Annotated in this window: 158 protein-coding genes, 2 tRNA genes and 8 pseudogenes; 80 read left to right on the forward strand and 88 right to left on the reverse strand. The window is 71.7% G+C overall.

Features of this window, described 5'->3' with window-relative positions; translation table 11 throughout:
- Nucleotides 1–91 precede the first annotated feature (91 nt).
- Complete coding sequence (locus ACIBEC_RS31185; protein ID WP_360502849.1) at nt 92–1,450, reverse strand: helix-turn-helix domain-containing protein; 1,359 nt, start codon at nt 1,448–1,450, stop codon at nt 92–94.
- Between the two features lie 210 nt (nt 1,451–1,660).
- Here ACIBEC_RS31185 and ACIBEC_RS31190 point away from each other — a divergent pair, with 210 nt between their 5' ends.
- The 4 genes from ACIBEC_RS31190 (at nt 1,661) to ACIBEC_RS31205 (ending at nt 4,395) form a co-directional block, all read left to right on the forward strand.
- A complete protein-coding gene (locus ACIBEC_RS31190; protein ID WP_360502838.1) occupies nt 1,661–2,404 on the forward strand; it encodes a DUF4232 domain-containing protein in 744 nt (247 codons plus the stop codon).
- A 562-nt stretch (nt 2,405–2,966) separates the two neighbouring features.
- Nucleotides 2,967–3,185 (forward strand): hypothetical protein, encoded by a 219-nt coding sequence (locus ACIBEC_RS31195; RefSeq protein WP_360502835.1) that lies wholly within the window; start codon nt 2,967–2,969, stop codon nt 3,183–3,185.
- A 129-nt stretch (nt 3,186–3,314) separates the two neighbouring features.
- A complete protein-coding gene (locus tag ACIBEC_RS31200) occupies nt 3,315–3,692 on the forward strand; it encodes a hypothetical protein (RefSeq protein ID WP_360502832.1) in 378 nt (125 codons plus the stop codon).
- Nucleotides 3,693–4,131: 439 nt separating this feature from the next.
- Nucleotides 4,132–4,395 carry a hypothetical protein gene (locus tag ACIBEC_RS31205; protein ID WP_360502829.1) on the forward strand — a complete coding sequence of 88 codons (264 nt, stop codon included), beginning with the start codon at nt 4,132–4,134 and terminating at the stop codon, nt 4,393–4,395.
- Nucleotides 4,396–4,636: 241 nt separating this feature from the next.
- Here ACIBEC_RS31205 and ACIBEC_RS31210 read toward each other — a convergent pair whose 3' ends face one another.
- From ACIBEC_RS31210 to ACIBEC_RS31220, 3 genes are all read right to left on the reverse strand, one after another.
- Nucleotides 4,637–5,644, reverse strand: coding sequence for a formylglycine-generating enzyme family protein (locus tag ACIBEC_RS31210; RefSeq protein ID WP_360502826.1), 1,008 nt, complete (start codon nt 5,642–5,644; stop codon nt 4,637–4,639).
- Nucleotides 5,645–5,702: 58 nt separating this feature from the next.
- A complete protein-coding gene (locus ACIBEC_RS31215; protein ID WP_360502823.1) occupies nt 5,703–7,202 on the reverse strand; it encodes an arylsulfatase in 1,500 nt (499 codons plus the stop codon).
- A gap of 174 nt (nt 7,203–7,376) precedes the next feature.
- Nucleotides 7,377–8,033 (reverse strand): hypothetical protein, encoded by a 657-nt coding sequence (locus ACIBEC_RS31220; protein WP_360502820.1) that lies wholly within the window; start codon nt 8,031–8,033, stop codon nt 7,377–7,379.
- A gap of 719 nt (nt 8,034–8,752) precedes the next feature.
- Here ACIBEC_RS31220 and ACIBEC_RS31225 point away from each other — a divergent pair.
- From ACIBEC_RS31225 to ACIBEC_RS31275, 11 genes are all read left to right on the forward strand, one after another.
- Nucleotides 8,753–11,617 (forward strand): ABC transporter permease, encoded by a 2,865-nt coding sequence (locus tag ACIBEC_RS31225; RefSeq protein ID WP_360502817.1) that lies wholly within the window; start codon nt 8,753–8,755, stop codon nt 11,615–11,617.
- A gap of 421 nt (nt 11,618–12,038) precedes the next feature.
- Nucleotides 12,039–12,167, forward strand: coding sequence for a hypothetical protein (locus ACIBEC_RS31230; RefSeq protein ID WP_360502814.1), 129 nt, complete (start codon nt 12,039–12,041; stop codon nt 12,165–12,167).
- Between the two features lie 479 nt (nt 12,168–12,646).
- Nucleotides 12,647–13,171, forward strand: coding sequence for a tyrosine protein phosphatase (locus ACIBEC_RS31235; RefSeq protein WP_360502811.1), 525 nt, complete (start codon nt 12,647–12,649; stop codon nt 13,169–13,171).
- A gap of 297 nt (nt 13,172–13,468) precedes the next feature.
- On the forward strand, nt 13,469–13,678 hold the full coding sequence (locus ACIBEC_RS31240; protein ID WP_360502809.1) for a hypothetical protein: 210 nt from the start codon (nt 13,469–13,471) through the stop codon (nt 13,676–13,678).
- Nucleotides 13,671–13,928, forward strand: a complete 258-nt coding sequence (locus ACIBEC_RS31245; RefSeq protein ID WP_360502807.1) for a hypothetical protein — start codon at nt 13,671–13,673, stop codon at nt 13,926–13,928. The genes ACIBEC_RS31240 and ACIBEC_RS31245 overlap by 8 nt, the downstream gene beginning before the upstream one ends.
- Before the next feature lie 253 nt (nt 13,929–14,181).
- Nucleotides 14,182–14,253 (forward strand) — tRNA-Gln (locus ACIBEC_RS31250).
- A 10-nt stretch (nt 14,254–14,263) separates the two neighbouring features.
- Nucleotides 14,264–14,348 (forward strand) — tRNA-Ser (locus tag ACIBEC_RS31255).
- A gap of 597 nt (nt 14,349–14,945) precedes the next feature.
- Entirely contained in the window at nt 14,946–15,476 is a 531-nt protein-coding gene (locus ACIBEC_RS31260; RefSeq protein ID WP_360502804.1) for a hypothetical protein, read from the forward strand.
- 43 nt (nt 15,477–15,519) lie between these two features.
- Nucleotides 15,520–15,702 (forward strand): alpha/beta hydrolase, encoded by a 183-nt coding sequence (locus tag ACIBEC_RS31265; RefSeq protein ID WP_360502803.1) that lies wholly within the window; start codon nt 15,520–15,522, stop codon nt 15,700–15,702.
- Between the two features lie 213 nt (nt 15,703–15,915).
- On the forward strand, nt 15,916–16,479 hold the full coding sequence (locus tag ACIBEC_RS31270) for a papain-like cysteine protease family protein (protein WP_360502800.1): 564 nt from the start codon (nt 15,916–15,918) through the stop codon (nt 16,477–16,479).
- 10 nt (nt 16,480–16,489) lie between these two features.
- Nucleotides 16,490–17,377: a hypothetical protein gene (locus tag ACIBEC_RS31275; protein ID WP_360502797.1), complete on the forward strand. Its 888-nt coding sequence runs from the start codon at nt 16,490–16,492 to the stop codon at nt 17,375–17,377.
- A gap of 186 nt (nt 17,378–17,563) precedes the next feature.
- Here the strand turns inward: ACIBEC_RS31275 and ACIBEC_RS31280 are convergent, their stop codons facing one another.
- Nucleotides 17,564–18,355, reverse strand: a complete 792-nt coding sequence (locus tag ACIBEC_RS31280; RefSeq protein ID WP_360502795.1) for a phytanoyl-CoA dioxygenase family protein — start codon at nt 18,353–18,355, stop codon at nt 17,564–17,566.
- 377 nt (nt 18,356–18,732) lie between these two features.
- Between ACIBEC_RS31280 and ACIBEC_RS31285 the strand changes: the two genes are divergently transcribed.
- The gene (locus ACIBEC_RS31285) at nt 18,733–19,218 is read left to right on the forward strand and encodes a rhodanese-like domain-containing protein (RefSeq protein WP_360502792.1); all 486 of its coding nucleotides are present in this window, start codon (nt 18,733–18,735) and stop codon (nt 19,216–19,218) included.
- Complete coding sequence (locus tag ACIBEC_RS31290) at nt 19,212–19,748, forward strand: GNAT family N-acetyltransferase (protein WP_360502790.1); 537 nt, start codon at nt 19,212–19,214, stop codon at nt 19,746–19,748. The genes ACIBEC_RS31285 and ACIBEC_RS31290 overlap by 7 nt, the downstream gene beginning before the upstream one ends.
- A 343-nt stretch (nt 19,749–20,091) precedes the next feature.
- Here the strand turns inward: ACIBEC_RS31290 and ACIBEC_RS31295 are convergent, their stop codons facing one another.
- The 4 genes from ACIBEC_RS31295 to ACIBEC_RS31310 form a co-directional block, all read right to left on the reverse strand.
- On the reverse strand, nt 20,092–21,474 hold the full coding sequence (locus tag ACIBEC_RS31295; protein WP_360502788.1) for a prolyl oligopeptidase family serine peptidase: 1,383 nt from the start codon (nt 21,472–21,474) through the stop codon (nt 20,092–20,094).
- 311 nt (nt 21,475–21,785) lie between these two features.
- Nucleotides 21,786–22,577, reverse strand: a complete 792-nt coding sequence (locus tag ACIBEC_RS31300) for a hypothetical protein (RefSeq protein ID WP_360502785.1) — start codon at nt 22,575–22,577, stop codon at nt 21,786–21,788.
- A gap of 314 nt (nt 22,578–22,891) precedes the next feature.
- Nucleotides 22,892–23,197, reverse strand: a complete 306-nt coding sequence (locus ACIBEC_RS31305; RefSeq protein WP_360502783.1) for a hypothetical protein — start codon at nt 23,195–23,197, stop codon at nt 22,892–22,894.
- 305 nt (nt 23,198–23,502) lie between these two features.
- Nucleotides 23,503–24,648 (reverse strand): beta-propeller fold lactonase family protein, encoded by a 1,146-nt coding sequence (locus ACIBEC_RS31310; RefSeq protein ID WP_360502780.1) that lies wholly within the window; start codon nt 24,646–24,648, stop codon nt 23,503–23,505.
- Nucleotides 24,649–24,940: 292 nt separating this feature from the next.
- Here ACIBEC_RS31310 and ACIBEC_RS31315 point away from each other — a divergent pair, with 292 nt between their 5' ends.
- A complete protein-coding gene (locus ACIBEC_RS31315; RefSeq protein ID WP_360502778.1) occupies nt 24,941–25,369 on the forward strand; it encodes a hypothetical protein in 429 nt (142 codons plus the stop codon).
- A 601-nt stretch (nt 25,370–25,970) separates the two neighbouring features.
- Here the strand turns inward: ACIBEC_RS31315 and ACIBEC_RS31320 are convergent.
- Nucleotides 25,971–26,525 carry a hypothetical protein gene (locus ACIBEC_RS31320; RefSeq protein WP_360502776.1) on the reverse strand — a complete coding sequence of 185 codons (555 nt, stop codon included), beginning with the start codon at nt 26,523–26,525 and terminating at the stop codon, nt 25,971–25,973.
- 625 nt (nt 26,526–27,150) lie between these two features.
- Here ACIBEC_RS31320 and ACIBEC_RS31325 point away from each other — a divergent pair.
- The 3 genes from ACIBEC_RS31325 to ACIBEC_RS31335 all read left to right on the forward strand — a co-directional run bounded on the left by ACIBEC_RS31325 (nt 27,151) and on the right by ACIBEC_RS31335 (nt 28,994).
- Complete coding sequence (locus ACIBEC_RS31325) at nt 27,151–27,441, forward strand: DUF6296 family protein (RefSeq protein ID WP_396289425.1); 291 nt, start codon at nt 27,151–27,153, stop codon at nt 27,439–27,441.
- Between the two features lie 242 nt (nt 27,442–27,683).
- Nucleotides 27,684–27,953 (forward strand): hemerythrin HHE cation-binding protein, encoded by a 270-nt coding sequence (locus ACIBEC_RS31330; protein ID WP_396289428.1) that lies wholly within the window; start codon nt 27,684–27,686, stop codon nt 27,951–27,953.
- 228 nt (nt 27,954–28,181) lie between these two features.
- Nucleotides 28,182–28,994 carry a ribonuclease BN gene (locus ACIBEC_RS31335; protein WP_360502771.1) on the forward strand — a complete coding sequence of 271 codons (813 nt, stop codon included), beginning with the start codon at nt 28,182–28,184 and terminating at the stop codon, nt 28,992–28,994.
- A gap of 133 nt (nt 28,995–29,127) precedes the next feature.
- On the opposite strand, the gene ACIBEC_RS31340 is transcribed toward ACIBEC_RS31335, so the two are convergent.
- The 6 genes from ACIBEC_RS31340 to ACIBEC_RS31365 form a co-directional block, all read right to left on the reverse strand.
- Nucleotides 29,128–31,668 (reverse strand): acyl-CoA reductase, encoded by a 2,541-nt coding sequence (locus ACIBEC_RS31340; protein WP_360502768.1) that lies wholly within the window; start codon nt 31,666–31,668, stop codon nt 29,128–29,130.
- Nucleotides 31,665–32,831, reverse strand: coding sequence for an acyl-protein synthase (locus ACIBEC_RS31345; protein ID WP_360502766.1), 1,167 nt, complete (start codon nt 32,829–32,831; stop codon nt 31,665–31,667). Before ACIBEC_RS31345 ends, ACIBEC_RS31340 begins: the two co-directional genes overlap by 4 nt.
- A gap of 19 nt (nt 32,832–32,850) precedes the next feature.
- Nucleotides 32,851–34,002 carry a GNAT family N-acetyltransferase gene (locus ACIBEC_RS31350; RefSeq protein WP_360502763.1) on the reverse strand — a complete coding sequence of 384 codons (1,152 nt, stop codon included), beginning with the start codon at nt 34,000–34,002 and terminating at the stop codon, nt 32,851–32,853.
- Nucleotides 33,999–35,393 (reverse strand): MFS transporter, encoded by a 1,395-nt coding sequence (locus ACIBEC_RS31355; RefSeq protein WP_360502760.1) that lies wholly within the window; start codon nt 35,391–35,393, stop codon nt 33,999–34,001. Before ACIBEC_RS31355 ends, ACIBEC_RS31350 begins: the two co-directional genes overlap by 4 nt.
- Nucleotides 35,390–36,652, reverse strand: coding sequence for a phenylacetate--CoA ligase family protein (locus tag ACIBEC_RS31360; RefSeq protein WP_360502757.1), 1,263 nt, complete (start codon nt 36,650–36,652; stop codon nt 35,390–35,392). The genes ACIBEC_RS31355 and ACIBEC_RS31360 overlap by 4 nt, the downstream gene beginning before the upstream one ends.
- A gap of 417 nt (nt 36,653–37,069) precedes the next feature.
- Nucleotides 37,070–38,347, reverse strand: coding sequence for an aspartate aminotransferase family protein (locus ACIBEC_RS31365; protein ID WP_360502755.1), 1,278 nt, complete (start codon nt 38,345–38,347; stop codon nt 37,070–37,072).
- A 189-nt stretch (nt 38,348–38,536) separates the two neighbouring features.
- On the opposite strand from ACIBEC_RS31365, the pseudogene ACIBEC_RS31370 reads away from it, so the two are divergent.
- Nucleotides 38,537–38,889: pseudogene (locus ACIBEC_RS31370) on the forward strand (VOC family protein).
- A gap of 85 nt (nt 38,890–38,974) precedes the next feature.
- Nucleotides 38,975–39,130: a hypothetical protein gene (locus ACIBEC_RS31375; RefSeq protein ID WP_360502753.1), complete on the forward strand. Its 156-nt coding sequence runs from the start codon at nt 38,975–38,977 to the stop codon at nt 39,128–39,130.
- Here ACIBEC_RS31375 and ACIBEC_RS31380 read toward each other — a convergent pair.
- Nucleotides 39,114–39,776 carry a response regulator transcription factor gene (locus ACIBEC_RS31380; protein ID WP_360502750.1) on the reverse strand — a complete coding sequence of 221 codons (663 nt, stop codon included), beginning with the start codon at nt 39,774–39,776 and terminating at the stop codon, nt 39,114–39,116. The genes ACIBEC_RS31375 and ACIBEC_RS31380 overlap by 17 nt on opposite strands.
- The gene (locus ACIBEC_RS31385) at nt 39,773–40,894 is read right to left on the reverse strand and encodes a sensor histidine kinase (protein WP_396289497.1); all 1,122 of its coding nucleotides are present in this window, start codon (nt 40,892–40,894) and stop codon (nt 39,773–39,775) included. The genes ACIBEC_RS31380 and ACIBEC_RS31385 overlap by 4 nt, the downstream gene beginning before the upstream one ends.
- Before the next feature lie 564 nt (nt 40,895–41,458).
- Between ACIBEC_RS31385 and ACIBEC_RS31390 the strand changes: the two genes are divergently transcribed.
- Nucleotides 41,459–42,913 carry a dienelactone hydrolase family protein gene (locus tag ACIBEC_RS31390; RefSeq protein WP_360502744.1) on the forward strand — a complete coding sequence of 485 codons (1,455 nt, stop codon included), beginning with the start codon at nt 41,459–41,461 and terminating at the stop codon, nt 42,911–42,913.
- A gap of 165 nt (nt 42,914–43,078) precedes the next feature.
- Here the strand turns inward: ACIBEC_RS31390 and ACIBEC_RS31395 are convergent, their stop codons facing one another.
- Entirely contained in the window at nt 43,079–43,825 is a 747-nt protein-coding gene (locus tag ACIBEC_RS31395; RefSeq protein WP_360502741.1) for a hypothetical protein, read from the reverse strand.
- Nucleotides 43,826–45,037: 1,212 nt separating this feature from the next.
- On the opposite strand from ACIBEC_RS31395, the gene ACIBEC_RS31400 reads away from it, so the two are divergent.
- Both ACIBEC_RS31400 and ACIBEC_RS31405 read left to right on the forward strand, forming a co-directional pair.
- Nucleotides 45,038–45,970, forward strand: coding sequence for an aminoglycoside phosphotransferase family protein (locus tag ACIBEC_RS31400; RefSeq protein ID WP_360502738.1), 933 nt, complete (start codon nt 45,038–45,040; stop codon nt 45,968–45,970).
- Between the two features lie 343 nt (nt 45,971–46,313).
- The gene (locus tag ACIBEC_RS31405; RefSeq protein WP_360502735.1) at nt 46,314–46,823 is read left to right on the forward strand and encodes a hypothetical protein; all 510 of its coding nucleotides are present in this window, start codon (nt 46,314–46,316) and stop codon (nt 46,821–46,823) included.
- Between the two features lie 339 nt (nt 46,824–47,162).
- Here ACIBEC_RS31405 and ACIBEC_RS31410 read toward each other — a convergent pair whose 3' ends face one another.
- From ACIBEC_RS31410 to ACIBEC_RS31445, 8 genes and pseudogenes are all read right to left on the reverse strand, one after another.
- Nucleotides 47,163–47,765, reverse strand: coding sequence for a hypothetical protein (locus tag ACIBEC_RS31410; RefSeq protein ID WP_360502733.1), 603 nt, complete (start codon nt 47,763–47,765; stop codon nt 47,163–47,165).
- 74 nt (nt 47,766–47,839) lie between these two features.
- A complete protein-coding gene (locus ACIBEC_RS31415; RefSeq protein ID WP_360502730.1) occupies nt 47,840–48,817 on the reverse strand; it encodes a sigma-70 family RNA polymerase sigma factor in 978 nt (325 codons plus the stop codon).
- Nucleotides 48,818–48,827: 10 nt separating this feature from the next.
- Nucleotides 48,828–50,054, reverse strand: a complete 1,227-nt coding sequence (locus ACIBEC_RS31420; RefSeq protein ID WP_360502727.1) for an FAD-dependent oxidoreductase — start codon at nt 50,052–50,054, stop codon at nt 48,828–48,830.
- Nucleotides 50,055–50,308: 254 nt separating this feature from the next.
- Nucleotides 50,309–50,506, reverse strand: a pseudogene (gene manB, locus ACIBEC_RS31425) (phosphomannomutase/phosphoglucomutase); the annotation flags it as partial.
- Nucleotides 50,507–50,765: 259 nt separating this feature from the next.
- The gene (locus tag ACIBEC_RS31430) at nt 50,766–54,635 is read right to left on the reverse strand and encodes an NACHT and WD repeat domain-containing protein (protein ID WP_396289435.1); all 3,870 of its coding nucleotides are present in this window, start codon (nt 54,633–54,635) and stop codon (nt 50,766–50,768) included.
- Nucleotides 54,632–55,069 carry a hypothetical protein gene (locus ACIBEC_RS31435; protein WP_360502724.1) on the reverse strand — a complete coding sequence of 146 codons (438 nt, stop codon included), beginning with the start codon at nt 55,067–55,069 and terminating at the stop codon, nt 54,632–54,634. The genes ACIBEC_RS31430 and ACIBEC_RS31435 overlap by 4 nt, the downstream gene beginning before the upstream one ends.
- A gap of 16 nt (nt 55,070–55,085) precedes the next feature.
- Complete coding sequence (locus tag ACIBEC_RS31440; RefSeq protein WP_360502722.1) at nt 55,086–57,311, reverse strand: PQQ-binding-like beta-propeller repeat protein; 2,226 nt, start codon at nt 57,309–57,311, stop codon at nt 55,086–55,088.
- Between the two features lie 10 nt (nt 57,312–57,321).
- Nucleotides 57,322–57,906 (reverse strand): toll/interleukin-1 receptor domain-containing protein, encoded by a 585-nt coding sequence (locus ACIBEC_RS31445; protein WP_360502719.1) that lies wholly within the window; start codon nt 57,904–57,906, stop codon nt 57,322–57,324.
- A 168-nt stretch (nt 57,907–58,074) separates the two neighbouring features.
- On the opposite strand from ACIBEC_RS31445, the gene ACIBEC_RS31450 reads away from it, so the two are divergent.
- The 3 genes from ACIBEC_RS31450 (at nt 58,075) to ACIBEC_RS31460 (ending at nt 61,072) form a co-directional block, all read left to right on the forward strand.
- Complete coding sequence (locus tag ACIBEC_RS31450; RefSeq protein WP_360502717.1) at nt 58,075–59,232, forward strand: helix-turn-helix transcriptional regulator; 1,158 nt, start codon at nt 58,075–58,077, stop codon at nt 59,230–59,232.
- 260 nt (nt 59,233–59,492) lie between these two features.
- Nucleotides 59,493–60,089, forward strand: a complete 597-nt coding sequence (locus ACIBEC_RS31455; RefSeq protein ID WP_360502715.1) for an NAD(P)H-dependent oxidoreductase — start codon at nt 59,493–59,495, stop codon at nt 60,087–60,089.
- Nucleotides 60,090–60,103: 14 nt separating this feature from the next.
- Nucleotides 60,104–61,072 (forward strand): aldo/keto reductase, encoded by a 969-nt coding sequence (locus ACIBEC_RS31460; RefSeq protein WP_360502712.1) that lies wholly within the window; start codon nt 60,104–60,106, stop codon nt 61,070–61,072.
- A gap of 112 nt (nt 61,073–61,184) precedes the next feature.
- Here the strand turns inward: ACIBEC_RS31460 and ACIBEC_RS31465 are convergent, their stop codons facing one another.
- Together ACIBEC_RS31465 and ACIBEC_RS31470 are read right to left on the reverse strand one after the other, a co-directional pair.
- The gene (locus ACIBEC_RS31465; protein ID WP_360502709.1) at nt 61,185–62,102 is read right to left on the reverse strand and encodes an undecaprenyl-diphosphate phosphatase; all 918 of its coding nucleotides are present in this window, start codon (nt 62,100–62,102) and stop codon (nt 61,185–61,187) included.
- A gap of 356 nt (nt 62,103–62,458) precedes the next feature.
- A complete protein-coding gene (locus tag ACIBEC_RS31470; protein WP_360502707.1) occupies nt 62,459–63,187 on the reverse strand; it encodes an SDR family NAD(P)-dependent oxidoreductase in 729 nt (242 codons plus the stop codon).
- A 119-nt stretch (nt 63,188–63,306) separates the two neighbouring features.
- On the opposite strand from ACIBEC_RS31470, the gene ACIBEC_RS31475 reads away from it, so the two are divergent.
- A complete protein-coding gene (locus ACIBEC_RS31475) occupies nt 63,307–63,993 on the forward strand; it encodes a glyoxalase (RefSeq protein WP_360502704.1) in 687 nt (228 codons plus the stop codon).
- A gap of 44 nt (nt 63,994–64,037) precedes the next feature.
- Here ACIBEC_RS31475 and ACIBEC_RS31480 read toward each other — a convergent pair whose 3' ends face one another.
- From ACIBEC_RS31480 to ACIBEC_RS31490, 3 genes are all read right to left on the reverse strand, one after another.
- Nucleotides 64,038–65,030, reverse strand: a complete 993-nt coding sequence (locus ACIBEC_RS31480; protein WP_360502702.1) for a YafY family protein — start codon at nt 65,028–65,030, stop codon at nt 64,038–64,040.
- Nucleotides 65,031–65,178: 148 nt separating this feature from the next.
- Nucleotides 65,179–65,784 (reverse strand): DUF6461 domain-containing protein, encoded by a 606-nt coding sequence (locus ACIBEC_RS31485; RefSeq protein ID WP_360502699.1) that lies wholly within the window; start codon nt 65,782–65,784, stop codon nt 65,179–65,181.
- A 194-nt stretch (nt 65,785–65,978) separates the two neighbouring features.
- Nucleotides 65,979–66,467, reverse strand: coding sequence for a hypothetical protein (locus ACIBEC_RS31490; protein ID WP_360502697.1), 489 nt, complete (start codon nt 66,465–66,467; stop codon nt 65,979–65,981).
- 166 nt (nt 66,468–66,633) lie between these two features.
- Here ACIBEC_RS31490 and ACIBEC_RS31495 point away from each other — a divergent pair, with 166 nt between their 5' ends.
- Nucleotides 66,634–67,011 carry a hypothetical protein gene (locus ACIBEC_RS31495; RefSeq protein WP_360502695.1) on the forward strand — a complete coding sequence of 126 codons (378 nt, stop codon included), beginning with the start codon at nt 66,634–66,636 and terminating at the stop codon, nt 67,009–67,011.
- A 73-nt stretch (nt 67,012–67,084) separates the two neighbouring features.
- Here the strand turns inward: ACIBEC_RS31495 and ACIBEC_RS31500 are convergent, their stop codons facing one another.
- From ACIBEC_RS31500 to ACIBEC_RS31510, 3 genes are all read right to left on the reverse strand, one after another.
- A complete protein-coding gene (locus ACIBEC_RS31500) occupies nt 67,085–67,657 on the reverse strand; it encodes a DUF4240 domain-containing protein (protein WP_360502692.1) in 573 nt (190 codons plus the stop codon).
- A gap of 441 nt (nt 67,658–68,098) precedes the next feature.
- Nucleotides 68,099–69,127, reverse strand: coding sequence for a HEAT repeat domain-containing protein (locus ACIBEC_RS31505; protein ID WP_360502689.1), 1,029 nt, complete (start codon nt 69,125–69,127; stop codon nt 68,099–68,101).
- 222 nt (nt 69,128–69,349) lie between these two features.
- Nucleotides 69,350–70,237 carry a LysR family transcriptional regulator gene (locus ACIBEC_RS31510; protein WP_360502686.1) on the reverse strand — a complete coding sequence of 296 codons (888 nt, stop codon included), beginning with the start codon at nt 70,235–70,237 and terminating at the stop codon, nt 69,350–69,352.
- Between the two features lie 140 nt (nt 70,238–70,377).
- On the opposite strand from ACIBEC_RS31510, the gene ACIBEC_RS31515 reads away from it, so the two are divergent.
- Both ACIBEC_RS31515 and ACIBEC_RS31520 read left to right on the forward strand, forming a co-directional pair.
- Nucleotides 70,378–70,779, forward strand: a complete 402-nt coding sequence (locus tag ACIBEC_RS31515) for a nuclear transport factor 2 family protein (protein ID WP_360502683.1) — start codon at nt 70,378–70,380, stop codon at nt 70,777–70,779.
- A 150-nt stretch (nt 70,780–70,929) separates the two neighbouring features.
- Nucleotides 70,930–71,532: a hypothetical protein gene (locus ACIBEC_RS31520; protein ID WP_360502681.1), complete on the forward strand. Its 603-nt coding sequence runs from the start codon at nt 70,930–70,932 to the stop codon at nt 71,530–71,532.
- Between the two features lie 170 nt (nt 71,533–71,702).
- Here the strand turns inward: ACIBEC_RS31520 and ACIBEC_RS31525 are convergent, their stop codons facing one another.
- Nucleotides 71,703–72,179: a DUF6194 family protein gene (locus ACIBEC_RS31525; protein WP_360502678.1), complete on the reverse strand. Its 477-nt coding sequence runs from the start codon at nt 72,177–72,179 to the stop codon at nt 71,703–71,705.
- Between ACIBEC_RS31525 and ACIBEC_RS31530 the strand changes: the two genes are divergently transcribed.
- From ACIBEC_RS31530 to ACIBEC_RS31575, 10 genes are all read left to right on the forward strand, one after another.
- The gene (locus tag ACIBEC_RS31530) at nt 72,180–72,977 is read left to right on the forward strand and encodes a MerR family transcriptional regulator (RefSeq protein WP_360502675.1); all 798 of its coding nucleotides are present in this window, start codon (nt 72,180–72,182) and stop codon (nt 72,975–72,977) included.
- Between the two features lie 463 nt (nt 72,978–73,440).
- Nucleotides 73,441–74,577 (forward strand): nucleotide disphospho-sugar-binding domain-containing protein, encoded by a 1,137-nt coding sequence (locus ACIBEC_RS31535; RefSeq protein ID WP_360502674.1) that lies wholly within the window; start codon nt 73,441–73,443, stop codon nt 74,575–74,577.
- Between the two features lie 218 nt (nt 74,578–74,795).
- Nucleotides 74,796–75,290, forward strand: coding sequence for a hypothetical protein (locus ACIBEC_RS31540; RefSeq protein ID WP_360502672.1), 495 nt, complete (start codon nt 74,796–74,798; stop codon nt 75,288–75,290).
- Nucleotides 75,291–75,523: 233 nt separating this feature from the next.
- Nucleotides 75,524–77,209 (forward strand): ABC transporter substrate-binding protein, encoded by a 1,686-nt coding sequence (locus ACIBEC_RS31545; protein WP_360502670.1) that lies wholly within the window; start codon nt 75,524–75,526, stop codon nt 77,207–77,209.
- Nucleotides 77,206–78,135: an ABC transporter permease gene (locus ACIBEC_RS31550; RefSeq protein WP_396289447.1), complete on the forward strand. Its 930-nt coding sequence runs from the start codon at nt 77,206–77,208 to the stop codon at nt 78,133–78,135. Before ACIBEC_RS31545 ends, ACIBEC_RS31550 begins: the two co-directional genes overlap by 4 nt.
- On the forward strand, nt 78,132–79,124 hold the full coding sequence (locus ACIBEC_RS31555) for an ABC transporter permease (RefSeq protein ID WP_360502665.1): 993 nt from the start codon (nt 78,132–78,134) through the stop codon (nt 79,122–79,124). Before ACIBEC_RS31550 ends, ACIBEC_RS31555 begins: the two co-directional genes overlap by 4 nt.
- Nucleotides 79,121–79,933, forward strand: coding sequence for an ABC transporter ATP-binding protein (locus ACIBEC_RS31560; RefSeq protein WP_396289451.1), 813 nt, complete (start codon nt 79,121–79,123; stop codon nt 79,931–79,933). Before ACIBEC_RS31555 ends, ACIBEC_RS31560 begins: the two co-directional genes overlap by 4 nt.
- Nucleotides 79,930–80,967 carry an ABC transporter ATP-binding protein gene (locus tag ACIBEC_RS31565; protein ID WP_396289453.1) on the forward strand — a complete coding sequence of 346 codons (1,038 nt, stop codon included), beginning with the start codon at nt 79,930–79,932 and terminating at the stop codon, nt 80,965–80,967. Before ACIBEC_RS31560 ends, ACIBEC_RS31565 begins: the two co-directional genes overlap by 4 nt.
- Nucleotides 80,968–80,984: 17 nt before the next feature.
- Nucleotides 80,985–82,250: an alpha/beta fold hydrolase gene (locus tag ACIBEC_RS31570; RefSeq protein WP_360502844.1), complete on the forward strand. Its 1,266-nt coding sequence runs from the start codon at nt 80,985–80,987 to the stop codon at nt 82,248–82,250.
- Nucleotides 82,251–82,292: 42 nt separating this feature from the next.
- Nucleotides 82,293–83,471 carry a M6 family metalloprotease domain-containing protein gene (locus ACIBEC_RS31575; RefSeq protein WP_360502660.1) on the forward strand — a complete coding sequence of 393 codons (1,179 nt, stop codon included), beginning with the start codon at nt 82,293–82,295 and terminating at the stop codon, nt 83,469–83,471.
- Nucleotides 83,472–83,547: 76 nt separating this feature from the next.
- Here ACIBEC_RS31575 and ACIBEC_RS31580 read toward each other — a convergent pair whose 3' ends face one another.
- The 3 genes from ACIBEC_RS31580 to ACIBEC_RS31590 all read right to left on the reverse strand — a co-directional run bounded on the left by ACIBEC_RS31580 (nt 83,548) and on the right by ACIBEC_RS31590 (nt 87,327).
- Nucleotides 83,548–84,528 (reverse strand): LysR family transcriptional regulator, encoded by a 981-nt coding sequence (locus ACIBEC_RS31580; RefSeq protein ID WP_360502658.1) that lies wholly within the window; start codon nt 84,526–84,528, stop codon nt 83,548–83,550.
- Nucleotides 84,529–84,717: 189 nt separating this feature from the next.
- Nucleotides 84,718–85,515, reverse strand: a complete 798-nt coding sequence (locus ACIBEC_RS31585; RefSeq protein ID WP_360502656.1) for a YwqG family protein — start codon at nt 85,513–85,515, stop codon at nt 84,718–84,720.
- 129 nt (nt 85,516–85,644) lie between these two features.
- Nucleotides 85,645–87,327, reverse strand: coding sequence for a serine/threonine-protein kinase (locus tag ACIBEC_RS31590; protein ID WP_360502653.1), 1,683 nt, complete (start codon nt 87,325–87,327; stop codon nt 85,645–85,647).
- A gap of 460 nt (nt 87,328–87,787) precedes the next feature.
- Here ACIBEC_RS31590 and ACIBEC_RS31595 point away from each other — a divergent pair, with 460 nt between their 5' ends.
- Complete coding sequence (locus tag ACIBEC_RS31595; protein WP_360502650.1) at nt 87,788–88,180, forward strand: hypothetical protein; 393 nt, start codon at nt 87,788–87,790, stop codon at nt 88,178–88,180.
- A 186-nt stretch (nt 88,181–88,366) separates the two neighbouring features.
- On the opposite strand, the gene ACIBEC_RS31600 is transcribed toward ACIBEC_RS31595, so the two are convergent.
- Nucleotides 88,367–89,395 carry a DJ-1/PfpI family protein gene (locus ACIBEC_RS31600; RefSeq protein ID WP_360502647.1) on the reverse strand — a complete coding sequence of 343 codons (1,029 nt, stop codon included), beginning with the start codon at nt 89,393–89,395 and terminating at the stop codon, nt 88,367–88,369.
- Between the two features lie 162 nt (nt 89,396–89,557).
- Between ACIBEC_RS31600 and ACIBEC_RS31605 the strand changes: the two genes are divergently transcribed.
- The gene (locus ACIBEC_RS31605; protein WP_360502644.1) at nt 89,558–90,289 is read left to right on the forward strand and encodes a DJ-1/PfpI family protein; all 732 of its coding nucleotides are present in this window, start codon (nt 89,558–89,560) and stop codon (nt 90,287–90,289) included.
- A gap of 159 nt (nt 90,290–90,448) precedes the next feature.
- Nucleotides 90,449–91,174: a hypothetical protein gene (locus tag ACIBEC_RS31610; RefSeq protein WP_360502641.1), complete on the forward strand. Its 726-nt coding sequence runs from the start codon at nt 90,449–90,451 to the stop codon at nt 91,172–91,174.
- A 271-nt stretch (nt 91,175–91,445) separates the two neighbouring features.
- Here ACIBEC_RS31610 and ACIBEC_RS31615 read toward each other — a convergent pair whose 3' ends face one another.
- Complete coding sequence (locus tag ACIBEC_RS31615; protein ID WP_360502638.1) at nt 91,446–91,703, reverse strand: DUF5302 domain-containing protein; 258 nt, start codon at nt 91,701–91,703, stop codon at nt 91,446–91,448.
- A gap of 309 nt (nt 91,704–92,012) precedes the next feature.
- On the opposite strand from ACIBEC_RS31615, the gene ACIBEC_RS31620 reads away from it, so the two are divergent.
- Nucleotides 92,013–92,390, forward strand: coding sequence for a peptidoglycan-binding domain-containing protein (locus ACIBEC_RS31620; RefSeq protein WP_360502636.1), 378 nt, complete (start codon nt 92,013–92,015; stop codon nt 92,388–92,390).
- A gap of 171 nt (nt 92,391–92,561) precedes the next feature.
- Here ACIBEC_RS31620 and ACIBEC_RS31625 read toward each other — a convergent pair whose 3' ends face one another.
- Nucleotides 92,562–93,251 (reverse strand): hypothetical protein, encoded by a 690-nt coding sequence (locus ACIBEC_RS31625; RefSeq protein ID WP_360502634.1) that lies wholly within the window; start codon nt 93,249–93,251, stop codon nt 92,562–92,564.
- Nucleotides 93,252–93,411: 160 nt separating this feature from the next.
- Complete coding sequence (locus tag ACIBEC_RS31630) at nt 93,412–93,933, reverse strand: winged helix-turn-helix domain-containing protein (RefSeq protein ID WP_360502631.1); 522 nt, start codon at nt 93,931–93,933, stop codon at nt 93,412–93,414.
- Nucleotides 93,934–93,990: 57 nt separating this feature from the next.
- Between ACIBEC_RS31630 and ACIBEC_RS31635 the strand changes: the two genes are divergently transcribed.
- Nucleotides 93,991–95,001, forward strand: a complete 1,011-nt coding sequence (locus tag ACIBEC_RS31635; protein ID WP_360502629.1) for a S41 family peptidase — start codon at nt 93,991–93,993, stop codon at nt 94,999–95,001.
- Nucleotides 95,002–95,329: 328 nt separating this feature from the next.
- On the opposite strand, the gene ACIBEC_RS31640 is transcribed toward ACIBEC_RS31635, so the two are convergent.
- A complete protein-coding gene (locus ACIBEC_RS31640; protein ID WP_360502627.1) occupies nt 95,330–96,373 on the reverse strand; it encodes a winged helix-turn-helix domain-containing protein in 1,044 nt (347 codons plus the stop codon).
- A gap of 90 nt (nt 96,374–96,463) precedes the next feature.
- Between ACIBEC_RS31640 and ACIBEC_RS31645 the strand changes: the two genes are divergently transcribed.
- The gene (locus ACIBEC_RS31645; RefSeq protein WP_360502624.1) at nt 96,464–96,829 is read left to right on the forward strand and encodes a hypothetical protein; all 366 of its coding nucleotides are present in this window, start codon (nt 96,464–96,466) and stop codon (nt 96,827–96,829) included.
- A 189-nt stretch (nt 96,830–97,018) separates the two neighbouring features.
- On the opposite strand, the gene ACIBEC_RS31650 is transcribed toward ACIBEC_RS31645, so the two are convergent.
- The gene (locus ACIBEC_RS31650; protein ID WP_360502621.1) at nt 97,019–98,302 is read right to left on the reverse strand and encodes a hypothetical protein; all 1,284 of its coding nucleotides are present in this window, start codon (nt 98,300–98,302) and stop codon (nt 97,019–97,021) included.
- Nucleotides 98,303–98,670: 368 nt separating this feature from the next.
- Nucleotides 98,671–99,690, reverse strand: a complete 1,020-nt coding sequence (locus ACIBEC_RS31655) for a S66 peptidase family protein (RefSeq protein WP_360502619.1) — start codon at nt 99,688–99,690, stop codon at nt 98,671–98,673.
- A 203-nt stretch (nt 99,691–99,893) separates the two neighbouring features.
- Here ACIBEC_RS31655 and ACIBEC_RS31660 point away from each other — a divergent pair, with 203 nt between their 5' ends.
- The 4 genes from ACIBEC_RS31660 (at nt 99,894) to ACIBEC_RS31675 (ending at nt 104,878) form a co-directional block, all read left to right on the forward strand.
- Nucleotides 99,894–100,256 carry a peptidoglycan-binding domain-containing protein gene (locus ACIBEC_RS31660; protein WP_360502616.1) on the forward strand — a complete coding sequence of 121 codons (363 nt, stop codon included), beginning with the start codon at nt 99,894–99,896 and terminating at the stop codon, nt 100,254–100,256.
- Nucleotides 100,257–100,392: 136 nt separating this feature from the next.
- Nucleotides 100,393–100,632: a hypothetical protein gene (locus ACIBEC_RS31665; RefSeq protein ID WP_360502614.1), complete on the forward strand. Its 240-nt coding sequence runs from the start codon at nt 100,393–100,395 to the stop codon at nt 100,630–100,632.
- A 113-nt stretch (nt 100,633–100,745) separates the two neighbouring features.
- Entirely contained in the window at nt 100,746–101,273 is a 528-nt protein-coding gene (locus ACIBEC_RS31670) for a GNAT family N-acetyltransferase (RefSeq protein ID WP_360502611.1), read from the forward strand.
- Nucleotides 101,274–101,560: 287 nt separating this feature from the next.
- Entirely contained in the window at nt 101,561–104,878 is a 3,318-nt protein-coding gene (locus tag ACIBEC_RS31675) for a BTAD domain-containing putative transcriptional regulator (protein WP_360502608.1), read from the forward strand.
- A 65-nt stretch (nt 104,879–104,943) separates the two neighbouring features.
- Here the strand turns inward: ACIBEC_RS31675 and ACIBEC_RS31680 are convergent, their stop codons facing one another.
- From ACIBEC_RS31680 to ACIBEC_RS31695, 4 genes are all read right to left on the reverse strand, one after another.
- Complete coding sequence (locus ACIBEC_RS31680) at nt 104,944–106,494, reverse strand: alpha/beta hydrolase (RefSeq protein ID WP_360502606.1); 1,551 nt, start codon at nt 106,492–106,494, stop codon at nt 104,944–104,946.
- A 429-nt stretch (nt 106,495–106,923) separates the two neighbouring features.
- Nucleotides 106,924–107,760, reverse strand: a complete 837-nt coding sequence (locus ACIBEC_RS31685; RefSeq protein WP_360502603.1) for a phytanoyl-CoA dioxygenase family protein — start codon at nt 107,758–107,760, stop codon at nt 106,924–106,926.
- A 139-nt stretch (nt 107,761–107,899) separates the two neighbouring features.
- Nucleotides 107,900–109,072 carry a serine hydrolase domain-containing protein gene (locus tag ACIBEC_RS31690; protein ID WP_360502601.1) on the reverse strand — a complete coding sequence of 391 codons (1,173 nt, stop codon included), beginning with the start codon at nt 109,070–109,072 and terminating at the stop codon, nt 107,900–107,902.
- A 156-nt stretch (nt 109,073–109,228) separates the two neighbouring features.
- Nucleotides 109,229–110,068 carry an RNA methyltransferase gene (locus ACIBEC_RS31695; RefSeq protein WP_360502841.1) on the reverse strand — a complete coding sequence of 280 codons (840 nt, stop codon included), beginning with the start codon at nt 110,066–110,068 and terminating at the stop codon, nt 109,229–109,231.
- 332 nt (nt 110,069–110,400) lie between these two features.
- Between ACIBEC_RS31695 and ACIBEC_RS31700 the strand changes: the two genes are divergently transcribed.
- The 3 genes from ACIBEC_RS31700 (at nt 110,401) to ACIBEC_RS31710 (ending at nt 113,402) form a co-directional block, all read left to right on the forward strand.
- Nucleotides 110,401–111,312, forward strand: coding sequence for a pirin family protein (locus ACIBEC_RS31700; protein WP_360502598.1), 912 nt, complete (start codon nt 110,401–110,403; stop codon nt 111,310–111,312).
- Nucleotides 111,309–112,571 carry an MFS transporter gene (locus ACIBEC_RS31705; RefSeq protein WP_360502596.1) on the forward strand — a complete coding sequence of 421 codons (1,263 nt, stop codon included), beginning with the start codon at nt 111,309–111,311 and terminating at the stop codon, nt 112,569–112,571. The genes ACIBEC_RS31700 and ACIBEC_RS31705 overlap by 4 nt, the downstream gene beginning before the upstream one ends.
- Before the next feature lie 156 nt (nt 112,572–112,727).
- Nucleotides 112,728–113,402, forward strand: coding sequence for a TetR/AcrR family transcriptional regulator (locus ACIBEC_RS31710; protein ID WP_360502593.1), 675 nt, complete (start codon nt 112,728–112,730; stop codon nt 113,400–113,402).
- On the opposite strand, the gene ACIBEC_RS31715 is transcribed toward ACIBEC_RS31710, so the two are convergent.
- The 4 genes and pseudogenes from ACIBEC_RS31715 to ACIBEC_RS31730 form a co-directional block, all read right to left on the reverse strand.
- Nucleotides 113,353–114,864: an amino acid permease gene (locus ACIBEC_RS31715; RefSeq protein ID WP_360502590.1), complete on the reverse strand. Its 1,512-nt coding sequence runs from the start codon at nt 114,862–114,864 to the stop codon at nt 113,353–113,355. The two genes, ACIBEC_RS31710 and ACIBEC_RS31715, sit on opposite strands and share 50 nt — an antisense overlap.
- A gap of 348 nt (nt 114,865–115,212) precedes the next feature.
- Nucleotides 115,213–115,743, reverse strand: a complete 531-nt coding sequence (locus ACIBEC_RS31720) for a YrhB domain-containing protein (protein WP_360502588.1) — start codon at nt 115,741–115,743, stop codon at nt 115,213–115,215.
- Between the two features lie 96 nt (nt 115,744–115,839).
- Entirely contained in the window at nt 115,840–116,328 is a 489-nt protein-coding gene (locus ACIBEC_RS31725; protein WP_360502586.1) for a hypothetical protein, read from the reverse strand.
- A gap of 498 nt (nt 116,329–116,826) precedes the next feature.
- Nucleotides 116,827–117,047 (reverse strand): annotated as a pseudogene (locus tag ACIBEC_RS31730) (GDP-mannose pyrophosphatase); the annotation flags it as partial.
- Between the two features lie 210 nt (nt 117,048–117,257).
- On the opposite strand from ACIBEC_RS31730, the gene ACIBEC_RS31735 reads away from it, so the two are divergent.
- From ACIBEC_RS31735 to ACIBEC_RS31750, 4 genes are all read left to right on the forward strand, one after another.
- On the forward strand, nt 117,258–117,854 hold the full coding sequence (locus ACIBEC_RS31735; RefSeq protein WP_360502583.1) for a TetR/AcrR family transcriptional regulator: 597 nt from the start codon (nt 117,258–117,260) through the stop codon (nt 117,852–117,854).
- A complete protein-coding gene (locus ACIBEC_RS31740) occupies nt 117,851–118,198 on the forward strand; it encodes a nuclear transport factor 2 family protein (protein WP_360502580.1) in 348 nt (115 codons plus the stop codon). Before ACIBEC_RS31735 ends, ACIBEC_RS31740 begins: the two co-directional genes overlap by 4 nt.
- Nucleotides 118,195–118,506: a TfoX/Sxy family protein gene (locus tag ACIBEC_RS31745; RefSeq protein ID WP_360502577.1), complete on the forward strand. Its 312-nt coding sequence runs from the start codon at nt 118,195–118,197 to the stop codon at nt 118,504–118,506. The genes ACIBEC_RS31740 and ACIBEC_RS31745 overlap by 4 nt, the downstream gene beginning before the upstream one ends.
- Before the next feature lie 227 nt (nt 118,507–118,733).
- Nucleotides 118,734–119,189, forward strand: a complete 456-nt coding sequence (locus tag ACIBEC_RS31750) for a hypothetical protein (RefSeq protein WP_360502574.1) — start codon at nt 118,734–118,736, stop codon at nt 119,187–119,189.
- Between the two features lie 69 nt (nt 119,190–119,258).
- Here the strand turns inward: ACIBEC_RS31750 and ACIBEC_RS31755 are convergent, their stop codons facing one another.
- From ACIBEC_RS31755 to ACIBEC_RS31765, 3 genes are all read right to left on the reverse strand, one after another.
- A complete protein-coding gene (locus tag ACIBEC_RS31755) occupies nt 119,259–119,558 on the reverse strand; it encodes a hypothetical protein (RefSeq protein WP_360502571.1) in 300 nt (99 codons plus the stop codon).
- A gap of 138 nt (nt 119,559–119,696) precedes the next feature.
- On the reverse strand, nt 119,697–120,950 hold the full coding sequence (locus ACIBEC_RS31760; RefSeq protein ID WP_360502568.1) for a HAMP domain-containing sensor histidine kinase: 1,254 nt from the start codon (nt 120,948–120,950) through the stop codon (nt 119,697–119,699).
- Nucleotides 120,947–121,621, reverse strand: a complete 675-nt coding sequence (locus ACIBEC_RS31765) for a response regulator transcription factor (RefSeq protein ID WP_360502565.1) — start codon at nt 121,619–121,621, stop codon at nt 120,947–120,949. Before ACIBEC_RS31765 ends, ACIBEC_RS31760 begins: the two co-directional genes overlap by 4 nt.
- Before the next feature lie 237 nt (nt 121,622–121,858).
- Between ACIBEC_RS31765 and ACIBEC_RS31770 the strand changes: the two genes are divergently transcribed.
- Nucleotides 121,859–123,811, forward strand: a complete 1,953-nt coding sequence (locus ACIBEC_RS31770; protein ID WP_360502562.1) for a glycoside hydrolase family 9 protein — start codon at nt 121,859–121,861, stop codon at nt 123,809–123,811.
- A gap of 540 nt (nt 123,812–124,351) precedes the next feature.
- Here ACIBEC_RS31770 and ACIBEC_RS31775 read toward each other — a convergent pair.
- Complete coding sequence (locus ACIBEC_RS31775; protein ID WP_360510064.1) at nt 124,352–124,756, reverse strand: DoxX family protein; 405 nt, start codon at nt 124,754–124,756, stop codon at nt 124,352–124,354.
- A gap of 930 nt (nt 124,757–125,686) precedes the next feature.
- Between ACIBEC_RS31775 and ACIBEC_RS31780 the strand changes: the two genes are divergently transcribed.
- Nucleotides 125,687–126,403, forward strand: coding sequence for a hypothetical protein (locus ACIBEC_RS31780; RefSeq protein WP_360510063.1), 717 nt, complete (start codon nt 125,687–125,689; stop codon nt 126,401–126,403).
- A 508-nt stretch (nt 126,404–126,911) separates the two neighbouring features.
- Here ACIBEC_RS31780 and ACIBEC_RS31785 read toward each other — a convergent pair.
- On the reverse strand, nt 126,912–128,363 hold the full coding sequence (locus ACIBEC_RS31785; RefSeq protein ID WP_360510062.1) for an amidase: 1,452 nt from the start codon (nt 128,361–128,363) through the stop codon (nt 126,912–126,914).
- A 160-nt stretch (nt 128,364–128,523) separates the two neighbouring features.
- Here ACIBEC_RS31785 and ACIBEC_RS31790 point away from each other — a divergent pair, with 160 nt between their 5' ends.
- The 6 genes and pseudogenes from ACIBEC_RS31790 to ACIBEC_RS31815 form a co-directional block, all read left to right on the forward strand.
- The gene (locus tag ACIBEC_RS31790) at nt 128,524–129,138 is read left to right on the forward strand and encodes a helix-turn-helix domain-containing protein (RefSeq protein ID WP_360510061.1); all 615 of its coding nucleotides are present in this window, start codon (nt 128,524–128,526) and stop codon (nt 129,136–129,138) included.
- Between the two features lie 29 nt (nt 129,139–129,167).
- Nucleotides 129,168–129,785 (forward strand): hypothetical protein, encoded by a 618-nt coding sequence (locus tag ACIBEC_RS31795; RefSeq protein WP_360510060.1) that lies wholly within the window; start codon nt 129,168–129,170, stop codon nt 129,783–129,785.
- Nucleotides 129,786–130,209: 424 nt separating this feature from the next.
- Entirely contained in the window at nt 130,210–130,710 is a 501-nt protein-coding gene (locus tag ACIBEC_RS31800; protein ID WP_360510059.1) for a DUF4328 domain-containing protein, read from the forward strand.
- Nucleotides 130,711–130,924: 214 nt separating this feature from the next.
- Nucleotides 130,925–131,125: pseudogene (locus tag ACIBEC_RS31805) on the forward strand (transposase); the annotation flags it as partial.
- 97 nt (nt 131,126–131,222) lie between these two features.
- Complete coding sequence (locus ACIBEC_RS31810; protein ID WP_360510058.1) at nt 131,223–132,350, forward strand: NAD(P)/FAD-dependent oxidoreductase; 1,128 nt, start codon at nt 131,223–131,225, stop codon at nt 132,348–132,350.
- A 234-nt stretch (nt 132,351–132,584) separates the two neighbouring features.
- Nucleotides 132,585–132,767: pseudogene (locus ACIBEC_RS31815) on the forward strand (DUF6296 family protein); the annotation flags it as partial.
- Here ACIBEC_RS31815 and ACIBEC_RS31820 read toward each other — a convergent pair.
- Nucleotides 132,743–133,498 carry a hypothetical protein gene (locus ACIBEC_RS31820; RefSeq protein ID WP_360510057.1) on the reverse strand — a complete coding sequence of 252 codons (756 nt, stop codon included), beginning with the start codon at nt 133,496–133,498 and terminating at the stop codon, nt 132,743–132,745. The pseudogene ACIBEC_RS31815 and the gene ACIBEC_RS31820 sit on opposite strands and share 25 nt — an antisense overlap.
- 157 nt (nt 133,499–133,655) lie before the next feature.
- Nucleotides 133,656–134,255, reverse strand: coding sequence for a MarR family winged helix-turn-helix transcriptional regulator (locus tag ACIBEC_RS31825; RefSeq protein ID WP_396289476.1), 600 nt, complete (start codon nt 134,253–134,255; stop codon nt 133,656–133,658).
- A 132-nt stretch (nt 134,256–134,387) separates the two neighbouring features.
- Here ACIBEC_RS31825 and ACIBEC_RS31830 point away from each other — a divergent pair, with 132 nt between their 5' ends.
- Both ACIBEC_RS31830 and ACIBEC_RS31835 read left to right on the forward strand, forming a co-directional pair.
- Entirely contained in the window at nt 134,388–134,780 is a 393-nt protein-coding gene (locus ACIBEC_RS31830; RefSeq protein WP_396289478.1) for a nuclear transport factor 2 family protein, read from the forward strand.
- A 102-nt stretch (nt 134,781–134,882) separates the two neighbouring features.
- Complete coding sequence (locus ACIBEC_RS31835; protein WP_360509466.1) at nt 134,883–136,358, forward strand: FAD-dependent monooxygenase; 1,476 nt, start codon at nt 134,883–134,885, stop codon at nt 136,356–136,358.
- Nucleotides 136,359–137,173: 815 nt separating this feature from the next.
- On the opposite strand, the pseudogene ACIBEC_RS31840 reads toward ACIBEC_RS31835, so the two are convergent.
- Together ACIBEC_RS31840 and ACIBEC_RS31845 are read right to left on the reverse strand one after the other, a co-directional pair.
- Nucleotides 137,174–137,502, reverse strand: a pseudogene (locus tag ACIBEC_RS31840) (transposase); the annotation flags it as partial.
- Between the two features lie 109 nt (nt 137,503–137,611).
- Nucleotides 137,612–138,358, reverse strand: coding sequence for a hypothetical protein (locus ACIBEC_RS31845; RefSeq protein WP_396289481.1), 747 nt, complete (start codon nt 138,356–138,358; stop codon nt 137,612–137,614).
- A 713-nt stretch (nt 138,359–139,071) separates the two neighbouring features.
- Between ACIBEC_RS31845 and ACIBEC_RS31850 the strand changes: the two genes are divergently transcribed.
- Nucleotides 139,072–139,983, forward strand: coding sequence for a virginiamycin B lyase (locus tag ACIBEC_RS31850; RefSeq protein ID WP_360509470.1), 912 nt, complete (start codon nt 139,072–139,074; stop codon nt 139,981–139,983).
- 333 nt (nt 139,984–140,316) lie between these two features.
- On the opposite strand, the pseudogene ACIBEC_RS31855 reads toward ACIBEC_RS31850, so the two are convergent.
- Nucleotides 140,317–140,463: pseudogene (locus ACIBEC_RS31855) on the reverse strand (transposase); the annotation flags it as partial.
- Between the two features lie 124 nt (nt 140,464–140,587).
- Between ACIBEC_RS31855 and dpgD the strand changes: the two are divergent.
- Nucleotides 140,588–141,409, forward strand: coding sequence for an enoyl-CoA-hydratase DpgD (gene dpgD, locus ACIBEC_RS31860; protein ID WP_360509471.1), 822 nt, complete (start codon nt 140,588–140,590; stop codon nt 141,407–141,409).
- A 116-nt stretch (nt 141,410–141,525) separates the two neighbouring features.
- Here the strand turns inward: dpgD and ACIBEC_RS31865 are convergent, their stop codons facing one another.
- The 10 genes from ACIBEC_RS31865 to ACIBEC_RS31910 form a co-directional block, all read right to left on the reverse strand.
- Nucleotides 141,526–146,475, reverse strand: a complete 4,950-nt coding sequence (locus ACIBEC_RS31865; RefSeq protein WP_360509473.1) for an amino acid adenylation domain-containing protein — start codon at nt 146,473–146,475, stop codon at nt 141,526–141,528.
- On the reverse strand, nt 146,472–148,502 hold the full coding sequence (locus ACIBEC_RS31870) for an ABC transporter ATP-binding protein (protein ID WP_360509475.1): 2,031 nt from the start codon (nt 148,500–148,502) through the stop codon (nt 146,472–146,474). Before ACIBEC_RS31870 ends, ACIBEC_RS31865 begins: the two co-directional genes overlap by 4 nt.
- On the reverse strand, nt 148,499–148,726 hold the full coding sequence (locus ACIBEC_RS31875; protein WP_360509477.1) for an MbtH family protein: 228 nt from the start codon (nt 148,724–148,726) through the stop codon (nt 148,499–148,501). Before ACIBEC_RS31875 ends, ACIBEC_RS31870 begins: the two co-directional genes overlap by 4 nt.
- Before the next feature lie 165 nt (nt 148,727–148,891).
- The gene (gene dpgC / locus ACIBEC_RS31880) at nt 148,892–150,193 is read right to left on the reverse strand and encodes a (3,5-dihydroxyphenyl)acetyl-CoA 1,2-dioxygenase DpgC (protein ID WP_360509479.1); all 1,302 of its coding nucleotides are present in this window, start codon (nt 150,191–150,193) and stop codon (nt 148,892–148,894) included.
- Complete coding sequence (dpgB, locus tag ACIBEC_RS31885; RefSeq protein ID WP_360509481.1) at nt 150,190–150,873, reverse strand: enoyl-CoA-hydratase DpgB; 684 nt, start codon at nt 150,871–150,873, stop codon at nt 150,190–150,192. The genes dpgC and dpgB overlap by 4 nt, the downstream gene beginning before the upstream one ends.
- Nucleotides 150,874–150,894: 21 nt before the next feature.
- Complete coding sequence (gene dpgA / locus ACIBEC_RS31890; protein ID WP_360509483.1) at nt 150,895–152,016, reverse strand: 3,5-dihydroxyphenylacetyl-CoA synthase DpgA; 1,122 nt, start codon at nt 152,014–152,016, stop codon at nt 150,895–150,897.
- The gene (locus tag ACIBEC_RS31895; protein WP_360509484.1) at nt 152,013–153,368 is read right to left on the reverse strand and encodes a PLP-dependent aminotransferase family protein; all 1,356 of its coding nucleotides are present in this window, start codon (nt 153,366–153,368) and stop codon (nt 152,013–152,015) included. Before ACIBEC_RS31895 ends, dpgA begins: the two co-directional genes overlap by 4 nt.
- Before the next feature lie 975 nt (nt 153,369–154,343).
- Entirely contained in the window at nt 154,344–154,940 is a 597-nt protein-coding gene (locus tag ACIBEC_RS31900; RefSeq protein WP_360509485.1) for a hypothetical protein, read from the reverse strand.
- Between the two features lie 137 nt (nt 154,941–155,077).
- The gene (locus ACIBEC_RS31905; RefSeq protein WP_360509487.1) at nt 155,078–156,046 is read right to left on the reverse strand and encodes a phosphotransferase; all 969 of its coding nucleotides are present in this window, start codon (nt 156,044–156,046) and stop codon (nt 155,078–155,080) included.
- Between the two features lie 327 nt (nt 156,047–156,373).
- Nucleotides 156,374–156,898: a hypothetical protein gene (locus tag ACIBEC_RS31910; RefSeq protein WP_360509489.1), complete on the reverse strand. Its 525-nt coding sequence runs from the start codon at nt 156,896–156,898 to the stop codon at nt 156,374–156,376.
- 803 nt (nt 156,899–157,701) lie between these two features.
- On the opposite strand from ACIBEC_RS31910, the gene ACIBEC_RS31915 reads away from it, so the two are divergent.
- Nucleotides 157,702–158,091: a transglycosylase SLT domain-containing protein gene (locus tag ACIBEC_RS31915; RefSeq protein WP_396289488.1), complete on the forward strand. Its 390-nt coding sequence runs from the start codon at nt 157,702–157,704 to the stop codon at nt 158,089–158,091.
- A 376-nt stretch (nt 158,092–158,467) separates the two neighbouring features.
- Here ACIBEC_RS31915 and ACIBEC_RS31920 read toward each other — a convergent pair whose 3' ends face one another.
- Entirely contained in the window at nt 158,468–158,806 is a 339-nt protein-coding gene (locus ACIBEC_RS31920; protein WP_360510162.1) for a VOC family protein, read from the reverse strand.
- Between the two features lie 35 nt (nt 158,807–158,841).
- On the opposite strand from ACIBEC_RS31920, the pseudogene ACIBEC_RS31925 reads away from it, so the two are divergent.
- Nucleotides 158,842–159,302 (forward strand): annotated as a pseudogene (locus ACIBEC_RS31925) (WYL domain-containing protein); the annotation flags it as partial.
- Between the two features lie 1,097 nt (nt 159,303–160,399).
- Nucleotides 160,400–160,918, forward strand: coding sequence for a hypothetical protein (locus ACIBEC_RS31930; protein WP_360509678.1), 519 nt, complete (start codon nt 160,400–160,402; stop codon nt 160,916–160,918).
- A gap of 13 nt (nt 160,919–160,931) precedes the next feature.
- Here ACIBEC_RS31930 and ACIBEC_RS31935 read toward each other — a convergent pair whose 3' ends face one another.
- From ACIBEC_RS31935 to ACIBEC_RS31950, 4 genes are all read right to left on the reverse strand, one after another.
- A complete protein-coding gene (locus ACIBEC_RS31935; protein WP_360509676.1) occupies nt 160,932–162,029 on the reverse strand; it encodes a hypothetical protein in 1,098 nt (365 codons plus the stop codon).
- A 231-nt stretch (nt 162,030–162,260) separates the two neighbouring features.
- On the reverse strand, nt 162,261–162,800 hold the full coding sequence (locus ACIBEC_RS31940; protein WP_360509680.1) for a transposase: 540 nt from the start codon (nt 162,798–162,800) through the stop codon (nt 162,261–162,263).
- Nucleotides 162,797–163,336, reverse strand: coding sequence for a winged helix-turn-helix domain-containing protein (locus ACIBEC_RS31945; RefSeq protein ID WP_360509674.1), 540 nt, complete (start codon nt 163,334–163,336; stop codon nt 162,797–162,799). Before ACIBEC_RS31945 ends, ACIBEC_RS31940 begins: the two co-directional genes overlap by 4 nt.
- Nucleotides 163,337–163,737: 401 nt before the next feature.
- Nucleotides 163,738–164,562, reverse strand: a complete 825-nt coding sequence (locus ACIBEC_RS31950) for an SDR family oxidoreductase (RefSeq protein WP_360509672.1) — start codon at nt 164,560–164,562, stop codon at nt 163,738–163,740.
- A gap of 168 nt (nt 164,563–164,730) precedes the next feature.
- Between ACIBEC_RS31950 and ACIBEC_RS31955 the strand changes: the two genes are divergently transcribed.
- Complete coding sequence (locus ACIBEC_RS31955; protein ID WP_360509670.1) at nt 164,731–165,111, forward strand: molybdopterin cofactor-binding domain-containing protein; 381 nt, start codon at nt 164,731–164,733, stop codon at nt 165,109–165,111.
- A gap of 41 nt (nt 165,112–165,152) precedes the next feature.
- Here the strand turns inward: ACIBEC_RS31955 and ACIBEC_RS31960 are convergent, their stop codons facing one another.
- The 4 genes from ACIBEC_RS31960 to ACIBEC_RS31975 all read right to left on the reverse strand — a co-directional run bounded on the left by ACIBEC_RS31960 (nt 165,153) and on the right by ACIBEC_RS31975 (nt 167,785).
- Nucleotides 165,153–165,374 (reverse strand): hypothetical protein, encoded by a 222-nt coding sequence (locus ACIBEC_RS31960; RefSeq protein WP_360509668.1) that lies wholly within the window; start codon nt 165,372–165,374, stop codon nt 165,153–165,155.
- Entirely contained in the window at nt 165,371–167,116 is a 1,746-nt protein-coding gene (locus ACIBEC_RS31965) for a DUF6895 family protein (protein ID WP_396289501.1), read from the reverse strand. Before ACIBEC_RS31965 ends, ACIBEC_RS31960 begins: the two co-directional genes overlap by 4 nt.
- An 84-nt stretch (nt 167,117–167,200) precedes the next feature.
- A complete protein-coding gene (locus ACIBEC_RS31970) occupies nt 167,201–167,329 on the reverse strand; it encodes a hypothetical protein (protein ID WP_360509665.1) in 129 nt (42 codons plus the stop codon).
- Between the two features lie 105 nt (nt 167,330–167,434).
- On the reverse strand, nt 167,435–167,785 hold the full coding sequence (locus tag ACIBEC_RS31975; RefSeq protein WP_360509663.1) for a hypothetical protein: 351 nt from the start codon (nt 167,783–167,785) through the stop codon (nt 167,435–167,437).
- A 3-nt stretch (nt 167,786–167,788) separates the two neighbouring features.
- On the opposite strand from ACIBEC_RS31975, the gene ACIBEC_RS31980 reads away from it, so the two are divergent.
- A complete protein-coding gene (locus ACIBEC_RS31980) occupies nt 167,789–168,694 on the forward strand; it encodes a VCBS repeat-containing protein (RefSeq protein WP_360509661.1) in 906 nt (301 codons plus the stop codon).
- Nucleotides 168,695–168,952: 258 nt separating this feature from the next.
- Here ACIBEC_RS31980 and ACIBEC_RS31985 read toward each other — a convergent pair whose 3' ends face one another.
- Nucleotides 168,953–169,234, reverse strand: coding sequence for an RICIN domain-containing protein (locus tag ACIBEC_RS31985; RefSeq protein ID WP_360509659.1), 282 nt, complete (start codon nt 169,232–169,234; stop codon nt 168,953–168,955).
- Nucleotides 169,235–169,404: 170 nt separating this feature from the next.
- Nucleotides 169,405–170,046: a hypothetical protein gene (locus tag ACIBEC_RS31990; protein ID WP_360509657.1), complete on the reverse strand. Its 642-nt coding sequence runs from the start codon at nt 170,044–170,046 to the stop codon at nt 169,405–169,407.
- On the opposite strand from ACIBEC_RS31990, the gene ACIBEC_RS31995 reads away from it, so the two are divergent.
- Entirely contained in the window at nt 170,033–170,395 is a 363-nt protein-coding gene (locus ACIBEC_RS31995) for a CAP domain-containing protein (protein ID WP_360509655.1), read from the forward strand. The two genes, ACIBEC_RS31990 and ACIBEC_RS31995, sit on opposite strands and share 14 nt — an antisense overlap.
- A 170-nt stretch (nt 170,396–170,565) precedes the next feature.
- On the opposite strand, the gene ACIBEC_RS32000 is transcribed toward ACIBEC_RS31995, so the two are convergent.
- Entirely contained in the window at nt 170,566–171,471 is a 906-nt protein-coding gene (locus ACIBEC_RS32000) for an alpha/beta fold hydrolase (RefSeq protein ID WP_360509654.1), read from the reverse strand.
- 73 nt (nt 171,472–171,544) lie between these two features.
- Between ACIBEC_RS32000 and ACIBEC_RS32005 the strand changes: the two genes are divergently transcribed.
- Both ACIBEC_RS32005 and ACIBEC_RS32010 read left to right on the forward strand, forming a co-directional pair.
- Complete coding sequence (locus ACIBEC_RS32005; protein ID WP_360509652.1) at nt 171,545–172,150, forward strand: TetR/AcrR family transcriptional regulator; 606 nt, start codon at nt 171,545–171,547, stop codon at nt 172,148–172,150.
- Between the two features lie 859 nt (nt 172,151–173,009).
- Nucleotides 173,010–173,729, forward strand: coding sequence for an FHA domain-containing protein (locus ACIBEC_RS32010; RefSeq protein WP_360509650.1), 720 nt, complete (start codon nt 173,010–173,012; stop codon nt 173,727–173,729).
- Nucleotides 173,730–173,741: 12 nt separating this feature from the next.
- Here ACIBEC_RS32010 and ACIBEC_RS32015 read toward each other — a convergent pair whose 3' ends face one another.
- Together ACIBEC_RS32015 and ACIBEC_RS32020 are read right to left on the reverse strand one after the other, a co-directional pair.
- Nucleotides 173,742–175,916 carry a protein kinase gene (locus tag ACIBEC_RS32015; protein WP_360509648.1) on the reverse strand — a complete coding sequence of 725 codons (2,175 nt, stop codon included), beginning with the start codon at nt 175,914–175,916 and terminating at the stop codon, nt 173,742–173,744.
- Between the two features lie 134 nt (nt 175,917–176,050).
- Entirely contained in the window at nt 176,051–178,450 is a 2,400-nt protein-coding gene (locus ACIBEC_RS32020) for a protein kinase (protein WP_360509646.1), read from the reverse strand.
- Nucleotides 178,451–179,038 lie beyond the last annotated feature (588 nt).

The following is a 179,038-nucleotide window of genomic DNA, read 5'->3' on the forward strand; positions in this document are numbered from 1 at the left end:
GGCTGCACACCTACAATCACCACCGCGGACACACCGCGCTCGCAGGCAAGCCACCCGCCAGCCGCGTCCCCAACCTCACTGGTCAGTACACCTAGCCGTCCGTCCGCTTGATCCACTCGCTGCCGCCCAGCGGGTAGTCGTAGCCGGGGCGGTTGACGTCGGCGCTGGTGCGGAAGGGGGTGCCCCCGTTGTCGAGGCGGATGGTGCCGCGGCGGCTGCCGCTGGACCAGTCCAGTGCGAGGTCCCATCGGACGTCATGCGCCTTGGTGTGCGCGGTGACGTAGAAGACCTCGGGGTCGGACTTGCTGACCTTGTACGGGAATTCGCGTTGGCCGCCCTGGACGGTGATCACGGGACTGCCCCGGTCGAGGTCGATGTCGAAGGACTTGGTGTCGACCTCGCCGCCGCAGCCGACGCCCATCGAGTAGTCGTTCCAGGCGAGCGGCGCGCCCTTGGCCGTGACCCGCACGTGCAGTGCCTCCAGGACAACCGTGTCCGCTCCGGTGCCCTGGACGGTGAGGGCGATCTCCTGCTCGCCGGAGGAGACCGCGCCGTAGGCGGCGGACCAGCGCGGGGCGTCGCGCTCGGGGGCGGGCGGCCCGACCTGGGCGGGCGCGCTGTTGACGAGGAAGTGCTGGCTGCACGGATCGGCGTAGACGTACGGGCGGACGCCGACGGTGAGCGGCGCGGGCGCGTCGCCGGGCGGGGTGGGAGTGGCGGTCGGGCTCGCGGGCGCATTCTCGGCGGTGGAGGCGGTGGAGGCGGTGGAGGCGGTGGAGGCGGTGGAGGCGGTGGAGGCGGTGGAGGCGGTGGAGGGGGTGGAGGCGGTGGGGCCGGAGACGGATGGTGCCGGTACGGCCCCCGGGCCCGCCGTCGTGGCACCGGCCGCCGGCCGGCCGACCGTATCGTCGTCGCCGCCCCAGACGGCGGGACGCACGACCACCACGACGGCGGTCACCAGGGCGACGGCCGCGGCGGAGGCGACCAGCGCGCCACGGCGGCGCCGAGGCGGGGCGGGCTCCGCCACCCCGACGACCGGCTCCCCGCCCGTGCCCCCTGCGGAGGGGGGTTCCACCGGGGCGGCCGGGGCCGTCGGTTCAGTCCGGGGCTGCTGCGCGACCGGGGCCTGGGCCTGAACCTGGGCCGGCGTCGGAGTCGGCCCCGGCCCCGGTTCCGGTTCCGGGGCCCGATCCGTCCGGCGCCCGCGCGCCGCGTCCGCCAGGATCCAACTGCGGTGCAGTTCCACGAGCTCGTCCGGAGTCGCCCGGCACACCCGTGCGAAGCGCTCCGCCGACACGTACTCGTTGGGCAGCGCCGTGCCGTTGCAGTAGCGGTGCAGCGTCGAGGTGCTCGTGTGCAGCCGCTTGGCCAGCGTTCCGTAGCTCAAGCCAGAGCGGGTCTTGAGTACGCGCAGCAGCCGCGCGAACTCCTCCGTCGCCGCGGCCCCCATGTCCTCCGCCACCCGCCCCGTCCCCTCCATTCCCCCCGCGTCCCGTTCCAGCGTTCCAGGCCCGTTCCACCCCTGCTGGTCAGAGCCACAATCGCCGTTCCACCCTACCCATCGGGGCGTCAGGCGTGGCGGGTGGGACGGATCACCGCACAAGCTTCGGTCATCCGATCGACCCACCACCCGACCGACTGCCGAAAGGGGCACGACCACATGTCCGTCCGTACCTCCCGCACCCGTCTGATCACCGCCGCCGCGAGCGTCGCGTTCGCCGCCTTCTCGATGACCGCGTGCAACGACAGCGGGGACATCGCGACGGCAACCGGCCCGTCGCTCAGGGCCACCGTGCCCGCCGCGACGCCGGCCTCGCCGACGGCCCCCGCGACATCCGCCGCCCCGTCCGCCGGCACCGCCGTCTCCACCGGCAAGCCCCCGGCCGCCGCGCCCCAGCCCACCGGCCCGAAGCCCGCCACCGGCACCCCCGCGCCGAAGACCCCCGCAGCACCCGCCGCCCCCGCGGCCGCCAACCCGAACACCTGCGAGGGCTCCAACACCAAGACCACCGCCGCCTCGCTGAACCGCCCCGTGAACCACATGCTGCTCACGGTCACCAACACCGGCTCCGGCATCTGCTACCTCTACGGCTACCCGGCCGTCCGGTTCGGTGAGGCCCAGTCCCTGCCCCCGGTCATCACCGACTCGAAGCCGCAGGCCGTCGTCACGCTCAAGCCCGGCGAGTCCGGCTACGCCTCCGTCAACCTGTCCTCCACCGACGGCATCGACGGCTCGAACGGCCACACGGCGCCGTCCCTGGCCGTCTACTTCCAGGGGCGCTCAGGCAACGAGAGCGTCGGCGCGGGAGCCCACCCGTCGCTGCCCGCGAACGGCGTCTACGTGGACGACTCCCTGAAGGTCACCTACTGGCAGCAGTCGCTGGACGACGCCGTCTCCTGGTGACTCCGGCAACACCCGACGAACCGGGAGCAAGCACGAACCGAGAGCACCCGACACGAACCGACAGCACCCGACCGGAAAGCAGGCACGCCACCATGCGCCACACGCCCCGCAGAATCGCCCGGCTCCCGGCCGTCTACGCCGGCGCGGCCTTCCAGGTTCTTGTCCTCGGAAGTCCTCCGGAGACCCGTGCCTCTCGCGGGAAGCCGCCGTCACCCGTCGCTTATGCCTGATGCCTGACGCTCGCGGCGAAGGTCCTGAACCTGCCACTCTTCGCAGCGGACAACGGTCTCGGCCGGTGCTCCCGGATCTCTGGGATACCGACATCGCACCCGAGTTGACCCCGCTCTCAAGCAACACGGGCTCCTGCTAGGCCGACGCCATGAACGCCGCCGGCACCACGCTGTCACAGCTGCCACCGCTCGACATCACGGAACTGTGGGACAGTACGGGATCCAGGAGGCGCTCGGCCACCACCCCGTCACCCCGTCCGTTTCGCCTCCAGGACCTGAGCCCGACGGCGAGACTGTCCCACTCTGCCCCTCCGGGCTGCGAGACTTGGATCATGACTACCGATCGTCCCACCCTTTCGCTGCCCGCCTTCTCCGAGCCCGCCATCGACGCGCCCGTTCCCGCCTGGTCCGACGGGCGTCGGCCGCTGCCGGTCGAGCAGGGCGCCGATTTCCGCCAGCCGCCCGGCGAGACCGTCCCCGTACCCGCCCCGGCCCGGCGCCCGCTCGCGGTCGGCGGACTCACCTTCTCCGACCCGGAGCGGCAGGGCTGACGGTTCCGGCCCGCGCCGCCACAGGTCTCTGAACTGCGGAGATTTCACGAACCGGCCCCTCGGCATCCATCCGTCACGGACCACGACGTACGGCGAAGGGGGCGGGCGGCGAACTGCGAAGATGAGCACATGTCTGTCGTGCCCGTCGAACCTCGTCCGCTGAACGACTCCGAGCGAGCCGTGCTGGACCACCTCCTGACAGTCGACTTCGTCGGCGCCTCGGCGCTGCGCAGCCAACTGGACCGGACCGAGGTCGTGGCCACCTGGGGAGCCCGGTCCGTGAGCGTCGACCTGCGGGTGCGGGGGCTGGAGCCGCATCCCGCACCGGCGTTCACGCTCGTGCCGGTCGGCGCTTTCGTTCACGACCGCTCCGGCGAATACATCGGCGAACTGCTGGTGTGGGTCGAGGGCGGCACGACTTTGTCAGCACTGGAGTACGCCTGGGTCACCGATGAGATGCCGACCTCCCTGCCGTCCGTGGACCAGATCCGGCTCACGGCCGATTGACCTCGTCGACGCCGGTCAACGAGCGCGTGCGGCAGGGCCCAGTGCGTTGGGGTAGTGCGTCGGGGCAGGTGAATAACGAGGCTGCCGGGCGGAACAGTCGAGATTTCAGACATCTCACTCGATTGCTGGTGTCCAGGACCGTCACGGCAAGAATTACAGACCGTCATCAGGCCCGGAATCCAGGAGGCCGAAGTGTTTCTCCGGGGGCGTCAAGCACTGGCGGAGCGGTAAGGTGCAGGACTACGGTTGTGTCAGACGCCAAAAGCAGATCGATTGCTACGGGTCCGCAGCCTCCGACCCGTTTCGTCAACGGATCTTGCAGGTGCACGTTTGACGTAGGGCGCCTTCGTCAATTTCGCCGTGCGCGCTTCCTGTGGAATTGCCGCCGGTTTCAGTCGGGAGGCATCGCCGATCCGATAGGTACCACCGGGCGGTACCAATGGTTTTCTTCAATTCTGCGGACTCCACCGGGAGCGGCGAGTTCTGGCAGAACTCCGGATCTCCTTCGGTCGACCCCAAGGACGTCCTGACCGGCGCCATCACGGGTGCCTACCTCTGCACGAGTAACCTGTCGGGCGTCGAGCGTTCTCTCCTGGCATCGCTGGGAGCGGTCGCCGGAGCGACCGCCGTGCCCCTTCGGCCGATCGTCGCGGAGAGCATCGGCCAAGTCCCGTTGGACGACTACCTGCGCATGCAGGACTGACCGCCCCGGCAGCACAATCGGCTACCCGACGCCAAACCCTGCCACCCAACCCAGAACACCGTGCCTGAACAGCGACAAGTCATACGCCGCAAGCGGATTGTGGCTGCCTTCTGAGTTCGGCCCACTGATCGCGAGGCCCACCGCGAGGCGAGCACCTGTCCGACTCCCGTTGCCCGCGGTGCGCGGTGGCGGTGCTCCTGTAGGACGAGCGAGTGGTCTTTGATGGGGATGCCGCGCGTGGTCAGGCTGCGCAGCGGAATCCGATGTGGCTCATGCCGGTGTCGATCGGTTGCGGGCGGCGGGCGGCGGGGCGGTAACGGTGGCAGTACTCGTCCGCGCACAACCACGACCCGCCCTTGACGACCTTTCGCGGGACCGCCGGGCCGGGGGCGCGCGGGTCGACGCCGGCGGCTTCCGCGTCACGCCGTGCGCTGTCGGGCGCGCAGCAGGAGGGGACGGCGCCGCGGCCGCCAGTGACAGCGTGAGCGGGGGCGAACCAGTCCGAGGTCCATTCCCAGACGTTGCCGGCCATGTCGTGCAGGCCGTAGCCGTTCGCGGGGTAACTGCCGACCGGTGCCGGGCCCATCGCGCCGCCGGGGTGGGTGCTGCGCCAGGGGAAGTGCCCGGACCACCAGTGCGCCAGGCGGCGCTCATTGGGAAGCTGTTCGTCGCCCCACGTGTAGGCGGCTCCGTCCAGACCACCGCGAGCCGCGTACTCCCACTCGGCCTCGGAGGGCAGGCGGTGCCCGCGCCAGCGAGCGTAGGCCTCGGCGTCCTGGTGGGCGACGTGCACGACGGGATGCTGCTTGAGGCCCCGAAGGCCAGAGCCGGGACCTTCCGGGCGGCGCCAGCTGGCCCCGGGGGTCCAGGCCCACCACTGGCTCAGGTCCCGCAGGTCGACCGGGCCGGGCGTGGGGCGGAACACCATCGAGCCCGGCTTCAGCAGTTCTGCGGGCAGGCCCGGGTAGTGCGCCGGGTCCAGCGGGCGCTCCGCGAGCGTGACGTAGCCGGTGGCCGCGACGAACGCGGCGAACTGCGCGTTGGTCACCTGGTGGCGGTCGATCGCGAAGGCGTCGACAGTGACCGAGCGCGCGGGCGCCTCTTCGGGGTAGTGCCGGTCCGAGCCCATGGCGAAGCGTCCGGCGGGAAGGGCGACCATGCCCTCCGGGGCGCTGACCGGTCGGTCTCCGCCCGCCGCTGGTCCGGGCAGCGGCGGCAGCAGGGGCAGCAGGGGCAGCGGGGGCGACAAGGGCAGGGAGGCAGGGGCAGGCGCGACAACACCGCAGTCCTTCGTACCCGGGCTGGGCTCACGCACTCGGCATTCCGGCGACCAGATTGGCCAGGACCTGGTCAATGGTGAAGCTCGCGGCCTTCTGCCGGGGCGGGAACTCCTTGAAGGTGGCCAGGAAGTCCGCGACGATCCGCTGGGCCGGCACGAGCAGGAACGCGCGGGCGAGGAACCAGTCGTAGTAGGTGTTCGCGGTGACGTCGGCCTTCTCGCACGGGTCGGTGCGCAGATTGAACAGCTTGGGCACGCGCAGCAGGGTGAACGGCTCAGCCCACAGCGCCATGGTTCCGGGTGAGCGCTGCTCCATGAAGATCAGCTTCCAGTTGTCGTAGCGCAGCGCCATCAGGTCCACGTCATCGGAGAAGTAGAAGAACTCCCTGCGCGGGCCCTGCTCACTCTGACCGGTCAGGTAGGGCAGCAGGTTGTGGCCGTCGAGGTGGACCTTGTAGGAGTGGCCGTCCAGCGTGGTGCCGGCCTTGAGCTTGTCGGCGATCTTCGGCTCACCGGCCGCGGCGGCGAAGGTGGGCAGCCAGTCCAGGCCGGCGACGATCTCGTTGGACACCACCCCGGCCGGGATGTGGCCGGGCCAGCGCACCAGCGCCGGAGTGCGGAAGGCGCCCTCCCAGTTGGAGTTCTTCTCGCTGCGGAAAGGGGTCGTGGCCGCGTCCGGCCAGGTGTTGGCGTGCGGGCCGTTGTCCGTGCCGTAGACCACGATGGTGTTGTCGGCGATGCCCAGCTCGTCCAGCAGGTCCAGCAGCAGGCCGATCAGCTTGTCGTGGTCGATCATCGCGTCGTGGTACTCGGACTGCCAGCGCCCGGACTGGCCCAGGGACTCGTCCTTGACGTGCGTGCGGAAGTGCATGTGCGTGGTGTTGAACCAGAGGAAGAACGGCACGTCATCGCCGGCCTGACGGCGGATGAAGTCCCCGGCTGCGGCGGCGAACTCCTCGTCGCAGGTCTTCATCCGGTCCCGGGTCAGCGGCCCGGTGTTCTCGATCCGCTGCCCGCCGTGGCCGTCGGCCCAGGTGTGCAGCACCCCACGCGGCCCGTAGTTCCTGCGGAAGTCCGGGTACTCCTCCTCGGAGGGGTAGTCGCGCTCCTCCGGCTCCTCCTCGGCGTTGAGGTGGTAGAGGTTGCCGAAGAACTCGTCGAAGCCGTGCAGGGTCGGCAGGTGCTCGTCCCGGTCGCCCAGGTGGTTCTTGCCGAACTGGCCGGTGGCGTAGCCCTGCTCCTTCAGGACCCGGGCGATGGTCGGGTCCTGCGGCTGCATGCCCAGCTCCGCCCCCGGCAGCCCCACCTTCGACAGGCCGGTGCGGAACGGGCTCTGGCCGGTGATGAACGCCGAACGCCCCGCCGTACAGGACTGCTCCGCGTAGTAGTCGGTGAACCGCATACCCTCGGCGGCGATCCGGTCGATGTTCGGCGTGCGGTAGCCCATCAGGCCGTCGCTGTAGCAGCTCAGGTTCGTGATCCCGATGTCGTCGCCCCAGAGCACCACAATGTTCGGCTTGCCCGCCATCGTCCGCGTCCCTCTCCTCGGCCCCGCCGGTCCTGCCTCGCTCCCACGCTAGGAGTCGGCCGGGGCGCCTGCCGTGCGCAGTGCTGCAAACCGGTGAACCCCCGCACCGCCGGTCGGCCGGACGGACGGTCGGCCGACCGGCGGTGCACGCCGGTCCCGTCCGGGTGGAGTGGTCTATTGGAGGATGTTGATCGCCCGAGCGATCACCAGGGCCGCCACCACGAGCGAGACGGCACTTTGAGTGATCATCAGCAGCTTGGCCCACGACTTGATCGGCGACGTGTCGGCCGGACCGAAGGAACTGGAGGTCCAGAAGGCCAGCGCCAGGTAGTCCACGAAGACCGGCACCCACGCGGGGGAGGTGCCCTGCCGGAGCTGCATCTCGGGGAAGACGAACGCGGGGTCCGCGAAGGGGTGGTGCGCCCGCGTGGCGGCGCCGCCCCGGTCCAGATCCCAGTACCACAGCGCGAACGCGATCACGTTGGTCACCCAGACGACCCCGCCCGTCGCCAGCAGGCCCGTCGCGTTGGTGGCGTAGAGCTTGCTGTTGGTCAGGATGTCCGCCACCAGGGACGCGGCAGCGAAGAGGTTCGCCAGCGTGATGAACGCGATCACCAGGTCGGTCACCACCCGTAGCCACCGTGTCTGCCGATCGATCCGGCCGGGGTCGGCTCCGATCAGGACAGCCATCAGCACCACCATGACCACCGGCAGCACCCACGACGGGCTCTCGCGATAGCTGCGCGGGAGCGCGACATGGAGCAGCGCGGCGACCAGGACGGCCGACGCCACCGGCCACCAGTGCTCGCCGCGCGGCTCTGCCGGCTCCATCGACCGACCCGCGCGGGACGGTTCGCCGGGATCATCGAGGCGGGAGCTCATGGCTCATTGTGTTGCCGTCCGGCTCCCGAGAGCCGAACGGCAGGTCGATGGTCACCCCCGGGGAGCAACTGTGCGCACGGCGCGCCGTGCGGATCCAGGAGTCAGCCCCCGCTGATCCCCCGTCTCCCAAGGGGCGGGTCGCCGTGCGCCCCGCATCGACGTCGTCACCCTCGACCTGGCGGACGTCCGCAACCGCGTGCTCCGTTGCGGCGAGATGACCGACACCGCCGCCGTCATGCGGCGGCCCCCTGGGGGTGGTGACGGCCCGGTTCTGTCCGGGGCAACGGATGCGGCGGCTTCGCGGGTTCAGTATCCCGGGCAGGAATATGCGTGAAAGGAAAGTTCCCAGGTCAAAGGGGTGCGATGAAGGCGAAGTTGTGAAGCGTGCATGGCATTTCAGGGGGCTTATTCCCGGGCGGGGAAGCTGCCAATGCAAGAAATTTGCTCATTGCTTACTTGATTCGCGCAAGTCCCTTCCGTTCGCCGATCGAATCTGACAGCATCGTCCGCTATCCGGCGACCGAAGGCCGATGATCACCGCGCCGGTGTGGCCGTGTGGTGTCCCTGTTGTTCGCGGCCGCGACCGCGGCCGCCCCGCTGCTGCCGGCGTTCCTCGTCGGACGCCGCCGTCGAGACGTGGCCGGCCGGCTGCGCCACGTGGAGGAGAAGTGACCACCCAGGCCGGCACCCCCGTGCCCACCCCCGACACCGCCCACCAGAACGCCCACCAGCCTGCCCGCCGGCCCGCCCACCGCCCCGCGCGCTGGGTCCGCACCAGGCTTCGCGCGAACCCGATGGCCGCGCTGCTCATGGCGGCCCTCGCGTTCGTCACCGTCTTCCTGGCGGCGGCCTTCCCCCGCGTCACGGACCGGGGCGCGGACACGGCGCTCCAGGACTTCGTCAGCCAGAAGGGCCTCAACCAGACCAGTCTGCAGACCACCTCCAAGACTCAGGACGACGACAACGGCGCCGAACTCGACCGGGTGCAGCGGCAGCTCACCGAGATGGTCGGCCGGCAGCTGACGCTGGCCCAGCCGGGCCAGGCCCACGGTGCCCGCGCCCTGGCCGACCGCGGCATGGGCAATCCGGAGTACGTCCGGATCGCGGAAAAGCGGACCGACCCGGTCCTCGGCCTGCTTTACGTGCCCGACCTGGCCGCACGGGCCACCCTCACCGACGGCACCTGGCCGACCCCCGGCACCGTCGGCGGTCCGCTGCCGATCGTGATCAGCAAGCAGGCCGCCGAGACCATCCACATCAAGCTCGGTGACGTCATCGACAACGGCGTCGAGGGCTCCGGCACCAAGCGGACCACCGTGGTGGTCGGCCTCTACCAGGTCAACGACCCCCAGGACCCGTTCTGGGACGACCTCGGCTGCCCGGCCCGCGCCTGCCTGAGGACCGACCCCAGACAAGAGCACTGGATGACCAACGGGTTCGTCGACGGCGGCAGCCTGCCCGCTCTGACCCGCTGGGGTTCGAACGCCGAGAACTTCTGGCGGCTGCCCGTCGACCCCGCCTCGCTGCACGCCGACCGGCTCGACCACACCCGCAGCGTCATCAGCTCCTTCCTGACCGGGCGCGACGCCACCGCCCTGGCCGACGCGACCAGGCGCGCCGACCTGCACACCGCCTCGGGCCTGCCCGACGTGCTCACCCGGGCGGACGAGCGCTACCGGGCCTCGCTGCCGCTCAGCGCGATCGGCCCGGCCGGCGTCGCGGGCGTCGCCACCGTGGTGCTGTTCCTCGCCGCCGCCCTCACCACCGACCGGCGCACCGCCGAGATCCGGCTGCTCCAGGCCCGCGGCGGCTCCCGCACCGGGGTGCTGGGGCGGCTGATCGCCGAGGGCGCCGTCACCGTCCTGCCCGCCGCCGCGCTCGGCACGGCCCTCGCCCTGGTGCTGCTGCCCACCGTCCGGTGGGACCGCTCGGTGCTGGCGGCCCTGGTCGCGACCCTGACCGCGCTGCTGGCCTTCCCGACCCGGGCGGCCCTGCTGTGGTCCCGTCGGCGGCCGTACGGCGGCCGACGCCGACTGGTCGGCGAACTCACCGTCCTGGCCGTCACCGTCGCGGCCGTGGCGGAGGTCCGGCGCCGTGGCGTCGGCCACCCCGGGGCCGGGGTGGACCCGCTGCTGGTCGCCGCGCCGCTGCTGCTCGCCGTCACCGGCGGGCTGCTGCTGGCCCGGATCGAGCCGGTGCTGGTCGGCCGGCTGGCCGCCCTCGTCGGCCGCGGCCGCGGCCTGATCGGCTTCCTCGGCCTGGCCCGGGCAGCCCGGGACGCCTCGGGCCGGCGCCGGCCCTCCGTGCTCCCGCTGCTGGCCCTGCTGATCGCCGTCACCACGACCGGCTTCGGCGCCACCGTGCTCGACACCGTCGACCACGTCCGGGCCCGCGCCGCGCGCATCGCGACCGGCGGCGACGTCTCCGTCGTCATCCCGGACTACGCCACCCTGACCGAGTCGTTCACCAAGGCCGCCGCCGCCCTGCCGGGCGTCCGGGCCTCGACCGGGGCCTGGGTCGAACCCAGGGCCCGCTTCTTCGGCGCCGACCAGGACTACACCGAGGCCTACCTGGTGGTGGTCGAGCCGACGGCCTACGCCGAGATCGCCCGCACCCTCGGGGCCGGCGAGTTCGACCCGGCGAAGCTGGCCGGCACGCCTGGCACACCCGGCACGTCCGGCCGCCGGGAGACCCCGGTGCCCGCGCTGTTCAGCCGGGACCTGGCCAAGCGCCTGGCCGCCGGCCCGGCCGAGGTGCGCACGCCCAACGGCAACAGCCTGCGCACCACCGTCGCCGGGATCGTCGACGCCACCCCCGCGCTGCCGGACCCGGGAAAGCCGTTCGTCGTCGTCCCGGCCGGCCCCACCTGGGAACGACTGCCGGACACCAAGCGGGTGAACAAGTGGTTCGCCGTCGGCGACGTCGACCCCGACCGGGTCAGGACGGCCCTGCGGGACAACAGCGGGGACCGGCCGGTCGGTATGGCCAAGCTGATCGCCGACAGTGCCACGGCCACCGGCAAGGACACCCACGGCCTGCCCGCGGGATACACGGTGCACAGCAGCCGGGAGACCGCCGCCGCGCTCGGCGACGACCCGCTGCAGCACGCCGCCGGACGGCTGTTCTGGTACGCGGCCGCCGCCGGAGCCGGATTCGCCCTGCTCGCCGTCCTGCTGACGCTGCTGCGGGCCGCGCCCGACCGCACCGCCGTCCTCGCCCGGCTGCGGACCATGGGCCTGCGACCCCGGCAGGGGCTGGCGCTGATCATCGCCGAGGCGCTGCCACAGACCCTGGCGGCGGCGGTCGGCGGCGGCCTGGTCGCCGCGGCGGCGGTCGGCCTGCTCGGGCCCGCCTTCGACATCTCCACGCTGGTCGGCGCCAAGGTCGGGGAGGCCGTCACCCCCACGCTGCTGCCGGTGCTGCTGCCCACGGTGGGCCTGGCGCTGCTGGTCTGCCTCGGGGTGGTGGCGGAGACGCTGGTCGCCGGCCGGCGCCAGATCGCCACCGAACTGCGCGCGGGGGAGCAGTCGTGACAGCGCGACCGGCGGCACGGGCCGTGACCGTGCGGACCTCCCCGAGCCGGCAGACTGTCGGCCGACAACCGGGACCAGCCGAACCAGCCAGGCCGTCGAGATCGTCGTGACCGTCGTGAACGAGCGCGAGTACGTGATGCCGGACCGCACCGGGCGTGCAGCTGCCGGTTCCGATCCTGGAGGCGCTGGGCATGGAGCACCGGGTGGCGGTCGACCTCGCGGCCGACCACATCGAGGTCCGCCCGGACGACATCGCGGACAGCTGACACACCCTCAGCTGTCGCCGCCCGCCCGCCGGACGAGGGCGCTGCCCCCGGCGCCCTCCCGGAGGCCGGGCGGCGCGCCGTGCTCGCCGCCACCGCGATCGACCTCATCCGGCTCGACGCCTGGCTCACCGGCACGCCACTCGTGCGCCACCCGCATGACGTTCACGGCCGAGCTGGAGGAGGGTTGCGACTTCGCCACCTCCGCGAACTTCGGCGGCGGGGGCCGCGGTTACCTCTTCAGCTGCCAGCCCTGCGGCGAGGCCGCGTTCCTCTGGCAGTGCTGAACGCCGCTCCAGGGCGGCGCACACGTCGAAGTGCCAAGCCAGGTAAACGCGAACATACCCACCGCGTCACACATGACATCCGAAGGCCTTGCCCTGCCAATGGACCACACGGTGTCTACGCTGCTGTGGCCGATCACGCCGTTGGTCTCCGGGAGTGGGCGCCCGACCGGAGCCGCCCAGATGGCCTGCGCCCGCTGCGACTTCTGCACTCCCGATGAATCGACGAAGCCCAACTCGTCTAATCCGAGGCCTACTTGCAGCTCATGCGCGGTGAGTATTCCGCTCACCGAAGAGGAACGCGTCGCCGTCGACCACGGCCAGAGCGCCCTCGACCGCCTTCCCGGGCGTCTCGCCGACGTGACAATCCCAGCCGGCCCGGCCCGGCCCGGCCCCGATCGAGCGCCGCGCCGAACCCGGCGGACCCCTGCTCCTGACCGTCCGATCACCACCTGGCTCCACCGACCGAAAGTGCTGCTGACATGCGACCCGACCTCTTCTCCGTCGACCTCCCCGGCCCAGGGCGCCTGAGCACCATGGCCAGACCTCGTGGCCTCGACTGGCTCGAGGACGAGATGACCGCACTGAAAGACCACGGCGTCGACATCCTCGTCGGCGCACTCACCGGCCCCGAACTCGACGAACTCGGCCTCGCGGACGAACCCCGGGAAGCCCTCGCCGCCGGGCTGCAGTTCGTCGCGATACCCATCCCCGACCGCACCGTCCCCGACCTCGCCACGATCCTGCCCACCCTTCACAGGCTCGCCGAGCACCTACGCGAAGGCGCACACATCGTCACCCACTGCCGAGCCGGCATCGGACGCTCATCCCTCCTCGCCGCCGCCCTCCTCATCCTCAACGGCATCGATCCCGGCACCGCCTGGGACTTGATCGAACGGGCTCGCGGGCTCGCCGTCCCGGACACAGCCGAACAGCGAGAGTGGACGATGGAACTGCTCACATACTGTGAGGTCGACACATCAGATTCCACCGATTCCACCGGATGATCCGGTTGACGGTGCCCTCGACGGGACCGAAGTCCCCGTGGGCGGTCAGTCCGGCGTGGACCGGGGGCGGACGGCCGACCGCCCTGTCGGGCCGCCCGCTCCCTGGGCCGTCAGGTGGGCGGGAGGCGATGACGGTCTCCAAGTAGCCGCCGCACCATCCACGCACCTCGTCACCTTGAGCCGGCACCCGCCGGCACCCGCCGGGCTTTCGCCGGCTTTTGTCGCAGAGCGGGGCGGCCCCGCAGCGCGGCCGGCTGCGCTAGCCTCGATGCATCGCCCAGGCGCTTGGAGGCCGTGATGCGGATGGTGTTCGACCCCGACGAGGCCGAAGCGCTGCGCGCCACGGCCCGTGACGCGGCGCTGGAGGACCCGACCCTGGCGTACGTCCTGCTCGACCTGGCCGACCGCGGCATCGATCTGAACGGTTGCCGCACCTGGGACGACATCAAAGCCGAAGGCGGCCTCGTCAACGACACCCAGGCCACCGGGGAGCAGCGCGTTGCCTGACCGTGCGACCCGCCGCGCCACCGTCCTCTTCCACGAGGTTGCCGAGCGACAGATCGCCGACATGGACGACACCGCCCTCGCCAGCCTGGACCCCCACCTGGACACCATCGCACTGGCCCCGAAGACCGCCGGCGTCCAGATGCGCGCCGACAGCCCGGTGCGCGAGTACGCCAAGGACGGGGTGCGCGTCGCGTACGTCCCTACGGTCCTGGGCACGATCGTCCTCGTTGCCTATGTCGAGGTCCGCTGACTCCGCTCGGGCGGGGGCGCGAAAACCGGTTGTCCCCGCGGGCGGTGGTCCGGCAGAGTGGGCACATCGCGCCGCACAGGCCCAGGAAGGAGCGCGACCGTGAACACCGTCACCCGTACCCAGTCGTATCAGCGCTCCTCAAGTCCCCAGATGAGCAGCGGGACGTCCTCGTAGTGCGCTGACCGGCTTCCTGCCGGGCCGCCCCGGGGACTGTTCCCCGCCCGGGCGGCCCATTTCCGTGTGCCGCCCACCGTGCCGGATGGTGCAACGGGCAGCACGCCTGACTCTGGATCAGGCGATCGGGGTTCGAATCCTCGTCCGGCAGCGCAGCACATGGAGAGTTGGCCGAGTGGTAAGGCAGCGGCTTGCTAAGCCGTCGTCGGGGTCACACCCGCGCGCGTTCGATCCGCGCACTCTCCGCGCGACGCGGCAGCGTCATGGAGGAGCCAGCCGACAGGCGGGGCGAGCGCTCGACAACGGTGACCGCTACTGCGAGCAACACGGTGACGCTCCTCGGCCGCGACCATCGGGGTCTCCGCTGGTCACAGGCTCGCTCGACTCTCCAGTCGAGGTGCTCGGTCACAGCGCGTTCGCGCGTCCGGCCCGTGTCCGGGGAGTTTCGGTATCGATCGACCGATTTGTGATCACGGTTCGGCGACCTTCTGCCCACCAGGGCTTTTATCGGCGCTCCTGACGTTCGAGCAGCGATAGGTTGCGGAGGCACACGCTCTTGATCATCACGGGGGATTCACCATTTCCACTCAGTCTGCCGAGCTGCCCCACGGCGCCGCGCCCACCGAGCCCGCTGCGCCCATCGAGCCCGCCGCGCCCACTTCCGACGCCGCGGACCCGGGCCTGTCCGGCTACGGCGACGGGCAACTCAGCTGCCAGTCCTGCGGCTCCGTCCCGGCCGTGGATGCGACCTTCCGCGGGCACGTTGGCCTCGTCGTGATCTTGAAGTACCTGAAGCGCCGGGGACCGTTCTGCCGTAGCTGTGGCATCGCCACGCACCGCGAGATGACCTCCGACAGCCTCTGGCAGGGCTGGTGGGGCATCCCCTCGATGATCGTCAACCCCATCGTCATGCTGATCAACATCCCGCAGCGCCTGAAGGTCAACAAGCTGCCGGAGCCGGTGCCCGGCGCGCCCCGGGCGCCGATGAACCCCGGCAAGCCGGTGTACCTGCGGCCCACGATCCTCGGTGTGCTCATCCCGGTGATCCTGGTCTCGCTGATCGTCTTCATCGAGAAGGGCGACCCCGAGTTCGCCAAGGCCGGCGACTGCATCCACAACAACAACCCGATCGTCCTGTCGGGTGTCGTCGACAGCAACGCCGACGTCGTCGTGGTCCCCTGCTCCGACCCGAGGGCCGAAGCCCGGGTCGTGGGCCGCGTGGAGGACACCAACGACGGTGAGCACGTGTGCCGGAAGTCCTTCCCTGACGCCGACGGCTACTTCACCTACGAGCGGCGCAGCGACAAGTACACCCTCTGCCTGAAGAGCCTGGAGAGCGTGCGGCAGAAGCCGGCCACGATCTTCGCCCCGTAGGGGCGTTTCAAGGGCGGCGGCGCAGCTGCAGCTGGACCAGGCCGTGGCTCGTCGCAGGCCGGCCTCGAATGGGGTCACCGCCGAACTCGGCAACGCCGTCCTGCTCACCCGCGGCGGCGACGGGCACACGGCCAACGCCCGGAGCACCTGCATCCGTGCCGCCGTCGACGCCTTCCTGACGCGGGGCACGCTCCCGGCGCCGGGCACGGGCTGCCCCAGCGACTGACGGGCCGCCGTACCGGCCGGAAACGGCGCCTGTCCCGGCGGGGAACCCCGACGGAAACGCACGGCCGCCCGCCCGGGTCGCAGCTTCGGGGCGTCTCAGTCACCCGTACAGGTAAAGTTCCTTCGCTCACTATCTGTTGTGACGTCATTTCGTGCTGTCATAGCTCTGCCAGATTCCCCGGCACTCATCGCACTTGCGCGGGAAGGCGGAACAATGGGCAGATCCACGTTCGCGACCACGGCGACGGCCGTCGCACTGACGGCTTCGGCGTTGCTCGCCGCCGCCGAAGGCCAGGCCAATGCCGAGGCCGGGCAGGACACCATCAATATGTACAAGCAGGAGAAATCCCAGTGGTGCTGGGTCGCCTCCGGGCTGACCATCGCCAAGTTCCAGGGCTACGGCAGCACGCAGACGGACTTCTGCACTCGGGCCCAGCCCTACTACGGCTGCAACAACCAACCCGCCACGCTCGACGACATGGCCAGGGGCTGGAGCAGCCTCGGCCTGACGCACCCGGGCTCGGGCCTGAGCAGCGCGGCCACGTTCAACCAGGTCTACACCGACGTCAAGGCGGCACGGCCGGTTGCGGCCCGTATCGGGTGGACGTCCGGCGGCGGCCACATGAACGTGGTCTACGGCTTCGACACGTCGAACAACACCGTCGCTGTCGCCGACCCGTGGCCGGACACCGCCACCTACACGTGGTGGAACTACAACGACTACGTCAGCAACAGCTCGTTCAAGTGGACCCACTCCCGGATCGGCATCTCCCGTTAAGGCAGGCGGCATGCAGGAAACAAGAACGTCCAGCGGGCGGGCGGTCTCCGGCCTCTCCGGCCTGGCCACCGTCCTGGTAGCGGGCGCGTCCGCGCTGCTGTCCCTCGCCGGGCCCGTCCACGCGGCCCCGGCCAAGGACCCGCTACCGGCGGACATCCCGGACTACCAGGCCGCCCTCGACCTGGTGAAGTCGGCCGACGTCCGCAACACCGTCTGTCGCTTCCTCAGCGTCCCGGTACCTCAGGGCGACGGGGCCGGGACGACGCAGTCGATCCCTGACAAGGCCGACCCGTGCGAGGGCATCCCGGCGTTCACCGTCAACGACCCCCTGGCCCTGAACGAGATCACCCCCGGCTTCGTCGCGGGGACGGCCCTGCCGATCGCCTCCGAAGCGATCAAGCTGGGTTACCTGGTCTCCGCGCTGAACGCCCCGGTCAACGGGCGCAACGCCACCGTCATGCTCGCCCCCACCCAGGGCGGCGGCTGGCACCTGGCCGCTGTGCGCGACGGCGACAGCGACGCCACGTACGCGGGCAAGGCCACGGTGGGGACCCTGGTGTTCACCGAGCCGCAGATCCGCGGCTGGTACCAGCTCAAGCTCACCACGGTCGAGCCGCTCAACGACCAGGCACGGCAAGGACTGAACGGCCAAGCCTCGCTCTCGCTGCCCGACTACCAGAAGCTGGTCAAGGCCCGCTACGCCGACAAGCTGCCCGGCTCCGGGTACGACACCACCGGCATGTCCAGCGGCTACGGCATCACGGAGAGGACGGAGAGGACGGAGAACGCCTCGTCCTCGACGCCCTCGACGGCGGTGCTCGTCGGCGGTTCGAGCGCGGCCCTCGCGCTCGCGGGCGGCGCCTTCGCCGTCCGGCGGCGGCGGCGCACCACCGACTGAACCACCGAACCCGGTCTCCTCCGCCCCGGTTTCCTCCGCCCCGGCTCCCGGCTCCCGGCTCCCGGCTCCAGGCCGGGAGCCGGGGCGACATCGTGCGGGCATGCGCCGTGACCTTCCGCAGGGAAGGTCGAGCGTTCCTGGGCTGAGGTGTCCCTCAGTTGAGTGTTCCTCAGTTGATGCCTTTCCTCAGCGCGGACCGGTGGTCGGGGTGTCCTGTCCCAGGCCCCGGCGGATCGCGATCTCCACGGGTGAGTACGCGCCGTCGGCCCGCTCCAGTTCGTACGGCGCGGCCGGCATCAGCGGCGGCTGGGCCATGAAGCGCGGCCGCACCCCGTGGTGCGGTTGCGCCGCGTGCACCAGGAACGGATGGCACAGGAAGACGTCGCCCGGGGACCCGGTGGCGAGCGCGAGCGGACGGTGGTCGGACGCCGCCACCAGGTCGGGCGCAATGGCGAGCCCGCTGGCCCCGTCCTCTCCGTACTTCTCCAGCACCTTCGGCACGTCGAGGTGGGAGCCGACCCGGATCCGGGTCGGGGCGTCCTCCTCGCCGACCTCGCTGAACAGGAACAGCATCAGCAGCGCCCGCTCCCGGGAGCGCAGATTCGTGAAGTACCAGCTCTCGCCTTCCGGCAGGTAGCTCCCCTCGATGTGCCAGCCCGCGTCGTTCGGCTCCTCCTCGTGCGGGAAGCGCAGCGGGAACGTGCCCAGCGAGTAGCGCGGTTCCCAGCGTCCCGCGCCGACGAGCAGGTCGTACGCGCGGTGCAGGGAGGGGGAGTTGGGCGCGGCGGCGAACGGCCCCTGCGCCATGCCGGCCACCCGGTGCACGGGTTGCGTCCACGTCGTCGGATCGTCCGGGTCGCAGCCGGTCTCCCGCCACAGCAGCCGCGCGCAGTCCGCGGCCACCCGCAGCGCGACGGCACCCTCCAGCTTCACGAAGCCGTCGCGCAGGAAGCGGGATACCAAGGTCGTGTCATCCATGCCCCCAGCGTGCAGCGGCACCGGTCCCGATCGCCCGACATTTTCCGCACCGCCTTCGTCGGGTGTGCTCCGGGCCGGCCCTACCTGCCCGCTCCTCCCACCTGTCGCCGCCTCCACCACCGTCCTCCACCACCGTCCTCCACCACCGTCCTCCACCACCGTCTTCCATCACCGTCACCTTGAAACGACGAAGCCGGTCAGGGCCACTCCGCACGCCTGGCGGAATATTGGCGATATCAGGCGTTTACGCCACTCGTGGGGCGGGCCCCGGGGATCACAGGATGGAGCCATCGCCGACCGGGGAAACCCGTCACCGGCCCACCGGCCCACCGGCCCACCGGACCCCGTCCCGACCAGCCAGAACGAGAGGTACCCCCATGTCTGCCACCGCTTCCGCCGAGATCGCCAGTGCCGTCCTGAGCGTGCCCGCCGCCGCCCCGGCCGAGGCCGCCGCCCACTTCGCCGCCCGTCTCGCCTTCGAGGCGGACGTCTCCGACGTCCACGCCGATCTGGCATCCGGCGCACCCGGCGTCGTGATGGTCGACACCCGCAGCCAGGCCGCCTGGGACCAGGGCCGCATCCCCGGTGCCCTCCACATCCCCACCGCGCGGATCGCCGACCTGGCACCGCAGCTGATCGACCCGGCCTGCACCGTGGTCACCTACTGCTGGGGCCCCGGCTGCAACGGCGCGACCCGCGCGGCGCTGACCTTCGCCCGCCTCGGCTACCAGGTCAAGGAAATGCTCGGCGGCTTCGAGTACTGGGTACGCGAGGGCTTCGCCTTCGACACCGCCGCCGGCACCGAGCAGCGCCCCGTCGACGACCTGACCGCCCCGCGCTCGGGCATCTCCTGCGCATGCTGACGGACACCGCACGGCCGGGCGGCGTGATCCGTCCGGCCACCGCGGCCGACCTGCCGGCGATAGCCCGCCTGTGCGCGGCCCACGCCGCCTTCGAACACGCCGAACCCGTGCCCGCCGACCTCGCCGCCCGCCTGGAACCCGTGCTGTTCTCGGCACACCCGAGAGCCTGGTGCCTCGTCGTCGACCACGGAGGCGAGCTGATCGGCTACGCCACCTGCTCCCGGGAGTTCTCCACCTGGCAGGCGGCCGACTACGTCCACCTGGACTGCCTGTTCGTCACCGAACCGCACCGGGGAGAGGGCTGGGGGCACGCCCTGCTCGACGCCGTGAAGGACGCGGCGGCGGCCCGCGGCGCCGCACACATGGAGTGGCAGACGCCCGACTGGAACACCGACGCCATCCGCTTCTACCACCGCGCGGGGGCCCACGCCCGGCCCAAGGTCAGGTTCTCACTCCCCACCTCGCTCCCCGCCCGCCCGGCGGAAAACCCGACCCGAGCGCCTGCGGGCGGTCACGCCGTCTGGCCGTAGCCGTCCGGACGGCCGGACGGTCGGCCGTTGAGCGTGCGGCGCCACCCCCGGTGCCGGCACTATCGGCCGTACACGGCAGCCAGGCGCGGCCGCGTTCGCTCAGTTGGCAGTAGACCCGGTGCTGTTCCCGGGACTTCAGGACGAAGCCGGCCCGGTGCAGGGCGGTGAGGTGGTGGGAGACCGCCAGACCCACGACTGCGGTCCGATCAACTGAGTCCGTCCCGCTCTCCTTGGAGTGAACGAAGTGAGGGCACCGGGTTCTCCCGGTGCCCTTTGTTCATCCGCTCATCCGGTCATCCGCTCGTCGGCTCCTCTGCGAGGCGCTCTCTCGCGGCGCGTGCGGTCACGGCAGCAGCAGGCCCCAGAAGAGCGCCCACGGTACGAACACCGCGCCTGCCACCAGCAGCCCGCCGAGCCGGACCCGCGCGCCGGCCGATGCCGAACGCCGGCCGCGCCACGCCTGCACCGCCGTCACGCCGGTGGCCACCACCGTGCCGACGGCCAGCAGTTGCAGGACGGACCAGACCAGCGGGCGCCCGCCGAGCTGCGGCCCGGTGGCGAGCGTTGTCGTCACGAAGAGGAAATAGCCGAGGAATCCGAGCGTGGCCGCCAGGCCGGTACCGGCCAACCATCGCGCGGCCCTGCCGCCCGGTGCCACGGGACGCCGGCGCAGCCGCCGTACCAGGCCCGACAGTAGGTAGCCGGCGAAGGCGAGGGCCATCAGCAGGAAGGCGGCGGCCTGCGCCACCGAGCCCTGATAGGCCGGGACCGAGGCCAGGGCCTGGCTCCGGCGGTCCTGCCGGGGCAGCGGGTCGTTCACCCGGTGGCCGTGGCCGGCCACCCAGGCGGCCACGGTGTCGACGTAGCCCGGCGTCAGCTGCTCGCCCCGCGCGAACCCGTCCGCGGAGACGTGCAGTTTGTGGTCCGCCTGCGGGAAGAAGCGCAGCGTCAGATCGTCGTTGCCGCCCCGGTGCAGTGCGTCGGCGAGGACGGCGGCGCTCTCGGCCGGCGGAACCTGCTTGTCGTTGCCCCACAGGGCGAGCACCGGCTGGTGCAGGTGCTCCAGCACCGGTACCGGGTCGTAGTCCGCCTCGGGGAACAGCCCGGCGTCGCTCAGCAACCGGGTGCCCGTCACCGACACGGTCTCCAGCAGCGAGCCCGAAGCGCCCTCGTGCCGCAGCTTGTTGTCGAGGTGCCACGCCTGCTGCCGGGCCGGGGTCGGCCCGGACGCGCCGACCACGACCACGTACGAGACCTGCTCGGAGCGGCTGGCGGCCAGCGGGGCCACCCAGCCGCCCTCGCTGAACCCCCACAGCCCGATCCGGTGCGGGTCCACGTCCGTCCGCTCCGCCAGGGTGCGGACCCCGGCGAGGGCGTCATCGGCCAGTTGGGAGTACGACCGCTGGGTCATCGAGTAGCCGGTGGTCCGTTTGTCGTAGCTGAGCACCACGAACCCGGCCTGCGCCATCGCCTCGGCCTCGGCCCGGTACCCCGCCCGCTTCTCCGGTCCCGCGCCGTGCACCAGGACGATGCCCGGCCTGGGGCCCGGCGCACCGGCGGCCTCCGTGATCGTGCCGTGCAACGTGACGTCCCCGCTGCGGAAGTCCACATCCTGCACGGCTTGCTGTGCGGCCGGGGCCGCCGTCGCCGTCGCCGTCGCCGTCGACGCTCCCGCGACCAGTGCCACCGCCGCGGCCACCAGCGGCACCATCCATCGAACCCGCATTGCCATTCCCCCCGCGATCTGCGCACCCGACCGGTCGGCCGGCTGCTGATAGAGATCGTGCCAGCCAGGGGAGTCGCCGCAGATCCGGCGAACTCCCCACCTCGAGGTGGGGAAAGCCCCACCTCCTCCGTGCGAAGCCCCAGCCGGACCCCCACGCACCCGACGCACCCGACCCGCGGCGTTCCCCCGAGTCCCGTCCCCCCGAGTCCCGTCCCCCACCGACGCGTACGGCCTGCCCGAGCCGTGCCCGGTCGCCGCGGCTCGGTTCTGCCGCGGACAGCGCGGGCCCTGCCGCTACCGGCTCTGAGCCGCTACCAGGTGACGAACCCGTTGGTGCCGCTGAGGCCCGGGCCGAGTTTGGGCAGGTGGCCTTCGGCCGACATGTCCAGCCGCCAGTCGCCGTCCGCCCAGCGGAGGTTGGCGGTCGTCGAGTTGTGGCTTCCGGGCCGGGCACCCGGAAGGTCGACGATCAGCATGACCATGGCCCGCTCCGGCGTGTAGGTCATGACGGAGAAGGCGACCACCTTCACCGAGCCGATGCCCTCGGCGTGGAGCGGGTCCTGGAGCCGGTGGTCGGCGTATTCCTTGGCGGCGCTCGGCGGGTAGATCTGGGCCCGGGCGGCCTGCTCCCAGTCGTCGTGGCCGGTGTCGATCGCCGCGAGCACCGCGGCGGCCCTGGAGGCCCCTTCGGGGGTGTGCGCGAAGCAGTGCCAGAAGCCGCCCTCGTAGAGGAGCGGGCCCGTGGTGCGGGAGGTGGGGACCAGCAGCGAGCCCAGCGGCTTGAACTCCGTCCCGGGCGGGGTGGCGGTCGGCTTGCTCTGGTCGTGGTCGTCGGTCCGGCAGCCCGGGCCCCGATCGCCGACCGGTGCCGGCTCCGGTGCCGGTGGCGTGGTGGTGGCCGGGGCGGGCGCACTGGTCGCCGCGGTCGAACCCGGAGTGCTCGCAGCACTCGTGGCCGCACTCGTGGGCGCGGTGGCGGTGACGGTGGTGCCGGTCGATGCGGACGTGGATGCGGACGTCGACGTGGACGTGGGCGTGCAGGCGGCGCTCAGGCCGAGCGCGGCGACGGCCGCCAGGGCGGCGCCCCGAGATCTGATGGACATGATGGTGGCGAATCCCCCGGTGATGTCGATTCTGACGACATGGATCATGCCAGCCCCGGAGGCTCGGTACCGCCATCGATGTCCAAGCGGGCGGCTCTGCTGCAGTCGGTCACGGGACCTTCGCCGGTGCCCTGAGCGCAGTAGGTCAGGTCCGCCCACATCGCGCCGCCCCGCCGGCGTCCTGGCCCCCGCAGTAGCCGGTCCCGCGTCGGCCGTGCTCCTCGCTTTCCCCTCGCTCGGTTTCTCGTGATTCTCACAACCCGTCGTTCGCCCAGCGCGCCAGCCCGGCGGGAGGACGGTCGGACCCTGGCGGGTCAGGTGAACGACAGCAGCATGACCGGTGCCGTGGTGGGGTGCGCGGAGCCGCCGGTCGGTTCGGCGGTGACGCCGATGCCGCTCGCCCCGTTGAGGGGTCCGGTCAGCAGCAGCTGCACCGGACGTAGCCGCCCGCTCCAGCGCCGTATCCCGGCGTTGCGAAGCCGGCGACACCGCTCCCCTGCCCCGCCGCCGTCGCCGACGACGGTGAAGGTTCCGGAGGTGGCGTTGGCAGGCACGGGGTAGGTGGTACTGCCGATGGTGGTGCAGATGCCGGCAGCCCGGGCCTGGACGGTGCCGGGCACGACGGCGAGAGTCAGGGAGACGGCACCGCCGGCAGTCGCACGGCACGGCACGCGCCGCCGGGACGAGAGAACACGGGAAGGGCATACTCCGTTCGCCCCGCCCGATCAGGCCCATTCCGCCGCTCCGCCGGCCTCGATCTCTCTCCGGCCTCCGCCGCCGCGCTGTGCGAGGCTTCCGTCCCAGGGCAGGCGGTGGATGTACCCGAGCGGCTCCCGGACGGGGCTGACGAATCCCGTTGAGGACCCCAGGTCGGTCAGAGGGTGGTCCGGCCCCCGCCGGGAGACGCTCATGAACGTCCTCCCCGTCAGAAGGCGACGATGCCTTCGCCGCCGGCGCCGTCGGGGACGGTCTGGGAGCCGAGCGGGGTGAGGGAGCCGTCGTCGTTGACCGCGAACTCGTCGAGGATGCCGTGGACGCCGGTCTGGGCGTAGAGGTAGTGCCGGTCGGAGGAGACCGCGGCGTCGACGGTGCCGGGGTCGGTGGGCGTGTTGCCCAGGGCGGTCAGCCGGCGGCCTCGGTCGGCGGTGCGGAAGCCGGTGAGGGTCGAGCTGCCCGCGTTGGAGGTGTAGAGCAGGTCGTGGACGGCGACGATCCAGCAGGTGGCCGCCTGGTTCGTGGCTGCGAACGCCTCCTGCGTGGCGGTGCCGTCGGGGTGGATCGTGAAGGTCGCCACGGCGTTCGTGCCGGCCTCGGTGAGGAACAGGCCGTGGCGGCCGTTGGGGACGAACGCGAAGGGGACGGCGCCGGGCAGCAGGGTGGTGACGGGGGTGTCGGCGGGGGCGCCGGAGCGGTCGAGGTTGAACACCAGGAGGCTGTTGCTGTTCGCCTTGGTGGTGACGACGAGCTGGGAGCCTTCGCCGGTGAAGCCGACCTGACCCGGGGTGGTGGTGAACTGGGGCGTGGCGTTCGGGTCGAGCCCGAGGCAGCGGTTGCGTCCCGCCTCCTTGTGGAGGCGTCCATCGCGGACCGTGTAGCCCTGGATCGAGCCGCCGTCCAGGGCGTTGAGCACGTAGACGACGTTGTTGTGCACGGCGACGCTCACCGGGAAGCGGCCGCCGGAGCCCACCACCTGCCGCAGCGCGAGCCGGTCGCCGTCCACCGAGAAGACGGAGACGGTATCGCTGCCGGCGTTCACGGCGTACAGCAGGGCGTGGCGCGGGTCGTAGGTGAGGGAACCCTGGGAGGCCAGGTGGTCGGCGACGGATCCGGCCAGCACGCCGCCGAGGCCGTGGGTGTCGTAGGTGCCGGCAGGGGTGAGGTGGCCGTCGTCCGCTCGCCGGTAGGCGATGACCTGGTTGCCCGCAGGGTTGTCGTTCTGGACGAAGACGGCGTGGTCTCCGCCGCGGGGATGGCCCACGCCGCCGTACGCGGCGGACGCGGCCGGGGCACCAACGGCCGCGGTCGCGAGGGCGGTTGCGACGGCGACGGCGAGTCGAGTGATCTTCTGCACGGTGTGCTGCCTCCTTGAGGGCCGGGGCTTCGCCGAAGCCCGGGCCCTGGGTCGGGCCGGATTCGGCTGCCGCGGCCGGGCGCGCAGTGACGGGGCGACGGACGCAGGACGCGTCCTCGCTTCTGCTCGCTGGCAAGGTATGTGACGTTTGATCGGAGATGCGGGATATGGGAGGGCTCGGCGGCCCGGGTCACTCGGTGAGCCGGACGGTCTTCTGGCCGGGGACGTCGACGCGAACGGCCGACGGCTGCTCTGATGGTGCCTGGGGAACCGGTCGCACACGGGGGCGCTCATGGCTGCGCAGACCGTCATCGGTCTGGTGGGAATCGTCACGCTGGCGGGCGTGGTCGTGGCCGTCGTCGCCGTCTGGCGGACCGGCTCACCCTTCCCACCGCTGAGAGACGCCCCACCGCGCGGACCGGACTGTGCGAGCTGCGGCCACAGGGATCACGACGGGAGCGGCTGCTCCGAGCGGGTTTCAGCCTCGGGGGACATCTATGACGGCGCCGGCGACTGGGTCGGCTACATGAATGAGACGTACTGCAACTGCGGCGAGTACCGCACCGAGCCCTGGCCGTCCTGCACCACCTGCGGCCACAGCTACGGCAAGCACCACATGCTCCTCAGGTGCCGGCACATCACGAACAGGGGCGCCCGCGACGAAAGGGCCTGCCCCTGCCTCAAGTACTGCGCCGACCCCGGGCCGAAGCCGTCCTCCTAGCCGGAGAGGCCCCGCGCGGAGGGCCACCGTTGCCCCCCTTGCCGCCGATCGGCGCGCGGGGCGGCAAGGAGCTGTGCCTGATGTGCCGACGACAGGGAGCCCGGTGCCGACACACCGAGCGTGACCTCTCCGACGTCTCCCCCCGTGTCGTACGTGCCTCACGACCCCCCAGATATCAGTGAGGCACGCGAGGCTACCGGCCCTGTGCGGTGGCATCGGCCGGCTGCACGAGGCCCAGGACGGCGAGAAGGGAGCGGTTTTCTTGCGATCGTCGCGTACCGCCAGGCCGTTGAGGCGTCGATCGTGCCCGGCGATGGGGCGGTGCACATTTCCGAGCTGCCGACTCGGCACGGTCGCGGCGAGGAGGCGAGTGAGGTGATGCGGGCGCCGACCGATGCTGCCGGCGGCGCGTTCATTTCAGGACGCGCTGGATGAGCAGGGCGTGTTCGGGGTGCTGGAGAGCTGCGTAGGAGAACAGGGACCGGATCGCGGTCGGTGGACGTTGCGGGTTCCGGTGCTGTCGCCGCGCTCGTTCTCCCGGTGGGGGCCTGCGGTCGAGAGCCGGGGATTCCTTCGCTCCTTCCGAATCCCGGCAGGTCGGTCACAGGACTTGCGGTCCTGCGGGCCGGACGGGTTGCGGGCGTTCCGGCATGGGCCGTTTTCGGGGGCGCACCGGCGGCAGCACCTGGGCGGCTTCGGTCTGCCGGGTATCGAGGATGTCCGCCTGGTGCTGGGCCCGGGTCTCCAGCCGTCGCAGGCGGGCGTCGAGCAGGTCGTCGGTGGTCGCCGCCCGCAGCGCCCGCCAGAGTGCGAGCTTGCCCTGGACCCCCGAGCGCATGGCCTCCAGCTCCAGGAGGTCACTGAGCGGGGACCGGTGGACCAGGCGCCCGTTGAGTTTCAGCCGGCCGGCCTTTTCGACGGCGGCGCCCATCAGCATCCGGCGCCACCGGGGCCGTGCGCCGAGGGCCCGCATCAGGTGGACGAGCTCGTCGCGGTCCTCGGTGATCTCCTGGGCGAGGGCGCGGAGTTCGGATGCGGCGGGCTCTGCCTGGTGCTCGCGGGCGATCCGGTGCGCGAGTGCCGCACCGGCGTAGGAGCCGGCCAGGTGGTCGTTGAGGTAGAGCGCGAGGAGGCGCTCGCCGTCCGGGTCCGTCATGTCGTCACTCCTTCGACGTGTGCGCCGCTCAGGCGGCCGGGGTGGTCGGTCGTGGCAGGACCTTCGTCCCCGGTGCCCGTCCGCCGGCCCTTGGTGAACACCCTTTCCGCTGTCGTCGGCTCGCGATTGTTGTCGGCTCCCGGTTCTCGCGACTGCCCAACGGGACGGGACGGAAACGACGCGGCACAGTCGCCCGGGTCAGTGACGGTCGGAAACGGCCGCGTGGAGCCCGGCCGCCCCGGGTACACGCGGGATTCCGACGGCGGCGCAACGGAGGTTACCGATGCAACCTGTGGTCGAGCGAGGGAGCGCCCACCTGGGCCGCAGGACCTGCTTCCCGCCGTGCGGACCGAGGACGTCACCTCCCGGGGTGACGCCTGCGGACGGGCTCGCGTTGCGGCCCGGTCCGAGGACCTCGACCCTGAAACTGACGAAAGGACGACGCAATGGGCACCTCCCGCAGCGGAAAGAACGACGACACTCGGCCCGACGAGGAGACGCGGGATCGGTCCGCGGAGGAACGGAGCATCGTGGCTCCCACCCCGCGGGACGTACGGGCAAAGGCCGAGGGCGATGCGGAGGAAGACGAGGGCCCGGAGCCGCCGGCCGCCGACAGCCTGGCGCCATGAGTGGCAGCCCTGTCCGAGCGCTCCGCGGGGCTGAGCCCGTGAAGCCGGTCACCACCACCGGGCCGCCCCGCCCGTATGCGACCGGCTATCTCCTGTGGCTACGCGATTCCACCGGCGTCCTCAGGTCTTCGCCGGTCGCGGCCACGAGCCGACTGGGCCCCGCCGGGCATCTCGTCTACACCGACTGTGACGGTCGTCTGCAGGTCGAGATCACCGCAGAGGGGCGCCACCGAGTGCTGACTTGCCCCGCCCGGATCCAGGTCGTGGAAACCGCACCCCTGCCATGACGGTACGGCTTCGTGCCGCCGGGCCGGTCGGTTCCGGGGGCACCCGTCGGCGAACAGAACGAACCCCCGGTCCTCCCGTGCCGTCCGCGTCGGCGAACCGGCTGCCCCGCGGACGGGGAGACACCCCTCTCGTTGCGCGGGGGCGGCGGGCTTGTCGCCGAGGCCGCTCGGGTCCTGCGGCATGCGAGTGGTCCACTCCGGGTGCCTGTCTGGGGGCTCGCTCGGCGGGTACCTGTGCGACCGTGTTGGAGAGCATTGAGGAGCACCACGTGGTGGTGTGGATGCTCTCCGAACTGGCGGGGCTGGACCCGCAGGACGAGCGGTTCGACGCGAAGATGACGGTGTTGATGGAGAACGTGCGCCACCACGTCGAGGAGGAGGAACAGGACTGGTTCCCCGACGTCCGCAAGGCCATGGGCCGCAACCGCCTCCAGGAGCTGGGCGACCGGCTCGAAGAGGCGAAGAGGACCGCCACCCGCGACCCCCTGAAGGTGCCCAGCGCCACCGAGTGAACGGCCCGGGCCACCGACGCCGCGCGCCGACACGGTTCGTGCCCGAGAGCCGGTTTGACGGCCGGTGCTTCCGGCCACACGTCGGAAAGGGGCGTGCGACCGCACCAGAGATGCAAGGAACCGGTATGCCCGACTGTTGTCAACCGACAAGGCCCCGGGACGGCGATATGACGGGCGGGTCCAGGACCGGGCTCGGGGTGTTCGACAACGGCCTCCGGGTACCGTGACATGCGCCGCAGGGGTTCGTTCACGCCGGCCCACCGCAGCTGGTGGCAGGTCCTCCGGGTGACGGCGGCAGACGTGTGGGAGCGGGGCCGCACCATCGAACTGCTGCAGCGGTCGATGGCCTTCGCGGCGCTGTTCTTCGTGACCCTCGTGCCGCTGTTGATCGTCATCGCCGCCGCCTTCCCGTCGCGGGGCAGTGGCATCACCGAGTGGATCACCGACGGCCTGGGTCTGACCGGCCGGGGCGCCGTCGCCGTGCACGGCCTCTTCGCCTCCCGGGGACAGGTGCTCAGCACCACCACGGGCTTCGGCCTGGCCGCGCTCGCGGTCTTCGGGATCTCCCTGATGGCCGCCGTGCAGGGCGTCTACGAGCGCACCTGGGGGCTGGACCGCGGTCCCTGGCACTCGGTCTGGCGCCAGACGCTGGGCCTGGCCGGACTGATCGGATACATCCTGCTGGCCGCCTCCAGCGGTTCGCCCTGGCGGCACGCGAGCGTCCAACCCGCCTTCCGCATCGCTGTCACGACCCTCGGCGGCGTCCTGCTGTTCTGGTGGCTCCAGCACCTGCTGCTCGCCGGTCGCGTCCCGTACCGGGACCTGCTGCCGGGGGCGGTCGCGGCCATCGTGGCGCTGGCCGGACTGAGGCTGTTCTCCCGGCTGGTCTTCGCACCGCTGCTGGTGTCCAACGCGACTTCCTACGGGACGGTCGGCACGGTGCTGGTCGTCCAGTCCTGGCTGATCGGCGTGGGCTACACCGTCTACGGCGGCGCACTCGCCGGGCGTGCGCTGGTGCGGGCCTACCGGGAGCCCGACTGACAGGGGAGGTCCGGTTCCCCCGTATCCGATCCGAGCGCCGACTCCGGCGTTCGAACGCGCCGAGCCCGCGCCCGTGCCGGTCTCCGTGCCGGTGCCGGGCCCTGCACCGGGCCCTGCACCGGCACCGACGGGGTCACGCCGTGGGCTGCCGCCGGTCGATCACCGTGCGGAGCTTGCCGCTGGTGGCAGTCCGCTCGAAGGCCCCGCTGTCGGCCGTCTCGACCGTGAAGTCGAGCAGGTCCTCGGTCACGGCGGAGGCGAGTTCGGGGATGGCGTCGGGGAAGGCGGCCGTTGCGGCCGCGGCGTCGGGGGCGTACCTCCGGTCGAGGCGGACGGTGACCCGCTCCCGGCCCTCGCCGGCGTCCAGGACCAGCTGCAGCTCGCCGCGGTAGCCGAGGCTCTCCTCCGCCACCGCGATGAAGCGCCGGACGTTGAAGAAGTACGTGCCGACCCGGACGACGTCCCCGTACCGGCCGAGGAGCTCGATCCGCGGAGTGTGGCTGCCGCACGGGCAGACGCCCTCGACCGAGCGGCCGAGGTCACCGATCTGGTAGCGCTCCAGGCGCTGTCCGGCGCGGGTGCGGCTGGTGAAGACCAGGCGGCCCGGTTGCCCGGCGGGGGCCGGGCGGTCGGCCTGCGGATCCAGGATCTCCAGGGTGTGCAGGTCGGTCAGGACGTGGTGGACCGAGCCCTCGGCGTGGGTGCACTGGTAGCCGAGCGGCCCCAGGTCGGTGCTGCCGTACGCCGCCGAGCGGATCACTTCGACGCCGAACTCCTCGGTGAGCACCCGGCGTTGTTCCGTCGTGAAGTGCTCGCCGCCGTAGAACACCTTGCGGATCCCGCCGTACGCGCGCAGTGCCGCGCCCTCGGAGTGGAACAGCTGCCAGAGGTAGGACGGCATGCCGAACACCGCGTTCGCGCCGTACGTCACCAGCGCCTCGGCGGTGGAGGCGTGGTCGGGGCCGGCGGCGATGGGCAGTTGGGTGGCGTTGAGGCGCTCCAGGATCGAGAAGAAGCTGATGAAGCTCCCGTACATGCCGCCGCAGTAGAAGAGGTTGGCGGCGCGGTCCCGGGCCGGGTCGAACCCGGCGGCGAGCAGGCCGTCGGCGGCGGCCCGCATCTGGGTGTCGTAGTCGGCGTTGGTGAACACCGACAGGGCCGGGGCACCGGTGCTGCCGCCGCTGCGGAAGTACAGGTGGGCGTGGACGGGCGCGAGGGTGCGCAACTGCTCCTGCACGCCGGCCTTGTCCAGCAGCGGGCCGTTCGGAGCGGCCGGGAGGACGGCGGGGGCCGCCAGGTCGTCCAGGCACGCGGTGGTGGCGAAGGCCTCGTCCGCCCGGACGCTGACGCGCCGGCTGTAGCGCTGGAGCGCGTAGACGCCGTCGTGGGGCTCGCCGTGGTAGCCGTCGAGCATCCCGCCGACCGGGGTGACCCGCAGCACGCCCGCGGCGAGTACGGCCTGCGACAGCCGGGCGACGTCGGCGCGGCTGCCGCCGATCGCGGCGGTCTGCAGGTAGCGGCGCATCGGGCGCAGCACGGTCATCACCGAGGTCCGGGGCAGCGGCTTGACCCAGACGCTGCGGTTGAGCGGCGAGGCCGCCAGGGCGCGGCGGGTGTCGGCGAGGACGCGCCAGGACCCGTCCTCGGCGGCGACGACCCGGGTGAGGCCGAGGTGCTCCTCCAACCGGGCGATGAGTTCGGTGGTGGTGATCTCGGCGTGCTCCGCCGGATCGAGTTCGGGCCGGGGCAGCTCGGCGGAGGCGTCGGCGAGGTGGGCCGCGAAGCGCTCGGCGAAGGCGAAGACCTCACCGTCGTCCTCGGTGTCGAGGTAGATCACCTGGGGGCTGGAGCAGGCCTGCTGCTCGAAGCGGCAGACGTCGGCGGCGAGCGCGTCCAGCGTCACCCCGTCCGACCAGGCGTCACGGGTCAGGTAGGCGAAGGAGATCCGGTGGCCCCACTCGATCAGCCGGCAGCCGGCCGGAGCCAGCTCGGCGACCGAGCGGACGGCGTCCTCGCCGCCCCAGACCGCCACCGCGTCGGCGGGCGCGCACAGCAGGCGCAGCCACTCGGTGCGGGCGGAGGAGAAGCGCAGCACCACGATGCGGCGGGCCAGGGCGCCGGTCGGGTCGGCGGCGGCCAGCTCGGCGAGCAGGTGCTGGGCGAGCGGGGTGTCGCCGCTGCTGGTCTTCAGCACGTTGAGGTTCCCGGTGAGCAGGCCCTCGATGACGGTCAGCGGTGCGACGGCGGCGGCGTTGCCCGGGGCTATGTGGACCAGCAGCCCGACCGGTGCCCAGGCCTCGAAGGTGGTCTCCCGGGCGTCGGGTCGGGTGAGGCGCTCGGGGTGCAGCCCGCCGAGTTCGCGCCGGAGCTTGCGCTCCAGGGCCGGGCGGGTGATCGCGTCGGCGATCTCGGAGAGGGTCGCCGACGCCTCCTCCGGGTCGGTGCCGCCGTCGGTCAGCACGCCGAGCAGGCGGGTGCGGACGGGGCCGTCCGGCGTGGCGAGGGCGGCGGCGAGGCGCTGGCAGGCGCTCAGCACCAGCTCGGTGGGCAGGGGTTCGGCGAGGGTGCGGGCGGCGAGCTCCGGCAGGTCGGCGAGCCGGCGGGCGGCCTCCTCGTCGTCGACGAACGATCCCTGCCAGAAGTGCGCTCCGGCCGTTACGAGTTCGGGGTTCACGACAGTCCCTTCAGGAGTTCGGCGGCGGCCGCCGCGCAGTTGCGGTTGCGGCTGACCCCGGCACGCCCGTGGATGGTGAACCACGGGGTGGGAAGCGGGCAGGGGCACTCCTGCGCCGGGTGCAGCGAGGCGAGGTCGCCCATGACGACGCTCTGCGCCGGCACCGAGGTGATGTACGGCGAGACCAGGTGGAGGAAGCCGCGTTCGCCGAACGGCAGCGGCTGCAGGGTGCGGGTGTCGCGCGCCGCGGCCCGCGACCAGACCGGGACGTGCAGGCGGTGGTGCTCGCACTCGATGTACGGCACGCAGTGCTCGACCGAGCCGAAGGTGTCCCGGATCCGCTCCGGGAGGATGCCCAGCTGCTCGGTGACCGCGGCGTAGAACTCGTCCTTGCCGATCTGCCGGTCGGTGTGCCCCTTCCAGCCGCCGCCGAGCAGGACCAGCGAGCCGGCCGGCAGCCGCAGCGGCGGCAGGCCGAGGGACCGCATCCGTTCCAGGGTGAAGTGCAGGAACGCGGGGAAGCCGAGGATCCGTACCGGCAGGCCGTCCTCGGCGTAGCGCTGCAGCGCCGCGATGCAGCCGTGGACGTCGAACTCGTGGCCGCCGCCGGTGTGCCGCAGTGCGTGCGTGGTGTGGTTGGCCGGGGCGAAGTCGCAGAGGTAGTTGTCGGTGAACGAGGTGCCGAGCTTGAGCTGCGGAGCGGGCTCGTAGCTGTAGAGCAGGTAGTTGACCGGCTGGTCGGGGGTGATCCAGCCGTAGTGGTCGAAGATCCGCGCGACCATGCGCTGTGCCGACCGGATCGTCCAGCCGTCGAAGAACATCTGCGACTTCTGGCCGGTGGTGCCGGAGGACGTGAGGTGGAGGAAGACCTCGTCCCGCGGGATGGAGAGCACCTCGTGCCGCTTGAAGAAGTTGGCGTGCACCAGGGGAGTGCGGACGTCCGCGCCGACGGTCGGTGCGGCGACCTCCGCCGGGCCGTCCAACAGGGAGCGGTAGAACGGCGAGCGCTGCGCGTGCCAGGTGTGGCTCTCCGCCATCGCGGCGGCGAACAGCCGGTCGGTCTCCGGCCCGGCCGCGTACGGGGAGGCCAGGTCGCACAGCTGCTGGACGTGCGGGAGCGCGGCGGGGTCGGGGACCTCGACCGGCGCGAGATGGATGTTCACGGGGCAACCTCGGGATTGGTCATGGGGCGACCTCGGCAAGGGGAAGGGGCAGGTAGGTCGAGGTCCAGGCGGTCAGGTAGGCCGGCAGGTACGGCTGGAGCGGACTGCCGACAGCGGTGGTCCTGAAGTCGATCTGACGGCTGGTGCGGGACAGCACGACGTAGTCGTGGAACCGCTCGCCGATCCGGCGCATCGCCGGGTAGACGGCGCTCGGGATGAACCCGGCCGCCAGGAAGGCGTGCAGCCCGGCGGTGTCGGCCAGCGGCAGCAGCGTCTCGACGTAGTCGGCGCCCGCGCGGGTGACCGCCGCCATCAGCGGCTCCAGCGCGCCGCTGACGGCTGCCGGGGACGGGTGCACGGCGACCAGTGAGCAGCTCGCCGCGACCGGGTCCAGGTCGGCGTACGCCTCGAACGCGCCGTCCGGCGGGGTGAGGACGGCGTTCGGCACGTGCAGCGGGAAGAACCGCTGCGCCGGATCGGGGAAGAGCTCCAGGAACCGGCGGCGGACGAACCCGGGCGCCGTGATCAGCTCCATCGGCGCGGTCACCGGAGCGCTGCGCCCGGTGGGGGCGAGGGGGGCGTCCAAAGGCTGCGGGTTGCCGTAGCCGAGGCCGGTGCTCTGCCGCGCGGCCTCCAGCAGCGGGAGCAGGGCTCCGGGCACCTGGTCGACGCTCTCGCGCCGGGCCAGGACACCGTCGGCGTGCCGGGCGAACAGCGCCAGGCTCTCGCAGCCGACCACCTCGACGGCGTTCGGCAGCAGGCCGAGTGCGCGGAAGCCGTTGCGGGCGAAGACCTGTTGCGGGCCCGGGGTGACCACCCGCACGGTCGCGTAGATCGAGTCCGGAGCGCCGGTCGCGAAGGCGTCCGCGCAGACCGCGGCGGTCAGCCGGCCGGCCAGGCCGCCGCCGCGCTGCTCGGGGTGGACCGCCAGGCCCACCAGCTTGCCGATCCGGCTGCCGGGGTCGGTCTGCACGGCCACCGATCCGGCCAGGTGGCCGGTGTCCTCGCGTCGTGCGGTCAGCCAGTGGGTGTGCGGGTCGGCGATCAGGCGACGCATCTCCGCGGGGTCGCTGCCGAGCGCGACCGGGTAGCCGTGGCCGTAGACGTCGAAGTAGAGCTGACGCAGCTGGGCGACGTCCTGCGGGGCGGCGGGGGCGATCGTCACGGTCATCGCGCGTCTCCGATCGGCTGCGGGGCGGGGGACGGCTCCTCCTGCGAGGCCGGGGACAGTTCCTTCTGCGGGGCCGGGGGCAGCTCCTCCTGCGGGGCCGCCACGGGGCCGGGGGCGGCCGGTTCGCGCCGTCCGGTCCACCACAGGGCGGCGGCGACCGGGAGGACGCCGAGGGCCTGGACGAGGCAGAGTGTGCGCGGCGAGAGGTGGTCGCCGAGCAGGCCGAACACCAGCGAGGACACCGGGAAGGTGGCACCCAGCAGCGCCTGCATCATGGCGAAGAAGCCGGCCCGGTCCCCGGCCGGTACCAGCCGTTGGAAGAGGGCGACGAACCGGACACCGATCACGCCCACGCACCAGCCCGCGACCGCCATCGACCCCACTGCCGCGGCCTGGCCGCCGATCAGGCCGGGCAGGCCGAGCGCGACGGCCAGCAGGCCGAGACATCCGGCGCCGACCACGGTGGGGGCCCCCGGGAGACGACCGCCGGTGAACGAGCCCACCAGCGTGCCGGCGCCGAGGGCCGCCTCCAGCGCGGCGACGGTCGAGCCGTCGGCGTGCAGTACCGTCCGGGTGAACAGGGGCATCACCACGAACACCGCCGTGGTGAACAGGTTGGCCGCGGCGAAGCAGAGCAACACCCGTCGGACGAAAGGCAGTTCGGCCAGGATCCGGCGAAGCGGGCGTGCCGCGGCGGGCCCGCCGCCGACCGGGGCCGGGGCGTCCGGGGCCGGGGCGTCCGGGTGGGTGGGGAAGCGGGTCGCGCCGATCAGGGCGGCCGCCAGCAGGTAGGCGCCGGCGCACCCGGTGATAATCCCCGCCAGACCGGCGGCGTCGACCACCAGCGGGCCCAGCAGTCCGCCGGCCACGCCGGCCAGCGACTGGGTGCTGAGCTCGAAACCCGTCGCGGCCTCGATGTCGGCATCCTCGACCAGCTCGGGCACGGAGGTGGTCAGACAGGGGTCGAAGACCGCCTGGCAGCCTGCCAGCAGCAGCGTCGAGCCGTACGCGACGGCCATCGGCAGTGCCGTGGTGTACGTCCAGACAGCCGTGCCGAGGGCGACCAGACCGGCGACGGCGGCCGAGCCGCCCAGCACGGTACGGTGCGGGCAGCGGGCGATGACCCTGGCCACCAGCGGTGCCAGCGCGACCGCGGGCAGGGTGCTGACGGCGAGGAAGACGCCGGCGGCCAGACCGCGGTCCGCGCCGGCGGCGTATCCCACCAGCCACCACACCGCGCCGACCTGGAACATCCGTCCGGCGGCCTGGGTGAGGACCTGGGCGGCCCACACGGCGCCGAACAACCGGTTGCGCAGGACGAGCGGCAGGCGGCGGGCCCTTCCGGAGGCCGTCGCGGGGGCTGTTCCGGAGGCCGTTGCGGGGCCCGTCACGAGTGCGGCCGTTCGTCGAGGACACGGATCAGCTTGCCGGTCCGCGCGTTGACGGTGAGCTCCTGGTGGCGCACCCACGTGACGGACAGCGGATGGACGTACCCGGCGGCGACCGCCTCCGGGTACAGCGGCCGCGCCGCGTGGATCCCGGCCTCGACACCGGCGGCCAGCTCGGGGAGCCCGCTGGGGTTCCCGTCGCAGGCAAGGCGCAGCACCAGGCCGTCCCGGCCGTCCCAGCGGCGCACGACCAGCTGCGCACCGGTCACCCGGCCGGCCGGGTCGGCGGCCCGGACGAGGTCGAGCACGTCCTGGGTGTACAGCGACACCGGTCCCACCCGGACGCCCTCCTGGGCCCGACCGAGGATGCGGAACTGCCCGGCGGCGGGGTCGGTCCACTCCGCGCGGTCCCCGACGGGGTAGCGCAGCACGGGCATCAGCCGTCGTCGCAGGTCGGTCACCACGACCCGCCCCGGCACGCCCGCACGGGTGATCGGCTCGCCGGCGTGCTCGTCGAGGATCTCCACCACCGTCTCCGGAGTGAACACCCGGTGCACCCGGGTGTCCGCTCCGGGCACCGGTCGGCCGAGCAGCCCGGCGTCGACGGCGGCATAGCCGATCGAGGAGACCCGGGCGTTGGGGAACACCTTGCCGAGCAGCGGCTGCTGGTCCTGGTAGAGGCCCTCGCCGCCGAACAACAGCAGCTCCACGGAGGGGAGTTCGCGACCGCAGGCCAGCAGGTGGTCGGCCAGCGCGCACAGCGTCGTCGGAGTGCCGGCCACCACCTCGGCCTCGAACTGCTCCAGGGTCTGCGCGGTCGACTCCAGCGGCGCGGCCCCGCCGATCGGCAGCCGGACGTTGGCGACGGGCGAGCGGTGCAGTGCGTCGAGGATGAAGGTGTGACTGGCGTACAGGTCGCCCGCGTAGAAGAGGTCGGCGACCCGGTGCCCCGGGCGCAGTCCGGCATCGACCAGCCCGGCGCCGAAGGAGGTGGTGAACTCCCGCCACTCCTCCCGGCTGTAGAACGAGAACTTCGGCGAGCCGGTGGTGCCACCGCTCTTGAAGACCACCGCCTCCTCCAGCGGCCCGGTCAGCAGCCGGTTGCCGCGAGGTGTGTTCGCCTGCCAGAACTTGGCCTGCGGGACGACCGGGAGATCGGTCAGTCGCACGGCCCGGTCCGGCAGACCGGCGTACAGCTCGGCGTAGAAGGGCGAATTGCGGCGCGCGAACCGTATGAGTTCCGCTATTGGTTGAACCGGCATCAATTCCTGCTCTGAGGCTGTGAGGAGAACGGACCGAGCGGGCGGCACCGGGAAGCCGGATGCGCACAGATCATTCGGTCGATACTGAGGCGAAGTCAGGAGGAACTGGCCTCCCACTCGCAAGAAGAGAGGCTAGCACCTTGATGGACCTTCGGATCGCAGTCGCGAGCCTGCCGTTGAGCTGATTCCATGGCGAACTGAGGCCCCATCAGCGGCCTTTTCAGGCGCGCCGGAATGGAAGGGTGACATGCGTCTCAGTCGGGAATTCGGCGGCCGCACATGAAATGTCTCGAATTCAACTAAAGGTAATCGCGGAGGATTCCGCCATCGCCATCGCCGTGGCCGTCGTCGTGGCCATCGCCGCGGCCGTGGCCGTCGTCGCCCTCGCCCTCGCCGTCGTCGTCGCCCGGGGCGGTGTCAGCAGACGGCGGCAAGCGAGTCCACGAGGATGCCGAGCCCTTCCCCGGCCTCGTCCTCGGTCAGGGTGAGCGGGGGAGCCATCCGCAGGGCGTGGCCGTAGAGGCCGCCCTTGCCGATGAGCAGGCCCCGCTCCTTCGCGTGCTCCAGCACGGCGGCGGCCAGCGACGGGCTCGGCGCTCCCGTCGCGGGGTCGACCAGGTCGACGGCGAACATCAGGCCCTTGCCCCGGACGTCCCGTACGACCGGAAGCCGTTCCGCCGCCCTCCGCAGGCCGTCGATCAGCAGGCTGCCGAGCCGGTGCGCGTTGGCCTGGAGGTCGTGGGCGAGCAGGTAGTCGAGTGTGGCCTTGGCAGCCGCCGTCGCGATCGGGTTGCCACCGAACGTGGAGATGCCGTTCGCCGGAAGCGCGTCCATCAATGTGCCGTCCGCGACGACACCGCCGATCGCGAAGCCGTTCCCCAGGCCCTTCGCGAAGGTCATGACCTGGGGTGTCACGCCATGGGCCTGGATACCCCAGAAGTGCTCTCCGGTACGGCCCCAGCCCGTCTGTACCTCGTCCGAGACGAGCAGGATCCCGTACCGGTCCAGGACCACCCGGTATCTCGCGAACAGCCCGTCCGGTGCGGCGGTGAAGCCCCCGACGCCCTGGACGGGCTCCACGATCAGGCAGGCGACGTCCGTAGCGGTGGCCGTGTCGACGACGTGCTGCAGATCGTCCGCGCAGAAAGCCAGGAACTCCTCGTCCGACAGCTGCGGGAAGCGTGCGCGGTCGGCGCCGTGCAGGTAGTGCACGTGGACGGGCGAGAGCGAGGAGTTCTTCCAGCTCCGGTTGCCCGTGACGGCCGTGGCCGCGTACGAGCGCCCGTGGTAGCTGTTGCGCAGGGCGAGCACCTGGTCGGACCGGCGAGCATTGGTGGCGAGCAGCAGCGCCGTCTCGTTGGCCTCGGTGCCGGAGTTGGTGAAGAAGACCTTGGCGTTCGCGATGCCCGAAAGCTCCGCGATCCGCTCGGCCAACTCCACCTGGGTGCGGAGGAGATACAGCGTCGACGTGTGCGCGACCCCGGTGCGCAACTGCCGCTCGACGGCCTCCCGGACCTCGGGCACGTCGTACCCGAGCATGTTGGTGAGGATGCCGCCGAAGAAGTCGAGATAGCTGCGCCCGTCGGAGTCGGTGACGCGGCGCCCCTTGCCGCTCACGATCTCGATCGGCTCGTCGTAGTAGAGCGACATCCACCTCGGCATGACCGCGCGATGGCGGCCGAGCAGCTCCGACATGCGAGGCTCACTCTCCCTGCGACAGCATCGACTTGGCGCTCGATCGGACAGCCGGGGCGCGTGGACGGCTCTCAGGCAAGCAAGCTACCCGACCCCCGCTCCGCAACCCGGTCAATCGGGCACGACACGGGCCCGCAACTCCACGGCCGAGACCCGCAGCCGGCAGCGCCGGGCCGGCAGGATGGCGGCATGGAACGAGTGCTTGGAATCGGCGGGTACTTCCTTCGGGCCGCCGACCCGGACGCGCTGAGTGCGTGGTACCGCGACTGCCTGGGACTGGACGCCGACGAGCACGGCCTGTGGGGCCAGGAGGCCGGGCCGACGGTGTTCGCGGCCTTCGAGTCCGGGAGGACTACTTCGGCTCCCGCACCCAGCAGACCATGCTGAACTTCCGGGTCCGCGACCTGGACGCGATGCTCGCGCAGCTGCGGGCCGCCGGGGCGCAGGTGGCGGAGGAGACGCAGGAGATGGCGGCCGTCGGCCGGTTCGGCTGGGTCACCGACCCGGAGGGCAACCGGATCGAGCTCTGGCAGCCCGCCTGACCGCACCCGGGCGGCACGCTGCTCATGCCGCGCCGGGCGCCATGAGTGCCGCTCATGAGGGGTGCGTGCCCGGGGCACGCAGGTGGTGGCCGACGTCGACGACGAGGGTGATCCGGACGCCTCGCTCGGTGAAGCGCCGTCGGCATGGACGATCACCGTGTCGCGGAACATCCGCTCGATCGCCTCGCGCCCCGCGCACTGGTGCGCCGCTGCCGGCGGCGATGTCATGCCGGGTGGATGAGGCGGTTTTCGTAGGCGAAGATCACGGCCTGGATCCGGTCGCGGAGTTCGAGCTTGTGCAGGATTCGCCCCAGATGGGACTTCACGGTCGCCTCCGCGAGGTACAGGGTGGACGCGATCTCGGTGTTGGACAGACCGCGGCCCACCTGGACGAGCACCTCGCGTTCCCGGGCGCTGAGCCGGCTCAGCCGCTCGTCGTGGTCGGCGGTGCGGCCGTCGGGGATGTGTGGGCGGAGGTTCTCCAGCAGGCGTCGGGTGATCCGCGGGGAGATCACCGCGTCGCCCGCGGCGACGCTGCGGATCGCGTTGAGAAGCTCCTCGGGCCTGGTGTTCTTCAGCAGGAAGCCCGAGGCTCCGGCGTTGAGTCCGGAGAAGGCGTAGTCGTCGAGGTCGAAGGTGGTGAGGATCAGCACCCGGCTCTGCGGCGAGACCCGGATGACCTGCCGGGTCGCCTCGATCCCGTCGGTCCCGGGCATCCGGACGTCCATGAGGACGACGTCGGGGCTCAGCTCCCGGGCGAGGCGTACGGCCTCGGTGCCGTCCGCGGCTTCGCCGACCGGCGCCATGTCGGGCTGGGCCTCCAGGACCGTGCTGAAGGCCATCCGGAGCAGCGCTTCGTCGTCGGCGATCAGGATGCGGATCGTCATGTGGACGCCGCTCCGTCGCTGCCGAGGAAGAGGCGGGTATGGACTCCCCAGCCGCCGCCCGGAAGCGGTCCGGCCCGCAACGTGCCCCCGTAGGCGGCCGAGCGCTCGCGCATGCCGGGGATGCCGTGGCCGGATGGTGTGGCGCCGGGACGTGGCGGGCGGCGACCGCTGTCGGTGATGTCGACGGTGACGGTCTCGGTCGAGCACCGTATCCGGACCTTCGCGTGGGTGCCGGCGGGTGTGTGCTTGAGGGTGTTGGTCAAGGCTTCCTGTACCAGGCGGTAGACGGTGAGTTGTGCGGTGGCGGGTATGTGGGTGTGGCCGCCGCGGACCTCGAGGCGGGTCGGCAGCCCGGCGGCGCACATCTGGTCGGCGAGGGTCTCCAGCTGTGCGATGCCGGGCAACGGGTGGCGCTCCGCGTCCGGTTCGTCGGTCCGCAGGATGCCCAGCGAGCGCCGCATGTCGGTCAGGGCCTGTCGGCCTGTCTCGGAGATCTGGAGCATCGCGGTGGTGGCCTTGTCGGGCGAGCGGTGCTGCGCGTAGACGGCTGCGTCGGTGAGCGCGACCATGACGGACAGGTTGTGGGTGACGATGTCGTGCATCTCCCGGGTGATACGTGTCCTTTCCTCGGCGACGGCCAGTCGTGCCTGCTGGTCCTGCTGCTGCTCCAGGTGTGCCGCCCGTTCCTCCAGGGCCGCGAGGTAGGCGCGTGTGGTCCGCACGTTCACACCGAGGACGGCGGCGGCGACGGCCATCGCGGTGACCGCGACGAAGGGGGTCAGGAACGCACCTTCCGTCGCCCAGCGCAGGCAGGCCAGCAGGACCCCCGCCTCCACGACGGCACCGGCGACGAGCGTGCCGCGTCGGCCCGAGTGCGCGGCCGCCGTGTAGAGGGCCACCAACAGGGCGATGTCCGCCGGCAGTTGGACGTTCGTCAGCCACTGGACGAAGGCCGCGGCCGCCACGGCGCCGAACACCGTGAGCGGGGCCCGGCGCCGCCACACCAGGGGCAGCGCGAGGGCGGCGGTGAGGGCCACGGCCACCGGCAGCTCCTGCGGCGGCTGTGTGGTCACGACGTTGAGGAGGAGAAGCGTCGGCAGCAGCGAGTCCCACGCCATGGGTGGCAGCCGGGAGGCCCAGCGCCCGTTGGTTGCCACCACTCGGGCCGCTCGTGCGGCGGCCGGGTCGGCGTACCTCGTCAGCCGTAGGGCTGTCCTCGCCCACTGCTCCCGCACCCGGTCCGGCTCCCGCACCCGGTCCGGCACCCGGTTCCGGTGGCGTGCCCGGTGAGCCTTGCCGGGTTCCTCGGCCGCCTCGGTCATCACAGGTTCCTGTCGATTCAGCGTCATGGTGGCCCCGGCCGGGGCCGCCACCGTGTACGGCCGGACCCGGGCCGGGTCCGGGGAACGTACGCCTCGCGCTGCCCGGCACATGCCGCAGCCCTGTCACGGTAGGCCGCAGGCCCGTGAAGCACATGAGTCCACCGGCTGATCGCACCGTGCCGATGTACGACCGCAGAAGGAGTCCCGCTACCTCCCGTGGTCGCAGGGCGCCCGATGGTCCGGCGTGCTCGACTGCTGCTCCGGTGGCAAGGGGACCTGCCACGGATGGCGACCCCGGTTGCACACGAGGGCGACCCGGGATCGATGTGGCAGCGCCTACCCGGCGCCGAGTATGGCCGGATGACCGAGATCATCGCGGGACTGTACGTGTCCCCTCCGGAATTCCTTGCCGTGCTGGCTGCCGTCGCGCTTGTACTGGTGCGTTGGCTTCCCCCCAGTGCCCGCCCGCCCGTCACGATTGCGGCCGGGGCGGTTCTCGTGGTGTCCGCGATCGTGCTGAGCGTGGCGGGGCCCCGCTGGCAGATGCTGCCGGTACTGGCAGGCGCTGCCTTCGCGTTGCCGTTCGCCTACGCTCCCCTGCTGCGACGCCGTACCGGCCGGCCGGCGTGGCGGGCCCGCTGGTGGCTGGCGTTGCCGGGATCGGTGGCCTGTGTCGGCCTGATCGCCACGGGCCCGGTGGCCGCCTGGGCCTTTCCCGTACCCGTGTTCCCCGAGCCGTCAGGCGACTTCGCGGTCGGCACCCGCGTGGTGCAGTGGACCGACCCACTCCGTCCCGAGACCTTCACCGCCGATCCGGACGACCGGCGCACCGTCGTGGTCCAGCTCTGGTACCCCGCGCAGACGAGCCCCGCAGGCACGCAGCGGGCCCAGTACCTCGGGCGCACGGAGCAGGAGGCGCGCACCGTCTCCGACGCCCTCGCCCGTGGGGTCGGCCTGCCCGGCTTCCTGCTCGACGGTATTCCGCGTGCCCACACCCGTTCGGTCTTCGACGCCCCGGTGGACGGCACGGGGGGACGGTTCCCCGTCGTCCTGTTCTCTCCCGGGTCGGGCGGAGTGCGCACCCAGAACACCGCCTGGGCGGAGGAACTGGCCGGCCACGGTTATGTGGTCGCCGCCCTCGACCACCCGTACGACTCCGCCGCCGTCGTCCTCGCCGACGGCCGGACGATCACCACCGAGACCGCGTCCTCCGGCGACCCGGACCAGGACGACAAGCTGGCGGCCAGCTGGACAGCGGTTCGAGCCGCCGACCTCAGCTTCGTCCTCACCCAGCTGGACGGTCTGGACCGAAGTGAGACCGCCGACCCGCTGCGCGGACGCCTGGACACCAGCCGGGTCGCGGTGACCGGCCACTCCATGGGTGGTGCTGCCGCCCTGCAGGCAGCCCGGCAGGATCGCCGGTTCGACGCCGTCATCGACCTGGACGGCTACCCCCACGGCCCCACCTCGCCCGCCCTCGACCAGCCGACGCTCGCGCTCACCCAGGCCGTCACCCCGCGAACCGACCCGCGCTACCTGCCCCGCCTCACCGAGGCGCTCAAGTCCAGCACCGCGACGGGCTACCGGCTCACCATCCCCGGCGCCGCACACCTCACGTTCACGGACGGCGCCCTGTACCTGCCGCCCGTGCCCTCGATAGTCGGCTCCCTCGGCCGCACCGAGAGCCCGCGCGTCGTCGCTGCAGCCACCCTCGCCTTCCTGGACGCCGTCCTGCACGGCAAACCCGGCGACCCGGCGGGCGTTCTGCCGGCCTACGGCGACCTCAGCGTCTACCCCCCGGACAACAGCCGCTGATCACCTGCTCCGGGGCGCGGGTGCGGCAGGCGAAGCCGTGCCGGGCCAAGGGCCGCAGGGTGTGGCCTGGTCACCTGTGCGGGCATGGATCGGCATCTCCTCCCGCCGGGTCGTCCGGCCGCGATGGGGCGCGGCCGGACGACGGGCGGGAGGTGTCGGACATGCCTACAGCCGGTACCGCTCGGCGAGGTCGCCGTAGCCGCCCGCCGTCCAGACCACGGTGCGGAACTCCACGAGGCCGAGCGCCCCGGTGCCCTGCCCGGCGGTGGGCGGGAAGTGCGCGGTGCCGCAACGGGCGCAGTACCAGGCCTGGTTCCAGAGCCGCTCGGCCTGCGGCCGGCCCGCGAGACGCCGCCGCCTGGCGAGGAACAGCGCGGTCGCGCCCGCCAGCAGGGCGATCACGACGGCGAGGAGCAGGAACGACACCAAGAGCGGGACCGGCATGTCGTTCGCGTCGGCGAGCGCCGCCGTCGCGTGCGGGACCGGGGAGGCCGGAGCGGCCTTCGGAAAACCAGGGAGATCGGTGGGGAAGTCGCCCGGGAACCCCGGGTGCTTGGTCACCCAGCTTGGCGGCGAGAGGTCGGGCTCCTGGTGGACGCGCGCATTGCGCTGCGTCATGCCCTCGATGAAGGTGAAGACCGCCCCGACCAGCGTCATGAAGGCCAGGATCGCCAGTGCCTGGACCGCCGTGCTGGTCGTCGGCGGCGCGGGCGCCAAGGCCCGGCCGAGGGCGGACACCTCTTCGCGGGTCGAGGTGCCGCCGTCGCGGCCGGAGTCGCGCACGGTGACGTTGCGCCGCTCGCTCAGGTGGACCGCCGGCACGCTGCGGACCTGGTCGGTCAGCGCGCAGCTCGGGCAGGGCGGCACAGAGCTGTGCGGCGGTGGCGCAGGTACGGCGTCGTTGATCGCCATGTGTGCAAATCCCCCCAGGATTACGGCGGCCGGTCGGCCGTTCGTATCCGAGTGGACGCCGCCGCGCGGCCTCCGGTTGCGGCCCGCCCCGAGGAACGCGAGCGCCTCCGGCTGGTGATTTGCTTTCGGTATCAACTCCCGCCACCAGAGCGGGTGATCAACGGGCGCGGTATCACCTGCCGGATATGACCGGTGGGTTCGCGAGGATGCCGTCACGAGCGCCGTCGTGGCGGGCGCCGCGTTCGGTCTCGCGACACCGTCGCACGCTGCCGAGCGGGAGGTGCCGGTGTCCGCTGCCTACGGGGCCCACGCACTCGCGGATACCGCTGCGCCTGTGCACCCGGTGACGGACAGGCAGAACCAGGGGCACTGAGAAGTGGCGCTGGTGCCGAGCGCGGCCATCCTCGTGCGGCCACCTCGTGCGGACGCGGTTGCGCCCGGCACGGGTGCGGCCGACTTTGTCATCCACCGTGGACCACCTGTGTATCGGCCATATCTGTCCGAACCTTCCGTGTGCGGTGGGGTTGGTGGTGTCAGAGGGGCGTGAGTGACCGCCCGGTGAACCATCCGAACCACCGGCCCCTGCATCGGCACCCGCCCCGCTCGCCGCGCCCTGGCCCGGGACGACGAGCCCGCCGGCCGCGGCCCCCGCTCGCCCCTCGTCTCGTTGGCCGGTAGAGCCCCATGTGGGTCACCCGTTCGGATGACGCGCGGTTGGGTGGAGGCGGTGGGTGGCACAACGGCGGGCATGACGACTTCCTCCACCGGTTCCTCCGCCAGACGCCGCCGGAGCCGGACGGCCAAGCCCGCGCCCACGCCTCTGCCCGCCCGCCAGGCCACCGGACGCCAGGCACCGGCCGGGCCGCGCCGACCGGCGGCCGGGTGCTGCCGGACCTGGGCCAGCGAGCGTACGGTGCCCGGCGGCCGGGTCGTGCGGACGACCTGGCACCAGCCCGCATGCCGGGCCTGGGCCACCCGGTGACGGTGTGCCGGAGGCCTTGGGGATCTCGTCGGCCCACCTCAACTCGGCTACGTCCTCGCGGAGTTCTTTGAGATCGTCCTGCTCTGCGGTTCGTCCTGCTCAGCGGCCGTGAGCCGGTCGTCGCGACCTTCGGAGTGCCCGGCCTTCCGGGCGGCAGCGGCCGGTCTGCGGCCGGCTTGCGACCGGCTTGGGCATGGTGCCGGCGGCGGGCCGGCGCGTAGGGTGCTGGGATGATCGCGATGCCAGAGGAGTTCGCACAGGGCACTGTCGACCGGGAGGGGGAGGCCGGGGCGGCGTGGCTCGCCGATCTGCCGGGCATCGTGGAGGACTTGCTGGGGCGCTGGGGGTGCGTGCCGGACGGCGAGGTCATGCACGGTGGCGTCGGCATCATCGTTCCGGTACGGCGACGGGCTGAGGAGCGCGCCGTGCTGAAGGTGTCGTTCCCGCATCCCGGCAACGTCCATGAGCCGGATGCATTCGTCGCGTGGGGCGGGTGCGGCGCCGTCCTGCTGCACGAGCGCGACGACGAGCGGTTCGCGATGCTGCTGGAGCGGGTTCAGCCGTCGACCCTGGCGGAGGTCCACGACGGCGACGAGGTGGTGACGGTCGCCGGACGGCTCAATCGCCGCCTGGCCGTCCCCGCACCGCCCGGCCTGCCCCGGCTGCGCGAGCAGGCCGATGCCTGGGAGGAGCAACTGCGCAAGGACGCCGAGGAGTTGACGCACGCGCTGCCGCGTCAGGTGCTGGACGCCGCCGTGGCGACCGTGCGGGAGCTGGGCCGGGCCCAGCCGGACACTCTCATCCATGGCGACCTGCATGCCCGGAACATCCTGCGTGCCGGCCGGGAGCCGTGGCTGGCTGTCGACCCCAAGGGGTACGCGGGGGATCCCGCCTACGACAGCGGCACGCTGCTGAAGTCCCGCGCGCTGACGCTCCTCGAAGCGGGCGACCCGCGCAAGGCTGTCCACCGCATCCTGGACGTCTTCGCCGAGACCGCGGAACTCGACCGTGAACGCGTCCAACGGTGGGCTCAGTTCCACGCCGTCCAGGCTGCGTTCTGGGGCCGCCGCCACGGCTTCCGGATCGCCCGCAGCGGACCGCGGTTGGACTGGCTCACCGAGTTGGTCGACGGTCTGGCGGAGTTGCTCACCGAACGCTTGTAGCGACCTCGTAGAACGTGATCCCGTCGAGCGTGATTTCGTAGAACGTGATCTCGAGTGCGAGATGGTGCCGGCCGAGTCCGGTGGGTGGACCGGTGCGGCCGCCATTGATCATCGTGAGCCGCGTGGGCCGACGATGAGACGGCGGCCGCTCACGGCATGGATCCCGCCCGCGCGACGCGTCCGGTCGGGTGGGCCGTCTCGCGTCCCGGGTTGGTCCGATAGGTCGGATCTGCGGTGGGTCGTGCCGGGACGTTCCGGGCGGCGGCAGTGCCGAGGTTATGAATGGTCATCTGGCCATCCAGCCACCTGGCCATCCACGAACATCAACCTCAGGAGCCACCCGATGCGCCCCATCAGAACAGCCTGTCTCGGCGCGGCCACCGCGCTGGCCGCCCTTCTCGCCTGCGCCCCGGTCGCGGCCGCCGCCGCGACGGACACCGATTCCTCCCCCGCCAAGGGCGGAGACCGGGTCTTCACACTCATCGGTCACCTCGCGCAGGAGACCCGTTTCCCCGTCAACCCCGGCGGCGCCCCCGCCCAGGGCGACCGGGCCGTCTTCCACTCGGTCCTCTTCGACCAGGACGGCAACCAGGTCGGCGACACCGATGGCACCTGCACCACCACCCGGGTCGACAACGGCGGAGCGGAGGAGTGCGTCGTCACCTACAACCTGCCGGGCGGCCAGCTCTCCGTGCAGGGGATGGTCTTCGGCTTCCTCAACCCGGGCCCTCCGCCTTCGTTCGACAACGGGATCACCGGCGGCACCGGGAAGTTCGACCGGGCTCGTGGCATGGTCCACGCCGACACGATCGCTCCCGGCACGAGGCGCGTCACGGTCGACCTCGACTTCTGACGGACCCGGCCCCCTGCCCGGTGAGAGCCGGACAGGCGGCGATGCCGATGGGGAAGGCGCTCTCCGGGGCACTGGTGTCCTTGGAGCGATCCTGACACCCACTCAGCCGAGGTGAAGGAGCAGTGTGTCAACCATTCACCTCGGCTACACCAACGTGGTCGTAGAGCGCGAGTAGATCTGAGGCCGACGAGAAGATCCGAGGATTTCGTCCGGAGGCTGTGCGCGGACGAGCGTGCAGCCGGGAGGCCGAGGGGTCGCCTTGAGTGCCGGCGCTCGACGATGTCCCGGTCAAAGCTCTCCGGCGGCTCTCTCATGGGCCCGGCAGCCCGGCAGCCCGGCTCAGGAATCCGGCTCGCCGAGCGGCTCCTCGAAGTCGCCGATCATCGCCGGGTCGTCGGCGGAGTTCGACTGTGGCCAGGGGGTGGCTCCCGTGACACCCAGGTCACCACGCATCGCCTCCCTGGTGGCGCGTATGAGGGGCCAGAGCGCCTGCTGCGCCTCGGCGGCGGACCGCAGGGTTTCGCCGCTCCTGGGGTTGCCCTGTTCGATGCGCTTGATCTGCCCGTAGACCCGGGTCAGTGCGTCGTTCAGCTCGTTGGCCGGCCCGATCACCGTGTCGGGGGCGACCATCAGAGTCTCGGACCAGTGGTCGCGATGGGCGTCCTTGGCCCTTTCCAGCGCCCGGATGTCCTCCTCTCCGGGCGCACGGTCCCGTACGACGTACAGATGACGGCTCAGCGCTGTGGCGAACTGCCGGGCATCCCGGTGGAGTTCGGTGTAGCTCCGCCGCCGCAGTTCACGGTTCTCGCGGGCCTCCTGGATGGCGTGGCCCATCTCGAGTTCACGCTTCTTGGCCCGGTCGGCGCCCCGCTGAGTGAGCAACGCACCGCCCAGCGTGCCCGTCACACCGGTGATCGCAATCAGTACTGCCCCCACGTCCATGGGATCACCATAGGGTCTGGCTCTTTGACCATGCCGGGCGGGGACTGTTTCATGAGGGTGCTTCAGGCGACCACCTATGAAACGCGGGCGTGTCCCCACCGGGCGATGAGCGGCGTGTCCGGTCCGTGCTGCCGCCAGGCTTCGGTGAGGCGGGCGAGGCGGGTGGGGGCGGCGATGCCGCGCACGGTCGCGATCCTGCCATAGGTGATGTCGAACGTCACGGAGCCGACGACCTGGTCGCCGAGCACGAAGAGGATGGCGGGGGCGCTGTTGACGAGTGCGTAGTGGACGGCGAGCGTGCCACCGGCAAGTCGCCGTTTCGCGGCCGTGGGCTTGAAGCCGGCCCGTGCCACGGCGGCGATGCGCTGCGGAGTGTCGTACCGCAGCAGCTTCTCGGCCAGGCCGGCGCCGTTGGAGTCGGAGATCGCGGTCGCGTCGTCGGTGAGCAGCGCCACCAGCCGTTCGGTGCGGCCCGAGGAGGCGGCGGCGAGGAATTCCTCGACGACCCTGCGGGCGGACGCGGGGTCGACGTCGGCGCCGCCGCGGCGTGCGGCGGTGATGCGGCGCCGGGCCCGGTGGAGGTGCTGTTGGCTTGCGGACTCGGTGATGCCGAGGATCTCGGCGATCTCGGCGTGGCTGTAGGAGAACGCTTCGCGCAGGACGTAGACGGCCCGCTCAAGGGGGGACAGGCGCTCCATGAGGGTCAGCACGGCCAGGGAGACCGATTCGCGTTGCTCGAACGTGTCGGCCGGGCCGAGCATCGGGTCGCCGTCGAGGAGTGGTTCGGGCAGCCAGGCGCCGACGGTGCGTTCGCGGCGGGCTTGTGCCGAGCGGAGCCGGTCCAGGCACAGATTGGTGACGACCTTGGTCAGCCATGCTTCTGGCACCTTGATGCGCTGCCGGTCGGCGGCCTGCCAATGCAGGAACGCGTCCTGCATGGCGTCTTCGGCGTCGGTGGCCGAGCCCAGTAGCCGGTATGCCAGCGAAGCCAGACGGTTCCGGCCGGCCTCGAACCGACTGGTGTCGAAGCGATCAGTGGCGGTGCTGTCCACGCGGGCCACCCTATGCGGCTACGCGACCGCCTTTCTCGGCGGACACATCCGGTGCGGCGGGCACGGAGGCCGGGGCGGCCAGGCGGTGCTTGCGCTTGGGCAAGCAGAAGGTCGGGTGGGAGTTGGTCCACAGCGACATCCTGAGGACGCCCGCCTTGATCCGCGCGGCCTTCCGGCCGCCCATGTACTTCGGCTTTGCCTGCGCTTCGTCGTCGACCATCTGCAGGATCCCGTCCCGCCGCCCGAGGCTGATGTGATTGCCCATGTACTCCAGCTTGGTGTGGGGGATCTTGCGGCCGGTCAGGCGTCCCACGATCGCGGCGACCGCCTGCATGCCGGTGTAGCCGGCCGAGGCGCATGACATCGGCAGCGGCCGGCCGTTGTCGCCGATGGCGTAGGCGCTGTCGCCGGCGGCGTAGACGTTCGGGTGCGAGACCGACCGCATGGTGCGATCGACGACGATCCGGCCGTTCTCGGTGACCTCCAGCCCGCTGGCGGCGGCGGTGGGGCTGACCGCGAACCCGGCCGTCCACACGGTCGCGTCGGACGCCACGGCGGTGCCGTCGGCGCACAGCACCCGCGCCGCTTCGACGGTCTCGACGACGGTGTGCTCCAGGACCGTGATGTCCAGCCGGTCGAAGGCCTGGCGCAGGTGGTCGCGGGCTCCGGGGGAGAGCCGGGCGCCCAGCTCGCCACGGGCGATGAGCGTCACCGACAGGCTGCGCCGGGATTCGGCGATCTCGGTGGCGGTCTCGATGCCGGTCAGCCCGTCGCCGACGACCAGTACACTCCCGCCTTCGCCCCGCCTGCCCAGGCTGTCCAGACGCTCGCGCAGGCGCAGCGCCGAGGGCCGGGCGGCGACGTCGAAGGCGTACTCGGCCACGCCGGGGACGCCGCCGTCGTCCCCGTGGCTGCCGAGCGCGTAGAACAGCGTGTCGTAGCCGAGTTCGCCGCCGCCCTCGGCGTCGGCCACGGCGACGACCTGTCGCCCGGGGTCGACGGCGGTGACACGGGCCAGGCGCAGCCGTATCCCCGTGCCCGCGAAGACGTCGACGAGCTGTGGGGCCTCAATCTCCTGGCCGGCCGCGAGCTGGTGCAGCCGCAGCCGCTGGACGAAGTCCGGCTCGGGGTTGACCACGGTGATCTCGGTGTCCGCCGGGGACAGCCGCCGGGCCAGGTTCCCCGCCACGTAGGCCCCGGCATAGCCGGCGCCGAGAACGACGATGCGGTGCTTCATGAGTAGCTCCTGTCGGTTCGCTTGCCTTCGGTGATTGAGCGGGACAGCACCCGGATTGCTGACAGGAACCACATGTGACATGGGTCACATGGAGAGAGGGGGGCTCGGTCGATTAAGCCGGGAAGTCCCTCATCGTGTCTGCGTGCGTGCGTGCGTGCGTGCGTGATCGGTCGGCGGCGCTGGCAGATGTGCGGGGGCGGGGCACGGCGGCGACCGGCCCCAGGTCGAGGCGCTTGTCCATGTCCAGGCGAAAGGTGCTCGGCCATCAGCGCCTTCATGAAGGAGTGGCCGACGCGGGAGCGGACGGGGGTGCCGCCGTGCTCGCGGATGATCTCCACGGCTGCGGCGGAGGTGATGACGTTGTGGACGATCGCCGAGCCGAGGTCCTTGGCCGGCTCGCGGGCGGCGACCAGGCCGACGATCGCCAAGGGGGAGACGGCCTGGCCCTTCTCTCAGGGCCACCACACACCGACCCGCCCGCACCCGGCGGGGTCTGTACAACCGAGAGTCGGGCCACGTGACCTGGGTGTGTTCCTTCGGGGGACCACCGTCCGGGACCTGCCGCATACCCGGAGGTGAGCACCCGTCCGGTGACTTCTCTGGAACCCGCCGCCCCGGTTGCTCCAGAAACGACAGGTCAAAAGACTCCCCAAGAAGAAGCGCACCCCAGTCGCGCTGCTTCGCGCCCCCAGCTCGCGTGATCTGCGCCAATCATGTGTGGGGGCATGGTGACGTATATCCGATGACCGGAACGTACGGGCGCCAATTCTCGCTGCTCAAGGCGCCGGCGCTGTTGGCGCAGATGTTGTGGATCGCGGCCTCGACGTTCAGGTCCCAGACGGTGGCCACTCCGTCGTCGGTGGCGGCGGCCAGGGTGTGGCCGTCCGGGCTGAACGCCAGCACGGACACCGGTCCGGTGGCGACGGTCAGCGGTTCGCCGATGGCGGTGGGGCGGTTGGGGTCGGTGACGTCCCACAGTTTGATGGTGCCCACGCTGGTGTGGCCGGCGGCGGCCAGGGTTTTGCCGTCGGGGCTGAACGCGACCGACCCGAGGTTGCCGCCGGGCATGGTCAGGGGCTGGCCTCTGGGGGTGAGGTGGTTGGGGTCGGTGCTGTTCCACAGGGTGATGATGCCGATGCTGTTTCCGGTGGCCAGGGTGTGGCCGTCGGGGCTGAACGCCACCCAGGTGCTGGTGCGGGTGGGTTGGGGTATCGGTTGGCCTACGCGGACGTTCTCGTGGAGCTTCGCGGTCCACAACCCGACCTCGTGGGTGCTGGCGTCGCCGCCGGTGGCCAGGATGCGGCCGTCGGGGCTGAAGGCGATGGATTGGATGGATCTCGTGTGATCGTTATGGATGCGGTCGGCATACGTGGGCTTCGCGGGGTTGGTGACGTCCCAGAGTGCGATGCCGCCGGACTCGTACTTGTCTCCGGCTGCGGCCAAGGTGTGGCCGTCCGGACTGAACGCCAGGGAGAAGATCTGCCCGTCGGCCCCGGTGAGCGGCTCCCCGAGGAGAACGGGGTGGTTGGGGTCGGCGGTGTTCCACAGGGTAACGCTGCCGCCGCTGTCGCCGGCGGCCAGGGTGCGGCCGTCGGGGCTGAACGCCACCGCGGTGACCATCTGGGTGGGGCCGGTCAACGGCCGGCCTCTGGGAGCGGGGTGGTCGGGGTCGGCGGTGTTCCACAGACTGACGGTCCGGTTCGCGTTTCCGGCGGCCAGGGTTCGGCCGTCCGGGCTGAACGCGACCGATGTCAAAGGGCCGCCCGCACCGATCAGCTGGGTCGGTGGCAGGTGCCACAGATCCACGTCGCCGTCAGCGTTTCCGGCGGCCAGGGTACGGCTGTCCGGGCTGAACGCCACGGCGTTGACGCTGCCGCCGCGGCCGACCAGCGACCGCAACGGGGCGATGTCGGTGACGTCGGTGACGTTCCACAGGTGGACGGCGTGGTCGGCACCGCCGGCGGCCAGGAGGTGGCCGTCGGGGCTGAACGCCACCGACACCACGGCCTGGGCGGACCCCGTCAGTGGCTTGCCCAACGGAGCCGGGCCCTCAGGGTCGGTGACGTTCCACAGGTGGACGTCGAAGTCCACGGCCCCGGCGGCCAGGGTGTGGCCGTCGGGGCTGAACGCCACCGAATTGACCTCGCTGCCGACGTTCAGAGGCTGCCCCCGGCGGGTCGGGTGGCTCGGGTCGGCGGTGTTCCACAGGCTGATGGTGCCGGTGTCGTTGTCGTGGCAGGCGGTCGCCAGTGTGCGGCTGTCGGGGCTGAACGCGAAAGGACCGGAGGGGAAGCAGGTGTCGAAGGGCTCGCCGACTGAGGTGACGTCATCGGGGTGGGTGACATTCCACAGGGTCATGACTCCGGTGGACCGTTCGGCGGCCAGGGTGCGGCCGTCGGGACTGAACGCCAGCGCGTGGATGGAACTGAAAGAGTCCCAGGGGCTCACGCCGGAGCTCGTCGGCCGGCCCAACAGGACCGGGTGACTGGGGCTGGTCAGGTTCCACAGGTCGACGAAGCCGCCGGAGCCGTCGTTGCCCCTGTTGCTGGCATGGCCGCCGACAGCCAAGGTGCGGCCGTCCGGACTGAACGCCACGGACAGGATCGAGTCGACGGACGCATCCTCGGGCAACGGCGCGCCCAGCGCCACCGGGTGGCTGGGGTCCGAGACGTTCCACAGCCGGACGATGTTCTGATAGACGTATCCGGCGGCCAGCGTGTGCCCGTCGGGGCTGTAGGCCGCGGTGTAGACCGAGCCCTTCGAGCCTGGCAGCCGGATGTCCAGCGGCGTGTTCTCGGTGGTGATCAGCCGGGAGGTCGCCTCCGGGGTCGGCTCCATGCGGTAGGCGACCAGGGAGAGTTGTGCGGACAGTGAGGGATCGGTGGGCGCCAACTGCAACGATGCTGAGGCGACGGCGGCGGTGATGGCCTTGTCGCGAGCTTCCGCGGCGCGGGTGTTCTGCACGAATGCGAACGCCGCGGCCGTTGAGGCGACCACGGCCAGCGCCGTGATGACTGCGACGGCGGACCGCCGAAGTCGCTGCCCGCGCCGCTGCTGGCGCCGGGCGGTGGCCAGGAACGCGCCGGCCACGCCGCTGAGGTCCGGCCCGTGCTTCTCGGCCCAAGCCAGCGCGTTCTCCAGGCGGTTGCCGCGATACAGCGCGCCTGGCTCCCGGCCGGCCTGTTCCCATGCGGCGGCCGCCTCTTCCAGGTCCTGTCGGACCAGGTTGCCGTCCCGGTCCTGCTCGATCCACTTCCACAGCCGCGGCCAGGAGCGGATCAGCACCTCGTGTGTGATCGTCACCGCGTCCTGATCGCGGGTCAGTAGCCGACCGCGGGTGAAGTCGTCCACGACCACCTTGGCCGACTCCGGGTCCGGCGCGTGTCGCAGCAGATCGTCGTACCGGACGCGGCGGCGGGTGTCGTCGGCGTCACGTCCCAGAATGACGAGCCGCAGGAACACCCACCGCGCCGCGTCACGGCACGGCGGCGGGAGCGCGTCGAACAGGCGGTCCGCCGTGTTGGCAAGGGCGCGCTGGATCCCGCCGGTGACCCGGTATCCGTCCACGGTCAACCGGTGGCCGCTGCGCTGCTGCCAGCTTGCCCGCAGCGCGTGTGCCAGCAGCGGCAACCGGCCCGCAGCGCCCGTACCCGCCGGTCCTCCGACCGTCCCCAGGTCGGCCAGCAACACCTCGACCAGGCCGTCTTCGACCTCGAGCTCCACGTCCTCGGCGGGAAGGCGGATCGCCTCCTTGAGTTCGCGCTCGGTCATCGGGTCCAGCAGCACTGCCCCGCCCTGCAAGGCTGCCCGAAGCTGCGGATAGGACGTGCACGCGGCGTAGAAGTCGGCACGAAGGCTCAGTACCACCGCGGCACCGCCTGCAGGCTTGGCCAGAAGGTCCAGAACCTCGATGAACCACTGTCGCTCGGCCTCATCGGCGCACGCCGTGAAGACCTCCTCGAACTGGTCGACCACCACGGTCAGGCCGACCGCGTGACGCTTGCCGGCCGGTGCCGCCGCCTCGACTCCGGTCAGGCTGCGCAGATCCGCCACACACCGCGCGGGATCGGACTGCCAGGGCTCCGCCAGGCGCCGGGCATCCTCGGCATCGAGCCCTGCGGCGGCCGCCAGCGCCAGGGCCGGGGATGCCGTCGGGGTCAGCGTCAACCGCGGCCAGCTGCTCGATCCCGCCACGGGCAGCCGACCGTCATCCAGGGCCGGCAGCACCCCGGCCGCGAGAAGGGAAGACTTCCCCGAGCCCGACGGGCCGATCAGCATCAGCGGGCCGCCCTCGCGTATCCGGGCGTCCAACCGCTCGATGACCGTGTGGATCATCTGGTCCCGGCCGTAGAACCAGTCCTTGTATTCGGCCGCGAACGGCATCAGCCCCGGATACGGACACTGCATCTTTCGGGCATCGGGACCGGGGCGGCTACGGCGCGGCCCGTCGGGCTTGCGGATGACGGTGATGTCCCGGCCGGCTTGGTAGACACTTCCGCCGCCGCTCGCAGAAGCCTCGAACTTCATCGGCTGCCAGGCAGGTTGTCCGCCGGATGGCGTGCCGTCGTCCGGTTCGGTCACGCCGTCCCATCCTTGGTGACGGTCATGTCCCGGCCCGCCAGATAGGCGTCGCCGCCGCCCGAGACGTGTGCCTCGAGTGTGGTCGAGGTCGTGATCCGCTGTCCCGTCGGTCCGGCGTCGTGCGACTCCTGGAGGAACAGCGCACGAAGTTCGTCGATGACGTCCGGACGCATGGCGATCAGCCTGGCAAGCCGCGCCTGCCATTCGGCGACCAGCAGCCCTTGGAGTTCCACGCTGTCGCCGGCCTGCTCGGCCCGCAACAGTTCGCCGCGGGCCTCGACGAGTTCGGCTTCCACCCGCTCAGGATGCGAATGCCGCCACAGCGCCAGGACCGAGGCCTTGATCGCGGCCCAGCCGTCCGTCGTCAGTAGATCGATCAAGCGCGCCGCGGCGGCCGCCGCCAGGCCCCCGGCCGTGTCCAAGCCCATCTCCATGCTTCCTCCTTGCCGACTACTGTCCGTGGATCGGGATCGCGGTCAACGTCAGGTTGGAGGCGATGAACACGCGGTCGCCACCGACGGTCCACTTGAACCCGACGTCCGGCTGCCCCGGGTCGTTGTACTTCCACCGGGCCTTGCCCGTCGCCGCGTCGATGGCCCAGAGCGTCTTGGCCGCGTCGGTGACGAAGACTGTGTCGGCCGAACACTGCGCGTTCTTGCCGCCGATCCTGGAGGAGGCCTTGAACATGTTGGTCACGCCCAGCTCGCCGGATCCGATGAGCCTCGCCACCCATTTGACGGTCCCGTCGGCGGAGGCGAAGGCCGCCAGGTTGCTGCCCACCGGGACGTAGACCGTCGCGCCGTCCAGGCTCGCGAAGAGAGCGCCGAGCCGGATGTGGTCCCCGCTGTTCGCCTCGAACTGCTGATGCCACTTCTCCGCGCCGGTCGCCGCGTCGACGGCGAGGAGCGTGTCGCCGGCGGCGCCGGCGAAGAAGAACAGCCCGGCGGCATGGCACGTCAGCGGCCAACCGGTCCCGAAGTAGAAGGCAGCGTCTGCAATGGGTACCTTCCAGCCGCGGGCACCCTGCTTCCCGGCGTCGATCATCTGGACCTGGCCGGATTTGCCGACCGGGGTGCTTGAAGCCGCCAGCAGGTAGGGGCCCGACGGCGGCACCAGCACGTTGTTGATGTCCGTGCCCTTGACCGCCCACAGTCCCTTACCGGTCGCGCCGTCGAACGCCCGGATGTAGCCGGTCGTCTGATCCGAATTCAAGGATGAACGGGAGTGCACGGTCCCACACACGTACACGATGTTCCCACTGACCGCCACACTACTTGCGCTGTAGAACGGGGAATCGGCATCGTCACCGGGATCGGTCTGGGCCATGGAGGTCGCCCACTTCACCTTCCCGGTGGTGGCGTCGACCGCGGCCACCAGGTTGGATGCGTCCGGCGCCTCGCAGAGGTAGTAGAAGACTCCGGCCGCGTACGCCGTCGGGGACCTCATATCGCTCGACCCGAACGTGTTCTTGGTGTTCAGCGAGGGGAGCGCGTTCTTACCCGTCGAGGCGTCCAAGAAGGCCGTGGCCTTGTCCGTGATCACCATGACCACGTTGTCGGACGCTTCCAGGCACGTCGGCTGGTTCGGCCCGACGATCGTCCATGCCTTGGTCGCGTCCGGCCCGGCCAGGACGCTCGGGGCCGGTCCGTCCGAGGATGACGGCGACACTGTCGGTGTCGGAGACACCCCCGATGGTGAACCTGGCGGTTCCGGGGGCGGGAATCCACCGGCTCGGCCACTCGGTGCCGGCGACGAGCCCCCGGAGGACAAGATCGCGGCCGTGGCCCCGCCGCCGATCAGGACCGCGCCTCCAGCCAGACCGAAGATCAGTTTCCGGCGGCTGATCCGGCCGCCGGCCGCGCTCGACGGCATCGCGGCCGCGGCGGCGGCTTCGGCGATGTCGGCGGTCAACGCCGGTGGCAGCCAGTTGCCTTCGGGATCCGGCAGGCCCTGACGGTTCAGGTAGTCGACGAGTTGTCCCGCGGTGGGCCGGGTCGACGGATCCGGGTACAGACAGCCGCCGATCACCTCGCGCAGCGACGGCGGCAGGACGGCCGTCACCGTTTCCAGCTCGGCGATACGCGTCCGCGCATCCTCGGACTCACCTTCCCAGGTCGGTCCGCGTCCCGAGGCCGCGAACAACACGGTCGCGCCCAGGTCGAACATGTCGCTCATCGGTGACCTGGCGGCCTCCGCGGTCCCGGTGATCCCGAATGCGGCGACGCGGGGTCCGTCCGCCGCCAGCAGCACCGAGTCCGGCCCCACATCGCCATGGACCAGCCCGGCCGCATGGATTCGGGTCAGCGCCGCGGCCAGTCCGAGGGCGAGCCGTCGTAAGGCCGGTTCTGACAGCCGGCCGTATCGGTCCACAGCCTGCCGAAGCGGCAGTCCCGGAACGAACGCGGTCGCCAACCAGGGGGACGGCGCATCCGGGTCGGCGTCCGCAATCGGCAGGATGAAGTCCCCGGACACCGCCCGGCCCGCCGCGACATCGGTTCGGAACCGCTCCCGGAACTCCGGCACCGCAGCCGCCTCAGGCCGTACCACCGTGACCGCGACGACCCGCCCATCAGCCGAGCGCCCCGCGAAGATCTCGCCCGTACTGACCGTGCTCTCTCTTCCGAGCAGTGCGTACGGCCCGATCTGCTGAGGATCGCCGGCTTCGAGTTTCTTCAACTCCCCACCCCTATGCGAGATTGATCGTCTGATCGCGTGCCGCCTGGTACACGCTGCCCCCGTCGGACGCATGTGCCGTCATGGTCACCGTCGGTTCAGCGGCAGGCGCCGCCGCAGGCGACGCCGACCCGTGCCCGAGATCGGGCAGGAGAGCCGTCATGTCGGCGCACAGGCGCTCGAGTTCGTCCGCCAGGTGGGTCTCCGAGACGCGGAGGAACTGCATCCGCGCGAGATCCGCGATCTCGGACGGCAGCTCGGACACCTCGGGCAGCATGGTCGCATCCCCCAGGAGAACGGGGACGACGCGGTTTCCCGCCTGCAGGGCGGTCCCGATCTCCACGCGGACCCAGTCCTGGACCCGATCGAGGCGCCGTATCCCGTCGTCGCCACGGGCGTCGAGCCACGCCGGCCCGATGAGCACGAGCATGACCTCGCACTCGGCGGCCTGCCGCCGCAGGATCTCGGCGAAGTCGGCACCCGCCGGGATCGACCCGCCCGACTTGAAGATCTCGCCGGAGCCGAACCGGTCGGCCAGGGCCTGGTGGAGGCGGTCCCGCATCCACCGTGAATCCGCCTTGCGGAAGCTGAGGAACATACGCGGCATGGTCGTCGCCCCTTTCCGGGCCGCCCTGATGACGGGGTTCCACGTACCGTATCGGCGGGGCACCGGGTTGGGCGCATATTCGGCGTGAACTGAATAGCGAACGGACGTCCTCGCCGCCGTCGTTGTCTCACGCAGGCGCCGACTCATACTCTGGCTGGTATGGGCGACTTCGGCGTCGAACTGGCCAGGTTCCGAGCACAGCGGGGATGGACCGTGCGCGAGCTCGCGCGGCGCGCGAGTGTCTCCGAAGGGCAGATCTGCAACCTGGAGAGCGGGCGCCGCAACCCGACGCCGGCTGTCGCCGCGGCCTGCGACGCGGCCTGCGACGCCGACGGCGCACTCATCGAACGCGCCGAAACCGCGCGCCGCGGTGCATCGGCGGAGCGCCCCGTCGAGGTCGACTCCCTCGTCGCCGGGTACCGGCGGATCCTGGAGGAACTGAAGGACATCGGCAGATCCACCGGTCCCCGATTCGTGGACCCTTCGCTGCGGTCCATTTCGCGGATCCTGACCGACACCGCTTCACATGCCGGAGCCGGAGCCGACGGGCGTCACGAAATCTGGCTGCTGGCATCGAGATTCGCCGAGTACACGGGCTGGATGGCGCAGGAGGCAGGTAACTTCGCCGAGGCGCTACGCTGGACCGATCTCGCGGTCCGCTGGGGCGCGAACGGCGGCGACGAGACGATGGCCGCTTACGCACTCGTCCGCAAAGCGTTCATCGCCGAGCACCGCGGCGACGCCGCTGCCGCGATCAGCCTGGCCGGCCAGGCCGTCGGCCAGGCGGCGGCAACGCCACTGATCCGTGCCCACGCCGCGCGGCGCGAAGCCCAGGGGCACGCGTCCCTCGGCGACTACGAGGCCTGCCACGAAGCCCTGGAGCGGTCGCGGGACCACGCCCACGAGGACAACCGACGCGGAGCCCGCTGGGGCCCACGCATCGAGAACGGAAGCCCCCGCCTCATCGAGGCGTCATGCATGGTCAGCCTCCGCCGCTTCGAACAGGCCGCCGACCTGTTCGCCACCGAACTCGAGCGCCGCCCCGCAGTCCCGCCGGACAGCAACTCCCGCACCCGCTTCACGATCCGTCAGGCCACAGCCATGGCCGGCATCGATCGCCTCGATCAGGCGTGTCACGTCATCGAGGCACTCCTGCCCACTGTCCGGAGTCTGGACTCCGCCACCATCCGGGCAGACCTGGGCCGTTTCGTGGACCAGACGCGGACCCGTAGGGCCACGCCGGGCCAGCGGAACCTCGTCGAAGCCGCAGCCGCCGTCGCGGACGGCCGACGTCCGGCGCGTGCGGTGCGGCGCTGACGTGGTCGTCGGCCTCCGCCGATGTTCTCCTTCGCGGCGTGGTGGGCGTAGTTGTGCCGTTGCGCCGTCGAGGAGTCGCAGTGCTTCTTGGAGCTGTTCGTCGAGGGGGTGCGTTTCTTCCTGGGGGAGCCTTTGACCTGTGCTGCTCGATCAGTTCCCGGCGGATCGGTCGCGTCAGGGAGGGTGGGGAGGGTGGCCCTGCGGGGGCCAGTCTGGGCACGGTCTGGTTGCGGTGGGCCGGCGGGAGGAGGGTGGTGGGCATGGAGAAGAACACGCACAAGCTCGTCGTCCTGGTCGGCAGTGTCAGGGAAGGCCGGTTCGGACCGGTGGTGTCCGAATGGGTGGCCGGACAGGCGGCCGCCCATGGCGGGTTCGACGTCGAGGTGATCGACCTGGCCGAGGTGGACCTGCCGCTGGCCCTGCCCGCCGCCTCGCCGAAGTTCGCGGGCGCCGACTACCCCCGCCCGGCCGGGATGGCGAAGCTCACCGATGCCCTGGAGGGCGCGGACGCCGTCCTGATCGTCACACCGGAGTACAACCACAGCTACCCTGCCTCGCTGAAGGCCGCCATCGACTGGCACTTCACCCAGTGGACGGCCAAGCCGGTCGCCTTCGTGAGCTACGGCGGCGCGGCCGGCGGCCGGCACGCCGTGCTGCACCTGGAGAACGTGCTGACCGAACTGCACGCCGTGACCATCCGGGACGGCCTGGCGTTCCCGAACTACTTCACCGCCTGGACGGACGGCCGCCCGGATGACCCGCAGGCGCCCGGCTACGCCAAGGTCCTGCTCGACCAACTCGACTGGTGGGCAGGAGCGTTGAAGGCCGCCCGGGCCGCCGCCCCGTACCCGGCGTGAGCGGGGCGCAGGACATGGAATACGTGAAGCTCGGCACCACCGACCTGACCGTCAGCCGGATCGCACTCGGCTGCATGGGCTTCGGCGGCAGCGGCCGGGGCCACAACCCCTGGGCGCTGGACGAGGACGCCGCCGCGCCGCTCTTCCGGCGGGCCGTGGAACTCGGCATTACCTTCTGGGACACCGCCAACGTGTACGGCGGCGGAACCTCCGAGGAACTGGTCGGCCGCGCGGTGCGGCGCTACACCCGCCGCGACGACGTCGTCCTCGCGACCAAGGCGGGCCTGCCGATGCATGACGGTCCGGGCGGCTCCGGGCTGTCCCGGCGGGCCATCCTGGAGCAGGTCGACGGTTCGCTCGCCCGCCTCGGCACCGACCGTCTCGACCTCTTCCAGCTGCACCGCTTCGACCCGGCGACCCCGGTCGAGGAGACCGTGGCGGCCCTGGCCGAGGTGGTCGCGGCGGGCAAGGTCCGCTACGTCGGCGCCTCCTCGATGTGGGCCTGGCGCTTCGCGAAGCTGCAGTACACCGCGGCCCGGGACGGCGGCCCCGCCTTCGTGTCGATGCAGCACCAGTACAGCCTGGTGCAGCGCGAGGAGGAGCGGGAGATGTTTCCGCTGCTCGCCGACCAGGGGGTGGCCGGCCTGGTCTGGTGCCCGCTGGCCTCGGGCCGGCTGGCCCGCCCGTACGCGCAGCAGACCGCCCGCTCGGCCGGGGACCCGGTCGCCGGACGGTTCTTCGCGGACGTCGACCGGCCGATCGTGGACGCCGTCCGGTCCCTCGCCGAGACCCGCGGCGTGCCGATGGCACAGGTCGCACTGGCCTGGGTACTGCGCAACCCGGTCGTCGCCGCCCCGATCGTCGGCGCGACCCGCCCGGGCCACCTCGACGACGCCGCGGCCGCCCTGCGGCTGCACCTCACCGACGCAGAGGCGGAGAGCCTGGAAGCGCCGTACACGCCCCGGCTGCCGACCGGGTTCTGAACGGGCCCGCGGTGCGGGGACGGCCGTGGGGGGGCACCGTGCGGGGACGGCCGTGCCGCACCGGGGAGGGGGCGGCGGGCCCCCGGGCCGTGCGGTCGTTCCGCGGTGGAGTTCAGAGCGTGAGGTAGGCCAGCCCGCCGAGCCCGGCCAGTGAGCAGTACCAGGCGAACGGCTTCAGCGTGTGCGTCTTGAAGTACTTGCTGAGGAAGTGCACGGCCGCGTACCCGCCGACGAAGGCCAGGACGCTCGCGACCGGGACCTGCGCGCCGAGGTCGGCACCGTACGCGGCGATCAGCGAGGGCAGTTCGAACAGGGCGGCGGACCCGATCACGGGTGCCGTGAGGAGGAACGCGAAGCGGGCCGAGTCCTCGTGGGACAGGCCGTTGAGGATGCCGGCGCCGATGGTGATCCCCGTGCGGCTGATCCCGGGCAGGAAGGCGGTGATCTGCGCCGCCCCGATGCCGACCGCCTGCCAGTAGCTCAGCTGGACGATTCGGCGGTCCGACTGTCCCTCGGCGGAGAGGTGCTCGTCGCCTGCGGCGACGTACGGCTGTGCCCGTCGTCGACCGGAACCGTCGCGCCGGAGCAGTTCGACGCCGAACAGCATGAGGCCGTTCACGGTGAGGAAGACGGCAGCGGGGACGGGCCTGCCCAGCGCGGCCTTGAACACCCCGCTGAGGGCCAGCCCCGCGATACCGACGGGCGTGGCGCCGGCGATCACCAGCCAGGCGAGGCGCTGGTCCGGTTCGCGGATCATCCGGCGGCGGACCGAAGTGCACAGGCCCCGCGTGATCCGCGCCCAGTCCTGCCGGAACCTGATCACCAGCGCCAGGGTGGTGGCGAGGCGCAGTCCGACCAGGATGCCCAGGTACGGCGAGCCCGGCGCGGACACGTCGAGGTCGTGTCGCCAGCGCCCGCCGACCAGCGCGGGCAACAGGATGCCGTGGCCGAGGCTGGAGACCGGGAACAGCTCGGTGACACCTTGCAGCAGGCCGACACCGACGGCCTCGGGATAGGTCAGGACGGACATCTTCGACGACTTTCGCAATCGGCGGGAGGCCCGTGCACGGCCTCCGCACGAGGGTGACGCCGCTTCCCCCGTCCCTCGGCGGAGCGAGGTTACTACAAGATGATCTACATGATTCGTCGGCTCCCCTGCGGCCGGCACCTTCCCGGTGGCCGAGTTGACGCCCCGACAGCGACCGCTGATGACGACCACCTACGCGCACCGCCCTCCCTCCCCACCCCCCGCCCCAGGCCCGACACCCTCCGCCCCGGGCCCGGCACCGCCCGCCGGCTGAGCCCGGATGGTTGATCCCAGGGGGCCTCCGTCGTCTGATCAGCCCGACCTCCGGTCCGCCCGGTGCCCTGCGTGTGCGTCGGGGCCTACAACTGCTCGAAGTGGAAGGAGCGGATGAAGCAGTCGCGGGGTTGGCCGATCGCGAACAGGACGCAGTCGAGGACGGACCGGGCGGTCAGCGGGTCGTCCGCCGTCCGGGAGGCACGGTCCCAGGTGGAGTGGAGCGGATCGCCGTCCGTGAAATCCGGCGGGTAGAGCGAGATGACCCGAATGCCCTCGGGGCGGAGCCGGTGAGAGAGGACGTCGGCGAAGCCGGCCTGGGCGGCCTTGGCCGCGTAGAACGCAGGATGCGCCCGAGACCGGTGGTTCCGGGCCTCCGCGGCCGAAGAGACCACGTTGACCACATCTGCGCCCTCAGAAGCGCGCAGCAGGGGCAGGAAGTGCTTGACCGTCAGCAGGGTGCCGGTGGCTCCGGAAGCGACGGTGTCGGCGATCGCTTCGTCGTCGGCGTCCCACAGGTCAGGGCCGTCCAGGTACCGGGCGCCATTGTTGATCAGCACATCCACCTGGGCGGCGTGAGCGGCGACCCCCTCCGCGAAGCCCCGTACGGTGGCCGCGTCAGCCAGATCACAGCAGAACGCGTCCACTCGCGCACCGCTGTCGGCCGCCACTTCCTCGGCCGTCTTCCGCGCGGCAGCCAGAGTGCGGGCGGAAACGAACACACGCGCACCCATCCGGCCCGCGTGCAACGCCAGCGCCCTCCCGAACCCACGCCCGGCCCCGGTCACCACCACGGTCTTCCCGGCGAGATCCATGCGCGTACCTCCTTCGACCTTCTCGTGTTGATCATGGTCAGCGTAACCGGGGCGTCGCGGACGAGACCGATCAGGAATCGAGAAGCCCCGGCCGCCCGGCCGCCCGTAGCGTGACGGACATGGGAAACAACGAAACCACCGCGTCCACCGTGTCCACCGCGTCCCTCGCGTCCGTCACCCTCGAGGTGGCCGACCCCGGGGCCGCCCACCGCTTCTACACCGCCTTCGGTGTGGACCGGCACGTTCGCCTGCAGAAGTCCGAGGCGCCGTCCACCGGGTTCCGTGGCTTCGCCCTGGCGCTCACGGTGTCCCGGCCGGCCACCGTCGACGCCTTCCTCGCCGCCGCCGTGGGCGCCGGCGCCACCGTGCTCAAGCCCGCGGCGAAGTCGCTGTGGGGCTACGGCGGCGTCGTCCAGGCGCCGGACGGGACGGCCTGGAAGGTCGCGACCTCGGCGAAGAAGGACACCGGCCCGGCCACCCGCGAGATCGACGACGTCGTCCTGCTGCTCGGCGTCGAGAACGTCAAGGCCACCAGGGACTTCTACGTCGGCCGGGGCCTGACCGTGGCCAAGAGCTTCGGCGGCAAGTACACCGAGTTCGCCTCCGGCGAGATCGGCGAGACCGGCGCCGTCAAGCTGGCGCTGTACAAGCGCCGCGCCCTGGCCAAGGAGGTGGGCGTCCCCGTCGACGGCACCGGCTCGCACCGCATCGTCCTCGGCAGCACGGCGGACTCGTTCGCAGACCCGGACGGTTTCGTCTGGGAGGCCGTCGTGCCGGTCGCTGAGGCTTCGTCCGCGCGGGCCTGACCCGCCACCGCCCGTCGTCGCGTTGCTCGGAGGAGGCGGCGGCGTCAGGCTCGGCGGGCAGAGGCTGTGAGCCGGTCGGCGAGCGCGATGACAAGGTCTCGGAGTTCGTCCGGTCGCTCAATGACGAACGGCCGGTCCAGCGAGGCGAGTACCGGAGGCAACCAGTCGAGCCGCTCTGCTCTCAACTCGACGTGGAACCAACGCTCGGCGTGCGGATCCGTGCCTTCCGCGGGGCCGGGGGACTCCTCCACCATCGCGACACTGGCGGGAAGTCGGGCGCGGATCTGTTCGACTGTCCCATGGATCCGCAGCGTCACTTCGTACCGGTAGGCGGCCTTGGCGAACCCTGACAGGACGCGCTGTGCCGGATCGAGTGCGGCAGGCGGCTCGAACGAACCCGGCAGGGTCCTCGCGTCCGCGATGCGATCGAGCCGGAAAGTCCGGTCCTCGCCGATCTCGGGATCGGTGCCGGTGACGTACCACCGGCCCGCATGGGTGACGATCCCGTACGGGTGCAGCGTGCGTTCGCTCCGTCGCCCTTCTCGGGCGGTGTATCTGATCGAGACCGGGCGGCGATGGCGTACCGCATCGGCGATGGTGAGCAGCACCCCCGTCTCCGGGGTGGCCGACTCGCCGGGCCCGGTCGTGAAGGCGAGGGATTCCATGACGGCGTCGAGCCGACGGGCGAGACGCTCGGGCAGTGCCCTGCGGATCTTGGCCGCTGCCGTCTCGCCCGCAGTTCCGGCCGCCGTCAGTAGCCCCGTCCTGCGGCCGGCGACGAGGCCGAGCAGCACGGCGAGCGCCTCGTCGTCGTTGAGCATGAGGGGAGGCAAGCGGTACCCGGGGGCGAGCCGGTACCCGCCGTAGCGGCCACGGACCGACTCCACGGGGATGTCGAGGTCGACCAGGTGGTCCACGTACCGCCGCACGGTGCGCCCGTCGACGCCGAGCCGGTCGGCGAGTTCGGCCACCGTTCTGAGGCCCCCCGACTGCAGGAGTTCCAGGAGGGTGAGCACGCGGCTGGTAGGTCGAGCCATGTTTACGAGCCTAGCGTTGATACCGGACCGATTCTGTCCACTATGTGCCCTGGCGTTCGAGGTGCAACGGCTTCAGCAACCTGTCGAGAAGTTCGCTCGCTGAGCGATTGCCGACTGACCTCTACGGGCTGTTCGCCCGGCAGGCGCCTCATGCCACCCGGTCGGGACGTGGTTGAAGCCGGGCGCTGAGGACGTTCTCGGCGAGGAGATCGGCTCGGTCCATGCCCGCGCCGAGCTCTTCGGCGAGACGGTAGAAGAGCCCGCGCAATCCCAGCGGTCCGAGCTCTCCGGTGTCCGGTCGGGCGCCCAGCGCCAGCAGAGCGGAGTCGAAGCGGTGAGGTTCCCGGCCGGTGCGGTGCCGGGGCTCGATGCCCAGGAGGGTGTGCAGACCTGTCACCAACTGCCCGTTCTCGGCGTAGCGGAAATCCACGAGCGGTTTCTCGTTGGCGTGCAGGGACAGTGCTGCCGTCCCTGCCGACACCTCGCCGAGCAGGTCGTCGTCCTCGACGCACAGCCAACTGCCGTGCTCCCACACCCACGCCCACGACCCGTATCGGCCGGCGGTCACCACGTAGGCGTCGTCCTCGTAGAGGAGGTCGTCGAAGTCCTCGTCGAACTCCTCCTGTGTCCGCTCGGCGAGCGTGGCCGGGTCCGCCCCCATCCGCTCCAAGAGCTGTCGTGCCGTGAGGTCACGGGCAAACGTGACGCTCAACAGCGGCAGGTCCGCCCCGTACATCCAACCCAGGCCACTCATCCGTACTCCCCCTTGCGGCGATCGACGTTCTCAGGCTAGCCAGCCGGTACGACAGGTCGGCCTCCGTGCTGCCGAGGACGGAGCGGCGTCCGGGTTCCCTTGACCTTTTCGCCCTGCTGAGCGGCAGGGGCGGCGGGCGCCGGCCACGCGGTGGTGGCCGGCGCCTCGGGTCGTCCGGGGGGTGCGGTCCGGTCCTACGTCGTGGCCGCTGACGTGGCCTCTGCCGTGGCGGTGCGCCAGGTGCTGACGAGGCCGGCGGCCTTGGCCTCGAAATCGGGGTCCCGCCAGATGCCCGGGAGACCTATCAGCACCGGCAGGATGTCGATGCCGCTGACCCGGTGCGTAATCCGTACGATGTCCGGGGCGTTGGCGCGCCCGTTCTTCTTCATCACCTCGACGTTCGTGATGTCCGCCCAGGCGAACCGCTTGCGGCGGCCCCACGGGGGGGTCCACCACAGCTCGTTCTCGTCGAAGCTCACGCTGGTGAAGACGGCACGCAGGTGGGCGGTGCCGATGACGGCCATCACGGGGACGAACAGGATCGCGACCAGAGCGGTGCGTTCGTTCAGGGGCCGGCTGAGGGCGAGGTACAGGAAGTAGGCCGAGCCTGCCAGGAAGAGCGGTCCGCTGATCCACTGGCGCCGCTGCTGCGCGGGGGTGAGGCGGTGGGTCGTGTGTTTCACCTGCGGATTCTGGCACCACCGGCGGACCTGAGGAAGCGTCACTCCGGCGCCGCCAACCGGGTGCGCGCGGGGGCTTGCACGGGGGCTTTGCGCGGTGCGGGGCCCGACCGGCCGTCCACCGGCCCCAGGGACAACGACCGGTGATCGGCTGGGCGAGACTTCTCTCATGAGAGTCAGATGCCTGCAGATCATCCACCCCGCGGCCGACGTCCCGGTCACGGAGTTCGAAGGGATCCGGGTGGGCGGTGTCTACCCGGTGCTGGAGATGGTCACCTACGACATCGACTGCCAGATCCGCGTGCTCGGGCCCGGTACGCCCGACCCCGGACTCCTCTGGGACCCAACCGGCTTCGAGACGGTGGACACCCGGATACCGCCCGGCTGGACCCTGGTCATCGCCGACGGCCGCACCCGCCTTTCCGACGCCCGCTGGCAGCGCCCCGGATTCTGGACCGACTACACCCGCGGCGATCCGCAGGCCCTGGCCGACTACCAGCACGTGAAGCGCGAACTCCTTGCCGCCGCCCCACCGACCGAGAACTGACCCCTGTCCCCGGGTGCCCCGGCCCGGAGCCGCTGAGTAGGCGTCTCTCTGCCGACCTTGATCGTTTCCAGGGTCACCCAGGGTGCTTCGGGAGGTGGAGGGCGGCGAGTCGTGGCAGTCGACGGTGCATCTGCTCAGCGTCGTCGAAGTCGAAGTCCTCGCCCATGTCCGTCTCCACCCGCTCACGAGCGTGAGCGTTCCAGTACTCGTTCCATGCCTCGTAGAAGTCCTCGTCATCGCCGGGGAGCTGCTGGAACGCGTAGGCGGCCGAGTAGTTGACCACCTCGTAGAACAGAAGAACGTCGTCGTCGTGTTCCGCTGCGGATGCGACGACGAGGGGGTGTTCCGCGAGGACATCGGGGTTGAGGGCAATCCGCTCGTACCAGGCTCGCCCCTGGGCGATCACTCCCGCGCGGAAGTCGATGAAGCTGTCGTCCGAGCAGCCGCCGCCGATGAGGTACGCCGCTGCCCAGATGTCCCAGCGATAGAGAGCGCCATGGAGTTCGTCGAATCGCTCCTGGTACTCCAGGACCTCGCACTTCGAGCGGGCGGCCAGCAAGCCGACCAGTGCCTGGTCGAAGGTGCCGCCCTCCTCGGCCTGCGAGCGTGCGGTCTCGATGAGGCGCCAGAACTCATCCGTTTCCATGATGCGGCACTCTGCCACCCGGGTACGACAGCCGGTCCTGCGAAGCGACGGGGATCTTACCTATCGGTACGTTACCGGCGGCAGCACGACCGACGGCGCCCCGCTCGTCCAGGAGAACTGCGCGAACGGGGGCCAGGGCCAGCTGCGGACGCTCTGCGACAACGGCATGGTGATCAACGCCGCCAGCGGCCTGCTGTTCGGCCTGAAACACTGGCCCGAAGCCGACCATCCGGGCTCCGGAGACTAGTTGACGCAAAGTCAGAACCACTACGACAGAACGGCGTTCCGCTGACAGCAGCGTCCCGAAGACCTGACGGCCACTCGCACCGGCCGTGCGGGCGGCCGGTGCGGGGCGGTCGGACTTCCTCGGCGGCGCTTGCCCCGAAGACTCCGAGACTTCGGGAGTCCGGGAGTCCGGGACTCCGAGACTCCGAGAGTCCGTCAGGCTTCAGGCCCGATCCCGGCAGAACCGGTGAGGTCGGCCACCACCAGCTCGGCCGCCCGCACCGGGTCCCCGTCGGCGCGGGTGAGCAGTGAGGCCAGGTCGTACTCTGCGTCGACCGCCTCCCGGTGGGTCACTTTCATCCAGTGCACCGACTCGTAGCGCGGTGAGCTGAGCGCTGCGCCGATGTCGGGGCGCAGCCGCTCCAACTCCACGACGACCGTCCAGGCGTCGTCCTCGATCCGGGCCCGCCGCACCGGATCGCAGGCCGCGATGGCCCGGTCGGTTCCGGGCGGGTCGAGCTCACAGGCGGCCAGAGCCGGTAGGAGTTCGGGGACGCCCAGGATCTCCGCCGCGTCCAGGGCCAAGTCGTGGAACCAGTCGTCGGAGTCCAGCAGTTGCGCGATCAGTGGGACGGCCCGTCGGTCGTGCCGTCTGGCCAGCCCTCGCGCACCCTCACCTCGGACCTCGCCGTACTCGTCGGTGGTGCACCTCCACAGCGCGTCCCTGATGGCGGTCGTGTCCTGCTCCAGCTGGAATCCCAACGTGAAGGCCGCCCAGTTGCGGACCTCGGGGTCCTGGTCCCGGGTGAGCCGGATCAGCGCCCGGACATCGGGCCCGTCGGGCAGTCCGCTGTTGACGACGGCGATGTCCGAGGCGACCTGACGCCGCACCTCGGCGTCCTCGTGTCCGGAAAGCCCTACCAGCACGGGAAGGGCGCGCGGGTCCTGCGCCCGGCCCAGGCCGCAGACGAGGGAACGCAGCACGCAGGCCTCCGTCTCCACCTCGGCCAGCGCCATCAGGGCGGTTGCCGCCTCGCCACGCAGAGCCTCGTGCTCGCCGGCCGCGTTTCCCACCAGATCGCAGCCCACCTTCCGCTCCAGGACATCGGCCGACCCCAACAACGCCAACCCGCAGCGCAGCGCGGTCTCCCCGCTCTCCCCCTTCACCGCCTCCCAGACCAGATCCCAGTAGGCGTGCACGTCGTGGTCCGCCTCCGAGGCCTGCGCCACTCGCGCCGCAGTCATCAAGCGCCCCGCCGGCCCCGCCGCATTGTCCATGTGCGCATCCTGCCCGAAGAGCCTGGTGCCGGGCACTGGATTTCACGTGCTGCTGCTCAGGGTTCACAGACAAGCACGGGCGCATCGGGTGACTACGGCCCCGGCGGTTCACCGTCGCCCCGGACGGCCGGGTCAGCCGTTTCGAGACCGGCCAGGCCTGAGCCCTGAGCCGGACGGTTGGTCAGTCAGTCAGTGTCCGCCCGGCGACCGGCGACCGGCGAAGGCGCGGAAGCGCCGGCCGGCGGGTGAGGCCGGCCGATCCTGGTGCCAGACCAGGCCGATGCCGCGGAACGCGTCGGGGTCGGTGAGCGGCACCAGCCGCACACCGGGCTCGGCGTGCCCGCGGCCCCCAGCGGGGACGACGGCCACGCCGAGCCCGGCCCCGACCATGCCGCGGATCGTGGCCACCTCACCGGCCTCCATGACCACCGACGCCGTGACGCCGGCCCGGTGGAGGATCTCGCAGGTGATCTGCCGCAGCCCCACCGCGTGGCGCATGATGATGACCCGCTCGTCCGTCAGCTCGGCCAGTCCTACCGCCGGCCGGTCCGCCAGCCGGTGGCCGTCCGGGACGGCGAGCTGCAGCCGTTCCTGACACAGCGGCAGCCAGCCCCACTCGGCGCCGGACGGCCGCGGCCCGGTGACGCCCAGCTCGGCGGAGCCGTCCCGGAGCAGGTCCGGCACCGCGGTCGCGGACTCCTGGTGCAGGGTGAACCGGGCGGCGGGCGACTTCCGCTGGTAGGCGCCGAGCAGCTCGGGCAGCAGCCAGCCGCCCAGCGAGTGCAGGTAGGCCAACCGCAGGGTGTCGGTGGGCGGTTGCAGCAGGGCGGCGATCCGGTCCTGGGCGGTGTCCAGTTCGTCCAGCGCCCGCCGGACGTGCCGGCGGTAGACCCGGCCGTACTCGTTGAGCCGCAGCCGGTGCCGGTCCCGGTCGAACAGCCGGGTGCCCACGCGTCGTTCCAGCCGGCCGATGGCCCGGGAGAGCGTCGACTGCGAGGTGCCGAGCAGGGCGGCGGCATCGGTGACGTGCTCGGTCTCCGCCACGGCGAGGAACCAGCGCAACTCTTCCACGGTCATGACGGGATTATGCACACGGTGCATGAACCCCAGGTCGGGAGGGCATTTCCGTTTGCCCGCCGCCTGTCGGATGCTGGACCCACGGGCGCCCGACCGACAGGACAGCACCACCACCCACACCACTTCCGGAGGACCGTCAGATGTCCACTACTCCCAGCACCGCCACGCGCACCAACACCGCGCTCGCCGAGCAGTTCCGCACCGTCCTGGGCACCGCCGACTGGGAGCTGTTCCGCTCCCTGCTCACCGACGACGCCACGTGGACGCTCCCCGGCAGCAACCGGATCTCCGGCGAGGCGCGCGGTGCGGACGCCGTGGTCGAGCGGATCCGGCTGATCGCCGGCTACGGCGTGAACTTCGACCTCCAGCACGTCCTGGTCAGCCGGGACAACTTCGCGCTCTCGGTGCACAACACCGCCGAGCGCGACGGACGGGTGCTCGACGAGTACCTGGCCACCGTCTGCTTCGTGCGGGACGGGCGGATCGGCGCGATCGAGACCTACCTCTCGGACGTGCCGGGCATGGACGCCTTCTTCGTCTGACTCCTTCGTCTGATTTTCTCCGTCTGAGGCCCTCCCGCGTGACCCGGGCGGCCGGACTCCCGGCCGAGCGCAACGCCTCGGCGCTACTCAGCCGATTGTTGAGTACGTTCGCTCATGAGCCCTGCCCAAGTGCTTCCTATCGTGACGTGCATGGACACGGAATCGGCTCCCATCAGTTCTTCGACCTCGGTGAACCCGCGGCGGGCCAGAGGCTGCGGGATCGCGACGGTCGTCCTCACCGTCCTGGCCGTCCTGGGAGCCGTGGCACTGGCCGAGTTCGAGAAAGGCCTGGCCGGGGACGCGCCCCCCGAACGCCCTTCCGGAAGCGCGTCCGACCCCCTCCGCCCAGGCGCAGCCACCCACTACGACGACGGCCTGACGATCACCGTGAGCCCACCGCACCGGGAATCCGACGACACCTACAGCTTCACCGTCACCTACGACAACGGCACCGACGAGGAGCTGCGCCCGGGCGGGACATCACCGGACACCAGCATCGGCACGAGCGGCTCCGCCCCCATCGTGGTCCACGCGGGGACAGCCCTCGCCCCCGACATCCCCGGCTGGGGCGTGACCGTGCTGGACCGGGCCGGCTCCGCATCCGTCCTCATGCCGCCTCTCGGCAAGGACCAGAAGCGCACCGTGCCGGTGCGGGTCAAGCCCGACAAGGAAGGAAGCTTCGTCACGGTGGAGGTCACCCCGACGTCCGCCGGATACCGCGAGACCGCGTACTGGCAATTCGACCTGAGCTGACCGCACGCATGAAGGCCGCTGCCCTCACGGGGCAACGGCCTTCCGTGCTGCTCACACGAGGCGGTCCCCGCGCCTTCGGGGGCGTTGGGCGCTGTGAGGGATCGTCATTGATGGTGGCCCGAGCGGGCAGCGTCGTGTCTCATGTGACGGGGGCTCAGGGCTCGGCCACTTCATCTCGCCGTGGATCCAGCGCGTCGCTCATGGCGTGAGCGAGCGAGGCGATACGCCGCACGCAGCAGCTCACGGATGGCCGCTTCGGTACGCGAGCCCGGATTCACCACTGCCAGCCAGCCGGCGGTGCCGTAGACGGGGTGCGCGAGCACGGTGTCGGTGGCGCTGGGGTCGGGCTCGGTGCCGGCCGGTTCGCGTGGTGCGTGACCGGTCCACCGGATGAACGCTTCCTTCCCGGCGGAGATGTTCACGCGGAAGGTGTCCGGCCGGTCCAGACGCGATGCCTCGTCGCCGGGATGGTCCTTGGTCACGACCGTCGCGAAGGGTTGGGTCGTGGTCGGGGTGACGCCGTCAGGTGCGTAGTAGAAGAACGTGTCGCCCCAGCTGATCTCCGGCGAGCCGTCGCCGGGTGCCGGCCTCATGGTCAGGACGCCGTCGAGGCCGTCCACGAAGCTGATGATCTCGTCCATGGTCATGTGCTCCAGCGTTACATTGAGGTGCTTGTGGAGGCTTTGAGGCTGACACTGAGGAGGTTCAGGATGTCAGGTCTCAAATCGGGGGACTTGCGCACCGTCGATGTCGCGCGGCGTGTCGGGTACTCGGTCCAACAGGTTCGCAATCTCGAGCGGGACGGTGTGCTCCCGCCGGCGGCGCGCACAGCCACGGGCTACCGCATCTATGGAGAGATACATGTACAGTCCGCGCTGGCCTACCGAGGCCTCGCGGCAGGCGCGGGTCCGACCGAGGCCAAGAAGATCGTGCGGGCCGTGCACCGGTTCCCTGCCTCACACCGGGTACTTGCCCTTCTCGACGCGGCGCACGCTCGGCTCGACGCAGAGCGCACCGAGCTGAGGCAGGCCAAGGAGGCTGCCCGGGCGATCTCCGGTGAGCCGATCGGAGACGTACGCGTAGCGGACTCGATGAGCGTCTCCGAACTCGCCGCCGCTCTGGGCGTGCGTCCTTCGACGCTGCGGCACTGGGACGCGGAGGGTCTTGTCGTTCCCGACCGCGACCCCGCGCGAAGGACGCGACGATACACGCCGACCCAGGTGCGGGATGCGCGGATCGTTCACCAACTGCGCAAGGCCGGTTACCGCATCACGCCCCTTCGGACCCTCATGCCTCAACTGCGGTGCGCCCGCCGCTCGGAGGATGTCGCCTCCGCGCTGGCCGCCCGAGACGCCGTCATCGCGGCTCGCTCCAAGTCCCTCCTCGACGGCGCCGCCGCGCTCAGTGCCGCGCTCTCGCTGGCCGCCCTCGCCGTCCAAGGCTGATGGTCCGTCAGTTACCTGGACGGGATGCCGACCACCGGCGGGGGAGCGCGCGGACCGAGGACGTCGGAACGGTTGCGGTTCCCGGCCGTGAGGACATACGCGGGGCAGCGTTTCAAGGGGACGGCCCCTATCAGCTAGGAGGAAAGCCGGTCGTCCATCAGGTGAACGTTTGTCAGAAAGGACGACTGCCTGGTCAGTGAGGGTCGTGACAGGCTTGCGCCCAGTGACCGCCGGGGGGCGGTCACCGGCTCAACAGGGGCGACGTGGCCACAGCCGACATCGAGGTGGACCCGGATGTCCTGTGCGCGGCACGCAGTTGACGTGTGGGACGTCCCGTACGCGGCGCAGACCGGTGGACGGAAGGCCGGATGTCCCGACCCGGTCCGTCGGCCGCGACGGTTCTGCCTCCCCGCATCTCGAGCACGTCCGACCAAGAGCAACCGTTTGCACCAGGAGGCCCACTGTGCGAGTCCTGTTCACCGCCCCCGGGGCGGTCGGCCACATCTTCCCCGTGGTCCCCACCGCGCTGGCCCTGCGGGCGGCCGGCCACGACGTCCTGTTCGCGGGCCAGCACCCGATCGCGAACCTGCGCAGCACCGGGCTGCCCGTCGTCGAGGTCGGCGACGGCACCACCCTCAGGGAGGCCTTCGCCCGGGCCCTCCCGAAGGACGTCCGATTCGCCGACCAGGAGCGCACGGAGGAGCAGACGAACGAACTGAGCGCCCTCGGCTTCGCCGAGTTCGGCCGGTCGACCATCGACGGCCTGCTGGAGGTCGCGCAGCGCTGGCAGCCGGACATCATCGTGCACGAGTCCTTCCAGGGCGCCGCGCCGCTGGTGGCCGCCAAGCTCGCCATACCCGCCGTGGCGCACAACTTCGGGGTGACCTCGGGCGGGGCGGCCGCCCGCCTGCGCCGACTTCTCGCCGACGACTACCGCGCACACGGCGTCGAGGCGACCGCGCCTTCCACCGTCGTGGACGTCGTGCCGGCGTCGCTCGGCGGGGACGGCGGAGGCTGGCGCGTGCGGTACGTGCCCTTCAACGGCGGCGGGACGATCCCCGCCGACCTGATCGGGCGCGGCACCAAGCCGCGGATCGCGGTGACGCTGGGCACGGTGTTCACCGAGTGGGAGGGCATCGCGCCCATCTCCCGGCTGATCGAGCAGGCGGGGGCGCTCGACGCCGAGATCCTGCTCGCCGCCGGCGACGAGGACCTCACGCCGCTCGGCACGCTGCCCGCCAACGTCCGCCCGCTGCCGTGGGTGCCGCTGAGCCAACTGCTCCAGGCCGGCGACGGCGTCGTCCACCACGGCGGCTCGGGCAGCATGATGACCGCCGCCGCGCTGGGCGTCCCCCAGCTGATCCTCCCCCAGGGCGCGGACAACTTCGCCAACGCCGCCGCCGGCCGGGCCAACGGCTTCGCACTGTCCTCCAGCCTGGACGCCGTCGACACCGCCCTGCTCGACCGGCTGCTCACTGACGATGCCCTGCGCAAGTCGGCCGCGGCCATGAAGGCGCAGATCGACGCGCTCCCGTCCCCTGCCGACCTGGTCGCGAACTTCGAATCAATGAGCTCCTCCAGCGCGGCCCGGACCGTGTGACGGACGCCTGGTAGCCGGTGTGGGGAGGGCGGCGGCGATGCCTACCGCCCGGTAGGCTGCTGCGACAACCACTGGGCCAACCAGGAGAGTTCAGCATGCATCGATCGAGCCGACTCGCGGGCACGGTACTCCTCCTCACAGCCGGTCTGGCGACCGCATGCACCGGAGGCGGTGCCGCGCCTCGAGACGGGGACGGGCCCTGGGCCCTGAACGGACTCGTGGCCACGCCCGTCGGCGCGTCGATCCAGGGCAGCATCGACGCCCCTCCTTTCAAGGGGGTCGCGAAGATCCTTGGGGTTGCCGGGATTTCGGGAACTGACGTGGTCCTCTCGGTGAGGGATGGAGTCTGTCAGGTGGCGCTTCTGCCGGGCTCCCTGGCCGAGCCGACCACGGCTGCTCAGACCGTGCTCGGATCGTCCCGGCCGGCGGGCGACACCGGATCCTCGGACGCCCACCAGCAGTTTCCCGGGACAGTTCTCGACGGGAAGTACACCGTGGCGACAGCCCGGATGGAGCCCTTCACATTCGCGACCGTCGGATGCTCCGAAAAGGCAATGGCGGTCAGGATGGAAGGGGTTGGGGACTCGGCCGCGCTGCAGAAGAAAGCAGGCGACTCCCTGCAGCTCTGGCGAGAAGCCCAGGGCGCAGTGATCGCCGTCGGCCTCCCCGAGGCCATCCATCGGTCGGCCGCCGACGGTGCTCATGTCCGGTGAGCCCTTGCGCGTCTCCCTGTCATGATCTTCATGGCCGCAGAGCCGAGTGCCGTCGGTCCACGCCCTCGGCCACCGACTCCACTGGTCGCAGTTGCGACGCGGGCCGGCGTCCTGAACCGCCCCGGCGCGAGCTCCATAACTCGATGTGATGAGGGGCTGGGATCTTCCGGGCGGTTCCCGGAGCCGCCAATCTTCTCCCACAGGTGAAATGTCACATTGTGCTAGGAGAAGACGTGAGACACCGAAAAGTTGGCCCGGCCCTCGCCGCGGCCCTGGGGCTGCTGTCGGTCGCCGGCTGTACGGGATCCGACAGCGGCGTCGCCGGCGGACCGAACGCGGCAGCGGTGAAAGGCGGCACGCTGCACGTGCTGTCCACCCTCGACCTGGAGCATCTCGACCCGGCGCGCAACTACGTCACGTCCTCGCAGGACGTGAGCCGACTGATCTACCGGACGCTGACCACCTTCACCGCCGCGCCGGGCCAAGCGGGCGGGAAGATCGTGCCCGACCTGGCCACCGACACCGGGCGCCCCAGCGACGGTGCCAGGACCTGGACCTTCACCCTCAAGTCCGGTGTGAAGTTCGAGGACGGCCGCCCGATCACCGGCAAGGACGTCAAGTACGGCGTGGAGCGCACGTTCGCCGCCGAGCTGCCCGAAGGCCCACCGTACGCCCGGATGTGGCTGGCCGGCGGCGACTCGTACCAGGGCCCCTACAAGGATCCGGCCGGGCTCGCCTCGATCGAGACCCCCGACGACAACACCGTCGTCTTCCATCTCAAGCAGCCGGTGGCCGACTTCGGCTCGGCGGTGTCGCTGCCGATGTTCGCCCCGGTGCCGCAGGACAAGGACACCGGCGTCAACTACGACTCCCGCCCGTTCTCCTCCGGCCCGTACAAGATCGACGGCTTCGAACCCAAGAAGCAGCTCACCCTGGTCCGCAACACCAGCTGGGACCCGGCCGCCGACGCCGTCCGCAAGGGCCTGCCCGACAAGGTCGTCATCGACCTGGGCCTGGACGCCGCGGTGGTCGACCAGCGGCTGATCGCAGGCCAGGGGGAGGACGCGAACGCGGTCGCGATGGAGCCGATCGGCCCCGCCTCGGTGGGGCGGGTGCTCAACGACCCGCGGCTGAAGAGCCGGCTGGTCACCGGCGACTCGATCAACACCCGCTACCTGAGCATCAACACCAGGCACAAGCCGCTCGACGACGTCCGGGTGCGCCGGGCCGTCGCCTACGCACTGGACAAGGACGCCCTGCGCACCACGCGCGGAGGCCCGATCGCCGGTGACCTGGCGACCAGCCTGCTTCCGCCGTCCCTCGGCTACCAGGCGCAGGACCCCTACCCCAGCAAGGACGGCAAGGGCGACCCGGACCAGGCCAAGTCGCTGCTCGCCGAGGCGGGCCACGCCTCCGACCTCACCCTGACCCTCGACGCGCCCGCGTCGGCCGCCGGCAAGGCACAGGCCGAGGCGGTCCAGGCCTCGCTCGGCCGGGCGGGCATCACGGTGAAGATCAACGAGATCAGCTCCTCGGCCTTCTACAGCACCGTCGGCAACACCTCCCAGGAGCACGACCTGGTGATCGCCGGCTGGTCCCCGGACTGGCCGGGCGCGTCGACGTACCTGCCGATCGTGTTCGACGGTCGCCTGATCACCGGCCAGGGCAACAACAACTACGCGCAGTACGACTCCCCGGCCGTCGATGCGCAGATCGACACGATCGCCGCGATGGGCGACCCGGCGGCGGCCCAGGCGGCGTACGGACAACTCGCCCAGCAGATCATCCAGGACGCCCCGGTGGTGCCGTTCCTGTGGGACAAGGCGCCGGTCCTCATCGGCCCCAACGTCACCGGAGCGTACGGGCACATCGCCTACGTCGGCCGGCTCGACCTGGTCTCCCTCGGACTGCGCAAGTGACGGCGCACGTCACGGCGCAAGTGACGGCGCACGGGACGGCACACGTGACGCTGATCCGAAGGCTGTCGGCCCGGCGCTCGGCGGTCCTGGCGTCGGCCGTGGTGGCCGGGCTGGTCCTGGTCGCGCTCGCCGCGCCGCTGATCACCTGGATCGCCGGGAGCTCGCCGACCGCATTCCACGGCGACGCGGTGGACCCGGCGCTCGGCGGCCTGCCACGCGGTGCGGCGGGCGGGATCAGTACCCGGCACTGGCTGGGCGTGGAGCCGGTCAACGGCCGGGACGTGCTGGCTCGGATGGTGTACGGCGCACAGGTGTCCCTGCTGATTTCGGTGCTCGCCACCGCGCTGTCGGTGCTGCTGGGAACGGCGCTGGGCCTGGTTGCGGGCTTCTTCGGCGGCTGGGCCGACACCGTGATCGGCCGCACGATGGACCTGCTGCTGTCCTTCCCCAGCCTGATCTTCATGATCGCGCTGATCTCGGCGGCACCCGGCACGGACCGACGGCTCCTGCTGGTCGTCGTGCTCGGCTTCTTCGGCTGGCCCTATGTCGGACGGATCGTGCGCGGGCAGGCGATGGTGCTCGCGCGAGGCGAGTTCGTGGCGGCGGCCCGGGTCCTCGGCGCGTCCCGGCAGGCGCTGCTGGTGCGCGAGGTGCTGCCCAACCTGACCGGCCCGGTCCTGGTGGTGGCGACCATGTCGATCCCCGGCTACATCGCCACCGAGGCCGGCCTGTCCTTCCTCGGGGTGGGCGTCCAGGCGCCCACGCCCTCCTGGGGCCAGATGATCGCCACCGCGGTGCCCTGGTACGCCGCCGACCCCGCCTACTTCCTGATCCCCGGCGTCTTCCTGTTCGTCACCGTGCTCGCCTTCAACGTGCTCGGCGACGCCGTCCGCGACGCGCTCGACCCCCGGAGCCGGCCACGATGATCCTCTACCTCCTGCGCAGACTGGCTGTCACGGCGGCCATTCTGGTGGTGATCTGCGCCGCCACCTTCGCGATCTTCTACCTGATGCCCGCCGAGCCGGCGCAGGGCGCCTGCGGCAAGGCGTGCAGCCCCGAGCGGATCGCCGAGATCCGCACCACCCTCGGGCTGGACCACTCGCCGCTGGTCCAGTTCCGCGACTACCTGGCCGGCATCGTCTCGGGACGGACCTACGGCACCGGCGCGCAGGCCGTCAACTGCCCCCTCCCCTGCCTGGGATTCAGCTTCCAGACCGACCAGCCGGTGTGGCAGGTGCTCACCAGCCGACTGCCCGTCAGTTTCTCGATAGCCGTCGGTGCGGCCGTGCTGTGGCTCGCCGTCGGCGTCGGCACCGGCACCGTCTCGGCCCTGCGCCGCGGAAGCCTGTGGGACCGGGCCGCGATGACCGCCGCACTCGGCGGGGCCTCGCTGCCGATCTACTTCACCGCCCTGGTGCTGCAGTACCTGCTGGTGGTCCGGCTCCAGCTGCTGCCCTACCCGCAGGTCGTGCCGTTCACCGCCGATCCGATCGGCTGGGCGCAGTCACTGCTGATGCCGTGGATCACGCTCGCCATGCTGTACGCCGGGATCTACGCCAGGGTCACCCGCAGCGAGATGCTGGAGAGCCTCGGCCAGAACTACGTGCGCACCGCCCGCGCCAAGGGTCTGGCCGAAGTCACCGTGGTACGGCGGCACGCGCTGCGGCCCGCCCTGATGCCGATCGTCACCATCTTCGGCATGGACCTCGGCGCGCTGCTCGGCGGCGCCCTGATCACCGAGTCCGTGTTCGGCCTGCCCGGTGTCGGCAAACTCGCTGCCGACGCCATCGCCTCCGCCGACCAACCCGTGATCATCGGCGTGACGCTGTTCGCGGCCGGCTTCGTGGTCATCGCCAACCTGCTGGTGGACCTGGTGTACGCCGTGCTCGACCCGAGAGTGAGGGCCGTCGGATGACCCTGCTGACAGTACGTGGCCTGACCGTGGAATTCCGCTCGGGCGTGCGCGCCGTGGACGGGCTCGACCTCGACGTGGACGCCGGACAGGTGCTCGGCGTGGTCGGCGAGTCCGGCAGCGGCAAGTCGGTCACCAGCCTGGCCGTCCTCGGCCTGCTGCGCGACGCCCGGGTCAACGGCGAAATCCACTTCGACGGAAAGGAGTTGACCGCACTCGACCAGCGCTCGCTGCGCCGCCTGCGCGGCAACCGGATCGCGATGATCTTCCAGGACCCGCTGTCCTGCCTCAACCCGTACTACTCGGTCGCGTTCCAGATCGCCGAGGCGTACCGGGCGCACCACCGCAGCTCGCGTAAGGAAGCGCACCGGGTCGCGGTGCGCATGCTGGAGCGGGTCGGGATTCCCGAGCCGCAACGGCGTGCCCGCTGCCACCCGCACGAGTTCTCCGGCGGGATGCGGCAGCGCGTGATGATCGCGATGGCGCTGTGCCTGGAGCCCGACCTGCTGATCGCCGACGAGCCGACCACCGCGCTCGACGTCACCGTCCAGGCGCAGATCCTCCAGCTGCTGCGCGAGCTCCGGGAGGAGGCCGGCACCGCCGTCATGCTGATCACCCACGACATGGGCGTGGTCGCCGGACTGGCCGATCAGGTCGTGGTGATGCACCAGGGCCGCGCGGTCGAACGCGGCCCCGTACGGGACGTCTTCCACCGGCCGCAGCAGCCGTACACCCGCGGCCTGCTGGCCTGCGTGCCCCGCATCGACGGCCCCCTGCCGGACCGGCTGCCCACCCTGGGGGCCACCACATGACTCGACGAGCCACCAGGAGGACCACCGTGGACGAGGCCGACCGGTCGCCGGAACAGGGGAGTGGCCACGCCGTCCTGCTAGAGACGCGCAACCTGGTCAAACGCTTCCCGGTACGCCACGGCCTGACCCGGCGCCTGGCCGGCCATGTCGCAGCCGTCGACGGGGTCTCCCTGACCGTCCGGCCCGGCGAAACCCTCGGCCTGGTCGGCGAATCCGGATGCGGGAAGTCCACCGTCGCCAAACTGATCACCCGCCTGGAGAAGCCCACCTCCGGCAGCATCCACTTCGCCGGGCGCGACCTCGCCGAACTGGACGAGTCCGCCCTGCGCCCGGTCCGCCGCGAGCTGCAGATGGTCTTCCAGGACCCCTTCTCCTCCCTCAACCCCCGCCACAGCGTCCGCCGGATCCTCACCGCCCCCTCCCGCTACCAGGGCCTCGAACCCGACCGACCCGTCGAAGAACTGCTGACCCGGGTCGGCCTGCGACCGGAGCACGCCGACCGGCACCCGCACGAGTTCTCCGGCGGCCAAGCCCAACGCATCGGCATCGCACGGGCGTTGGCGCTGCGCCCGAAGCTGGTGGTGTGCGACGAGCCGGTGTCGGCACTCGACGTCTCGGTCCAGGCACAGATCCTCAACCTGCTCAAGGACCTCCAGGACGACGACGGGCTGAGCTACCTGTTCATCGCGCACGACCTCGGCGCCGTCCGCCAGATCAGCACCCGGATCGCCGTGATGTACCTCGGATCGGTCGTCGAAACCGCCGACCGCGACACCCTGTTCGCCCACCCCGCACACCCCTACACCCACGCCCTGCTGTCCGCCGTGCCGCTGCCCGACCCGGACGCCGAGCGGGAGCGCGAGCGGATCGTGCTGCGCGGGGATCTGCCGAGCCCGCTCGACCCGCCCAGCGGCTGCCGCTTCCGCACCCGCTGCCCCAAGGCCGACGAACTCTGCGCCGCCGAACCCCCCGACCTGCGGACGATCGCCCCCGGGCAGCAGGTCGCCTGCCACTACCCCGAGAGGACGCCGTGATCCAGTCCAGCTACCGCATGCCGGGACTCGCGGTGACCGACCACGTCTTCACGGTGCCGCTCGACCACGCCGACCCCGGTGGCGCGACGATCGAGGTCTTCGCCCGGGAACTGTGCGATCCGGCGAAGGCCGGCGACGACCGGCCGCCCTGGCTGCTGTACCTCCAGGGCGGCCCCGGCGGGAAGTCCCCGCGCCCGCTGAACGCCACCGGCGGCTGGCTCGGCCACGCTCTGAAGACCCACCGGGTGCTGTTGCTCGACCAGCGCGGCACCGGTCGAAGCACACCCGTGACCGTACGGACCGCCGCCCGGTTCGGCTCCGCCCGTGACCTGGCCGACCACCTCGCCCGGTTCCGCGCCGACTCGATCGTCGCCGACGCCGAACTGATCAGGCGCCGGCTGTGCGGGAACCGGCCCTGGGAGACCCTCGGACAGAGCTACGGCGGGTTCCTCACCCTCAGCTACCTCTCCGCCGCGCCCGAGGGCCTGCGCGCCTGCTACATCACCGGCGGCCTGCCCGGCCTCGACACCACCGCCGACGACGTCTACGCGGCCACCTACCCCCGTGTCCGGGAGAAGACGACCGCGTACTACGCCCGGTATCCCGGCGACCGTGCACTCGTCCGCCGACTGGCCGACCTCCTCGACCGGCAGCCGGTCCACCTCCCCGACGGCGACCGGCTCACCGTACGGCGGTTGCGCACCCTCGGCCTGATGCTCGGCATGGGGGACGGTGCCGAGCGCCTGCATTGGCTGCTCGACGAGGCACTCGATCCTGACGGCGAGCCCTCGGTCACCTTCCTGCACCAGGTGATGAACCTGACCGGCTTCACCGACAACCCCCTGTTCGCCGTCCTCCAGGAGTCCATCTACGGCCGCCGCGGCGTGTCCACCGGCTGGGCCGCCGCCCGGGCTGCGGCCGATCACCCCGAGTCCGCCGAGGATGCCGACCCGCTGCTGTTCACCGGCGAGATGTTCCACCCCTGGATGTTCGAGGAGATCGCCGGGCTGCGCCCCTTCGGCGAGGCCGTCCACCTGCTTGCCGAACGCACCGACTGGCCCGACCTCTACGACCCGGCCCGGCTCGCCGTCAACCAGGTCCCCGTCGCCGCCGCCGTCTACCACGACGACATGTACGTGGACGCCGGCCTGTCCCTGCGCACAGCCCGCGCCGTCGGCTCCCTGCGCGTCTGGGTCACCAACGAGTGGGAGCACGACGGGGTCACCGCCTCCGGCGGCCGCGTCCTCGCCCGTCTGATGGACCTGGCAGCCGACCGCATCTGATCCTCCGCCACCACCCCCTCCCGCAGGGAAAGGAACAACGAGATGAGACTCAGGGCCCTCGCCGCCGCCATGGCCGCGACCCTCCCGTTGACCGCCGCCGCCCCGGCCCTCGCGGACCCCGCCCGGCCCGCCACCGCAGCACCGGCCTCCGACTGCGCCCTGCCGGGCAGGACCGGCTGGACGGACGAAGGCCACACCACCGACCCCACCCGGTTCCAGCAGCCGCTGGGCACCAAGCACGTGCTCATGCTGTTCGTCGACTTCCCCGACGCCGCGGCCACCGGCTCCCTCGCCGACTACTACCACCAGCTGTCCCCGGCCGCCGACTGGATGAAGCAGGACTCCTACGGCCGGACCCGCCTGGACATCACGCCGCTGAACCGCTGGATCCACATGCCGCAGGACTCCGCCTCCTACGGCTTCCAACGCGGCATCACCTTCGAGCAGCACGAGCTGTACGTGAAGCAGGCCGTCCAGGCCGCCGATCCGTACGTGGACTTCTCCGGGTACGACATGGTGTACATCGTCCCCACCAAGTCCGCCTCCGCGATCACCTTCTCGCCCACCTACCTCTACGACCCCACCACCGCCGGCATCACCGCCGACGGCAAGCGGATCAAGTGGGCGATCACCTTCGGCCAGGACATGTACCACTGGGGCTACAAGGTCGCCGACCACGAGACCTCCCATACCTTCGGCCTGCCCGACCTCTACGCCTTCACCGCGACCGACTACCACCGCTACGTCGGCGGCTGGGACCTCATGGGCGACATCGCCGGCCCCGCGCCGCAGCACATCGGCTGGGAGCGCTGGAAGTTCGGCTGGATCGACGACCGCCAGGTCGCCTGCCTGCCCGCCTCCGGCAGCCGCACCGTCCACCTGAAGGCCGTCGAACGCCCGGGCGGAACCAAGATCGCCGTGATCCGCACCGGCGAGAGCACGGCGTACGTCGCCGAATCCCGCCGGGCCGTGGCCGGGGACGCCGAAGCCTGCTCCACCGGCGTGCTCGTCTACAAGGTCGACAGCTCCGCCCAGACCGGCTACGGCCCCGTCCGGGTGGTCAACGGCAACCCGGGCGCCACCGCGCCGAACCACTGCACCGCCCTCGACATGGCCGCCTACCAGCCCGGCCAGTCCTTCGACGACCCAGCCACCGGGGTGAGGATCGACGTTCTCCGTCGAGGTCCGCTCTCCGACACCATCCGGGTCACCAAGCAGTAGGCGGACGCCGCCGCTCGGGTGATGCCGGAGACTCCCGAGTCCGGGGTCGCATCACCCGCAGCGGCGTGCCACCGCTCTACAGCCCGGCCGAAACGCTCCGCGGCGGTGCTACGGCACGGCGGTGGTCGAACCAGCGTCGGTAGACCGGGCTTCGGGCGGACGCTGTCCGGTAGGTCTCGGTGACGTGCTGCACGAGCGTGGGTCCCAACGGTGCCAGCGGCCCCTCCCGGTGCCAGGCGAGCAGATGCCGGTACCAGAGTGGATCGCCGACGATCGGCCGTACGGCAAGGCCCGGCATCTCCTCGAACGTGGCCTGGCAGAAGCTCACCGCGTGGCCGCTGCGGACGATTTCCAGGAGGAGCCGGCCCTCCGCCTCGTGGACGACGTGCATGCGACGGCCCAGGAGGAGCAGGGTCCTGGACCAGTACTCACGGATCCGATCGTTGTCCGGGGGAGGAGCGGCCCAGTCCTCGTCCTCCAGGTCCTCCAGTGCGATCTCCTCCAGTGCCGCCAGCGGATGGGCCGCGGGCAGTGCCACGAAGAGCGGTTCGGTGGCGATCGGCTCGACGGCAACGCCCGGGGGCGGCGTGAGCTCGTAACCGGGGCTGTCGCCCACCACAGCCGCTTCGAGACGGCCGCCCGCGATGTCCTCGACGAGCGGGACCGGGCACCCCCGGCCCCGCGAACTGATCTCGGCTCCCGGATGGTGCAACCCGATCGCGGTGATCAACCCGCCGAGCAGGGGCGCGTTGACGGAGCCGAGCCGGAAACGGTGCGGTGAACAGCCCGTCCGTGCGGCGAGAGTGGAGACCTCCAGCAGTTCGTCGACGGTCGGCAGCACGGCCCGTGCTCGGCCGAGAACCACCTCCCCGAACGCGGTCGGGACGACACCCGACTGCGCGCGGCTGAACAGCTCACCACCGAGCACCCGCTCGATCCGCGTCAACTGGGCGCTGAGGCCGGGCTGGGTCAGCCGCAACGACGCGGCGGCTCGCGTCAGGCTGCCGCTGTCCGCGATACTGCAGATGATCCGGAGGTGCCGGAGTTCGAGCTCCATGACGAGATGGTATGGAGATCACGCACATTTCCATAGGGGTGCGTCGACAAGAGCCCGGCCATCCAGGCGGCGTCGTTCCGGGTCCACCGGCCGAAGGTCCACGGTGGTTGTCCCCGATCCGGCCGTGAACCCGCTCAGCGACGAACGACGGACCCGGGCCGACGGACCCGCCTCGGCGCCGTCGGCCGCTCAGCAGCAGCGGCCGATCGCCTCGGCCTTGCCGAAGTCCCCTGCCGCGAACGCCCCGGCGGGGACGGTGAAGTAGATCGTTCCGGCGTCGCCCCAGCCCCACCCGAGGTCGGCGTCCTCGGCGAGCTGGAGCAGGTGGACGGCGGGACCGTCGTCGTCACGAGAGGTCACCGGCACCGTGTACGAGGTGTCGGGCCAGCCGAACGCGCAGTGGTGGCCGGCGGTGTTCCCGTCGAGGCCGTCCATCTCGCCGAGGATGAGTGAGGGCGCGCCCCAGTGCTGGTCCTCGTCGTACGTGAGGTCGTCGTCCTGGAGGTCCCAACTGTCCGGGAGCATGGTCACCTCGACCGCGTGGACGGGCCGTGCCGGGTAGTGCCGGGCGGGCCCGGGGGCGGTCGTCGTGACCGCCCGCGTGGGATCGGCGGGGATCACCCGCCACGCGTCGGGACTGGACGAGTCCAGCTCGCGGTACTCCTCGTACGGCACGTCAGGATCGAGGTAGAAGAAGTTGAGCAGGCCCGGCCGGGTGGGCAGTTGGTCCCCGAGCCACGCGGCGAGCGCATCGGTGTCGAGCACCGCGTGCAGGGACAACGGGACGCCTTCCAGCGCGGGCCACGCGGTGCCCGGTTCGAGCAGTGCGGGCCCACCGAGCCGTGACCGGCCGGCGGCGGGCGCCTCCTGCGAGGCCGCGACCAGCCGGAAGCCGCGCCGGGCCATCGCCGCGAACTGCCGCCCGGTCTCCGGGCCGAGACGCTCCACACACAGTCGGCGCATGGCGGCCGGGTCATCGAAATCCATGAGGCGATCCTCTCAACCCCCCGCGCACCGCACTGCACGACCCCCACCAGGCTCAGTGAAGCGTCCGAACCGACGCGTACCGGCTCCGGCGTCCGCTCGAGCTACCAGAGTGGGGCGGCTGCTGCCCGCTCACCCCTGCTTGGCGAGGTCCCCCGACGGGTCCATGCCCAGGGGCTGGCCGGTGACCTTCAGGTGGATCGCGCCCGGCCCGGCCGGGGTGTATGCCTGCTGTTCGGAGACGCCGGTGCAGCCCTGGTCGCTGCCTTTCGGGTGTTCCTGGAGCTCGATCCGGTCGGGGGTGACGGACAGCAGGGTGAGCTCGCCACGACAGACGGTGCTGCTGAACGCCGAGGCGTTGGCGGTCTGCCCGACCACCTCGCCGACCTTCCCGGGGGCGAAGCTGACGGTGAAGGTGCTGGGCAGTCCGCCGACGGCGGTGGTGATGGTGCCCCTCCAGGTGCCGAGGTAGCCGGCGGGGAGCGTCCCCGGCAGCGGCGCGACGGAGGCCGAAGGGTTGGCGGAGGTCGAAGGGTTGGCAGGGGTCGATGGGTTGGCGGAGACCGGCGGGTCGGCGGAGGCCGGCGGGGCGCCGGTGGCGTCCTGGCTCACGTGGTCGCCCGGCCGGTCGCGCCACACGGTCTGCCACAGCACGCCGCCGGCCGCCAGCACGACCAGCACGGCGGCGGCCGCCACGAGCGGACGCCGCCCCCGGGAACGCGGCGCGGGCGCCGTGGCCCCGGTGCCCGCACCCACGCGCTCTCCGGACGACCCGGGCTGCCCGGATGACCCGGCCGACCCGGGCCGCCCGGGCGGTACCGGCGGCGCGGGCCGGTCGAGGTGGGTGGGGGCGCGGTCCCGTCCGGATTCCGCTACGCGCTCCGCTACGGGCTCCGCGGCGCCGGCCGGCACCTCGGCCTCCGCCTCCAGGTCGAGCAGTTCGACGGCGCTGCGCGCCACCTCGGCGGAGACCGCGGGCGGCAGCCAGCCGCCGTCCGCGAGCGGGGCGGCACCGGGGGAGAGCAGGGCGCGCAGCTCGTCCGGGGAAGGCCGGTCGGCGGGGGTCCTGGCGAGGCAGGCGCGCACCGCGCCGTGCAGCGCTCCGGTGAGCCCGCCGAGGTCCGGCTGCTCGTGCAGCACCCGGTAGAGCAGGACGGCCGCGCTCACGCCCTCACCGAACGGCGGGACGCCGGTCGCGGCGAAGGCGAGGACGGCGCCGAGCGAGAAGACGTCCCCTGCGGGGCCGGCCGGCTCGCCGGCCGCCTGTTCGGGCGAGAGGTAGCCGGGCGAGCCGACCAGGTACCCGGAGCGGGTGAGTGCGGTCGCGGCGTCCAGGGCGCGGGCGATGCCGAAGTCGATCAGGCGGGGCCCGTCCAAGGCGAGCAGCACGTTGGACGGTTTGACGTCACGGTGGACCAGGCCCAGGCCGTGCACCGCCGCCAGGGCCTCGGCGAGCGCCGCGCCGAGGGCGTGCACGGCGGGAACGGGCAGCGGGCCGTGCCGGCGGACCGCGGCGTCCAACGACGGTCCGGCGACGTAGCCCCCCGCCACCCAGGGCGGGTCGCCCTCGGTGTCGGCGTCCAGGACGGGGGCGGTCCAGCGACTGCCGACCCGCCGGGCGGCGGCGACCTCCTGGCGGAACCGGGCGCGGAACTCGGCGTCATCGGCGAGCTCGCCGCGCACCACCTTGACGGCGACGGTCCGCCCGCCCTCGGTGCGGCCGAGGTACACCCGCCCCATGCCGCCGGCGCCGAGCCGGCCCAGCAGCCGGTAGGAGCCGATCCTCCTCGGGTCCGAGTCGCCCAGTGGTTCCATCGCCCGCCCTCCCCGTCACCGTCGCCCGCGGGCACACTACTACCCGGCGGCACCACCCGGCGGCGGGCACGAGTTCCGGCAGAGGGACCGTCAGGCGCGAGGCCTCTGACGTCCGCCGCCCGGCGGGCGAACCGCAGGCTGCTCCCCTTCCTCCCCATCGCACCGGCGGGCAGGGGCCGCTTCCACCCCGTCGCGGTGTCCCCGTTGTCAGATGTCAGGTCCCTCGATGCCGGCGCCGGCCTGCCGCGCACGGATCGTGGTGACGGGTGACGGCGGTGATCAGCGATCCGTGGAATCCGGTGGGAGGAGGGGGCGTTCGGGCCGTTCGCCGGGCGCTGTCAGGTGTTGTCAGTTCCCGTCAGGCGGTATCGAACGGCGCTGGTGGTCGGATCAGCTGTATCCCGCCGCCGAGGTCGGACCGGGCGGCACGTCAACGTCTCGACCGAACATGGGAGTTGGAATGGCCAAGGGCATTCTCAAGAGGATCGGCCGCCGTGGCGCGACCGCGGCGGCCGTCGTGGCGGTGGCGGCGGGCGCGGTAGGCGTCTCGGCGGGCAGCGCGGCCGCCGACGGCTGGTACGCGCTCCGCTACCACGCGAGCGGTCACGGTGTGGGCGTCTACGCGCAGCAGTACTCCTGGACGCCCAAGGTCGCCGCCGACGTGTACTCGTACTCGTGGTCGTCGGACGAGATCTACATCGAGTGCTGGACCAGGGGCGAGACGATCAACAACCAGGGCAACGTCTGGTACCGGGTGGGCGGCACGAACGGCAACTTCTTCGGCACGGCCTACGTCTACGGTGCGTACGCCGACGGCAACTGGTACTTCCACAACGGCCTGCCGGAGTGCTGACGGCCGTCTGACACCGCCCGCCCCGACCGCCCCGCCGGCCCGCTCGCCGGTCGGGGCGGGCGGGGCCGGCCGGCGCCTGCGAGTGCTGCCGGCGCTGACCGGCCCGACCGGCCTGACCGAGGTGCTGCGGTGCTGCGGTGCTGCGGTGCGAGGACCCGGAGCCGAGCATCCGGTAGCGGTACGCCGTCAGCTCCCTGCCGGCTTCTCGGCCTCACCCATGGTGCCGGGCACCGTCGGTGCGGCCCGGGGAGTGCTGTGAACGGCGCGGTGGTGGCTGGGTGTCGTCCCGTAGTGGTCCAGGAACACCTGCCTCATCGTCTCGGCGGAGGTGAACCCGCAACGCCTCGCGACCGAAGCCAGCGGCAGTGCGGTGGAGGCGAGGAGTTGTGCGGCCGCCTCGATGCGGGCGGTCCGTACGAACCGGGCTGGTGTCTGCCCGAGCTGGTCGAGGAACAGCCGGGACAGATGACGTCCGCTGACTCCCGCGTACGCGGCGAGCGCGGTGGTGGCAAGATCGCCGTCGAGGTGTGCGGTGATGTATTCGACGGTCTGCCGCACGGTCCGGTGCTCCGGGGCGGGCGCGTCGACGAACATGCTGATCTGGGCCTGGTTGCCCGGTCGTTGGAGGTAGGTCACCATCATCCGGGCCAGCGTCCGGGCGAGGGCCGGGCCGTGGTCCTCCTCGACGAACGCGAGGGTGAGGTCGAGCGCGCCGGTGACCCCGGCCGACGTGCAGACGTGCTCGTCGCGGAGGTACAGCGGCGCGGCGTCGACGTGGACGGCCGGGTGGCGCTGCGCGAGGTCGCGCGCGAACGCCCAGTGGGTCGTGGCACGCCGTCCGTCGAGCAGTCCGGCCGCCGCCAGCACACTCGCCCCCGTGCACACCGACGCGACCCGACGGCCGATGCCGGCCAGGCGGCGCACGTGCTCGACCAGCCGGGTGTCCTGCGCCGCCGCGGCGTGGCCCCACCCGCCGACGACCAGCAGCGTGCCGACCGGGCCGCGCGTACGCTCCAGCGCCGCCTGCGCCGCCAGGACCAGTCCCGATGAGCAGCGCACCGGGCGGCCCTGCGGGGTGACCAGGAGGACGTCGTAGGGCGGACTCGCGCCCAGGCGGTTCGCGCCGTCGAAGGCGGTGGTCACGCAGGCGATCTCCACGAGTTCCGCATCGTCGTAGGCCACGACCACCACGCGGTGGCGGACAGCTGTCGTCATGCCTGCGACACTACCGAAAGCCGTCCGGAAGACAGGTATCCCAGGATTTCGGACATCGAGTCCGAACGGTTCCGTCCGCGCTGGAGGCGGTGGGGGAGGGTTGCCGCGGCAGCAGCCCGCCGCCAGGCCCTCGGCCTCCCGCCGACTTCCAGGAGTCCCGTCATGACCGAAACCTCGCCCGAGCCGTCCGCCGACCCGGTGAAGACCATCGCCTTCGTGCTGTACCCGGGGCTCACCGCACTGGACGTCGTCGGCCCGATGCAGGTCTTCGCAGCGCTGGGCGATCTCGTCCCCGGCTACCGCACGATCGCGGTCGGTGAGCGGATCGAGCCGATGCCGAGCGACACCCCGCTGACCCTGCTGCCCAGTCACACCTTCGAGGACATGGAGGACATAGCGGATCTCCACGCCGTGATCGTGCCCGGCGGCCTCGTCCCCACCCTGGCCGCGATGGCCGACGAGAGCCTGCTGCGAAACCTTCGCGAGACCGCGGCACGCTGCCAGGTCGTCGGCTCGGTGTGCACCGGCTCGCTGCTGCTCGCGGCGGCAGGCCTCCTGGAGGGCCGCCGGGCCACCACGCACTGGATGTACCGCGACCTGCTTCCCCGCTTCGGGGCGACGCCTGTCACCCAGCGCTGGGTCGAGGACGGACACGTCATCACCGCCGCCGGGGTCTCGGCCGGCATCGACATGGCACTGCACCTGGTCGGCCGGCTCGCCGGCCTCGACGTCGCGCGCACGGTGCAGCTGTTCATCGAGTACGACCCCGAACCGCCCTTCGGCCCCATCGACTGGACCGCTGCCGACAGCGGCCAGTACACGCCCTTCGCCCGCCGGCTGCTCCACGACGCCCTCGCCGACCACCCCGCCCTCCTGGCACACCTGAGCACCTGAGAACCTGAGCACCTGAGCACGGCGGAGCCGGCCGGGCTGGTCGTGCCGGAGTACGGCGAGTCGGAGTCCGCGGTGCTCGACGCGCCGATCGCATCCGCCTCTGGCAGGCTGACGGGGTGGTGCCGAGCGGCGCCGTCGCGCGCGAGGAGGTCCGTACGGATGTCTGAGCCGAAACCGGGGCGGAAGCCGGGTGCGGCCGACCGCAGGGCCCACACGGCGGCGTTCCGGGCGGAGGAAGCCCGCCGGGAACGGCGCCGGCGGCTACTGGCTCGCGGCGCGATCGGCCTGGTCGCCCTGGCGGTGGTCGGCGGAATCGCCGCCGTGATCGCGACGAACCAGGGCTCGACCGGTTCCTCCCACGGGATCCCGGCACAGCCGCGGACCACGGCTGTGGGCCGCACCACACTGCCGCCGTGGGACGCGCCGAGTGACGTCGCGGCCGCCGTGGCGGCGGCCGGGCTGCCGATGCTCGGCGCGGAGGGCACGGCGCTGCACATCCACACCCATCTGGACGTCCTGGCGGACGGCAGGCCCGTCGAGGTGCCGGCCCTGATCGGCGTGGACGAGAGCGCGCAGCGGATCAGCCCGCTGCACAGCCACGACACCAGCGGTGTCATCCACGTCGAGTCGCCGGTTCGCGCGGACTTCAGCCTCGGGCAGTTCCTCACCGAATGGCAGGTCTCCGCCTCCGCCGACCACCTCGGCGGCCTGAAGACCGACGGCACCCACACGTTGAAGGCCTACGTCAACGGCAAGGAGGTCGGCGGCGACCCGGCCGCGATCCTGCTGCACGACCACGACGAGGTCGCCTTGGTCTACGGGACGGCCGCCGAGAACGCCGCAGTCCCGGTCCCGAGCAGCTACACCTGGCCGAGCGGGCTGTAGAGCGGTCCGGCCGCGCGGCCGCGAGTGGGGGCAGTAGCGGTATCGCCGCATCGATGCCGTCATCCGGCCGGAGCACCACGGCCCTCGCCGTGGAGCTCCACATCGGCCTGCCCGGTGCAGACACCTGCGTGTCCGGACAGCGACACCCCACCGCCCATCCGGGCCGAAACGTCCGCCGGGCCCGGGTGCCCCGGCTCTGGGGCACGCGCACACCCGAAGCGGCCCAGCCCGTCCCGCCGAGGCCCGGCCGCTCCGGTGCGCACCAGCGCGGTCAGCCGCCGCTCTTGCGGCGGAAGTTGCGCTTGCCTCCCGCCGCGGCGTGCGCGCCGTGGATCTTCGATTCGCTGTTCGGACCGCCGGCCGTGCTCCCGCCCTTGGCGCCGTGCTTGCGCTCCAGCGCGGCGAGGAATTGGGCCTTGACGTCGTCCTGGGCGGCGGCCGCGGGGACCTCGGCGGCCTGGTCGGCCTCCGACCTCTCGGAGTTCTCGGGGTTCTCGGGGTTCTCGGATGACGCTACGCCGCTGCTCATGCAGGACCTCCTGGTGGGGTGGTGTCGGGTTGATGCCTTCACGGGACACCATGTCATGCCCCGAAACCGGCCCGGCCTACCAGGCCACCCCGAGGGCCTCCAGCTGCCCGGCCTGCTCGGCGGTGAGCTTGTCCCGGCGGGCGTATCGGTGTCCGCGTCGGCTGCCGCTCTGCCGCGCTCTGCCGTGGCTGATCGCGGTAGCCGGGCGAGAGCTGTCCGGTAGCTGGGCCCGCGCCGGCGACCCGTCGGTAGGTCCGCCCGTATAGTCCAGGGTCCGACGATCACTTGTATGCCACTTTTGGGGTTCCTTTGAACAGCACCTCCATCAAGCGTCGCGGCGCGTTCCTGTTCGCGACCGTCGCCCTTGTCACCGTCGGCGCCCTGGGCGGCACCGCCCAGGCAGTGCCCAACTCCGGCTCCCTTTGGGTCGGCTACGGCAAGAGCAACACCTACGCAAGCGTCAAGTGCGTCCAGCAGATATCCAACGACCTGCACTACCAGACCGGTTACCACACGGTCGACGTGGACGGCTCGTTCGGCCCCGACACCTACGGGGCTATCGTGGCCATCCAGAAGTGGGCGAGCTTGCAGCAGGACGGTGTCGTCGGCCCGAGGACCGGCGACGTCATGGTCGAGGCCACCAAGGACTACTACGGCTGTTACCCCTACCTGCCCACCCTCAAGTGACACCCGACGCTCAACTCCGGTAGGCATCGGGGTTGGCGGGCCCCACCAGGAGACACTGCTGGGAATGGGGTCCGAGCGTGACGGCGGTCCTTGTCGTCCGGTTGTGGAAGGCAAGGACCACCGTTCGGGACGCTGTTCGAGGTCAGAGGGCCGGCAGGATGCGCAGCGGGCTCATGGTGCCTGCTCGCGCCATTGCGCGACGCTGCCCTCGACCTCGGCGATGCTGGGGTGGCGCACGGCATCCAGCCCGTCATCGGCGAGAAGGTCGGCGATCAGGGCCGGAGGGCCGAACACCTCGGTCGCGCTCAGGTCCCAGTCGGTCAGGACGAACCAGGAGCCCTCCACGGGCCACCAGTGCGCGGGAAACTGGGTGTGTACGGTTCGGTCGGGCCACGCGCAGGCATCGTGGTGAGCAAGCGCCTCCTCCAGCCGGCCCCGGCGGGCCGGGATGGGGCGGCCCGCGTCCTCGATCCCCGCCTGGGCCCAGTAGCACTCCGTGCGCAGCCCATCAGGGCTGTGCCGGGCGAGGACCTCGACCAGGCGGGCCAGGCTGCCGCGGTCAATCTCGCCCAGGTCCGGGCCCTCTACGTCTTCGGGCAGGTCCAGCCCCTCGAAGAGCCGGAACGAGGGGGTGTACTGCCAGTCCTCCAGTCGCTTGCCGGCGCGCGCCAGCATGTCGTCCCACCGGACCCGTTCCCCTCGCACCGTGACGGTGTGCAGAACCCAGCAGCGATCCGGGAACCCCTCCTGGGGCTCGTAGCCCAAAATGGCCTCGCCACGTTCCAGAAGTGGTCGGACACCACCCAGCGAATCGTCATCCGGCACAAGCTCCACCGCGAAACCCCTCGACACTTCGATCATGTGTGTGACGTTCTGTGATCAGTCGAGGTTAAACGCTCACGGTGCGGAAGTCCCGCTCGTCGGGGATCCTCGCGGCGAAGCAGCGCTTTCGGTCCTTGGTCCGGGACTTGGTCCGGGACTTGGACAGGGGTTGGTGGGTTGTGGGTCGACGGGTGCGGGGTCAGGGGCGGGTTCGTGTGCCGGCGTCGTGCTGTTGGTAGAGGGTGACGAGCAGGCCGTGCACGGGTTCGCCGGGGTCTTCCTCGACTTCGTCGACCAGGCGGGTCAGCGCTTGGGCCAGCTGTGCGGCCTTGGCGGGGCTGAGTCGGAGGTGGCGCAGGGTCAGGGTGTGTTCGAGGGGGGAGCGGTCCGTCTCGGCGGCGACCGCGCCGAGCATCGCGGCTGTGCCTTCGGCCTGTGGCTCGTCGACGAGGAGGCGTTGTGCGGTTCGCCGGTAGTATTTCTCGGTGCCACCACGGACCTGCCGAGTCCCGGCGTCCTGGACCAGTCCGGCTTCGCACAGCACTCGCAGGTGGTGGGAGACACTGCCCTTGTTCACGCCCAGTTGAGCGGCGAGTCGGCTGATCGTGGAGGGCTGCCCGCTCAGGGCGAAGAGCAGGCGTTGGCGTACGGGGTGGGCGAGCGCGGCGTGCTGCTGGGGTGTGCTGATCTGCTGGACGTCTTCGTCTGGTTGATGGCTCACCGAATCAAGTGTTAAGTGCGGTTGACGCTTTGACAAGTCGCTGATCTACTCCCTGCCATGACCACCACCACCTCGTCACCCGCGCTGGACAACGCCACCGCCGCTGACACCACTGCCCCCGTTACCGACACCGACACCGTCACGGCCGCCGGCTCCACCGCCGTCCCCGTCCCGGACACTGCAGGCGTCGTCGAGTCGATCGCCGACCTGGTCGCCGGGAACTACGTCTTCCCCGATGTCGCCCGGCAGTTGGCGGCCCTGCTGCGAAGCCGGTGTGCGGAGGGAGCCTACCGGGCCGCGACCGCGGAGGAGTTGGCCGAAGGGGTCACCGCCGACCTGCGGTCCGTCAACGGTGACCAGCACCTGGCTCTGAAGTTCCATGCCGAGCCCGTACCGTCGGAGCGGGGCGCGGCCGTACTCGCCGCGATGCGGCGGCAGTTCGACGAGGGCCTGGGGGGTGTTCCGCGGGTGGAGCTCCTCGATTCCGGAGTCGCGGTCCTGGAGATCGCACCCGCGATGTTCCCCCTGGACTGGGCGGCCGAGCCGCTGGCCGCGGCGCTCTCCCTGGTGGCCCCGGCCCGCGCGCTGATCCTGGACCTGCGCCGCAACGTCGGTGGCGACCCGGACACGGTCGCCTTCGTCTGCGGCTACCTGCTCGACGGCCGCACCCACCTGAACACCATCGTCTCGCGGCAGGGGGAGAAGGCCGAGCAGTCCTGGACGCCCCCGTTCGTCCCGGGCGCCCGCTACGGCGCCACCAAGCCGCTCTACGTGCTCACGAGTGCGAAGACCTTCTCCGCAGGTGAGGAACTCGCCTACGACCTGCAGCAACTCGGGCGTGCCGAGGTCGTCGGGGAGAGTACCCGCGGCGGTGCGCACCCGCGCGAGGGCTGGACGGTGCACCCGCACCTGGAACTCTCCGTCCCCGTCGCCCGCGCGCTCAACCCCGTCTCGGGCACCAACTGGGAGGACACCGGCGTCCAGCCCGACGTGCCGTGCCGAGCCGAAACCGCACTCGAGCGCGCGTTGGAACTGGCCGTGACGCGCCTGGCGCAGAACGGCTCCTGACACAGCCCCACCACCCCGGACACCGCCACCGGGTGCCACTACCGGACCGGTGGCGAGGCGGCCCGGGTCTTCCGGTCCGGCGTGCGGCTGCGCGGGCGGGCCGGGGCCCGCATCGACGGGAGGCTGACCGGCGGGTGGAGTGTGCTCCTGACGCGCTCCACCGGCGGGCCGGGGCCGTCGCCGGCCGGCCCGCCCGCCCCATACGCCCCGTCCGTCCCGCGGTCCTGTCCCGGCGGCGGTGGTCCCGTACAGCCTTGCCCCGCCGACGCGGACGCCGGCACAGGCATCGGTCCGGTAGCGGTCGTGTCGGTCATGGTCGGTTGTGGGGTCAGTGGGGTTGAGGGGTGGCCAGGAGGTCGGTGGCGCGGGGGGTTTGGCGGTAGAGGACGTGTTGTCCGGTGCGGGTGCGGGTGACCAGTGCGGTGCGGTGCAGGATGCCGAGGTGGTAGGAGACGGTGCTGGTGGCGAGGAAGTGCCGTTCGCTGAGTTCCGCGGTGGTGCGGGGGGTGTGCAGGTCGGACAGCAGGCGTGTGCGGGTCGCTCCGAGGAGGGCGTGGACGGCCGGTCCGGGGCGGGTGGCCGGTCCGGGGCGGCAGGGGTAGGCGAGCATGGGCTGGCGTGTGGCGGGTGCGGGTATCGAGTCGATGACCACGCGTAGGTCCGTGGTGAACACGGAGGGGGTCAGGACCAGGCCGGCGGCGGCGCTGGTCCGGGCGTGGAAGCGGCTGGTCAGACTCAGGTGGTCGTCGTTCCAGAGCATCCTGGGGTGCAGGGTGGCGAGCATGCCGGACAGGCCGTGGCGGGCGGTGGTCTGCGCCCGGTGGGTGATGTCCTCTTCCATGCGGGTACGCAGGGCCGTCCAGTGCGGGGCGAGGGCGCGTTCCCACAGCCGGTGCAGTTCCGCCGCCATCCGTTCGGCGAAGTCGTGCTCGCCCCGTTCCAGGGCGTCGCGCAGGGCCACGGGAGTGGCCCGGCCCGCCAGGTGCTCCTCGCTGACCCCTTGGGCCATGACCTGCAGCTCCCAGCGCAGCCGGGCGGGATCCGTGGTGGCGACGGTGTGCAGTTCCTCGTGCAGTCCGGTCTCGGGGGCGTGCGGCTGGGGTGTCAGGAAGTCCGGCACGTAGTCCCACGAGCCGCTGAACAGCGAGCCCAGCAGGACGAGCTTGCGGTCACGGACGGTCTCCTGGATTCTGCCCCGCCAACCGTCGCCGCCCGGGCGCTTGTTGTCGCGCAGGAGGCGCAACGCGCCGATCCCGGTGCTGAGCGGCGAGATCGCGAACCGGGTGTTCGCGAGTACGGCGCGGTCCATGTCGAGGTGGAGCACGACACCCCCCGGAGGTCGGCTGCCGGCCGCCCGTGCGGTCGGCGTCATGAGTGTTCGAACCTGATCGAATCACTCGAGGGGCGGTCCCGTCAGCCGGTTGCCTTGAGTCAGGAACACACCGAACACCAGGAGACACTGATGATCAGGAAGCGCACCGCTGTCCGCCTCGGCGCTGTCGTCGTCGCCGCCACCGCCGGCTTGGGCCTCAGCGCCGCGACGGCGTCGGCCAGTACCACCTACACGGCCAACGTCCCCGGTTGCGCCGGGGGCATGGTGGTGACGTTCGCCGACGGGCACGACCACGTGCAGGGCTACGCGACCTCCACCACCGGCGACGGCTGCAGCGTGGTGCTCACGCAGTCGAACGGCGGGCGCTCGAGCAACTGGACCAGCATTCCTCACGACACGGCCTGGACCGCGAAGCTCCTGGACGCCGGAATCACCTCGTACGTCGTCGTGTGCAACCTGGACTCCCGCCGGTGCGCCACCAGCGCCTCGTACTGACAGGCGTCGCCGGTTCCGTCCTGGCCCCGTCTCGGGGGACCGGACCATGACGGGACCGGCGGCACGTCCCGGAGCCGAACCGCCCCGGGTACCGCCGCCGAGCCCGGGAGGAGGACGCCGCCCGCGTCCTGACCGACGGCCCCGGCCGACGAGGCCGGACGCCCGGGCAGGCGCGGGTCGGCGGGTGTTTCAGGACTGGCGGCGCAGGCGGCGGGCGAGGAGGACCGCGCCGGTGCCGAGGGCGGCGAGTGCCGCGGCGGTGGCGGCCGTGATGCCGTCGGACTGGGCGCCGGTGGCGGCGAGTTCACCCGTGACGGGGGCGGCCGGGGCGGGGACGGGCGCCGACGCCTCGGCGGCGGGCGCCGTGTCGGTGGCCGGCTTGGTGTCGGTGGCGGGCTTCGCCTGTGTGCCGGGCTCGGCGCCGGTGGACTTGTCGGCGCTCGTGCCGGTGCTCTTCTCGGTGTTCTTGTCGGTGTTCTTCTCGGGGGCGACGACGTTGACGGTGGTGCCCTGGCCGCAGTTGGTGGTCCCGCGGAACGGGGCTCCTTCGTTGACGAAGACGCACGGGCTGATCTGGGTCGCGCCCGGCGGCGTGGCCGCGTCGTAGGAGACCCGCACCCGGGTCACCGTGGTCTTCCTCGCCGCGATGGAGGAGTCGCGGCCCTGGAGGTAGACGCCGGGCTTGTCGTCCGGGATCTGGTCGGAGACCTTCTGCAGGGTGGTCCACGAGCCGTCGGCCTTGCGGACCTGGACGGTGGCGTGAGGGTCGACGAAGAGCACGTTGCCGAGGTTGACGTACGCGGACGGGGTGGGGTTGGCCAGCACCGCGTCGAACTCGATCGGCTCCCCGCCGGCGACCGCCGTGGCCGGCACGTGGGCGAGTGAGCTGCCGATGGAGTCGACCTTGATCGTCTTGACCTCATCGGCCAGGTTCTCCCCCGATCCCGGCACGGTCAGGCGGGAGTCCAGGGTGATGGAGCGGAAGCCGCCATTGGTCGCGCCGTCGTGCGGCAGGCCCATCGGGGCGCCGATGCGCAGGTCCAGCTTCACGGTCTTGCCGGCCGCGACCGTGATGGCGCCGGTCGCGCCGTCGTAGGTGGCCTCGTAGAGCCCGGCGTGGAAGCCCAGCGGGACGGACTTCCACGCGCCGTCCGCCGGGTCCTTGTAGTCGATCGTGATCGCGTGCGGCGGTGTGCCGGCCTCGGTCGTGGTCTGCAGGAGGAGCGCGAAGGCGGTGTCCTCGGTGCCGGTGTTGGCGAGCGTCTCGGTGAACGCGACCGGCTGCCCGGCGAAGCCGACCGCCGCCGGCGCCTGGACGGTCAGTGTCCCCTTGTGCGTGTCGTGCGGCGCACCCTCGGCGAAGGCCGCCTGCGCCGGCAGTGCGAGCGTGCCGCCGAGCGCGGCGACACCGAGCGCGGCCGCGACGGAGACGGCGTGGCGGGAGCGGGAGCGGCGGATACGGGTGGTGGACATGGTTCCCCCTGGAAGCAACTTTGTTGTGGGCATGACGAACATGGGGTTCGGCTACGCCGGAAGCGGATGAACGAGCGAGTGGAAGAGCGAGCGGCCGGGGCGGGCCCGTGACCCTGCCGGACCACGGACGCAGAGATCGCCCCCGCCTGCGGAAGGTGGCCCCCTTCCGCGCCTCTCACTTGTACAGACGTGCGGCGCCCGCCCGGGTTGCAGGCGGGTTCGAAGAATTTTTCCCGGTGGACCCGCCGGCCACCGTCTCGGCCGCCCGGACCTCTCCGCACGGGCTCACCGCCTTGCTGATCCCGACGTCAGGAGCCGAGCGTCCGGACCGGACGTCGCGACGCTGTCGGCTCACTGATCCGCGGTGTTCAGTCGACGGGCCCGATCGTCGCGTGGGGCCCTACCGCCGGTTCGAGCAGCGACAGTGTCCGCTGCTGCGCGTCGAGGCGGACGCGGATGCCGACCGGCATCGGCAGGTTCGGGCCGGCGTGCCCGAACTCGACGTTGCCCAGGACCGGGATGTCCCGGTCGCCGAGGGCGTCGAGGACGATCTCGGGCAGGGCCGGAGACGCGCCGGGCTCGAGTCCGCTGATCTCGCGCGGAACGCCCACGACCATGCCGGAGATCCGGTCGAGGATGCCGCCGTGCCGCAGCACCTGCAGGTAGCTCCACACGTGCGATGCCAGGCCGCCCATCTCCTCCCAGAACAACACCGCACCGTCGAACCGTTCGAGGGGCAGCGCGAAACGCGTCGCCTGCGCCAGCACGATGCGATTGATCACCCCGCCGATCAGCCGGCCCTCGGCACGGCCAGGACGCCAGCACTCCCACGACGCACTCGCAGGCAGCGCACCGATCGCCTCGGTGCCGGTCAGCAGCCTGGAGTACAGCCTCTCGAGTTCCGCCCGGCGCGCCACGGGCGCGCGCTGCCAGTGTCCGCCGAAGCCGGGGACGGCCATGTCGGCGTGGAACCCGACCAGACCTGTGCGCGCATAGAGCGCCAGATGCAGCAGCGAGATGTCGCTGTAGCCGAGGATCGGCTTGGGGTCGGCCCTGACCGCCTCGACATCGATCAGGTCGAGGTAGCCGAGCGCCGTCTGACCGCCGTCACTCGCGACGATCGCACGCACCTCAGGATCACGGAGAAGGCCGTTGAACTCCCCGGCGATCTCGGCCGGCGTGGCCGCGCTCCACCAGTGGTGCCGGCCTGCTTGGAGCAGCGGAGCCCGACGCACGCGGAACCCCATCCGCTCGAGCACGACCACCGCCTGCTCGACGTTGGGCTCATGAGCGGCCGGCAGCGGACCGGACAGCGCGGCGATGACAACGAGATCTCCGGGCCTCAGGGCACGCGGTCGAAGCAGTTGCGGCAGTGCGGAACCAGTCATGGCGCCAGTGTCGCCGGTGCCACCGGCAGGGTCACCCGACTTTCGCCGCGCGTCGGCCCCAGAGCCGGGGCAGGGGCCTGCCGCTGTCCGATTGGCCCACGGAATCGGGTGCCCGATTGGATACCCCTCGGGGGCATCGTGCTGGCTAGTGTCGAGGCACGCGCTGCGCCGCCAGGCGCATGCCAAACGGGAGGGAAACAACCATGCGCAAGATCGTCATCGGGCTGGCCGCCACCGGCCTGCTCCTCGCCGGCACCGTCGCCACCGCCGGCACCGCCAACGCCGCGGGGTCGCGCTGCGGTGAGTGGAGCACCAGCGAGCCGCTGCTGAAGGTCGGTGCCACCGGCGATGCCGTACGGGAGCTTCAGTGCGAGCTGAACTACTCGATCAACCCCGACAAGCACGCCAAGATCACCGTCGACGGGGTGTTCGGTCAGGACACCCTCAACTCCGTCTACTTCTTCCAGAAGTGCATGGGATACCTCCAGGTGGACGGCCAGGTCGGCCCGCAGACCTGGGGGGCGCTGGACTGGTGGAGCTCCGTGAACGCCTACCCCAACTGCTGAGGTAGCCGGTAGGGACAGCGTCGGGGGCAGGGCATCCGCTGATGCCCTGCCCTCGACGCCGTTGGGGTCGGTGTCGCCCTCGACGGGAAGTGAGCCCGCGCGGACGGCGGCGACGACGGCCCGCCAGGAGGCGGCGGTGTTCGGTCTTCATCCGGCTGATGCGGGGCCCGGACCCGGACCGGTGGCCGGTCGCTGCAGGTTCGACTCGATGCGGGAGTGGGGCCTTTTCGAGGGCGGCTTCCTGGAGTTCCTGCCGGCGGCGGTGACGGAGCAGTATCCGTACCACGGGGACGTTGTTTCCGGTGGGATGAAGCAGGTCGGTGACGGCCGTGCTTATCGTCCTCGGGGTGACTGGTCGAAGCAGATTTGGCAGTGAACCCGCGAACACGGTCAACGGCCGGGTCGGGCGCTGCTGGGGGTTCCGGGACGGCCGGGGAATGCGGCGGGGTGCGTGCGAGACACCCGGGACGCACCGTCAAGAATGACCCCATGGTCCATCAGATCGAAGTCCCCTGCGCCGACGATGCCGCATCTCTGGGTCCTCTGCTGTTGAGGGCTTGGCTGCAGACATATCCCAACGAAGACGCAGGGATTGATGAGACGTGGATCCGCGAGCACCGTGGCTCCTCCGCCACCCCGGAGGGCATCGCCCAGTGGCGGGCGTTCATCGAGGAGGCGAAGCGGCAACCGGACGTGCTGTTCTGCCGAGTCATCCGCTTCGAGGCGAGGATCACCGGATTCCTGTGTGGTCGCCGGGACGAGGTGGTCACGCTCGGGCCGATGTATCTGCTGGACGAAGCGCAAGGCCAAGGCATCGGGAGCCGGATGATGAACGAGTTCCTCGCCTGGGCGGGGGACACACCCATGCGCCTGTGGGTCACCGACTACAACGAACGCGCGGTCCGCTTCTACCAGCGCTACGGATTCACGACCACAGGCGAGCGAGAGCTCTGGCGGGGCAGGCTTCCCAACGTTCGCATGACCCGCAACACCACGTCGAGCGTCAACCTCAGCTGAGCCGACCGCCCGACGTCGGCTCTCCGACGACAGCAGCCCGAACGGGACCAGATCGACCGAGACGACGAGCGAATCGGACCGGATCACCTGAGATTGGGACCAGATCGACTGGGACGGGACATCCGTGTGGCGCGTGGACCCCCTGGTGTCAGCTGCCCCGTCTCACATCGTCTTGACCGTCCGTCAAGTGATCCTGACTGGTTGCTTTGGCGCCCCGCGCTCGGCGCCGCCCAGGCGTCGGGATAATGATCTTGATTGATCGGTAGTGCTGAGCGAGGGGTGGGCGGGTGCGGATCAACGTTCTGGGGGCGCTACAGGTCGTCCGGGGTGAGGACGGGACGGCCCTCGAGATCGGCGGAGCGCGGCTTCGGCTGCTGCTGCTCCGGCTGACGCTCGATCCAGGGCGCGTGGTCACCCGGGAGCGTCTGGTGGACGACCTCTGGGGGGACGCCCCGCCGGAGGAGCCGGCCGGTGCCGTGCAGTCCCTGGTCTCCCGGCTCCGTCGGGTGTTGGGGGCCGATCGGTCCGTGGTCGGCTCGCACCCCGCCGGGTACGTGCTCGACCTGCCCCGGGCGAGCGTGGACGCCTGGGACTTCGAGCAGCGGGCGGCGGCGGGGCGGGCCGCGCTGGCGGCGGGCGGGTTCACCGAGGCGGTCCCGCTGTTGGGCGGGGCGCTGGAACTGTGGCGCGGGGCACCGTTCGCGGACGGCGAGGGCGCCGGGTTCACCGCGGCGCCGGCGGCCCGGCTGGCGGAGCTGCGGCTGTCGGCGGTCGAGGACCGGGCCGACGCCCTGCTCGCCCTCGGCGAGGTCGGCACGCTGCCGCGGCTGGTCGCCGAGCTCACCGGGCTCTGCGTCACCCACCCGCTGCGCGAGCGGGCCGCCGTCAGGCTGATGCGCGCGCTCCACGCGGACGGACAGCAGGCCGCGGCGCTGGAGGTGTTCGAACGGACCCGGCGGGCGCTGGCCGAGGAGCTGGGCGCCGACCCGTCCGCCGAACTGCGGGATGCTCACCTGCGGGTACTGTCCGGCGCACAGTCGCCTCCGCCGAGGCCGGCCCCCGTTCCCACCGGGAACCCCGTCGGCCGTGCGGCACTGCGGACCTGGCTCACCGCTCTGATCGGCCGCGACGAGGCACTGACGGCGGTCCGGGAGCGCCTGCCTTGCTCCCGCCTGGTCACCCTGACCGGGCCGGGCGGTGTCGGCAAGACCCGGCTGGCGGTCGCGGCCGTGGCGACCGCGCCGCCCGCGACGGACGTCCGGCTCGCCGAACTCGCGGGTGCCGACGGCCCGGACGCGGTGGCCCGGGTCGTGCTGGCAGCCGTCTGTCGACCGGCGGAGGCCGGGGTGCTGGCGGGCGGCCTGCCCGCCGGCGATCAGTCCGGGGAGCCCGTCGAGCGGATCGTCCGGGCCCTGGAGGGGCGTGACGTCCTGCTCGTCCTGGACAACTGCGAGCACCTGATCGAGGATGCGGCCCTGCTGGCGCACCGCCTGCTGGCCGCCGCGCCCCGGCTCAGCGTGCTGGCCACCAGCCGCGAACCGCTCGGTGTCCCAGGCGAGGTGCTCTGGCCGGTGGCGCCGCTCGCCGTACCCGCACCCGGCTCCACCGCACAGGAGGCGCTCGCACACCCGGCCGTCGCCCTCTTCGTCGAGCGGGCCGCCGCGGCCCGTCCCGGATTCGCCCTGGACCACGAGACCGTCGAGCCGGTCGTCCGGATCTGCCGGGAACTGGACGGCCTGCCGCTGGCCCTCGAACTGGCGGCGGCCCGGCTGCGCGCCCTGAACCCCGGTCAGGTCGCGGCGCGGCTGCACGACCGGCTCCGGCTGCTGGACCGGGGCTCCCGCACCGGCCCCGACCGGCACCGCACGCTGCGCGCCGTCGTCGACTGGAGCTGGGAGCTGCTGGACGAGGACGAGCGCGTCCTGCTGCGACGGCTCTCGGTGTTCGCCGGCGGGGCGACGCTCCCCGACGCGCACCTGGTCTGCGCCGGCGACTGGCCGCACGGGCCGGCGCCCGACCCGACGGCCGTCGAGGACCTGCTGTCCTCCCTGGTCGACAAGTCCCTGGTCGACAAGTCGCTGGTCGACAGATCCCTGGTCGACAGGTCCCTGACCGACATGTCCCTGGTCGCGGCCGTCGACCGGGAGCCGGGGCTGGTGCGGTACCGGCTGCTGGAGACGGTCCGCGCGTACGCCGCCGAACGGCTCGTCGAGGCCGGTGAGGACGGCCCGACCGGCGCCGCCCACCTGCGCCGTTTCGTCGAGCTCGCCGAGAACGCCGAACCCCTGCTCCGGACGGACCGTCAGATCGCCCTGATGGCCCGGCTCGACGCGGAACAGGGCAACCTGGACGCGGCGCTGCGCCGGGCGGTCGCTGTCGGCCCGCCGGAACACGCCCTGCGGCTGACGGCCGCCCGGGCCTGGCCCTGGCTGATGCGTGGTCAGGGCCGTGAGGCCGGTGCGTGGACGTCCGCCGTCTTCGCTGCGCACGGCCTCAGCGCGCCGCCCGGTCTGGAGCAGGCACACGCCCTGTGCGTGATCCTGGCGCAGCTCACCTCCCCGTTCCGGGAGCCCGGCGACACCGTGATCCCGCCGGGGGCGATGGGCGGGGCGTTGGTCGCGGCGCAGCGGGCCGAGCACCCCGTCGCCCTGGCCGCCGCACTGCTGCTCGCCATGGCGGGGCCGCCGGACGCAGTGGGCGCCACGGCGCAGCGGTACGGCGAGCACCCGGACCGGTGGATACGCGCCGCCGCCCATCTGGTGCTGGGCCGGATCGAGTTGGGCGCGGGCCGGATCGGGCGCGCCGAACACTGTCTGCGGACCGCCGTGGACGGATTCCGTGTCCTGGGCGACCGCTGGGGCCTGGCCCTGGCGCTGGTCACTCTGGCCGCGCTGCTGTCGGTCACCGGCGCGGCCGAGGAGGCGCTCGCGGCGCTGGCGGAGGCCGGTGAACGGGACGCCGAGATGGGCGGTTCCGGCGAGGCGCCGCTGTCGCTGCTGCTGTCGGGCCGGCTGCGGGCGCGCTGCGGCGAACCGGCCGCAGCCCGAGTGGACCTGGAGCGCGCGCTGGCCGCCGCCGAACGTGACCGGGACCGGCATCTGCAGGCCGCCGTCGGCTACGCGCTCGGTGAACTCGCCCGGCGCACCGGCGACTTGGCGACGGCGGTGGACCGCCAGCAGGAGACACTGCGGCGGCTGGAGCGGCTGCCCGCGACCGGCCCCGGTGCCCCGGCGCGGCTGCACCTGCTGGCCCTGCTGCACACCGGCCTGGCCCGGACCGAGCAGCGGCGCGGCGCGCCGGACGCGGCCGACCCGCTGCACCGCCGGGCCCTGGAACTTGCCGCGGACAGCGGCGACCAGCCGGTGCGGGCGGACGTCCTGGAGGGGTACGCCGAGTACTGCCTCGCGCTCGGCCACGCGGCGCGCGGTGCGGCGGCTCTGGGCGCGGCGTACGGCCTGCGCGGGGCCCATGACGTGGGCGACCCGGAACTGCGGGCCATCCTGGACGGCTGCGCCGAGGCCCTCGGCGAGGCCGGTTTCCGGGCCGCCTGGGAACGCGGCCGGGCGTTGTCGCGACCGGAGGCGCTACTCCTGGAGGCCGGCTGACCGGTCCTCCGGAGCGCGTCCGGCGCGCCACCCTGGGTGGGTGGCGCGACAGGGCGGATGTGCGATCAGCCGCTGAACGGCGGCTGGGTGGGTGCGCAGACCGTGCCGGAGGCGGGGAGGGCGCCGTCGATCAGGTAGCGGGTCTCGTGCCGGGCGGCGCAGTCGCTGGGGTTGGCCAGCACGGTGTGGCCGTAGCCGTCGACGGTCAGCAGCTGCGCGCGGGCGAGCGAGCGGGCCATCGTGCGGGACCCTTCGTACGGCATGGCCGGGTCGCCGGTGTTGGCGACCACCAGGATCGGCCGGGCGGTCGGGTGGTTCCAGGGGCCGTCGTAGCGGTCGCGGTCCCGGGCGGGCCAGTCGGCGCAGCGCTCGTCGGTCCAGGCGAAGTACGGGCCGGCCTCACCGGAGCGGGCCCGGGCGTACGCGGCCAGGGCCGGGTAGTCGGCCCGGGCGGGCGGGTAGGCACTGTCCGAACAGGCCACCGCGAGCGCCTGGTCCGGCGACCGGTGGAGGACGGGCGGCAGCGGGGTGCCCGGCGGGGCAGGGGCCTCGGTGGCGGCCCACAGCGCCTGGAGGGTTGCGCCGAGCCGGGTCCAGCCCGTGCCGGGCAGGTTCGGGACGGGGTTGGCGGCGTAGAGCGAGAGGATCGTCGCCTCCACGGCCGAGCCGGTGGTGAAGGTCGCGCCGCCGACCGCGACCGGCCGGGTGCGCAGCCGCTGGAGCAGCTCGCCGTACCTGGCCCGGGTGGCGGCAGCCGTTCCGGCGGAGAAGGAGCAGGTCCGGGGGCCGGCCTGGCCGCACCGGTCGAGGAAGGCGTCGAGGACGCGGTCGGCGGCCACGTCGCTGCCGTTGCGCAGCAGGGTGCCCGTGGTGGTGGCCTGGTTTCCGTGGCCGGTCGACCAGGCCACCGGGTCCGGGGCGCTGTCGAGGACCATGGCGCGAACCCGGTCGGGGAACAGGTTGGCGTAGCTGGCGCCGAGGTAGCTGCCGTACGAGGTGCCCAGGTAGGTGAGCTGCCGGTCGCCGACCGCCCGGCGGAGCAGGTCCATGTCGCGGGCCACGTTGGCGGTGGAGATGTGCGCCAGCAGGGCGGGGTTGCGGGCCGCGCACTGCCGGGCGAGGCGCTGGTAGGCGTCGGCCCAGGCGTTCTGTTGGTCCTCGCCCTCGGGGTAGCCGGCGGCCGTGCCGGCCAGCAGGGCCTGCTCGTCGGCCGGGTCGTCGAAGCACTGGACGGGTGCGCTGCCGCCGGTGCCGCGCGGGTCGAAGCTGACGATGTCGAAGCGCTTGAGCACCTCCTCGGGGAACTGGCCGAGCATCAGGGGCAGAGCCACGGTGCCGGCCACGGCAGGGCCTCCCGGGTTGTAGAACAGCGAGCCGATCCGATGGGCCGGGTCGCCGGCCGGGTGCCGGATGACGGCGAGGTCGATCCCGGCGCCGCGCGGATCGTGGTGGTCGAGCGGGACGCGGGCGGTCGCGCACTCGAAGCCGTCCGCGCACGTCGCCCAGGCGAGTCGCGGTACCGGGGCGGTGTCCGGCGAGGCCACGGCGGTCGCTGGACACACCGCGGCCAGGAGCGCGGCCGCGGCGGCGCCCGCGCCGAGCCGCCACGAAGCCACCGACCGTCGGACTGCAGCGCGGGAAGCCCTGGGCCGGCGTGGGCCTGCCGCGGCGCTGGTGGGAGGGGAGGTGCGAGTCACGTGAGTGCCCTTTCGTCAACGGGCCGGACAGTCGCGCGCTCCTGTGTCGCGGCGTACCGCCCGGCACATCCGACGGTTCCGCACCTCACTGGCAGAGCGCTGGCATCCCGCTGGCAGCGGCTCGGGCACCGTCCGCCAGGGCGGTGGCAGGGCGGGGCAGGGCGGTGGCCACCGCCTACGCCCTGGCAGCCGCGCTGCCCCCACCCGGAGACCCCCGGCCGCCCTGCCTGCCCTCCTCCCTCGCGAGGACGACCCTGTGACACGTGCCTGCCTGGTTCTGGCGATCGGCCAACTCGCCTGGGAAGAAGGCAATCCGGCAGCCTCCACCAGTGGCCGGTGGTTCGGCGGTTACTGCCGGCCCAGGGGTGGCTGCCCCTGCCGAGTCGTTGAGCCGCTGGTCTGGCGCAGTCCGAGCCGCACCGCGCGTTCGACCGGTGTGTACGCGCCATCGGTGCGGTCGAGGTCGAGCGGGGCGGCCGAGTACAGCGGAGGCTGAGCGAGGAACCTCGCCTGGGTGCCGCGGTTGGGCTGGGCGGCGTGGATCAGGAACGGGTGGCAGAGGTAGACGTCTCCGGCTCGCCCGGTGGCGAGCGCCGGCGGGCGGTCAGGGGCATCAAGCTTGCCCGCGGTGTCCATGGTCCGGCAGAGCTCCATCCCGTCGATACCGCGTTCGCCCACCGGCTCCAGGAAGGCGGGAACGTCCAGGTGCGAGCCGACCTTGATCCGGGTCGGCCCGTGGTCGGCGTCGACGTCCGAGAACAGGAACAGCATCAGCAACGCCCGCTCACGGGAGCGGAGGTTGAGCCAGTAGCCGGTCTCCCCCTCTGGCGTGTAACTGGCATCCATGTGCCACCCGGTGTCGCCGGGATCGTCAGGGTGCGGAAAGCGAATGGGAAAAGTGCCCAGGCCGATACGCGGCAACCAGCGGCCCGGGCCGACCAGTTGGTCGAACGCGCCGTGCAGGCGCTCGGTGGTCGCGGCGCGCTGGAACGGCGCCTGCGCGTATCCCCACAGCCTGACCACCGGTTGGGTCCAGGTGGCGGGATCGTCCGGATCAAGACCGGTCTCGCGCCACAGGAACGCCCGGCACTCATCGGCCAGCGACCGGGAGAATGCCTCTTCGAGGTGGATGAAGCCATCGGAAACGAATCGGTCGATCTGACCAGACGTCAGAACATCTCGCATGCTGCTACTTTCCATCGCAGTCGGTGGACGGCTGGTGGGGTTTCCGGTGCCGCGCAGACCGGCGCTGCATGGCACCGCCGACCCGTTCGGCCACGTCCGGGAGCCGGCCGGGTGTCCGGCCGGTCGCCGCTTGTTCCGGTCAGGATGTCGGTGCCCGGCCGACGTGCCGGTCGGCGAGGTCGACGCCCGGGGCGCGGCTGTGCTCGTCCTCGGGGTCACGGTCGACCAGGCCCGCGTAGTGCTCGAGCGCGAATCGGACGATGGCATGGCTGCCGGGGATGCCCTGCGGCCCGGCGTTGGAGGCGGACACGACGGCGAAGTCGCGTTCCGGCACCAGGAGCAGTTCGACGAACTGACCGAAGGCCGAGCCGCCTTGCCAGACGGTGCGTACCTGATCGATATCGCGCAGGACCCAGCAGGTCCCGATCGCGTCGGCGAGTGCGCTGGAGCGCACGGTGCCGGGTGGTTCCCTCATCTGCCGCAGCGAGTCGGCGGGGAGCAGGTGTTCGCCACGCTGCGTCCGACCGTCGCCGAGATGGAACCGTGCCCAGCGCAACAGGTCGGCAGGCGAGGAGGACAGGCCCCCTCCGGGGTTGTTCGCGCGGGTTCCGTTCCGGCGTCGCGAAACCGCCGACGTTCCTTCTGCGTCTGTTGTGTGTCCGGCGGCGAAGCGCCACCTCGGCACGTCGCCGGGTGCGAAGAGGGAGTCCTCGAGTCCCAGGGGGTCGAGCACGAACTCGGCGACGGCTTGCTCGTAGGGCATCCCGCTGACCTTCTCGATCACCCGTCCGAGCAGGTTGTAGCCGGCCTGACTGCAGGAGGCCCGCTCCTCGGGTGCTGCCAGGAGCGGCAGGTCTGTCAGCCGGGCCACCTCGGCGGCCAGGGCGTCGTCGCCCTCCGCGGTGTCGAGGACCGGGCCGCGGTCCGGTCCGGCCGTGTGGTTGAGCAGGTCCGACACGGTCGTCTGCGCGGCGGCCTGCTCGTCGGCGAGCCGCAGCTGTGGCACGTAGCGGCGCACCGGCGAGCCGAGGTCGACCAGTCCGTCCTCGACCAGCCACATCAGGGCGGTCGCGGTGAACGTCTTCGTCACGGACCCCAGGGCGAACACGGTGTCCGGGGTGACCGGCAGGGGGTCGTCGACACTCGTCACACCGTGGCAGGCGAAGGTCTCCTGGCCGTTCGCCCACACTGCCACGGCGACACCGGGGATCCCGGACCCGGTCGCGGTGGCCTCGACGAAACCGGCCAACGCACTGTCGGGCGGCGCCAGGCCGGCATCGGCTCCTGTCGTGCCAGTGTCGTTCACGGTCATCACTTCCTCCTCGGGTGGCTGGTCCAACCGGGCCTGCGCCTCGGACACACCGGGGCGGCGCAGGTCGTAGCACCAACGCTAGGAGGGGTGACGGTGAGTCGACCCGACCTTTCGAGGAGCGCTTTGGTCGGGTCGAAGGGCCGGGAGGGGTATAGGTCAGGCCGGGCGGTTCACGGCGGCGAGCCGCTGCCGCGAAGCCTCGTACAGCACGGCGGTCGCGGCGTTCGCCGCGTTCAGAGAGCTCGCCGAGCCGCTCATCGGAATGCTGACCGTGTGGTCGCACAACTCCCGCCAGGCGCTGCTCAGCCCTGACGTCTCGTTGCCGATCAGCAGCAGCACCGGCTGGGTGAAGTCGAAGTCGAAGACGTCGCAGTCACCCTTCTCGTCGGTGCCGACCAGGGCGATCGGCTGCCCCTCGGCCCGCTGCTCGCCGACCCAGGCCATCACGTCGTCGGGCGACGGCACGCGCACGGCGGGCAGTGCGAACAGGGATCCCGTACTGGCCCGAACCGCCCTGGGGTCGTATACGTCTGCGGCATGGCCCGAGACAATGAGCCCGTGCGCACCGAAGGCGTCCGCGGACCGGATGATGCTGCCGATGTTGCCGGGGCTGGTCGGCCGGTCGAACAGGACGCCCAGGAAGCTGTTCCCGGCCCGTCGCAGCCGACTCAGATCGTCGGCCGGCATCTCCACCACGGCGACCATTTCCGGCGCGCTCTCGTTCTTCTCCCCCAGATCCGCCAGCATCTCGGGTGCCATGGCGATCTGTTCGGCGTCGAGCGTCCGCAGCAGTTCCTGCGCCCATCGGGACAGCTTCCGCTTGCAGTCGAAGATCAACGCCCGGACGGGCCAGCCGTACTGGACCGCCAAGGAGATCGGACGTACGCCCTGGACCAGGAACTCTCCCGCCCGCGTCCGCTTGTTGCGGTTGCCGAGCAGTGATTCCCACTGCTGGAAGCGCGCGTTGCGCGACATGATCCGCTGAACCGCCGGCACCTGACCCCCCAAGTCGACCGCCATCTGCAGTGCGCTCCACCCCGACGGAGTCCGCACCAGCACCTCTCGACACACTACACCCCGCAAGATCATGACCGGCCCGTGGCGGCGAGTGCGCAGAAGCGGTGCTGACGGCAACTCAGGCCCTGAACTCGAGCGGCCTCTTGGTGCTCCCAAGGGTGTCGAAGCCGACGAGCGCTCCAGGAGGCGCTGGTGTCCCATCGGGTACGCCGCCGGGGGAGGGGTCGGATGAATCTGAACCGTTCAGTTCAATTGATCAACCAGACGGTTCAGTCTTGACTCTGAACTGGATCGTGTAGTTCAGTTGAGGCATGACGACGACTCAGCTCGCCGCGGCCCAGGCCGCCCCCGTCCGTTCGACCACCACCGTCCGTTCGACCACCACCGTCATCGATCCCGTGCACACCTTCGAGGGCGCCGGCTTCCCCGTCCGCCGCCCGTTCCCGGTGGCCGAGCTTCCGATGCTCGACCCGTTCCTGATGGTCGACCAGACCGGTCCGCTGCTGCTGGCCCCCGGCGAGGCCAAGGGCGCCCCCGCCCACCCGCACCGTGGGTTCGAGGCGGTCTCCTACCTCATCGAGGGCTCGATGGACTGGGCCGACTCGACCGGCCGGCGCGGCACCAGCGTCGCCGGCGAGGTCGAGTGGCTCACCGCCGGTGCCGGCATCGTCCACTCCAACGAGCCGACCGCCGAACTGCTCGCCCACGGCGGCCGCCAGCACATGCTCCAGATCTGGGTGAACCTGCCCGCCCGGCTGAAGGACCTCCCGGCCCGCAGCCAGAACCAGGGGCCCGACACCATCCCGGTGGTGCACACCGAGGACGGCAGCCGGGTCAAGGTGATCGCGGGCCGCAGCCACGGCGTGGCCGGACCCTTCGAGACGCACCTGCCGGTCCTGCTCGCGCACGCCGTGCTGGCCGCCGGCGGGCAGGCCGAATTCACCGTGCCGGTCGGCCACAACGCCGCCGTCTACGTGCTCTCCGGCGCCGTCGAACTGCCCGACGCGCCGCTGGCGGACGGCCAGCTCGCCGTACTGGCGCACGACGGCGAGCGGATCGCCGTCGCCGCGCCGGACGGCCCAGCCGAGGTACTGGTCCTGGCCGGCGAGCCGATCGGCGAGCCGGTGGCCCGCGGCGGCCCGTTCGTGATGAACACCGCAGCCGAGCTCCGGCAGGCCCAACTCGACTTCTCGAACGGAAAGTTCGGGAGGATCCCGGAGTGAGTCCGGGAGTGCTGGACACGGCGGCAGGGGCGGGCACGCGCTCGGCGCAGCCGCCGACGGGCAGCGCCGGCCGGGGCGTACAGGGGTCGCTCCGGACCGGCTTGCTGCTCGCGGCGGTCGCCGCCCCAGGGGCGGCCGGACTCTCCAGTCCGAGCCTTGTCCTGCCCGCCATCGCGCGGGAGCTGCACACCAGCCCCGGCTCCGCCGCCTGGCTGATGAGCGGCTACGGGCTCGGCATGATGCTCGGTACCCCGCTGCTCACCGGCACTGCCGGGCGGCGCGGCCCCCGGGCGCTGCTGCTCGCCTCCGCGGGGGCGCTGCTGCTCGGCGTGCTGGTCACGCTCGCCGCCGGGGCGGCCCTCGGCCCGCTGGTCGCCGGGCGCGCTCTGCTGGCGGTCGGCGCCGCCGGATTCAACGTGGCCGCCTTCCAGCTGGCCGCGCGCCAACCGGACGGACGGGCCTCCGGGGTCGTCGCGATCGGCAGCGCGGCGGGCGGCACTGCCGGGCTGTTCATCGGCGCGGCGGTGGCGGCCGGGCTGGGCTGGCGGGCCTGCCTGGTGCTGCCGGTGCTGACCTTCGCGGTGCTGCCGGCCGCACTGCGCGGGTGCGCCGGACCGGAGGCGGCGCCGGGCCCGGGTGCGGGGGCGGGGGCGGAGGCGGCGCGGGGCGCGGGTGCGGGTGTGGGTGTGGGTGTGGAGCCGGCGCGGGGCGCGGGCGCGGGTGCGGCGTGCCGCTCGTTCCGCGGCCTGGACGCCCTGGCGGTGCCGCGCTTCCGGGCCGTCGCGGCGGTGATGCTGGTCCTGGCGACCGTCAACTTCGGCCTGGTGTACGGCGCGCCCCGGCGGGTCGCCGCGCTGACCGGCTGGAGCGCCGTCCAGACCGGCGCCGTCGGCTCGCTCGCCACCCTGACCGGCGCGCTGCTCTCCTGGTCGCTGGTGCGCGCCGCGCCCCGGCTGGGCCTGCGGCGGACCACCGGCCTGCTGCTCGGCGTCTCGTTCGCCGCACTCGCGCTCGCCGCGTTCGGCCCCTGGGCGCCGCTGGTGCTGCTGGGCGCCGGGGCCAGCGCCTGCGTCACCGCGGGCGGCCAGGGCGTCCTGACCGGCGCCGCCACCGAGGCCGTGGCGCCGCAGCGGCGGTCGGAGGCGATCGGGCTGTTCAACCTGGTGTTCCTGCTCGGCGCGGCGCTCGGCCCGCAGCTGGCGGTGTTCGGCGAGCGGATCGCCGGGCTGGGCCCGTACGTCGCCTCGCTGGTGCACTGACCGGACGCGCCGCCGAGTGCCGCCGGGTCGCCCGTACACCGGCCGGAGTGCCGACGGAGTCGCTGCCGGGCCGGGCGCCAGGAGTACCGACCGAACCGTTCAGTTTCCTATGCTGGTCCGTACCGTCTCCCCCCGAGCACCCCGAGGAGAACCCCGATGGCCGCCGACAGCCCCCAGCCGATCGACGAGTTCGGCATCCCGATCATCCCGAGCCCGGTCGACGCCGCCCAGCGGCGCCGGCAGGCGATCATCGACGCGGCCCTGGCCGAGTTCCTGAAGGAGGGCTACTCCGCCGCCTCGATGGACGCCATCACCGCGCGCTCCGGTGTCTCCAAGGCGACCATCTACAAGCACTTCGGGAACAAGGAACGGCTCTTCCTCGCGGTGATCGGCGGCATACTGCCCACCACCTACGAGGACCTCAAGCCGTGGAACTCCACCATCGCCGAGGCCGCCGACCTGCGCTCCGCACTGATCACGCTCACCCTCGACTGGACCCGCATCCTGCTGCGCCCCGACATCATGTCGCTGCGCCGGCTGGTGATCGGCGAGATCGACCGCTTCCCGCAGCTGGGCCAGCTCTGGTACCGGGTCAGCTACGACATGAACAACGGCCCGCTGATCGAGGCCTTCGCCGAACTGGACCGCCGCGGCGTGCTCGCCGTGGAGGACCCGGCGCTGGCCGTGCAGCAGCTGGTCGCCTGCACGGTGGGCGTGCCGCAGCTGGTGCGGACGTTCAGCCCGGAGGCCGAACTGGACGAGGCCGAGATGCACCGGATGATCAGCTCCGGGGTCGACCTGTTCCTGGCACGGTACGCGCGGGAGCAGTGACCACGGCGACGGCGGGCCCGGCGGCCGGGGCCGCCGTCACGGTCGGAGCAGCGGCCGTCGGCGCCGCGGCCGGATCGGCGTCCGGCCGGCGACGGCGCCGCCGCAGCCCGGCCACCAGCAGCAGCACCGCCGTCCACGCGCCGGTGCAGAGCACCTGGCTGCGGCTGCCCGGGTCCACCAGCATGAACACCAGCACCCCGGCCATCGCCGCCAGCGCCAGGTAGCCCAGGTACGGGAAGCCCCGCATCGGGGCCGCCTGCTGCGGCCCGCGCTCCTGCTCCGGCCAGTGCTCCTGCTGCGGCCCGTCCGTGCGCTGCTGCCGGCCGTGCAGCCGCAGGTGGGAGGCGGCGATCAGGATCCAGACCACCAGGATCGCCGTCCCGATCGAGTTCAGCAGGAACGGGAAAACGGTCCGCGGCCACAGCAGGCTGAGCACCACCGACGCGAAGCCGAACGCGGCCGAGGCGAGCACGGCGCGGCCGGTGCCGGTCGGGGCAGCCGAGGTGCCGGCCGCGTCGGCCGAGCCGTCGCCGCTGCGGTCGGCCGACCGGCCGCGGCGGGTCAGCAGACGTGGGGCGTCGCCGCGGGCGGCGAGGGCGTGCAGCATCCGCGAGGAGCCGTAGATGTTGGCGTTCATCGCTGACAGCAGGGCCACCAGCACGACGGCGTTCATCAGCTGCGCCGCGCCCGGCACCCCGATCCGGCCGATCGCCGCCGCGTACGGGCCGCCGGCGACCGCCGGGTCGTCCCACGGCACCACGGCGACGATCACCGCCATCGAGCCGATGTAGAACAGCGCCACCCGCCACAGCACCGTGCGCACCGCCCGGCGCACCGCGGCCACCGGGTCCTCGCACTCGGCGGCGGCGATGGTCACCGTCTCCAGCCCGCCGTACGCGAACACCGCCGCGATGGTGCCCACCGCGACCCCGTGCCAGCCGTGCGGCAGCAGGCCGCCGTGCGCGGTCAGGTTCTCCGCGGCCGGCGTCCGGCCGGTGAGCACGGCGGCGGCGCCGAGCAGGATGAACGCGCAGATCGAGGCCGCCTTCACCCCGGCGAACCAGAACTCCAGCTCGCCGAAGTGCCGCACACCCGCCAGATTCGTCCCGGTGAACAGCGCCATGAACGCCGCCACCCACACCCAGGCCGGCACCTGCGGCAGCCATCCCGCCACGATCCGGGACGCCCCGATCGCCTCCGCGGCCACGCTCACCACCAGCAGGGCCCAGTACATCCAGCCGGCCAGCAGCCCGGCCCACGGCCCCCAGGCGCGGGTGGCGTGCGCGGCGAACGACCCGGAGCCGGGGCGGGCGGCGGACATCTCGCCGAGCATCCGCATGACCAGCACCGTGAGCACCCCGGCCACCACGTACGACACCACGATCCCGGGCCCCGCCGCGGCGATCCCGACGCCGGAGCCGACGAACAGCCCGGCTCCGATCGCACCACCCAGCGCGATCATGGCAATGTGGCGCTGTCTCAGCCCACGACTGACCGACCGGTCCTCGGACATCACGTCTCCCCCCGTTGTGATCCAACCGGGGGAGATCCTGGCCCCGACCGCCCGTCGTGATCAAGTCCTCCGGCCGGTCCGACCGAGGCGTGGACACCCGTCGACCGGAGTGCGGGACGGCCGTCGGCCCGGACCCGGGGTGAAAACTCCCCAGCCTGCCGGTGCCACGCCACGCGCCGGCTGTGACCGGAAGCGATACCTGGCCGCCGGCACTGCCAGTTGGCCACAGCCCCACGTGAAGCGGAGCCCCAACCAAGGCTTGCCCGCCCGGGGGGACCTGGCCGTGCAGCCGGACTGCTACCGGACAGGGCCGGCCAGCGTCTCGATCGGTCCCAGGTCCGGATTGGGCTCGCGGGTGAGGCTCGCCAGTTCCTCGGGCGGTTCACTCCCGTCCCTGACGATCGTCACGTAGGCCCTGGCCTCCCGCAGGCCCATCCGCGGGGCCTGCTTGCGCAGATGCTGCATGGCGGCGGCGGTCCCGACGGAGTCCGCGAGGCGGCGGACGGCCGCGGCGAGGGGGTCGGGCGCCCTGGTGCCCTTGACCTGCCAGAGGTAGTCCCCCTCCCAGTCATCGGTCCAGCGGGTGCCGGGAACGAAGTGGATGCTCCCGTCCTCCCGGTCGACCAGTAGAGGGCCGCCGAGCAGGTTCCCGCGCAGAGCAGGGTTGCGGGCGCCCTCCGCCGAAGTCCAGTAGGCGAGCCACCCGACCGACCACTCCTCGACGGCGTAGACGGCCAGCTCCGGGAGCAGGCTCGCCCCTTCCCAGTTCGGCCGCTCCCGCGCCAGCAGGGACTCGACCAGCTCGACCGCTCGTTCCTTGGAAATCACGGTCCCATCCTTCACTCCGGCTCAACCGGATTTCCGCGCACCCGGTCGTCGATCCGGTGCCGCCCGGGCGCGGAGGCGCGTTCTCTCGATGCCGCGTCAGGCGGCTGCCTCAGCTGACTCCGGTGACGAAGTGCGGCGCCCGCGCGAAGAGTGCCAGGTGCGCCAGGTGCGCCAGAGAAACACCGGCCAGGCAATCGCTGCCGCCAGACCGCCAACGGCAAAGGCCGTCACCAGCAGGTAGGAAGAACCGCCCCCCGTTGAAAAGACTCCGCCAGGGGCACCGGAGTCCAGTGCTGCGGCCGTCCCGCCGATCCGCATGGAATCCGGTCCGTCGTAAAGGAGGACGTCCGTGCGCGTGGAAGCGCCGTCCGCCGCCTTCCAGCCGCCGTAGAAGTCGCAGGACCCGTGGCTGCAGGACTCCCGGACGGCAGTGAACGTCCCGATGACTCCGCTGCCGCTCTGCGCCTTCCAGGCCGGTACGAGATCAGGCGCGGCCTTGGCAATGCCGACGAAGGCTATGAAGGGCAAGCCGATCCAGAGGAATATCGACATGCGCCAGTGACGCTTTGCGGGGGAATCGCTCATGATCGTGGAGCCTACGATGGGGGCCGGTTTTCGTAAAACCCTTTCAGTCGCGCAACTCGCGCAACTCCCCCCAGAAAAGGCATATTTCACCCTTTCGCATTCATGGCGATGAGGCGGCCTCACTCGGGTACCTCGCCCTGAATACCGCCCCGCAACGACGGTGTGGACTTCACATCTCCTCGGCAACGGCTGGAGCAGCATGACGGCGAGCCGACCCGGCCCCGGGCGCCCGGGACCGGCGGCGTCGTGACCCGGGTGAACGGGCGCGGCAGGCGTGCCGCGCTACCTACGGGAGGCGCGAACCGCGCCAATGACGATCGCGATCGGGAAGGACACCAGGAAGAGCGTCACCGCAGGCCAGAGCGGATCGCCGTTGACGACTGCGTTCATGAGCGTGCGGACACCGGCACTGATGACATGCATGCGCGTATCGTAGCGCCACCGCCGCCCCGGCCCTGGCGCTCCGCCAGGGCCGGGGCGGCGGTGTGAGCCGGTGCCCGCCGTGACGAAGGGGCCGTCCGGGGCGGCCCGTTGCAGGGGCAGGATGGTCTTGCCATCCGTGATGCGTCCGTCGCGGACCATGGCGAGGGCGCCGGCGAAGGGCAGTTCGAGGACCTCGATGTCCTTGCCGTCCTCCTCGAGGCCGCCGCCGTTTCCGGTGCGGTGGGCCTGGGTGTAGGGGCGGCGTAGAAGTGCAGCCGCTCGGTGACCGAGCCGGGGCGGCGCCGCGGCGGCCCGCACCACACCGAGGGCCTCGATCCGGTGCAGCTCCAGGTACAGGGTCGCGTGCTCAGTCCCGATTGCCGAGGACAACGCTGTCGGCGACCTTCTGTGGGGTCGGTTGGTGGGCCTGGTGGAGTTGCCCGGGAGCGACTGGTCGGGCCGGCGTGCTATTTTTTGTGAGCAGTCGTTCAACTACGGAGGTTTCGGTGGGCCGCAGACAGCTCTGGGATCAGGCGGAGGTACTGGCCTCCGCCATGCGACTGTTCCGCCACCGGGGTTACCTCGGCGCCTCGCTGCGGGACATCGAGGAGGCGACCGGGCTGCACCCGGGAAGCCTGTACCGGGTCTTCGAAAGCAAGGACGGCCTGTTCCGCGCTGCCCTGGACGCCTACAACGACCAGGTGGTGCAGGGCCGGGTCCGGGTCCATCTCCTGGAACCGACGGACCCCGTGGCGGGCATCCGGTCGTTCTTCACCTCGGCGTTCGAGACCGGCCTCGATCCAGACCCGGGCTGTCTGCTCACCAACACCGCCGTGGAGTCCTTCACCGTTCCGCAGGCCACCGCCGGAGTGCGCCGAGGGCTGGACGTGATCGAGTCCGGCTTCGCCGACGCGCTGACGCGGGCCCGCGCCCTGGGCCTGCTGTCGGCGGATCTGGACGTCGAGGTGTCGGCAGCCCGGCTGCTGGCGCTCTATCAGGGGCTCCTGGTGCTGGTCAGAGCCGGCACGCCCCACACGAAACTGCACACCATCACCGATGGCGCGATCGCGTCGATCGGCCCCATGAAAGAGGGACAGCGATGAGTGACTCACAGCAGCTCTGGACGAACTATGCCGCGTGCTGGTCGGCCGACCCCGGCGAGCGGCTCGCCGCCCTTCGCACGGTCGCGGTCGACGACGTCGCCTACCGGGACCCGGGCACGGAGGTCAGCGGGCTGACCGAGCTGGCCGCCTACATGACCGGATTCGCAGGAGCCTTCCCCGGGCACCGGTTCCGGATAGACGAGGTCCTCGACCACCATGACCGCTCGCTCGCGCGGTGGACCCAGCTCGGCGAGCAGGACGAACCCGCCATGGCGGGCGTGAGCACCGCGCTCCACCGCGACGGCCGACTCGCCGACATCACCGGGTTCTTCCTCCCCGCGTGAGCGGATCTCGCAGCCTCGCCGAGTACGTCGCCGATCAACTGGCGCCGCTCGGCGAGGTCACCATCCAGCGCTACTTCGGTGGCTGGGCACTGCGCCGCCACGGCAGGCAGTTCGCGATGGTGATGGACACCCTCTACCTCCGCGTCGACAGCGCGGCCCGCTCCTCCCACGCGAATTCCGGATCCAAGCCGTTCACCTACCACGCCGCAGGCCGCGAGGTGGTGGTGCACTCCTACTACAGTGTCCCGGCGGAGGCGATGGACGATCAGGCTGAGCTGTGCTCCCTGGCCCGCACGGCACTCCGCTGATCAGCCGATCCGTTGCTGTAACCCGCCTGGGATGTGCGGCGGCCCATACCCTGTGGGAGGCCTGCCGCTCGGCCTCCGCGAGCCGGGCCGATTCGGGCAGCTGCTCCTCACTCAGGCCGCCGACCCGAACACAATCAAGGACCTCTGTGCGATCCGCGGGTACACCGATCCGGGCACACGGACAATCCGAAACGCGTTCACGGTCGAACAGCCGTAGGAGGACAGAGATGATCAAGATCGAATATCTCCGGACCGGTCCGTACGTGGAGCGCGGTCGGGAACACCGGGAGGGCGTAGACCTGGCAGCGGTCAGCCGTGGCGACCTGCGGTGGTACTACTTCCTGTCCGATCTCTCGTTCGCAGTCGACGGGGTCGAACTCGGCCCGCCATGGTCATGGACGCCGGTGCTGGACTTCGTGTGGCAGTTACGCGGGGTGCTGGGTGACCTGGAGCGGGGTGAGGCTTCGACGTTTGCTTCCACTGAAACCGCCGACCTGCTGTGGTTCACGCCCGAAGCCGGGAAGATCCGAATCTCGGCGACCTACACCGAGGCGGAGGTTGTCTGCTCGCTCACCGAGCTGAGGGGCGCGTGGGTGACCTTCCGGGACGCCGTGCTGGCCGAACTTGGCGACGAGTATCCGCAACTGGCGGCCAACCCGGCGCTCGCGGAACTTGGGCACTGACCGGAACGTCGGCTGATCGGCGGCCGGCAGCATGTGGACATCCGAAGCAGTTCAGGTAGTTCGGTGATTTCAGGCGGTAAAGTCGCCGCCCGCCGTCCCGACGATGAGACGGGACGGTGCGATCGGGGTATCGAAGCCGATCGCTGCGACACAGCGGAGCGAAATTCCGATGCCGAAGACCACCGTATGCGGCTGGTCCAGGACAAATGTGTTCTGCCCGTCGAGTCCGGTCCGGTGCTCCCCCTCGAACGCGAGATCATTGAATTGCTGAATCACGCTCGACGGGACGCCGCTGACTCGGGAACAGGTCATCCGGACAGTGGTCGAGCGCTCCTTCGACTCCTTCTCGGCGCAGGACCTCCTGGCCATGGGCGAGGCCTGGGAACGCCACGTCGCCGGTGATGCGGGCCTTCGAGCCGGCCCGCTTCACCGGCGACGTGGTTCCTGCTCGCTCCGACCTCGGCGCTTGGCCGACCGGTAGGGATGGTCGGGCCGGGCGGGGCCGGCTCAGGTGTCGGTGTGCTGGGGCAGCAGCAGCTCGGCCAGCGTCCCGCCGCGGGGGGCCGGGGAGAGCTGGGCGGTGCCGCCGTGGAGTTCGGCCACCCAGCGGACGATGGCGAGGCCGGTGCCGGTGCCGGTGCTCGCGGGTCCGGTGACGCGGCGTTCGAAGACCCGGGCGTGGTCTTCGGCGGGGATGCCGGGGCCGTGGTCCCGGACGGTGATGCGTCCCGGGGTGACGCTCACGTCGACCGGGGTGCCGCCGCCGTGGCGCAGGGCGTTCTCGACGAGGTTGCGGACGGCCTGGGCGAGCAGTTCGGGGTCGCCGTTGACGATGGCGGCCTCGGTGGTGAGCGTGACGCCGGTGTGGTCGGGGAGTTCCTCGACGGTCTGTTCGACGAGCTGGTCGAGCCGTAGCGGGGTCAGCTCGATTTCCTGGGTGCCGGCTTCGACGCGGGCGCGGGCCAGCAGGCCGGTGACCAGGCGGCCCAGGCGGTCGACCAGTCGGACGGCCTCGTCCAGGGCGGCGGGTGCCCGGGTCGGCGTGCTGTTGCCGCCTTCGACCACCAGCCGCAGGGTGGCCAGCGGGGTGCGCAGTTCGTGTGCCGCCTCGGCGAGGAACTGTTCCTGCTGTTCGAGCCCCTGCAGGGCGGGTCGCATGGCCCGCCCGGACAGGAGGTGGCCGACCGCGGCGGCGGCCAGCACCAGGGCCGCGCAGCCCGCGGCCAGCCAGTGCAGCAGTCGGGTGTGGGCGGCCAGGCTCCGGGCGGGGTCGGCGCCGACCAGGACGGCGGCGCCGATCCTGTCGTTGTCCCAGACAGGGGCCGCGGCCCACTGGTATTCCCGGCCGTCGACGTCGGCGCTGACCAGGACGGTCTCCTGGTCGTGCTGGACCTGCTGCCAGATCTCGTCCAGTGCCGCCTGGCCGGGCAGGGCGGTGGGGGAGTCGCGGGCGTAGCGGATCTGCGGCCGGGCGTGTTCGGGTGCCTGGAGGACGCCGAGCATCTCGGCGCTGCGGGCCAGGTCGTCCTCCGACAGCGCGTCGAGGTGCAGGACGCCGCCGTCGTAGTACGTCGTGCGGGCGAGCCCGTCCGCCCGGTGGCTGACGCCGTTGTCGAGTTCGTCCGTCCGGGACCGGCCGTCGGTGCGCACCGCGATGACGGCGAGCACCAGAAGGCAGGCGGCGGTGGTCGCGGCGAACAGCAGGGTCATCGCCCAGCGGGCGCGGTGCAGGCGTGCGACGGCGGGAGTGCGCGGCGTCACAGGCCCGGGGCCTGGTCGTCGATGCGGTAGCCGACACCGCGCACCGTCCGGATGAGTTCGGGCGGGCCCAGTTTGCGGCGCAGTTGGCCTATGAGGACGTCGACGACGTTGGAGAGCGGTTCGGCCTGCTCGTCCCAGCAGCGTTCGATGAGGTCGGTGCGGGTGACCACGTCGCCGGCCCGCAGCATCAGGACCTCCAGGACGGAGAACTCCTTCGCGGTGAGGGTGAGGAGCACGCCGGCTCGCCGTACCCGGCGGCGCGGCAGGTCGAGTTCCAGGTCGCCGACCCGCAGCTCGGGCAGCCGTGCGGGCTGGCCGCGACGGCACAGGGCCCGCACCCGGGCGCTGAGTTCGGCGAAGGCGAAGGGTTTGACGAGGTAGTCGTCGGCGCCGTGCTCGAAGCCGGCCACGCGGTCGGTGACCGCGTCCAGGGCTGTGAGCAGGAGGACCGGCAGGGTGGAGCCCCGCCTGCGCTGGGCGGCGAGGAGGGTGAGCGCGTCGCCGTCGGGCAGGATGCGGTCGGCGATGAGGCAGTCGTAGGTGTTGACCGCGAGCTTGAAGTCGGCGTCGGCGAGATCGCCGGCGAAGTCGACGGCGAAGCCGGCTTCGCGCAGGCCTCTGATGATCACGGGGCCGAGTTCGGGGTCGTCCTCCAGGACAAGTACACGCATGACGGGCGAGCCTACTGGGCCGAAAAGGGTACGAACGCCGCTGTAGCGGTGCTTGGCCGTTATCCGGTCGGTGTCCGAAGGCCCGGTGCCGTCACGCCGCGGCCGGACGGACTTCCGCGTGCGGGGGCGGTGTGTCTGTGCCGTCGGAGGGCCGGGGAATCTGGTTCTGGGGGCGGGCCGGGCGGCTGCCCGGGCTTCCTCATGTTGGCCTCATGGGCCGGCTGACAGTGTGCGGGCATGGCAAAGATTCGTACTCGTGTAATCGGCATCACCGCCGCAGGCCTGGCCGCTTCGGTCGTCGCGGTCTTCTGTGTCCAGTCCGCTCAGGGATCCGACGCCCTGGCGGGAGCACCCCGCGCCGAGGTGCGTGTCGACCAGGTCGGCTACACGCCCGGTGAGACCAAGCACGCCTACCTCATGTCCTCCCACCCCGCGTCGACGGCGTCCTTCCGGGTACGTGACACGGCCGGGAAGGAGGTGCTGAGCGGCAGGGTCGGAGGCTATACCGGGCGGTGGAACGACGCCTACCGCAACGTTCACACCCTGGACCTGTCCCGCCTGACCGAGCCCGGCGACTACCGGGTGGAGGTGTTCGGGAACATCAACGCGGTCTCCCCGCAGTTCCACATCGCACCCGCCGGTGAACTGTTCGGCAAGCTCATCCAGGACAACGTCGGTTTCTTCCAGGCCCAGCGTGACGGAGCCGACGTCGTGCCCACCAAGCTGCGGCGCCGGCCCTCCCACCTCACGGACCGCCAGGCCACCGTGTACGACACGCCCGCCTACGACGAGGACGAGAAGGTCCTGACCGCGCCCCTCAAGCCGGTCGGCGGCCCGGTCGACGTCTCCGGCGGCTGGCACGACGCCGGTGACTTCCTCAAGTTCACGCACACCGCGTCCTACTCCACCGCCGGTCTCCTGCTCGCGCAGCGGACCACGCCCGTCGGCGGCAAGGAACTGGCCGCCGAGGCCCGCCACGGGCTCGACTGGCTCGACAAGATGTGGGACGACAAGTCCCGCACCCTCTACGCCCAGGTCGGCCTGGGCAAGGGCGACACGGACGACGGCTCCGGCAGGATCCGCTCCGACCACGACGACTGGCGCCTGCCCGAGGCCGACGACGCTCTGCAGGTCAAGCCCGGCGACCCGAACTACCTGATCAAGCACCGCCCGGTCTTCCGCGCGGCACCCCCCGGCAAGCCCATCAGCCCCAACCTCGCCGGGCGCGTGGCCGCGACCTTCGCCCTGGCCGCACAGCTGGACGCCGCCGACAACCCCGCCCGGGCACACGAGGAGCTGGAGAAGGCCGCGCACGTCTACGCACTCGCGGACACCACTCCCGGCGACAAGCTCGTCACCGCCTTCCCGCACAGCTTCTACCCCGAGGCGTCCTGGCAGGACGACATGGAATTCGGCGCCACCGAGATGGCCCTCGCCGCGCAGGCCCTCGACGACAGCCGGGCGGCCGGCTGGACCAAGCAGGCCGGCCACTGGGCCAAGCAGTACCTCGCCTCCGACACCCTCGGCACCCTCGGACTCGGCGACGTCAGCGCACTCGCGCACGCCGACCTCGCCAAGCTCCTCGACTCCGGCGCCCAGAGCACCGAGGCCACCCGCGGCGACCTCGTCGCCGACCTCAAGCGCCAGCTCGACGACGGCAGCTCCCGCGCCGCCAAGGACCCCTTCCGGGCCGGCGCCGTCTACACCGACTTCGACTCCGTACCCCACACCTTCGGCCTGGCCGCCACCGCCCAGCTGTACCAGCGCGTGACCGGCGACTCCCACTACGAGGCGTTCGCCACCCAGCAGCGCAACTGGACACTGGGCGCCAACGCCTGGGGTTCCTCCTTCGTCATCGGAGCCGGCAGCACCTTCCCGCACTGCCCCGAACACCAGCCCGCCAACCTCGCCGGTGACCTGAACGGCGAAGGCGACATCCTCCGGGGCGGCGTCGTCAACGGCCCCAACGCGGCAGACAAGCTCAAGGACCTCAACTCCTTCCCCGGCATGCGCAAATGCCCGACCAACGACGGCAACCCCTTCGCCGCGTTCGACGGCCACGGCAGCGGCTTCATGGACCACGTGGGCGCCTGGCAGACCGTCGAATCCGCAGACGACTTCACCGCCACCGCCCTGCTCTCCTTCACCCTCTCCGCCGCACCCCAGAGCCCAGAGACCAGCCGCAGCTGACACCAAGCACCAAGTACCAAGCAACAAGCAGCACGCCACCGCGCCACCGCGCACCGGACGCGCTGGAGCACAGCCGCGGCGAGCCGATCCGACCCTTGGCGCAACCGCACCGCGGCCCTCGCGCTCCGCGGCACCGAGCACGCCTGGGCCCGCTCCTCCGCACGTGCGTCGCAGCGGGTTCTGACGGGCGGCGGGGGGGGGGGCCCCCCCCCCCGGGCGGGGGGGCCCCCCCCCCGCCCCCCCCCCCCCCCCCCCCGCGCGGGGGGGGGGCGGGGGGGGGGGGCGCGGCGCGGCGCCCCCCCCCCGGGGGGGGCCCCCCCGCCGCGTCGGCCACCCGAGCACCTGCCGAGGCGCTGTTGTTGTAGAAGGGCGTGCCGCGCTCCGGCCCCGCCCGGCTGCCCGGCTGCCGTCGTCCGTTGGCCGTCGCACCGGTCGGGCCGCGGCCCGACCGGCCGTCCTCATCGTTGGCCTCCGGCCGCGGGCCGGCTCGGCCCCGGTACCCTCGGCCCTGCCTGTGCCGGCGGTCCTGTGAGGACCCGGTCAGGGCCGGAGGCTGAGCAGCTCGGCGGTCTCCGTGCGCTGGTTCCAGGCGATGACGGCCAGCGGCATCATGAAGAGGAACGGGGTCCCGGCGTTCTCCCCGTGCATCGCGGTGAGCTGGGTGACGAACGCGAACACCAGGAAGACGATGAGTGCCGTCGCGGCCGGCCCGGCCAGTCGCCCGACCAGTAGGCCGATCGCCCCGGCGAGCTCCACCAGTCCGGTCAGGTACATGAACCAGTGGCCCCAGCCGATGGCGTCGAAGACGGTTGTGGCGGCGGGGAGGGCGAGCAGCTTGGGCAGCGCGCTCGCCAGGGCGAAGAAGAGCGCGAGCAGGATCCGCAGCGTCCAGACCGTCCGGACGACGGTCTTGCCGGACTTCACGGCGGTGGCGGTGCTGGACATTTCAGGTCTCCCCGGGTCGGCTGTCGTTGCTTTCTCAGGTTTGACCGCCGCCACCGTCTGAACTCATCGGTCCGGTGGGAGGAAGTTTTCCGGCAGCCCGCGCGGCTCGGGCTCGCCCATGGGATCGGCCCTGCCCGGGACCGCCCTCAGCCGTGGCCCCCGGGCACAGGACCACGCTTTCGTTCGGCTGGTGCCCGCGCCTCGGTGCCCGTTGCCCGGCCGCCTGCTGTCCGCTGCCCTCCGGCCGGTGGCCGCGTTGCCGTACGGGCGGCGGGCGCCCGGCGGTCCGTTGTCTGCCGGGTGCCGTGCTCCCGCCGGCCGTTGGCAGCTGACCGATGTCGGGCGGGTGGCGGCGCGCAACTCGGCGTTCCGGGCGCGGGGTTGCCCGCCGCGCAGCGGCCGCGGGGCGGTCCGGCGGGCGCGTGCCCCGGCCCGCCCCGCCCGTCCGGCCCGCCCCGCCCGTCCGGCCCGCCCCGCCCATCCGGCCCGCCCGTTCCACGGCTCTGCGCATGCGTGGTGTGGGGCCTCCGCGCATGCGCATGGCCGGCCATGGCGCACGCAAGCGGTCCTTGTGCAGAGGTCTCCGCGCATGTGCCTGCATGGTCGCGCAGGAGATCCGGGACAAGGCCCGCCGGCCGGACCTTACCGAATCCGAGCGGTTCCCCTGGCTCCTGGTCGAGCGGGCCGGGCTGTGGGGCGAGGACCCGGGCGGCGCGGGTGTCGACGGGCGTGCGGGGCGCGGTGCAGGCGGCCCGCGCGGCGGATGTCGTGTGACGGCAGTCCGGCGGTCGCCTGATCTGATGGCCATATCGTCTGCCCAATGGGCCGAACGGGTTGCCGATGTGCGGTCATGAACACCCACCGGCCGGTCCCCAGTAGCTTGGTGCGTGCGGGCCCTGACGGGTGGGCGTGGGTCGGGAGGAGTGCACCATGCGTAGATTGTCGATCATCGTGGCGGCGGTCACGGGGGCCGTCGCCCTCGTCCTGGGGAGCACCGCCGTGGCGGGACCGCCGGGGCAGCGGCTCGCCGCGCGCTACCTGAACATCCACCAGTGCGTGTACTACGGCCCCGGTGGGCATTACACCAACCTGCTGCCGAACACCGCCGGCACGCCCTTCAACACCGGGACGAACGTCTCCAACACGCCGGACACGGCGCTCTCCTGCGGTCCGGGGAGCGGGGACTGGAGGCCGGCGCCCGCCAACTCTGCGGTGAAGGCGTTCGACCTCGCCGCCGGCCGCTACCTGAACGTCCACCAGTGCGTGTACTTCTCGGCCGGCCAGCACTACACGGCCATCCTGCCGAACACCCCGAACGTCAACTTCAACACCGGCACCAACGTCTCGGACACACCCGACACCGTGCTGCGGTGCAGCCCGGGCGGGGGCGGCTGGACGCTGACGCTCGCCAACTCCGCCGTCAAGTCCTTCGACCTGGCCGGCAACCGCTTCCTCAACCTGCACCAGTGCGTGTGGACGTCGGCCGGCATGTACTACATGGGCGTGCTGCCGAACACCCCGAACGCCAACTTCAACACCGGCACCAACGCGGCCGACACGGCCGACACCGCGCTCAGCTGCCGCCCCGGCGGTGGAGGTTGGTCGCTCGACCCCCTGGACTCGGCCCTCCGCCCGCTGGGCAGCTGAGCCGGGTGCACGGGGCCGTGATCCACGGGGCCGCGACGGGGGCCGACCCGTCGCGGCCCCGCGGCACGTGCCGAGGCCGGAGGTGCCGCCGTCCCGCCGCCGCCCGACCCCTAGTACGGCGCAGCCGGTCCTGAGGCGCCGTTAGGCGCCGGCCGTGTGGGCGGCCCGGCGCCGGCGCCGGGCCCGTGCGGCCGGCCCCCAGCCCGCTCCGGAACACGGAGCGGGCCTCCGCGCACCTCAGGACTTGCCCCTACCCCGCCGCCTCCAGCTCCGTCCACCCGCATGGCCGCCCGCCCCTGCTGCCGAGCGGGTGCCGGATCGGCGCGGCCGGGCCCGCTGCACCAGGTTCCCGATCCGGGCGGCCCCGGCCGGGACGGCGGCGGGCATCTCGCCGGTCGCCGGATCCTCCTCGGCGGCCAGCCATAGGTTCGCCACCACCGAGTGCACCTTGGAGGCCGATACCGATGGGCGCCGAGCCGGGCGGGGGCAGGGCGCCCGGGGGCGGTCCTCAGCGGCCTGGGTGGTTCCCCGCCCACACCGGGGGAGTGCGGTCCGACCACGGGGCGGCCTCTTCGAGTTGTCCGGCGAGACGGAAGAGGCGGCCCTCGCGCCCGTAGCCGGCGGCGAACTGCATGCCGACCGGGAGCCCCGTGCCGGGGTCGGCCGTCACCGGCACCGACATGGCGGGCGTGCCGGCCACGTTGAACGCTGCGGTGAAGGGCGAGAGGTCGAAGAGCCGGCGGAGCCAGCCGGGGCCGTCCAGTGTCTCCGCCCCTCGGCCGTGGGTGCCCAGGGGCACCGGGAGGTCCGGCACGGTCGGGGTGAGCAGGACGTCGTACGCGTCCAGCGAGCGTGCCAGGCTCCGGGAGACCCGGTTGCGGACGGCCAGGGCGGCCACGAGTTCGGCGCCGGTGACCCGCCGCCCGTAGTAGTAGCTGGCGAGGATCGGCGGTTCGAGGGTCGAGAAGTCGACCGGCCTGCCCGAGGCGGCGGCCAGTTCGTCGACCGACACCGTGAGGTTCGCCGTCCACTGGCGGGCGTTGGCCAGGACGAACTCCTCCCAGTTGACGCCGAGTTCGACTTCGGCCTGCTCCACTCGGTGGCCGAGGGACTCCAGCAGGTACACGGTGCGCGACAGCGCCTCGGCCACGGGCGCCGTGGTGCGGTGTCCGCCCCAGGCCTGGGTGAGGACGCCGATCCGCAGGGAGCCCGGATCCCGGGAGACCTCCTGCACGTACGGCCGGGGCGGCTGCGGGGCGACGTAGGGGTCACCCGCCGCCGGGCCGCCGATCAGGTCGAGAAGGACCGCGCTGTCGCGCACGGTGCGGCTGACGCTGCCGTGCACGGCCAGGCCGTTGAAGATCTCGTCGACATCGGGGCCGACGGGTATGCGGCCACGGGTCGGCTTCAGACCGAACAGGCCGTTGTAGGCGGCGGGGATGCGGATCGAGCCCGCCGCGTCGGTGGCGTGCGCGAGCGGCACGATCCCGGAGGCGACGGCCGCGCCCGCGCCGCCGCTGGAGCCGCCGGCGCTGCGCGTGAGGTCCCACGGGTTGCGGGTGGGGCCGTACAGCACGGGTTCCGTCGTGGTGCTGTAGGCCATCTCCGGGGTCGCGGTGCGTCCGAACGTCACGAGGCCGGCGCGACGGAAGCGTGACATCAGGGTGGAGTCGGCGGCGGCGACGTTCCCGGCCGCGAGGCGGCTGCCGAGTTCCGTCCGTCGGCCGGCCATGGTGACCCCGAGGTCCTTGATCAGGAAGGGGACGCCGGCCAGCGGCGCACTGCCGGGGCGAGGCGAGTCATCGGCGGGCCAGGTCTCCACGACGGCGTTGAGGTGCGGGTCGACGGCCCGTGCGGCCTCCCGCGCGGCCGCCTCCACTTCGGCGGGGGTCACCTGGCCCCGGGCGATCAGTTCGGCGAGCCCGACCGCGTCGAAGCCCACGTATTCATTGACGTCCACTGGGTCACTCCTGGAATCGAGATCGATACCGCTCAGTCTTCAACGATACCGATCGGTATCGCGCGGAACGGACTGGTACCGTAGCAGGAAGGGCGAGACGTGCAGGAAGCGGACGACCCGCAACGGACGACCCGCAAGCGACCGGAGGCCCGGACCAGCCATGACATCGCCCGCCAGACGACCGACCCGGGTGGCCAAACTGCCGCCCCGCGAGCGCATCCTCGACGCCGCGGAGGAGCTCTTCCGGAGCGAGGGGATCCAGCGCGTGGGCGTCCAGGCGATCGCCGAGAAGGCCGAGACCACCAAGATGGCGATCTACCGCCACTTCGAGACCAAGGACGAACTGGTCGCCGAGTGGCTGCGAATCGTCGCCGCCGACTACCAGACGGCGTTCGACCGGGTCGAGGCCGAGCACCCCGGCCGACCCGGGGAACAGATCCTCGGCGTGGCCCGCTTCATCGCCGAGGGGCTGCCCGCGATCTCGCACCGGGGCTGCCCCTTCATCAACTCCCTCGCCGAGCTGCCCGACCGCGCCCACCCCGCACGGCAGGTGATCGAACAGCACAAGGAGCGTCAGACCCGCCGACTCGTCGGCATGTGCGCCCAGGCCGGGCTGCCCGACCCCGAGCAGACCGCGGCCGAGATCACCTTCGTCCTCGAAGGCGCTCAGGTCAGCACGCAGAACGGCAGCATCCACCGTACCGGCGAGCGCCTGATGCGGATCGTCGAGGGGATCGTGGACCGGGCCGCGGTGTCCGCCCCAACCACCCGCTGAGGCGACCGCCAGGGCCCCAGCCACCGGCAATGCCGGAACTGACGCCAAGCCCGTCGACCGGCCGGACCCCGCCCACCGAACGCGGCCTTGACCACGGCGGCCGGCTCCTCGACTGGACCGAGCTGGACGACAACGCCTGGGTCGCGATCATCGACACCCGCCCCGTCACCGACGCCGCCGACAACCGAGTACTGCTCGCCGCCAACCCGACGACGCGATCACCCTGCTGCGCCTGGCCGCCCAGGATCTGGGCGGCCAGTAGCGCCGAGCCCGCGGCACTGGCGACCGCGACCGCTCGTCCGACGGTTGCCTCAACGGGGTGCTGGACTTTTGCCTGGGCAGTGGGCCGGAAGGTCGCGCCGTGCATTGCACCGGACGTTGCGGCCGCCTTCTCGGCTGAACAGCGTTTACGCAGGCCAGAGGCGGTGGGCAAGCGGCCCGCAACGAAAACACCTGCGCTGGCACCCGCCAGCTCCTCACCCGGTAACGAGGGCAAGGTCGGCTATCCCGGCATCAACGCCTTCGAGAACAACGGTAAAGGTGGTGTGGGCGGCGCTGGCCAGCGCCCGGCCGGCTGCCCCGGGGTTCGGCGGCGGCGGACAAGGCGGACAAGGCGCACGAGGCGGCCGGAGCCGCGTGATGGGTAGGGCGGGCGTCGAGGGCGCCAGGGGCTGCGTAGTGCTCACCTATCAACCCAAAGGCCACGCGACGCCCTTGACCACGGCTGCGTTACCTTCGGTAGCCAACTCCGCGGCGTATGGAGCACATCGCGGGATCCGGGTAGGGGAACGCGGGTCTCCGCCGGATTCGATTCGGTGTCAACGTTGGTTGCCGAAACGATCTGCGGGGCGGGCGAGTTCGGGGGTACGGTCCCGTGCACACGGGTTCGAGGCGTGCACGGGATGGGGGCCAACCTGGCACCTCCGGATGGGATCAGCATCGGCCAGCGGATCGCGGCTTACGAGGATGTGAGGGGTTTGAGCCATCGGCAGCTCGCCGACCGCGCTCACATCTCGTACAGCCTGCTCACGAAGGTCCCGAGGAGCGCTCGCCGATCCTCGACCTCTGGCTGTGGCCACGCAGGTGCTGCTTGCCATGCAAGCCGTCGTGCAGGTCATCCTCGGACTGAACAGCTGGACCGGTTCGAGGTTTCTCGCGCAGGCGGCTGCGCTGCTCTCGATGCCCGTGTTCCTCGGCACCATCGTGGTGTTTCTCTGCTGGCTCCGACGCTGCCGACTCAACGCCGAGGCCTTCGCTCCGGGCACTCACAAGTACACGGTGGGCGGGGCAGTTGGGGTGTGGTTCATCCCGGTGGTCATGTGGTGGGCTCCGCGCCGGGTCGTGGTGGACCTCTGGCGGGCCGGTGGTTCGACCGGTGGTGCCTGGGTGATCGATGCGTGGTGGGTGGCATGGATCGCCAAGTCGGTCGGGGTCACGGCCTACATGGTGATCGACCTGCAAGGCAATCCCAACGCGCCTCTTGTCGTGCTCGTCGACGTTGTCGCTGTAATCCTGGCGATCCTGCTGGTCGGGAGGATCACTGCCACTCAGAGCGCCAAGATCAAAGCATAGTTGTCGCTTTTGGTCGGGTATCGGGGTCGCAAGGGAGCGATTTCTCCAGCGACAAGTCCCGCCGCCAGTCGGCGCAGGGCGTGACGCCGCGCCAGGCCCGGATCGGGCAACTCGATCCCGGACTCGGAGAGTGCTTCTCGAACGCGTTGCGGCATCGGGGTTTCCGGTTCTGGTGTCGTTCCTGCTGGTCTCATGACTCTGGGGCGGGCGGTGGCGCGATCACCGGGAGGTGATCGACGCGATCGCGTGGACGTTCCGGACAGGCTCGCAGTGGGTGTACCTGCCCGCCGAGTACGGCTCGTGGAAGGGCGTCTACACCCGGTTGCGGAACTGGGCGATCGACGGGCCACCCGGGCGCTGTCAGGAGGTGTCAGCGGGGTGGCGGCAGGGTGTCAGCCGGTTGCCGGGGCTGTGAGCACGCTGCCGGTGAGGTGTCAGCACGGCCCCGGAACCTTGGTCGCAGAGCCTGCCGGGCATCCTCCCGGCAGGCCGCGACCAGCCAAGGAGCCATCATGACCACTGACGTCACGATCATCGGCGCCGGACTCGGCGGCCTCACCCTCGCCCGGGTCCTGCACGTCCACGGCATCACCTCCACCGTCTACGAGGCCGACGCCTCGCCGACCGCGCGCCCGCAGGGCGGCCTCCTCGACATCCACGACTACAACGGCCGGATCGCCCTGCGCGCCGCCGGCCTCGACGACGAGTTCCGCACCCTCGTCCTCCACGGCCGCCAGGCCATGCGCATCCTGGACCGGAACGCGAACGTGCGCTACGAACAGGACGACGACGGCACCGGCGGACGCCCCGAGGTCCAGCGCGGCGACCTGCGCCGGATGCTCCTCGACTCGCTGCCGCAGGGCACCGTCCGCTGGGGTCACAAGGTCAGCGGCGTCCGCCCCCTGGGCGCGGGCCGCCACGAGGTGAGCTTCACCGACCACCCGCCCGTCACCACTGCGGTGCTCGTCGGCGCGGACGGCGCCTGGTCCCGGGTCCGGCCGCTGCTCTCCTCCGCCGTGCCCCGGTACAGCGGCATGTCCTTCGTCGAGACCTACCTGTACGACGCGGACAGCCGCCACCCCGCGGCCGCCGAACTGGTCGGCGGCGGAGGGATGTTCGCCATCGACCCCGGCGAGAGGCAGCTCGGTGCGCACCGCGAGAAGGGCTCCACCCTGCACACCTACGTCGCGCTGCGCAAGCCGCGCGAATGGTTCGACGCCATCGACTTCGCCGACCCCGCCACGGCCACCGCCGGCATCCTGCGCGAGTTCGACGGCTGGGCCCCGGACCTCACCGCGCTGATCACCGCGAGCGACACCCCGCCGCTCTTCCGCCCCCTCTACACCCTGCCGATCCCCCACCGCTGGGAGCCCGTGTCCGGCGCCACCCTGGTCGGCGACGCCGCCCACCTCTCCCCGCCCGACGGCGAGGGCGCCAACCTCGCCATGCTCGACGGGGCCGAACTTGCCGAAGCCCTCGCCGCGCACCCCGACGACCCGGACGCGGCGATCGCCGCCCACGAACGCGCCATGTTCCTCCGCTCGGCCACCCACGGCCCCACCACCGAGGGCGAGACCACCGACAACCCCGCGCTCCAGGACGTCATCGACTTCTTCACCTACACCCCGCAGGCCGCCTAGGGCGGGTGTCCGAGGGGGCGGTACGGCCGGTGCCTGGTCCAGCGCGCCGGCCGGGGCGTCGCCGCCGCCGGTGCCGCCGCTGCCGGAACGCGGGGACGGGGCGGGTTCGCCGGCCGGGCCCGGGGGTGTGGGTTCGAGGAAGAGGCTGCACGCCCACCGCCCGGGCGCCCTCCTGCGGCCCGCCCCCCTACCTGCACGACCGCACCGCAGGCATGATCGGCAGGCGAGCGGACCGCGGGCGGGGCGCCGGTCTACGCGGATGAGGTGGGCGCGTTCCGGGTCCAGATCCAGGCAGGGGTGGCCCGGATCCTGGACGCTGTGCCCGGGGTCGGCCGGCATACCTGCCTGCACGAGACGTCCATGCCCCAGGAGGGAGGCCGGCGGGTGGGGGGTCAGCGGGGGCGGTACATCCGGTAGCGGATGTACAGCACGGTGCAGGTGATCGCGCCGATCACGCACACCGGCAGTCCTAGGCCGACTGCCATGGTCACGCCTTCGCTGACGTTCTGCGCGTCCTCGTCGGCGTGGCTGACGAGGTAGGAGCCCAGTGAGACGCCCACGGCCAGGAAGACTATCGCTCCGGCCAGGAACCAGCCGCCGGCCCGCTCCTGCCACTCGTCCCCCTCCAGCCGCCGCGCGTGGGGGCTGTGCGCCAGCACCGCGCGGCCCAGGCCGGACGCCCCGGGGGTGTGCCCGTCGATGTGCAGGCGCGCACCGCCGTCGAGGGCGAGGCGACAGCGGTAGTCGTTGCCCAGCCGGCGGGCGAGGCCGTGGATCCTCCGGGTGCCGGGGATCGTGATCGAGACGACCTGGCTCCACTCCCAGCCTTCCGCGCCGCGCCGCGAGCCGTGGACGAGGCCGCGCTCGTGGACCTCGAAGTACTCGCCCGGTCCGCCCCGCACCGCGCGCCAGGCCTGCGTTACGGCGACGTAGAGCGCGCCCAGGGACAGGCCGATCACCAGGCCGATCGCCCGGCCGCCGCCCGGGCGGGTGTCGTCCGCGCTGAACAGTGCCCACAGCCCGAGCCAGCCGGTGGGCACAGCCAGCAGCAGCGCCCACAGGGCGTTCTGCCACCGTGCCCCGGTGTCCACCCGGTGCCTGCTGAGCACCGCGCCGAACAGCTCCGTCATCTCCGTCTCGCGAGTCATCCGCACAGTGAAGCATCCTGTCGCGGGCCGCTCAAGGGCGGGCGCCCACAACCCGATTAGTGCCGTCGCGCACGAACGCGGCCGCGTAGCAGGTGCGTTGGGGATTGCGGGAGCGTCATCGACGGCGGACGGTCCCGCGCGCACCATGCCAAGGTCGTCAACTAGCGGACGGGATCGGCGAGATGCCCGTCGACGGGCCGTTTGCCACAGCTGCGCCGCACGCGTGCGGCGACGAGCTTCTGGTTCCCCTCGACACCGGGACTTCTCCCTGGGCACTTCGGCGGGTGCCGGGTGAAGTCCGGGCGCCGGGGCGTCGAAGAAGAGGAGCAGAAGAGTCGGCGCGCAGAGCAGGAGCGGGGGACGGGATCCCGGCAACCTGATGCTGCGCGCCGGCGGCGTGACGGGTGGTCCGCTGCGCGGTGGCCCGGCGGCCCCGCTTCGCGGCGCCACCGGCCGGGAGGAGGGGCGAGAGGGTCGCGCGGCCGTGGGCCGGGTCGGGGTGGCGCCGGAGCAGGTGGGCCTGCTCCAGCCGGTCGGCGCGACGGGTCACGGTGGTGCGGTCGAGTCCGATCTCGCGGCCCAGGTCGGCGGCGCTGCACGCTCCGGTCCGGGCCAGGCCGCTGAGGATCGGGTAGGTGAGGTCGTCGACCGCTTCCCCGAGCCCCTCGGTCAGCTGGGTGTGGAGGCGGGCGTGAGTGCTCCGCCGCATGAGCAGTCCCAGGGCGTCGGCGATGTCGTGTCCCGTCGAGTTCTTCACCTCTCGAGATTAGCGTGCTTGGCGCACGCTTTTCCTGGTACAGTCAGAAGCGTGCTTAAGGCACGCATCACCTGACCGATCCAGGGCGGGCCACGCCCACGCCCACGCCCACGCCCAACCGAAGGAATCCCCATGAACCACACCCACGCCCGCGCCGCCCTCACCGACCTGCTCCTCACCCCGGGCCTCGACCTCGACGAGGCCGCCGACCGGCACTTCGCCCCCGACTACCGCCAGCGCACCGACGGCGAGTGGGCCGACCGCACCGAGTTCCTCGCCCACATCGCCCACCTGCGCACGGTCGTCGCCGGCGGCTCCGTCGACGTCCACGAGGAACTCACCACCGGCAACCTCTACGCCGACCGCCACACCATGACCGTCAACAAGACCGACGGCTCCACCGTCCGCATGGAGGTCTACCTCTTCGCCGAGTTCGCCGCCGACGGCCGCTTCCGCCGCATCGAGGAGACCACTCTCATGCTCGAAGGCGCCGACACCGACCGGAACCTCGGCAGCGCCCGCTGAGCCACATTCCCACCAGGCGACACGAGGCCGGCCCCGTCCCGGCGCATCGGCGCGCGCCGCCGTCATGGCGCATCGTCCCCCATGTGAGAGGAAGTGGTTTTCGTGCTCGACGTGTTGATCGCCGGGGCCGGCCCCGTGGGGCTCTGGCTCGCCGCGGAGTTGCGACTGCACGGGGTGGAGGTGGCCGTCGTGGAACGCCGGGCGGCACCGGACGGACGGTCGCGCGCGGTCGGTATGCAGGCCGGCACCCTGGACACGTTCGCCACCCGGGGCCTCGCGGAGCGGTTCATCGAACGCGGCACCCCGGTACCGACCGGCCACTTCGGCGCGGCGACCACCCGGCTGGACTTCTCCACGGTCGGGGCGGTGCACCCCTTCATGCTGGCGCTCGGTCAGTCCGTCACCGAACAACTTCTGGAGGAGCATGCGGTCGCCGCGGGAGCCCGAGTGCTGCGGGGGGAGGAGGTTGTCTCGCTCACTCAGGGGCCGGACGCCGTCGAGGTGGTGCTCCGGGCCGCCGGCGCCCACCGGACCCTGTGGGCCCGCTGGGTGGTCGGCTGCGACGGTACCCGCAGCGCGGTGCGCCAGGCGGCGGGCATCGGCTTCCCCGGTCAGGACACCACCCTGAGCGGGTGGCTCGCCGACGTCGAACTCGACGATCCACCTGCCGCGCCGCTCGCCGCCACCGGGCCGGCCGGTTCGTTCCTGGCAGCCCCGATCGGCGACGGTGTCCACCGACTGGCGGGCCTGTCCACGGCCACCATGCACCACGGCACCGGCGAACCGCTGACCCTGGAAGAGGTGCGCGAGCAGACCCGCGCGCTGCTGGGACGGGATCTCGGCATCCGCAACCCGCGGTGGCTTTCGCGCTACGGCAACGCCACCCGCCAGGCCGCGCGGTACCGAGCCGGACGGGTGCTGGTGGCCGGGGACGCGGCGCACATGTTCTTCCCGGCCGGTGGGCAGGGCATGAACCTGGGCATCCAGGACGCCACCAATCTGGGCTGGAAGCTGGCCGCCACCCTCCAGGGCCGGGCGCCCGACGGACTGCTCGACAGCTACGACACGGAGCGCCGGCCGGCCGCCCGCGCCGTCATCGACAACACCCGTGCGCAGCTCGCCCTGTTCGCGGCGGCGAGCCCGGAGCAGATCGCGCTGCGCGAGGTCTGGTCCGCCGCGCTCGCCGAACCACGGACCAACCGCCAGTGGGCCCGCCGGATCGCCGGTTTCGACGACCCGCTCCCCGCCGACACCGAACCCCGCACGCACCCGCTGAACGGCACCCGACTGGCCGGCCTCGCCCTGACCACCCCGAGAGGTGCAACGACCGCCCACCCGTTGATGCACCACGGCCGACCCCTACTGCTGGACCTCGACGGGACGCGGACACCGTGCCCGACGGAGGGCCTGGAGCAGCAGGCAGGAGCCGTCAACGCCAGCACAGCGCATCCAATCTGGCTGGACGTCACCGCCGTCCTCATCCGGCCGGACGCCCGGATCGCCTGGGCCAGCACCGACACCGACCCGCAACGCCGTGCTGCGGACTGCCTCACCGCCCTGCGCAGCCTGTGCCGCTGAACGCCGCCTCGGCCGGTGGTGGTGGCTCCGTCCCGCGGCCCGCGGTCCCGCCGTCCCGGCCGGGTTCTGGTGCCGGCCGGCTGGTACCGGTGCTCCCTGTGGTGCTCGCCGGTCATGCTGCGCCGCCGGCCCGCCAAGTGCCCTGCTGCTCCTGCCGGCCCGGCTGCCGACCAGCCGGCCGCCCCCTGCTGCCTGGCGCCGTCCCCGTCCCCGCCCCCGGCCGCGGTCTGCCAGCCTGCCGCTGCCGCGCCGGTTGGTGTTGCCTGCCCCGACCAAGCGCGAGCAGGTGGTCGCCCTGGTCTCCGCCTCGGACGATCCGTGGTGGGAGGGGCGCTCCCAGTTAAGTTGTGATGGAAGTTCAGACGGACCCGCCGTTGTCGCTGGTGGTGTTCCAGGCGGCGTGGTAGGCCGTGAGGGCTTCGCGTACGCGCTGGGCCGGCGGGGGAGAAGCCGGCCGTGCCGCGCTTGACGAGAGCGCGCGCGGCAGCGAGGAGTTCGGCCTGGGCGGCGGTGAACGTCTCCTCCGTGAGGGCGTGCGGTGTCGGTGTGCCGACGGCCGGGGTCTGGTCCGCCGGGTCGGGCGGTGTCTCGCGTGCCGTGGTCCGTGCGGTTCGGCGGCGGGAGGGGAGGAGTTCGTCGTGGGCGGTGGTGTCGTGCAGGGGGCGGGTGTCCGGGGGCAGAGCGGCCAGTGCCTGTTCCAGTGCGCCGACTGCGTCCTCGCCGTTGCTGTGTCGTTGCTGGTGGAACGCGGGGACGGTGTGTCGCCTTCGGCGCGGGCTGAGGCCTTCCGGGTGGCCGCTACCTGAAAAGGTGGCGATCGCGCATGCGGTCGGTTCGGCATCGCGGCCTTCCTTCTCGCGGACCAGGCGGTGCAGGCGCACGCCGAGTTTCTCGATCGTGCTGTCCGCGGTCCACGCGCTGAAGTGCGAGAACACCGTGGTGTGAGGCGGGAAGTCGTGCGGAAGGTAGCGCCAGGCGATCCCGGTACGGTTCACGTAAGGAATCGCGTTCATGACCTCGCAGGTCCGCGACCTTGCCGGCGAGTCCCAGTGAGGTTCTGCCGCTCGACACGCCAAGCGGTCAGGATCGGCTCCACCAGCCGGGGCCCGGCCGCCGCCGCGCCGTTCTCGGCGCCGCCGCCGATGGGGCGCTGCTCGGCATCGGTGGTGATGCGCCTGGTCGACGTCCTGCTCGTCGGTGCCGCGGCCGCCGTCCGCCGTGCTGTCCCGCCCGTCCGCCGCCGCCCAAGCCGTTCACCGCCGTTGGCCGGGGCCTGCTCGTCCCTCCGTCGTTCGTCCTGGTGTCGTCGGTCGGCGGCCGTGCTTGCCGCCTTGGGACTGTCCTGGCTGTGGGGGGAGTGGTCTTCCCCGTGCTGCTGCCCGTCGGCCGCCGAGTTGCCGGCCAGTGCGCTTCTTGGTGCGTTCCATCGTCCAGCCGATCAGCACCGGTACCAGGAGGAGGGCGAGAACGGTGTCTACCCGGCCCATCCACAACTGCATGGCCGCGCTCGGCAGCTTGCCCAGTTTCGGGGCGACCTGGCCGGACGGGTCGGTGGTGACGGTGACGATCTCGCCGACCTGCTTCGAACCGCCAAGGCTTCCGGTAGCCGTCCCCTTGATCGGCGGACCGTCCATGGCCTCCAGGGTGTAGACCTGGTAGTCGGTGTTGTCGGCGTTGAACTTCGTTTGCACGTCGGTTATTCGAGCGTGCTGTTCCAGGCCGTGCTCGCGCAGCGCCCGGGTGTCCAGCAGGGAGATGTGGAGAAACAGCATGGCCGTGGCGATGGCGGCGAGCGAAAGCATCCACCCGGGCGGCTTGCCGCGTCGCATGTACCAGGTGAGGAAGACGGCCAGCAGGATGAGCAACGTCACGGTCGGGACGGCTACCTGACCGTGGGTACGGTGGGCGAGGTCCGCCAGTTCGCGGGTTCCGAAGAACACCGCCGCCCCCAATGACGCCGCCAGTGCCGTGTTCCAGGCCGCCCGCCCGACCGTACGCATCGTCCGCCTCCCCCGTTTCCCCTGCCTACTCCGTATCCCACGGTAACCGCGCTCCTTCTTCTGCTGCTGCTGCTGCACCAGCAGCGGTACGACGAGGAGCGAGAGGCCAAGGCCCAGGCCCAGCTGGAGGCAGCCCGCGCGGCCAACGCCGCGCTGCTGCGCCCGGCCCGGTCGCTGTGACCTCACCGGGGAGTGACCGGTGACAGCGAGGCCGGGTGGGGCGTACGGAAGCATGCCACCGGCCTATGTCCCTGTCTTTGCGCGGGCCGCGTGGGTACACGGCGTGAGCCGGCGCGTCGCAACCTGGTGCGCTTCGCGAGCCGCGTTCCACGCTCTCGTGAGTGCAGGAACGATCGTGCATCCTGTGGTCGGGCGTCTCCCGTCGACCTGGCCGTTCGGCCGTCATGCTGTGCTTGTCGATCACGGTCCGGGGCGGGGAGAGGGCCGGTGCCACGGGTTCGGCGCTCCGGCTCCCGCTGTGTCCTTCGGAAAGGGGTCTCATGTCCGACCGTCCGAGCCGTCTCAGGCGGCTTTCTCGTGCGCTCGTCGTCCTGGCCCTGACGGCCGCTGTCGCAGCGCCCGGCACTGTCGCCTTCGGTGACTCCTCGCACCCGCGTCCCGGGTCCCTGCGCCCGTGGGTGAAGTCCTGCGTCCGGTACCGGGGGCCGGCGGGGCTCATCGGCTGCCTCCGGGGGAGGCACCCCCAACCGAGGATGTCACAGACCCGCCTGCTGACCCCCACCATCAGCGAACTGGCGACACCCACCGCCGATTCGGCCCCGGTCGGCATCACCGCAGGGCCGGACAGCGCCCTGTGGTTCACCGAGAACTCCGCCGACGCGATCGGGCGCGTCACCACGGGCGGCACGTTCACCGAGTACTCGGTGCCCACCACCGACGCGGGCCCGGCCGGGATCGTCACCGGGCCGGACGGCGCTCTGTGGTTCACCGAGCCGAACGTCGACAAGATCGGCCGGATCACCACCGGGGGCACCTTCACCGAGTACGCGCTCCCCACCTCTGGCGCCTACCCGTGGGGCATCACCGTCGGATCGGACGGCGCCCTGTGGTTCGCGGAGCCCGGTGCCGACAACATCGGCCGGATCACCACCGGCGGCACCGTCACCGAATACGCGCTCCCCACCTCCGGCGTCTTCCCGCTGAGCATCACGGCCGGGTCGGACGGCGCCCTGTGGTTCACCGAAGTGCTGTCCGGAAGCATCGGCCAGATCACCACCGGCGGCACGGTCACCGAGTACGCGGTCCCCTCACTGGCCTCACTGCCCATCGGCATCACCGCGGGGCCGGACGGCAACCTGTGGTTCACGGACGCCGGAGCAACGCAGATCGGACAGGTCACCACGGCGGGTGTGTTCACCGGCTACGACCTGACGGATACCGCCTTCTTCCCGTTCCCGTGGGGCATCACCACCGGACCGGACGGCAACCTGTGGTTCACCGAGAACACCGGCAACGACATCGGCCAGATCACGACCTCGGGAACGATCACCGAACTGTCGGTCCCGACCTCGGACTCGAGCCCGCTGGAGATCGCCACCGGCTCCGACGGCAACCTCTGGATCACCGAGAACACCCCGAGCCAGATCGCAACGGTAACCCCCTGACAAGACCGACGGTGTGAACAATGGCGCTTCGAACTCGGCCCCGCCCCACATCTCTACCTCGGGCACCTCGAGCGCGGCATCTACCTCGATCGGCTTGTCCAGGCCGGCGAGACCACCGTGCTCGACCCCGCGGGGCCGGCCCAATAGTCCCAGGCCGGCCGTAAGCGAGCAGGCGTACATGTGACGTGATCCTGGGATCACGTCACATGTACGTGAAGGCAATGCAGGACACCCGGAGCCTGGCCGTCGGGCCAGCGATCTACCAGCCAGGCCCGACCCTCCCCTGCGCTCTTCCCCACCCCAGGACGCCCACCGCCTGCGTTTCCGGCCCGTTCAGACTCGCCCAGGCTTCCCGCCGCCTCCGCGTTCGCCCGGGCCCGCGCGCGGGTGGACCCAGTTCCGCAGCGTGCTCGGCTGCACGCCCGGATCCCTCGCGACATCCGCGGCCGACTTCCCGGTCTCCGTCACGTTCCGCACCGCACCCGCGCGGAACTACGCGTCGTACGAGCGCCTCTTCCCCGCCATGGCCCTCAACTTCCCCTCTGGTCACAACTCGCGCTACGAGGGGAATGTCACGGCCCGCCTCCCCCGATAGCCTGTCCGCGTGGACCCCGTGCAGGAGGCATCTGCGGCGAACCGGCCCGTGCTCTACGAGCGGGCCGGGCACGTCGCGCGCGTGACGTTGAACCGGCCCCAGGTGCTCAACGCGATGGACCTGCGGATGCACACGGAACTCGGCGAGGTCTGGGACGAGGTCGAGCGCGACGACGAGGTGCGGCTGGTCGTGCTGACCGGCGCGGGCGAACGCGCCTTCTCGGTCGGACAGGACCTCAAGGAGCGGGCGCGGCTCGACCGCGACGGGGCCCCGCCGACGACCTTCGGCTCGAAGGACCTGCCAGGGTGGCCGCGCCTGACCGACCGTTTCTCCCTGTCCAAACCGGTCCTGGCCCGGGTCTGCGGCTACGCCCTCGGCGGCGGCTTCGAACTGGTCCTCGCCTGCGACCTGGTGATCGCCGCGCAGAGCGCCGTCTTCGCCCTGCCCGAAGCCACCCTCGGGCTGGTCCCGGGCGCGGGCGGGGCCTTCCGGCTGGCCCGGCAGATCCCGCTCAAGGCCGCGATGGGGTACCTGCTCACCGGGCGCCGGATGTCGGCGGGCGAGGCGCTGGCCTTCGGGCTGGTCAACGAGGTCGTGCCGGACGAACGGCTGGACGAGTGCGTCGAGCGGTGGACGGCCGACCTGCTGCGTTGCGCGCCGCTGTCGCAGCGCGCCCTGAAGGAGGCCGTGATGCGCTCGGTGGACCTGCCGCTGGAGCAGGCGTTCACCACCCGCTACCGGTGGGAGCAGGCCCGCCGGGCCAGCGAGGACGCCAAGGAGGGGCCGCGCGCCTTCGCGGAGAAACGCGAACCGGTGTGGCGCGGGCGCTGAGACGGCCCCCGGCCGCCGGCGCGCCACCGCGCTGCGCAGCCAAGGCTCTCCCGGCCCGTCGGCGGGCCGGGAGACCCCACGCCGCTTCGCCGCACCGCAGCGCCACCGGGCCCGGGTCAGCCGCCGCCCGCCCCGCCGAAGGCGGACTCGAACTCGTCGATGTCCTCCTGACCCAGCGAGATCAGCGAGAAGTCCGACGGGGTGTGACCCCCGGGGCCCTCGGAGGCGTGCCGGACCAGGCCCTCGAGCACCGCCCGCCAGCGCTCGGCGAGATCGCCCAGCTCAGCCCCGGTGAGCAGCCCGCGGGGTGACTCGAGGACGAAGCACAGCTCCGGTCCCTCGGGCAGGTTCCGCGCCGAGCCGTTGATCTCCAGCACGTGCCGCAGGGGCATCGACGGGTCGACGCCGCCGTCGGGTGCCGGGTGCTCGTCCGCCGGCGTCCACGGGCGCGGGCCGCCGCCCCCGGCCTGCGGGGAACCGTCCACCCCGGACGGCGCCCCGTCGGCGCCCGGGGAGCCCGGCTCCCCGCGCGGGCCGCCGAACCGGCCCAGGTAGTTGAACCCGATCTGCGGTGCCGCGAGGGGCTCGAGCACCGAACGGGTGGCCGGGTTCACGTACCTGAGCAGGCCGTAGCCGAGACCGTCGCCCGGCCCCTGCCGCAGCTGCTCCTTGACCCGCTTGATCAGCCGCGCGGCGTCCGCGCCGCCCGCCCGGACCTCGGCCGTGTCGATCGGACCGGGCTCCAGCCACACCGGGTGGACGGCGGTGAACCAGCCGAGGGTCCGCGTCAGGTCCATGTCCTCGGACAACGGCACCCGGCCGTGCGCCTCCCGGTCGATCAGGAAGCCCTCCGGGGCCCGCCCGTCGCGTGCGCGCAGCCACTCGTCCAGCGCCGCGGTGAGCCCGGACAGCAGCACGTCGTCGATTCCCGCGTGGTAGGCGGCGGGCAGCGCCGCCAGCAGCGATCCCGCCGTCCGCGCCGGAACGGTCAGCTCGGCGCGGGACAGCCCGCCTCCCACGGTGTCGGTCCGCGGGTCGAGCGGCCGGCCGGCGATCGGCGGCTCGACCCGGTCGAGCACCCGCCTCCAGGCAGGCAGTTCGTCCACCGTCTGCTGCGCCCTGGCCCGCTCCGCCAGGGCGCTCGCCCAGCGGCGGAACGAGGTGAGCTCGGGGGCGACTGCCGCCCTCGCCGCGTCCGCGCCCCCCGCAGCCAGGGCCGCGTGGGCGAGGGCCAGGTCGGGCATCAGGATCCGCCAGGAGACGCCGTCGATCACCAGGTGATGGGCCGTCAGCAGCACCAGGGTGCTCTGCGCGGCGCCGCGGTCGATGAGTACGGCCCGCAGCATCACGCCGTCCTGCGGCGCCAGCGCGGCCTCGGCGGCCGCGGCCTGTTCGTCGAGCAGCGCGTCCAGCCGCGTCCCCTCAAGGCCCACCGCCTCCACCCGGGTCACCAGGTCCGCGGCGGGCACCGCCGCGGGCGCGTGCGGCTCGGGGATCACCAGCCGCCCGTCCGCTTCCTCCAGCCGCGCCCGCAGCACGTCGTGCCGGTCGACGACGGCTTGGAGCACGGCGGCCAGCCGGTCGGGCGTCAGACCGGGCGGGGCGGTCAGCACCATCGACTGGCTGCCCGCGCGCGCCGCCGAGCCCGTGCGTGCTGCGATCTCGTGCATCACCGGGGTCAGCGGGACCGGGCCGCAGGGGACGTCCTCGGCGTGCACCGCCTCCGTGTCGTCGATCGACTCGGCCACCCGTGCGAGTTCCGCGGGTGTGCGCAGCTCGAAGATCTGGCGCGGGGTGACCGCCAGGCCGGCCTTGCGAGCCCGCCCCGCCAGCAGCATGGAGGTGATCGAGTCGCCGCCGAGGGCGAAGAAGGAGTCCTCGGCTCCCACCCGTTCAAGGTTCAGCACCTCGGCGAAGAGCCGGCACAGCAGTTCCTCCGTGTCGGTGGCGGCGGCTCGCCCCGCCGCGCCGGCGGAGAAGACGGGCAGCGGCAGGGCGGCCCGGTCGATCTTGCCGTTGGCCGTCACCGGCAGTGCGACGAGCACGGTCACCGAGGCCGGGACCATGTAGTCGGGCAGCTTCCCGGCGAGGTACTCCTCCAGCGCCCGCGGGTCGGGCGAGGCCTGATCGCCGTCGGCCGGCACGACGTACCCGGCCAGCCGCTTGTGGCCGCTCGCGTCCTCGAACGCGACCACGAGCGCCTGGGCGACGTCCGGGTGCGCGGCGAGCACGGCCTCGATCTCGGCCGGCTCGATGCGGAACCCGCGGATCTTGAGCTGTTTGTCGGCGCGGCCGAGGAAAAGCAGCTGCCCCTCACGGGTCCACTGCGCCAGGTCGCCGGTGCGGTACATCCGCGCGCCCTCGGGCTCGCCGTCGGCCGGGAAGGGGCAGGCCACGAAGCGTTCCGCGGTGAGCGCGGCGCGGCCGAGGTAGCCGCGGGCCAGCCCGGCCCCGGCGAGATAGAGCTCGCCCGTCATGCCGACGGGTACGGGCTTGAGGAACGCGTCGAGGACGAACGCCCTGGTGTTGTCCATCGGCCGGCCCAGCGGCACCACGTCGGGCACGGATTCCGGGTCGGTGAAGGGCAGTTGGGTGGCGAAGGCGGTGGACTCGGTCGGGCCGTAGGTGGTGCGTACGACCAGGCCGGGGTGGGAGCGTAGCAGCGTCCGGACGGCGTGCGCGGAGACGACGTCGCCGCCGGTGGAGACCTCGCGCACGCCGTCGAAGATGTGCGGGGCCTGCTCCGCGAGCACCCGGAAGTGCCCGGCCGTGGCGTGCAGGCTGGTCACCTTCTGGGCCGCGATCAGCCGGCCGCGCTCGACCGTGTCGATGTCCCCGGGGGGCACGAGCACCAGCCGGCCGCCGTGCAGCAGCGTCGTCCAGATCTCGTACGTGGAGGCGTCGAAGGCGTGGTTGGCCTGCACCAGCACCCGCTGGAGGGTCTCGCTCGACCAGCACTCGTCGAGGCAGAACGCGAGGACGCTGCCGTAGGTCACCGCGACGCCCTTCGGCAGGCCGGTGGAACCCGAGGTGTAGATGACGTACATGAGGTTCTCCGGCCGCACCCGCACCGGGGGCAGGGCCGCGTCGTCACCGTTCGAGGCGGGGGAGTGCGTACCCGTGCGGGCCGGCTCCAGGCGGAGCACCTCGGCGGGCGCGAACAGCGCGGCGTCGGCCAGGCCCCGCTCGGCGTTCGGCGTGTCGACCAGCACGAAGGCCGCACCCGCCTCCGCCGCCACCGCACCGAGCCGGGTGGCCGGGTGCCTGCCGTCCATCGGCAGGTACGCCGCACCGGCTTTCACCACCGCCAGCAGCGCGGTGATCAGCTCGCGTGAGCGCTCGGCCACCACACCCACCAGTGTCTCCGGGCCCACGCCGAGCCCGGCCAGCCGGCGCGCCAGCCGGTTCGCCCGCCGGTCCAGTTCGGCGTAGGTCAGCTCGGCGTCCCCGGCCACCACGGCCACGGCCCCGGGGGTGCGGCGGGCCTGCTGCTCGAAGAGCTCGGCGAGCGTCGCACCGGGCAGTTCGCGGCGGGTCCGGTTCCGGGATCCGTTCAGTTCCTGCCGCTCCTCGCCGGTCAGCACGTCGAGCCGGCCCAGGGGCACGTCCGGGTCGTCCGCGACCTGGCGCAGCACCAGGAGCATCCGGTCGACCAGGCCGCGGGCGGTGCGCTCGTCGAACAGGTCGGGCCGGTAGTCCAGTCGGACCTCGATGTCGTCGGTCGGCGTGATCACGATGGTCAAGGGGTAGTGGGCGGCCTCCTCGCCGCCGCCGGCCGAGACCCGGATGGCGGCGGGGCCCGGCCGATCGTCCCCGGGCCGCGGACCCGGCGGACCGTCCTGCCCGTCGGCGGGCGGCGGCCCCGGGGGCAGCGGGCCGCCGCCCTGCTCCCCGCTGCTCAGCGCCGTGCCGCCCAGCCCCTCGCCGCAGGGCGGGGGACCGTCGGGCCGCGGCGCCCGGTCCTGTCCGCCGGGCGGCGGCGCCGGGGCCACCATCGGGCCGCGCGGGTAGTTCTGGAAGACCAGCAGGGTGTCGAAGACCGCGCCGGGGCCGCAGGCGCGCTGGATCTCGGGCAGGCTCAGCTGCTGGTGGTCGAGCAGGGCGGCCTGCTGGTCCTGCAGCGCCGCCATGGCCTCGCGGAAGGGCACGGCCGCGTCCAGCGGCACGCGCACCGGCACGGTGTTGATGAACAGCCCGACCATCCGGTCCGCGTGCGGCACCTCGGCGGGGCGGCCGGAGACGGTCGCGCCGAAGACCGGGTCCAGCCGGCCGGACAGCTTGCCCACCAGCAGCGCCCAGGCGACCTGGAAGACCCGATTGAGGGTGACCTCGGCGGCGCGTGCCGTCTCCCGCAGCCGGTCGGCGAGGTCGTCGCCGAGCCGGTCGACCACGTGCCGGAGCACCACCGGCGGGCCGCCGCGGTCGTCGGGGCCCACCAGGGTGGGCTCCTCGGCGCCGGCCAGCATCGCGCGCCACGCCTCGCGCGCGGCGTCGGTGTCCCGGCGCACCAGCCAGGCGAGGTAGTCGCGGTACTGCGGCACCTTCGGGAGCACCGAGGGGTCGCCGCCGTTGCCGTAGACCGCCCACAGTTCGTGGAACAGGACCGGCAGCGACCAGCCGTCCATCAGGATGTGGTGCATCGTCACCACCATCCGGTGCCGGCCGGGGCCCACGCGCAACAGCAGTACCCGCAGCAGCGGCGGCATGCCGAGGTCGAAGCGCCGCGCGTCGACCGCGGCCAGGCGTCCGGCCTCCTGCTCGGCCTGCTCGTCGCCCAGTGCGCCGAGGTCGGCGTACGTCCACGGGATCCGCACGCCCTTGGCGATCACCTGGACGGTGTCGCCGGCCGAACGGGAGCGGAAGCCGGCCCGCAGGCTCGCGTGCCGCTCCAGCATCGCCTGCCAGGACGCCTTGAGCGCCTCGGGCCGCAGATCGCCGTCGAGGTTGAGGATCCGCTGTCCCACGTACACGTCCCGGGGTGCGTCCTGGTCGTACGAGGCGTGGAACAGCAGCCCCTCCTGCAGTGGGGACAGCGGCCACACGTCCTCGACCGTCAACTGGGTCATTGTGCTCTCCGTTCGGGTCGGTCGGGGTCCGGTGCGGTCTCGGGCGGCGGCAGCCGGCGCAGGGGCCCTCCGCCGGGCGGTAGCGGGGGAAGGTCGCCGTAGCCGTTCGCCGAGTGCTGCTCGGTTTCCGGGCGCGGCGCGGGCGGCTTGGCGAACTGGGTACGGTAGAGCTCCGCGTACTGGCCGCCGCCGTCGACGAGTTCGGTGTGCCGGCCGCGTTCGACCACGCGCCCGCCCTTGAGCACGAGGATCTGGTCGGCTTCGCGGATCGTGGACAGACGGTGGGCGATCACCAGTGCGGTGCGGCCGGCCAGGGCGGTCCACAGCGCCTTCTGCAGTGCCGCCTCGGACTCCGAGTCCAGGTGTGCCGTGGCCTCGTCGAGCACGACCACGGACGGCTTCTTGAGCAGCAGCCGCGCGATCGACAGGCGCTGCTTCTCGCCGCCGGAGAAGCGGTAGCCGCGGTCGCCCACGACGGTGTCCAGGCCGTTGGGGAGCGCGGAGACCATGTCCCAGATCTGCGCGGCCTCGCAGACCTCGACGAGCTCCGCCTCGGTGGCGCCCGGTTTGGCGTAGAGCAGGTTGGCGCGGATGGTGTCGTGGAACATGTGCGCCTCCTGCGTCACCATGCCGACGGTGTCGTGCAGCGAGGCCAGGGACAGGTCGCGCACGTCGTGGCCGCCGATCCGCACGGTGCCCGCGGTGGGCTCGTAGAGCCGCGCCACGAGCTGGCTGACCGTGGTCTTGCCCGCGCCGGAGGGCCCGACGAGCGCGGTCAGCCGGCCCGCCGGGGCGCGGAAGCTCACCCCGCGCAGCGCGTGGGTGTCGCCGGAGCGTTCCGGCGCGGGCAGCGACAGCGTTTCGAGCGAGGCGAGGGAGATCTCTCCCGCCGCGGGATAGCGGAAGGAGACGTCCTCGAACTCGACTTCCGGGGCCCGGGACCGGGCCGCGGCGGGCAGTGTGACCGGGTCGGGCCGTTCCACGATCAGCGGTTTGAGGTCCAGCACCTCGAACAGCCGGTCGAAGGAGACGAGCGCGGTCAGGTAGTTCGACTGCAGGTTGGAGAGCTGGTTGATCGGGCCGAAGAGCCGTGCCAGGAGGGTGGCCAGGGCCACCAGCGAGCCGATCTGCATGGCCCCGTCGACCACCAGCTCGCCGCCGACGCCGTAGACCGCCGCCGTGGCGAGCGACGCCAGCAGCGTCACCGTCACCAGCAGCATCCGCGAGTAGACGGAGGTGACCACGCCGACGTCCCTGACCCGCGCCGCGCTGTCGGCGAACCGCCGGGCCTCGCTCTGCGGCCGGCCGTAGAGCTTGACCAGCAGCGCACCGGCCACGTTGAAGCGCTCCTGCATGAGCGAGCCGAGTTCGGCGTCCAGTTGCATCGACGTGCGCAGGTTGCGCTGCAGCCGGCGCCCGACGACGCGGCCCGGCAGCACGAAGAGGGGCACCGTGACGAGCACGACCAGGCCGACGACCCAGGACAAGTAGAAGATCGTGGCGATCACCAGGCCCAGTACCACCAGGCTGGAGAGCACGTTGGACAGCAGCACGGTCACCGCCTGCTGGGCCTCCATCACGTCGGTGTTGAGCCGGCTCACCAGCGAACCGGTCTGCGTCCGGGTGAAGAACGCCAGCGGCTGCCTCTGCACGTGCTCGAAGACCTCGGTGCGCAGGTCGTAGATGAGCCCTTCGCCGATGCGCGCCGAACTGCGGCTCACCAGGAAGCCCACCAGCGCCTGCAGCAGTGCCAGGCCCGCCACCGCGGCGGCGGCGCCCGCCACGACGCCCCGGTCGCGGGGCATGATGCCGTGGTCGATGAGCACCTTGAACAGCAGCGGCGTGGAGACGGTGATGACGGCGTCGAGCACGGTCAGGCTCAGCAGCGCGGCGATCTGCCGACGGTAGGGCCGCAGGTAGGGCCGGATCCGCCGCGAGGTGCCGGGCCTGACGTGCCCCCGGGTCGGCTCCGCGCCGTCGCCGCCGGTGGCCCGTACCGTGATCAGCGGGCCCGGGCCGGCCATCATGTTGCGGCCACCTGGGCGCCGCCCGGCACCGTGACCGGGCCCGGCGGTCGCTGGTCGGTCCAAGCACGGTCGATGTACGCCAGGCACTCGTCGCGGGCACTCCGGCCGTAGGCGATCCGCCACCCGGTCGGCACCTGCGCGAACGCGGGCCACAGCGAGTACTGGCCCCGCGGATTGATCAGCACGAGGTAGGAGGCGTCCGGGTCGTCGAAGGGGCTGGTCATCTGATACCTCCGTGGATGCCCCCGGCTTTGGCCGGGGGAGGAAACGGACTTCCCGCGTAGCGGGGTAGGAGTCGGCGTTTCGCCGTCAAGGCGGACCGCCGCTTGTCGTTCGGGTACCGGCCGCCGGGCGGCGGCGGGGGAGGGGAAGGCGGCCCTGGCACGGCGTCAGCCGGGCGGGCGCGCCGTGAAACGGCCCGCCTTGTCGAGCACGTCCGCCGCGTGGACGCGCAGCGCCTGCTGGACCGCGAACTCCGCCATGTATGCGCGGAAGCCGTCCGTCGGTTCCAGGGCAAGGTTCACCATGCGGCGGTTGGCGGTGACGGCCGGGTCGCGCAGCAGCTCCAGGGCGCGCTCGACGGCCCGGTCGAGGTCCGCCGGGTCGACGACCTGGTCGACGAGTGTGCGGGCCTCGTGGTCGGTCGCACGCACCCGCCGGCCGCCGAGGATGATCTGCCGGGCCAGCCGGGGGCCGGTCACCGCGGGGAGCCGGAAGTCCGCCGCACCCGGGACGATCCCCTCCTGCGCGGCCGGCAGGCTCAGGTAGGCGTCGGAGGCCGCGAGCACGTGGTCCACCGCGAGCAGCAGCTGCATGCCGCCGCCGATCGCGAAGCCGTCCACCGCGGCCACCCACGGCATGTCGGTGAGCGGGTAGCGCCACGACGCCCCGTCCGTGCGCAGCCCGAGCAGCAGCTTCCGGAGATAGCCGAGTTCACGGCGCAGCAGGAAGCCGACGAGCGTGATCTCGCCCGCGTGCAGGTGCTTGAGGTTGATCCCGGCGCTGAACACCCGGCGGCCCGCGTAGCGCGGGTGCGTCATCTCGCCGCCCCGGACGAGCCCGATCTCGCAGCGCCGGTCCAGCAGCGCGAGGTCGACCGCGGTCTCCATGTCGTCGACCTGCTGCTCGTCCTCGGCGTTGAGCCGGTCTCCGGCGCACATGGTGATCCGGGCCACCCCCTCGCGCCGCTCCAGCCTCGTGCTCTCCAGCCGGACCACCCCGGTGGCCTCGAACTCCCCGAGCAGGCCCAGCGCGCGCTCGGTGGGCCGGAGCATGGAGTCCATCAGGTGGTCGCCGGCGGCCGGGCAGCGCAGCAGGCCGCGCAGGAAGACACCCAGGTCGATCTCGTAGCCCAGGCGCTCCCGCACCGGCGTGGCACGCTCCGCCCGCAGCTGCGCGGGCGTGGGCACCAGACCGGGCACCACGAACGCTGCGCCCTCCACCAGGCCGTCGAGCCGGAGCCGGCGGGTACGGTCCCCGGTGAGCCGGTCGTAGAGCGGCTCGGCGTGGCAGTCCAGGAAGGCGGTGCGCTGCGCGCGGGCGGCTTCCAGCGCCTGCTCGGTACGGGCGCGCGGCTCGCCGGTGCGCGGCCCGGGCTCCGGAAACGGCGGCAGCAGCCGGGCCGCCCGCTCGAACCCGTCCGCGGCGCGTCCCCGCACGGCGGCCGGCGCCTGTGCGTTCGACGTGCTCACGCCGTCACCTCGTTCGCCGCCTGGGTGCGCCGAAGCGAGCGGTCGCAGGCGGCCAGGTGCGGGCCCAGCGCGTCCTCGAAGCTCATCCACTGGGCGTCGAAGGCCAGTTGGCGGCGGATCGCGAGTTCGGGGCCGGACAGGCGGCGCAGCATCCGGGCGGCGGCCGCCAGGGTGCGCCCGGGGTCCTTGCTCACCTGGTCCACCAGGCACCGCTCCAGCGCCTCACGAGCGGTGATCGGCACCCCGAAGAGCACCGTGCGGCGCGCCGAGGCCAGCCCGAGCTGCTGGACCAGTCGGAAGCCGGCCATGCCCGGCCAGGTCCCCTTTTCGTGGAAGGACAGCAGCAGCCGCAGGTCCGGCGCCGCCACCCGGACGTCAGCCGCCAGCAGCAGGTCCAGCGCGGCACCGCCGCACTCCCCGCTCGCCGCCGCCAGCGTGGGCAGTCGCAGCCGCTCGAAGCGCCGAACGGCCCGCTCCCACTTCGTGACGGCGGCCACGTCGGACACCTTCGCCACCGCCTCGCCCGTCGGGGCGCCGGAGACGTACAGGGTCGCGAAATCGGCCCCGGTGGACTCCGCCTCGTCGCACAGGGCGGAGACGGCGTGGGCCAGTTCGGCCGAGATCTCCCGGCTGCCGTCCACATGCAGCGCGGGGCTTTCGGGGAGTGCGTTGACGGGCATGGCGGTCTTCCTTGCGTTGGGTCACCACTGGATGAGTGCGGATTCGATCGTTGAACCCGGGCCCATGGTCATGAGCACGCCGTAGTCGCCGGGGCGGACCACGCCTTCCTGCAGGAGCCGGTCGTAGGAGAAGAGGAACGAGCCGCTGGAGACGTTGCCGAAGTCGCGCAGCACGGTGATGGTGTGCCGCAGGTCGTGGCGGGTCAGCCCCAGGTTGACGGCCACCGCGTCGATGACCTTCTTGCCGCCGGAGTGCACCAGCCAGTGCGTGACGTCGTCGCGGTGCAGCGACGTGCCGGCGAGCAGCCGGTCGACGACGCCCTCCACGTGCGCGCCGACCAGGTAGGGGATCTGCGGGTCCAGGAAGAAACTGAAACGGTCCTGGTCGCGGTCCCAGTCGTAGCGCATCGCATCCATGGCGTCGACGATGGTGACGCCCGCGGTCTTCAGGATCCGGGGGCCGTCGAGGTGGCGGCCGGGCCCTTCCTCCTCTTCCTCGGGCCCTTCGCCACCGTCCGGGTCGGCCATGACCGCCACCGCCGCGGCGCCGTCGCCGAAGAGGCTGTTGACCACGGCCGTACGCATGGTGGAGTCCATCGTGTAGGCGGCCGAGCAGGCCTCCGAGCAGACCATCACGGCCAGCCGGCCCGGATTCGCCGCGGCCCAGTTGCCGACCACGGCGAGCGCGTTGAGCCCGGCGTTGCAGCCCATGCCGACGATGTCGGCCCGCGCGGTGTGCCAGTCCATGCCGAGCTCGCGGATCAGCAGCGCGCTCAGGCCCGGGGTGAGGAAGCCGGTCGAGGTCACGCAGCACAGGTACGCCACCTCGGACAGGTCGGCCCCGAGCCGCTTGAGGCACAGGGCCAGCGCGTCCGCTCCCATGTTCACGGCCCAGGCCTTGTGCTTGTCCAGGAGGTCGCCCTGGGACTCCCGGAGCCTGGTGCCGTCCGGCGCCGCCGGGGGCAGCACCAGCGAGCGCTGCCGGATGGAGCCCAGCAGGAAGACGGACCGCACCTTCCGGTCGGTGATCCCGAACAGGTCGAGCAGTTCCTCCTGGGAATAGTGTTCGGGGGGCACGGCGGTGCCCACGCTCAGGATGCGCGGGGCCGTGGCGATCAGTGCTCGGTCCAGGGCCGTGGTCATGGTGCGTCACTCTCCGTTCCGGTGCCGGGCACGTCCTTGCCGTGCGCTCCGTCACCGTGCGTCTCGCTGCTGAGCGCCTCCACGAACCGCGCGAGCCGCTCGACCCCCTCGGCCACCTGCCCGGGCGTAAGACAGCTGATGGAGAGCCGGATGTCCTGCTCGCCCCCGCCGTGCGGATGGAAGAACTCCATGGGCGTCCAGATCACGCCGAAGTCGCGGGCCGAGCGCTCCAGAGCCGCGGTGCCGGTACGGAAACCGGTGCGCAGAGTGAGGAAGAAGCCGCCGTCGGGACTGTTCCAGTCCACCCCCAGCTCCCGGCGACGCCCGTCGGGCAGCCACCGGTCCAACTGCGCGAGCGTCTCGGCCATGCTGCGGCGGTAGTGCTCGGCAGCCTTCGCGTTCAGGACGGAGAGCCGGCCGTCCGCGCTCAGCAGCGCACCCGCCACGGCCGCCTGGCTGAGCGAGGAGGTGTTGACCGTGACCATGCTCTTCACCTTCGCCAGGTCGTCCGCGAGCAGCCGGATCCGCCCGCAGCCGTCACGCACCTCCTGGTCGGCCACGACGTAGCCGACCCTGGCACCGGGGAACAGCGTCTTGGAATAGGTGCCGAGCTGGATGACGCTCCTCGACCCGTCGAGCGCCTTGAGCATGGGGTGGCGCGGCCCGGGGCCGCTCAACCGGTAGGGACTGTCCTCCAGGACGAGCAGCCCGTGGCGCCCGGCGAGTTCGAGCAGTGCGGTGCGCGTCGGCAGGTCCAGCGTGGACCCGGTGGGATTGGCGTGGTCCGGCACCACGTAGACCGCCCGCGGCCGGCGGCCCGCCGCGCGCTGCGCACGTACGGCCCCGTCGAGGTCCGCCACCACCAGCCGCCCGTCGCGCTCGGGCACCGCGACCACCGGGATGTCCAGCAGCCGCGCGGCCCCGATGATGCCGACATAGCAGGGAGTCACGAGCAGCAGCACGTCCTCGGGCGTCGCGAACAGTGTCCGCAGCGCCAGGAACATCGCCTCCTGCGCACCGACGGTCACCACGATCGACTCGGGCGCGACCTCGAGCCCTTCGTCCTGCCGCAACGAGTACGCAATCAGCTCCCGGATCTGCCCCGCGGCCGGCCCGTACTGGTAGAAGCCGCTGCGCACTTCCGCCGGCTCCGCGCCCCGGCTCTCCAGGTACTTCGCGTACCGGCGCAGGTGCGCATGGACCTCCTCGACCTCGAAGAAGCCGTCATAAGGACGCCCCGGTGCGAAGGACACCGCGTCCGGGTAGCCGAACGTGATCTCGTTCAGGAAGTTCATCCGGTCGAGAACCGGATCCTCGATGCTCGAGTGCAGCGTTGTCGAATCGAGCACCATGATGCCCGCCTTTCCGTGGACGAGCCGCCGTCGCCCGACGTGACCGTCACAGGAAGCGATGCGTGTCCACCGGCGGTTCGCCGGTATCGTCCTCCTGCTGCGTTCGGCCATCGGCCGGTTTCGACTTCGGCTTCATGACGGCCCCTCGGGCCCGGCCGCGGGCCCCGGTCCCCGGTAGCGTCACCGTGAGTGCACCAACCGCCCGGCGATGCGGGGCGTGGTGCCCACGCGCGAGAAAACGGCCGTCGAAGGACCGGGCGAGGCGACGCGAGGATGTCGAGCATCCGAGCACGCCCTGCCGCCACTTCGCGCCGGCCACGGATATCGAACGGATACCTGGAGCACAGGGCCCTGTCTGCTGTTTGTCCTCGTTCCAGTACGCGCCCCCGGGCAAGAGCCTGTCAAGCGCTGAGGGTTTCCGGGCCGCTACAGCCTGCTGCCGCCAGGGCCCCCGGGGCCGGTGGCGTGGTGCATGATCGACGCGTCGGGTCTTCGTCCGGCGCTTATTGGTCCGCGGCCCACGGGTCCACGGACGCGGACGCCGAAGAGCCGATCGCAACCCGGGACCGGCGCGTGACCGCCGGTCGGCAAACCCCTTGGGCGGGTGCATGGTTGACGCGGCCGTCGCGGACGTCCGGCGGATGAGGGACTGGAGCCCGGAGGTGGTCCGGACGTGGCGCCGTGGGCGCCGATTTCGCGGGCTTCAACCGGCGAGCCTTCCGGGTCCGGTTCGCCACCTGTCGGATCGTCATCGCCGACCAGGGCCGGGAGTCGATCTGGTCGTGTGGCGTGCGATCGCCGGTGCCCATCTGGTGCCGCTGGTTCGCGCCGGCGCATGCTTCGAGAACGGTGTCCTCGTCGAACGCGAGGAGCAGGCAGCTTGATCGGCTGAAGGAGCCACCAGCCGACCCATGGCTGAGCTGACCTGTCCTCAGCCAGGCTGATTTGGGGCGGCGAGAGCTTGGTGCGACTGGACTACCGCGCCCAGCGTCCCATGGTCGGCGCGGTGCCGATCAGGCACTCGATGCCGGTCGGGAAGCCGACGAGGGCGTAGGCGGTCAGACGCAGGTGGCCCTCAAGGCAGACCAGGTTGTCCTGCCGCTCTCCGACGAGGATGAGCGGAGGAAATCGCTCACCTCTGATGAACGCGTGGGCCGCATCGACGAACGGTTCGTTGGGCACGTCGAACGCCCGTAGACCTGCCTTGACGCGTGCGGCCGCGTCGGCCGGCCGGCGGCTGCCACCCGACAGTTCGACCCAGTAGGAATAGTCTAGGTAGCGCACGCCGGCCGCCTCGTCGGCGGACAGGAGTGCCCTGGTCCACGTGACGTGAACGGGGAAGTTCTCGAACAGGTCACGGTTCTCGCCGTACCCGCGCGTCGCGGCGAGCAGAGCGCGACGTGCGAAGTTCGCTCCAGCGTCGGACAGGTCCGGATGCGTCAGCAACTGCTCGGCCTGCCCGGCTGCCGCCAGATGAGACCGGAGGTTTCGGCCGAACCTGCCGCTGGCCAGCTCGCCGCTCAAGAAGCAGGCGACCATCTCGTCCTCACTGCTCACACCCAGTACCTGCACGACCGTCAGCATAGGACCGACCCGGCTGGGCACCGCTGATGGGGATGCCCGACCGAAACTCCCCAGGGTCTGCTCGACTCCCCACTTGGTTGACCGGTAAACGATGAGGTCGGGGCCGGGCCCCGGACCGCCTTGGCTCAGCCCAGCGCGTCCATCAGGGAGGTGACATAGGCATCCAGCCGCTCCTCCACAGTTCGTGTCGTCAGCTCGGTCCGTCCTGTCTCCCGCCACGGCTGCGCCACCCACTGCACTTCCTCGGAGAATGCCAATGGTTCCCGCACCTGCCAGTACAGCCGCTCGTCCGCGGCCGCGGCCAGCATCCCGCCGGCCTCCTGATACGCCTCGGTGAAGCGCAAGCCCCACGCCGGCCCGTGCAGCAGCGCGAGATTGGTGGAGCAATGCGCCACGTCGAGGTCCGCCGGGCCCCAGGAGGCCGCCGCCCAGTCGACGACGCCGGTGATCCGGGCACCGGCGGCACCGGCCGGGTCCTCGGGCGACAGGTCGAACAGCACGTTGCCAGGCTGGAAGTCCCGGTGCAGGAACCGCCCTTCGTAGCGCGGCGCCGGCCTGCGGATCACGTCGATCGCGGCGGCCCAGACCGCGGCGTCGGCGCCCTCGGGGGTCACGACAGTGTCGGCGGTCGTCAGCGCCACGTACTCCCGGGGCCGGACGGGCGGCCGCACCGCGTGGACCGCCACGAGTTGACGGGCCAGCAGGGGCAGGCGCGCCTCCAGCCCCTCGTCGTCGAGGACCGTCCGGCCCGGCAGGTGGGTCATGAGGAGCGAGGGGTACTCGCAGTACGCGGCGGTCGGATCGACGGCAACGAGTCCGGGAGCCCGCACGCCGGTTCCGGTGAGCGTGGTCAGGGCGTGGGCCTCCCTGTGCAGGAGATCCTCGGCCGGCCCCTGCCGGGTCGGGTCGACAAAGGAGCGCAGCACCAGGTGTCGGGTGCCTCCGTCCCGCGCGATGGTCAGCCTCCGCATGTCAGCGGTGGCGCCGCCGTGCAGCGCCTCGACTCCGACGATCCGCTCGCCGGCCTCCAGGTGCCGACTCACCCAGGCCAGTGTCAATGGTCGGACAGTCGCCGCCTCATCATGATGGGTCACCGTGCCACCTCATCATCCGGACGACGGCACCCGCGACCCCTTTACGGACTGTCCGCAAGTCAGCGCGGTGGAGGGAAAGTTGGGTGCGCAGGTCTGTCCGCACCCATAGCCCGGGGGTGGGGAACCTCAAAGAACCGTCACTGCAGCCTGCTCCGCGCGTCATCTCGTCCATAGGTCTTGACCATTGCTCCCTCGCCCGCCCGTTCCCACACTCGGGCGCAGGCCGCCGGCTGCGCCGCGGTCTGCTCGTCGCCGGCCCCGGGGCGGGGAGGAGGTTGGGCGGGCCGCAGGCCTCGCCGCGGGTGCGGGCGTCGGTGACGCGTGCTGTCAGGGGCGGACGGGCGGCGGGATGCGGGCCACGAGTTCCTGGGCGACCTGGATCAGGTCTGCGGTGATCTCGTGCGGGGACCGCTGCTGCCCGCCGCGCTCCCAGTGCCCGGTCACCGCGTCGATGACGGGGGCCAACTCCTCGCACCGTCCGTAGGCCTCCGCGACCTCGTAGAGGATGAGCGAGGTGCCCTCGAAGGGGTCGAGCCACCCGCCGACGATCTCGGTGGCCCACCAGCGGGCGAGCGCCAGGCGGCTCTCCCAGTAGCCTTCGGGCGGGTGGAAGCCGAATCCGAGCTCCTCCATCACTTGGCCGAACAGCTCCGAGGCCTGCTCGTGCTCGAGGCGGCTCAACGCGGCGAGGTGCAGCAGCGACGGTGTGTAGACGCCTGCGCTCAGGGCACGCAGTGCGGCTTCGACCAGGAGCTCCGGGTCGCCACGCCGGCCGTCGACCCAAGAGTGGGCGATCTCCCGCATTTCCCGCACTGCCTCGGCCACGGTCTCGGGGGGTTCGCTCGTCGACATGGCCGCATGCTGCCACGCACAGGAACGGCACGCCACATCGATACTGGGCCGTCACCGAGATGGACCGGCCCTACCCACGCGGCTCGAGGGCCGCGGTGCGGGACGCCGGTGGGTCGGGCCTCGCTCCAAGCCGACCTGGCACATGCCCAGGCCCGCAGTACGCGCCCGGCCGCCCGCCTCCGGCAGCTCGGGAGACGGCTCTCCCGGGCCATGGGCGTCCAGGTCCGGCAGGAATCGGGACGTGGAGCCGAACACGTGTCGGCGCCACCAGGTGGTTGCCGACAGTCACCGCGATGTGAGCTGGATCCCCTTGAGGCGGGTGCCGGATCGGGGTGGCCCGTGACGGTTCTCACGCGCTCCGCGCGCCTCCTACCCTTCCTAGTGGGTCGTTCACCGGTCCCGTGCGCCGCGTTCGCCCGGCTGGCCGCCGCCGCCGGCGTGCTCCCGTGCCTGCGGCCGGGCCTCCGTTGTTTTCGCAGGTCAAACCGATGCAATTCGCACAAAATGCCCCAGTTTGGTCAGGTTTGACCACCCGGGCGACGGGTACCGGCCCGCGTCCGACGGACGCGTTCGCCCGGCTGCGCTACGACGCCGCGTCGTAGCGGGCACCCCTTGGAGCCGGCCGCCGCCCCCGCTAACAATGGCTCAGTCGCCGGCTGCGACGGCGGTTCGATCCGCTGCCGCAGCTCCCGTTCGGCGGTCACCATTCGTGACTGCCCCGGTGCCGACTCCCGCCCGCCGGCCCTGTTGGGCCCGCCGAGCCGCGGGGCCAGGCGCCCCCACGATTGAGGTCGAACTCCCACATGCCCGTGATCTCCGCCCGCATGCGCAAGTCCGCCGCCCTGTTCACCGCCGCCGTCGGCATCGCCGCGATCGGCGCCGCCATCGTCCCCACCGCCGCTTCGGCCGCCACGCCGCAGTCGCTGGCCGCGAGCATCGTCCCCGCCGACCAGCTCGCCTCCTTCGACCAGATCATCTCCCACGAGAGCGGCTGGAACGTCACCGCGACCAACCCGTCCTCGGGCGCCTACGGCCTGGCCCAGGCACTGCCGGGCAACAAGATGGCCTCCGCCGGCGCCGACTGGAAGACCAACGCGGCCACCCAGATCAAGTGGGCCTACGACTACATGAACGGCCGCTACGGCAGCCCGAACCAGGCCTGGGCCTACTGGCAGATCCACCACAACTACTGACCGGCCCCACCCGCCGATCCGCCGGCCCACCCACCCATACAGCCCACGCACGTTGCCGCTGCTCTGCCCTCGTATACGTGGTCCGACCGGCCCCGCCTCAGGCATCCAGAGGGGAATCGCCCGCTCGCCGAGGGAGCGGTCCCATGCACGCCGAAGAACGGGCCCGGTCTGCCGAGGCACGGAAAGGCAAGGCACCGGCCCGCCGACCCCAGGCCGCGAGCCCGGCGCCGCCCCCGGGCCTCCCTGCGCCGCAGAGCACCGCCGGCAACGCGGCAGTGGTCCAGATGCTCCGCCGGACCGGAGCCCGAGGCCCTGGAACGACACCGGCACGACGCCGACTGCCACCACCGGCAGACCGGGCACCCCGTACTGCGAACTACTCGATGGCCGCCGGGGTGACGGGGGTGAAGAAGTTGACGAGGTTGCCGTCGGGGTCGCGGAACAGCAGTGACCGGTTGCCCCAGGGCATCGTGGTGGGCCCGTTGACGAAGTCGGTCAGGTTCCGGTGAACGCGGTCCACGTCGTCGACGAGGAACTCGATGATCACGCTGTGGTTGTCCGCCGGATGGGCAGAGCCCGGGGCGAACAACGGGACGGTGCGGGTCCCGGCGATCGCGAGGCTGGCGCCCGCGGTCCTGAGTCCGGCGAAGTCCTCGGTGGCCCACGTCGCCCGTGCCCCCGTGGCTCGCTCGTAGAACTCGACGAGGCGCGCCACATCGCCGGTGATGATGCGGATCGAGACGAAGTCCGTACGGGATCGTCGCCCATGCGGGCCGGTGGTATGTCATGGGCGAGGACGCCCGGATCGGTGAGGACCGGACCTTCCGGCTCGATCGCATCGCAGACGCGAGGACCCTGCCCGGCTCGTTCGAAACACCCGTGGGGCCCGGGGCGGCACAGCGGGTGCTGTCGGCGTTCGCCACGGCCGAGCACCGGCATGAGGTGACCTTGTGGATCCACGGGACGGTCGGGCAGATCCGCGCCCACTTTCCCGCCGGCGTCGCGAGCCTGGAGGAGCACGCACCCGTGGCGGGCGAGGACGGGGCGACCGAACGCTGGCTGCGCGTCGAGCTGCGGGTGAACGGCTCGACTGGTTGCCTCCGGTGCTCGCCGGGCTCGGCCGGCCGTTCGTCATCGAGCGCCCCGATGAACTGCGCAACCTCGTCACCGCGCTCGCCGATCGCCTCACGTCCTACGCCCGCCAAGTCTGACAGCGGGGAACCGAAGATGACACAGCCAACGGGCGTCGGCCCGGGAACGGCTTCTGCCATCCGGAAACCCCTCGAGGACGAGCACCACGACGACGAGTCGCCCGCCGCGGCCGGACCGGCCCGGGCCCGGCGGCCACCTCGCCGGGCTGCCCGCCGATCGACTTCGACTGTGGGCCGCTGAGCTGCTAATATTCATCCCGTCGCGAGGGAGATGATTCCTCGTCAGGCGTCAGCGGTGCTACCAGAGCACGTCCTACTTTCAGTAGGAAGAGTCCGTGCGACCCGGGCCTGGCGCTCCACCGTCGGGCGGGGTCCGGCACCTAAACAGGTGCCGGACCCCGCCCGCGTTTACCGGCCGTTCGCGGATCAGGTCCGCGACGCCTGTCGGAGGATACCGACGATGCGGCGGCCATAGCTGCGCGGAGTGCCAGACCTTGACGGACTCTTGTGAGCGAAGTGTCCGGCAGCGCCCCTCGCCCGGTGGCCGGGTTCCCGATCCCTACGCGTCGGACGGCCTCGATGCGGTACGGCCCGACCGCGCACGGATCGGCGACGGACAGCGGTTTCATCGACGGTCCCATCGGCAGGGTGCAGGTCACTGCCGGAAGTGACGTGAACCCACTACTGAGGTTTTCGTGCGGTTGTCGGGTGGTGACAAGTAGTGATCCCCGGTATGCCGGTGGTGCGCGGTACGCGCAGGGTGGGTGCCTGACCGCTGAGCGGCGGGCGTTTCGTGAACAGGTGCGACTTGAAGCCGCGGCCCGGTTCGAGGCGGGTGAGAAGACCTCGGCGATCACCCGTGACCTGCGGGTCAGCGAGCGGTCGTCGGGATCCCGTTCGGCTGGGCCAACCCGAAGCTGATCCCGATCTCGCTGATGCCGCTGGGCCGCGAAGTGGCCCCTTCCGATGAACCGTTAGCTCGCCGCTACTGACGTCAGTGTTTCAGGGCGACGGAGGCAGTCGAGCGGGCCCGGCTCCAGGGACGGAGCTGTTCAGGACCTCGCCTGAACGTGGGTTGCCCGGCGACCACAGGTCCCTGAGCAGTGCGAAGAGGAAGAGGGGTGACGAACGGCAGGTCGGCTGGCCACACTTGACCCGTGACAGCTGCCATCATCACTGCCAGCGCGAGCATCCTCGTAGCGGTGCTCGCTTTCCTCCTCGGCCAGCTCGCTCAGATCCGACAGGAGCGCCGGCAGGCGCGCCTCGCACGGATCAATAGCCAACTCCGGGACCTGTACGGGCCCCTCAACACCTTGGTGGACATGAACGAGCAGATCTGGGAGGCATTACGCGCGACGATCCTGCCAGCGCAGGCCGATAGAGCCCCGGAGGCGGGGGCAGCGGAGTGGCGAAGGTGGCGGGATGAAGCCCTCATGCCCACGAACAGACGAATGCGAGACCTGATAATCGATCATTCGGATCTGATTATAGAGTCCGAGGTTCCTCGCCCTTTGCGTGAATTCTGTGCCCACGTCCTATCCTTGGAGGTAGCTATCTCCGAGGAACTGGGCGGCAAGTACGAACGATCCTTGATCACACATCCCGGGCGAGAATTCACGGATCATGTCAAGAATTCGTTTTCGCGCTTGAAGGAGCGGCAGCACCGTCTGCTCTAGTCGGCCGGCTACTTCACTGTGGATCTTCGATGGGATCGGACCGCTGGGGAAATTGGGGATGATCTCTCAGGCGAAGGCATTGTGGGCAGCATATTCCATATCTCGACGTCTTGGGCTGATGTTTGTCCGACAATGATTTTTCGGTCTTCCTGCCCCCCGGGCAGTTCTTTCCGAGGATACAGCGGGGCGAGTTCGGATGATCCTTCGTCAGCGGGTGCCGGCAGCAGCCGAACCCCCTGTCGATAGAGGTGTAAGAGGGGAAGCCTTTCAGGCGGAAGAGGGTCTTCAGTGCCAGGATGCTCAAGAGGTCCTGGTCCTTGAATCGACTGAGCATTTTCCAGTGCTCAGCGGTCTGCAAGTAGGCCACGCCCTCGTGGTCGAAGCAGATCACTGAGAAGTACTCCTGCGAGATGCGCCCACGCGGAAAGTGAAGAGCCGCGCAGAGTTCTATCTGATAAGCCTTATATGCAGCCTTCAGGCTGGGTGAGTGAGAGAAATAGCCAAGGACTCTCTCAACGTACGTGATTTCAATCCAGCGGCGCGGGAGGAGTAGCACGACGTTCTCCAATGGAACGGATGCGGCAACCTGCTGCAGCTCCCACTCCGTGTAGTCTCCTTCGCTGAGCTGCACCATGACCAGGGCCGCCCTTGGGATCAGCTCAAGAATGGTCGCCCGCCAGTGCTCATTTTCCGCGTACAGGCGCCTCGCCCCCACGCGAGGCAGTCGTTCGCCCGGCTCTCCCAACGCAACGACCTCACCGTATGCACGCCTCATCAGCATGCATAGAAGTTCCTCTTCGGTATATGCGTATGCCTCATGGGTCGCATCTGGCGCCCCGTACTGAAATGCCGAAGAAGACCGGTCGTTCCGAAAGCTGCGCAAATAGAGGGCGAACTGTCCGTGGATGTCTCTTGACGATTCGACAGGCTCCGCGAGCAGGCGGCGTCTCGTCCGCCCCAGCCAGTAGGGAATCCGCTCCAGAGAAAATAATCTCTGGGCAAATATGAAGCACATTAGGAAAATCGGGGCGCTATAGCGGGATGGAATCGGTATCAGCTCATGGGATATGAATGTGAGGAGGAGGATGCCGAAGCCCTCGTTCAGGTTCAAGCTGAGCATCCAGGACAAGAAGCCGATAACCCTGACCGGCTTGCTGGCACATCGGCGCAATACCCTGCGAAGCTGGGGCTTCAACCCGCCTCCCTTGCGAGTCGCCCACGGCGGCAAGCGCCGGAACGCCCCAGGAGGCGAGCCAGGACGTTTCCGATGCATCGTCAGTTTCCATCTCTCGGATCCTAATACGTCAACCGCTGGAGCCAGGTAGGGTGGTTACTGAGGTCTTCAGGGCGGGGTCGGTGGATCGAGTGACAGACCGGTGCCGGTCAGGCATCCCTCGATGAGGGCCGACTGGAGCTGGATGTGCCGCAGGCCTCGGCGGAGGGCGCGGGTGAGGTGGTCGGCGTCGGTGAAGGCGGTGTTCGCCATCGGGCCGCGCCGCAGGAGTGACCAGAGTCCTTCCACCGGGTTGAGGTCCGGTGCGTAGGAGGGCAGCTGGAAGACGGTGAGCCAGTCGTGCTCGGCTGCGTACTGCTTCATGCCGGCGGCCAGGTGCGTGTTCAGGTTGTCCCACACCAGAACAATGGGACCGCCGAGCTGGATGTGCGCGCGGACGGCGAGATCGCGGTAGTCGGTCCAGGCGAAGCTCTTGCGGGCCCCCTTGAGCGGGTGGTGGAAGCGTGGCCGGTAGATCATCCGGCTCTTCTCGCCGGGCTTGTAGCAGTACAGCGCGGCCACCGAGATCCGGCGGCGGGAGCGTCCCCGGACACGGACGACGGGCGTGTGTCCGCGTCGGCCCCAGGTACGGGCGCGCGGCGGCGTCATCGCGAACCCGGCCTCGTCCTCGAAGACGATCCAGGCTCCGAGCGCCGCCGCGGTGCTTTTACCTGCGGCCACACCTCCTGCTTCCACAGCTCCACCGCGCGCTCGTCCCGCTCAAGCGCCCGGCGGGCCGGGGCCTGCCAGGACCAGCCGTGCGGCTTCAGCAGCCGCCACACGGTCGCGATCGACAGCTGCATCCGGAACCGGCGGCCGATCACCGCCTGGACCCGGCCCAGAGTCCACCGCTGGCCCTCGAACCCGTGAGCGGCAGGCCCCTTGCCCAACTCCTCCTCCAGCTCGGCGAACTGGTCCGCCGACAGCCTCGGCACACTCGCGGGACCGGACGAGCGCAGTGCCTCGGTGCCGCCCTCACGCCAGGACCGTCGCCAGCGCTCCACCGACCGCTCACTGACCCGCAGGTCACGGGCGATCACCGAGGTCTTCTCGCCCACCTCGAACCGGGCAGCGGCCTCAAGCCGCACCTGTTCACGAAACGCCCGCCGCTCAGCGGTCAGGCCCCCACCCTGCGCGTACCGCATACCACCGGCATACCGCAGGGATCACTACCTGTCACTACCCGACAACCGCACGAAAACCTCAGTAACTCACTTCCGGGAAAGCGATCTGACGGGGAGAAGCGATCGACGACTGTGGGGCGCGCACGCGAACCCGTCCCGCCCGGAAGGGCAGGACCGGACGGGAGCTTGCCGTCAGTTCCTGGAGGTTGACGACGTAGTGCTCCGGGCCGCGTCCGGGGCCCGGTATCGGCTCCTGCTGTAGCCGCTCGTCTCGTACCCGCGATCAGGAGTCGATACCCACCTCGCCGAGCAGGGGCTGCCGCAGCCGGGGGCTGCGGCAGCCCGAGGGCCGTCCACGACCACCTCTCCGACACCCTCGCCGAACTCCGGGCCACCAGCCGAGCCGAAGGCTGGGCCAGGGGTCAGCCGACGGACTCACGCGGGTCGATGCGGTAGGCGAAGGGCAGGGTGCCCGGGTCCAGGGCGGTGGCGCCGCCGTCGACGGTGAGGGTCGCGCCGTTGACGAAGGAGGCAGCCGGGGACAGCAGCCAGGCGATGGCCTCGGCGACCTCGCGCGGGTCGGCTGGACGACCCGCCGGGAGCAGCCGGGTGGCTTCGGTGTAGGCCGCGCCCTCGCCGGCGTCGCCGTCGCCCAGCTGCGCCTCCTCGGCGAAGCGGGCCATCCGGCGGTCGGCCATCTCGGTGCGCACCCAGCTGGGGCACACCGTGTTGGCCCGCAGCCCGCTGGCGCCGTAGTCGACGGCCAGTGAGCTGCACAGCTGCAGCAGAGCCGCCTTGGACGCGGCGTAGGCGGCGTTGCGCGTGCCGTTGCGCAGCGCCGAGACGGAGGCTACGGCGACGACGGCTCCTCGGGCCCGCAGCAGGTGCGGCAGGGCCGCCCGCATCGTCAGGAACGGGCCGGTGAGGTTGGTGCGCAGCACCAGGTCCCAGTCCTCGTCGGAGGTATCGCCGACGCCGCCGCCGCGGCCGACGCCCGCGTTGACCACCAGTCCGTCGAGGCGCCCGTAGCTGGCGACGGTGCTCTCCACGAGGTCGCGCACGGCGGCGGGGTCCGTCGTGTCGGCCGGGTGGGCCAGTGCGCCGGTCTGCCGGGCGACGCGTTCCAGCGGCTCGCTCCGCCGCCCGGAGACGACGACTTCGTGGCCGCCCTCCCGCAACAGCCTCGCGGTGGCCGCGCCGATTCCCGTGCCACCCCCGGTCACGATCACAACTCGCTGCTCCGTCACGGGCCTTCCCCTCCGATCGGCCACCAACCACCCCTGCTGTCCTAGCTGTATCACGAATCGACAACCGGCCGAGTGGTAGGGCGCGGAACAGGCCCCGACGCCGCCGAGGCCTGTCACCAGCACGCCGGCTGCCGGAGGGGCGTCGGCGACTACGACGTCATGCCGGCCGTGTTCGACCCCGAGGAGGCGATGGCCGAGGGGGTGCCGCAGCTGCACGGCACGGACGACCCCTTCGTCCGGGATCCGGTCCACAACATCCTGCTGGAGATCCATTCGCACATCGGTGACGTCGATGCCGGATTCGCCGACGCCGACGTGATCCACGAGGGCACGTACTCCTCCCCGCGCGTGCAGCACGCGCACCTGGAGACCCACGGCTCGATCGCCTGGATGGAGGACGGTCGCCTGAACGTGCGTACCAGTTCGCAGTCGCCTCCTCAGCAGCATCACGTAGGTCACCCGCGACGGCGATTCCGGCAACACAACCTTCTGAACGGCCAACTCGGGCGCTCGACCGGGCACATGCGAATGCATTGCTCTCCCGCATGAGCCGGCCATCCCGGTCCCTGCTGTCGGCTGATCGGGGAGGCCTACTGGCAGCCGAGATCGGAGCCCGCGCCGCTGCCCAGGACCGACTGGAGGATCGCGTGCATGCCGATCTCTCCGGCGAGGTCGTCGGCCGAAGCCGCTTCCTGGCCTCCCAGACCGCCGACCGCCTGGAGATCCGCCGTCCCACCGACTGGCAGTACGTCCAGCGGGCGGAGCGCAGCGGAACCGCACCGGGCGGACGTGGCGAGCAGTGGGGTGCTCACTCGTCGTACAGGTTGTACAGGCATGAAAGGGCGACGACACAACTCCGGGTCCAGATGCGTTGCGCCGTCGCCCGCTCCTGGTGGTCGTCGCGCGCCGGGTAGCCGAAGGCGCCGGTGGGGTGCTGCTGGCAGAGCAGGAAGTCGGTTCCGTCGCGGGTGATCCGGTGATCGGCCCAGCCGAGCACCCCCAGCCCTTGAATGAGCGCGGCGACCTCCTCGAGTCGGTAACTCCGGCAGGCGGTCGGCAGCGCGGCCGCGAACCGCTCCGCGACGGAATGCCAGGCGGAGGCGTCGTCGCCGAGGCGAAGCGGTTGGCCGTCGGCATACTGCGCCAAGGCCACGGCAGTGACCGCGGGCGCATGGTCCTCGGCCAGCAGGCTCGCGGGGTCCGTGGAGGCGAGGAGGGAGTCCGCCTGCTGCGCGGTGAGTCGGCCCAGGTCCTGAAGTCGCCGGACTCCGCCGGCGGCGGTCGTGGGAACGGCGGTGAGTCCGGTGAGCGCTCCTGCCGTGTCCGTCAGGAACCGGTCGAGGGAGTCGCAGGCCAATTCGCAGGCCGACAGGCCTCGCGCGCACTCGGCAACCGCGTCGACGCCCTGCTTCCCCCAGGCCACCGGTTGGGCGAGGGCGCTTTCGGCACAGTGCACGAGATGCGTGAGAGTCCGGGCGGCGAGTTGAGGCTCTCCCACCGAGCGTGCGGCTCGCGAGGCCGCGCCCGCTGCCGGAACTGCGTCGTCGAAGGGCAACTCGAGAGCGTCGTCGGTCAGCCAGGCGATGGCACGCCGGATCGCAGCTTCAAGTCGTCCCTTGCCGGCGGACCGGGGAGGTGGGGGGCTCGGCCGCCGGATCACGGCTGCGTCGCGGGCGATGTGGCCGGCCAGCGCTGCGACGATCGTGGTGTGGTAGCCGGTGGCCCAGCCTCGGTATTCCGCATCGCCGTTCTCGAGTTCCGGCGGGAGGACGCCCTCCGGCCCGGCAACCCGCCCGCTGGGTTCCTGTACATCGGCGAGAAACGCCCATGCCCGTTCCGTCTCGGGTGAGTCCCGGATCCCCAGGCACAGCAGGCAGCAGAGCAATTCGGCGACGAGGTCGGCGTTCTCCCTCTGGCGGCACAGAAGGCTGAGCGCCTCCAGCAGTTCCACGGCCTGCGGCAGATCGAATCCGGTGGGCCACCGGGGGACACGCCGACCGAAATCGGTGGCGTAGAACACAGTATGCGTGATCGCGTAAATATCGCCATCGCTCAGCTTCAGCACGGACGGATTCGCGCAGAGCAGGGAGAAAGACAGTACAGCGTCGGCCACCGGCATTCCGTGATCGATTCCGGCCAACTCCAGCGTGTGCAGCAGATCCAGCTGCCGAAAGGGAACTCGCTCGAAACAGGCCGCATAGCGCCCGGAGACCGCTTGGCCGATGAGGCGCTCGAATTCGCTGTCGCGCTGCCCGCACAGCCGCTGTGATGCATACGTGCCCGCATACAAGAGCAGGGCCCGCTCGTCGCGTGCGACGAGCTCACGGTACGAGGCTCGAGCCGCCACCGCGGTGACCTGGTCGAACAGCATCTGGTAGTCGGCGTCGTCGAAGGATCCGGACTCCGCCCGGGCGCGCAGTCCGACCAGCAACGCGACCTCGACGAGCGCCTTGCGGACGAACAGTACGCGCCCCTCATCGGCGGCGTCAGGGTCGAAGCGGGTGCGGTGCGCGGCCAGCCAGGAGACCGCTCCGTGTTCCACCATGCGCCACATGTCAGCCACAGCCGCCCCCTGATGAGTCGATTTCACCTGGCCTTGCTTTTCGCCTGGCGAGCCCCGGTACGGAGCGGTCCGAAACTAGGCCTGCGCAGATTCCTCGGCCACGGACGGGACGACGAGCACGTACTTGTCCCAGGCCAGTACATAGCCGGAGATTTCTCCGAGCGCGGTGGTCGCACTGACCAGCTGCTCCAGAGTGGTGTCCATGTTTATCAGCCGGCTGCTCTGGAGGAACGTGAGAGCGGCCCGGGCGTCAACAGCGGGGCAGTTGGTCATGGCGAACCTCCAGTGAGGGCGTGACTCCACGGGTTTCTATCCCGCGAAATACTTATTCTCGATAGTGTCAATGGTTTGCGGGGATGTCATCAGCGAATGCGCGGATTCACCCGAACGGGCCATCATGAATACAATATTCCAATTATCCTCGCTGGGCGGATTCACGAAGACCGCGTGCACGAAGACCGCCGGGCCTTCTTCGCCCCAGCCTGCCGCCAACTCGCGATCTGCCGCTCGGGTGAGATGACCACCACTTCGTAGACCAACCCGGTCCAGAGCGCCCGCAAGTTCGACTACATCTTCAGCAGCAGTGCCGACTTCACCACGGCGCAGGCAGACACCGGCATGGTGACGGACGGCGGCCAGGACGTCAGCTACCAGGACCACTTGATGTACCGCACCACGCTGAACCGGAGCCCCGACAGCCAGGCCCCGCCGGCCCCGCAGGTCTTCGACAGCCCGGCCACCGTCGGCTCCGCCAACAACTGGGCCAACGCCGTCAGCCGCACGGCCGGCGACTTCACCGGCAGCGGCGGCGCGGACATGGTGCTGCGCTACGCCAACGGCACCGTCATGCGCTACGGGCGCAAGAGCGACGGCAGCTTCGACGCCGGGCAGCAGCTGGTCTCCGGGAGCAACGGCTGGTACGACGCCGCGAGGGTGACCGCCGGCTACTTCAACGGGGACGGCCTCGCCGACCTGCTGCTACGCGGCGTGGACGGCTCGGTCACCGTTTATCAGGGCACGGGCGGCGGCGGCTTCGCGGCGGGTTCGCAGATCACCGACGGCCGTGCCTGGTCCACCTACCTGCACCAGCCGACCTTCAGTTGGAAGGCCGTCGAGGACATTACGGCGGGCGACTTCACCAAAGACGGCAAGGCCGACGTCGTCCTGCACTGGATCAACCAGTACGACTCCAAGACGCCCGGCGGCGGCCAGACCGAGCTCCTCGCCTCAACCGGCAACACCCCACAGCTGTTCGGCGCGCCCAGCGTGCTCAAGTGGGCCTCGCCCGGTCGGTGGACCAACAACACCGACACCCTGGTCGCGGATGTCGACGAGGACGGGAAGGCCCATCTGATCACCCGTCAAAACCGCGGGGCGACCATCTACTACCTCGGCAGCGGCAACGGCGGCTTCGGGGCCGGCCAGGAGATCGGCGGCACCGGCAGCAGCTCACGCCGGACATCCAGTGACCGGGCTGGCCGGCGGGACGGCGCACACCCTCTCGGTGACCGCCGCGGACCCGTCCGGCAACCGCTCGGCCGCGACCACGTAAGCTTCACGGTCGCCTGACCGGGTAACCGACCCCGAGCACGCCCCGGACCAGGCAACTGGCCCGGGGCGTGCTCGCGTGCGGAGCCGATCTCGTCAAGACGGACATCCAAGCTTGACTCGGCGGGCGGGATCGGCGTGGTGACTCCCTGAGCGACGGAGGTCGAGTTCGCGCTTCCGGGCGTCTGCGAACTCCGTAGGGTGCCGGCGGTGCAAGCGCAGCACCGCTCGGACAGCCCGGGCGCTCGATCATGGCGCGCCGTCGTCCGGGAAGCGGTTTCAGAAGTTGATCCGGGGCTGGAGCCCGGTCCAGGCTTGGTTGGCGCCGCCGTGGCAGGTCCACTGGCGGACGGGGGCGCCGTCGTCGGTGCGCCAGTCGGCGACCTCCAGGCACTTGCCGGTCGCCTGGTTGCGCGGTTCGAAGGCGGGGGTGTAGCGGGGGATCTGCTCGGCGTGGGCGGTGCCCGGGGCAGCCACCGGAAGGGCGATGGCGAGAGCTGCGGCGAGGGCGAGCAGGGCGGCGTGGGTGCGGTGTCTCCGGGTGGGGGCGGGACCGGTCACGGCTGTCCTCCTGAGGTGCGATGGGTGGGCGCCGGGCCGGGAAGGCGAGGAGCCGGTGCCCGGACTCCCCGGCGGCGTCGAGGAGTTGGACCGCCGCGTCCTCGAAAGAGTTGTGCGGAGCCCGAGGGAGCGGAAGGGAGAGCATCCGGGTGGCGAAGACCACGGTCTCCTCAATAGGTGTTATCTCCGCCGAGCCCGGCGGTCTCCTGTGATGTCGGCGCAAGAGGCGTCGGCTGGTCGGGGTGGCGCGCGTGGTGGTACGGCGCGTAGTCGCTCCAAGCGGCCAGGAGAACCCAAGGAGCCTGTTTCATGCAGTCTGTTCGTCCAAGGCAGATGATCACCGCAGTCCTGGCCGCCGGAGTCATAGGCGCCGCGCTGAGCGCGTGCGGTCCGCAGAACGGCGGATCCGTCACGGACACGGCAGGTGCCGCCCCGGCGAAGGCGGCGGCGGCCGTCTCCTCCCCGTCGGCGTCCGCTTCCGCGGCCAGCCGGGAAACAACGCTGCCTCCCGCCCCGCCCGCACCGACCACCCCGGTGGCCACCAAGGACCCTTCCAGCCCGGCCACGGCGAAGACCTCGACCCAACCGCCGGGCCAGAACGGGACCCAGGCTCCGACCCAGGCCCAGACCCGGACTTCGACCGGAGCACCGGCCAAGGCCCAGCCGAACACGGACAGCGCGGCGTCGGGCAGGACCCCGGCGAACCCCGGCCACACGACATCCGCCCCGGCCCCGGCCCCGGCGAACCCCGACACCACCGGGCCGGACCGGACCGCGGGCAGCGCCGAGGCGCTCTCGTTGAAGCTGATCAACGAGGAGCGTGCCCGCAACGGTGTCCCGGCCCTCGTCGTCAAGAACGACCTGACGGAGTTCGCCGCGAACTGGGCCCGCCACATGCGCGAGACCGGATTCGCCCACTCGGAGAACGCCTCCGGTGCCGGACCCAGCCTCACCGGCAGCCGGACGCTGACCGGAGAGTGCATCGTGATGTGGAGCGACGCCTCGCTCACCGGGGACCAAGCCGCGGAGCAGTTCCAGAAGATGTGGACCGAGTCCCCGGGGCACCACGCCGCTCAGATCAACCCCCGCTACACGCAGATCGGCGTCGGCCTCTACCACGACTCCAGCGGTTGGTGGGGCGTGCACGAGTTCGCGGGCTGACACGAGAACCGGCCACACCGAGCGCGGTCCGCGCTCATTGATTGTGACCAGGCACAGTGTGTCTGAACTGGGGTTATCGGTTAGTACTCCAGTGTGGTTTTGTGATCTCGTGCCCGAAGCGGGTTGTGGCTGAGCGCGCTTACTGTCACCAAGGGAAGCGGCAGGTGGCGTTACTCGCTCCGGGTGGGCTCGGGCTGGAGTGCGGTGATGAACTGCAGGAGGCGTTCGTTGACCAGCTCGGGCCGCTCCAGGTTGAGGCCGTGGCCGGCCCGCTGAACGATCTCGGCCTGAACATTCGGGATCAGCGCCGTGACCCGCTTCAGAACATGGTGCGGCCGGAGCAGGGCGCTTCGGCGTCCGAGCAGGACGAGGGCGGGCAGCTGGATCGAGCTCAGTTCCTCGTCGGTGAACGGTCGGGCCGCGGGACGGGTGTTCGGCTTGTAGGTCCGCATGCCCAGCATCAGCGGAGCGATCATCCGGGGCGGTGAGCTGAGGGCGGGGTTGGCGAGCAGGCGCCCCAGGGCGGGTCGGAACGGGCGCGGGGCGAGCATTCCGAACAGCCCGCCGATCATGTGGGCGTAGAACCGCGCGGGGACCTTCTCGATCCCGCCCGGGTCCAGCGGGGCGATGGACGCGAGGCGCTCGGGTCCGTGAATGCCCTGGTTGAGGGCCAGCCATCCGCCGTAGGAGAGGCCGACCAGGTGGACGCGCTGCAGCCCGAGTCCGGCGAGGACCTCGCCGAGCCAGGCCGCGTTCTCCTCGGGACCGGCCGCGACGGCGCGTTGCACGCTGCGGCCGGGATCGTCGAGGGTGTCGATCGCGTAGACCGGGTGGTTCTCGCCCAGGGCGGCGATCTGCGGGTACCAGTTGGAGGCGTGTCCGGCGTGGCCGTGCAGGAGCACGATCGGCTCGCCGGTCCGGGCCCCGTAGCGGTGGACGTGAACGGTGCCGTAGCCGGTTTCGACGTCCAGTTCTTCGCGCGGGCTCGGCCACAGCTCCATGGCACGGTCGTACGCCTCAAGGAACTTCCTGCGGGCTTCCTCGCTGACGAAACGTCCGACGCTCGTCCTGGTCATGGTTCCTCCCGACACGCGAAACAGCAGGACTTGATGGTATGTTTGTACCATAAAAACGTTCGGAGGGAACCCGATGCCGAAGCTGGTGGACCACGAGGAGCGACGGGCCCAGATCATCGACGCCCTGCTCCGCGCGGCGGCGGACACCGGGCTGCACGCCGTCACCATGCGGTCCGTCGCCATCGAGGCGGGCATCTCGGTGCGGCTCGTGCAGTACTACTTCGACACCAAGGAGCAGCTGCTGCTCGCCGCGATCAACCGCCTGACGGCGCGCATGGGCGAGCGGGTCCGCGACCGGGTGAGGACCGCCGGCTCCTCGCCGGCTCCGCGCGCCATCGTCGAAGCGGTCCTGCTCGAAGCCGTGCCCACCGACGAGGAGAGCCGGATCTTCCACCTCGTCCACACCGAGTACGCGGTGCTCTCCATCACCGATCCCGCCCTCGGAGGCCAGCCGTTCCTCGCGGCACCCAACGAGATGGAAGGGTTCCTGATCAGCCGGCTCGCAGCCGCCCAACAGGCCGGGGACGCCGATCCGCACCTGGACGCCCGTCAGGAGGCCGTCGTCCTCCTGTCCGTCTCTGCCGGCCTCGGCCTGAGCGTCCTGCTCGGCCAGCGCACGGCGGACGACGCGACTGCCGTTCTGCGCTACCACCTCGGTCGACTCTTTCCCGGTTCGTGAGCCTCCACGGGGTTGAGTCAGGCCGCCGACCGACCGCTGGTGCCATGCATGGCAATCACGGGTTGTGTGGACTCCTGAAGATCGCGCGACTGCCGCGGGTCATGGCATAGACGCCGGCCGCCGGCGGGCGATGTTCGACCAGGCCATGGCCCGGATCGCGGGCCGCTTCAAGCGGGTGGAGCCGCGGGCCACCGCCCGTGCCTTTGAGTTCGCTCTGCTGTCGGGCGTCGAGCGGAAAGAACTGCTGGCGTTTGGCAGAGCAGGCCGGCCATTCCCGCCCCGGGCCGATGCAGCGACTGCTTCTATCCCGGCCCCGACTTCCGCTCGGGCTCTGCGAAACGGGAGGACCGGCGGCTACCATCCCGGTCGAGGCGTGGAGTCCCACGCTGTCGGGGTGGGACGGGCAGTAGGGGGAAGGCGTGCGCAACGCCCGGTGTCGTCATCGATGTCTCCAATGTGTGCTGGTCCGGGAAACTCCCCCCGCTGGGACGCCGGCACCCCTTGCTCAGGCGGCTGTTCCTGGTCCGCGACGCCTGGCGGGAGCAGTTCGGTGCGAAGGCCCCGGTGGACCTCGTCGCGGACAACTCTCTGGTGCATTCGCTGCCGCCGGACGACGGCGCGCGGCTGCTCCGGCTGCGGCAGGACCCCCCGAGGGAGGGGTTCGCTGATGTCCGGTTCGTGTCCTACGCCGACCCGGTGTTCCTGCGGCTGGCGCGAGAGCGGGGCCGACACGTGATCAGCTCGGACCTCTTCACCGACCTGCGGCGCAGGGAGCCCTGGGTGGAGCAGCAGCCCGACCGCATCCTCGCCTGGACCACGGGAGCGGATCGGCGGGTGCCGCCTGCGCCGGAGCGGCATCGTGCCGGCGCCCGGGTACCGGGTGTCCCAGGCGATCGAGTTCAAGGATCTCAAGCACCTTCAGCGCCTTGATCCGGAGCACAGCGACCACAAGCGCGTCCTGCGGAGCCACTGGCGGTGCAGGGCACTCGGTTGCGACACCGCGATGAGGTGGCCGGACGGGCTGCTGGGCTGGCCCTCCGTCAGCCGCACTACTGCCCGCGCCGTCTGCACGTGCGGCGCGCTGCTGGAGGAGCTCGGGCCGCGCGGCACGACCCGGAGTTTCGTCGTCTCGGACGCGACGGCCCCGGACCTGCCGGGCGGGCTGTCGGCCGGCGAGTTCCTGCGCTTCCCGGTCAGCGTGGGCGACGCGGTGCAACTCGGGCGCGGCACGCTGCGCCACGGCATCAACCTGGGCGCGGAGGAGCTCGACCCGCCGCCCGGCGTCAAGCGGGTCAGCCGGGTCCATCTGCTCATCTCGATGGAGGAGAAGCCGGGCGGCGGCAACCCGCAGGCCTACGCGGTGGACCTCGGCTCGGGCAACGGCACGGTGGTGGTGCGCGGCTCCGGTCCGGCGCGTCGGATCGAGCCGGGCGAGCGGGTGGCGTTCGGCGAGGCCGACCGGCTGGTGCTCGGGGACACCGTGGCGCTGCGCATGTCCGGGAAGCGGTACTTCAACGCGGAGCAGGCCCTGCCGCCGGAACTCGGGGACGGCGGCGGCGGCCGGACCTCCTTGGGCTGAGACGGCCGGGTCTCACTGCGGCGCGTAGCCGGACACGACTGTCCCGTCGGCGAAGCCCGCGTACATCAGACCGTCGGACAGGACGGCGGAGGGCTGACCCGCCGAGACGCCCAGGTCGTTGCGACTACCGGGCCAGTCCGGGAACGAGACGGGCCTCGTTACCTCGTTCGCTCCCTGCGCCAGGTCGATGCTCCCGGGAGAGGCGACCGTCAGCTCGACGGCCTTGCCGCCCGCCAGCAGCAGTGCCGTCGTCTTGCTGGTCCGGTCCTCCGGGAGTTGGTGGCTCCAGACCTCGCGGCCGGTAGCGAGGTCCACGGCCGAGTGGGCGCCCGGGGTCATCCCGTCGGCGACCAGCAGGCCCTTGGCGCCCAGCGCCAGGTGTGGGCCCGCGCCGGTCAGCAGGGTGCGGCCGCCGTCCAGGTGCCGGGCGTCGAATGCCGAGACCTTGCCCTCCCCGGTGTCGGCGCAGACCACCCACTGTCCGTACCCGTGGAGGACGGTACAGACGGAGGCGGTGGAGCCGGTGATGGTGCCGCCCGTGGTCTCCAGCATGACCAGGCGCTGGTCCGACATCGCGTACAGTCGTCCGTCGAGGGCGATCGGCAGGGTACCCGCGGAGTCGAGCGGTGTCGTCCACAGCTCCCGTCCGTCGTCGGTTGCGTTCGCCCGCAACTCGCTGTGGTCCGCCGCGCCGCTGCCGCCGAAATGCGGGCTGGTGGGGTCGGCGAGGTCGGTGACGAGGGTCTTGCCGACGAGCACCACACCGACGGCGATCCGGCCGTCCCGGGCAGGCTTCTCCCAGAGGACGGTGTGGTCGCGCAGCCGGATCGCACGGGTGTAGCTGCCGTCGGTGGTGTAGGCGTTGCCGTCGGCCAGGACCGGGGCCCGGACGGTCGCATCGCCGAGCCGGCCCTTCAGCGGCACCTTGGGATCGAGGCTCCAGCGGGTCGTGCCGTTGTCGGCGTCGAGCGCGATCAGCCCGCCGTCGGAGCGCGAGCACACGTACAGGCCCTCGCCCAGGGCGCAGCCGGCGAGGCGGATGCCCAGCTCCTTGTGCCACGGTGCCCAACTCGTCCGGATCGAAGCGGTGTCGAGTGCCGCGCTGCCGAACTCGCCGCCGGCCCCGGCATCTCCGTCGGCCATGGCGGCGGGTAGTGCCTCGGGGCGCGGGGTCGGGCCTGAACTGGCTCCGGTGGACGCGGGGTTGACGGACGGGGGCGCCCCGGTGTCGGAGGTGTCGGCCGGCCACCGCGGGACGAGAAGCACCCCGAGCACGCTCAGCACCACCCCCAGCACCGCCGCGCCCACCAGTGGGCCCCGGCGTCGGCGTGACGGTGCCCGCGGGGCGGCGGGTACGGGCGTCAGAGGCAGCGCCGCCAGGTGTGCGGCGTCCTGCTCGTAGCGCGCGCACAGCTCCGCGACCGCCGGGGGCCAGCCGCGCGCGGCCGGCTCCGCGCCGAGCAGCGCGGTCAGTTCGGCGAGGTCTGGGCGGTCCTGCGGACGCAGTCGCAGGCACTCGGCGAGGACGCCGCGCAGGCCGGCGGGCACCCGGGACAGGTCGGCCTCGGCCTGGCCGATCCGGTGCAGTACCGCGAGCGCCTGGCCGCCGTCGAAGGGGCCGCGCCCGCAGGAGGCGTATGCGAGCACCGCGGCGAGGCAGAAGACGTCCGAGGCGGGGCCGATCCGGGTCGCGCCGTCGAGGTGCTCGGGCGACATGTAGCCCGGGGTGCCGATCACCTTGCCCATCGAGGTCAGTACGGTGCCGTTCAGGCGCTTTGCGATGCCGAAGTCGATCAGCCGTGGGCCGGCGGAGGACAGCAGCACGTTGCCGGGCTTGATATCCCGGTGCAGCAGGCCTTGGGCGTGGACGGCGCCCAGTTCCCCGGCGAGGTCTGTACCGAGCGCGCGTACGGTCTGCTCGTCCAGCGGACCGGGCGCCTCCACCGCCTCGGCGAGCGTCGGTCCGGGGATGAACTCCGAGGCCAGCCAGCGTGGTTCGGCGCTCGGGTCGCAGCCGAGCAGGGTGCCGGGGAGGGCCGCGGAGACCGAGCGTGCGGAGTCGATCTCGCGACGGAACCGGGCTCGGAGTTCGTCGTCCGGTATCCGCTCCGGGTGCAGGGTCTTGACGGCGACCAGGCTGCCCGGGCCCGCCGCTTCGGGGCTGCGGGCGAGATAGACCTCGCCCATGCCCGCCCGCGCCCAGCCGGGCGAGGGTCAGGTACGGTCCGATCAGGCGCCGGCTGTCCGGGGGCAGCGGCTGCAGCACGGCGAACTCCGTTCGTCGGGGAGGGTCATGACATCCCGGTGCGGCCTGGCCAGGGTCACTGTGGGGCCTCGACGGCGTGTACCGCGCCGTCTGCGCCGACGGCGATCAGGATCCCGTCCAGGGCGAGCACCCGGGGGTGTCCGTACTCGGCGAAGGAGGAGAGCGTCGCGTGCGGGCCGGGCGACCCGGCGGGCTTCGCCAGGTCGACCGTGGTGGGTGCCGGTGCCGCGCCCTCCGGGTTCGCCGGGACGATCAGCAGCCGGGCATCGGTCATGGTGACGGCCTTCGTACCGAGCAGGATCGGCCGGGCAGTGGTCGGGTACACCGTGGAGTCTCCGCCGCGCGGCTTGTCGACGGCGAGGCGCCAGCGCTGGGCTCCGGTGGCGGCGTCGATGGCGGACATCGAGCCGTCCGACGCGTTCTGGGCGGTGATCACCGTGCCGTCGGTCGCGGTGATCACCGTCTTCTGGTCGTGGAGTCGCTGGTTGTCCCCGCTGATGTCCTTCGACCCGGCGAAGTCCCTGGCTCCGGCGGTCACCAGCCCGCCGTCGGCGGTCCGGCACAGCACGGTCGTGCCGGTCACGGCGAGTGGGCCGCAGGCGCCCGGCATCGTCGCGATCGGTGCGCCGGTATCCTCGTCGAAGGAGGCGAGCCCGTCGGAGGTGGCGGCGTAGACGGTGTGGCCGTCGCCCGCCACGGGGCCGTATCTGAGGTGGAGCTTGACGGTGGTCGGGCCGTTGCGGCCCAGCGGGCGGCTCCAGGTGGGCTGCCCGCCGTCGAAGGTCGAGGCGTCCAGGGTGAACTCGCAGCCGATCTCCTCGCCTCGGTGGCACAGCGACAGGAGGAGCCGGTCCCCGTCCGCGAGCGGCTCGGTGGCGAGACCTACGTCCTTGCCGAAGGGGGTGGTCGACAGGACACGCCCGCCGGTGAGGTCCTGGACTCGCAGCGCACCGTCGGCGTCCCGGCTGGCGACGCGGTTGCCGTTGATCGCCGGGTCGTCGCCGTCTTCGGGGATGAGGCGCAGGCCGTTGTTGGTCGTCGGCTGGTCCGGTGCGCCGGGATCCTTCGGGAGGTCCACGCGCCAGCGCTCGTGGCCGGTGGCGGTGTCGAGGGCCTGGAGGCTGCCGTCCACCAGGCGGCATACCAGGGTGCCGGCACCGAGCGAGCAGCCGGTCGGCTGGTCGGCCAGGTAGGCGGCCCAGGGGTGGAATCCGCTCGGCGGCCGGGTCTGCGCCGTGGTGAAGACCGCGTTGTGGCCTGGCCCGCCCTGCTCGGTGACACCCGTGAGCGTCGCGGCAGCCGGGGGTGCCTTGGTGGCGGCCACCGACGGGGTGGGCTGCCCGTCGGCCGGTGACCCGCTGCCGACTCCGAAGTGCAGGACGGCTGCTGTCCCGGCCGCCGCCAGGACGAAGGCGCTCGCAGCGGCGATCACGAGGGGGCTGCGGCGCCTTGCCGGACGGCCGGCCCCGGTGGACGCCGCGGCATTCGTCGGGCGGGGCGGCGGCGCAAGGGCCGCGGCTTGCGCCGAGGCGCTGCTCTCCGCGATCATCCGGGTGATCTCCGCCGGCCAGCCCGTGGCCGGGTCGGGACACTGCAGCGCCTGCGCCAGCTCGGCCGGGGTGGGGCGGTCGGCCGGCTCCCGGAGCAGGCAGGCCGCCACGATCCCGTGCAACTCGACCGGGACGGCGCCCAGTTCGGTCTCGGCACGGGCCGTCCGGTGCAGCAGCACGGCGGGCTCGGCCTCCCCGAACGGGCCCCGCCCGGTGGCGGCGTACACCAGGACCGCACCCAACGAGAACACGTCCGAGGCCGATACGGCGTGCCCGGCGTCCAGGACCTGCTCGGGAGCCATGTACCCGAGCGAGCCCAGCATCGTCCCGCCGGACACGGCCGTCTCCTCATCGGCGGCGCGGGCGATGCCGAAGTCGATGAGCTTGGGGCCGGTGGCGGACAGCAGGACGTTGCCGGGCTTCAGATCGCGGTGCAACAGTCCCTTGCCGTGCACGTCGGACAGCGCCGCCGCCAGCCGGACCCCGATCCCCGCGACTACCGCGACGGGCAGCGGACCGCAACCGGCCACCGCCCGGTCGAGCGTCGGCCCGGCCACGAACTCGCTCGCCAGCCACGGCACTTCGGCATCGGCCGAGCCGCCGAGGAGCCGGGCCACCCAGGGGCTCTCGACCGTGCGCAGCGCCTCGATTTCGCGCCGGAAGCGGTTTCCCACGTCGGGGTTGTCCAGCAGCTCCGGGCGGATCGTCTTCACCGCGGCGAGCGTGCCGTCCTCAGCCCGCCCCAACAGCACCTGGCCCATGCCCCCGGCGCCCAGCCGTCCGACGATGCGGTAGGGCCCGATCCGATCTCCCTGCGCAGCCGCCACCCCGACCCCTCCGTGTCCCCCGACCCCGGCCGCCACGTCGGCGGGCAAGGCGATGTTTTCGGCGAGTTCGGGCTCCACCCGTGTGATGGTCTGTGACATGCCGCTTTCGGCGTAATCGGCGGTTGTGGGCCGTCTGGCGGTCACGATGTGCTTGTTGATCACAGTCCTGGTAAGGGAGACCGCTGGTGCACAGGTCTCGTGAGGTGCTGTTCGGGAGGATCCGGTGGGCCCAGCGCGAGCAGGGGCTGTCGGGTCGGGGGCCGGCGGTTCGGTTCAAGGTGTCGCGGCGCACGGTGCGGCCGGCGTTTGAGTCTCCGGTGTCGCCGAAGCGGAAGTCGCCTCCTGCGCGGCCGAGTGTGCTGGAGCCGGTCAAGGTCTTCATCGACGCGATACTGCAAGACCTTCGGCGACGCCCGTGTCTGCGCGGCCGTCGCCGACCGGATCACGTTGCGCTGAACCCTTGTCCAAACCGGCACGGAGTCCTACCGCTGCTTGGCCATCCAGGAAACCCTTTTCCCGGCCCGAAGATGACGACTCCCCGGCGCCTTGGGCCGGTCGGCCTCAACCGTGGGCGTGGACGGTGCCGTCTGTCACGCGCGGTCTGTGCCATGGTCCTTGTCCTCGCGTCCGCGCTGGCCTGGGTCGTGACCGGTCCGTCCGATGCCG

Origin of the sequence: Kitasatospora sp. NPDC051164, from assembly GCF_044455625.1 — a bacterium.
Classification (GTDB): Bacteria; Actinomycetota; Actinomycetes; order Streptomycetales; family Streptomycetaceae; genus Kitasatospora.

Bases quoted from the DNA above. Each gene is read 5' to 3' on its own strand.
- ACIBEC_RS31895 (WP_360509484.1), bottom strand. From the start codon at position 153,368: ATGGTGCTCGATTCGACAACGCTGCACTCGAGCATCGAGGATCCGGTT.
- ACIBEC_RS31670 (WP_360502611.1), top strand. From the start codon at position 100,746: ATGGTCCATCAGATCGAAGTCCCCTGCGCCGACGATGCCGCATCTCTG.
- ACIBEC_RS31505 (WP_360502689.1), bottom strand. From the start codon at position 69,127: ATGACTGCGGCGCGAGTGGCGCAGGCCTCGGAGGCGGACCACGACGTG.
- ACIBEC_RS31780 (WP_360510063.1), top strand. From the start codon at position 125,687: ATGCGTAGATTGTCGATCATCGTGGCGGCGGTCACGGGGGCCGTCGCC.
- ACIBEC_RS31565 (WP_396289453.1), top strand. From the start codon at position 79,930: ATGACTCGACGAGCCACCAGGAGGACCACCGTGGACGAGGCCGACCGG.
- ACIBEC_RS32015 (WP_360509648.1), bottom strand. From the start codon at position 175,916: ATGGGCGAGGTCTATCTCGCCCGCAGCCCCGAAGCGGCGGGCCCGGGC.
- ACIBEC_RS31405 (WP_360502735.1), top strand. From the start codon at position 46,314: ATGCGCCCCATCAGAACAGCCTGTCTCGGCGCGGCCACCGCGCTGGCC.
- ACIBEC_RS31690 (WP_360502601.1), bottom strand. From the start codon at position 109,072: ATGACCGTGAACGACACTGGCACGACAGGAGCCGATGCCGGCCTGGCG.
- ACIBEC_RS31940 (WP_360509680.1), bottom strand. From the start codon at position 162,800: ATGACGCCGCCGCGCGCCCGTACCTGGGGCCGACGCGGACACACGCCC.
- ACIBEC_RS31395 (WP_360502741.1), bottom strand. From the start codon at position 43,825: ATGGCGATCAACGACGCCGTACCTGCGCCACCGCCGCACAGCTCTGTG.
- ACIBEC_RS31365 (WP_360502755.1), bottom strand. From the start codon at position 38,347: ATGTCGGAGCTGCTCGGCCGCCATCGCGCGGTCATGCCGAGGTGGATG.
- ACIBEC_RS31645 (WP_360502624.1), top strand. From the start codon at position 96,464: ATGATCAGGAAGCGCACCGCTGTCCGCCTCGGCGCTGTCGTCGTCGCC.
- ACIBEC_RS31850 (WP_360509470.1), top strand. From the start codon at position 139,072: ATGTCACAGACCCGCCTGCTGACCCCCACCATCAGCGAACTGGCGACA.
- ACIBEC_RS31320 (WP_360502776.1), bottom strand. From the start codon at position 26,525: ATGACGGACCCGGACGGCGAGCGCCTCCTCGCGCTCTACCTCAACGAC.
- ACIBEC_RS31810 (WP_360510058.1), top strand. From the start codon at position 131,223: ATGACCACTGACGTCACGATCATCGGCGCCGGACTCGGCGGCCTCACC.
- ACIBEC_RS31770 (WP_360502562.1), top strand. From the start codon at position 121,859: ATGGCAAAGATTCGTACTCGTGTAATCGGCATCACCGCCGCAGGCCTG.
- ACIBEC_RS31360 (WP_360502757.1), bottom strand. From the start codon at position 36,652: ATGCCGGTTCAACCAATAGCGGAACTCATACGGTTCGCGCGCCGCAAT.
- ACIBEC_RS31570 (WP_360502844.1), top strand. From the start codon at position 80,985: ATGCCGGGACTCGCGGTGACCGACCACGTCTTCACGGTGCCGCTCGAC.
- ACIBEC_RS31230 (WP_360502814.1), top strand. From the start codon at position 12,039: ATGACGTTCACGGCCGAGCTGGAGGAGGGTTGCGACTTCGCCACCTCC.
- ACIBEC_RS31685 (WP_360502603.1), bottom strand. From the start codon at position 107,760: ATGCGAGATGTTCTGACGTCTGGTCAGATCGACCGATTCGTTTCCGAT.
- ACIBEC_RS31480 (WP_360502702.1), bottom strand. From the start codon at position 65,030: ATGGCTCGACCTACCAGCCGCGTGCTCACCCTCCTGGAACTCCTGCAG.
- ACIBEC_RS31500 (WP_360502692.1), bottom strand. From the start codon at position 67,657: ATGGAAACGGATGAGTTCTGGCGCCTCATCGAGACCGCACGCTCGCAG.
- ACIBEC_RS31235 (WP_360502811.1), top strand. From the start codon at position 12,647: ATGCGACCCGACCTCTTCTCCGTCGACCTCCCCGGCCCAGGGCGCCTG.
- ACIBEC_RS31980 (WP_360509661.1), top strand. From the start codon at position 167,789: ATGTACCGCACCACGCTGAACCGGAGCCCCGACAGCCAGGCCCCGCCG.
- ACIBEC_RS31485 (WP_360502699.1), bottom strand. From the start codon at position 65,784: ATGAGTGGCCTGGGTTGGATGTACGGGGCGGACCTGCCGCTGTTGAGC.
- ACIBEC_RS31525 (WP_360502678.1), bottom strand. From the start codon at position 72,179: ATGACCATGGACGAGATCATCAGCTTCGTGGACGGCCTCGACGGCGTC.
- ACIBEC_RS31865 (WP_360509473.1), bottom strand. From the start codon at position 146,475: ATGACCCAGTTGACGGTCGAGGACGTGTGGCCGCTGTCCCCACTGCAG.
- ACIBEC_RS31200 (WP_360502832.1), top strand. From the start codon at position 3,315: ATGTCTGTCGTGCCCGTCGAACCTCGTCCGCTGAACGACTCCGAGCGA.
- ACIBEC_RS31290 (WP_360502790.1), top strand. From the start codon at position 19,212: ATGCTGACGGACACCGCACGGCCGGGCGGCGTGATCCGTCCGGCCACC.
- ACIBEC_RS31790 (WP_360510061.1), top strand. From the start codon at position 128,524: ATGACATCGCCCGCCAGACGACCGACCCGGGTGGCCAAACTGCCGCCC.
- ACIBEC_RS31280 (WP_360502795.1), bottom strand. From the start codon at position 18,355: ATGGATGACACGACCTTGGTATCCCGCTTCCTGCGCGACGGCTTCGTG.
- ACIBEC_RS31625 (WP_360502634.1), bottom strand. From the start codon at position 93,251: ATGATCGAAGTGTCGAGGGGTTTCGCGGTGGAGCTTGTGCCGGATGAC.
- ACIBEC_RS31750 (WP_360502574.1), top strand. From the start codon at position 118,734: ATGATCAAGATCGAATATCTCCGGACCGGTCCGTACGTGGAGCGCGGT.
- ACIBEC_RS31315 (WP_360502778.1), top strand. From the start codon at position 24,941: ATGGCTGCGCAGACCGTCATCGGTCTGGTGGGAATCGTCACGCTGGCG.
- ACIBEC_RS31515 (WP_360502683.1), top strand. From the start codon at position 70,378: ATGTCCACTACTCCCAGCACCGCCACGCGCACCAACACCGCGCTCGCC.
- ACIBEC_RS31600 (WP_360502647.1), bottom strand. From the start codon at position 89,395: ATGACGACAGCTGTCCGCCACCGCGTGGTGGTCGTGGCCTACGACGAT.
- ACIBEC_RS31555 (WP_360502665.1), top strand. From the start codon at position 78,132: ATGATCCTCTACCTCCTGCGCAGACTGGCTGTCACGGCGGCCATTCTG.
- ACIBEC_RS31325 (WP_396289425.1), top strand. From the start codon at position 27,151: ATGAGTGGCAGCCCTGTCCGAGCGCTCCGCGGGGCTGAGCCCGTGAAG.
- dpgA (WP_360509483.1), bottom strand. From the start codon at position 152,016: ATGACCACGGCCCTGGACCGAGCACTGATCGCCACGGCCCCGCGCATC.
- ACIBEC_RS32000 (WP_360509654.1), bottom strand. From the start codon at position 171,471: ATGACCAGGACGAGCGTCGGACGTTTCGTCAGCGAGGAAGCCCGCAGG.
- ACIBEC_RS31965 (WP_396289501.1), bottom strand. From the start codon at position 167,116: ATGTGGCGCATGGTGGAACACGGAGCGGTCTCCTGGCTGGCCGCGCAC.
- ACIBEC_RS31610 (WP_360502641.1), top strand. From the start codon at position 90,449: ATGTCTGAGCCGAAACCGGGGCGGAAGCCGGGTGCGGCCGACCGCAGG.
- ACIBEC_RS31455 (WP_360502715.1), top strand. From the start codon at position 59,493: ATGGAGAAGAACACGCACAAGCTCGTCGTCCTGGTCGGCAGTGTCAGG.
- ACIBEC_RS31275 (WP_360502797.1), top strand. From the start codon at position 16,490: ATGCAGGAAACAAGAACGTCCAGCGGGCGGGCGGTCTCCGGCCTCTCC.
- ACIBEC_RS31575 (WP_360502660.1), top strand. From the start codon at position 82,293: ATGAGACTCAGGGCCCTCGCCGCCGCCATGGCCGCGACCCTCCCGTTG.
- ACIBEC_RS31470 (WP_360502707.1), bottom strand. From the start codon at position 63,187: ATGGATCTCGCCGGGAAGACCGTGGTGGTGACCGGGGCCGGGCGTGGG.
- ACIBEC_RS31580 (WP_360502658.1), bottom strand. From the start codon at position 84,528: ATGGAGCTCGAACTCCGGCACCTCCGGATCATCTGCAGTATCGCGGAC.
- ACIBEC_RS31215 (WP_360502823.1), bottom strand. From the start codon at position 7,202: ATGGCGGGCAAGCCGAACATTGTGGTGCTCTGGGGCGACGACATCGGG.
- ACIBEC_RS31755 (WP_360502571.1), bottom strand. From the start codon at position 119,558: ATGGCCAGGAGGTCCTGCGCCGAGAAGGAGTCGAAGGAGCGCTCGACC.
- ACIBEC_RS31385 (WP_396289497.1), bottom strand. From the start codon at position 40,894: ATGGCGTGGGACTCGCTGCTGCCGACGCTTCTCCTCCTCAACGTCGTG.
- ACIBEC_RS31510 (WP_360502686.1), bottom strand. From the start codon at position 70,237: ATGACCGTGGAAGAGTTGCGCTGGTTCCTCGCCGTGGCGGAGACCGAG.
- ACIBEC_RS31520 (WP_360502681.1), top strand. From the start codon at position 70,930: ATGGACACGGAATCGGCTCCCATCAGTTCTTCGACCTCGGTGAACCCG.
- ACIBEC_RS31655 (WP_360502619.1), bottom strand. From the start codon at position 99,690: ATGACTGGTTCCGCACTGCCGCAACTGCTTCGACCGCGTGCCCTGAGG.
- ACIBEC_RS31830 (WP_396289478.1), top strand. From the start codon at position 134,388: ATGAACCACACCCACGCCCGCGCCGCCCTCACCGACCTGCTCCTCACC.
- ACIBEC_RS31875 (WP_360509477.1), bottom strand. From the start codon at position 148,726: ATGACCAGCCCCTTCGACGACCCGGACGCCTCCTACCTCGTGCTGATC.
- ACIBEC_RS31845 (WP_396289481.1), bottom strand. From the start codon at position 138,358: ATGCGTACGGTCGGGCGGGCGGCCTGGAACACGGCACTGGCGGCGTCA.
- ACIBEC_RS31700 (WP_360502598.1), top strand. From the start codon at position 110,401: ATGACGACGACTCAGCTCGCCGCGGCCCAGGCCGCCCCCGTCCGTTCG.
- ACIBEC_RS31725 (WP_360502586.1), bottom strand. From the start codon at position 116,328: ATGAGCGATTCCCCCGCAAAGCGTCACTGGCGCATGTCGATATTCCTC.
- ACIBEC_RS31970 (WP_360509665.1), bottom strand. From the start codon at position 167,329: ATGGACACCACTCTGGAGCAGCTGGTCAGTGCGACCACCGCGCTCGGA.
- ACIBEC_RS31715 (WP_360502590.1), bottom strand. From the start codon at position 114,864: ATGATCGCGCTGGGTGGTGCGATCGGAGCCGGGCTGTTCGTCGGCTCC.
- ACIBEC_RS31390 (WP_360502744.1), top strand. From the start codon at position 41,459: ATGACCGAGATCATCGCGGGACTGTACGTGTCCCCTCCGGAATTCCTT.
- ACIBEC_RS31335 (WP_360502771.1), top strand. From the start codon at position 28,182: ATGCGCCGCAGGGGTTCGTTCACGCCGGCCCACCGCAGCTGGTGGCAG.
- ACIBEC_RS31465 (WP_360502709.1), bottom strand. From the start codon at position 62,102: ATGTCCGTCCTGACCTATCCCGAGGCCGTCGGTGTCGGCCTGCTGCAA.
- ACIBEC_RS31775 (WP_360510064.1), bottom strand. From the start codon at position 124,756: ATGTCCAGCACCGCCACCGCCGTGAAGTCCGGCAAGACCGTCGTCCGG.
- ACIBEC_RS31475 (WP_360502704.1), top strand. From the start codon at position 63,307: ATGGGAAACAACGAAACCACCGCGTCCACCGTGTCCACCGCGTCCCTC.
- ACIBEC_RS31195 (WP_360502835.1), top strand. From the start codon at position 2,967: ATGACTACCGATCGTCCCACCCTTTCGCTGCCCGCCTTCTCCGAGCCC.
- ACIBEC_RS31660 (WP_360502616.1), top strand. From the start codon at position 99,894: ATGCGCAAGATCGTCATCGGGCTGGCCGCCACCGGCCTGCTCCTCGCC.
- ACIBEC_RS31460 (WP_360502712.1), top strand. From the start codon at position 60,104: ATGGAATACGTGAAGCTCGGCACCACCGACCTGACCGTCAGCCGGATC.
- ACIBEC_RS31765 (WP_360502565.1), bottom strand. From the start codon at position 121,621: ATGCGTGTACTTGTCCTGGAGGACGACCCCGAACTCGGCCCCGTGATC.
- ACIBEC_RS31190 (WP_360502838.1), top strand. From the start codon at position 1,661: ATGTCCGTCCGTACCTCCCGCACCCGTCTGATCACCGCCGCCGCGAGC.
- ACIBEC_RS31740 (WP_360502580.1), top strand. From the start codon at position 117,851: ATGAGTGACTCACAGCAGCTCTGGACGAACTATGCCGCGTGCTGGTCG.
- ACIBEC_RS31435 (WP_360502724.1), bottom strand. From the start codon at position 55,069: ATGGAGATGGGCTTGGACACGGCCGGGGGCCTGGCGGCGGCCGCCGCG.
- ACIBEC_RS31585 (WP_360502656.1), bottom strand. From the start codon at position 85,515: ATGGATTTCGATGACCCGGCCGCCATGCGCCGACTGTGTGTGGAGCGT.
- ACIBEC_RS31240 (WP_360502809.1), top strand. From the start codon at position 13,469: ATGCGGATGGTGTTCGACCCCGACGAGGCCGAAGCGCTGCGCGCCACG.
- dpgB (WP_360509481.1), bottom strand. From the start codon at position 150,873: ATGCCCGTCAACGCACTCCCCGAAAGCCCCGCGCTGCATGTGGACGGC.
- ACIBEC_RS31260 (WP_360502804.1), top strand. From the start codon at position 14,946: ATGACCTCCGACAGCCTCTGGCAGGGCTGGTGGGGCATCCCCTCGATG.
- ACIBEC_RS31300 (WP_360502785.1), bottom strand. From the start codon at position 22,577: ATGTCCATCAGATCTCGGGGCGCCGCCCTGGCGGCCGTCGCCGCGCTC.
- ACIBEC_RS31870 (WP_360509475.1), bottom strand. From the start codon at position 148,502: ATGATGGCCGGCCCGGGCCCGCTGATCACGGTACGGGCCACCGGCGGC.
- ACIBEC_RS31560 (WP_396289451.1), top strand. From the start codon at position 79,121: ATGACCCTGCTGACAGTACGTGGCCTGACCGTGGAATTCCGCTCGGGC.
- ACIBEC_RS31650 (WP_360502621.1), bottom strand. From the start codon at position 98,302: ATGTCCACCACCCGTATCCGCCGCTCCCGCTCCCGCCACGCCGTCTCC.
- ACIBEC_RS31820 (WP_360510057.1), bottom strand. From the start codon at position 133,498: ATGACTCGCGAGACGGAGATGACGGAGCTGTTCGGCGCGGTGCTCAGC.
- ACIBEC_RS31640 (WP_360502627.1), bottom strand. From the start codon at position 96,373: ATGACGCCGACCGCACGGGCGGCCGGCAGCCGACCTCCGGGGGGTGTC.
- ACIBEC_RS31220 (WP_360502820.1), bottom strand. From the start codon at position 8,033: ATGGAGCCGGCAGAGCCGCGCGGCGAGCACTGGTGGCCGGTGGCGTCG.
- ACIBEC_RS31795 (WP_360510060.1), top strand. From the start codon at position 129,168: ATGCCGGAACTGACGCCAAGCCCGTCGACCGGCCGGACCCCGCCCACC.
- ACIBEC_RS31270 (WP_360502800.1), top strand. From the start codon at position 15,916: ATGGGCAGATCCACGTTCGCGACCACGGCGACGGCCGTCGCACTGACG.
- ACIBEC_RS31635 (WP_360502629.1), top strand. From the start codon at position 93,991: ATGACCACCACCACCTCGTCACCCGCGCTGGACAACGCCACCGCCGCT.
- ACIBEC_RS31495 (WP_360502695.1), top strand. From the start codon at position 66,634: ATGAGAGTCAGATGCCTGCAGATCATCCACCCCGCGGCCGACGTCCCG.
- ACIBEC_RS31380 (WP_360502750.1), bottom strand. From the start codon at position 39,776: ATGACGATCCGCATCCTGATCGCCGACGACGAAGCGCTGCTCCGGATG.
- ACIBEC_RS31945 (WP_360509674.1), bottom strand. From the start codon at position 163,336: ATGCGGTACGCGCAGGGTGGGGGCCTGACCGCTGAGCGGCGGGCGTTT.
- ACIBEC_RS32005 (WP_360509652.1), top strand. From the start codon at position 171,545: ATGCCGAAGCTGGTGGACCACGAGGAGCGACGGGCCCAGATCATCGAC.
- ACIBEC_RS31915 (WP_396289488.1), top strand. From the start codon at position 157,702: ATGCCCGTGATCTCCGCCCGCATGCGCAAGTCCGCCGCCCTGTTCACC.
- ACIBEC_RS31605 (WP_360502644.1), top strand. From the start codon at position 89,558: ATGACCGAAACCTCGCCCGAGCCGTCCGCCGACCCGGTGAAGACCATC.
- ACIBEC_RS31400 (WP_360502738.1), top strand. From the start codon at position 45,038: ATGATCGCGATGCCAGAGGAGTTCGCACAGGGCACTGTCGACCGGGAG.
- ACIBEC_RS31410 (WP_360502733.1), bottom strand. From the start codon at position 47,765: ATGGACGTGGGGGCAGTACTGATTGCGATCACCGGTGTGACGGGCACG.
- ACIBEC_RS31295 (WP_360502788.1), bottom strand. From the start codon at position 21,474: ATGCGGGTTCGATGGATGGTGCCGCTGGTGGCCGCGGCGGTGGCACTG.
- ACIBEC_RS31595 (WP_360502650.1), top strand. From the start codon at position 87,788: ATGGCCAAGGGCATTCTCAAGAGGATCGGCCGCCGTGGCGCGACCGCG.
- ACIBEC_RS31450 (WP_360502717.1), top strand. From the start codon at position 58,075: ATGGGCGACTTCGGCGTCGAACTGGCCAGGTTCCGAGCACAGCGGGGA.
- ACIBEC_RS31710 (WP_360502593.1), top strand. From the start codon at position 112,728: ATGGCCGCCGACAGCCCCCAGCCGATCGACGAGTTCGGCATCCCGATC.
- ACIBEC_RS31910 (WP_360509489.1), bottom strand. From the start codon at position 156,898: ATGTCGACGAGCGAACCCCCCGAGACCGTGGCCGAGGCAGTGCGGGAA.
- ACIBEC_RS31285 (WP_360502792.1), top strand. From the start codon at position 18,733: ATGTCTGCCACCGCTTCCGCCGAGATCGCCAGTGCCGTCCTGAGCGTG.
- ACIBEC_RS31205 (WP_360502829.1), top strand. From the start codon at position 4,132: ATGGTTTTCTTCAATTCTGCGGACTCCACCGGGAGCGGCGAGTTCTGG.
- ACIBEC_RS31185 (WP_360502849.1), bottom strand. From the start codon at position 1,450: ATGGGGGCCGCGGCGACGGAGGAGTTCGCGCGGCTGCTGCGCGTACTC.
- ACIBEC_RS31590 (WP_360502653.1), bottom strand. From the start codon at position 87,327: ATGGAACCACTGGGCGACTCGGACCCGAGGAGGATCGGCTCCTACCGG.
- ACIBEC_RS31420 (WP_360502727.1), bottom strand. From the start codon at position 50,054: ATGAAGCACCGCATCGTCGTTCTCGGCGCCGGCTATGCCGGGGCCTAC.
- ACIBEC_RS31615 (WP_360502638.1), bottom strand. From the start codon at position 91,703: ATGAGCAGCGGCGTAGCGTCATCCGAGAACCCCGAGAACCCCGAGAAC.
- ACIBEC_RS31350 (WP_360502763.1), bottom strand. From the start codon at position 34,002: ATGACCGTGACGATCGCCCCCGCCGCCCCGCAGGACGTCGCCCAGCTG.
- ACIBEC_RS31445 (WP_360502719.1), bottom strand. From the start codon at position 57,906: ATGTTCCTCAGCTTCCGCAAGGCGGATTCACGGTGGATGCGGGACCGC.